The organism is Mesorhizobium sp. M0239, from assembly GCF_040321815.1.
In the GTDB taxonomy this organism is placed as follows: Bacteria; Pseudomonadota; Alphaproteobacteria; order Rhizobiales; family Rhizobiaceae; genus Mesorhizobium.
Genome location: NZ_JAMYSG010000015.1, coordinates 1 through 166246, shown reverse-complemented (window position 1 = coordinate 166246; position 166246 = coordinate 1). Strand labels below are relative to the sequence as shown.

The window sequence follows — 166246 nt, the reverse complement described above, 5'->3', positions numbered from 1 at the left end:
GCCTCCAATCCAGCCAGCATCTTGAATCACAAACATCCGGCTTTGGGAATCCTACGATTCTCTCAAAATAGGAATCGCTCTAGGCGTGGCCGCGGTTGGCCTGCTCGAAAGCCTGCTGACGGCGTCCATTGTCGACCAGATGACCGACACAAAAAGCGACAAGAACCGTGAATGTGTTGGCCAGGGTATCGCCAACTTCGTAACCGGGTTCCTGGGCGGCATGGCCGGTTGCGCCATGATCGGCCAGTCGGTTATCAACGTCAAATCTGGTGGACGCACGCGGCTTTCCACATTTGTGGCCGGGGCGTTCCTGTTGTTCATGCTCATGTCGCTCGGCGACTGGCTGCGCGTCATTCCCATGCCGGCCCTGGTCGCCATCATGATCATGGTATCGATCGGCACGTTCAGCTGGTCTTCTCTGAACGATCTCAGGAAGCACCCCCGTCGTTCAAGCATCGTCATGCTGGCGACAGTGATCACCGTGGTCGGGACCCACAATCTCGCGCTTGGTGTCGGGGTGGGCGTGCTGCTCTCGGGCATCTTCTTCGCTTGGAAGGTGTCGCAGATTTTCCGCGTCACCTCGACCCTCAGTGGCGACGGCGCGGAGCGCCATTACCTTATCGAGGGCCAGTTATTCTTCGCTTCAGCGGAGGACTTTCTGAACGCGTTCGATTTCAAGGAGCGCCTCAAGCGCGCCGTCATCGACGTCACTCACGCTCACATCTGGGACCTCACTGGCGTCGGCGCAGTCGACACCGCCGTTCTCAAGTTCCGCCGCGAGGGCGTCGAGGTGGAGGTGGTAGGTCTCAACGAGGCCAGCGTCACCATCATGGACAAACTTGCCATGCACAATGAGCCGGGTGCTTTGGAACGAGTCTTCAGCCACTGACGAAGGCCTTCCGACTGAGGTTCTTCGGCTGGTGTCTCGGTTTGGATCCTCGCCCGAGATGACGACGGCGTGGTGTCTACCAGCCAGACCTCCCCTCCTGGTCAGGGCTCCAACAACCGCTTCAAACTCCGCGCCCGCTTCGCTACGCTCAACCATGGCTCAATCCACCACCCAGATCTTCGGTGCCCGCCGCGACCAGGCGTTCCCCACGCTGGCCGAGGTGGACATCGACCGCATGCGCCGGTTCGGCGAGGCCAGCGCCTATGCGGCCGGCGAGAACATCGTCACGGCGGGCGATGTAGCGCCCGGTCTGATCGTCGTGCTGTCGGGCAGCGTGGATATCACCCAGGACGGGGGGCTCGGCCGGCACGAGACGATCGTCACCCACGGTCCAGGCAGCTTTGTCGGCGAACTGGCGCAGCTTTCGGCCCGTCCCTCGCTGGTCAATGCGCAGGCCGCCGAACCGGTGGAGGCGTTCGTCATCGCCTCGCAGCGGCTGCGCGACCTGATGGTGCAGGAGGCCAATCTCGGCGAGCGCATCATGCGGGCGCTGATCTTGCGCCGCGTCGGGCTTTTGGAGAGCGCCACCAGCGGGCCGATCATCATCGGACCCCAGGACAATGCCGACGTGTTGCGGCTGCAGGGTTTCCTCGCCCGCAGCGGCCAACCGCACCGCGTGCTCGATTCAGACAGCGATCCCTGCGCCAAAACCCTGGTAGAACGCTTCGAGGTCGATCCGCACCACCTGCCGATCGTGCTCTGTCCAAACGGCAGGCTGCTGATGAACCCCGGTGAAAAGGACCTCGCCCGCTGCATCGGCCTGCTGCGGCCGATCGATGCCGATACGGTGTATGACGTGGCCATCGTCGGCGCCGGCCCGGCAGGGCTGGCGGCGGCGGTCTATGCGGCATCCGAAGGCCTGTCGACGATCGTGCTCGATTGCCGTGCCTTCGGCGGACAGGCCGGCGCCTCCTCGCGCATCGAGAATTATCTCGGTTTCCCCACGGGCATTTCGGGCATGGCGCTGATGGCGCGCGCCTACAACCAGGCGCAGAAATTCGGCGTCGAAATGGTGATCCCGGACGAGGCGAAGCTTTTGAGCGCCGCCGCCGACGTGTCAGGCGCCCGCTATCTGCTCGATGTCGGCGACGGCGAGACCGTGCGCACGCGCAGCGTGGTGATCGCCAGCGGCGCGCGCTATCGCCGCCTCGACATCGCCAATCTGGCGCGGTTCGAGGGGACGTCCGTGCATTACTGGGCGTCGCCCATCGAAGGTCGGCTTTGCGCGGACCAGGAAGTGGCGCTGGTCGGCGCCGGCAATTCGGCCGGACAGGCGGCCGTCTATCTGGCCAGCCATGCGCGGAAGGTGGCACTGCTGGCGCGCGGCGGCAGCCTCGATGCCAGCATGTCGCGCTATCTGGTCGAGCGCATCCGGGCGCAGCCGAACATCGAGGTGCTGACCGGGACCGAAATCGAGGCTCTGGAGGGCGAAGAGGGCAATCTTGCCACAGTGCGCTGGCGCAACCGCGCCAGCGGCGCGAAAACGACGCGCTCGATCCGCCATCTTTTCCTGTTCATCGGCGCTGACCCGAACACCGACTGGCTGGCGAACTGCGATGTGGCGCTGGACGCCAGGGGTTTCGTGCGCACCGGATCGGACATAGGATCGACGCAGATGGAGACCAGCCGCAGCGGCGTGTTCGCCATAGGCGACGTCCGCGCCGGCTCGGTCAAACGGGTCGCGGCGGCTGTCGGCGAAGGCGCCCAGGTGGTCGCGGCATTGCATGCATATCTCGCTCGCGGCAACGCCGACACACCTCGAATGGCAGGAGAGCATGATGGATGAATGCAGACATACGCGCGACATCAGGAAGGTGACGCCGAGCGCCCTCGGCTGCGAGGAATGCCTGAAGAGCGGGTCGCAATGGGTGCATCTGCGGCTCTGCCGCACCTGCGGCCATGTCGGCTGCTGCGACGACTCGCCCAACCGCCACGCCACCAAGCATTTCCACGCCACCCAGCATCCGATCATCGAGGGCTACGATCCGCCCGAAGGCTGGGCATGGTGCTATGTCGACGAGGTTTTTATCGAGCTTGGCGACGATGTGACCCCGCAGAACGGTCCGATCCCGCGCTTTGTTTGAGCGACGCCAGATGGCGAAGGAATCCCGAGGCGCGATCCATCCGGGCTTTCTTGGCGGCAGCCTCCCTGCTGAACGGCTTGGCAGTCAGTCGGCGAAATATAGATATCCCAGCCAGCCGGCCAGCACGATCGAGGCCGCCCAGATACAAACAATGATCACCGCCGCGCTACGGCTCACGGGCCTGTCAGCGGCAAGGGCAGCGGCCTCCCTGTGTTCCGCCATCACCTCGGGCGGTATCATCCTGACCACGGCAAGGACGCCCGGGACAAGGATGACGTCGTCGAGATAGCCGATCACCGGAATGAAATCGGGGATCAGGTCGATTGGCGACAAGGCATAGCCTGCAACACACACGGCAAGCGCCTTGGCATACCAAGGCGTTCGGGGATCGCGAGCGGCGAGGTAGAGCGCATGCACATCGCGCTTGATCGTTCGGGCCCACTCATTCAGTGCCATCGGATGATTTTAACGCCAAATGAAAACCGCCGATAGCGCACGCCCGGCGCCCGCCTCCGGGAGCGTCTCGAAGAACCGATGACCGCTGGTCTACCGCACGGAGCCGGTGACGGTCGGGTCGATCATGCTGGGAACGGACTTGCGTTCGTTTCCGGCAAGCGCCGCTATGATCAGCAGGCTGGCAACCACCGGGACAAACAGGATGGCGACGCGAGCTTGCACGTAAAAGATGGCGCGCCATTCATTGCGCTTGTCGGGGCTGTTGCTCATCATACTCACTTTGTCGGTCCCCCACGCGGTGACATAGCCGCGAACGGTTAAACAACTCCTTCCGACTTCGTTAACCCAGCGGAATTGAGGCGAAATTCCCAAGCGATGCCCCAGATGGCGATGCCAGGCTTCAGTTCAGCCCGATAAGCCTGGCGCCCTGCCGGAACAGCGCCACGGCATCCGGCTCGAAGCGGAAGGTGCCGATGAAATCGTCGGCGCAATAGTCCGGCCTTGTCTTGCGAATGGCGGCGGCGAAGCCGCGCGCCTCGTCGAGCCGTCCGGCCAGCGCCAGGCAGTGCGCGGCGATCGCCAGTATGATGGCGTGGGCGTTGGGCCGCGCCGCCGCCTTCAGCGCCCATTCGGCCGCTTCCTCGAACTGGCCGAGCCGGACATGCGCCATGGCGCGTGCGCCCAGCATGCCGAACAGCAGCGGGTCGAACGGGCTGAGATGGCGCGAATGATCGGAAGAGCCTATCGCCGCTCGCGGGTCGCCCGACTGCGAATGCACGAAGGACAGCGCGTAGTGGCCGAGCGCGAAGTTGGGGCTGAGATCGACAGCCCGTTCCAGTTCGAGTAGCGAACCGTCCTGCTCGCCGCGCAGCCACAGCGCCCGGCCCATTGCCCAATGCGCGGCCGGATTGTGGTCGTCGACCAGCAGGCTGTGTCCGGCGCTCTCGAAGGCCAGCGCGCTTTCGCGGTCGCGGTCGCCCCAGCGCTGGAAGGCGTTCTGCCAGTGGGTGAAGGACAGGCCGGCATAGGCGCGGGCAAAGGTCGGGTCGAGCTGCAAGGCCTGGGCAAAGAAATGCCGCGCCTGCTCGTTTTCGGCCTGGGTGAAGCGGTACATGTGCCAGAGTCCGCGATGGTAGGCCTCCCAGGCGTTGAGCGAGCTGGGCGCCTTCAGCATGGCGCGGTTGCGCTCGACTGTTTCGATCTCGGCCGAGATCGAGGAGACGATGCTGTTGCCGATGTCGTCGAGCACGGAAAAGATGTCATCGGGCCTGCGCTCGAAGGTCTCGGCCCAGACGATCCTGGCGCTGCGCACCTCGATCAGTTCGACGCTGACGATGAGGCGGCCGGACGGGCTGCGCACGGTGCCGGTGGCGACATAGTCGACATTCAGCCGGCGGCCGGCATCCTCGGGCGCGATGTTCTGCTCTGCCAGCGCAAACACCGATCCGCGCGCGATGACGAAGAAGTCCCTGAGCTTGGCCAGGCGGGTGATGATGTCGTGGGTGAAACCGTCGGCCAATCCGCCGCGTCCGCCGCCGACCTCCTCGACAAACGGCATCACCGCCAGCGAAGCATGGCTGGGCTCGACCGGGCCGGGTGCGGTCGGCGTGGCCACCAATGGCGATAGTGTGGACAGGCAGGCCGTCCGAAGCGAGATGCCCGACTGTCGGTCACGGATCGCCCGCCAGGCCGCGCGAAGCGGTGCGAAATCCAGTTCTTCCGATTTGAACAACTGTTCTGCCGCCGCCAGATGCTCTTCAGCCGCGCCGATCTCGCCGCGTCCGGCCAGACCTGCCAAAAGTGCCGCATGTGCACGCCGGTCGAACGGCGCCAGTTCCACCCATGTGTCGAGATGGGCGATCGCCTCGTCGCTGTCTGCCGCCAGGCTGCCGACGAGTTGCTCCAGCACGGCGACGTGGCACGAGTGGAAGCGGCGGCGCTGCGCGGTCAGCCAGCTGTTGAAATGCGGGCTGCGCTCGAGCTCCAGCCCATCGAGGAAATCGCCGGCAAACAGTCTGGCCAGCGCCCGCAAGCGCTCGACATCAAGGGTGCCGAGCCCTTGCGTGGCGGCCTGGCTCACCTCCAGCGCATCGACCAGGCAATCGCTCAGATCGAGTGCGACCGTGTCGCCCTGTGTCGCAACCCGGTGTCGGCCCACCGCGTCGAGCGCGCTCCGCAGCTTGCTCAGGCACCAGCGCAGTTCTCCCCTTGGGTCGTTCGGCACATCCCACAACAACTCGCACAGGCGACTGCGGCCGACCGGATGCGGCGCCAGCGCCAGATAGGCGAGCAGCGCGCGCAGCTTGCGTGACGCGGGGAGGGCTACCGGAGCGCCGTCGTGGGAGATCATCAGCGGCCCGAGCAGGCGCACCGACAGGTCCGGCATGTCGCCGTCCAGCCTCGATCGGTTGGATTCCACGTGCGTTTCCACGCCTGCTCCCACGCTGGCCTGTCGGCCTCTCCTGTATCACCAAACACGACACGGCGCATCCGGCAGCGGATTTCAGCGCCGGATACAGCCATTGCCGCTGTGCGGCATGTCAGTCCTAGCGCGGCAAGGTCACCAAACCTCGCCGCCCAACCCGCTGGCTTGTAACCGGCCCGTGAAGACAAAACACGATGACAATCAGGGAGACCAAGATGTTGCAGCAGCAGAAGATCAGAACCACGGCCGGGCGCGGCCGCCTGTTCGACAGCATTCTCGACACCGTCGGCGACACGCCGGTGGTTCGCATCAACAATCTCGGACCGTCCCACGCGACGATCTACGTCAAAGCCGAGTATTTCAATCCCGGCGCCTCGGTGAAGGACCGGCTGGCGCTCAACATCATCGAGGAGGGCGAGCGCAGCGGTGCGCTGAAGCCGGGCCAGACGGTGGTCGAGGCGACCAGCGGCAACACCGGCATCGGCCTCGCCATGGTCTGCGCGCAAAAGGACTATCCGCTGGTCGTCACCATGGCCGACAGTTTTTCGGTCGAGCGCCGCAAGCTGATGCGCATGCTGGGCGCCAAGGTGGTGCTGACGCCGCGCGCCGAAAAAGGTTTCGGCATGTACAAGAAGGCGGTGGAACTGGCCGAGGCCAATGGCTGGTTCCTTGCCCGCCAGTTTGAAACAGCGGCCAACGCCGCCATCCACGAGGCAACGACGGCGCGCGAGATCGTCAATGATTTCGCCGGCTCGCGGCTCGATTGCTTCGTCACCGGCTATGGCACCGGCGGCACGGTGGTCGGCGTGGCGCGCGTGCTGCGCCGCGAGCGTCCGGAAACCCGCATCGTGCTCTCCGAGCCGGCCAACGCGCAGCTCATCGGCAGCGGCAAGGTGCAGCAGCGCGGCACCGATGGTGCCCCGGCCGCCAGCCATCCAGCCTTCGAGCCGCACCCGATCCAGGGCTGGACGCCGGATTTCATCCCCAACGTGCTGCAGGAGGCGATCGACACCAGCCTCTATGACGAGGTGATGCCGATCGCCGGGCCCGAGGGCATCAAATGGGCCAGAGAATTGGCGCGGAAAGAGGGCATCTTCACCGGCATTTCCGGCGGCGCCACCTTCGCCGTGGCGCGGCAGGTCGCGGAGAAGGCGCCGGCCGGCGCGGTGATCCTGTGCATGCTGCCCGACACCGGCGAGCGCTACATGTCGACACCGCTGTTCGACGGCATCGAGGCCGAGATGGATGCCGACGAGACTGCCCTGTCGCGCTCGACGCCCGGCTGTCAGTTTCCCGCGGCTTGACGGAGATCCGTCATGGACGCCATGCAAGAAAACCTCGGCCTGGTGGCCGAGGAAACGCTCGATCCCCTGGACTGGGCCGATGTGCAGGCCCTGTCGCACCGGGTCATCGACGATGCGGTCGATTATCTCCGCGATGTGCGCGACCGCCCGGTCTGGCGGGAGATGCCGGCCGATGTGATAAAGGCCTTCTCGGCGCCGCTGCCGCGCTCCCCGGCGCCGCTGGATGCTGTCTATGCCGAGGTGTCCCGCACGGTGATGTCCTATCCGATGGGCAATATCCATCCGCGCTTCTGGTCCTGGTATATGGGGTCGAGCAACTTCACCGGCGCGCTCGGCGATTTCCTGGCGGCTATCCAGGGCTCGAACCTCGGCGGCGGCAACCACGCCGCCGGGCTGATGGACAGCCAGGTGGTGAACTGGTGCAAGGAGATGCTGGGCTTTCCAGCTTCTGCCGGCGGCACGCTGGTCAGCGGCGGCTCGATGGCCAACATCATAGGGCTGACCGTGGCGCGCAACGTCAAGGCCGGCATCGACGTGCGTGAGCACGGTGTCGCCGCCATCGAAAAGCCGCTGCGCTTCTACGGCTCGGAGCAGATACACTCGTGCCACCGCAAGGCGATGGAGGCACTCGGCCTCGGCAACCGGGCACTGCGCCGCATCCCGACCGATGCCGGGCTGCGCATCGATATCGCTGCCTTGCGTGCGGCGATCACCGAAGACCGCGCGGCAGGGTTCAAGCCGGCCTGCGTCATCGGTACGGCCGGCACCGTCAACACCGGGGCGATCGACGATTTGCAGGCGCTTGCGAAGCTGGCACATGAGGAAGGCCTCTGGTTCCATGTCGACGGCTGCATCGGCGCGCTGATGGCCATTGCGCCTGAAAATGCCCATCGCGTCGCCGGCATCGAACGGGCGGATTCGGTCGCGCTCGATCCGCACAAATGGCTGCACGCGCCATTCGAGGTCGGCTGCGCCCTGGTCAGGGATGCCGCCGCGCATCGCGGGGCCTTCGCTGTGACGCCGGAATATCTGGAATCGATGCCGCGCGGCCTCGCTTCCGGCGAATGGTTGCACGACTACGGCCTGCAGACGTCGCGCGGTTTTCGCGCGCTGAAGGTGTGGATGGCACTGAAGGAGCACGGTGTCGAGAAATTCGGCCGCCTGATCGACCAGAACATTGCTCAGGCCGTCTATCTTGCCGGCCTGATCGAGGCCGCACCGCGGTTGCAGCTGGCGGCATCGCCGACCGTCAACATCGTCTGCTTCCGCTATCAGCCCGGTCTGACAGGCGAGGCTCTGAAGGCGCTCAACACGGAGATCATGCTGCGGCTGCAGGAACAGGGCATTGCGGCCCTTTCGGACACCACGGTGCATGGCGAGCACTGGTTGCGCGTGGCGATCACCAACCATCGCACACGGCGCGAGGATCTCGACCTTCTGGTGCATGAAACGGTGCGGCTGGGGCATGACATCGCAACGCAGGGTTCCGCGCCTTCCTAGTTACGGGCAGGCATGCGATTCTGCCGCGATGATTCGGGAGATCCAGGCCGTGACGCTGTTTCGTATGGTTGCACTGGCAGCGCTGGTCTTCACCGCCCCGGCGCAGGCCGCCGACATGGCCTTTTTCGTCAAGAACCTGCGCAAGGAATCTGTCGCGGTCGAGCTGTTCAGCCGCGACCGTGAGACGGTCTGGCCGGGCAATGACAAGGTGTTCCTGATCGAACCCGAGTCGCAGAAATCCGTGCCGCTGTCCTGCAATCAGGGCGAACATATCTGCTACGGCGCCTGGGCCGACGGCAATGACAGCATCTCCGCCGGCGTCGGGCCGGACAATGACCAGCCCTGCGACACCTGCTGCTTCATCTGCGTGGAACATTCCACCGAGACGATCGATCTGGTGCCGTAGAGCGCGGAAGTTTCGTTGGACCCAAATTAAGTCGGGGATCGGCCCGTCCGGTCCACTTCCGCGATTCAGCGCTGCATGCAATGGTCGCCCCGCGGCCGGGTGGGCCGCTTGTTCGGGGGTTATCATGTTTCATGCCTATGCGCGCCGCATGCTGGCCGCGCTGTCCTTCGTCATGCTGGTTGCGTCGGCGGCGCAAGCCGACGATGTCACCTTCGCCATCAAGAACAGCCACCCCAACGCCATGCGCGTCGAGCTCTACAGCCAGGATCGCGACTATGTCTGGCCGGGCGAGGACAAGGACTACGTCCTCGACGACGGCGAGACCAAGCAGCTGCCGATATCCTGCAACGCGGGCGAATCGATCTGCTACGGCGCCTGGGTCGATGGCGATGAGGGCACCTATTGGGGCGTCGGTCCAGGCAACACGGAAAAATGCGAAGATTGCTGCTACACCTGCAACGGCGGCGAGACCGAGGAGATCGAGCTGGTCCCCTGACCGGTTTGCCAGCTTGACGGTCTTCGGGCCGGAAGCCATGGCCTGTGCAAATACCCAGCGCGCGCCGCCTCGAACTGTTCAGACGCGACGCGCTTCAGGCAAAAGGAGCTCAGCTATGGCCGGCATGGTCGAAAGCGACAAGATCGACGTCGGGTTTTCCGGCAAGCGTTGCCTCCATTCGCGCAACTGCGTGCTCGGCGATCCGAATGTCTTCGTGCCCAACGCGCCGGGCCAATGGATCCATCCCGAGGCGGCCAGCGTCGAGAAGATCGTTGCCATCGCCGAAAGCTGCCCCTCGGGCGCCATGACCTACATCAGGAAGGATGGCGGGCCGCAGGAGCAGCCGCCGGTGGTCAACACCGTGCGGCTGCGCGAAAACGGCCCGCTGGCGGTACACGCCGGGATCGTGCTCGACGGCGAGACTTCTTATCGTGCCACGCTCTGCCGCTGCGGCGCCTCGGAAAACAAGCCGTTCTGCGACGGTAGCCACAACAAGTCAGGTTTTGCCGCCACCGGCCACCGCTGAAGGACACGCTGGCGCTCGAAGCGAGGAATGGTCCGCTGAAAGTGACGCCGACCACCAATGGCCCGCTCAAGCTAGAGGGCAATCTCGAGATCGTCACCGGAACCGGCCATACGGTCGACCGTACGCAACGCGCCTTCCTCTGCCGCTGCGGCCATTCCGCCAACAAACCGTTCTGCGATGGCACGCACAAGAAGGTGGGGTTTGTGGGGTAGCTGTTTTGGCCGGCGGGACAGCACCCCCCTCTGTCCTGCCGGACATCTCCCCCGCAAGGGGGGAGATTGGCAGTTTCCGCCGGCGGCGCCCTTTTCGGCATTGAAGATTGGCGAAAGCGGGGATGACATCCGATCTCCCCACTTGCGGGGGAGATGCCTGGCAGGGCAGAGGGGGGTGCTGTCCCGCCGACCTCGCTTGTTCACCACCACCAACCTACCTACCGTGGCCCAGCGCTCGCGGCTTTATCGTCCGCTCCGTATCGGCTAAGGGCAGGGACAAATAAATTGCCACCCGGACCGCCGCCAAAAATGACAGCCAAGACCAAGCCAAAGCCGCTGTTCCTCGGGATCGACACCGGCGGCACCTATACCGATGCCGTGTTGTGGTCTGAGACGGAAGGCCCGCAAGAGGGGCCGAACAAGGGCAAGGTGCTGGCCAAGGCCAAGGCGCTGACCACACGGCATGACCTCGCCGTTGGCATTTCCGGCGCCGTCGACGCGGTGCTGCAGAAAGCCGGCACCGATCCCGCCGCCATCAAATTGGTGTCGATGTCGACGACGCTTGCCACCAACGCGCTTGTCGAGGGCCAGGGCGGCCGCGCCGCGCTGGTGATGATCGGCTTTTCCGAGGGCGACCTCGCCCGCGACGGGCTGAAGGCCGCGCTCGGCACCGATCCGGTGGTTTTTTGTCCGGGCGGCCACGATGTGCACGGCAATGCCGCCAAGCTCGATCTGTCTGGACTGGAGGCGGCGTTGCCGGAACTCGGCGCCTCGGTGTCCGGCTTTGCCGTCTGCGCCTATTTTGCCACCCGCAATCCGGCGCATGAGATCGCCGCCCGCGAGTTGATCCGCGAAAAGACAGGCCTGCCGGTCACATCGAGCCACGAGCTGTCGGCCAAGCTCGGCGGCCCGCGCCGGGCACTCACCACTCTGCTCAACGCCAGGCTGATCTCAATGATCGACCGGCTGGTGGCGGCAACCGAAGGCTTTCTCCAGGCGCGCAACATTGCAGCCCCGCTGATGGTGGTGCGCGGCGACGGTGCGCTGGTTTCGGCAGCGTTTGCCCGCCAGCGGCCGATCGAGACCATCCTGTCCGGCCCGGCCGCCAGCCTGGTCGGCGCCCGCCACATGACCGGGCTCGACAATGCCATGGTGTCCGATATCGGCGGCACCACCACCGACGTCGCCGTGCTCGATGACGGCCGTCCCAGGCTCGACCCGGAAGGCGCCACCGTCGGCGGCTTCCGCACCATGGTCGAGGCCGTCGCCATGCGCACCTTCGGCCTCGGCGGCGATTCCGAAGTGGCGCTGGAAGATGGCGCGCTCAACCCGAAGATCCTGCTCGGGCCGCGCCGCCTGGTGCCGTTGGCGCTGGCCGGCATGGCGCACGGTACAGCTGTCACCTCCGAACTCGAACGCCAGCTGCGGGCGCCCAATCCCGGCCGCATGGACGGCCGCTTCGCGGTGCGCACCGGCGTGCCGGACCGGCTCGCCGCCGGCCTGACCGGCGCCGAAGCCAGGCTCTACGAGCTGATCGGTGCCGTGCCGCTCGCCGTCGACAGGCTTTTGAGTTCCAACGCGCAGAACGCGACGCTGAACCGGCTGGTGTCGCGCGGGCTGGTGCATGTCGCCGGCTTCACCCCGTCGGACGCCGCCCATGTGCTGGGCAAGCAGGCGAACTGGGATCCCATCGCCGCGCGCCTCGGCGCCGAACTGTTCGCCCGCAAGCGTGACGGCCGTGGCCAGAACATCGCCGCTTCGCCGGAAGCGATTTCGGAACGGGTGCTGGTGACGCTGACGCGCTGGTCGGCCGAATATATCCTCGAGACCGCCTTTGCCGAGGATGGGCTCGATGGCGCGTCGACGGTGGCGCACGCCCTGGTGCAGCGCGCGGTCGACGCGCATCCCGGCATCGCCCGCCTGAGCGTTGCGCTCGACCGCCCGGTCATCGGCCTCGGCGCCTCGGCGCCGCTGCACTATGCCGGGCTGCCGCCGCTGATCGGCAATGACTGCGTGGTGCCCAGGGATACCGATGTCGCCAACGCGCTCGGCGCCGTCGTCGGCCAGGTCAGGGTATCGGCCGAGGCGCGGGTCAGCCAGCCCATGGAAGGGCTGTTTCGTCTCGCCTCGGGCGAGACCGTGCGCGATTTCCTCGACGAGGCGACGGCGATCGCGGCGGCCGAGGCCGATGTCCGCGCCATCGTCGCGGAGCGCGCCAGGGATGCCGGCACCGACAGCGCCGAGATCGACGTCGCCACCGAATTCCGGGTCTCGACCGTCGAAGCCCAGCGCATGTTCATCGAGGCGCATGTCGTGGCCGTGGCCTCGGGAAGGCCGCGCATTGCGGTTTGAGCGGGGCGGCGAAATACGCCACCTTCACCTAAGCTGAATTGACCCGGCAAACCTGACATGCCAAAGGCCCGCAAAGCCTTTCATCTGGAGTAGCCTGATGACCGACCGCATCGAGATCGCCGGATTGCGGATTGCCCGCGAGCTGCATGAGTTCGTGGCCAGGGAAGCGCTGCCGGGCACGGAGATCGAAGCGGACGCCTTCTGGAACGGTTTTTCGGCCATCATCCATGATTTGGCGCCGAAGAACCGGGCGCTGCTGGCAGCGCGTGACGCCATCCAGGAACAGGTAGATGGCTGGTATCGCGATCACGGCGCGCCGGTCGACATGGAGGCCTACAAGGGCTTCCTGAAAGAGATCGGCTATATCGTTCTGGAGGGCCCGCCCTTCAGCGTGTCGACCGACAATGTCGACCCCGAAATCGCTGATGTTGCCGGACCGCAGCTGGTCGTGCCGGTGATGAATGCGCGCTATGCGCTCAACGCCGCCAATGCGCGCTGGGGTTCGCTCTACGATGCGCTCTACGGCACCGATGCCATCCCCGAAACGGCGGGCGCCGAAAAGGGCAAAGCCTTCAATCCGGCGCGCGGCGCCAAGGTCGTTGCCTGGACGAAGACCTTCCTCGACGAGGCTGCCCCGCTCACCTCGGGCAAATGGGCCGGGGTCAACGGTCTGTCATTGGCGCAAGGCGCCCTGCGGCTAAGCGCCGGCGCCGGCTCGACGACGCTGGCCGACCCCAGGCAATTCGTCGGCTATCGTGGCGATGCCGCCAATCCCGATACCGTGCTGCTTGTGCGCAACGGCCTGCACATCGAGATCGTGATCGACCGCAACAACCAGATCGGCCGCACCGATCCGGCTGGCATCGCCGATGTCATCCTGGAATCGGCGCTGACCACCATCCAGGACTGCGAGGATTCGATCGCCGCGGTGGATGCTGAGGACAAGGTCGTCGTCTACCGCAATTGGCTCGGCCTGATGAAGGGTGATCTGGCGGAAGAGATCACCAAGGGCGGCAAGAGTTTTGTCCGCAAGCTCAATCCCGACCGCTCCTACACCGCGCCCGCCGGCGGCACGCTGACCGTGCCCGGCCGTTCGCTGATGCTGATCAGGAATGTCGGCCACCTCATGACCAACCCGGCGATCCTTGATCACGACGGCAACGAGGTTCCGGAAGGCATCTTGGATGCTGCGATGACGGCGCTGATCGCGCTGCACGATGTCGGGCCGAACGGCCGCCGCGCCAATTCCCGCGCCGGCTCGATGTATGTCGTGAAACCCAAGATGCACGGGCCCGACGAAGTCGCTTTCGCCGTCGAGATCTTCGACCGTGTCGAGGCCCTGCTCGGCATGGCCAGAAGTACCATCAAGATGGGCATCATGGACGAGGAGCGGCGCACCACCGTCAACCTCAAGGAGGCGATCCGCGCCGCAAAAGAGCGCGTCGTGTTCATCAACACCGGCTTCCTCGACCGCACCGGCGACGAGATCCACACCTCGATGGAAGCCGGCCCGATGATCCGCAAGGGCGACATGAAGCAGGCCGCCTGGATTTCCGCCTACGAGGCATGGAATGTCGACATCGGGCTGGAATGCGGTTTGGCCGGCCACGCCCAGATCGGCAAGGGCATGTGGGCGATGCCCGATCTGATGGCTGCGATGCTGGAACAGAAAATCGCCCATCCCAGGGCCGGCGCCAACACCGCCTGGGTGCCGTCGCCAACGGCGGCGACGCTGCATGCCACGCACTATCACAAGGTCGATGTCCATGCCGTGCAGGCCGCACTCAAGAACCGGCCCAAGGCAAAGCTCGACGACATCCTGTCGGTGCCGGTCGCGGTGCGGCCGAACTGGTCGCCTGAAGACATCCAGAAGGAACTCGACAACAACGCGCAGGGCATTCTTGGCTATGTCGTGCGCTGGATCGACCAAGGCGTCGGCTGCTCGAAAGTGCCTGACATCAACGATGTCGGCCTGATGGAAGACCGCGCCACGCTGCGTATTTCCTCACAGCACATCGCCAATTGGCTGCACCACGGCGTGTGCAGCGAGGACCAGGTGATGGCGACGATGAAGCGCATGGCTGACATCGTCGACCGCCAGAACGCGGGCGTCCCGCTTTACCAGCCGATGGCGGCCGACTTTGACAAGTCGATAGCCTTCCTCGCCGCCTGCGACCTGGTCTTCAAGGGCCGCGTCCAGCCCAACGGCTACACCGAGCCGGTGCTGCACGCGCGGCGGCTGGAACTGAAGGCGCAACTGAGCTGAAGAGCCCAGTCCCTGCCGTGAATGGAGCGGCAGGTCTTCGGCCTGGCTTCCTCCGGAGGTGAGGCGTCAGGAAGCTGTATGGTCCAGGAGCCGGATGGTGGGATCGCGACGGTGTTCGGAGTTGACCCTATCGACGCCTTCCACCGTAATCGCGATTGTCCCGTTTTCCACTCTTGCTATCCAGCCCTTCGCTTTCAGATACCAGAGATGAAATTCGAGATGCTCTCGCGGACAGCCTGACAAGCGTTCGAGCTCCACATCTCCGATCCCGGGATTGCTGACGTCGTGCCGGCGCTTCGCGTAAAGCAGCGACAGCAGCCTGGCCTGGATCACGACATCCCGCTCGACGCCCTTGGTGCTGCTGGCTTCCTCGGTCAGCTCGCGGCGAAGGCCGGCATGGTCCTTGTACGCGATGTCGTATTGAGCGCGTTTGACCGGATCCTTGAGCGTGTTGTGGGCTTCCACGATTTCACTGAAGCGGGCTTCATCGCCGGTTTCGCGATTGTCGGGATGATAGCGCATCGCAAAATAGCGAAATATGCGCTCCAGCGTTTCCGAATTGGCGTTCGGGCTAACTTCCAAAACTTCGTAGTAGTCAATGAACATAGCGGGCTCCCCGACCGGAACCATATTCGCATTGTCTAAATAAGGAATGTCCAATGCAGAGACCAAGACTTTGGTCCGGCGTCGATGACATCCACGCTTCTGGAAGAGGAAGAAAATGGCCGGCGCCCGCTCGGTGGGGCCGTTGGGTGGTGAGGACGCCGGCCAAGCGGACAATCAGGTCCGCCGCACCGTGGAGATGATCGATTCGCAGAGGCGGTGTTATGGCGTGATCGCGGAAGGCAATGTGGCGAGGTCGGCTTGTCGGGCGGCGAGTGACCTACGCCGCCTGCGCCATCCGCTCCGAGCTCATGCGGTAGGAGATCGCTTCGGCCAGATGGATTCGGCCGACGGTTTCGCTGGCGTCGAGATCGGCAAGCGTCCGTGCCACCTTCAGCACACGGTGATAGGCCCGCGCCGAAAAGGCGAGCTTTTCGCTGGCGTCCTTGAGCAGCGACAGGCCGGCGACGTCAGGCATGGCGATTTCCTCGATGATCGACGGTGAGCAATGCGCGTTGGTGGTGGCGCGGGTGGCGCCGAGCCGCTCGAAGCGTTCGCGCTGGATGGTGCGGGCGCGTGCCACGCGCATCGCCACATCGGCGCTTTTCTCCGCCCGGTCGGGCCGGATCAAGTCGCTGGCCGAGACCGCCGGCACTTCGATCCTGAGATCGATGCGATCGAGCAGCGGGCCCGAAATGCGCGCCTGATAGTCGGTGCGGCAACGCTCGCCGCGCAGGCAGCGATAGCCCGGCTCGCCGGCCATGCCGCAGCGGCACGGGTTCATCGCCGCCACCAGCTGGATACGCGCCGGATAGGTGACGCGATGGTTGGCCCGCGCGATCATGCAGTCGCCGGTCTCCAGCGGCTGGCGCAGCGCATCGAGCGTCTGCGGCGTGAACTCGGGAAACTCGTCGAGGAACAGCACGCCGTGATGGGCCAGCGACACCTCGCCCGGCCGCGCGCGGATGCCGCCGCCGACCATCGCCGCCATCGAGGCCGAGTGGTGCGGCGCGCGGAACGGCCGCCGGTCGGTCAGCTTGCCTTCGCCGAGTTCCCCCGCCACCGAGGCGATCATCGAGACTTCGAGCAATTCCTTCGGCGCCAGCGGCGGCAGGATCGACGGCAGCCGCTGCGCCAGCATCGATTTGCCCGATCCTGGCGGTCCGATCATAAGGATATTGTGCCGTATTAAAGTATTTAATGACCCACATTCTCAAGATAGTGAGTTATATTAAATGTGCGGGCGGCGGTTGATGATAGACATCATTGTAGAGTATTAATCCTCCAATCTGGAGGTTTCCCCTGACAAAGCCGCTCGCTTATTCCTACGTCCGCATGTCGACCGATATCCAGCTGAAAGGCGACAGTTTGCGGAGGCAATCGGAGCGGTCGAAGAAATATGCCGAGGATCACAATCTCCAACTCGTCGAGGACTTCCGACTAGAGGACATTGGCGTCTCAGCTTTCAAGGGTGACAACGTCTCCTCAGGCGCGCTTGGTAAGTTTCTGGACGCCGTCAAAGCAGGCAGGATTCCGAAGGGGTCATACCTGCTTGTCGAGTCGTTTGACCGTCTGTCACGCCAAAAACTGAATGCCTCGGTGGCGCTGTTCTTCGATATCACATCGAACGGTATCAACCTCGTCACTTTATCGGACAACCAGCTCTACAAAGCCGGGGAAGCTGAGTTTGCACAGCTGATCATGTCGATCGTTGTGATGGCTCGTGCAAACGAGGAATCTGAAATCAAAAGCCAGCGTCTGTCGGCTGCGTGGGGCGCCAAACGAAGGGCAATCGGCGACAAGAAACTGACCGGACTGTGCCCGGCTTGGTTGGAATTATCGGACGACCGAAAGAGTTTTCGCGTGATCGACGATCGAGCACAGATCGTCAGGCGCATATTCGAAGATAGTGCAAGCGGCCAAGGGTCGTTTGTCATCACGCGACGGCTGAACGACGTGGGCATACCGGCCTTTGGTAGGTCGAATGGCTGGGTGCAGTCGTACGTCACCAAGATCCTTCAGACCCGCGCTGTCCTCGGTGAGTTTCAGCCTCACACCAAGCAGAATGGGAAACGGATACCGTTTGGCGACCCGATTCCTGGCTATTATCCGCAAATCGTCGATGAAGAACTGTTTCTCCGAGCGCAATTCGCCAGGGGTAAACGCCGGATAGAAGGCGGGGGGCGTAAGGGAGAAGCGCTGCGCAACCTGTTCACACACTTGGCTAAGTGCGGGTACTGCGGCGCGCCTATGCATTTTCTCAACAAGGGATTTGGACCGGGAGGCGGAACATACCTGAAGTGCAGTCAGGCATTACGTGGACTGGATTGCGTTTCAACCCCATGGCGCTACCAAGATTTTGAGAGGTCGTTCTTTCTTTACGTCAAGGAGATCGATCTGGGTGAAATACTTGCTGCATCGGCCACTAAATCGGAAGCAATCGCCTTGGATGACCGACTGACTTCGCTGAAGGAGAAACGTCATCAGTTAGAGGTTCAACGGGAGCTAACCTACGCCCTTATAAATCAGGCGATTTCGATCGATTTCGTGTCGGCAAAACTGAGGGAATGCGAAAACGATCTAGCCGGAGTCGACGTGCAGATCACCGACGTCGAGCTGCAGCTGTCTGAATTCCGCGAACAGCAGTCGATTTCGCCTGATGAGCTGCACCGGCTGATTGACCAACTTCAAGAGACCGAAGGCCCCGACGCGTTCGCGCAGAGGACGATGCTTGCCGGCCGCTTGCGCGATATCGTCAGCGACCTGCGATTAGACATTGAAGGCACTAAACCCCGGTTGAAGAAGGCGGAAGCGCTCTTCGATCAGGCAGCCACCAATCCGTTAGAGCGCCAGAGCATTCTCGAAGTGATCGAACGAACCAACATTGAGGCAAAACGATATAACCGCAGCTTCACGGTCGTTCTTGCCGACGGCATCTCACGCAAAATCGTGCTGAACAATGACGACCCAACGGATTTCGTCGCCGAGGTCACCGTGGATGCGGCAGGCAATCCGGCTGGCAGCGATCGGGGCGCCGACCTGGAAACGCTTTTTGGTCCCTAGGCTTTGCGACGAAAAGCATTCTTCACACGTGTCCTGTTCCCTCAACTTTAGCCATGCAGCAACCACCGCGTGGTCCACCACTAGAGATTGATCGCGCCGCTCTCAACAACGAATGCGCGACTATGCCTGGTCTCCAAAAATCTCCCATAGAATGGTTTGTCGCGACCTATCTGAAAAAATCACAAGGGCAATGAACGGCATGTGCGGTTCCAGATCCCCGTATTTTACCGATAGAAGTTCCGCCAACCCCAGGCCTATGAACTTGAGGGATGTGTTAGCAGCGCCCTTTACTAGCTCCCGTCTTATGAGTTTCCAATACTCCACAAATGAAGTCCTAAAATGAAGTGGGTTTGCTCCATAGGTGTCATCCAACAGTGCGTTACTGAGCTCCTTCTGAAGGCCACGCTGCAATTGGCGAACGCGCTCGCGAGTTACAGGGCTTGCGGATTGGTCGCCGATCTCCTCCATCGTGCTGGAACGACGATCTCCCACCAACAGGCGGTCCGAAAGGACTCGTCGAGAAAGTTCATTTCCTCGGGTTTCTTTGATGTGTTCATAGACCTCCGGTAGAGCCGACAAAAACGCGGCGCCAGAGCCGACCGCCGAACTCGGTGTCAACACAAGGCCTGCCTTCACGGCAAAATCGTCCCAATCAACAAACCCATCTGCGCGTTGAGCTTTATCGACGGCAGCAAGCCTCCTTCGGGTCAGCTGGATGGTAGCCTCGCCTATACCCGACAGACGGGCCAGTGAGTGGCCATCGCTCAGCATTCGCTCACTCAGTTCGCCAATCGTTCGTATGCCAGAGTCGAACAGGATGTTAGCTTTAGTGCCTAGATGCAGCAGAAATATAGGCCTCTGACTGTCTTCTGGGTTCAACGCCAATTTGCCTGCCTCAGTTATGTTACGGTTGCCCATTTCTTTAAAATCCAGCCCTAGAACCGTCCTGATACTGGCATCTTGCACCTGACGACCTTGTGCGAACGTTGCGCGAGGGATGCCACTGCGAATTCATTTGGATCAAGTCTCCGTAAAATTTGATATCCCATTGAGGCAACTGTTCTGATTGCTGGGTAGATCCGATCGGGTTCGCCATAAATAGATTAGCAATCCTAGAACCGTCATTCCCTCAGAACCGAATTTCCCCTTCAGATCTCTTCCATTGTACTAGTTCAAACCGGTTTTTTGAGCCGTGCCGACGGCAATCCTCGCACGACCTCAAACACCTCAACGCAATTCCACCCATCAGACTCGATGGGTCTATATCCCTATGAAAAGACCAACTCACATGCTCCAAAGCCACTCACAACCCTCTGCTCACTCCATCTCATCTCAATATGCATCCTGGTTCGATGACAGGATTGAGCAGTTCATCGATGCTCACAAAGGTAGACTCGAACCCACCTCCTTCTTCAAACGACGGAACGGGTTCTTCATCACGATCTCGTTCGATCACAGCATTCGCAAGCAGCGGCTAGAAAGTTCCGACCTGATCGACGGCCCAGGCGCCAAAACGGTGATGGACACGTTCACCGACCTGTACAATTTGATCTGCCGGAACCTGGTCGGAAGGAACTACCATCGCCCCTCATTCCATGCTCTCAAACCTTTAGCTATCGGTTGTCTGGACATGAATGGATCGAGATACTGGAGATCGATGGGAGAGCTGCAAAACCCACATATCCATTCGATCTGGATTTTTACCGATCAAACTAGAGACGGATTCCAAAAGTTATTAGACGACAAAGAACGGCTCCTAGCCATCAAAGAACGGTTTTCGATTCGAGAGTTAGATATCCAGCAGCTTGATCATGACCATCGAAATTCAACGGGTGATAGTCGTGCATCATCGTACATGGCCAAATTCATGGTGCACAATAATCACGAGCTGAAAGTCGCTGACGACTTCAGGGTGCTGCCGATTCAGATCGAGAAATCACTGAACTGAGACAGGGTTTCGGCAGGGTGCCGGGAATTTCTGACCTGAAAACGCACTTAGGATTTGGGTGTTCGGGTAACACGGAAATTTGAATAGCCTTTTCTGTGACCCTGCCATGATTTTCTGGAGTTCAAGAGAGCCCCGTAAACCCGGCGGGTGTGTCACGGTGGTCGTTTCTCAATTCTCCACGTACACCCGAGCCCGTTCAGTTTTCAATCCTCATCGTTGCCATCGTCTTCATCATCGTCGTCATGCTGCTCCTCAAAGCCGTCAACATCGACGACTTCGATCCAATCCCAGTTCTTGGCTGTGATTTCGGCCTTCAAGCGCTCCATCATCGGAATCGGAATCTTGTATCCAGGCTTCAGGAGGTCAACGAGATACCCGATCTTCGCGTTCTCCACCGTAAGCGCAAGATTGAAGCTCTCAGTCTGAATTCCGCGCATATTCGATGCAGTGACCTCGACATCGACAACGAATGGACCCTCGTGGTGGGGATCGATCGTCGCAATCCCCTCGAATTCCCAGCTGCGACCATGCCTGAAATCGGCGCAATGTATCTCGATCACCGGGCTACGGTCGGGACCGGCAGCAAACTGCATCTCATGCCTGCCGACGATCGACGGCCGAATAGAATTAGGATCGAACCGGATGCCATCGAGGAAAGTTCTTGGCTTAGGCGCAGGCGGGCCAAAGATCGGATAACAGGTGAAACGATTATGGAGGGAACCGCCCCTACCTACCAATCTGAGCACCAGGCTCTCAGCCTGCAAATTACCGAGGTTTTTGAGGCAGAAGGTGAACGGTACTTGAGCGTAATGAACCTCAAGGAACCGATGAACCGACGCAGTGTATGCAGGAACGACTTTGGTCCGATAATCGCGATAACGATCATCGTAGCTATCGTCGCGGCGGAAGTTGAATGGAGAATCGTCCTGCTGGCTGGGGTTTTTTCGGATCACGTGTGATGCGATGACACCTTTGGCATTTTCAGGCATTGGTTCGATGCGGAAAAGCCTTTGAGGCTGAGCCAGGCCAAAATCCAATGAGACTTCGATTTTAGGTTGCGCCGCTTCGAACTCACGAACACGTAGCTTCAGCCGCTGAACTTCCTTGTCACTTTCACTCGGTTCAGGTTCGAGTAGCCAGTGATCCGCCAGTCGCTGACGGTTCAATCCGTGGCGAGCGGCAATCGCTATCGGATTGGTGTCATGGCTGAGCAGAAGCTTGCGATCGTTCGGTACATCCTGTGCGTGAAGTATCTGGGCGACAACACGATCATCGCCCTCATCGCGATCTAGGTCATCAAACAGCTCCCAATTCATACGTGCACACCGCGCCACCGCGATGTCGACAACGGGAGGACCTACCGCGATTGTGTGCGGTGCCGCATTGTTAGCAGCAGGAGCAATTAGACGGTTAAATGCCCTGGCACGCTTGTTGAGCCGCCCATCACGCTTTCGCTTGTCAATCTCGGCGTTGACCTGCTGAACGACCAAGATCAGGATCGGCCCCTCAGCATCCAGCTCTGCCCAAGGGAGCGTTTCTAGCGGTTTTCCTTGGAGCGCGACCATACTGTCGATGAATATGATCGCCGAATACTTATTGTGATCGAACGCTGATTCCATGCAGGCAGACTATCGGCAATCCAGCGGTTCTACCATTGGATCGTCACTGGACAACGGAGTGGGGACCGGAAACCGCAATTTACCGCGAGCGCTGGCTAAGGGCGTGCAAGTTTCACAAATTTATTTTTCAAGGGTACTTGCGCCGCCATTTTGTCGCACCCATCTAGCCGCGACGCTGGCAGGGAAACCTCTGCCGGCGTCTAACGGAGGGTCCATTTGCGCATGGCAGGAACGATACCCGCAAAATCACAACTCGGAAAACTTGGCCTCAGGGCCGCAAAGGAACACTCCAGCGACATATATATGTACGCTGGGCGTATAGACGAACAAGGGTACGAAGCGCTTCGCAACGAGGTGTTATTCGCCCGAAGATCAGAAAAAGCTATACTAATTCTGGTCACCAATGGCGGCTCTGGCTCCGCAGCTTTCAAAATTGCCAGGCTCTTCCAAACCTTTTACGACAGTTTCGATATCTTTGTTCCTGCACACTGCAAAAGTGCCGGGACACTTCTGGCACTTGGTGCAAACCGGTTGTGGATGTCTCCGTTTGCGGAACTTGGACCGATAGACGCGCAGGGCCTACAGCGGGATGAACTCGGCGTGTTGGATTCAAGTTTGTCCACGCGAACCTCTCTCGAAGCCATTATGGAAACGTCGTTCAGCTTCTTCAACGACTCTGTCGTCAATCTTGCCACGCTCAGTCAGGGCAGTATTAGCTTCAGGCTCGCGGCGGAGATATGCGGAGCAATGGCTACCAACATCATGTCACCGTTGGTTGCCCGAATAGATCCCGCTGTGCTCGGTCGCGAGAAGCGTGACGTGGAACAGGGGATTAAGTACGGAAGTCAACTCGCGTCGATATCGGGCAATGCAGACGAAGATACCGTAGTCAGTTTGGCTCAGGACTATCCCTACCATGGTTTTGTGATCGACTTCGCTCACGCAAAAACGCTGTTTCGGCAGGTCAAGCGGGCAGAAGGGACATTACTCGCGTTGGGGAACGAACTCGGTGACGCTATACGCCATGCATCTGAAGGGGACATAGAAATCAAAACCCTTCACAAAACAAAGCTTTCCAACGCGGAAGAGGCGACAAGCCAGGGAATGCCAGAGATTCCAGCAGATGGCTTCCCAGAGATGACAGACTACTGCGGCCCTCCAGGCGAAACTTACGCTGACTGGTTGGACGAAAAGCACCAGGCAAACGACGACCACACGCCGGCCGAGGATTTGAAGGCAGCATAACCCCCCAGTCCGAATGTGACCGAGCCTCGCCCTATGGGCGAGGCCTTCGGCATGAGTTTTTTGATCGAACTAAGGGGGACCAGACATGGAAATATTGGAAGACAAACGCATAGAACCAGACGAATCCAGGTCACCGGACGCGCGCCGCAGAGGGTCCGGAACAGCCAACGAGCAAACATATTTCACGACCACAAATCCTAACGATCCGCCCATTACAGTTCTTATCCCACCTGAAAACGTCCTCCCTCCACCGAAGCGCAAGGGCGGCCAAAAGAAGCCGCCGCCGACAGCGCACCTGATTATCGGGTTCGACACCGAATATCAGTCACGCGATCCGATCGGGCCGACCAAGGATGAGGCCCTGGATGCGAAGAACGAAATCCTCTCGTATCAATTTTGCACGAAGCTGGTTTCCAAGGATCCATTGGTCAATGGTCCGCAGTGCAGTGGGATCATCATTCCAGAAGGGAACGAGCAACGATGGCTACTCCGCGACTTTGTCGTGGCAGCGATCGGCACCCTGATCAAGGAATTCCCTAACGTAAAGGTACCCACTGATATCTATCTGGTCGGGCACTTCACGCGTGCCGACCTCCCAATGTTCCATGAATTTCGCGGTGAGGCCAAACGGTCGTTGAACAACGTCCGAAACACGTTCGTTTCGATCGAGAATTTCATCCCGATGACGATCGAGGATCGCGACGGAAACGAGATCGAAAGCTTCCGGGTCAGGCTGAGGGATACGATCCTGCTGGCGCCAGCCAATGCCAAAAAACTGGCAGACATCGGCGAGATGCTCGGCATTGAGAAAATCGAACTTCACAAGGATCGAGCGGCAGAGCGCAAAATCAAGGAGAATATGAAGCAGTTTCGCGGAGAAAACTGGCCACTTTTCCGGGATTACGCCATCCGAGACGCTGAAATCTGCACAGAATATGCGGAGCGGGTGATCTGGCAATACGACGCATTGTTCAACCAATTCAAAATGCCGCTGACCCTGACGTCATTCGGGTCCAAACTGGTGATTGCCGACTGGGAAAACCACGGATGGGACCCAAACGAGGTCCTCGGCAAAGAGGAACGGGTACAGCCTCGCTTTAGCAAAAGGAGGGGGTACACCATCAAAGAGACGATCACTCCCTATTTCGAAGACGTGCATTTCGAGTTGGACTTCGTCACCGAAACCTATCACGGCGGCCGGAACGAACAGTTCCTTTTTGGAATATGTGACGAGCACATATGGCGGGATCACGACCTTAGTTCCGCATACACCACAGCGATGTCTCTGATAGGCAAGCCTGTCTGGGAACAGATGCATAGGGTAGAAAGCATCGAGGAAATCGACATGCTGGATCTTGCGTTCGTGTCAGTCGATTTTGAATTTCCCGAGAGCGTTCGGTTTCCCACACTTCCCGTCAGATCACCAAATGGGATCATTTTCCCTCGAAAAGGGCGGTCCTATTGCGCTGCTCCAGAAGTGGTTCTCGCCAAGCAGCTCGGCGCGCAGTTTGGGGCGATGAAAAGGTCAATTAGGGTGCCGGTCGAACGCGATACCGGAATATTCAGCAGGTTCATTACCGATTGCATTACCGAGCGGTCAGCTCACAAAAAGGGAACGTTCGAAAACCTATTCTGGAAGGAAGTCGGCAACAGCACATATGGAAAAACCGCACAGGGTCTTCGCAAGAAACGGGTGTACGACCTGCGCGACGATGACATGGTCGAGCTACCCGAAAGCACGCTAACCCAACCATTCTTCGCGTCGTTCATCACATCGTACACCCGTGCAGTGCTCGGTGAGATTCTCAATCGGTTTCCCAGCAATGTTCAGGTGTTTAGTGTCACCACCGATGGTTTTCTTTCGCATGCCAGCGACGCCGAAATTGCCGCCGCAACAAGCGGTCCACTGTTTCAGTCGTTCCGGCAGGCTAGGAGCCGGCTCGTACAGGACGATCAGCCATTAGAAGTCAAACATACGATCCGCCAGCCACTTGGATGGCGCACTAGAGGCTCGGCAACGCTAAAACTTGGCGATGGGAACAAGGCCAATATCGTCATACAGAAGGGTGGGATCAAATCCCAGTTCGACCTGACGGATCAGGAGGAAAACGCTCGTGTCGTTGAACTCTTCTTCAACCGGACACCGGGCGAGACCCAGCAATACACGTCAGGAATCGGTCTAAAGGACACCATTCGCTATGGGTCGGACTTCGTGTATCGCTCGATCACCAAGCGGCTATCGATGGAATTCGACTGGAAACGACGTCCCGTCGACCCTCAGGATCGAACGGTCGACTTCAATGGGAAGGCGTACACACATTTGTCATTTCAATCCCAACCGTTGGAAAGCCTTGAGGAATTCCTTGGGATAAGAGATGCCTGGCAGAAATGGGATCGCCAGCCTTTCAGGCTACTTAAATCCGTGCCGGATTTAAGTAGTTTTCTCAACTATTTGGAGACGAATAGGAAATCGAATCCGTCATCACAAACCTATATGCGCAAGTCAGAAGACGCCGACCTTCTGCGCTTGAGAAGGGATCTCACGAGGGCATTCCGTCGTCTGCAGGCGGGGTTCGATGCAGTTCAAGCGAGGTCAGGAAGGATCAGGCACAAGGCGCTGTGCGAGATCCTCATAGGTGTCGGAATTCCCTGCACGGTCACCGACGTTGACAACGCAAGGAACGACTTCATCCCCTACAAAACGCCAGCGACAGCCCGAGTGGTGTCAGCCCTTCACCTACTCAAGCAGGATCATTTTCCGGAGTTGGACACCGACCTGTTCCTCGATCAGCAAAAGTTGGAAACGAATTACTCCGCCATCTCACACCCAGCCAATCCATAGGGTCGTCGAGTCCCAGGCTACGCAATTCCTTCCCATCTTTTACTGATGTCACCGTTCATCCTCACAAACGGTCCGTCAACAGACGTTTTTCGGAATATGAAATAGATATCCGTATAAATTTAGGAATTCCTATTGAAATTGAATGGTCATTGAATATTATATCGACATCCCTTCGGGATGCATTTGGTTTTCCGTAATTGTTCATCCTCCCACACCCATATTAAACTTTTACGGATTTCTTTTATTTTTCAAAAATTGAATATCTGACCCACCTATCCAGGGTTTCTCTTGCCGTGCCTGGGTAGGCGGTGTCTGGCTCCGTTCATCGCCGTTGACCTTCACAGTCGTTCGACGGGATGCCGTTGTCGATCAACAAGAAAGGAGATCACAATGGCATTCGAAGGATTGAAACTGGTCGCTACCCCGAAGCAGGACGCATCGGACCCCGCATCCAAGCGTCGGCAGAGGTTGGTTATGCAGATCGACCATCAGCTGTATATGGCCGAACCGGAAAACCAGGGTCGCAAGTTCCGTGGCCGCTGGTGGACGATCGACTTGGAGGGCAAGCCGACGCTGGCAATCAAGTATGGCAAGATTCCCCTGGAACTTGCCAAGGGCAAGCATGCGATTGCATGCGTCGATATGGCTGGTGTGATCGATGCGCTTCAGAAGGCCCGAACAGCAGCCGTGGACGGCACGTTCGACAGCCAGTTGGCCAGTGTGTCCGAGCAGGTCAGGGCTCGGTTCAAGAAGGGCCGCTGACTTCAGCCGGAAACCACGACCTATCCCGCCTGAAACAGCGGGATAGGTCGAACATTAGCCGGCCTTTTTGCGTCCAGGACTTAAAGTTGACGGAACGACTTCGCCTGACTCAGGCTCCCGAAACAGCTGTGAAATGTGGATATCGAGCGCCTTTGCAATCTTCGCCAATGTGGTGATCGTAGGATTGCGCATTCCGCGTTCGAGATAGCCAACATAAGCCCGCTCGACGCCTGAACTGTAAGCGAGATCGTCCTGAGAGATGCCTCGTCGCACTCTCAGCTGCCTCAGATTCCAAGCTACCAACGATTGGACTTCCATTTATCGGAAGCAATCATTTGGACTTGTCTGAAACCACGTAATATAGGACCATGATATGATTTGGGCGACGGCGATTGGCCGTTCGAGTTTTGATTTCAGAACCGTTGGGGGACCACTTGGAAGAAGCAGCAGCTCCAGTAAGCACGATCGACTGCCCGTATTGCTCGGAGCCGATCAATCCCAAGTCCAAGAAATGCAAACACTGCGGCGAAATCCTCGACCCGCAAATGCGTGAAATCGAGTTCCTAAAGAGCCAGAAGCATGCTCCCCAGGTGTTCATGAATGCCGGCGGCGGAGCGGCAGCCGCGGCTGCGTCAGGGGCCTGGACCTTGAGACGTTTCCCGCACTGGATCCATATCCTGCTGGTGATCGTATCCGGCGGGCTTTGGATACCAGGGTACTTGTTGATGTATCTGTTCCGAAATAAGCGGTACTATTATTGAGGAGCGGGCTGATGAGTATTTCGACCATTGCCTCTTCCCGCAGCCGCCTTTGTCGAAGCATTTTGGCGGCGCTCTCTATCGCTATTGCCACACCGACGCAACTTCTTGCCGATAGTAGCTTTCGCGGTTTCACTGTGTCGGATAGCTCCGATCAGGTTGATAATAACGCGAAGGGCCAAGGATTCACGGTAAAATGGCGAGCACCACTGCAAGGTGACGATAGCGAACCCAAGCGCGCCACGCTTATGGACGGGGATAATCCCTGCGGGTGGATCACGTTCGACGGCAACGGCAAGATCGAAAAAATGGTGTTCGCCGCGTGCTTTTTCGGAGCGGATGGGCTCGGACTGCGCCAAATTTCGCAGGAATTCGTCAACACGTTTGGCGGCTCAGCCGAAATGGAGGTTATCTCCGCCGCCGAGGTATGCAAGGGCGCTCAGCCTTTCGCGTTCAAAGGCAGAACCACAGAAGGCGAACTCTTTCGAATAGAAGAGGATTGCACCGCCTGGGCGCTACAGGTCGTGGTAAAGATCAAGCCAGGATCAGGGAAGGGTTTGAAGTTCTAGGGTCCGGATTCATGGGTCACAGGATCAACCGATCGATAGCTCCGAGGTACGAATCGTATGCGTGTTTTTTCAGGCGGAACGCTAGCACGGTATTTTTGCAGGACCACGCTTCCCCTCCTGTTCTTGATCGCGGGTGCACACACAGCAAACGCGACGGATGTACTACCTGTTGCTGACGGTTCCTATATGAGGACGACCGACCTTTGTGAGCAATTTCGCAATGGCAACGTCGATTCCATTGAGTTCTCTGTCTCCAAGAGCGGGCACTACTACGAATTCCCCGAATCAGGATGTGTGGTCGCGACTGTTAAGCCACTGCGGACAAACCGTTACGCAGTTGACGCAGACTGCATTGAAGGCGGGGACCATTTCCATGCGTCATTCATCCTGGACGTTGAGAATCCACGAACTGTACGAATTGACGGTGAGCAGCTGATCGCCTGCGAAATAGGCAAGGCGGGTAAACATGCGTCGTTGCCTGACATTACAATCGTCGATCCGAGTGTGGAAGATCCATCAAAGGTTACGACGGACACGGCTGCTGCAAAGGAGGTTCCTCTTCCGAGTTTTTCAGTTCGGCCTAGTCAGGAACAGGCTACGAAAGCCGAGAGCAAAAGGGCAGCTCCACCAACGAAGCTCATTCGTCAGTGGGAGGCGGCTAATGAAAATTGCCGTGGCGGCTCTGGAGATGATCCTAAAACCCTCAAGGCGTGCGGCGTCAGAGACACACTGGCCCGTCAGCTTGAAGCGGCGAAATGGTGTTACGGTAAGAACGGCCAATCCGGCTACCAGTACAAATGGCACCGCTGCGGGAGGGGCTCGATCCACTTCTAGAGCCGCTGTACGGACGCTGCAGAAACTTCGATCTAGAGTTCACCAATTTCCAAACATTGAATCGACAGCCGTTCCATATTGGCGCTAGACATACGGCCGGGGTGCTTAGAGCCATGTTTCGCGTCTTTTCCGTCTATGTTCTGCTGTTTGTCGCATCGGCTTTGCTGGGCAGTCCGGCGCGCGCCGGCTTGCAATTCCAAGCTGGACAGGCTGGCTGGGGACTGCACTACATCCTAGTGTCAGGCGATTTCTCCTATCAGGACGACCTGTCTACCTTTGAGAACCAGGTGCGATCCAATTCGGCGACCGCAGTCACATTCTCATCTCCAGGCGGTAACATCCAGAAGGCCATGGAGCTCGGGCGTCTCATTCGCAAACTAGGGATAAATACGATCCAGTTTCGGGCGGCCGAATGTGCCTCAGCATGCTCACTTGCTTTCCTTGGCGGCGTCATCCGCTACGCTGACCCGGGCTCGATCGGCGTTCACAAATCGTCTTTCCAGGGCGATGTCGTCCTTACAACCCAGGAAGCGGTGTCCGCCGTTCAGCAAATTACCGCCGACGTCATGACCTATATGATTGAGATGGGCGTGGACCCGGCCCTACTCCAGCTTTCGCTGCAGTATGACAGCAACGACATCCGTTATTTGTCGATGAGCGAGATGGTGAAATACAGGGTTGTTACCTTCACGCCAGAGGCTGGCCATAACCAAGTTGCGAGCCAGGTACCACCCTCGACGCCGGCGACTCAGCCGCGATCAACCACGCCATCACCGCCAGCCGCACCGCCTCCGTCAGCCGGTCAACCTTCTCCAGCCGCTCCATCGCTCGTGATCCCGGAAGCCCGCTCGGGTCGAATCGGGCATCCGAAAGGTTCCGCGCCCCTCAAGGCGCTGCCGGAGGGAAAGTCGGCGAACGTAGCCGTGCTGAGAAACGGAAGCTGGGTGGCGATCCTTGGCAACAGCGGTCGCTGGTATCGAGTCCGTGCCGGGACTCAGGTTGGCTACATGCATGACACCTGGGTACACGTCGACCAATACAACAGCGGGCGATTCGGAGAGAGGCACATTCAGGTCAAGAGCTTTGATAATTATGCTGAAGCCGAGGCCTATGTACGCTCCGCATCGATTCCCCTAACCGCCTATCTTGCCACGAATGGCTGGTTTGCGATCACTTTGGAAAGCACGTTCGACGAGCCGATGGCCCAAGGGCTCGTCAAGGAGATGAAGGCCAGAGGCGCGATCCCCGACGATGCCTACGCGACTTTCGGCAACACGTACGTTCGCAAGGTCTGCTGCCAGTAGCGCTGCCAAGGCACGATTAGACATTCGGTGTCGAAGTCGGTTTTTGCAGAAGGTCGCATAGGCCGGTGATGGCCTCGTCAATTCCTGGCTCGTTGCGCTTGTAGAAAACTCGCGTCCCGACCTTCGTCCCAGAGACCAATCTGGCTTCGGTGAGCCAACGCATGTGCAGGCTGACAGACTCTTGCGTGATACCAAGTCTGCCACAGATGAGCTTGTTCGTCAGCCCGGTCTGGCGTGCGTTGGGAACGTCTGGGAAATACAGTTCCGGCCAATTGAGAAAGTCCAGGATCTTCAGCCTGCTCTCGCAAGCCAATGCCTTAATGACGCGAGCATCCATAGCCGGCCTCCACCGCCTGTTACGACGGAGGCGCTATCCCCAAGTAGGCAGCTATCGGCAACCGTTAACTTCAGCCTAGGTGAAGTTGCTGGAGCTGTCGAAAAATTCCTCGCAGATCTTCTTTGTCAGCCTCTTATCGGAACTTCCAAAGTAGTAATATTTGAAGTTCCGTACAAATAGCTTGTAGCCACTTTTGTCGTAACGATTGGTCCCTCTGACAAAAGAAAAATCAAGAGTTGCGCTCCTTGCTGTGAGACTCGATCCGACGTGGCGAGGTCTATCCTCCTCTACTATTTCAAAACGAGCGAATTTTCCGTCGGGGGCGCATACATATTCCACACTCCAATCATCGGGATTAGCCTTCGGAATCTTTACCCGCCTAGCCTTGGAGAGAAGTGACGCCGCTTGCGTTGCTAGACTCCCTTTGAATACGCCGCCTTCCTCCATCGCCCAGAAAAAATAGTCGGGGTCGGTCAGAAGAAGCTGTGGCAGCGTTTTACCAGAATGCTTTCCAAAAGTGATCTCAGTCCACATTTGCACCCTCAGATGGGAACCCGCAGGTTCAGCCAATCGCTTGCGCAACATGAATGAAAGAAACCTAGCGAGCCAGCCCCTTCTCGCGCTAGGCCGTTGTCTGTTGGGACTTTCGAGAGGAATGGCACGCTATCAGGAGATAGCCACCATGCATCACCATCCAATTGATCCGTTGATCAATCTCAACGGGTCGGAGAACGGGATTGTTACGCTACTAGCTCGGCAAGACAGCAATCACATTCGGTCGATATGGCAAAATGAACGCATCTGCGAATACGTGCTCGCCTCAGATAGCCGGCGACACGCCTGGCATGCATGGCTTGCTGGCTATGGCATGGTCATCGGCAATGTGGCCGAAACCTACCGGTTTTTGACCTTCGCTAAGTCCCGGCAGATTCTGACGGATGCATTTGGCGCCTGCCCTGCCGGCATGGTCTCGGCACTCGGCAAATTCGGACCGTTTGCAAGGCCAAAACACGTCTATTTCGCGCTCCATCAAGTGCTTTCCGTCGAAGGATCGCTGGCTAATCACGTCTTCCGGGCGGCAAAAATCGAGGACGACGACCTTGTCTCACTGGCCTCGGCCGTGACAATGCCGATGTCGAACCGCGTTATCCGCACGCTGCTTAAGTGCAAGATGCCCGCCCAGGTGATGGTTGAGCTGTTGTGGGTGATCTCAAGGCTGACACCATTGCACGATGAGCAGCATCTGGTTCGAGCCATAGCCAAGGCTCGTCAGCCGGCAGCTGTCCTGGTCAACTTGCTCAGTCTCATGCCGTTCCCCGACCCGCCGTTTGAGCAAATCGGCGCGCTGGTCCCAATCACCACGGCAGAGCAGCTTCGAAAAGTCGGGAACGAGTTCGACAACTGCCTGAAGGGAGGGGAGGAATTCGCCTACGCTCTTGTGTCGGTCCAGTCGGGTCAGCGTTACTTCTATCGATGGGACGGGAATCATCCGACGCTCCTCGCATTTTGTAGATGCGGCTTCGCCGGGTGGATTTTGGCTGAACGGTCTGGTCCAGCCAATGCCTGCGTTCCGGGAGCTACGATGGACAAGATCGGCGACGAGTTGGCCGGCGTCCCCAATGTCTTTGTCGGCAAACGAGGCTCGGGAATGTTGGAATGGATCTGTGCGAGATGATCTCGAAGGCTGGCCCGCCGTTGATTAGCCTGTCGCCAAAAGCTAGGAAGGCTAAATGTTTAAAGGAGAGAGCCTTGGCCGATGAGATCGTCAATCTGATCGAATTAACCGCAGATATCGTTTCCGCCTACGTCAGCAATAATCCCGTGCCCGTTGCGTCGCTGCCGGACCTGATCCACAGCGTGAACCTGTCATTGTCGAAGGTCGGACAACCGGTAGAGCCCGAAAAGCCGGTTCTCACGCCTGCTGTCAATCCGAAGAAGTCGGTTTTCCCTGACTACATCGTCTGCCTCGAGGACGGGAAGCAGTTCAAATCGTTGAAGCGCCATCTAATGACTCACTACAACCTCACGCCGGAAGCGTACCGTGAGAAGTGGGGTCTGGCGCGCGATTACCCTATGGTGGCGCCGAGCTACTCAGAGGCTCGCTCCTCTCTGGCGAAATCGATGGGTTTGGGCCGGAAGGCCGCTCCCCCCAAGAAAGCCGCAGCGAAGCGAAGGAAGAAGGCTGGCTAGAGTCTTGTGATCTATCGTCAGCTACGTGGCAAGCAGGGCTAGCATCCAGCTGGCAACAGCCGGCAAGCTGGCAAGGCATGCATCTAGAGCTTTCGTTGCCAACGATCCCAGGGCATCCCCTGGGATCTCTTTCAATTTTGCTATTGCCTTCTGCTTAAGTGTTTCATCCTCGTTCGAGGACTCCACTCTGGAGATGAGAAGGTCACGTAATGTGTCCCCGTGGAGCCTAACAGTCACGACGCCAAGGATGGTACCGAGCCCACCGTCGTCAGCAATGAAATCGAGCCCCTTTGCCGTGATTGACGCCTGCATGGGCGTCCTCCCGTCCTGACCGTTGTGCCAGTGGACTGACACGAGATCGTGTTCCTCAAGATAGGCCAGGTTGACATCCAGCTTGCCGCCGCCGCCCTCGAAAGCTTTTCTGATGTTTGTTCGTTGAGGGTAGTCGTTAGAAAGAATCCCCAGAATTTCTCGCTGTAGGTTGCGGTCCAATAGTTCGCCCAAGCTGGCAACCTCCCATGATTTGGCATGTGATCAGAGCACAGGATAGCAAGTCAAAGTAATCTGCTCTGCTCCAATACAACGTGCTGAAGCCATATCGTCCTGACGCCTTGAGGCAGCACGAGAAGGTCAAACAGTTTTGTGATCCCACCTCCTTAGGGCCGCGTCGCAAAGTGCTGGAACGCTGGTAGAAGGTTGCCTTCGTCCCATCGCGCGTTTGGGTGGTCCCTTCAGGAAGCTCAAGGTCCGGGTAATGCGGGAGCCGACCCCGAGACAGAACGTCAGATCCTGCGTTTGATTCCAGAAATTGGCCAATCGACTTGAACTGCTCAAGCCGTGACATCGAGATCCGCGATCAGTCGAGATCCATGTTGAGATGCCTCCACCGAGGTCGGCTCGACATCTGAAAACATTCGCGTTCTACTGCGTGAAGATTCGGGGGAAATGCTTTGCGCGATTTGGGGAGCATTCGACGCAGCATTTGGAATTGGATTCAAGACTGGTGCGCTCTATGGGTGCAGCCGGGCGCCTCTTTCGTTGCTCTTATCAGCGGTACGTTTCTAACCTTCGATTTCGCCCAGTGGGAGAAGGCTAACCCAGCTTGGGCAGGGCCTCTCGAATGGATATCTTCTCTTACCGTGCCAATATTCCTGGTCTCGGCTGCCTTGGCATTAGGATCAGGGTTGATCGTGACCTCTCGCGATGGAACTATTCGCCGGCTTCGCGACAAGCTGGCAGCGCAGACAGGGCAGATCGAAGAAGTCGGCAATGTTATCGTCATCCTTTTTGACGGTCTTCTTTTAAATCTTGCTAACAAATTGGAACTTGAGCAAGGATCGCAGGCGCGGCTGTCACTCTACGTTCACGATAGTGAAGGTCGTTCATTTATTCGGTGTGGACGTTACTCCAGAAACCCAGTGTTCCTAAGCCCAGGGCGCACGAGTTACCCGGACCATCAAGGCTGCATCGCAGAGGGATGGAAAAAGGGATGGCATTTCGACAATGCTCTTCCCGCTCAGGGAGCGCAGCGTCGAGCCTACAACTTGAAGACATACGCGATCCCGGAGGCTGTAACCGACTCCACCCGCATGAAGTCGACGTTATACGGGGTTAAGCGGCTCGATAATCTGGAGGGGAAGGCGATCGCCGTATTGGTGGTCGAAGCCATCAATGCGGATCATTTCGCCGAGGATGCTCTTCATGCTACAATCAATGGGTCGATCAACGATTACGCGAGAGTGATCCACGAGCTGCGTGCGTACGTTCCAAATCCAGCCAAAGCGGCAGAAAGCGGATTGTGATGGCACAGCTACACGACGTGATGGCATACCTGTTACAGCACTACCCCGCCAACATGGCTCACGAGCTTTCGAATGCCCGTTTGACTAAGATGGTTTATCTTGCCGATTGGCATCAAGCGCTCACGTATGGGCGACAGATGACCGACATCGAGTGGTATTTTGACAACTTCGGCCCATTCGTCCGTGATGTGGAACAAAGAGCAGCCGATATGGAAGAGTTGTTTGTAGTCGATCTTGGCAGCAACATGTACGGACAGGCGAAAAAAACCTTTTCTGTCCGGGATCGTAACTACGTCCCACATCTAACAGGCGACGAACAGAACTCCTGCGACCACATCATCGAAGTTACAAGGAGCCTCTATTGGGCGCCATTCATCAAACTGGTCTACTCAACTCATCCGATCGCCAGCTCAGAACGATACACATTTTTGGATTTGGTCCGGAAGGCTGCAGAATATCGCGAGCAGCAAGTGGCGGTTGCCGGATAGCCGAGCCCCTCGCAGCATGACCTTTGAAAACAAGCTCACGCGCATACGAGGCTTGAGCAAGGCCGATTTCTACGACAACACCGCATCTTCATTCATGCATGCCTATGTCGGGTGCCTATCGGTCGACGAGCTTTGCGACGCCGCGATCATCACGCTCAAGGATCCTCTTCAGATCCACATGGCAATCCGAAAGCGAATTAGCAGAGTTTGTGAAGAGCGCCGGATTGATGTGGATAATCTGTCCGTGCGGCTGATCGAGCAGGGCGAAGATCGCCGTTTGCGGTCGCGGATCGAGGCGTGCTTATCCCATCTCTTTCTGTCATTCAGTCCTACCAGACGGCTGTTTCTTCTCGACCGATGGGAGGATAAAAACACATCATCTGCGCGGGCCAGGTGGCTGAAGGCGATCAACGCTGACAATATTCACTACGGCGACGACCTCATCGCCAGGTGTTGGCAGAATACTCGCGATCAAAAAGCCGCAAGGGTCCTCGTCAACCGCGGTGCGCCTGAGATACTGAAGGGCCTTGCGTATGATTTTATCGTGTCGGGTGTCGAAGGCTGGGTCGTCGGCAAGGCAATATTAAAGGCTGGCGGAGTCTCAGATGATGTCTGGGATATTCTGCGCGAACGACAACCGGCGACATACGCCTACCTCTGCGCGAAACGGCTGCGGCCGCTAGCCGAAAGCGAAGCCGTCCAAATTGTGCTCGATTCACCAGACGAATTTTACAACGGTGGGAGAGGTCTCGCCATTTGGTCGCTTGGACAATTGGGGCTTGAACAAGCCCTCGATGAGCTATGGACTAAGCTACGCAATCGTTGAGACAGAGTAGCGATAATCGTGTTCTCGCTATCCTCAGATGCGCTGCATTATGGCGGCTGGCCCTTCATTTGTTTGATACGTTCGCGGCGTTGCATGAGGGAAAGTGCAGCGCTCAGGATCTGTGCGCGACCAATGGTCGGAAGGATCAAAATGCCTGTGTTGGCTCAAAAGCCGAGGCAGAGGAGGAGAACCTTCGCGACGCCTTTGACAGAGTGCGCTGCGGGCCGTTTATAGCCTCGGTCAGAGCAATTGTCACGCGGCGATCCAGGATAATCCCGGCAAGCGATAACCGGTCTTTGCTAACTGCCAAAACCTTCAACGACTTTGGCAGCACGAGAGGTCAGACGGCTTTATAATCCTGCCGCCGAAGCAGTCGAGTGGCGAAGCTTTTAACTGTCTGCGCATGAAACGGCTTGCCGGTAGGGCTTGTGGCACCGATCTCGTTTAGCCAACGAGCAAGCTCGGAATAAGACATCGTCGACCATCGTGGAGGCAGGACTTTTTCAATTTGCACGGCGAAGGCTATGGCGCTTTGGCGGTTAGCTTCCGCTAGCACCTTTCCATTTCGGCCAAGCACAGTTCCCCTCCGTTTAGCTTGAGCTAGTGCGGCTTTTGTGCGCTCAGATATCAGCCGCCGCTCTTCCTGGGCCAGCGCCGCAAAAATATGCAGCTGGAAATCGGTCGCATGGGGCATCTCCGCGACGACAAGCTGAACTCCCTTTTCCATCATCGATGCGATGAAGCTGACACGTCGAGAAAAGCGGTCGAGGCGGGCGATGAGTAGCGACGCGCCCGCCTTTTTCGACGCAATCATCGCTTTTGCCAATTCATATCTTTGATCATTCCGGCCAGATTCCACCTCAACGAACTCAGCGACCAGTGCCCCATTCGCTTCGGCAAATTGTCGGACCATCTGCTGCTGGGCCTCTAGGCCTAGCCCGGACCTCGACTGCTTCTTCGTGGAAACCCTGTAGTAGCCAATATACTGCATACGAGGGCCACTACAGCCGGGTCAGAAATGAGACAACGAGTTTATGAAGCTTGCAACACGAAGGTGCCGTTGGCTTCATCCAATTCTTCAACCCTCATTTTCAGCTTGGGATGTGGGAAGCACTCTTTGATCGAACGTTTTACTGCGGATTTGTCGCGAGGAATCGCAACAATTACGTGTATCAGCTCGTTCTTCGTCTGCTTTGCGACAGACAGATTTTCTATTAGCTCCTTATGAGCAGAAGACGATGCCCAATCGGGATTGTCTCGATCTGCATTGGAGCGATACGTTTTACCCGCATTCTCAAATCTATCTTGCCACAGAGTCACAGCTATCGAACTGCCGTCCTCATTGCGTCCAGACCAACTCCACCGCGGATTTTTGGGCTTCACCTTAAAATGCTCAAAAGACATTGCGTGCGTCCATTTTTTCATGCGACTTCTCCCAAAAATAGAGGACCTGTGCGTCCTATCAGGCGGGTTCCACCACGGCTTTATCGTCTCCAGCCGCGACAACTCGCCAGCGTCCTGGAGTCAGGCCTGCAGAGTGTATTGACCGAGCCTCCCCCAGTCTCGACGAATGGCCTTTCGGTCTGATGATGATTAGCCGGACCGTTGCACCGACCTCGATTCTTCCGAGGTCCCACATGTCCATTAACCCGCCATGCCGGGTCCTTGGCTTCCATACTTGGAACCTCCCATCGCCGACTCCCCCATCGATCCAAGCCGTGAGGACAATGTCACCATTTTTCGAGACGCCACCCCAAAATCCTCTTGCTGAAGCCGTCTCAACGCCAGCTTCGTGCAGGGCATTTTGGTAGGTGGTGAACGTCGGTAGCTTCAAATTCATCACTGGCTCCCGAATCTAGGCCGAAGATACCACCGGCCAGGATGTCTCGTCAAGTCTCCACTTGTCTCCAAAAGTCTCCTCGATAGTGCCCGCATCTCATCAGCGAGCCGGAACCCGCTAAGCTAGCGGGAATGCGACAGCACATCTACGCGACGGTAGCTGATAGGAGGCGAGCAGGATCACAGCGTTTGGGCGGTTCGATTTCAAACATAAACGCTGGTTTATGTTTTAAGGACTCCCCCTGAATGCGGTTTGAAACAACTAGATTCAAGGTTCCTGGAGGAAAAGCACTCACATCGAGCTTATAGAAAAGCTGTCAGCGTCCATTGGCACCGCTCAGCAGCCAATGTGGCAGCATCCCGGCCATCGCTCAGGTTCGGCCAAGATTCAATTTCCTTGAAGTAACTGATCCCTCGCTGAGTGCAATCGGCAATGGCACTATCTTGCCCGCATGCTGCGACAGTGATGCCCGTAAAAGCCACCCCAAGCATTGCGAAGATCATCCTAAGCGGTCTGAGATGATCGCCGCGCACCAGGGCCGGCTTTTGGTCAGTGACAATGATACTCACCGTTCTTGTGATTGGTGTGGCACCCATTGCTGTCCGTGCCGCCGCTATGTGCATAAGCGTTGTTAGGAAGCGCCATCGTCAAAGCCGCCAAAGCAGCCACAATTGCTTTTTTCATATCCCCTCCCAAGTAATTCTGGCAATAAAGCACGGTCAAAAGCGCAGTGCAAGGTAGTCATCCGTGGCATTGCGGAAACCGGGTACAGTTCGGTGTTCAAGGAAAAAAATTCCAGTATATTGGCAGCCAGGCCGGGAGGAGTTCAAACGGTGGGTAATTGCGTCCTAGAGAAAGCTACAATCGACATTCCACAGAGCTTTCGACGTTTCGTGGAAGGTGCATTGCTTCGCGTTCAAATTCAGTATCCGGCACTGCGCTTTCAGGTTGCGCCCAATGGCATTGAGGTCGCCGCTCTTCCTGCCGACCATTTAGACGACTTGCGGAAGAACGTGCTGCATGCGGTTTATCGAGAGAAAATCTACGCTGAGACACTGCCGCTTCGGCAAGCTCTTATCGATGCGGTTACTGCAAAATGACGGTCTGGCCACTTAAGTTTCGCGAGTGTGGCGATGGAGAATTTCTGCTCACCGATGATACCGGCGGCTTCTTCCTCAGCAGACAACCGTTTCTCGAACGGTATGCTGCCGGCGAATTGTCGCTAGTCGATCAGGAGTTTCTTCGCGGAAACGGTCATGCATTCGGTCGGGAAGGCGATCCCGACTGGACAGCGTTTGCCTATCGATGGGCACAGCGGCAGGCAAGCCAACAGGAGCTTTCCTACGTTATCCTTGTTCCGACACTGCGCTGCAATTTGAGTTGCGGCTATTGCCAGGTTTCACGGGCGCCAGAAACAGCACGAGGTTTCGACTGGACCGAAGCAACGCTGAACGCGACGCTTGGTTTTATAGAAGCGATGAAGGGTCCGCAGATCAAAGTCGAGTTTCAAGGTGGCGAGCCTTTGCTGCGGATTGATTTGCTTGAAAAGGTTCGCTCGTTCGTCCGCACGAGGTTTCCGGGCAGCCAGTTTGTCGTCTGTACGAATCTGCAACGCTTGGGCAATCGCGAATGGGCCTTCCTTGACCAAGAGGATACCTTCGTCAGCACGTCGCTCGATGGAGATCAAGACACCCACCAGCGCCAGCGCACCCACGATGACCTGGCAACCGATACGTTCTACAAAAACCTTGCCGAGGCAGTGAAGCGCCTTGGGCCGGGTAAGGTATCCGCACTTCCGACGATCGATGTTGACGAGCCGCCAGACTTCGGGGAGCTAGTCGGCAATTTCGAGCGGTATGGGGTACACTCGATCTATCTCAGGCCGATAAATCATCAAGGGTTCGCCCGTCGCCGGGGAAGCCATCCGAGTTCGATAGCTAAATGGAATACGCTTCATTCCGGCTTTATCGACTACTTGATTGAACGGAACCACCGTACCGGTGGATTCGTCGAGGAATATTATTTTAGCCAGTGCTTACGAAGGTTTCTCCGATCGGGTGCCGACGATCATGTCGACTTGCGCAATCCCAACTTCTTCGCTTCGGACTACATCGTCATCGATCACGACGGGCAGTTTTACCCGACGGACGAAGCTCGGATGCTCTCGCGCATAGGGCGTGTCGATCTATCGATTGGTAGCGTTGCGGCAGGCATCGACCAGGCGAAGGTCCAGTTGCTCAACCATGCGTCGTTCAACAATTTCGACCCAGACTGCATTCACTGCGCCTATCAGCCGTTCTGCGGGACAGACGTTGTGGATGATTTATCGAGGAACGGGCGAATAGACCTGGCTCGCACCGATACCTGGTTCTGCCGACGACACATGTCCATCTTCGACAAGATCGTTGAAGTCATCCGTCGAAGCGATGAGGCGGCTCGGAAATCGGTGGCTAAATGGGCTCGCGTACCGTCGTGGGGAGATCACATGATCCCTGTGCACGCGTGATCCCGCTCCGGCTCAAGGTCGATACCGACGCTATCGATCCATATGTGGTTCGGTTGCGCTCGTTCGAAGGAATGCCTCAGCCACCAGATAACTGCGGCTTTCTCGATGCCGCGTTGGAAACCGCAGACGGAGAAACTGCACTTTTTGCCGGCGCGACCGGCAATCTCCGCGTTTTTGGAGTAGATCCATCCGAGTTGGATGGCGATATCGTGTTTGTCGTGCCATCGCGAAAGACTGCCCATCGGCTAATTCGGGCCAGCTCTCCCCACAACACGCTTTTGATAACCGAACGTTGTGATCAGCTGTGCGTGATGTGCTCGCAGCCACCGAAGAAGCAGCACGTCAACATGTTTCCTTTTTTCGAGACGGCCGTGCTTTTGGCGCCGGAGAATTCAACGATAGGCCTTTCCGGCGGAGAGCCGACACTATTCAAGTCGGAGCTCTTCGAATTCTTGCGGGAGACCATGGCGCGGCGGCACGACATCGACTTTCACATCCTGACCAACGCCCAGCATTTTGGACGCGCCGATCTCGCGGAGCTTCGCGATTTGGATTTGAGCCGGATCCTGTGGGGGGTTCCCGTCTACTCGAGCGCTGGCGCCATCCACGATCAGATCGTGGGAAAGCAAGGAGCCTTCGAGCAGGTAAGGAAAAACCTTTCCGTCCTTTGCGAGGCAGGAGCAAGAATCGAGCTGCGGACGGTTCTGATGAAGCCAAACGCACCCGGTCTGCTAGATTTGGCTAAGTTCGTGGCGGTCACCCTGCCGTTCACCGACACATGGGCAATCATGCAGCTCGAAAATATCGGCTATGGCCGACAAAACTGGGGCTCGCTGTTTTTCGACAGTTCCCTGGGTTTCGATTTGGTTGGCAAGGCACTAGATTTCGCCGTCAGCCGCGGCATCAATACCAAGCTCTACAATTTTCCGCTGTGCACTGTTCCGGCTGATTATCGAGTATTCGCGCCGTCGACGATCTCAGATTGGAAACGAGCTTACGTCGCAGATTGTGCCGATTGCGATCTTCGAACCGAGTGTGGCGGCTTCTTCGAATGGCATCCAAAAGCACACGGGTATGGAAGGTTCGGTGTCGCATGAAGAGACGAATATTCACGATTCCCTCCTTGATCGCTGCCGGGTTCATGCCGGTTGAAAGTATCGCGATGCCGCTTGTACCCCCCGGTGAAGGAGGTAAGTCAAAGTCGCTATTCGACATTTTCAAGCTCGATCACAAATTCACATTGGCCGGCCATCGATCGCATAGCAGCCATCGTTCTCACAGCAGCCACCGATCATCATCAGGAGGCACAATTTATCTGCCTAGGGCGCCCGTGTATTCCGCGCCAACCTATCAGCCACAGGCACCTGCATATCAACCACCGGCAACAAAACCGCCTGTGTCAGCGCCTCTGACGACGCTTCCCGGTAACGCCAACAAGTTCAAGGAAATCGTCCTTCAGGTCCAGTTCGCGATGCTGGCATACGGCTACTACACGGGGGAGTTGGACGGCACGATGAATCCTGAGATGAGAACCGGCTTGACCAAGCTACAGTCTGATTACAACCTTAAGGTCACGGGAACGATTACACCCGAAACGTTAAACGCGCTGCGCGTCGTCGCTCAGTGACTGCTCGGAGCCCGCCCCACCCTGGGCCGTGCAGCCCGGGTGGATGCATTGACATCAGGCTGGACCGAACCAGAGAGCGCAAAGAAGTGCCGTAAGAAGGACAAATGATGAGCACGCGAATCGTAGCCGCAGTCGTTTTAACGATCGTGACTTCCACGGCTCAGGCAGCAGGAACTCTTGTCGAGAAGATACAGGAAAATCCCGCCTGTCAGCAATTCAATGACGGGTGCAGCATATGCGAGGTCAGCCAAGGAGTTGCATCATGCTTGTCCCCCGCAATCGCCTGCATTCAAACCGAATGGCATTGCGTTCTTGGTCCTTCGAAGGCCGACCAGTCAGATCCTTGAGGTCCTTACCTTAAACCAGTGCAAGGACCGAGGCGCACGCAACGGCTACCTACTTCCAATATCCTCGCTTCACAGGATCACTGCCTTAGCCACCCTTTGGTGATCCCTTCGACCTGTACCTTGCTAAGTTGTTCTTGGGTGATGCCGTACCTTGCGACCACCTCCGCCTTGTATTTCTCGATCAACCCATTTCCAAGGTTGGTCTGTTCCGTCAGTCTGCTGTCCGGGATAAGCTCCATCGCCTCGCGGCTTGCTCTGTTTTCTGCTCCGACACTTTCCTTGAAAACCTTTTTCCGAACATCCTCCGATAAGCCAAAGCGGTCCTCCGGGGCTTTTGACAGCGCCGCAAGGCGGCCTTCGTCCATGAGTACTGGTGGCTCCCACGTATCATGGTAGTTTTTCGCGAGCATCGCGATCCACAGGCCTTGTTCTGCTCGTGCCTGTTCCTCACTGCCGTACACATAGATGTATATGTTCGTCGGAGAGTTATGGTGCCGGAAGCCGCTGCGCTTTTTGGCGGCGCGGAAGCGTTTCAGGATTTCAGTTTCCAGCTCGCTCTTCGTGGGGACGCCCTGGGCGACTACGTGCTGCTCTATCTGTGTTTTGGCAGGAACGTCGTATATTTCCTCGTTCACGAGGGAAAACCCGTCATTATCAGATGTTTCGTCAGGTCCGCATCCCGAAATGACCACTAGGACAACTCCCGCGATAGACGCGCGGCAAAGCCTCTGTGCGATCTTCATTGTTGCTGTCTCCCGACCACCCCTTGGAACAGGGCCCTGCGCCTCGATTTATTGCACGCTGCGGAACGACCGGTTATCCTCGCGGTTGTAGGGAGCTAATGCAGTCTCCGTAGTATGTGATGACGTCATTGCCAGGCGCGGCTATTGAAACAGAGGTGGGCATTCGAAGGGAAAACGTCAGCTCCTGTGCCCCTATTTCGGCAACCATCAAACTTGATCCGACGCTTAACGGAACGGGCGGGTTTTGTCCGACTTGCAGGGTATTGTCGTTAGCTCCCATGCCGCCACGGAACGTTAGCAGCATCGGAGGCAGGTGCTCAAACTTGCAGGAGACGACGGTCGGTTCTCTCGCCGCAAGCGCAACCATCTGAAAGGGCGGGCACAAAGCCACAGCCAGTCCGATTAGTCTCGCTGTCATCGTCGCTGTTCCTAACATAAGGTTTCGCACGCCTGGCCGTCGCCATCCCGGTCGAGCTTGCCGCCCCACGGACAATTACTGAGATACCATTGAGCCTCGTCGCACGAGCTGATTTGCGAGCATTTCCGCCGCGGCTGGCACGAGTAGCTTTGCGCTACCTGTTGACGGCTGATGATGCCGAGCGGCTGGCTCACCGCCGCTTCGGCATTGTCTCCATGCCCGGCGCGCCATTCCCACGGCGCTTGGAACTTTCCGACCCACAGCCCGACCTTCGCCGCTTCCGCCTTCCCCTGCTGCGCTGCATAGGCACCATGGCTGTAGCGGGGCCAGTCGATCGCCTGGCCGTGCTCGACCATCCAGGCGGCCACGCTGGCGCCATCGGCACGCTGGCAGTCGCCGACAAAGCGGTGATAGCGATCCCAGGTCACGAATGTGCATTGCACTGGCCTCGACGCGGCCAAGAAGGTGTCAAGCGCCTGTGCCGATCGCCGGCCGCAGGGATAGTCGGCCCCGCTCGCATTTTTACAAAGCTGCTGGCTCTCCGGCGCGTCGATGCCGTTGAAGCGGATGCGCTGTCCGTGGATTTCGATCGTGTCGCCGTCGATGACGGATGCCACGCCGGCAATCGTCGCCAGGCCCGCGCTGGTCCAGTTCGGCAGATTGAGCTCGGGCATGTGGTCGCTGTGTTGCATGGCCGTTTGCGCAGCCAGAGCGCCAGCCGCGGCTACCGTTACCAAGAGCAGGCGCCTTTGCACCACGCCAAGTGGCCTCCGGCGAGGTGATCGCATTCCACGCAGCATTGCTAGTTCGCCTCATGTCCGGTGCGGCCGCCCGGTTTCGCTTCGGCGGCACGTTCACCACAAGCCCGGCCTAGGCTGTCAACCCCATTGCGCAGATCGCATGGATGATTGCTAGTATCCCCGCCGCCACCTTGGCGAGCACCTTGGCCTGCCGGTGTCAGCGGGATTCCGCGAAAGGCCTGGATGACCCCAGCTGTTCGCTGGCCGTCGCCCTCGATATGCGTGTTCTGACTGCTCGGGTTGAACAGGTCGACTGTCTGGGCGAGGCTATTGGCGCGATTGGCGTCGCCGGCAGAGAGCGTCACGCTGTCGTAGTGATTGAGGTAATCCGCTGCGCAGCCGCTCAATGCCAGAACGATGCCAAGGCAGATCGCCAGGTTCCACTGCATGGCCCCTAGACCGGCGCCGGGTTTATGCCGGCGGCTCTCAGTTGCGCACTAAGCTTCGCTCGAGTCCCACACGCGGCCTTGTCGCCGGCGACGCACTTGTTATTCGCGTCTGACCAGTCCAGCAGCGCCGTATTGATCCAGCTGCCAGGTGCGCGCTGGATCCCATAGGGTGTCGGTGGCGCGCCACCAGCAACGGCTGGAGCTGCCGTGGCACCCTGGCCATGCGGGGCACGCTTCCATCCGCTTAGGATGAGGCAGTTCTTCATATACTGGTCTTCGGCAGCCAAGTTGCCGAGGGCATTGCCGATTCCGGCCCCCGCAACAAAGCCCGGGGACCCGATAGCAATATAGCCTTGGTCAACCGACCCCTTATGCATTTCGCATTGAGCGTGGGCGACGTCGAAACTAGGCCCGTAGCCAATTTGCATGTAGTCGGCTTGATTGCTTGTTTGGCAGCCGCCCAGCGCTGCCGTGGCACCAAGTGCCACAAATGCTTTTATTCTCATCCCCCAGCCCTCCCAAGGCCGAGTTAGCATCTCCTAAAGTTGAATTTGGTGCAAGAGCGACGAACAAATCTGGTAAATTCTGCCAAAGTCCACCTGCTGGCAGTTCGTAGACTTCCCATTACGGCTGATTACCCCGTTATTTTATCCATCATTCCGTGGATTGAAGATGCGAAACAGCGAATCGGCGCAACGGCTATGCAAGGGCTGGACCCCATGGGCAAAGGGTCCAGGCGACCACGATATTGAGAAAATATGGTGGGCGGCCACGTGCTGCATTTTCCGAAGCTGAACTTCTCGACCTGGTTCGACCGCTCGGAAGTCGTCGGCACCTCGCAGTGGGGATTTCGTCAGGAGCGGCATGCTTCCCCCTCTGACCCGATCGTGCATCGCTTACGGATGTAGAGCTACGGATTCCCGCTGACGTCCGCGACATGCGCCCGCAGAGTAGAGTGAACCTCTAACATGGGAGGTGGAGGTTTTTGTCCGCCTTGGGCGATCAACGCTGCAATTTCGGCGGGGGGCGCTCGATCAAGGATGCCGAGACCGAGATTACGCCTTTTGAAGGCGTGCAGAATTGACAGAAAGGGCAGTCTCAGGTCATGCGGCCGGCAGCATTCGCCATAGCGCCGATTTGATCCGCAGCTGCAAAGCTCGGCCTCCTTAAACTGAGTTAGCCGATAATAGGGATCAGATTGGCCCAGTTCATCAGGCATCGCATACTGGCGCCCCGGCCACCGATCAAACACCACCAAATGAAGGTGACGAAGCGCCCATACGCTAAAAAGGTCGAGCAACATGCACAAAAAAACGTCAAAGATGGCGCCTCCTGCCTCACCCTGTGAATCGCGGGGGAGTCTGTTATTACCGGTAGCAAAGCGCGCGGCGTGAGCGCACGCTAAACTTTGCGATTCGGGCCCATGGAGGCGACGATGACTGAGGATGATTTCAATGTCGGCGACGAAGTAGTTCACCGCACAGGCGGGAAAAAGATGATTTATACCGGCAAGGGTATGGTTGGTGACGCTATTTGCGAATGGTTTGATGGGTTTAGAAGGCATCAGGAAACGTTCGCGTTCGTCGCGTTGAAGAAATTTGAAGAGCCGGAAGCATCGGGTTTGTCTGGCAGATCGACGCGCATATAGCTCGGGCTTGGCGTTGCTTCGATGGAAATCGACAGGATTGACAAGGATGAACTGGAGCCGGACGGCAAGAAGAAGGCTGCTCGAGCAGCGATAAATGCTCTTGCGGGCTCAATTCCTTTCGTCGGAGGCTTGATCTCTGCTGGTGTCGGCTACTGGTCTGAACAAGAGCAGGAGCAAGTCACCAACATTCTGAAGCAATGGCTACAGATGCTTGAGGACGAGCTTCGTGAAAAGGGAAAGACGATTGCCGAGATCGTTGCTCGGCTCGATATGAATGACGAGAAGGTCAAGGAGCGGATAGAATCCCCAGAGTATCAGTCGCTCATGAAGAAGGCGTTTCGTAACTGGTCATCAATCGATACGGAATATAAACGTCAGCGAATCCGTAACATTCTAGCAAACGCAGCTGCCGCTAAGACAACGTCCGATGACGTGGTGCGGCTATTTATCGACTGGATAAATCTTTATTCGGATTTCCACTTTGAAGTAATCGGTGAAATTTATCGAAATCCCGGCGTCACGCGCGGCGGCATCTGGGACAACCTCGAAAAGCCTGACGTTAGAGAGGACTCAGCTGAGGCCGATTTGTTTAAAATGTTAGTCCGTGACCTCAGCACAGGCGGCGTCATCCGGCAAGTCCGTCAGACGGACTATGCCGGAAACTTCCTTAGGAAACAGCCTGCCGGGAGGTCTCGACCAGGACAAGCAGCCCGTACGGCCAAGTCGGCATTTGATGAGATCGAGCCGTATGAACTCACAGATCTTGGAAAGCAGTTCGTTCACTACGCTATGACCGAAATCGTAGCCAAGATAGAGTTTAAGGAATGACCCTCAGGAACATCATCGGTCGCTTAATTAGCCACCCCGCCAGTTCATGCAGCTTCCCACACTTGGTTCAGTATCCTCGCTGCCAAGGCAGCTTTGTCTTGGGGCAAGAAGCGGCCATAGTGTTTAGCCACCATATCGGGAGTGTCCTGAATCGCGTAGCTCGCCTGCTCGTAGGACCCAGTCTGCTTGAGGATGTGGGTCGCAAGCACGTCGCGGACGTTGTGGGGCCCATGAGGCAAGAGGCCTGGAATAGCGCCGCGCCGGGTGTAGGGATTGTAGATTCCGTAACGCTGGATAATCAGTCGCCACGCCTCGTAGAAAGTAGTTTGGTCGTAGGCTGCGTCCTTGCTTGTCGCCTTCACCGTCTTGACGAAGAAGGTTCCTGGATCGCCGGCATCGGCGAGCAAAGCACGGCGGTGACGGCCAACATAGGCCTCGATCTGCTCGTAGAGCCCGCCAAGATTTGGCAGGACAAGCCGAAACGGCTTGCTCCCGAAAAAGGATGAGTTGGCGTTCTTGAACGCTACCGAGGGAATGAGGACCTCCCAGCCCCCGTCTCGCTCGCTCCAGCGGATTTCTCCGCGCTTCAAATCAGCTAGCTGGCGTTCAGAGCGCGGCAAATGACCAGGTGCACAAACCATCAATTGCCGTAGATTCTTTTGCCGAAGACCCAGGTGAAGTCCCAATCGCAACATCAGAAAAGATCGAACTGCCTCGGCTGCGGCTCGACGATAGAAGCGTTCATCTGGCATCATACGAAGGATTTCTTCGGTGATTTTGCGATATGAGCCGACCGGGCTTTCGGCTTCGAGCACCGGCATGATGGGTTCAAACGGGTCGCGATGGACGCGGGCAACGCGCTGGATTTCTTTCACCCGGAACGTCGCATGTTTAAAATAGACATCACAGGCATCGTCCCAATCCGCCTTGGCGCGATCGATATCAATTTGTGAAATCAAACCGGGCACGGGTCGAACCCTCGTTGCAAGGTTTTGGTGTTGCCGCAGCCAACCGGTATCCTTCCTGGTCAGGGCGAGCGAGATACGCAACATGTCTACTTCCCAGGAAGTGTAGAAACCGCGTCGCCGCTCGCGCCATTGCACGTACCAGTCCCAAACTGACGGAAACACCAGCATCCCGAATGATAGGTGCTGAAAAGGAACGCCGCAGCCCCGAACGGGTCCTTTCGGGTGTGCAGCTAGGGCACCAAACATCAAACCGAGGTGCTCGATCTTCTGCGACGTGGTTTCCTCGCCCCAAACGCCCTGCCGCTGAAGGCCAAACGCCGTAAGCGTTGACGTCTTGAAGCGGATAAGCTCGGCCATTTCCATTGCCAGCGTAGGCGGCGCATCGATCACACCCGAGAACAAGTCTGGATCTGTGAAGGACCCCTCGCCCGACTCGCGAACCTGGAAGTCTTCAGTGTCATCGCGATCGGCTAGATCGGTTTGGCCATAAGATACGCTTGGAAATCGTATTGCATAACGCTGCTTGATAGCCGCCGCCTGAAAGCGTCGATAGTCGGTTGAGCCCGAGATGATCACGCGACGCACCCATTCCAAGATTTCTTCCTGTTCGACAGTTGGGCGCGAGTTGAAATCGTCGGGAAGATGCCATGCCAGACGTCTGCGTTCAGCCGGACCGATATCGTCGAGCATATGCCCGGTCGCTGAGTGTGCGCGGTGCGGCAGCTTCCCTTTGAAGTATCCCTCTGGGAGGCGATACCTACGTTCAATCCGACCGAGAAGCTCGAAGCTTGTTACGCTGCGAGGCACCTTGGTTCCTGAAAGCCAGTGGCGGATAGTGGAGTGATCGAGCGTCTCGCCTTCCTTCACCACCGCACGATGCAAGTGCCAATAGCTGTCACCATGACGTCGCATATGAAGTTCCAGTGCTTCCTGGAAAGCTTGCGGGTCCAACCACTCCGAAAATAGCGGCGTCGGAAACTCGTCGATCTCGCGAGGTTTCACCCCTGGCTTCTGGCCCAAGTGCCGCCGTTGAGGGTATGGGGAAGCAGTGACTGGCGTAAGCTGAGTTGCTACCTGCTTCGCCTTTGGCGGCCTATACGAGGGCTGGACGTCCAGTTGAACCATTGCCTTACAGGGCAACGCGGCCGGGCTCCTTTCCCGCTTTGGGGCATTCTTCAGTGCTCGTGAGATCGCATCAAGGCCGGGCTCAATTGCCTTTCTCGCCGCGCGGATATGTTCATGAGAGATGTCACATTGAAGGGCGATCACGTCCCAATCATACCCCCGGCTTCGGGTTGGTGGACGTTGGGCGGTCGTGATTAGACCTACCATGTAGGCTCGCACTCGCTCCACCTCATGAGGCGGCAACACCGGTGCGACGCGTACTCGACAAAAGTCCGACAGTTTTCGGACCAACAGTTCCGGATTCCAAATTTCAGGCATGCACTTAGACAGAAGAGATGAGCCGCAGTGGCAGCGAGGCAGGGCCGGCGACCCTTATCCGATTCGTTTGTTACCTAAAGAGGGTTTGTGCAAAGATGCGCCCGCCGGCCGAACGGCTGAAGATGATGCGGTCGGCAAAGAGCCGCCCAATCAATCTTGCCGCTGAAACCGCCCAGCTTGTCTCTTCACGGACACCTTTTTGGTCCGGCAGCCAAACGGTGACCGAACAATGCACAAATAGGTTGGGTGGGCAAAAGTCCATCCCGACAATGCCGTCAGCATCGACGAAGGCGCTGCTGTTTAGGAACCAGAAGAGACTCCACGGGAAACACGGCGCAGTTCATAGTTGCCGAAAGCTGCGGTTTTGCATCCGCAGCCAGAGAAGCATGGCAGATGCCACGCTCCGGTAATTTCCTGGCGGTCGAGCGACAGTACGCCCTCGCACAAAAGCGCGGTGTTTCGCAGGTAGCTCGCGTCGAAATAGAGTTGGAATTCGACAGTCCTCGCGAAGACGGATCCCGTCAGAGCGAAGCTCCGAGGCTCCCTGTCTTGACGGGGAAAATCAATGCCCTTGCCGTCACCCTCAATGACGTCTGCCCCAATGCGCAGACACATGCGGAGCCGAAAATCAAAGGGCGCGCCCCCATGAGTATACCCTTTGAAGCTTCCCTCCCATTCTCCTTCACCGGGAAAGCTCGAGGCATCAAGCAACGCCGTAAGCCAGGGAGCGGTATCGCGTTCAAAAATAAGCGCGCGGGACATAACAAGACTCCCATGATTGGATGGGGGGCCGGCCCTGCCGCGATCGTACGGCAAGGCCGGGGTGTTTTCAGGGGCTGTCATCCTGCGGAGGGGGCGGCGGGGGAGCGGCCGTGGACGGGATCCCGGGGTAGCCGCCGGGCACCGGGTTCAGCCCCGGTTTGCCGCCAAGCGAGCCGACGTTCATCGTATTGCAGCTGTTGCCGTCCTGGCAGGGCGAAATGTATTGCCCATGAGCCGGGGGGCTATCGGTATAGTTCTGAGCCGAGGCCGGAATGACAGGGAGCCCGACCATGACGCCGAAGGCGAGCATGAAATAACGCATTGTGTTCTCCTGATGATTTCGAGTTAGAAGAGGGTGTCTTATCCTGGCCCGCGCAGTGCGCGGGCCAGGATGCTTGGCTGGTCAGAGGATGCGTCCGCGCAGCATCCAGAACGTCGTTCCGTTGGAGAAAACGCTCTCCGTCCAGCCCGTCGGAGCAATGGTGAGCATGTTGGCCGGCATGACGGGACCTGAGATCGTGCGCTCCTGGCACTGCTGCAGATTGGTCACGGTGACGGGGGCGTTCTGCTGATACTGTGCAGGCCGGATAGGATAGAACCAGGCGATGGCGCCGCCCTGACCGTCGGGCTGGACGCAGATCGAGGTCGCGCGGTCCGAAGGCTTGACGGGCGGGGTCTTTGCATCTCCCGGCATGTTTTCCGCTCGGCAATCCTGGGGGTGTCCCCAACAGACGGGAAGGATCTCCCCCGGGTTCTTCACAATGGAATTGAACGTCTTGTTGATTCCCTTGCCTACGGGGGCGATGTGCTTGCTCCACCAGTCTGCGTGCGCCGGCTCCAGGCTTGCGGCGAACAGAGCTGCCGAGATAGCATACGCAGCAACTGCAATAGATTTAGCGGTCATTTGATGCTCCTTTCGATTTCAACGGTCTTGACCTGACCGTGCGGCTTGCTCTGAGAGCTGCCGGATCATCGCCGCTCTTCGTGGGCTTTGGTAACCCTTTGGCTGTCAGCGTTCTGACAGCCCTGTCAGATGGCCGGGAGGAAGACGCTCATGACCACAGAGGCGGATAGGAAAGAGTTGGCATATCGGATTGAAAAATACTCTGGATCGAATCGAGGTCAGATTGGCTTGCGCTTAGAAGAGGCTGGTATTGAGTATCGAACTTGGCGCCGCGCCGCGATTGGCATTGGCATTTCAGATGTCGAATTTCAGAAGATTTCTGCGTTTCTCTCGGACAATTCCCTGATCAGATCCAAAGAAGAAACCGGGATTTATCTCAAGGACGATTTTGTCGACTACTATGGATTTTACGACTTGTATCGGCCTAATTCTGCTGATGAGAATCGTATAGAAGTCTTCAGGGCCCAATTTGAATGGGACAAGAATTTGAATGTGGCGAAGGTTGTCGCACAGATCGACAACGGATCACTTCGCGAATTCATCGTCTACAAGCCCGCCGGAAACTTTCTGTTCCTCCGTGGCGCCGTCAGGGGTTGGAGTAGCCTTTATGCCCTAGACAATCTGTGGGACTGCCGGATCCAGGACGGCCAGGCGGTCAGCGTTATGACGGGAGTCAGCGTCGCAATGGACTACACCGATCGCAACGAACGGTCGATCCATCCCGTACTGTTCCCCATCGTTTTGGAGAAGGTCCGGGACAAGGGCTTTATGCCCTACAGGCAGGAGGTGAAACCGAACGCCTCGTATGAGAGGCTCCACGAATTGCTTGCAATTGCCGCTCGTCTCCACATATCTAGCACTGATGTGTGGTCGAGGTTTATGATGCCAGGCGATGCTAACGGCGGGCCCCGAAAGCCCTATTGAAAGGTTCCTCGTTTGGAGCTAACGAAACGGCGTGCAAACGGAGCGTCAGTTCCCGTCTGCGGCGATTTCGAATTAAGCGATTGGAATTGCTAGATTTATTTCTAGGTATTCCGCTTGAAGCGCTCGCCATCGGTGCCGACCGTGTTGCCCTCAGCATAGGCTTTCATCTGCCAATTCTCGCCGGAAAACGCCCAACCTGACAAGGGCGTATGGTCTGGTTCCCTCGGATTGATCCTCAGATCAGCGCTGTTCGTTGGTCGGCAATTCTCGCTCGCCGTTCGAAAAGCAGGTATTCAGACGACGGAACTGCAGCCGACATCAATGCGGCGCGTGCACCTCTGCGGGAATGCCGCCGCCTTCATACTGGCCATTTGCAGATCGAACTCACGGTAATTTGCTTCTGGCTGAATCCCATCTGTCATTGCCCACTAGTAACCGGTTTGGTTGGTTGCAGCCCTAAGACCCCCCACACCACCACCTGAGATCAGATCATGAAAAAGTATGCCCTCGCAGCAGCAGCGGCGCTCCTTTTTGCCGGCGCCACGGCGCACGCGCAGGACGCCAGCCCGGCCGCGCTGGGAATGTCCTACCGCCATCTGGACGAACTGTGCCGTGGCGGCTCAGGCGACGATCCGGAAACGATCAAGGCATGCGATCAACGAAATGTAGTTTCGGCGCGGATGCGCAAACTCTTCAACTTGTGCATTCTCACGGCCGAAAGTGACTTCGAAGACTGCAACACGCCGGTCCCGTCAGACGACGACGACAGTGCTGCCGCGAAGCCCGCCCCCACGGCGCCGACAGCGCACGCCAACCCGGCCGCGCTGGATAGGACGATGGACAGCCTGATGAAGAACGCTACGAACGTCGGCGCATGCTACCGTGCCGCTGCGTTCCATGTCGGCGGCAAGCTGCATCAAATCACGGTTCTGGGCGGCGATGCCGCAGCCGCGTTGGTCGAGAACTCTTGCGGCCTCCCGGAGGAAGGATACATGTACTACTGCAAGAAAGCACACCGCTCCGAAGACCAGTGCATCGGCGACTTGAAGCTCATCGCTGTGGACGCGATCCAGCATTCCGGCAACTAACCCACCCCCCGAAGAAGGTCGGCCGGCGACGGTACGCCAAGCTGTAGCGCGTCCCGAGCCCCCGGAATAGACCGGGTCGGTGTCGCCCTGGTAAGCGCTGCGCCGAGCGTCACGCGGCGTTTAACGGCCGCTCTTTGCCAGTGGCTATGGCCAGTTTAATTGGCCACAATGTTAGCAGATTATGACCACCGGCCGCCGCCACCTCCAGCGCCCGCTTGGCGGTCTCCTGGCCCTTGATGTCGGCGAGGTCGGGCAGATCCAGCGCCGCGGCGTGGATGCCGGCCTCGGGGCGCGACAGCACCTGCGTGCCACGAAAATGATTGGCGACGGCAATCAGGCTGCGCGGCGCCAGAATGTCGAAATCCTTTCCAGCCCAGGCCGCTTCCGGTCCGCAGGCGAACGGGCAGATCAGGCCCTTGCCCTCGGCATTGGCCGCGATCGCCGCCGGCAAGGCGCCGGCGACCGCGGCAATCGTGCCATCGAGCGACAATTCTCCAAGCACGACATAGCCGGCTAGCATGTCGCCCGGGATGGCGCCAAGGGCAGCCATCAGGCCAAGCGCGATCGGCAGGTCGTAGTGACTGCCTTCCTTCGGCAGGTCGGCCGGCGCCAGATTGACAGTCACCTTCTTCGACGGCATCGACAGGCCGGAAGCATGCAGTGCGGCCTGCACCCGCTCGCGGCTTTCGGCCACCGCCTTGTCGCCCAGGCCGACGATATGCATGTTGACCTTGCCGGGCGCGATCATCACCTGCACGTCGACCGGCACGGCCTCGATGCCTTGGAAAGCGACCGTGCGAACCCGCGCCACCATTTTTTGTACCCCCGGACAGTAGTTCGCCCATGCCCTGGCGATCAGGGTGTGAGCGAAGTCAAAGAAGACAACCACAGATTTCGGAGTTAAGCAAGAACATTACGAGAACATATAGCTTCACCACGGTGAGGAATTCTGCCGGCAAGGAGCGCCGTCCATAAGCTAGGCTTTGATCGGAAGCTTGAGCGCCCGCTCCGTCAAAGGCTCGCTGGCATCAAAGATGACATACCCGAGCATAGATGGCTAGAATTTGTCGAACAGGCGCTCCACCTTGCGGGCGAACATTTCCCTCTGGTCATCAGAGATGTTTTCGACGGAATATCTCGTCAGGTAGAGGTGCCTCACGTTGCGGCCGCACATAGTCTTGAGACCGCGCAGCAGCACCTTCCTTCCCGGGTTTTGCATGTACAGTTCAGTATACCACCACGGCGACCCGCATGTGGTAACAACGCCCATCCGCCGGATGTTCAATAGCGCCGGCTTGATCACGCCACCGTCTGCCGGCAACTCGTAAGCCACCCCCGGTCGCCAAACTCGATCAAAATAACCCTTCAAGATTGCGGGCATGCCTGACCACCATGTCGGAAAGCAGAAAACGCATGCCTCCGCCCATCTCAACGCGTCGATGTAAACCTGCAAGTCGCTGGGTGCCTGGGCAGGGTCAAAGTGGCCATGTCTTTCTTCGGCATGCATCACAGGATCGAACTTCATCTGATGGAGATCGAAATCAACGACCTCGTCACCCCTGGCTTTGAGGGTCTGAACGACCCGTTTGTGGAGCGCCGCCTGGTAACTGTCGGCTAGTGGATGCGCGTAGACGACATTGATTTTCATGGCGCGGGCCTTCAGGCTTCGAACTACACGCACATATTAGCCGTCGCGCAACCAAGTGGAAACAGCAAGGTCAGTGGCGGGGAGGGAAAGCCCATCGCCGGTGTCGATCAGTAGCGGGCTTATGCAATCGCCCGATCAAATGGAACATTACAAGAATATGCAGCCGCGCCGGTCGCGGCTGGGTTGTGGCCGGTTGCAGAAACCGGAACATGGTTAAGACAAAGTGAAAACGGTTACGTCCGCCGCTTGTCCTCGACCGCGTCCCAGAACAGGCTGGCGATGTCGGCGCCGCCGAAACGCTTGACCTCACGCACGCCGGTCGGCGAGGTCACGTTGATCTCGGTCATGTAGTCGCCGATGACGTCGATGCCGACGAGGATGAAGCCGCGCTCTTTCAGCGACGGCCCGATGCGGGCGCAGATCTCGCGTTCGCGCTCCGTCAGTTCGGTCTTTTCGGCGCGGCCGCCGACATGCATGTTGGAGCGGGAATCGTGTTCGGCCGGCACCCGGTTGATGGCGCCGACCGGCTCGCCGTCGATCAGGATGATGCGCTTGTCGCCCTTGCGCACGTCCTTGAGATAGCGCTGCACGATATAGGGTTCGCGGAACATCTGGCCGAACATTTCCAGCAGCGAGGCAAGGTTGCGGTCGGCCTCCAGCATGTGGAAGATACCGGCGCCGCCATTGCCGTACAGCGGCTTGATGATGATGTCGCCGAACTCCTTGCGGAAGGCGGCAACTTCGAGTGGATCCTTGGTGATCAGCGTGTCCGGCATCAGGTCGGCAAATTCGGTGACGAAGATCTTTTCGGGGCTGTTGCGCACCCAGGCCGGGTCGTTGACCACGAGCGTTTTCGGATGGATGCGCTCCAGGATGTGCGTGGTGGTGATGTAGTTCATGTCGAAGGGTGGATCCTGGCGCAGCAGCACGACATCCATCTCCGACAGATCGGTGCGCACCTTCTCGCCCAGCGAATAGTGGCTGCCCTTCTCGTCGCGCACCTGCATTTCCTCGATGCGGGCAAACACCTTGCCGTCGCGCAACGACAGCCGATCCGGCGTGTAGTGGAACAGCTCATGGCCACGCCGCTGCGCTTCCAGCGACAGCGCGAATGAGGTGTCGCCGGCGATCGACACGGTGGAGATGTGGTCCATCTGGACGGCGATTTTCAGCTTCATGGCGGGTCTCCGGCGGCTCGGATGGACGACTGTCTTGCCTGTACAGGCTCACTGCCCGTCTGCCAATCGCGACATTCCTAGGATTGGCATCCGACACCCGAATGCGCTGCTTTCATCGATCCTTCGAAACAGTCGCGGTTGCCCGTGGAAAATCGATCTCGCGATACGTTTCCTAAAGGGTTTGCTGCCAGTCTGAAAATAAATTCCGACGTCACAAAACAGGGACACCGATGCAAACTTCGTTTGGCACCGGTCAGGCAAACAGGGAGAGCACGGATCTGGCATTCACCGATCCGTTGACCGGGCTTGGCAACCATCGCCGCTTCTTCGACAAGGTCGATCGGCTGATCGCCGATCGTGCCGACGATCCCGCGCCCTTTACCGTCGGCATTCTCGACCTCGACGGCTTCAAGCCGATCAACGATCTGTTCGGCCACAAGGCCGGCGACGACATCCTGATCCAGGTCGCGATGCGGCTGCGCGCCTCGATGGACGGCCATTCCACGGTCTGCCGCATCGGCGCCGACGAATTCGCCTTTCTCTATCCCCTGGTGTTCAGCGAGGATGCAGCGGCCGAAAAGTCCCGCATGCTGATCGAGATCCTGTCGGCGCCCTATGATGTCGGCGAACGCACCGCCAGGCTTTCGGCCTCGGTCGGCTGCTCGCTGTTCTATTCGGGCGACGAGACCACCGAGATCCTCATCAACAAGGCCGAGACGGCGCTCTATCACGCCAAGCGTTCCGGCCGTGGCCGCGTCGTCGTCTACACCCGTGAGATGGAAGAAGCGGCCAAGCGCGTCACCCGCATCGAACAGGCGCTGCGCCGGGCTGTCTCGGCCGGCGAGGTGGAGCCGCATTTCCAGCCCATCGTCGACCTCAACACGCGCCGCACCATCGGCTTCGAGACGCTGGCGCGCTGGACGGATCGCGACCTGGGTTCCGTGCCGCCGACCGTCTTCATTCCCATCGCCGAGGAGCGTGGCATCATCGGCCCGTTGTCGCAGCTGGTGCTGCGCAAGGCGACCGAGGCCGCCAGAAGCTGGCCGAAGGATCTGTTCCTGTCCTTCAACCTGTCGCCCTCGCAGCTCGTCGACCAGAACACCGGCCTGCACATACTGGCGATCCTCGATCGCACCGGCTTCGATCCGCGGCGGCTGGAGATCGAGATCACCGAGACCGGCCTGATGAACGACCCGGCCTCTGCGGCGCAGATCGTCGAGGATCTGCGCCGCGTCGGCATCCGCGTCTCGCTCGACGATTTCGGCACCGGCCAGTCCTCGCTCGGCCGTCTGCGCGAATTCCATTTCGACAAGCTCAAGATCGATCGCGCCTTCGTCTCCTCCATTCTCGACGACCGTCCCTCGGAGCACATCATCCGGGCTATTCTCGCAATGTGCGAGGGGCTCGGCATGGACGTCGTCGCCGAAGGCATCGAGCAGGAAGCGCAGGCCGACCGCCTCGTCCAGTTCGGCTGTGCCGGCGGGCAAGGCTATCTGTTCGGCAAGCCCGTCGATGCCGACGCCACGCTCGGCTATCTCCGTGATTCCTTCCGCGGCGCCCTGCGCGCCAAGGCGATCTGACCGGCGATCCCCGTGATCCGCAATCCTGGTGCTGCCGCTGTGCGCATCCGGTGCGGCGCATTGTCGTTTTGTCGGACATAAGCCCAGAAATCCGGTCTTTCGCCCTTGCCCGCGCGCCTTGCGCGGCTAGGATGCGCGCCGGTCACCCTACAGAGCCGCGCGTCCTTTTGGACGCGCAAAGGACGCTGTAGCAATTTACATTTTGCGCATGATCCCTTTCCGAAAATCGATCCGATTTTCGGGGTCATGCGCTGGGAGACAGGAACGATGATGCCATCGGCGCATTTTGCCGACCTCGAAGGAGCCTCGGTGCTGATCACCGGCGGCGGTTCCGGAATAGGTGCTGCACTGACCGAGGGGTTTGTGCGCCAGGGCGCCAATGTCGCCTTCATCGACATCGCCGACGGCCCAAGCACGGCCCTCGCCGACCGCATCGAGAAGGCGTTCGGCAAGCGGCCGCTCTATCTCAAGACCGATTTGCGCGACGTCGAGGCTCTGCGTGCGTCCGCCGCGAAGGCCGCCGAGGCGCATGGCGATGTCACCGTGCTGGTCAACAATGCCGCCTGGGATGAACGCCACGCCGTCGAGGATGTGACGGTCGAGTTCTGGGACAACAACCAAGCCATCAATCTGCGGCCGCATTTCTTCACCGCGCAAGCGGTGGCGCCGGGCATGAAGCGGGCCGGCGGCGGTTCGATCATCAACTTCACCTCGACATCCTATCTCATCAACCACCCTGACATGCCATCCTACACGGCCGCCAAGGCCGGTATCCTCGGCCTGACCAAGGGGCTGGCCGGCAAGCTCGGTGTCGACGGCATCCGCGTCAACGCCATTGCGCCTGGCTGGGTGATCACCGAGCGGCAGAAGGAGCTCTGGGTGACCGAACAGGGGCTTGCCGCCCATGTCGCCAAGCAATGTATCAAGCAGGTGATGCAGCCCGACGACATCGTCGGCACCGTGCTGTTCCTCGCTTCGGATTCGTCGCGCATGCTGACCGCGCAGATGCTGGTCGTCGATGGAGGTTTCCTGTGAGCCAAGGGTTTGCCGGCAACGCACCGGCGGTCGCCGCCGTCGACTGGGGCACGACCCGCATGCGGGTTTGGCTGATCGACGGGCAAGGCAAGGTGCTTGCCGAACGCCGTGGCGATGATGGCCTGATCACGGCGCAGCAGAAGGGCTTTTCGACCATTCTCGAAGGACATCTGGCAGCCATGGGAGCGCCGCAAGCGTTGCCCGTCATCATCTGCGGCATGGCCGGATCCCGCCAGGGCTGGCTCGAAGCGCCCTATGTCACCGTGCCGGCGCCGCTTAGCGCCATCCTTGCTGGTGCCGCCAGCGTGCCCGGCCAGAGCCGCGACATCCGCATCGTTCCGGGTCTTGCCCAGCGGCTGACCGATACGCCCGACGTCATGCGCGGCGAGGAAACCCAGCTCGCCGGCGCCGGCCTGCCGGCCAGGGGGCGCCAGCTGGTCTGCATGCCCGGTACCCATTCGAAATGGGTGCTGATAGAGGATGGCGCGGTTGCCGGCTTCGGCACCTGGCCGACCGGTGAGCTGTTTTCCGTGCTTGCCGCGCATTCGATCCTGCGCCATTCGCTCGGCGAACATCCGAAGCCCGTCACATCGGACAATCCGTTCTTCCGCCGCTGGTGCGAAACCGCATTGGGTGAAGGCGGCGATGTCACCTCGCGGCTGTTTTCCATCCGCGCCGCCGGCCTGCTGCAGGACTTGAAAGCCGACGATGCCGCCGCCTGCCTGTCCGGCCTTCTGATCGGCGGCGAGATCGCCTCCGCCAGCCGCCGGCATGGCGCCGGCGCCGAACCCGTGGTGCTGATTGCGTCCGGCGCGCTGGAAACGCTGTACAGCGAGGCACTTGGCCTTGCCGGCCTCGAGGTTCGGGCCGTCGACGCCGACGAGGCTGTGCGTGCAGGTCTCGTCGAGGCGGCGCGTGAGAACGGCATGATCGCTAGAATTGGAGCAGCCCGATGAGCCAGACCGCACCGTTTCCAAAACTCAAGCGCGGGCTGGTCGCCATCCTTCGCGGGCTCAAGCCCACCGAGGCGATGGCCATGGGCCAGGCGCTGTTCGACGCCGGCATCGAGGCGATCGAAGTGCCGCTGAACTCACCGCAACCGTTCTCGTCGATCGCCCGCATCGTCCAAGTGCTGCCGAAAACGGCGCTGGTCGGCGCCGGCACAGTGCTGACGCCAGCCGATGTCGATGGTCTGCACAAGGCGGGCGGGCGGCTGCTGGTCAGTCCCAACATCGATGCCGAGGTCATGGCGCGCGCCATGCATTACGGCATGGTGACGATGCCCGGCGTGTTCACGCCGACCGAAGCCTTGCTGGCGATCAAGCTCGGCGCCTCAGCCCTGAAATTTTTCCCGGCGAGCGTGCTGGGTGCCGGCGGCATTTCAGCGATGCGCGCTGTGTTGCCGGCGCAGACGCTGGTCGGTGCCGTCGGCGGCGTCTCCGAAAAAGATTTTGCCGGCTACAAGGCGGCCGGCGTTACCGCCTTTGGACTGGGATCCAGCCTGTTCAAGCCGGGCATGAGCGTCGACGAGGTGGCCGCGCGGGCCGAGGCGGCGGTGACAGCCTGGGATGCGGCGTTCGGAGAAGCAGGATGAGCGAAGCGATCGTTTCGGTTTTTTCCGACCACGTCTGCCAGCTCGGCGAAGGGCCGAGCTACGATCCCGCCACCGATACGCTGTATTGGTTCGACATCGTCAACAGCCAGCTCCTGGAAAAGCGGCTGTCCGGCGGCGCGACCACCGTCCATGAGCTTGGCCAGATGGCGAGCGCCATCGCCGTCATCGACGACAAGCGCCAGCTTATCGCCGCCGAGACCGGCCTTTATGTGCGCGACGTCGCGACCGGCAAACTGACGCTGCACACGCCTGTCGAGGCCGGCAATCCGGTTACGCGCTCCAACGATTCCCGGGTCCACCCCTGCGGCGCCTTGTGGATGGGCACCATGGGCAAGGGCGAGGAAAAGGGTGCGGGTTCGATCTACTGGTTTTTCAGAGGCGAACTGCGCCGGCTGTTTTCGGACATCACCGTCTCCAATTCGATCTGTTTTACCGAGGATGGCGCAATCGCCTACTACACCGACACCTCGACCGGGCTGCTGATGCGCGTCGCCTGCGACCCGGCGACCGGCCTGCCTGCCGGTGAGCCAAAGCTGTTCGTCGATCACCGCTCGGCCAAGGGCTATATCGACGGGTCCGTGCTCGACCGCGACGGCATCCTGTGGAACGCCGTCTGGGGCGGCAGCGTCATCGAAGCCTACGGACCCGACGGCAAGCTCGTCCGCACGGTCGCCATGCCGGTGACGCAACCGTCCTGCCCGGCCTTTGTCCGCGCCAAGGCCGACCGGCTGGCGGTCACCTCCGCCTGGTCGGGCAAGGATGAGAAGCAGCGTCTGCTGGATCTGCAGGGCGGCATGACCTTTCTGCTCGACATTCCCGTCAACGGCCGCTTCGAGCCGCGCGTGCTGATCGCCTGAGCGAACTGGATTCTGCGGTTGGACGGTGCGTTGTCACGCAACCGCCCGCGCCATGTCGGTTTCACGAGAGCCTGACGCCTTGACCATGCGATGGTAGGCAATCCTACTGCCGGGGATCGTCATCTCATGCCCAGCCGCAAGCCGAAACTGATCCTCGTCCATGAGCCGGAAAAGGCCTGCCTGGACCGTCTGGTCGCCGACGGTCATGCACCGCAGCGCGCCGGCGAAATCGCGTCCTATCTGGCGCAGTCGACCGACCTCGCCCCCGAATTCGACGTGCTTGGCCGTGCCTGCCAGGCACGCGGCCTGTCGTTCACGCCGGTGGCGCTGGACGAGGCCACCGGCGTGCTCGCCGGCGAGCATCCCAGCACAACGCTGGTCTGGACGCTGACCGACGGCATCGCCTATTTTCGCGGCGGCGCGGCGCCCGCTCTGGCGCGATTGGGCGGTTTCAAGACGATCGGCGCAGATGATGCGCTGTTCGCGCTCTGCCAGGACAAGTTCCGCTCCGGCGCCGTGCTCGGCGCACTCGGCCTGCCGGTGCCGCAGGCCGGGCTTGCGCGCGACGGCCAATGGCTGGTCGAGCCGCCGGCCTCGCCCGCCGGCTGGTTCGTCAAGCCCAACCGGCTCGGCGCCAAGATCGGCATCTGGCCGGATTCGCGCTGTTGCGATCTCGCCCACGCTTTGGAACTCAGCCGGCGCGTCTTTTCGGCCTATCGCGACGATGTCGTCGTCCAGCCCTATGTCGCCGGCCGCAACGTGCGCGCCAGTTTCCTCGGCCTGGTGCCAGGCGCCGGGGTCGAAGCGCTTGGCGTGGCTTTTGTCGATTCAGGCGCCGATTTCCAGACCATGGCGGACAGCCTGGCGCTCTACGGCGACACCGGCGAGGCAGCGAAGGCGGAGGGACATTACGCCGAACCGGAGCTCGTTGCGGTTGCCGACAGCCAGCCGGCCGCCGACGCCACGATACGTGCGATCGCCGGGCGGCTGATGAGCGGGCTCGGCCTGCGCGATGTGTTTTCCATCGATCTCAGGGTCGAGGCCGACGACACCGTCCACCTCATCGAGTTCGAGGTCTGCCCCGGCCTGCCCTGCTTCGATTTTCGCGCCTATTGCCGCCAGCAATGGGGCCTCGAGCTGGCCGACGCCATGGCCGAAACCGCCGCCAGCCGGCTGACCGGTGTCGACCGATAGCTGTGCGCCTTGTGTCGGCGGGCTAACCAGCAGACGCTACCCGCCAGGCATTCGCTCGGCCGCCTGCAAGGACGGATCCATCTTGTCCCAGGCATGGCCGTGGCTCGTGTAGGTCACCATCTGCGGGCTGAACTGTTCCGGATCGTCGAGGCTGGCCGCGTGGACCGCTATGAATTCCGGCATGGCGACGGATATCAAAAAGACCGGCGTTCCGCAGGTTGGACAGAAGGTGTGGATTTTTTCATTGCCGCTGGCGCCCGCCACGCGCCAGGTGCTCACCTCCCCGGTAATTGCCATATCGGTGCGCTGGCCGAAGGTCAGGTAGGATCCGTGGCCGGTGCCTGAGCGCTTCTGGCAATCGCTGCACTGGCAGTGGTTCTGGAAGATCGGCTCGTCATTGGTTTCGTAACGGATCGCGCCGCATGCGCAGCCGCCGGTATAGCGCTTGGTCATCGTTATTCTCCCGCGGCGATCAGGGCTGATTTCGGCTTGGCGAAAATGTCGATGCCGCTGCCGGTTTCGAGGAAGGATTTCATGCTCGACAGCACCGCCGGCCAGCCCTGGCTGACGCCTTTCGCCATGCCGCTGCCGGCTTCGAGTTCGTCATGGCTGACGGTCAGCCGCACCATGGTGTCGTATTCCTCGATGGCGAACGTCACCCGGCTCGTTTTTGACGGATCGTCGGCCTGCGAAGCGTTCGCCCAGGTGATGACGAGGCGGGTCGGCGGCGAAACCTCGACGACATTGCCGACGAGTTCGACGGTCCGTTCGTCATTGGCGCGGATATGCTCCCATTTCGAGCCCGGCGTCCATTCGGAGACGTTCTCGTGACCCCAGTAGCGCTTTGCGACATCGGGCTTGATTATGGCCTCGAACACCTTCTGCGGCGTCGAGCGGATATAGGTCACGTAGACAAAGCTGGTCGTTTCCCTGGTCATTGGTCTTCTCCTTCGAGTTCTTGCTTCAGGTCGTGCAGCAGGCTGAGCCGCTGCCGTTCGAATTTCCGTACCCAGCGCTCGTAGACTTCGTGCAAGGGCACGGGATTGATGAAATGCAGCTTTTCGCGGCCGCGCTTGACCGTGCTCACCAGATTGGCCGCCTCCAGCAGATCGAGGTGCTGGGTGGCGGATTGCCTGGCCATGTCCAGGTTTTCGCAAAGCTGACCGAGCGTCTGCCCGTTCTGCTGGCACAGAAGGTCAAGCAGCCTTCTGCGTGTCGGGTCGCCCAGCGCTTTGAAAACCTTGTCGGCGTCCATCTGCCTCACTCTGTTGTAAGGCATAATATGCAGGTAAATACCTGCATGTCAACCTACAGTTCGCCCCGCATCGCAAGACTGGATGCGGCTATTCGGACTCGGACGTTGATTGCGCGATGGGCCGCCCCGGCCATGTACCTGATGTCGGAGCCCTGCTTAGCGGCGCCAAACTGCGGACGTAAACCTGCAGGATTTCGTCTGAAGTCCTGCTACTAGCGCTGCAGCAGGGATTTGACAGGATGCCTATCGACGGCCGAGATTTCATCGTTCGTTGGTGGACCATCCTAAGCGTTCGAGATTGGCCGAAGCCTCCCAACTTCGTCATCCTAGGGCGAAGCAGGAGCGAAGCTCCGTCGCGGAGACTCTGGGATCCATGCCGCGACCTTGGCCGAAGAATGCAGCGGAGCAGAATTCTACACCGCTGCAACGCTTTGAAGTCGCGGCATGGATCCTCGGGTCTGCGCTGCGTCGCTACGCTCCTTGCTTCGCCCGTGGATGACGAAGGCGCTGGGCGTTTGCGGCAATCGCCAAGGTATGCCGTCCGTCACACCCGCGATTCGTCAAAACTGCTCGAGGCGGATTTTAGGCGCCCTCGACCAGAACGATCTCGCCGTCGGCGACCTTCTGACGGATGGCGACGGCGCGCTGGTATTCCGGCGAATGGTAGCAATCATGCGCGGCGGCGAGCGATTCGAACTCTATGATGACATTGCGTGCCCGGCCGGGGCCTTCGGCCTTTTCATGCTCTCCGCCGCGCGCCAGGAACTTCGCGCCGAAGCGCTCGAAGGCAGGCTTGGCGGCGGCGACGTAGTCCTTGTAGCCTTCCGCGTCGCGCACATCGACACGGGCGATCCAGTATCCCTTGGGCATTTTCTTGGTCTCCGAACTTGTTCTTGGAAATCTCAGGCCGAGCGCATCTCGTCGAGGATGGCTTCGGCCGCTTCCCGTTTGTTGGCCGCAGCAATGATAGGCCTGCCGACGACGAGATGGCTGGCGCCGTTGCGGATCGCCTGGCCCGGCGTCACCACGCGCTTCTGGTCGCCATGATCGCTGCCCGTCGGCCGGATGCCGGGCGTCACCACCGCCATGTCGGGGCCGACGATGCGGCGCACCGCTTCGGCTTCCGCGGCCGAGCAGACGATGCCCCCCATGCCGGCATGCAGCGCCTGTTCCGAGCGCCGCAGCACCAGCGTATGCGGGTCGTACTCATAGCCGACGTCGATCATGTCCTGCTCGTCCATCGAGGTCAGCACGCTGACGGCAAGCAGGCAAAGATTGCTGCCGCGCGCTGCTTCCACCGCCGCCGCCATCGCTTTGGGATAGGCGTGGATGGTCAGCATGGTCATGCCCATCTTGACGATGTTCTCGACGCCCTTGGCCACCGTGTGGTCGATGTCGAGCAGCTTCATGTCGAGGAAAACCTTGGTGCCGCCGCTGGCCAGTTCCCTGGCGAAATCGAGCCCGCCGGCGAAGGCAAGCTGGTAGCCGATCTTGTAGAAGGAGACGACGCCGTCGAGTTCGCGCACCGCCTGCTCGGCCTCCCTCACGGTCGGGACATCGAGGCCGACTATCAGTCTTTCCTGCATGGATCGTGCCTGTATGGATTGTGCCTGCATCGTCGTTGCGATCACGCCTCGATCCGGGTGGACAGCATGCGCGAGGTTTCGATCAGGGTGCGGCATAGGTGCTCCATCGATTTGTGCAGTCTTTCGTCACGGAAGTTTCCATCCTCGTCGAAGGCGCCGCCGCCGTCGGGCACCGAGCATTCCGGCGTCACCACCTCCATCTGGCAGCGCACCAGCACCGCGCGCAGATGGTTGATGCAGCGGATGCCGGCAAAGTGCCCGCTGGAGGACGAACATAGGCCGGCGACCTTGCCGGCCAGCGGCCTCACCGGCCGGCCGCCATCCCTGCGCACCCGGCTCACCCAGTCGATCGTGTTCTTGAGCAGCGGCGGAATGGAGCCGTTATATTCGGGCGTGGCGATCAGCAGCCCGTCATGGGCGATCACCAGACGGCCAAGTTTCTGGGCGTTTTCAGGAACGCCTTTTTCCTTTTCCAAATCCTCGTCCATGATCGGCAGGGGGTAGTCGGCAAGCGAGATGCGGGTCACCTCGGCGCCCTGCATGGCGAGTTCCTTCTGCGCCACGTCGGCGGTCCTGCCGCTATAGGCGCCGCTGCGAACCGAGCCGGCGAAGACGAGGATTTTCGGGATCACTGCCATTGGCCACCCTTGTTCCCGGACAGGTACAGCCAAGGATCGAGCAAATCAACGCCAACTTCGTCATCCTTGGGCGAAGCAGGAGCGAAGCTCCGTCGTGGAGACCCTGGAATCCATTCCGTGACAGCTATCCAGGAGTGCAGCGGAACAGAATTCTGCGCCGTAGCGGCGCTCGGAAGTCGCGGCATGGATCCTCGGGTCTGCGCTGCGTCGCTGCGCTCCTTGCTCCGCCCGTGGATGACGAAGCGAGGGACGTTCCCGCCATCGCCAAGGTATGCGGTGAGCACTGGCGATCCGCGAACAACCCTGCGCCGAGAAATTAATGCGCTTCGCGGCGGTAGATCCACAGCTGGGTCGGCGGGATGTTGCGGAGGATGAAATCGAAATGCTTGACCGTATAATTGCCACGGCCGGCCGGGATCGGCGACATCGGGCCGTAGGTCAGCTGCACGATCGGCCGTCCGGCCGGGATGCGGTCGAGCAGGCTTTCGATATAGGCAATGCGCTGGGCGACCGGGAAGTTGAGCAGCGGCACGCCGGAAACGACGGAATCGAAGATCATCCCGCTCTTGTCGCCAAGCGTGGCGTTGAGGTTGAAGGCGTCGCCCTCGATGACGTTGACGCCGGGATAGAGTCGCCGCAGGTGACGGACGAAATCCGTGGAATACTCGACTGCGTAGAGGTTCTCGGGCCGCACGCCCTGGGCCAGGATGGCGCGGGTGATGACGCCGGTACCGGGACCGACCTCGAGCACCGGCAGGCCGGATTTAGGATTGACGATCGAGGCCATCTTGCGCGCGGTGACCGAACTGGTCGGCACGATCGAACCAACCGCCTTCGGCTTGTCGATCCAGCCCTTGAAGAATTTGAGTTCGTCGTCGAACTTTTCGACAAGCGCCTTCCGCAGTCCAGGGCCACGTGTCATGCAAGCTCTCCTCAGCGCTCCCCGCAAGTTACTTAGCACCTGAGCGGTGCTAGGCAAGGCGCGGCCGGACGCATGTCGTGGATAAGATAATTTTCGTCGCGTCTCAAGGGGTGACGAGATTCAAGGATTTACGCGTTGCAAATCGGCTTAGGCGGGCCAAAGTGCATCAACGTTCGCCGAACGACTCGAAGAAATCCTTCATGCGGGCGAAAAAGCCGCTCGATTGTGGCGAATTGTCCTGCGAGGAGAGCTGTTCGAACTCCTCCAGCAGTTCGCGCTGGCGGCGGGTGAGGTTCTGCGGCGTCTCGACCGCGGTCTGGATGTAGAGGTCGCCGATATTGGGCTGGCGCAGCACAGGCATGCCCTTGCCCTTGAGGCGGAACTGGCGCCCGTTCTGCGTGCCTTCGGTCACCTTGACCTTGGTCTGCGTCCCGTCCAGCGTCGTCACCTCGAAGGAGCCGCCAAGGGCGGCTGTGGTCATCGAGATCGGCACCTTGCAATACAGGTCGGCGCCGTCGCGTTGGAAGAACTCGTGCGGTTTGACCGCCAGGAAAATATAGAGATCGCCCGATGGCCCGCCGCGCAGGCCGGCTTCGCCCTCATTGGCAAGACGGATGCGGGTGCCGTCCTCGATGCCGGCCGGGATGTTGACCGACAGCGAACGCTCCTCGGTGACGCGGCCCTGGCCGGCGCATTTCGGGCACGGATCCTTGATCGTCTGGCCGCGCCCCTGGCATTGCGGGCAGGTCCGCTCGATCGAAAAGAACCCTTGCGTGGCGCGCACCTTGCCGTGGCCGTTGCACATCGAGCAGGTGACAGGCTGGGTGCCGGGCTTGGCGCCGCTGCCCGAACATTCGGAGCAGGAGATCGACGCCGGCACCCGGATCTGCGCGGTCTTGCCGGCAAAAGCCTCTTCCAGGGTGATTTCCATGTTATAACGCAGGTCGGCGCCGCGCTCGCGGCCGCCCGACGAGCGGCGCTGGCGCCCGCCCATCATGTCGCCGAAGATGTCCTCGAAGATATCGGCGAAACCGCCGGCGCCGAAACCTTGCGCGCCGCCATTCATTCCGCCCTGTTCGAAGGCGGCGTGGCCGAAGCGGTCATAGGCCGCGCGCTTCTGCGGGTCCTTCAGCGTCTCGTAGGCTTCGTTGATTTCCTTGAACTTGTGCTCGCAGGAATGATCGCCGGGGTTGCGGTCGGGATGGAACTGCATGGCGAGCTTGCGGAAAGCGCTCTTGAGCTCCTTCTCGTCGGCGCCTTTTTGGACGCCCAGCGTCTCGTAGAAATCAGCTTTCATTTTTTCCCGCTGTCCGGATGCTCAACGTCTTGAAGCATTGTTGCGTCTCTTGCCGGCACTGACGCTTCGATTTAGGTGCGATGGAAGGGCGATGCCAGTGTCGACGCGGCCTTGCCTGCATTTTTTCAGCAAGGCCAGCTGTTTTTCTGCAAGGGGTTGCAAAAAAGCCCGGCCTTCGCCGGGCTTTTCGCTTTATCTTGCCGTCAAACGGTTCAGGCCGACTTCTTCTTGTCGTCGTCCTCGTCGATTTCCTCGAAATCGGCGTCCACAACGTCACTGTCCTTGGCGGCGTCCGCCTTGGCGTCGGCTTCCGCCGCTTCCTTCTGCGAAGCCTCGTACATGGCCTGGCCAAGCTTCATCGAAGCCTCGGCAAGCGCCTGGCTCTTGGCTTCGATGTCGGCCGGGTCGTCGCCTTCGGTCGCGGTCTTAAGCGCCGCGATCGCGTCGGAGATCGCCGTGCGCTCGCCTTCCGAAACCTTGTCGCCATATTCCTTCAGCGACTTCTCCGAGGAATGCAGCAGCGCTTCGGCCTGGTTGCGGGCCTCGACCAGCGCACGCCGCTTCTTGTCGGTCTCGGCATTGGCCTCGGCGTCCTTGACCATCTTCTCGATGTCGGCGTCCGAAAGACCGCCCGATGCCTGGATGCGGATCTGGTGCTCCTTGCCGGTGCCCTTGTCCTTGGCCGAAACGTTGACGATGCCGTTGGCGTCGATATCGAAGGTGACCTCGATCTGCGGCACGCCGCGCGGCGCCGGCGGAATGCCGACCAGGTCGAACTGGCCGAGCGCCTTGTTGTCGGCGGCCATTTCACGCTCACCCTGGAAGACCCGGATGGTCACGGCCGACTGTGAGTCCTCGGCCGTCGAGAACACCTGGCTCTTCTTGGTCGGGATCGTCGTGTTGCGCTCGATCAGGCGGGTGAACACGCCACCCAGCGTCTCGATGCCGAGCGACAGCGGCGTCACGTCGAGCAACAGCACGTCCTTGACGTCGCCCTGCAGCACGCCGGCCTGGATGGCGGCGCCGAGAGCAACGACTTCATCCGGATTGACGCCCTTGTGCGGCTCCTTGCCGAAGAACTGCTTCACGATCTCCTGGATCTTGGGCATGCGGGTCATGCCGCCGACCAGGACGACTTCGTCGATCTCGCCGGCCTTCAGGCCGGCATCCTTGAGCGCCGCCTTGCAAGGGGCAATCGTGCGCTGGACCAGGTCGTCGACCAGCTGCTCGAACTTGGCGCGCGTCAGCTTCAGCGTCAGGTGCTTCGGCCCGGTCGCGTCGGCGGTGATGAAGGGCAGGTTGATCTCGGTCTGGGTGGTCGACGACAGCTCGATCTTGGCCTTTTCAGCCGCCTCCTTGAGGCGCTGCAGGGCAAGCTTGTCGTTCTTCAGGTCGATACCCTGTTCCTTCTTGAACTCGGCCGCCAGGTATTCGACCAGGCGCATGTCGAAATCCTCGCCGCCGAGGAAGGTGTCGCCATTGGTCGACTTGACCTCGAACACGCCGTCGCCGATTTCGAGCACCGAAATATCGAACGTGCCGCCGCCAAGGTCATAGACGGCAATGGTCTTGCCTTCCTTCTTGTCGAGGCCATAGGCAAGCGCTGCCGCGGTCGGCTCGTTGATGATGCGCAGCACTTCAAGGCCGGCGATCTTGCCGGCGTCCTTGGTCGCCTGGCGCTGGGCGTCGTTGAAATAGGCTGGAACGGTGATGACCGCCTTCTCGACCTTTTCGCCGAGATAGGCTTCCGCCGTCTCCTTCATCTTCTGCAGGATCATGGCCGAGATCTGCGAGGGCGACTGCTTCCTGCCGCCGGCCTCGACCCAGGCATCGCCATTGTCGCCCTTGACGATCTTGTAGGGGACAAGCTTCTTGTCCTTCTCCGTCACCGGATCGTCATAGCGGCGGCCGATCAGGCGCTTGACCGCGAAGATGGTGTTTTCAGGATTGGTGACCGCCTGGCGCTTGGCCGGCTGGCCGACCAGACGTTCGTCGTCGCCCGAGATGGCGACGATGGAAGGCGTCGTGCGCGCGCCTTCCGCATTCTCGATTACCTTCGGCTCCTTGCCATCCATGATGGCGATGCAGGAGTTGGTGGTGCCGAGATCGATACCGATTACTTTTGCCATTTTTCTAGTCTCTCCGCTAAGCAGGCTCTCAGGACCCGTACAGGCGTTCCGACGAAAGCCCCTGTTCACAAGAAATCCCGTTCCGGCAACCGGCATTCCGGCGCCGAACGGCTTGGCGCGTATATAAGAACAGGCGGCATCGCGCGCAAGCATTCTGCGCAAGGCTTCCATGAACCTTTCCACTTCCGCCCGCGACTGATCTCCAGGTGCCGCATGGTGCGGCCCGGAAAGGAAGCCCCCCATGACCAATAACCCAGAGGCTCTGCGGTCTCCGGGAACAACAGGAGCTCGGCGCGACCACCGCCTTCGGGACGAGGTCGATGCGCTGGGCTTTCCGCTGATTCCGTTGACCCTGCGTAAGAGCAGGCGTATCGTGATTTTGAGGAAAGCAGACAATTCGATCAGGGAAGAACGAGCCGGACCGCCGCGCCTTGCCCTGATTTGCGCGGCCAGACCCGACGTTCTCCCGTCGACTACGGGGGGTAGTGTCATGTCTCGCATCCGCGGCTCGTTCGTGTCGTCTCTTGATGGCGGCTTGCGCCGCGCTGTGCATCCAGGCGGGTTGCTGGCGCTGGCACTCGGCCTGTGGCTGGGCGCCGCCCAGGCGCAGGAAACCCGGATCATCTATCCCGGTTCGATGGCGGTGACCGGGTTTTCCGGCACCGTCATTCCCAATTTCGACCCCCCTGATTCCGAAAAAGGGGGCCTGCCGCCCGGCGTCGATCCGGTCGACGAAACCTTCATCGACACCACGCGCGCCACCTTGCGCGTGTTCGACGTCTCGCATCTGGGCGGCCCGGCCTCCGGGCAACTGGTCAACACCCCGCCGCCCCTCGAGGTGACGGCGGAGCAGATCGGCCAGGTGTTCGGCGTCACCTATGATGACGGCGTGCGCGACGGCGTTCCATCGGGCATTCCCAATCTCTATGCCGGCGCCACCTCGCTGCACGGCATCCGTATCGTCACCCTTGACGCCGATGATGACGGCCGCCCCGAGCGGCAACGCCGCGGCGCGGCCGGCGCCACCTTCATGGACGGCCAGTTCGGCACCGAAAACGGTGGCGGGCCGGGCACCATCTGGAAAATCGACGGCATCACCGGCCAGGTCTCCAAGTTTGCCGACATCGACACCAACAGCGGTCCCGGTATCGGCAATCTCACCTTCGACGCCGCTCATCGCCAGTTCTTCGCTTCCGATCTCGACACCGGCCTGATCCATCGCATCGATGCCACCGGTACGCTGATCGACAGCTTCGACCACGGCGTTGCCGGGCGCCCGGCGCATGGGCTAGCTCCGATCGCCGACGATGGTTCGGTGATGGACATACAGGGTGCGGCTTTCGACAGCGAAGACCCCGACAGCTGGGGCTACACGCAGGACGAGCGCCGCATCTGGGCCGTCTCCTATCATGGCGGCCGGCTTTATTATTCGGTCGGTGAAAAGTCTGAAATCTGGTCGGTGGGCATTGCCCGCAACGGCAGTTTTGCCGGCGACCCGCGTTGGGAACTGACGGTCAAGGCCGACAAGGACTACGCCGTTACCGACATCGCCTTCGACAACAGCGGCTTCATGTACCTGGCCCAGCGCGGCCCGGTCGAGAACCGCTACGATTACAGCCAGTTCGCCGATTCCGGCAAGGGCGAGGTCATCCGCTACTTCAGAGAGAACCCGGACGATCCGGAAACGGAATCGGTCTGGGTCGAAGTGCCGCAGGAATATGCGGTCGGCTTCCCGCAGGGCAACCGGCAGTCGGCCGGCGGTCTCGACCTGCAGTATGGCTATGATTCCGACGGCACTCTCGACACATCGGTCTGCACGCAGACGCTGGTCAACACCGGCGACAAATTGCGCGACAATCCGGCTCTCGCCGAACAGCTCGCCGCCGGCGGGCCGCTCGCCGTGCACGGCGTGCAGATCACGCCGAAAGAGCTGGTCAAGCCGGCTAATGTGCCGCCCTTCGGCTCCTGGTTCGTCGACTTCGACGGCTATTTCGAAGACCCGGAGGTCGAGGGTCATGTCGGCGACGTTGCCGTCTGGCATCCTTGCGAGGGCCGCGCCGGCTATTATGAAGAAATCCCGGGCGGCTACCTGCCCCCCTTCTACCCGCCGGACTTCCCACCGCCCGGCAATCTGCCTCCGTGCATCCATGTCGAGGATATCAGGTATTACTGTACGCCTCGCGGCCTCCAGGCCGATCTCTATCTCCATGACCGTGCCGGCTTCGGCGGCGATTCGATAAAGGCCCAACCTTCGAATGAGACAAAGTCCAGGACGCCAGGCGTCGGGGTGACATCATCCCAGTCGCATGCGCCCGGCCAGCCTTACACGATCGACATTACTGGCCACTATCCGGGCGACAGAGTGGATGTTGGACTTTGCTTCTACAGGAAGTCCGACAAGGACAAGGGTGGCTACTACCCTTGCTGCAAGATGATCTTGCCGCTCCGAACCCCAGCCGTCAGCTGCGAACGTTGAGGAGGGGAAGATGAAAAATCTCGCACTCTCCCCATTCGCAACCAACACTCAAGAAACCATCGTGGAGACGATCATGAAACCCCTGTCATACGCCAGGCGCGGCGCGCGCTGGCTGATGGCGGCCGGTATCGCGGTCGCCATGCTAACCCCGGTGCAAGGCTTTGCGGAAGGCGCTGCCCCGATCACCCCGGAGCTGAAGCTCGATCTCGACAGTTCGCGCGTCATCACTCCGAGGCCCGACCGGGTCGTGCCCTTCTTCACCAAGAAAGGCACTCAACGAGGCTGCGACTACGTCGTCTATTCGCTGAGCTTCGGCCTGCGCGGCGATCCGCAGGGCCTTGCCGACCCGAGCCTTGAGGCCAGGCTGAAGAAGGTCCGGGTCGACTTCAAGGACCAGCTTCCGCACGGCCTTGAGATCGTCAACGTCAATGTGTCCGGCGACGGCACGGATTCATCCGGCGGACCACTGCCGGGCGCGACGATCAGCACCTCGGCGGGTCCCAACGATACCGCTGTTGTTTCAGACTTCCGCATCTCCACTTCCGATCTCGACGGCGCCGGCGCTCCCAACGAGCGCGTCATCAACTTCAAGATCACGGCCAAGATCGATCATGCGGCATTTCCCGCGCCGACGATCGTCGACAACCAGGGGATGATCAAGGTGACCGCCGGACCGGGCACCGGGACCATCATCCCGTCGCAGGATCCGAGCAAGCCCGACGACGGCGATTTCAAGACCGGCGTGAAGACCTCGATCAAGATCGACGTCACCAAGTGCAACCCACCGCCGCCACCTCCCGGCAAGGAATGCTTCAAGGTGGAACGCGGCACGGTCGATTGCGTGCCCGGCGGCGGTGCCTTCATCTACCACATGCCGGTCGGCCCGGAGATGGGCGGCAAATGGGTGCAGGTTTCGACGACCACATCAGGCATCACCATCATCCCCGACACGCAACTGGTGCCGGCGGGCGGCGGTGTGCTCAACTGGAAGATCGTCGGCGCATCGCCCGGCGACGTCATCCACCTCATCGTCACCGGCATCGAAACCTATGCCGGTCCGAAGGAAGGCTGGGGCCTGTGCTGCACGCAGACCATCGACATCGTCATCCCGCGTGACCAGAGGTGCCCGCCCAAGGACAAGGAGCCCGACCTCAAGGTTGAGAAACGCGCCGACGTGACGCGTTGCACGATGGGCGGCGGCTGCGACTTCACCATCAGGGTCACCAATGTCGGCACCAGTGCCTACCACGGCAAGATCGTGCTCGACGAGGTGACGCTGCCGGCCGGCTCGACACTCGATTCAGGGCCCAATCCGCCCTGGGTCTGCGTACCCGGCACCACCCCTATGATTTGCACCCATCCGGTGACCACGCTCAATCCGGGGGCCTCCGTCGACCTCAAGCTCGGCTTCAAGCCGGCCGGAGGCTGGCAAGGCAGCGTCTTGCGCAACTGCGCCACCTATAATTACGGCGCCAGCGACAAGCCACTGTTCGGCAGCCAGTCGAACGACCGCGGTTGTGCCTCGATCCCGGTCTGCCGACGTGGCGACCGTGACCGCGACTGCCGGCCGCCGGTCGAAAAGAAGGTCGACCTGATCCTGAAGAAGCGTGCCCGTATCCCGGTCTGCACGGCCGACGGCATCTGCTACTTCGTGATCGACATCATCAACAACGGCAGCGCCACCTACAATGGACCGCTGACGGTCATCGACAATTATCCCGGCGGCGCGCCAGCCTCCTCGACCTTCGGCCCGAGCCCGCCATGGACCTGCGCACCAACCGGCCCCGGGCTGTTCCGCTGCGACAATGCGGGCATCTCGCTGCCTCCGGGCGGCTCGACGCCGATCGTCGTCAAGGCGGTCATGCCGGCCGGCTACCAGTCGGACACTGTCGAGAATTGCGCGACGGTGAAGCCCATCCCCGGTGAAAACGATCTCACCAACAACAAGGCCTGCGCAAAGGAACGCTTCCGTCATCCCAATGGCGGCAAGCCGACCTTGCGCATCACCAAGGTGTGCAACGGCTCGCTCGCCGGCGCTGCGGTCATCTCTTGCCGCATCACCGTCATCAGCCTTGGCACCGCTGCCCCCACCGGCCCGGTGCGGGTCAACGATGCCGCCACGCTGGTTGCCGGCGGCGCGCCTGTCCAGATCCAAACCGTCACCCCTGACGGTGCGGAATGGGCGTGTGGACCGGTTCCGGCCAACGCGCTGTCGTGCCAGATTCCCGGTGCCGTCATGGTACCTGGAACCAGCCGCCACTTCGACGTGACGGTCTCGGCCAATGGCGCGTTCGAAAACTGCGCGCGCGGCTCCTATGGGCCGGCACCGGGCGACGACGTCGTCTATCCCTTTGGCCAGGCCTGCGCCAAGGGCGGCGGTTCTTCGACCATCCGTGTCGAAAAGACCGGCGACCGTGAATGCAGGCTCGGCCAACCCTGTTCGTTCGAGATCACCATCACCAATGACGGAACGACCCCCTTCTCCGGGCCGGTCCGCATTGGCGATGCGATCGGCGTGGAGGGTCTCGGCAGGCTGGAAGGCGTTGAGATCACGTCGATCGATCCGCCCTTTGGCTGTTCGCCGGAACCGGCAATCTTGCCACTATCCTGCATTGCCAATTTGTCGCTCGGCGCCGGCGAAAGCCGGGTGCACCATGTCACCGTGGTCATTCCCGACGACGGTCGCCTGGCCAATCTGCAGGGCAATGTCAGCGGCCAGAACTGCGTCGGCGTGCTCTCTCCCGACACACGGGTGCAAGGCGGTGGCGACGTGCTTTCCGACGACCAGGCCAACATCGAGGGCGATCGCGGCAAGGCCTATGCCTGCCATCCCTTCACCATTGGCCAGGAGACGAAGAAGGAATGCTCGCAAGGCTTCGTCATGAACGATGCCGGCCGCTGCGTTTGCCCGGAAGGCACCACCTACCGCAACGGCCAGTGCTCGCCGGGCGGTGGTATCGTGCCGAAGCCGGAACAGCCGAAGCGCTGTGTGCTGCTCGAAGGCCAGATCCGCACCGAGGACGGCCGTTGCGTCTGCCCACGCGGAACCGGGCTCGAGAACGGCAGATGTGTCAGGACCGACAAGCCCGAGCAGTGCACCATCCGTGGCCAGGTCCACAATGCGGATGGCGATTGTGTCTGCCCCAGGGGAACCGAGATCAGGGGCAATGCCTGCCGCCCGATCCAGCCAAAGCCTGAGCAGTGCACGATCCGTGGTCAGGTTCACGACGCGGATGGAGACTGCGTCTGCCCGAGAGGGACCGAGGTGCGCAACGGCGCCTGTCGTCCGATCCGGCCAAAGCCTGACCAGTGCACCATCCGTGGTCAGGTCCACGACACCAACGGCAATTGTGTCTGCCCGAGGGGTACCGAGGTGCGGGGCAATGCCTGCCGGCGCAAGCAGCCGGCGCAAGAGCAATGCGACATACGCGGCCAGGTCCACAACAAGCGTGGCGAGTGTGTCTGTCCGCGTGGGACGCAGGTGATCAACGGCGCATGCCGCAAGCCCAGACAGGAGGTGGAATGCGCACCGGGCTCGCAGATGATCAATGGCCAATGCCAGCCGATCATCAGGCGGCGCTGCCCGGAAGGCACGATCGGGCGCTATCCGAACTGCCGGCCCGTCCGCGGACAACCGTCGCTGGAGCTCAACCCCGGCCTGCTGCTGCAGCAGGTATTGCCACGGCGCAGGCCGCAGGTCGAACAGCAACAGGATCCGGTTCCAGACAGAATCCTGAAACTCCAGCAGCAATAACCACTGCTCGACACGAAACCAGAAACCCGCCGGAGCAATTCGGCGGGTTTTTCTTCGTAGCTGTGGGGGCAAGCGGGAATTGGCCGCACGTGATCGGGGATGCTGGCACGTCAGCCTGCGCGGTGCCCGCGCCTGCACCCTCGACAAGTCGGCTGTGGCGCATTAGGCAGTCGATAGGGTGGCCGAACGAGAAGGACACTCGGAAAGGCCGCACCCATGAGCAGAAAGACCCTGATTGCACCATCGGTGCTGGCGTCGGATTTTTCCAAACTCGGCGATGAGGTCGAAGCGGTGGCGGCGGCAGGCGCCGACTGGATCCATCTCGATGTGATGGACGGGCATTTCGTGCCCAACATCACCTTTGGCCCGCCGGTGATCAAGGCGATCCGCAACCGCACCAAGGCCTTCTTCGACTGCCATCTGATGATTGCCCCGGCCGACCCCTATCTGGCCGCTTTCGCCGAGGCCGGCTGCGACGGTTTGACCGTCCATGCCGAGGCCGGCCCGCATCTCGACCGCTCGCTGCAGACCATCAGGAACCTTGGCAAGAAGGCCGGTGTGTCGCTCAATCCGGCGACGCCGGAAAGCGTGGTCGAATACGTGCTCGACCGGCTCGACCTGATCCTGATCATGACCGTCAATCCGGGCTTCGGCGGCCAGGCCTTCATCCCGGCGGTCGTCGACAAGGTGAAGCGGGTCAAGGCCCTGATCGGCGGCCGGCCGATCCGCATCGAGATCGACGGCGGTGTTTCAGCCGAGACCGCGCCGCTGGTCACCGCTGCCGGCGCCGACGTGCTGGTGGCGGGCGCCGCCATCTTCAAAGGCGGCAGCGTCGAGGCTTATCGTCAGAACATCCAGGCGATCAGGACGGCAGCCGACAACGCAGCCGGCTGACCAGCGGTGTTCCCGCGGTCGGCCCGACATGCCGGCTAAGGTTCTGGTCCCGGGCGGGGCTTGTGAAAATCTGATGCGCAACGGCATCGGGCTGAGCGGTTGCCTGATTCGGTCTCAAGGTCCGCCGGCCTATGCCCAAAGCAGACAGTTGATCTCGCGCGCATACAAAAGAACAGAAAGACAGATTCTCCTGCGTGCATACAAAACATGTTAAGTTTCCACAGGTTGTGAAAATGCGCGGAATTACAGCATTGAGCTCCGGAATGCCGCATATTCCTTCGTGCTAAAGTACAATAGCGTGATCTTCTGCTTGAGCAGGCGAATGCTCGCGCTGTATGGTACAAGTACGAGACGGCGAATGCTTTCAGACTCGAATCGCCCAGGCCAAGTCTTGGGGACAAGGAGTCGCTATGACATACGGAGCTGCCAATCTGAACGACGACGCTGCGGGACCGAAGAGCACGCTTGCGAGTACGGTCTATCAGCAATTGCGGGACGATCTTCTCGGCGGTGTCCTTGAAACCGAGAGCAAACTGCGGGTCGAATGGGTTGTCTCCAAATATGGGGCCGGCGCCTCACCTGTCCGCGAGGCTCTCAATCGCCTCGCCTCGGAAGGACTTCTCGGCCGGCACGACCAGCGCGGCTTCTTCATCATGCCGGTCAGTGCGCCGGAACTCGAAGAGCTGACGCGCACCCGCTGCTGGCTCGAGGAGCGGGCGCTTCGCGAATCCATCGTCCACCGCACCGCCGAATGGGAAGAACAACTCGTGCTGGCGCTGCATCGCCTGGGCCGTGCGTCACGTTTTTCGCCGCAGAACCTCGTCTCGCTCAATCCCGATTGGGAGAGGCTGCATCGCATCTTTCACAGGGTGCTGATTTCGGCCTGCCGGTCGCAATGGCTGGTGGGGTTTTGCGACCAGCTCTCCGATCACGCCTATCGCTACCGGCAAATGGCCAATGATGGCGAAGGCATCCAGCGCGACGATTTCGGCGAGCATCGCCTGATCGCCGAATGTGCCCTGGACGGCAATGCCGACGGTGCCGTCGAGGCACTGCTCAACCACTACCGGTTGACTGCCGCCATGTGCATGAAGCGCTTCGAGCAGGACGACGAAACGAAGGAACTCGCCGGCAAACGCGCTCGGCGATAGCAGTCGTTTCCTGGCGGGTCTCTTGCGCTCGTTTCTTGCGCTCAGCCTGCGTGGAGAGCGGCTGGCGTGAACTGCTGTCGGCGGGCTTGACGGCGCGGCCAAGAACCGCGAACTCTCGCCGCCGAGGCATGCCGCGACAGGCGCATGCTCAGCGCCGTAGCACCCCAGGAAGTCTTCATGAGCAATCATCTGTTCGATGCGTTCCGGTCCCGGATGCCGGCGCCAGCGCGCTTGCTGATGGAGACCGATGATGGCCGCTTGCTCACCTATGGCGATATGCTGGCCCGCTCGGCGCAGCTTGCGCATGCGCTCTTGCAACTGGATGTCGAGCCCGGTGACCGCATTGCCGTGCAGGTCGAGAAGAGCCCGGAAGCGATTATGCTCTATCTCGCCTGCCTGCGAGCCGGCGCCGTCTTCCTGCCGCTCAACACCGCCTACACATTGGCCGAGCTGGAGTATTTCTTCGGCGACGCGGAACCACGCCTGGTCGTCTGCGACCCGGCAAGAGCGGCCGACATCGGCGCGCTGGCGGAAAAGACGGGCGCCATCACCGTCACGCTCGGCCGCGACGGCCGGGGATCGCTGACCGACCAGGCCTCGCGGCTGCCGACGGATTTTCATGACGTGGCGCGCGGGTCGGATGACCTCGCGGCAATCCTCTACACGTCGGGAACCACCGGCCGTTCGAAAGGCGCCATGCTCAGCCACGAGAACCTTGCTTCGAACGCGCGCGTGCTGGTCGAGCACTGGCGTTTCACTGGAGACGACGTGCTGATCCACGCATTGCCGATCTTCCACACGCACGGCCTGTTCGTCGCCACCAACGTCGTCCTGATGGCCGGCGCCTCGATGCTGTTCGAGCAGAAGTTCGATCCGGCCCGCATCGTCTCGCTGCTGCCGCGTGCCACGGCCCTGATGGGTGTGCCGACCTTCTACGTACGCCTGCTGCAGCAGGATGGACTGGACCGTGAGGCGGCGAAAAACATCCGCGTGTTCATTTCCGGTTCGGCGCCGCTGCTGGCAGAGACGCACAAGGCCTGGCGCGAGCGCACCGGCCACGCGATCCTCGAACGCTACGGCATGACCGAGACCAACATGAACACCTCGAACCCCTATGAGGGCGAGCGGCGCGCCGGTACGGTCGGGTTCCCCTTGCCCGGCGTCACGCTTCGCATCGCCGATCCCGACAGCGGCGCAGCACTTGCGCAGGGTGAGGTCGGCATGATCGAGGTCAAAGGCCCCAACGTCTTCGGCGGCTATTGGCGCATGCCGGAGAAGACCAAGGCGGAATTCCGCGCCGACGGTTTTTTCATCACCGGCGATCTCGGTATGGTCGACGCCGACGGCTACGTCCACATTGTCGGCCGCGGCAAGGACCTGATCATATCGGGCGGCTACAACATCTATCCGAAGGAACTCGAAAGCGAGATCGACGCCCTCGACGGGGTTAGCGAAAGCGCCGTCATCGGCGTTGCCCATCCGGATTTCGGCGAGGGCGTCACCGCTGTCGTCGTGCGGGCGCCGTCATCGCGGATCACCGGTGCCGAAATTCTCGGCGCCATCGCCGGACGGGTGGCGAAATACAAGCACCCGAAACGGGTGATCTTCGTCGATGAGCTGCCGCGCAACACCATGGGCAAGGTACAGAAGAACCTGCTGCGCGATACCTACAAGGACATATACGCATCATAGTTGCGCTGGGGCAGGGGCGCCTTACTCCTTGCGCGGCCTTTCGGCCCGACTGCCGGAACCCCACAAGGCGCGCTTCAGCAGGTTGCGCTTGCGTGGGGCGAGATTGATGTCGCTGACAAGCTTGGCGCCGCCCTCGCGCCGTTCGAGGGTGATCTTGCGGCTGTGGAAGGCTTCCAGCTCGGCCCGGTGCGCCACGCTGATGATGGTGACATCAGGCAATTCGCGGATCACCGTCGCCATCATGGTGTCCTGGCTCTTCTCGTCGAGCGCCGAGGTTGCTTCATCCAGCACGACGATATCGGGGCGGTGCAGCAGCAGGCGCGCGAAGGCGAGGCGCTGCTTTTCGCCGCCCGACAGCGTCTGGTCCCATGGCGCTTCTTCCTTGATCCTTTCGGCAAGATAGGCAAGGCCGACCTTGTCGAGGGCGGCCTTGATCTGTTTGATCGTCCACTTGTCCGCCGCCGCGGGATAGGCGACCGCGCGGCGAAGCGTGCCCGAGGGGATGTAGGGGCGTTGCGGCAGCATGAACAGTCGCCTGTCGGCGTGGAAATTGACGCTGCCGCCGCCCCATGGCCACAGGCCAGCAACGGCCCGCACCAGCGTCGACTTGCCCGAGCCGGATTCGCCAGCCACCAGCACGCGCTCACCCGGTTCGATCGCAACCTCGGTTTCCTTGACCACGGAGGTGCCGTCGTCGAGCGTGACGGAGAGATCGTCGAGGCTGAGCATCGCACCGTCTTCGGTTTTGCCGTGCTGGATGCGTCCGAGCGCGTCGCTCTGCTCCGCACGCTCGAGCCCGTCGAGCGACATCATCAGCGAGGCGATGCGCCGCGCCGAGGCGTTCCAGTCGGCAAGACGCGGGTAGTTGTCGACCAGCCATCCGAACGCGCCTTGCACGATGCCAAAGGCAGACGCTGCCTGCATCACCTCGCCAAGCGTCATCGAGCCCTCGAGGAATTTTGGCGCGCACAGCAGGATCGGCACGACCGGCGCAAACAGGCTCGATCCCTGCGACACCGCCGCCGTGCGCATGTGCTGGCCCGTCAGCAGCGCCCATTGCCTGAGCACATGGCCGAAATTCCTGTCGATGCCGCTGCGCTCCTCCTCCTCGCCGCCCAGCAAGGCGATGCTCTCGCCGTTTTCGCGCACGCGCGTCAGCGTGTAGCGCAATTCGGCTTCCGCCTGGTTCTTCTGCTCGGAGAGCCGGACGAAATGGCGGCCGATGACCACCATCGAGGTCGAGGTGATGGCGGCATAGATCATCGCGGTGATAACTAGGAAGCCGGGAATGGTAATGCTCTCGCTGCCGATCGGCAGGGTGAGCGCGCCGCCGATGGTCCACAGCACGACGATGAAGGTCGAGGCCGACAGGAACGCGTTGAGGACGCCGGCGATGAAATCGACCGGCGACTCGGTGGCGATGCGCAAATCCTCGGTCATGCGGGCCTCGGGGTTCTGGTGGTCGCCGCCGACGAGGTTCAATTGGTAGTAGCGACCGCTTGCCAGCCAGCGCGCAATGACCGCGGTGGTCAGCCAGGAACGCCAGCGGCGCTGGATCGTCATGCGCAGGTAAACCTGCGCGACGACAAGGCTGCCGCTGCAGATCACCAGCGGTACGAATAGCGCGCTGAGGAAGTAGACGCTGCGGGCGTTGCGCTGCTCGAGCGCATCGAACATCGAGCGGTTCCAGACATTGATGCCATACTGGAAGCCGATATTGATGCAGATTAGAAGCAACACCCCGATCGTGAACGGCCAGGCGAGCCGGTCGCCGCGCCGGCTCCAGTAACCGCGCGCGCTGATCCAGAAACGCCGCAGCAGATATTTCTTGCGCGCCTGCTCGGCCTCTTCGAGCGTCAGTTGCGGATCGGGCTCGACAGCCTCCGGTGGCGGTCCCGGCTGGCCGTCGACCTCGGGGGCAGCTTCGGCGGCCGACGGCTTTTTTTCGCGCAACTCCTCGTGGCGTGGCCTCTGGTCACGCGGCGCTTGCTGTCGCGGCTTCAAGGCATCGCGCGGTTTGATGCCGTCGGCCTGTTTCAATTTGGGTTTCGCCTCGGACATACGCTCCGACAACGACCTCAAAATCAAAAGGTTTCATGACGTCAGCCGACTTGAACCTGAAATCAACGCAGTGGCGGAACCGGCCGCAAAAACCTTTTCGCCGCCGATCCAGACGCCCTTCGTGTCGAGATCGTCCGACAGCGCGACCATGTCCGCGGCCGTGCCGTTGGCGAATCGGCCCAGCCGGTGCGACTGGCCGATTGCTTGCGCCGGATAGAGCGAGGCCATGCGCAAGGCCTCGGAAAGCTCGACCCCGACGACGCGGTGGATGAAACGAACGGCCGAGATCATATCGAGATCGGCGCCCGCCAGCGTTCCGTCGGCGAGCCTCAGGCTGCCATCCCTTCGATAGATGGTGCGGCCGTTGAGTGTGAACGACGTCATGTCGGTGCCGATTGTCGCCATGGCGTCGGTGACCAGCACGATTTTGCCGGGACCTTGCTTGGCGCGCAGCGCGATCTTGATCGTGGCCGGATCGACATGGATGCCGTCGGCGATGAGACCGGCCGACAAGCTGCCGATGTCGATGGCCGCGCCGACCAGTCCGGGCTCGCGATTGCCGATCTGGCTCATCGCGTTGAACAGATGGGTGACCATCGAGGCGCCGCCCGCGGCAAAAGCGCTGGCGGTGGCATAGCCGGTATCGGAATGGCCAAGGCTGACGATGATGCCGGCCTTGGCGAGTGCCGCGACGCGCGCCGGCTCGACGGATTCAGGGGCAATGGTGGTGAGCAGCACCGGTAGTTTTTGCCGCGCGGCGATCAGCATCGCCTGGTCGGCATCCGTCATCGGCCGGATCAGCGCCGGATCATGCGCGCCCTTGCGGGCAACCGACAAATGCGGGCCTTCGAGATGCAGCCCGAGAAACCCAGGCACCTTCTGGCGCGCCGCTGCCTCGCCGGCGGCGACAGCGGCGGCGGTGATGTCTGATGTGTCGGTGATCAGAGTCGGCAGCAGCCCCGTCGTGCCGAAGGGCGCATGTGCGCGGCAGATGGTCTCGATCGAAGCGACATCGGGGTGGTCATTGAGCATGACGCCGCCGCCGCCATTGACCTGCAGGTCGACGAAGCCCGGCGCCAGCACGCCGCCGCCGGTGTCGACGACGCGGATATCCGAGGGGATGGCGCCGGCGGGCAAAATGGCCTCGACGAGACCGTCGCGCACGACAAGTGCGTGGCCTTCATGCCAGTCGTCGCCGTCGAAAACCCGGGCGCCAGTCAGGGCAAAGCGATCGCTCATACTGTCTCCGTCACCTTGCGAAGATTGCGCGGCGTGTCCGGGTCGAGACCGCGATGGCGGGCAAAGGCCTCGACGAACATGTAGAAGGAGACGATCAGCGTCAGCGGATCGGTCAGCGGGTGGCCGGTGGCGACATGCGGCAGGCGCACAGCGCGTTTGCCAAGTGCGGAGGTGACGAACACCGGCGCGCCCTTGGCCGCCAGGCTGTCGGCGGCCTCGGCAATGGACGGTTCGGAGGCGTCGCGCGCAGCCAGCGCCAGCACCGGAAAATCGGGGCCGATCAGCGCCAGCGGGCCGTGCATGACTTCGGCGGCGCTGTAGGCTTCCGCATGCATGCCGCAGGTCTCCTTGAATTTCAGCGCCGCCTCATTGGCCATCGCCGCCGACGGTCCGCGGCCGAGGATGAACAGCGATTTCTGCTTCTCGATCGTCTCAGACAGCACGCTCATCCAGTCGCAGGCGATCGCCTTGCCGAAATGCTCCGGCAGGCGGGCAAGTGCGGCCAACAGCGCATCGTCACCGGTGGCGTGCGCCATCAGAGCGAGGCCGGCGACGGCCGAATTGATGAAGGTCTTGGTGGCCGCCACGCTGCGCTCGGGGCCGGCCAGGATATCGATCGCATAGTCCGATGCGCGCGCCAGCGGCGAATCAGCGGTGTTGGTGATGGCGATGGTCAGCGCGCCCCCCGCCCGCGCGGTTTCGGCCATAGCGACGATATCGGGGCTCTTGCCCGACTGCGAGATCGCCAGGCAGGCCGAGCCGGCGAGCCTGAGCTTGCGGCCGTAGATCGAGGCGATCGACGGGCCGACCGACGCGACGGCCAGGCCGGCGGTCAGTTCGACGGCATATTTCATGAAGGTGGCGGCATGGTCGGACGAGCCGCGCGCCACGGTGACGACAAACTGCGGGTCGCGTTCGCGGATGCCGCGCCCGGCCTCGGTCAACCCGGCGCCGGAGCCGTCGAGCAGGCGGGCGACCGCTTGCGGGACCTCCTCGATCTCGCGCCGCATATGGGTCATTTCTGTCGTGCTCATGGTCGGCCCTCTTCGCTCGGCCCTGTCAGCCGCAGTTCGGCGACGAAATCATAGGCGTCGCCCCGGTAGATGGAGCGGGTGAATTCGATCACCTTGCCGCTCGCCAGATAGGAAATGCGTTCGATGTGCAGGCCGGCAATGCCTGGCGGCACTTCGAGCAGGCGCGCGTCGCTGTCGCCGAGATTGGCGGCGGAAATGCGCTGCACGGCGCGCACCGGCCGGTTGCCGGTCAATTCCAGCGCCGCATAGAGCGAGGAGCCTATATCGGCCGGGTCGGGCAACACGCTGGCCGACAGCGAGGCGCGCTCGATCGCCAGCGGTGTGTCGTTGGCGATGCGCAGGCGCGCCACGCGCGCCACGAGTTCGCTCGACGACAGGCCGAGCACCATCATCTCGTCGGGCGAAGGTGCGTAAAGGCCTCGGTCGAGCCATGCCGAACGCACAGCCATGCCGCGCCGCGCCATGTCTTCGGTGAACGAGGTCAGCCGCGACAGCGACTGTTCGACACGCTCCATGCGCGGCGCCACGAAAGTGCCGGAGCCGTGGCGCTGCACCAGGATGCCGCCCTTGACGAGGTCCTGCACCGCCTTGCGCACGGTGACCCGCGAAATATCGGCCTTGGTGGCGATGTCGCGCTCGGAAGGCAGCGCGTCGCCCGGCCCGATCAGGCCGCGATTGACCGCGTCCTCGATGCTCTTGCGAAGCTGCAGATAAAGCGGCGCGCCGCTTTGCGCCTGATGTTTGAGCGTGGCGAAGATCTGGTCGGCGGCCTCGCTCATCGAGTTGCCTCCGCGTGTCCGGCGAAAAGGCGAACCGCCATCTGCACCGCGCCGCCCAGCGCGTCGTCGAGCGGCGGCTTCAGCAGCGCCCGGTAGCGGGCAGACAGCCGCGGCGCGTAGAGCGGCGCCAGCCCGCCGAGCAGGCACAGCGGCGCGTCTTCTGAGAGGTCGAGCGCGCCGAGCGAGGCTTCGACATCGGCGACCACCCTGTCGAGGATCCAGTTGGCGACGCTGTCGCCCTTCCCGGCATGCTCGAACACCTTGGGTGCGAAGCCGCCGAAGTCACCCGGCTTGGCATTGGTGGTGAATTCGACGACGTCCTCCGGGTTGTTGCGGAACACGGCCAGCATGCTCTGCGTCAGCGGCGAACCTTCGCGGACGCCGTCATAGGCAAGCAGTGTCTGTTCGAGCAGGTCGCGGCCGATACGGGCGCCGCTGCCCTGGTCGCCAACCTGGAAGCCCCAGCCGCCGATGGCGCGCGATTTGCCTTGTCTGCGCGCCATATAGGCGGTGCCGGTGCCGAGGATCGCCATGGCGCCGTCGCCGGAGCCGACAGCGCCTTCCAGCGCGATCTCGGCGTCGGTCTCGACGCGGCTGATGCTGAATGGCAGGATCGCTTCAAGCTGCTGCCGGTAGGTGCCGACATTGGCGCCGGCAAGGCCGAGAATTGCGGGTGTTTGCGAGATCAGTTCCGGATCCTGCCCGGCGGCGAGGAACGCCTGCCTGGCGGCCTCGACGATGTTCGAGCGGGCGCCGGTCAGGTCGGTGCGTATGTTGGCGGCGCCGCTTTTGGCGCGGCCAACAACAGTGCCATCCGCTGTTGCCAGGGCAGCCCTGCAGCTGGTGCCGCCACCATCGATTCCGAGCACGAGATTCACGTGGTTTCTCCTCCATGCGGATAATACCAATAAAATACCAATAGCCAAGGGTTAATTTCCGTTTCAAAAAGATTAAGCCGTATTTTATTGAAAAACCTATGCATTTCGTCGGCTCAGCGATTTCTGGCCAGCGAATTCGTTAATGCGTGTGGACAAGTGGTATTTTTTTGGTATTGTTCTGGTATTGGAGGAACCGGGATGGCCGAAACGCGCACCGAAGCGCTTCACCAGAATGCCGAGGGGCTGGATATCCAAGCCCCGGACGCCATCCTTTCCTATTTGGCCGACGCGCAGATCGAAGCCGCAAAAGTTGTGCGCCATGCCATCCCGTCCATCGCCAGGGCAGCAGAAATCATCGCCGGTGGGTTGAAGAGTGGCGGCAAGCTTGCCTATGCGGCGGCCGGCAGCTCCGGCCTGATGGCGCTGGCCGATGCGCTTGAATTGCCCGGCACCTTCGGTATTCACCGCGACCGCATTGCTATCCTGATCGCCGGCGGCGACGACGCTTTCCGCACATTGGCCGGCGGGCCGGAAGACGATACCGAGGAGGCCGCGGCAGCGGTCGCCAAGGCCGGCCTCGGCAAGGGCGACTGCCTGATCGCCATTTCCGCCAGCGGCACGACGCCCTATGCCGTCAAGGCGATCGAGGAAGCCGCCCGTCGGGGCGCCGCCACCATCGGCATCGCCAACAACAGGGACTCTGCGCTGCTGCGCCAGGCACAAACCGCCATCCTGCTCGAAACACCGCCGGAACTGATCGCCGGCTCTACGCGCATGGGCGCCGGCACTGCCCAGAAGATCGCGCTCAACATGCTGTCGACGCTGACCGCCATCCATCTCGGCCATGTGCATGACGGCTACATGGTCAATCTCATGGCCGACAACATCAAGCTGCGCGACCGCGCGGCGCGCATCGTCGCCGCGATCAGCGGGCGCGGCACGGACGAAGCGGCCCGTCTGCTCGAGAAGAGCGGCGGCGCGGTCAAGACCGCCATTCTGCTCGCAGCAGGCGCCGACAGCACTGACGCGGCGCAGAAGATACTGGAAGAGGCCGGCCAGAAGCTGCGGCCGGCCCTTTCCGCTATAGAGGGGAGCAAGGGGCGCACTGCCTCCGTTCTCATCAAAACCGAACCTGAAAAAGGTCAACAGGGAGACTGAGCATGACAACGAAACTACTGACGGCACTGCTTCTGGGCACCAGCATTCTCGGCTCGGCCGGGGTTGCCTATGCCGACGACGTAACGCTCAACATCGAAAGCTGGCGCGGCGACGACCTTGCCATCTGGAAGGATAAGCTGATCCCGGCTTTCGAAGCCAAGAATCCGGGCATCAAGGTGGTGTTCGCGCCGTCGGCTCCGACCGAATATGACGCAGCGCTCGGCGCCAAGCTCGCCGCCGGCTCGGCGGGCGACCTGATCACCTGCCGCCCATTCGACAAGTCGCTCGAGCTGTTCAAGAAGGGCAACCTTGCCGATCTCTCGGCGCTGCCCGGCATGGAGAACTTCTCGCCCGTGGCAAAGTCCGCCTGGCAGACCGACGACGGCAAGGCGAGCTTCTGCGTGCCGATGGCCTCGGTCATTCACGGCTTCATCTACAACAAGGACGCCTTCGAAAAGCTCGGCATCAAGGTGCCGGAGACCCGCGACGAGTTCTTCGCCGCGCTCGAGAAGATCAAGGCCGACGGCACCTACATCCCGATGGCGATGGGCACCAAGGATCTCTGGGAAGCCGCGACCATGGGCTACCAGAACATCGGCCCGAACTACTGGAAGGGCGAGGACGGCCGCGCAGCGCTGATCAAGGGCGATCAGAAGCTGACCGACAAGGACTGGGTCGCGCCGTATGAGGAACTGGCCAAGTGGAAGCCTTATCTGGGTGACGGTTTCGAGGCGCAGACCTATCCGGACAGCCAGAACCTGTTCACGCTCGGCCGCGCCGCCATCTACCCGGCCGGCTCGTGGGAAATCGGCCTGTTCAACACCCAGGCCCAGTTCAAGATGGGCGCCTTCCCGCCGCCGGTCGAAAAGGCCGGCGACACCTGCTACATCTCCGACCATACCGATATCGGCATGGGCCTGAATGCGGCTTCGAAGAACGCCGATGCGGCCAAGACCTTCCTGTCCTGGGTCGCTTCGCCGGATTTCGCCACCATCTATGCCAACGCGCTGCCGGGCTTCTTCAGCCTGAACTCCGCGCCGGTGAAGATGGAAGACCCGCTGGCGCAGGAATTCGTCTCCTGGCGCGGCAAGTGCAAGTCGACGATCCGCTCGACCTACCAGATCCTGTCGCGCGGCACGCCGAACCTCGAGAACGAGACCTGGGTTGAATCGGCCAACGTCATCAACGGCACCGACACCCCGGACGCTGCAGCCAAGAAGCTGCAGACCGGTCTCGACAGCTGGTACAAGCCGGCCAAGTAAGCGCTCAGGCAACGAGATCGGCCGGGCGTATGCCTGGCCGGTCTCGGACTATCCTGGTTTTTCAGATTGCGATTGTCGGCACCGCCTCTCGGCCTTACCCTCGCTGTTGTGGGGCAAGGCTAGCTGACCAGTCGCAGGCCTTTGTTCTTGCCGCATCGGGCAAGAACGGTCGGGCCGTGCATCGAGGCATCATCTAGATCGATACCCTTTGGAACCGAGAGACGGCGGGGACCGAACTCATGGCCGCAGAAACACGACCGAAAAGACCGTTCCGCTGGCACATCGGCATCTTCCTGGCGCCGGCGGTGCTCGTCTACACGGCGATCATGATCCTGCCGCTCGCCGGCACGCTGCAGCTGTCGCTGTTCCGCAACATCGAGCAGCACCAGGTCTTCGTCGGGCTGCAAAACTTCCGCACCCTGTTCGGCGACCCCAACTGGTCGGTGGGTTTCTGGAACGCGCTCAGGAACAACACCTGGTTCTTCATCATCCACATGATCGTGCAAAACCCGATCGGCGTCATGCTGGCGGCGCTTCTGTCCAGCCCGAAACTCAGATTCGCGGCCTTCTACCGCACCGCGATCTTCGTTCCGACCATCCTGTCCTTCGTCATCGTCGGTTTCGCCTGGAAGCTGATCCTGTCCCCGTTGTGGGGCGTGGCGCCGCATCTGATGGATCTCGTCGGCCTCAAAGGCCTGTTCACGCCGTGGCTCGGCAAGGAGCAATATGCACTGACCGCACTCAGCCTGATCTCGGTGTGGCAGTTCGTCGGCATCCCGATGATGCTGATCTATGCCGCCCTGCTGTCGATCCCCGAAGAGGTGATCGAGGCCGCCGAATGCGATGGGATTACCGGCCTTTCACAGTTCTGGAAGATCAAGCTGCCGCTGATCCTGCCGTCGATCGGCATTATCTCGATCCTCACCTTCGTCGGCAATTTCAACGCCTTCGACCTGATCTACACCGCGCAAGGCGCGCTCGCCGGGCCGAACTATTCGACCGACATTCTCGGCACCTTCCTCTACCGCGCCTTCTTCGGCTTCCAGCTGCAGACCGGCGACCCCAATATGGGCGCGGCGATTGCCACGATGATGTTCCTGATCATCCTCGGCGGCGTCTGCGTCTACCTCTTCCTCGTCCAGACGCGCCTGCGTCGCTACCAGTTCTGAGGGGCGAGATGTCGAGCTTGAACACCCCCCTCTGGCCTGCCGGCCATCTCCCCCGCAAGGGGGGAGATTGGCAGCGTTGGCCTTGCCGGCCATCTTGCTGCGTTGGTGATTGGCGAAAGCAGTCGCGACATCCGATCTCCCCCCTTGCGGGGGAGATGTCCGGCAGGACAGAGGGGGGTGCCTTGGCGCCATTCCTTGGAAGTGTGCGTCAGGAGACCTCCCAATGAGCACCGCCACCCGTTCCGTGCCCCGCACCATCGGCGCCCACGCGATCCTGTTGACCTACACGGCGATCGCGCTGTTTCCGGTGATCCTCGTCATCATGAACTCGTTCAAGTCGCGCGCGGGCATCTTCGGCGCGCCGCTGACGCCGCCGACGCCCAAAACCTTCGACCTGATCGGCTACACGACGGTGATCGGCCAGGGCGACTTCATCCACTATTTCCAGAACAGCCTCGTCGTCACCGTCGCCTCGCTGTTCTTCGTGCTGTTGTTCGGCGCCATGGCGGCGTTCGCGCTGTCGGAATACCGCTTCCGCGGCAACTCGCTGATGGGGCTTTATCTGGCGCTCGGCATCATGATCCCGATCCGGCTGGGCACCGTCGCCATCCTGCAACTGATGGTGGCGAGCGGGCTGGTCAACACGTTGACGGCGCTGATCCTGGTCTACACCGCGCAGGGCCTGCCGCTTGCCGTCTTCATCCTGTCGGAATTCATGAAGCAGGTGTCCGACGATCTGAAGAATGCCGGCCGCATCGACGGCCTGTCGGAATACACCATCTTCTTCCGGCTGGTGCTGCCACTGGTCAGGCCCTCGATGGCGACCGTCGCCGTTTTCACCATGATCCCTATCTGGAACGATCTGTGGTTCCCGCTGATCCTGGCGCCGTCTGAAGAAACCAAGACGGTGACGCTCGGCGCGCAGCTGTTCCTCGGCCAGTTCGTCACCAATTGGAACGCCATCCTGGCAGCCCTGTCGCTGGCGATCATGCCGGTGCTGATCCTCTACGTCATCTTCTCGCGGCAGCTGATCCGCGGCATCACGTCCGGAGCCGTCAAGTGAACTCTGAAACACCCCTTCGTGTCGTTGTCGCCGGCCTCGGCAATATGGGCCGCAGCCATGCGCTGGCTTATCATACCAATCCCGGTTTCGAGATCGCGGCGCTGATCAATCGCTCCGACGTGCCGCTGCCAGACGGGCTGTCGGGTTACGGCATCAGGCGCTCCTTCGATGAGGCGTTGCGCGAGGAAAAGCCCGATGTCGCCTGCATCGCCACCTATTCCGACAGCCATGCCGACTATGCGGTGAGGGCGTTCGAGGCCGGTTGCCATGTCTTCGTCGAAAAGCCGCTGGCAACGACGGTGGCCGACGCCAGGCGCGTCGTCGCGGCGGCGAAGGCCAATGGCAGAAAACTGGTGATCGGCTATATCCTGCGCCATCACCCGTCCTGGATCAGGCTGATCGCCGAAGCGCGCAAGCTAAGCGGCCCCTACGTTTTCCGCATGAACCTCAATCAGCAATCCTCGGGCCACACCTGGGAGACGCACAAGCAGTTGATGCAGACGACGTCGCCGATCGTCGACTGCGGCGTGCACTATCTCGACGTCATGCTGCAGATCACCGATGCCAAACCGATCGAGGTGCGTGGCATGGGCGTGCGGCTGACCGAGGAGGTGGCACCCTCGATGTACAATTACGGCCATCTGCAGGTGCTGTTCGATGACGGGTCGGTCGGCTGGTATGAGGCCGGCTGGGGGCCGATGATTTCGGAAACGGCGTTCTTCGTGAAAGACGTGATCTCGCCCAAGGGCTGCGTATCGATCGTGATGAAGGAAGGCGTCAAGTCCGACGACATCGACACCCACACCAAGACCTCGACCATTCGCCTGCACAGCGCCGCGACCGGCGCGGACGGCAAGTTTCTCAAGGCCGACGAAATGCTGTCGATGGCAGGCGAACCCGGCCATCAGGACCTCTGCGACCTCGAACAGGCCTTCGTGCTGAAGGCGATCCGCGAGGATCTGGATCTCACCAAACATATGGACGACGCGGTCAAATCGCTCGCCGTCTGCCTTGCCGCAGACGAGAGCGTGCGCAGTGGAAAGGCGGTGCGATTGTGACCGCAGAATTGTCGTCACGGGTTGCATTCGCGCCCACATTCCAATCCGGAGGATCGCCGTGGGCTCGCTGAACATTGAGAACGTGAAAAAGGCCTTCGGGCCGGTCGAGGTGCTGAAGGGCATCAACCTCGAAGTGAACGACGGCGAATTCGTCGTCTTCGTCGGCCCGTCTGGCTGCGGCAAGTCGACCTTGCTCCGAGTCATTGCCGGACTGGAGGATTCGACCTCGGGCCGCGTCGTCATCGACGGCGCGGACGTCTCGGCCACGCCGCCGGCCAAGCGTGGCATCGCCATGGTGTTCCAGACCTATGCGCTCTACCCGCATCTGACGGTGAAGAACAATATGGGCCTTGGCCTCAAGCAGGCAGGAACGCCGGCGGCCGAAATCGAGCGCCGCATCGGCATCGCGTCATCGATGCTGTCGCTGGAGCCCTATCTCGAAAGACGGCCGGCCGAACTCTCCGGCGGCCAGCGCCAGCGCGTCGCCATCGGCCGCGCCGTGGTGCGCGAGCCAAAGCTTTTTCTCTTCGACGAGCCGCTTTCGAACCTCGATGCGGCACTGCGCGTCAACACGCGGCTGGAGATCGCGCAGCTGCATCGCCGGCTGAAGGCAACGATGATCTACGTCACCCACGACCAGGTCGAGGCGATGACGCTGGCCGACAAGATCGTCGTGCTCAATGCCGGCAGGATTGAGCAGATCGGCGGCCCGATGGAGCTCTACAATTCGCCGGCAAATGAGTTCGTCGCCGGCTTCATCGGCTCACCGAAGATGAATTTCGTCGACGGCGCCCGCCTCGGCGAAACCGCCAAGACCATCGGCGTGCGGCCGGAACATTTGACCGTCGATCCGAAATCCGGCGCCTGGAAGGGAACGGTGGTGCACGCCGAGCATCTCGGCGCCGACACCAATCTGTATCTCGACTGCGAGAAGGCCGGTCTGATCACCGTGCGGATCTTTGGTGTTTATGATGCCGAGCCGGGTGCCACGCTGTATGCGACGCCGGATCCGGCGAAGACGTATCGGTTTGGCGCTGATGGGAAGGTGTTGAAGTAGCTTGACACCCTCTTCCTTTCCTCTCCCTCCGGAGGGGGGAGAGGTGGCGCCGCGAAGCGGCGACGGAGTGGGGGAAGACCTAGACCCAAGCCAAAACCGCCATAGGATAGGGACTGACGTGTCAGTACAGTCGCTTCGACAGACGAGCGGATCGAGCCCCCACTCCGTCGAGCTTCGCTCGCCACCTCTCCCCCGATCGACGGGGTAGAGGAAAGGCGCGAAACCGCCCCTTCCTCTTCTCATTCCAGAGACACAAGGAGAGAACAGAGAAGCCTACACGTCAGCCTTGAACGTCTGCTTCTGCTGCCCCAAGCCTTCAATGCCGAGCTCCACCACATCGCCTGCCTTCAAAAACACCGGCGGCTTCATGCCGAGGCCAACGCCGGGCGGGGTGCCGGTGGAGATAATGTCGCCGGGGTGCAGCGACATGAACTGGCTGAGATAGGACACCAGATACTTTACGCCGTAGACCATGGTCTTGGTCGAGCCGTTCTGCATCGTCTTGCCGTTGACGGTCAGCCACATTTTGAGGTTCTGCGGATCGGCTACCTCGTCCTTGGTCACCAACCACGGGCCGGTCGGGCCGAACGTGTCGCAGGACTTGCCTTTGGTCCACTGGCCCTGGCGCTCGGCCTGGAAGGCGCGTTCGGAGACGTCGTGGGCAACGCTATAGCCGGCAACATAGTCGAGCGCATCGGCCTCGCTGACATATTTGGCGGTTTTGCCGATGATCACGGCCAGTTCGACTTCCCAGTCGGTCTTCTCCGAGCCGCGGGGGATCAACACGTCGTCATCCGGCCCGACAATGGCCGAGCTTGCCTTCATGAAAATGATCGGCTCCGGCGGCACGGTGGCGCCGGTTTCGGCGGCATGGTCGGAATAGTTGAGGCCGATGCAGATGAACTTGCCGGTGCCGGCAACGCAGGCGCCGAGGCGCGGGCTGCCGGAAACCGCTGGCAGCGACTTCGGATCGAGCTTGGCGAGTGCCGCCAGCGATGCCGGATCGAGCGTCTTGCCGCCGATATCGGTAACGTGAGCGGAGAGATCACGGATCGTTCCATCCGCATCGAGCAGGCCGGGACGTTCGCTTCCCACCTCGCCATAGCGCAGCAGTTTCATCTAAATTCTTCTCCTGATTGCGGCCTCGTGGCCTTTTGCAAACTTTCCGCCAAGGCGATTGCGCCTTCGCGGAACCGGCGGACCGTACCCATCGACCTGACTACGGACAAGCGCGATCGCCATGCAAGATAGCGGCGCGCGGGATTTTCAGACTCTTCGATCCCCTGTCAAACGCCGGGAAAGGGCCAAATCGTCCGGCTCGCGCAAGATTTCCGCAGTCAGATCGACCAGCCGCCGTCGATATTGTACGCCTGCCCTGACGTATAGGTGGCGCCGGCCAGATAGACGGCGAGATCCGCGATCTCCTCCGGCGTGCCAAGCCGGCCCATCGGCTGGCGGGCGATGAAGGCGGCGCGGGCGGCATCGTAGTCGCCTTGCGCGTGCATGCGGTCCTGCAGCGACGGGCTCTCGACCGTGCCGGGGCAAATGGCGTTGCAGCGTATGCCCTTGCCAACATAGTCGGCGGCGATCGCCTTGGTCAGGCCGATGACGGCGGCCTTGGTCAGGCCGTAGACGAAGCGGTTGGGCACGCCCTTGGTCGAACTGGCCAGCGAGGCCATGTTGATGATCGATCCGTCGCCGCGTTCCAGCATGCCGGGCAGCACGGCCCGGCTGGTGCGGATCATGGCGCGAACATTGAGGTTCAGCGCGAAATCGAGGTCGCCGTCCTTCATCTCAAGGATCGAGCCCGAATGGACAAAACCGGCGCAGTTGAACAGCACGTCGACGACACCGATCTCGGCGAAGGCGGCGTTGACGGCTTCGTCGTTGAGTACGTCCAGCTTGCGGGTCTTGATCCCCGGCGTCTTGGCGAGCTCCGCCAGCAGTGCCTCGTTGATGTCGGTGGCGTAGACGGTGGCGCCAGCTTTTGCGAAAGCCAGCGCGCTCGCCTTGCCGATGCCTTGCGCCGCTGCCGTGACGACAACGACCTTGCCTGCCAGATCAGCCATACTGTTCTCCTCGTCCGCTAGGGATAGTCCGGGTCTAATCCGCGGCTGGCCAAGGCGTCATGTGCCAGTCGCGCATGATCGTGCAGCCTGCGCCGTTGATCGTTCACTGATAAAGATGTTTTTTCTCGTTAAAGAACATCTGTCCATGCGTCAACCCCGAACACGATCTCTACCGCGCCGGGGGGAGATCAAAGCGCGCGACGCGCTTTGGCTCTTTGCCTTTATATATGTCGTTGCCCCAAAACCGCTGCGCACTTTTGGGCGACATACATTAATCGCCGTAAGGCACCCAGACATTCTTGACCTCGACGGCGCGGCGCAGGAAGGCGTCGCCGGCGGCTTCGTCGGATGCCCAGTCGATGCCGCGGCCATTGCCGCTCCAGACGCGCTTGAGGTTGCCGATGGACTCGGCCTCCGCCTTGGCGCAGGTCTCTGCATCGGCGAACACCCAGAGCCCGTCGACATCGTCATGCTTGGCCAGCACGCCGGCGAGTTCGGAGCTGCGGCCGGTGACGATGTTGATGGCGCCTGAGGGAATGTCGGAATATTCGATGATCTGGTAGAGATCGGTGGCCAGCAGCGGATAGCGCTCCGAAGGCACCGCGACCACGGTGTTGCCCATGGCCAGCGCCGGTGCGACCAGCGAGATCAGGCCGAGCAGCGGCGAGCTGTCGGGGGCGACGATGCCGACGACGCCGACCGGTTCATGAAGCGCCAGCGTCACGGCACGCGCCGGCGGCTGGTGCACGCGGCCCTCGAACTTGTCGGCTAGGCCGGCATAGAGGAACAGCCGTTCGATGGATTGTTCTACCTCTTCCCGCGCGGCCTTGGGCGTAGCGCCGGTCAATTCGGTGAGACGGGCGGCGAACTCGCCGGCACGGCCGGAGAGATTTTCGGCCAGATAGTAAAGCACCTGACTGCGGTTATAGGCGGTCGCCTCGGGCCAGCCCCTACAGGCGCGGGCTGCGGAGACAGCATCGCGGATATCCTTGCGGCTGCCGAGACCAACCTCACCGGCCAGCTTGCCCTTGGCGGTGGCGACAGCCAGCGAATAATTGCCGTCCGGCCGTACCTGCTTGCCGCCGATGAATAGCTTTGCCGTGCGGTCGATTGCCGAGCCGTCGGCCTGCTCGACTGGCTGTGCGGAGGTCGTCGCCGGCTTGATGATCTGGCCGAGCGGCAGTTTCGCCGCGAGATATTCGAACATGCCCTCGCGCCCGCCTTCGCGACCGAAACCGCTCTCGCGGTAGCCGCCGAAGCCGCAGGCGGCGTCGAACATGTTGGTGCCGTTGACCCAGACCACGCCGGCCTTCAATTGCGGCGCGACGTGCAGGGCAAGGTTGACGTTCTCGCTCCACACCGAGGCGGCGAGGCCATAGCGCGTGTTGTTGGCGAGCTCGATCGCTTCCTCGGTATTGCGGAAGGTCATGGTCGCCAGAACAGGGCCGAACACCTCTTCTTGCGCCAATATGTTAGCCGGCGAAACACCTGTGGCGAGCGTCGGCAGATGGTAGTAGCCGGAAGACGGCAGCGCCGCATCCGGCTGCCAGCAGACGGCGCCCTGCCTGGCACCTTCGGCGACCAGGCCCTTGACGCGCTCGAGCTGTGTGGCGTCGACCAGCGGGCCGATATCGGTGTTCTTGTCGAGCGGGCTGCCGACGCGCAGCCGGCTCATCCGCGTCTTGACCTTGGCGATCAGGGCGTCGGCGATGCCTTCCTGGACCAGCAGTCGCGAACCGGCGCAGCATACCTGGCCCTGGTTGAACCAGATACCGTCGACCAGGCCTTCGACGGCGCTGTCGAGATCGGCATCCTCGAAGACGATGAAGGCCGACTTGCCGCCAAGTTCCAGCGACAGTTTCTTGCCCGAGCCGGCGGTGGCTTTCCGGATGATCTTGCCGACTTCGGAAGAACCGGTAAAGGCGATCTTCTGGATGCCGGGATGGTTGACGATGGCCCCGCCGGCCTCAGGACCGCCCTGCACGATGTTGACGACACCTTTCGGCACGCCGGCGCGCTCGCAGATCTCAGCAAACAGGATTGATGTCAGCGGCGTGAACTCGGCCGGCTTCAGCACCACGGTGCAGCCGGCGGCGAGGGCCGGCGCGATCTTCCAGGCCAGCATCAGCAGCGGAAAGTTCCACGGGATGATCTGGCCGACCACGCCGACACCCTTGTGGCCGGGGAAATCCTTGTCCAGCGCCTGCGCCCAACCGGCATGGTGTATGAAATGGCGGATCGCCAGCGGCACGTCGATGTCGCGGCTTTCGCGGATCGGCTTGCCGTTGTCGATGGTCTCAAGCACTGCGAACAGGCGCTGGTGGCGCTGCATGGCGCGGCCGATGGCATAAAGCACCTTGGCGCGCTGATAGCCCGAGGCTGCCGACCACTTCGGCAGCGCCTTGGTGGCCGCCGCAACCGCCGCGTCGATGTCGACGGCATTGGCGTCGGATATCTTGGCCAGCAGCTTGCCGGAAGACGGCTCGCTGGTTTCGAAAGTCTTGCCGCCGGACGCGGCTTTCCAGTCGCCGCCGATGAACAGCGCCTTGCCGAAATCGCGCGCGGCAAGCCATGCATCGGCCTCGTTGCGGGCTTCCGGCGCCGGGCCGTACTCCATGGCATGATAGCGATCGAGGATGTTCATCAGGTGCCTCCTTCACCCTCCCGCCTGGGAGGGTCGATCGGCAAAGCCGATCGGGTGTGGTGCGCTCAAGCCATCGCGTGGCGATGATTGGCCGAATAGTGCCCGGTCAGATGGTGCTCGAGCTGGCGCTCGATATCGGTCAAGAGGCTCGACGCGCCGAAGCGGAACAAGTCTGGCTCCAGCCATGGCCGGCCGAGCTCTTCCTTCATCAGCACCAGCCAGTCGAGCGAGGCCTTGGCCGTGGAAATGCCGCCGGCCGGCTTGAAGCCGATGAGGTAACCGGTTTCCTCGAAATAGGCCCTGATGGCGCGCACCATGGCGAGGCCGACGGGCAGCGTCGCATTGACGCTTTCCTTGCCGGTCGAGGTCTTGATGAAGTCGGCACCTGCCATCATCGCCACCATCGAGGCCAGCATGACATTGCGCAGCGTGGCGAGGTCGCCGGTGCCGAGAATGACCTTCAGATGCGCGTCACCGCAAGCGGCGCGCATCGAGACGATCTCATTGTAAAGCTCCCGCCAGTTGGCGCCGAACACCAGCCCGCGTGGAATGACCACGTCGATCTCGTCGGCGCCGTCGCGGACCGAGGCTTCGATTTCCTGCAGCCGGGTCGACAGGGGTGCCAGACCATGCGGGAAGGCGGTGGAGACGGCGGCGACGTGGATGCCGGTGCCGCGCACGGCGTCGACGGCGGTGGCGACGAAGGGATGGTAGACGCAGACGGCGGCCGGGCGGATGGTTTCACCTGATATGCCGAGGCCCTCGACAATGTCGCGGCGGAACGGGTTGATCGCCTTGGCGCAGAGCCGGCGCACGCGCTCCTCGGTGTCGTTGGAATTCAGCGTCGTCAGATCCATGCAGGAGACGGCCTTTAGCAGCCAGGCGGCCTGGTTGTCGGCCTTGATCGAGCGCCGCTTGGTCAGGCTGGCGACGCGCCGTTCCAGCGCCGAGCGGTTGACGCTGCGCACCGATTCCATGAAGCCGAGATCGAGCTTCATGCCGGGATTGCGCGCAATGCGATGGTCCGGTGGAACGGCTGTGTTGGCGGCGGCACGCGCCGGCAGCGGCGTCACCTTGGACGAGCCGATATCGGCTTCTCGGATTGTGCTGCTCATCTCCTGCCCTTTCATTCAGCGACGTGTGCCGAAGATAGCCCGCGAAGTCGTACTTCACGAGTCCTGCAGACGGTGATAGCCGAAAAAGGCGGCGAAAGCAGCAGTTTTTGACCGCGCGGTCAAAAACGCAGACTTCGAGATGTTAGGTGCGGCTCAGCCGACGAAAGCGCGCTCGACCACGAAGGTCGCCGGGTGGCTCAGCGAACCTTCCTCGAAGCCGAGGCTTTCGGCCAGTTCCTTGACGTCCTTCAGCATATGCATCGAGCCGCAGATCATGATGCGGTCGGTTTCCGGGCTGAGCTTGTCGATGCCGAGATCGCTGTAGAACTTGCCGGAGCCGATCAGCGCGGTGATGCGGCCCATGCGTGCCGACTCTTCGCGGGTCGTCGAATTGTAGAGCGTGACGCGCCCAGTGGTCAGTTCACCGATCAGCGGGTCGCTTTCCAACGCCGCGACCAGCTCCTGGCCGTAGGTGAGTTCCGCATTGTCGCGGCAGGTATGGGTCAGGACCAGCTGATCGAATTTGTCGTAGGTGTCAGGGTCGCGCAGCAGGCTGGCGAAAGGCGCGATGCCGGTGCCGGTCGAGATCATGAACAGCCGCTTGGCCGGGGTCAGCGCGTCGACCACCAGCGTGCCGGTCGACTTCTGGCGCATGATGACGGTGTCGCCGACCTGGATCTTCTGCAGCTCCGAGGTCAGCGGGCCGTCCGGCACCTTGATCGAGAAGAATTCCAGCTCTTCGTCCCAGGCCGGACTTGCCACCGAATAGGCGCGGTACACCGGCTTCTCGGCATTGGGCAGGCCGATCATGACGAACTCGCCGGAGCGGAAGCGCAACGACTGCGGACGGGTGATGCGGAACGAGAACAGCCGGTCGGTGTAGTGCTTCACCGAGACGACGGTTTCGGCATAGACGTTGGCCGGAATCGGGAACTGCAGCGGTCGGGCGCCGACGGTGTTGAGAGCGGATGTGGTGTTCATCAAATCCAACCTTCTGGCCCAACCGTGGACGCGGGCGCCAAACTTTCACCTGCACGCCCGGACCATTCAGATCCCGGCGGGCTGTTCGCACACTGCAAAGCGGCAAGCTCTTGTGTCCGGAATTTATTAGTATACAAACGATATTTGCGTCAAGATGCTCCCTTAAAACAGCTTTCCAAACTGGCGCATATCCGTAGTCCGCGCATTTCGGGTTTCGACGATGGAAGAGAATATTTCGGCGCAAGCGAGCAATTCCCGGGGAAATGTCGTCGCCGGTATCGATGTCGGTGGCACCTTCACCGACCTGCTCCTGATCGACGGAAGCGACGGCGGCCGGGTGTATCTGGCCAAGACGCCGACCACGGTGGACAACCAGGCTTTCGGTGTCGTTTCGGCACTCGGCGCCACCGGATTTGCCATCGATAGCATCGACCTCATCGTGCATGGCACGACCACCACCACCAATGCGGTGCTGGAACGCCGGCTGGCGAAAACCGGCATGATCACCACGCGCGGTTTTCGCGACGTGATCGAACTGGGTCGGCGCACGCGGCCGCAGGCCTATGGCATGACCGGCAGCTTCGTGCCGATCATTCCGCGCAATCTCAGGCTCGAAGTCTCGGAGCGCGTCGAAGCATCGGGCGCGGTGCGCACGCCGCTCGACGAGACCGAGATGCGCGACGCCGTGCAGACGCTGATCGCGGCCGGTTGCGAATCCCTCGTCATCCATTTCCTGCATTCCTACGCCAACCCGGCACATGAGCGGCGCGCCGCCGAAATCGCCGCCGAGCTCTGGCCGAACGGCTACATCACGGCAGGCCACGCGCTGCTGTCGGAGGCGCGCGAGTTCGAGCGCGGCGTCACCGCTTCGGTCAACGCCTCGGTGCAGCCGATCCTCGAACGTTATGTCGAGCGGCTGCGCAAGGAACTGGCTGCAAAAGGCTACGCCCGCGACTTCCTGATCATGAACGGCAATGGCGGCATGATCTCGGCGCGCTTCGTCACACGTGAATCGGCCAAGACGGTCATGTCCGGCCCGGCCTCGGGCGTCATCGCCGCGGCCTATACTGGAAAGCGCGCCGGCTTCGAAAACCTCGTCACCTACGACATGGGCGGCACCTCGACCGACGTGGCGCTGATCCGCAATGCCGAGCCGGCTGTGTCGAACGAGATCGAAATCGAATATGCGATGCCGATCCATGTGCCGATGGTGGCGGTGCACACGGTCGGCGCCGGCGGCGGCTCGATCGCCCGCGTCGATGCGGCCGGCCTGATCCAGATCGGCCCGGAAAGTGCCGGCGCCAATCCCGGCCCGATCTGCTACGGACGCGGCGGCCTCGAGCCAACCATTACCGACGCCAATCTGGTGCTCGGCCGGCTGGCGCCGAAGAAGCTGCTGGCGGTCCAAAATCCCGTCACATCAGAGCGCGTCACCAGCATTTTCGAGGACAAGATCGGCAAGGCGACCGGCCTGTCCGGCGTCGAGGCGGCGGGCGCGGTGCTGCGGCTCGGCAACATGAAGATGGCCGGCGCCATCCGCATGGTCTCGGTGTCGCGCGGCCATGACCCTCGTGATTTCGCGCTGTTCGCCTTTGGCGGCGCCGGCCCGCTGCATGCGACCGCCCTGGCGCGCGAACTCGGCCTGCCCAAGGTGCTGGTGCCGGCGCGTCCGGGCATCACCAACGCACTCGGCTGCGTCGTCGCCGACCTGCGCCATGATTTCGTCAACACCATCAACCAGCCGGTGGCGGTGCTCGACGAAAAACAGCTTCATACTGTATTGGAACGCCACCGAAACGAAGGTGAAGAGCTGATCGGCAAGGAAGCGGTGAAGCCGGAGACGATCCGCGTCACCCACTCCGCCGACATGCAGTTCGTCGGCCAGACCCACATCATCAACGTGCCGCTGCCGTCCTCGTCGGTGACGCGCGCAACGCTGCAGCAGCTTTTCGAAAAGGCCTATTTCGCCCGCTTCAAGGTCGAACTGCCGGAAATCCGCGCCAACCTCGTCAATCTCAACACGTCGGTGACCGGCGTGCGTCCGGCGATCGATCTGTCGCGGCTGATCGATCCGGCGGGGCGCGCAACAACGCTGGATGAGGCAAGGCGCGAAATCCGGCCGGTCTGGTATGGCGGGCGCTGGCACGACACGCCGGTATATGCACGCGAAAAACTGCCGCTTGACGCTGAAATCGAAGGGCCGGCGATCCTCGAACAGATGGACGCCACCACCGTGCTCGAGCCCGGCGACCGCGCACGCTGCGATGCCGACGGCAACATCATCATCGACATCGGCGAGGCCTGAGATGCCTGACATTGATACGGCAAAACTCGACGCCATCACCCTTTCGGTCCTCCAGGCGGCCCTGCAACAGGTCTGCGACGAGATGGACCTTACGTTCTCTCGCGCCGCTTTCTCGCCTGTCATCGCCGAAGCCAACGACCGCTCCGACGGCATCTATTCGGCTGTCGATGGTTCGCTGATCGCGCAGGGAAGCCAAGGCCTGCCGGTGTTCGTCGGCGTCATGCAATATTCGACCAGGACGGTGATCGAGATGATCGCCGACGGCCGCTGCCTGGCCCCGGAGCCGGGTGACATCTACATCGTCAACGACCCCTATCTCGGCGGCACCCATCTGATGGATGTACGCTTCGCCATGCCGGTCTACCGGGCCGGAAAAATCTTCTGCTGGCTGTCCAACACCGGCCACTGGCCAGACATTGGCGGCTCGGTGCCGGGTGGTTTTTCGGCCTCCGCGACCGCGGTCGAGCAGGAAGGCCTGCGACTGCCGCCCGTAAAACTGTTCAAGAAGGGCGTGCTCGATCCGGAAATCTACGCCATCATCTGCTCCAACATCCGCGTTGCCGACCAGCGCATCGGCGACATCAGGGCCCAGGCCGCCGCACTGCTGATCGGCCAGGACCGGCTTAACGGAATCCTGGATCGTTACGGTGACGAAACCGTTGTCGAGGCGATCGCCGAACTGCGCCGCCGCGCGGCCGAGCAGATGCGCGCCAACATCTCAGCCATTCCCGACGGCACTTACCACTCCAAGGCGTTTGTCGATTCCGACGGGGTGGTCAACGAGCCGCTGACCATTGCGCTCGCCGTCGAGAAAAAAGGCAATACGCTGACCTTCGATTTCACCGGCTCGTCCAAGCCGTGCGCCGGGCCGATGAACAGCGTGCTGGCGACGACTTTGTCCTCGGTCTATCTCGCCATGCGCCACATTTTCCCCGATGTGCCGATCAGCGCCGGCGCGTTCGAACCGCTTGAAGTCAAGCGGCCGGAAGGCACTTTCCTCGACGCCAGATATCCGCGACCGGTCTCGGGTTGCGCGGCCGAAGTGTCGCAGCGCATCGCCGAGGCGGTGTTCGCGGCGATGGTGCAGGCGCTGCCCGACAAGGTGACGGCGGCGCCCGCCGGCTCCAGCGGCAATTTCGCGCTCGGCGGCAATGACCCGGCGCGCGGCCGCGATTACGTCATGTACCAGATCTCCGGCGGCGGTTACGGCGGAAATTCAGGCCATGACGGGCTGACCAATGGCTGCTCGACCATCGGCATTTCCAAATCGCCGCCGGTCGAGATCATGGAACAGGCATTCCCGGTGCTTTACCGCCACTACGCCTTGCGTGAAGGCTCCGGCGGCGCAGGCAAGCATCGCGGCGGTTTCGGCCTCGCCTATGAGGTTGAAATCCTGCGCGGTGACGCCCGTGCTTCTTTCGTCATGGATCACGGCCGTTTCGGCCCGCAAGGCGCACTCGGCGGCAAGGACGGCGCGGTCAACATGGTGACCGTCTTCCGCAATGGCGAGGAACATGTGCCGCTGCACCTTTCGAAGGAGCAGGACATTGCGCTCAAGGCCGGCGACCGCGTGCGCGTCGGCACGCCGGGCGGCGGCGGCTACAGCGATCCGCTGCAGCGCGATCCGGATCTGGTGCTGCGCGACGTGGCGCTGGGGTACTACACATCAGAGGAAGCCACCGAAAAGTTTGGCGTTGTCCTCTCGGCCGGGGAGTTGGCCATCGACCGGACGGCGACCAACAAGCAGCGCGCCGGGTAACGCACCACCGATCGCCTGGACTGGATCGCCCCCCGCGCCGCGATCGCCGCAGCGCATGTCGTTTCCGTCTCCGCCACACGCCCGGAAGACCGTAGACTTCCCGCTTTCAACGGGGAACTCAAACATGCGTCTTTCCGGTCGTTTCGTGCTTGCCGCTTCCGTCGCCCTCACCCTTGCCACGGGCGCCGCCTCCGCCCAGGACAAAAAACTCAGGATCGGTACCGAGGGCGCCTATCCGCCCTTCAATTACGCCAGTGCCGACGGCACGCTGGGTGGCTTCGACATCGACTTGGGGAAGGCGCTGTGCGCCGAGATGAAGGCCGAGTGTGAGTTCAGCGTGCAGGATTTCGATGGTTCCATACCGGCGCTGCAGGCCGGCAAGTTCGACGCCATCATCAACATCACCATCACGCCCGAGCGGGCCGAGAAGGTCGAGTTCACCCACAAATACTACCAGACGCCGCCGGCCATCGCCGTACCGAAGGATTCGACCATATCAGGCACCTCGCCGGACGACCTGAAAGGCAAGGCGCTCGGCGTGCAGACCGCGACCATCCACCAGAAATTCGCCGAGCAGAAATATTCAGGCTCCACCGTCAAGGCCTATCCGACCGGCGACGACGCCCGCACCGACATGGCCAATGGCCGCCTCGACGCGATGATGGACGGCTCGATCATCTTGACCGAATGGCTGAAGAAGCCCGACGGCGCCTGTTGCAAGCTGCTCGGCACTCTGACGGCCGATCCGGCCATTCACGGCCCCGGCGTCGGCATCGCGCTGCAGAAGGGCAACAAGGAACTGGCCGACAAGCTCAATACGGCCATCGACGCGCTGCGCGCCAACGGAAAATACAAGGAAATCAACGACAAATATTTCTCGTTCGACGTCTACGGCGGCTGATCCTGACGCAATCACCTTCGGCAGCGCCGCCTGGCGCTGCCGTTTTTCTTGGATGATGGAGACTTCCTTGGCTGAGCGGCGTTCCCCTTTCTACAGCAGCATCGTCGGGCTGGGCGCGACCATGGGTCGTGTCGGGGGCGATTTCATCTCGGCCAAAACTTATTCCGACATTGCCGACGAGCACCTGAACACCCGCAAAAATGTCGGCGTGCAGGATCTCAGCACGATGGGCAAGATGGACGTCAAGGGGCCGGACGCCGAGGCGCTGGTCAACCATGTCATCGTCAATGACGCCGCCGCGATGAAGCCGGGGCAGGTGCGCTATTCCACCGTCTGTCGCGACGATGGCGGCATCATGGACGACCTCACCGTGTTTCGGTTGGGCCCGGAGCACTTCATGCTGGTGACCGGCTCGGTCAACCGCCTGAAGATGCTGCCCTGGCTGCATCATCACGCCCAGGGCCGCAAGGCCTATGTCACCGACATCACGGCGGCCATCGCCTTCCCGACCATCCAGGGCCCGCGCTCGCGCGAACTGCTGAAAGCGTTGATTGCGGATGCCGATCTGGATGGACTGAAGCGCTGGTCGTTCACGTCGGGCCATATCAACGGCACGCGGGTGCTGATCTCGCGCACCGGCGTGACCGGCGAACTCGGCTTCGAATTGTTCGTGCCGGCCGACGAGGCGGCCTCGCTCTGGGACGCGCTGATGCGCACCGGCCGTGACTTTGGCCTGAAACCCTATGGCGTGCTGGCGATGTTCACGCTGGGCCTGGAAAAGGCCTACCCGGCGCACGGCATCGACATGGACGAGAGCCGCACCCCGTTCCATGTCGGCCTCGACCGCTGGATCAAGTTCGACAAGGGCGATTTCGTCGGCCGCGAGGCGCTTCTCAAGGTCCGCGACACCGGCCTCGACGAACAATGGGTCGGACTGATCCTCGACGGCGACAAGCCGGCCGCGACCGATGCCAAGGTTCTGGCCGATGGCGAGGACGCCGGCATCGTCACCTACAGCGACCACGGCTATTCCCTCGGCAAGGTGCTGGCCACCGCGCATCTGCGGCTGCCCTTCACGGCTGTCGGCACCGAATTGAACATTGATATCGGTGGTCAGCCGACGCGTGCGGTCGTGGCGCCGATACCGTTCTTCGATCCGGAAGGTGTGAGGTTGCGAGGTTAGCTGACCCCCATCGGGTGTTTCGGCCTGTCCAAGGTATGCGGTCCGTCAACCCGAGCGACCGTCGAAACTTCTGCGGTAGCCGGAACGATCAGCTTTCGCCATCGATCAGCGTCTCCAGCAAATCGAGCAACTGCTCGAGCTTTTCGTGGCCGAAGCGCTGTTCGATGTCGTCATAAATGACACGACGCTCGGGCGACAGGGCGTCGATCAAGGCGGAACCCGCGGGCGCAATGGTTAGAACGACGCGGCGGCCGTCGCCTTCGGCCTTGTTGCGGGTGATGAATTTGCGTCCCTCGAGCGCCTTGATGATGCGCGTCAGGCTGGGCGGCAAAACCGAGGCGCGGTCGGCGAGTTCCGTCGCCTCGACCGGGCCGGCTTCGCTCAGCACGCGCAGCACGCGCCATTGCTGTTCGGTCACGTCATGCGCGGCAAGCATCGGCCGAAACCGCGCCATCACCGCTTCGCGGGCATGAAGCAGCGCCATCGGCAGAGAACGACGGGTATTTTCCGGCAGCAAGAAAAGAGCCTCCCACGCTTGCGATCGAAACAGGCCTCCCTCGGCCGAATCCGCCTGCCAGGGCCCGTTCCCGCCATCCCGTATCGTTGCGCCAAGCCCGATGCAAGGCTTGACTTCGCGCATGCTGCATGTAATTAACGCGTTAACTACAACAAGGCAATAACCTAGGGAACGAAACGCCGTGCCTCACTTCTCCATCGAGTATTCGGCCAATCTCGATGCCAAGGTCGATATGGGCGAACTGTGCGCTCTGGTGTTGCGCACAGTGCTGGACACCGGGCTGTTCGAAACCGGCGCCGTGCGGGTGCGGGCGTTTCGCGCCGAGGCCTACGCGATGGCCGACAGGCTGCCGGAAAACGCCTTTCTCGACATGTCGTTTCGCATCGGCACCGGCCGCAGCGCCGACGACAAGAAGCGGACTGGCGAGGCTGTCTTCGCGGCGGTGAGCGAATACCTTGGCACGCTGTTCGAGACCCCGCATTTCGCCCTGTCGCTCGAAATCCGGGAAATCGACCCGGTGCTCAGCTGGAAGAGAAACGCAATCCACCCGCGACTGCGCGGCAAGTGACGGAACCCGACATGTCCGACCTGCAAGGCAATCTGAACAAGGCCGAGGCCTATCTGGCCCGCTTCAAGCGCGATGGCGTGTTGAACCAGATCGGCGGCGAGGCGGTGCCGGCGCTCGACGGCACGACGTTCGAAACGCTGTCGCCGGTCGACCTGAAGCCGCTGGCAAGCGTCGCGCGCGGCGGGGCTGCCGACATCGACCGCGCCGCCAGGGCGGCGAAGGCGGCTTTCCCGGCCTGGGCCGCCATGCCTGGCGAGGCACGCAAGAAGCTGCTGCACAGAATCGCCGACGCGATCGAGGCGCGTGCCGAGGAGATCGCCTTCGTCGAATGCATGGATACCGGCCAGGCGCTGAAGTTCATGGCCAAGGCGGCGTTGCGGGGTGCCGAGAATTTCCGCTTCTTCGCCGACCGTGCGCCCGAAGCGCGCGACGGCGAGACGCTGCGGACCACGGGCCAGGTCAACCTCACCACGCGGGTGCCAATCGGCCCGGTAGGCATCATCACGCCGTGGAACACGCCGTTCATGCTGTCGACCTGGAAGATCGCGCCAGCGCTGGCGGCTGGCTGCACGGTGGTTCATAAACCGGCTGAATTTTCGCCGCTGACCGCCCGCCTGCTGGTCGAGATTGCCGAGGAGGCCGGCCTGCCGAAAGGCGTGTGGAATCTCGTCAACGGTTTTGGCGAGGACGCCGGCAAGGCGCTGACCGAGCACCCTGCCATCAAGGCGATCGGCTTCGTCGGCGAGAGCCGTACCGGCTCGATGATCATGCGCCAAGGCGCCGACACGCTGAAGCGCGTGCATTTCGAGCTTGGCGGCAAGAACCCGGTGATCGTCTTTGCCGACGCCGATCTCGAACGCGCCGCCGACGCCGCCGTATTCATGATCTATTCGCTGAATGGCGAACGCTGCACCTCGTCGTCGCGACTGCTGGTCGAAGCCTCGATCTATGAGAGCTTCACCGCCAGAATCGCGGAGAGGGCGAGGCGCATCGTCGTCGGCCACCCGCTCGATCCGAAAACGGTGGTTGGGCCGCTGATCCATCCGGTGCATGAAAAGAAGGTTTTGTCCTATATCGACATCGGCAAATCGGAGGGTGCGACGCTCGCGGCCGGCGGCGGCAAGGTCGATGGGCCGGGCGGTGGCTGCTATGTCGGCCCGACCCTGTTCACCAACGTCACCAACCGCATGCGCATCGCGCAGGAGGAGATCTTTGGGCCGGTGCTGAGCGCCATTCCGTTCGCCGACGAGACGGAAGCGCTGGCTCTGGCCAACGACACGCAATACGGCCTGACCGGCTATCTCTGGACCTCGGACGTCACCCGAGCGTTTCGCTTCACCGATGCGCTCGATGCCGGCATGATCTGGGTCAATTCCGAGAATGTGCGCCATTTGCCGACACCGTTCGGCGGCGTCAAGAATTCCGGCATCGGCCGCGACGGCGGCGACCATTCCTTCGACTTCTACATGGAGACGAAGAACGTAGCCTTCGCGACGACCGCGCACGCGATCCAGAAACTCGGCGGCTGACCGGAGGAAATCAGATGCCCTTGCCCAAGCCCAATCTCTATCCCGCCTTCAACATCGTGCGCCTCAGCCATGTCGAGCTGGCCGTCACCGACCTCGCCAAATCCCGTGCGTTCTATGTCGATACGCTCGGCCTCCAGGTCACCGACGAGACTTCGGACACCATCTATCTCAGGGCGCTGGAGGAGCGCGGGCACCATTGTATCGTGCTGAAGAAGGGGGCCACGGCCGAAGCCCGCGACCTCGGCTTCAAGGTCTTCTCGGACGAGGATCTCGACAAAGCGGTGCATTTCTTCAAGGGAAAAGGCCTGCCGGTGAAATGGGTCGAGCGACCCTACCAGTCGCGAACCTTCCGCACCCGCGATCCGCACGGCATTCCGCTCGAATTCTACGCTGAGATGGAGCGGCTGCCGCCGATCCACCAGAAATACGCGCTGTACAAGGGCGTGAAGCCGCTGCGCATCGACCACTTCAACTGCTTCTCGCCCAATGTCGACGAGTCCGTCGCCTTCTACAACGAGCTCGGCTTCCGGGTGACCGAGTATACCGAGGACGCCAGCAGCGGAAGACTGTGGGCGGCGTGGACGCACCGCAAGGGCGGCGTGCACGACATCGCCTTCACCAACGGCATCGGCCCGCGCCTGCACCACGTCGCCTTCTGGGTGCCGACGCCGCTCAACATCATCGACCTGCTCGATCTGATGGCAACGACGGGCTATTTGCCGAACATCGAACGCGGCCCCGGCCGGCACGGCATTTCCAATGCCTTCTTCCTCTATGTCAGAGACCCGGACAACCACCGCATCGAGATCTACTGTTCGGACTACCAGACGGTCGATCCGGACCTCGAGCCGATCAAATGGGACCTCAAGGACCCGCAGCGCCAGACGCTGTGGGGCGCGCCGGCGCCGAAAAGCTGGTTCGAGGAGGGTAGTGTATTTGCCGGAGCTGCGGTGCGCCAGCCGGATTTGGCGGCTTCGCCGATCATTGCGCCTTAGTGGATTTGGAGATGTCTGCGTTCCTTGGCGCCCCCCTCTGTCCTGCCGGACCCGGCCCTTCGCTGCCGCTTCGGGCGTTCGTCGTCCGGAAAGCCAAGCAATTGGCTTCCCGTCCGCTACGCGGATCACTCCTCACCCCCCTCAAGGGGGGAGATTGGCTGGCCTCGCGGCCCGGGCCCTTCTCGCAACGCTGGAAATTGGCGAAGGCAGAGACGATATCCAATCTCCCCCCAAGAGGGGGAGATGTCCGGCAGGACAGAGGGGGGCGCCGTAGAGCTCCAACCTTGCCCGCAATCAACATCACCAAAGCCGGAGCCGCAGCATGAACCCCGCACGGCTCGCCACCTTCACCGCCGGCGGCAAGGCGCGCTATGGCGCGATCACGAGCAAGGGCGTCATCAACCTGTCGGCGCGCCACAGACAGTGGCCGACGCTGCGCGAAGTGATCGAGGCCGGCGCCTTGCGGCGGCTGGCGGAAGAGGCCGAGGCCTTCGCCCCGGACTTCCCGCTCGACGCCATCGCCTATGAAATCCCGATCCTATCGCCGGAAAAGATCATCTGCGTTGGCGTCAACTATCCCGACCGCAACGAGGAGTACAAGGACGGCCAGGCGGCGCCCGCGAATCCGTCGCTGTTCATCCGCTTTCCCCGCTCCTTCGTCGGCCATGGCGCGCCGCTGGTGCGGCCGCCGGAATCACCGCAACTCGACTATGAGGGCGAAATCGTCATCGTCATCGGCAAGGGCGGGCGCCGCATCGCGGAGGCCGATGCGCTCGGCCACATCGCGGCGCTGTCGCTGTGCAACGAGGGCACCATCCGCGACTGGGTGCGGCACGCCAAGTTCAACGTCACGCAAGGCAAGAATTTCGACCGCAGCGGCTCGATCGGCCCGTGGCTGGTACCGTTCACCGACGAGGCGCAGATCGCCGACATCGCGCTGACCACCCGCGTCAATGGCGAGCTGCGCCAGCAGGACCGCACCAGCCGGATGATCTTCTCGTTTCGCAAGATTATCGCCTATGTCTCGACCTTCACCACACTGGTGCCGGGCGATATCATCGTCACCGGCACGCCGACGGGTGCCGGCGCCCGCTTCGATCCGCCGATCTGGCTGAAGCCCGGCGATGTGATCGAGGTGGAGGCCGATGGCATCGGCGTGCTCAGAAACGGTGTCGTCGACGAGGCAGCGCAATGACCCCGGAGCAAGTGGAAGACGCCGCGGCACGGCTGTTCGAGGCCGAGCGGTCGCGCCGCCAGATCCGTCTGCTCAGCCTCGATTTTCCCGATGCGACGATGGAGGACGCCTACCGCGTGCAAGCGGCGCTGGTGACGCGCAAGATCGATGCCGGGCTGAAGCCGAAGGGCTGGAAGATCGGGCTGACATCGAAGGCAATGCAGTACGCGCTTGCCATCGACACGCCGGATTCGGGCGTGCTGTTCGACGACATGTTCTTCAATGACGGCGCGACGGTGCCGGCCGGCCGCTTCATCCAGCCTCGCGTCGAGGCCGAGATCGCCTTCGTCATGAAGGCGCCGCTGAAAGGCCCCGGCGTGACCATCTCCGATGTGCTCAACGCCACCGACTACATCACCCCGTCGCTGGAAATCCTCGACACGCGCATCGAACGCATCAATGCCGAGACGAAGAAGGCACGCACCTTCTTCGACACGATTTCCGACAATGCCGCCAATGCCGGCATCGTCATCGGCGGCCGGCCGCAGCGGCCTGATGAGGCCGACATGCGCTGGATCGGCGCCATCGTTTCGCGCAATGCCGAGGTCGAGGAAACCGGGCTCGGCGCCGGCGTGCTCAACCATCCGGCGATGGGCATTGCCTGGCTGGCCGACAGGCTCGCCCGCTACGGCATGTCGATCGCGGCCGGCGAGGTGGTGCTGTCAGGCTCTTTCGTGCGCCCGGTCGAGGCGCGGCCCGGCGACACAATCGTCGCCGATTTCGGCAGTTCGGGCACGGTCAGCATTCACTTCGCGAAGGGCTGACGGTTCCGCCGCCAACCCGCACGGCAGCCTCTATTCGCCACGCAGATAGGCAACCACCACATCGGCTGCGATGGCCGACATGCGCATGCCGACATCCCTGGTGATGTCGCCTTCGACGCGGCTCTGCACCCAGCCAAGAAAGGCGAAGGCGCGCAGAGCCGAAAACAGCGGCAGCGCGGCGATGTCGCGCGCCGTCAGCTCCCGCTCCTGCCGATAGCCGTCGAGCAGAGCGGCCTCGATCAGCGGATAGATCGCCTCCTCGCGGTTCTGGTACAGCGCGACGGCAAGGTCGTACATGTGCCAGCCATGGCCGCAATCGTCGAAGTCGATGATGCGGATCGCGCCGTCATGGACGAGCACATTCTCGCGCACCAGGTCGGCGTGGATGATGCCGAAGTTCCGGGTGCTGCGTTCATGCTCCGACAGCGCCTTCACGGCCTTTCCCCGCGCCTGGAAAACCAGCTCGCGACGAGGGCCGTCGAGGAAGGGCGAGGTCTCGAAACGGCCCCAAATCGGGTTCGCACCGAAGAAGCCGTCGAAATCCCAGGCATGGCGGGCAAAGCCGGCGGGCGGCGTCCAGGCAGACGTGACATTGTGCATGTGGGCGATGGTTCGGCCCATCGCGGTAAAGACCTGTCTTGCCTGCTCGGGCGTAAAATCCAGCGGCACGCCTCGCGCGCCGACGGCGCGGCCTTCCAGCCAGCTCAAGCAATCGACTTGACGGGGTTGCACTGAGGCGTTGGCGCTGACAAGCACGAACAGATCGCCGGCCGGCGTGGCGACCGGCGAGGGTGTGGCGATGCCGGCCGATTGCAGAAAGCCCATCCATTGCAGTTCCGAGCGCAGGGCGGCGTCCGTGTGATAGCCAAGCCGATGAATGCGCATGGCGGCCGGCTGGCCTGTTGGCAAGATGACGCGAAACACCGCGTTCTCGCGGAATTTCAGCAGCTCCGGCTCACCCTCACGAATGCCCCAATGTTCGAGCGCGCGCTTGGCAAGCTCGGTGACATCGGCTGCCGTCTCGGGCTCGGATTGCGTGGAAACAGCGTTCACGCCTTCACTCCGCCGACTTCACCCAGCACCTGGTCGAGGACGCCGATCAGGACGTCGGCATTGTCGCGCGAGAACGGCATTGGCGGGCGGATCTTCAGCACATTGCCGTGGATGCCGGTCTTGCCCATCAGCACGCCGCGGTGGCGCATGCGGTTGGCGACCTGCTCGGCAATGTCGGGCGCCGGCTCGCGCGTCTCGCGGTCGTGAACCAGTTCGGCGCCGAAGAACAGGCCGGCGCCCCTGACCTCGCCGATGCATTCATGGCGCTCGGCCAGCGGGCGCAGCAGACCGAGCGCATAGGCGCCGACATCGCGTGCGTTGGCGACGAGATCTTCCTGCTCGATGACGTCGAGGACGGCATTGGCCACCGCGCAGGAAACCGGATTGCCGCCAAAGGTGTTGAAGTAACGGAAAGCGTTGCGGAAGGTCGCCAGGATCTCCCCAGTGGTGACCACGGCGGCGACCGGATGGCCGTTGCCCATCGGCTTGCCCATGGTGACGATGTCGGGAACGAAGCCGGCGCGCTGGTGGCCCCAGAAATGGCTGCCGGTTCGGCCGAAACCGGGCTGCACCTCGTCGGCGACGACCAGCCCTCCGGCGTCGCGCACCGCGCGCATGGCATCGTCGAAGAAGCCGCTGGGTAGCGTTGGAAAGCCTTCATTGGCGAGCAGCGGGCAGAGGATGATGCCGGACAGGCCGATGCCGTCCTCTTCCAGCGAGGCGATGGCTTCGCGCACCGCGTCGCCAAAGGCTTTGCCGTTGGCCATCGCATCCGGATGGCGATAGCTGTCGGGCGCCGGCACCAGCCTGACGTTGCGGGCGCGGTCGCCGACCGGCGGCATGCGGGTGCTGAGCTGCGAAACCGCCGTGGTGTTGCCATGGTAGGTGGCGTCGGTGGCGATGATGCCCATGCGGCCGGTGGCGGCCTGCGCCATGCGCAGCGCGATGTCGTTGGCCTCACTGCCGGTGCAGGTCAGGATGGCTGTGGACAGGCTGGCATCGAAGGTCGCGGTCAGCCGCTCGACATAATCGAGGATGGCGGTGTGCAGATAGCGTGTGTGGGTGTTGAGCAGGCTTGCCTGCCGGCACAAGGCCTCGACCACATGCGGGTGGCAGTGGCCGACATGCGCGACATTGTTGTAGGCGTCCAGATATTTGCGGCCGTCGGCTTCGTAGAGCCAGACGCCCTCGCCGCGCACCAGATGCACGGGCTCGTCATAGAACAATTGCGATTTCGCGCCAAGCAGGCGGGAACGCCGGCTAACCAGTGCTTCTTGCGATTGACTCATTGCGTCTCGAAACTCCGTTGTGTCCAGCTAATCGTCAGACCTTCGACAGGCCGGCATCCAGCGCCTCACCGATCTTCGTCACGTCGGCGGCGGTGATGATGAGCGGCGGCGACAGGATGATGGCGTTGCCCGACACGCGCAGCATGACGCCGGCCTCATAGGCGGCCTCCGAAACCACGGCCATGGTCTTCTTGTCGGCCGGCTTTTTCGTCGTGCGGTCCGAGACCAACTCCAGCGCCGCCATCAAGCCCTTGTACCTGACATCGCCGACGATCGCATGCCTGGCCTTCAGCCCCTCCAGCGCGGCCGCGAGTTCGACGCCCCGTGCCGCCGCGTTCTCGTTCAGGCGAAGCCGTTTGGTCTCGGCAAGCGCCGCCAGACCCGCCGCGCAGCCGACCGGGTGGCCGGAATAGGTATAGCCGTGGCCGATCGCACCAAAACTGGTCTTGTCGGCCTCGAAGACATCGGCGACTTTTCCGCCGATCAAGGTCGCGCCGAGCGGGAAATAACCTGACGTGATCGCCTTGGCGATGGTCATGAAGTCCGGCTTCACGCCGGACAGACGCGAACCCGACCATGCGCCGGTGCGGCCGAAGCCCGTCACCACCTCGTCGGCGATCAGCAGGATCTCGTGGCGGTCGCAGATTTCGCGCACCAGCGGCATGAAGCTCTCATGCGGAACGATGACGCCGCCGGCGCCGAGAACCGGCTCCATGATGAAAGCGGCGATGGTGTCGCCGCCCTGGAAGGCGATCTCGTCCTCCAGCGCCTTGGCGCAGAGCCTCGCCAACCGCGCGGGATCGGTCTCGTCGAATGGATTGCGGAAGGTCCAGGGTGCGGGAATGTGGAAGACGCCGGGCAGCAGCGGCTCGTAGTTGCGACGGAAATTGGCGTTGCCGTTAACCGACGCGCCGCCGAAATGCGTGCCGTGGTAGCCTTTCTTCAGCGCCAGGAACTTGGTGCGGTCGGCCTGGCCGCGGATCTTCCAATATTGCCTGGCCAGTCGCAGTGCCGTTTCGACCGAATCCGAGCCGCCCGAGGTGAAGAAGGTCCGCACCATGCCTTCAGGCTCGAACCATTCGCAGAGTTCGTAGGCGAGTTCGATCGACGGTCCAGTCGAGGTGCCGCGAAAACCGGAATAATAGGGCAGCGCGCCAAGCTGGTCGGCGATCGCCTTCTTGATCGGGGCGCAGCTGTAGCCGAGATTGACGTTCCACAGGCCGCCGACGGCATCGAGCACGGTGTTGCCGGCGATGTCGGTGACCATCACGCCCTCGCCCTTCATGATCACCTTTGGCGGGTTGGCCCGCATCTCGGCCGGATGCGCCATTGGGTGCCAGATCGGCTTGGCGTTGGTCTCGGTGAGGAAATTGATGTCGCGCATGAAAGGGCTCCGCAAAATCTCAGGCTGCTGAAACGAGGTCGAAATGGCCGAGTGCTTCGGCATAGGATTGGGCCGGGTGAGCGACGTCGAAATGAACCGTGCGCATGCCGGCGGCACAGCCGCCATCGACATTGCGCCGCTGGTCGTCGACGAAGACGCAGGCGCCGGCCGGCAGGCCGAGCGCCTCGGTGACGAAGGCATAGGCGCGCGGATCGGGCTTGAGGATGCCGGTGTAGGTGGCGTCGGTGATCACATCGAAGAAGCCGAGCAACGGCAGCCGCTGGCGGAAGTCGGCCCCGTAGAACAGGTCGAGTTCATTGGACAGGATGGCCAGTCGAAAGCCGGCCGCATGCACCGTGCGAATGGCGCTGTCAGCTTCGGGCCGCACCACCTTTTCCGGCTCCGCGCCACGCGCGCGCCGGACGAAGGTTTCCATCGCCTGCCAGTCCTCGCCGATGAGCTGACCGACCTCACTGGTGCGGGAGCGCCAGTAGTCGCGCTCGCTGATCTCGTCGGCTTGCATCGCGCGCCACAGCGGATCGCTGTCAGGATCGAACGGCCCGCGCCATTGCAGCGTTCCAGGCGCAAGGCCGAGCGCCTGTTCGGTCAAAGCATGCGTTTCGAACAGGGTCCGCGTAACGACGCCGCCGAAATCAAGGACAAGCGCCTGGGCGGGAACAGCACTCACGCTGCCACTCCCTTGGCCGGCTTGCCGCGCGGGACGATGCCTTCCTCGACCCAGCGGTCGAAGATCTCGAGCGCCTTGCCGACGAAGTCGTCGCTGTTGATGTGAGCGTCGATCTCGTGGAACTCGACCCCGGCGGGAATAGCCCGACGCATTTCATCGGCGAAGGCCGCGAGAGCCTCGGGTTCATAGAGCGGCTCACCCTGCACGTCCCATTCCTGGATGCCTCCGGTTGGCAGGATGAAGGCGGAGCGGCCTTTCGCGGCACCGAGCTTGGCGGCGATGGTCCTGGCGACCTGGCGGCGATCGTCGGCATCGACGGTGACCGAAGCGATCAGCCTGTTGTGGGCATGAAACGGCCGCGTCGAGAATTTAGCCGGCAAATCCTGCCAGGTCGGCAGATCGACCATGTCGACCGCCCCGGGGGCGGCGATCTGCGGAGTGCCGCGAGCGCCGGCATTCTCCAGCCGGTCGGTGCCGGAACTGACGACGGATCCCGCGAGATGATTGGTGATTTCCTGCAGGCTGAAGTCGAAGACCGCGCAGAAATGATCTTGGCCGGCGATCGATTCGAAGGCGCGGCCGCCCATTCCGGTGGTGTGGAAGACGGCAACGTCATAGCCGCGCCGTTCCAGGGCCGGCTTCAGCGTCTTCATGTAGCGCAGGCAGCTGCTGCCGAGCGAGGTCATGCCGATGGTCGGCCCCGGTGCCTGCGCCGACACGCGAGACGCCAGTACGATTTTAGCCGCGCCGACGACCGCACCGCAGGCCTGCGACAGGACCAGCCTGCAGATGTTGTTGAGGCCGTACAGTCCGCCCGCCCAGAGGATCATCATCAGGTCGGGGGCGACGCGCTCGGGCGGGATGAGATGCGAATAGGCGATGGTCGAGACGACGAATTTCGGCACGCCGAGCGGCAGGCAAAGCGCCACGTCGAGCGCCAGATCGGTTCCCATGGAGCCGCCTATGGCAATGAACGCGTCGATCTCGCCACTTTGATGGAGCTTGCGCACCAGCTGCACGGCGCCGCCGGCCATCAGCGTCATGGCGGTGTTTTCATCACCGCTCGAAACGATCTCGGCGATCGTCACATCTACAGCCCGGGCCACGGCGTGCTTGTCGTGGTCCGGGCTGTAGGGCGGGTCGCCCAGCACGCTGACATCCATCATCACGGCGCTGCCGCCCGACGCCTCGATGCACTGTTTCATGAACAGCAGCTCTTCGGCCTTTGTGTCGCCGGTGCCGATGACCAGGATGCGGGGCGCTGTCTCCGAGGGCATCAGGCCTGCCTCCTCAAGATTTGCAGGTTTTCGCCGTTGAGGCGCATGGAAATCTCCCGTGCCGCCTCCCTCACGGCAAGTCCCCGTTCGGCGATCGCGGCTGCCGTCGTTCTGGCCTTTGGCGCCGCTACCGCGATGGTGCCGAGCGCAAAGCCATCCGCCCCGCGGATTGCCGCCGCGACGCTGATCACACCTTCCTCATAGCCCTGGTCGCAGATCGAATAGCCGCGCTCGCGCGCCTCGCCCGTGGATCTGGAGATGGCGGCCGGCTCGATCAGCGTATGGGCCGTGAAAGCGTCGAGCGAACCCGTCAGGCACGCCTTGACGGTCTCGTCGCGGGCGAAGGCCAGATAGGCGATGCCCGACGCGGTCGAATGCAGGGGCAGCAACTGACCGATGTCGATGTTGACCCGGTTCGCCCATGCCGGATGCTCGACATGGACGGTGACCAGCCTGTCGACGCCGAATTCCGACAAATGCACGGTCTCGGCCGTCGATGCCGCCAGATCCCGCACCAGCGGAACAGCTGTCTGCAGGAAGGGAAAGCGCGCCTCGCGGATGCGAGCCAGCCGCGACAGGCCGGCGCCGAGGCGATAGTGCCGCGTGCCCGCATCCTGCTCGACGAAACCATGGCCGGCCAGCGCAACCAGCAGCCGCCTTGTCGTCGCCTTGTCGAAGCCCGAGCGGCGCGCCAGATCGGACAGGCCGAGCTCGGGCTCGTCGACGCTGAACAGCTCCAGAAGCGAGATCGCTTTTCCGACCGTACTCAAATTTGCCTCCCGGTTCGGGACAATCATTTAACGTGTGAATTAACTTGACAGGCATCAGCATTGTTTGCAAGTCTATATTCAAAATAACAGTTCAAATAATGAACCGACCACCAGAGTGCATGGGACAGGCCATTCGGCCGGCGAGCCTGAGGGTTTGCAAACAGGAGGGATCAATGACAGCAGTTGCAGAACAGGCGCCGGCCAACAGGCTGCGCAAGAACAGTCTTGGCGTCGGCGCCATCACCTTCATGGTGATTTCGGCGGCCGCCCCGCTCACGGCAGTCGCCGGCGGCACGCCGCTCGGCATGCTGATGGGCAATGGCGCCGGCTTTGCCGGCACCTATCTGATCGTGACGGTGCTGCTGCTTTTGTTCGCGGTCGGCTATGTCGCCATGTCACGCCATGTCGGCAATGCCGGCGCCTTCTATGCCTATGCCGCGCGCGGCCTCGGCAGCATGGCCGGCGGCGCCACGGCGCTGATCGCCATCCTGTCCTACAATGCCATGCAGATCGGGGTCATGGGCCTGCTCGGTGCCGCGACATCAGGCCTGTTCGCCGGCTGGGGCATCAATTTGCCCTGGTGGGTGTGGAGCTTCATCGCCATCGCGCTGGTCGCCGTGCTCGGCTATCGGCAGGTCGACCTCTCCGCCAAGATCCTGACGGTGCTGGTGCTGTGCGAATATCTTGTGGTGCTGGTCCTCGACATCGCCATCCTCAAGACCGGCGGCGACAGCGGCCTGTCGGCGGCGCCATTCAGCTGGAGCCAGATCGTCAGCGGCTCGCCGGCCATCGCAATCCTGTTCTGCTTTGCCGCCTTCATCGGTTTCGAGGCGACGACGATCTATGCCGAGGAAGCCCGCGATCCAAAGGTCACCATTCCGCGCGCCACCTATTTTTCGGTCGTGCTGATCGGTGTCTTCTACATGCTCACGGCATGGCTGATGGCGGTCGGCGCCGGTGTCGACAAGCTGCTGCCGACGCTGCAAGGGCTGCAGGATCCGACGACCTTCCTGTTCGGCCTGTCGGATCGTTACGCCGGCACGATGCTGTCGCAGGCGATGAGCATCCTGTTCGTGTCGAGCCTGTTTGCCGGCGTGCTGGCGTTCCACAATGCGGTTGCGCGCTATATCTATGTCTCGGGCCGCGAAAAACTGTTGCCGCAGACGGTCGGCGTGACGCATGCGGTGCACCAGAGCCCGCATGTCGCTTCCATCATCCAGAGCGTGCTCGCCGCGGTCGTCGTCGGCCTCTTCGCCGTGCTCGGCCTCGATCCGGTGCTGGCGCTGTTTTCGTGGCTGACCAATGTCGCGACGCTCGGCGTCATCGTCATGATGGCGGTGGCCTCGCTTGCCGTGGTGATGTTCTTCCGCGCCAATCCATCGACGCAGGAGAACGCGATGAAGACCACCATCCTGCCCGGGCTGACCTTCATCGCCTTCGTCATCATCATCTACCTGATCGTCATCAATTTCGGCAGCCTGTCCGGGGCCGGCGGTTTTCTCGGTGTGTTCCTGCCGGGGCTGGTGCTGATCGCCGCGATCGTCGGCCTGCTGCTGGCCAGCGCGCTGAAGAGCCGCGATCCCATAGCCTTCGAAACCCTCGGCCAGCCGTTGAAAGATTGAGAAAAGCAAAGGGGCGGCGTGCCACGCCGCCCCTTACACCAAGGGGAGTGGCGGATTTGAGCTTTGCCGAAAATATCACCGTCGAGGCATTGGAAGCCGATCCCTACCCGATCTATGCAGAGCTCAGGCGCAGCGCGCCTGTCGCTTTCGTGCCGGCGGTCAATCTGTGGTTCGTCACCCGCTGGAAGGATGTCGAGAGCGTCGCCAAGTCGCCCGACATCTTCTCCGCCGTCGTCGGCTCGTCGCCGGTCGAGCGCTCCTTCGGCAAGCCCACCATCCTGACCACCGATGGCGAGACGCACAAGCAACTGCGCCAAGGCGTCGACCCGAAATACCGGCCGCGCACAGTCGCCGCCTATGCCAGCGACCTCGTGCGGTCGATCGCCGAACCTTTTCTCGATCGGATCGCCAACCAGGGTTCCGCCGAGCTGATGGCCGACTATTTCGAGCCGGTGTCGACGCTCAGCCTGGCGCGCTCGCTCGGCCTTGCCGACATCGACATGCCGACGCTGCGCCGCTGGTTCTATGGCCTTGCCCAGGGCGCCATCAATTTCGAGAACGACCCGAAGCGGCAGGAGATCGCCGACGCGATCAGCGCCGAGGTCGGCGACGCCATCCTGCCGACGCTGGAAAGGCTTGTCCACGCACCGGATGATTCCGCGCTGTCGCATATGCTGCATGACGGCATGCCGGAGGGCACGACGCGGCCAATCGACTTCCTGATGCCGAGCATCAAGGTCATCCTGCTTGGCGGCATGCAGGAGCCCGGACATGGCGCCGGCTCGATCGTCGCCGGCCTGCTGGCCCACCCCGAACAATTGCGGCAGGTGCTCGCCGATCCCGAGACCTTTGTGCCGAAGGCTGTCGATGAAGGTTTGCGCTGGGTGGCGCCGATCGGCACGCAGACGCGGCAGACGACGCGGGCGGTCGAGCTTGGCGGCGTGACGATCCCCGCCGGCGCCGCGGTAGCCGCCCTCGTCTCTTCGGCAAGCCGCGACGAGAGCCGCTTTGCCGATCCCGACCGCTTCGACATCAACCGCGACGAAGGCAACCATGCCGCTTTCGGCTTCGGCCATCATTTCTGCTCGGGCCGGTTCTTCGCACGCGAGCAGATGTGCCTTGCGGTAAGGCTGTTGCTCCAACGCTTCCCCGATCTCAGCCTTGTGCAGGGCAGGGAACCGGTGTTTCGCGGCTGGGAATTCCGCGCGCCCACCACATTGCATGTGTCCCTTGGAGTCCGTCATCCATGATCAGTCAGGTTGCCATCGACACGCTGCGCAAGACGGAGATCGGCGCGCGGGGCCTGTTCATCGATGGCGCACAGACCGAGGCTACAAGCGGCGAAACCCTGCCGGTGACGTCGCCGGTTGATGGCCGCCCGTTTGCCAGTATCGCCGATGGCAATGCCGCCGACATCGACCGCGCGGTCAAGTCGGCGCGCAAGGCGTTCGAGAAGGGCTCGTGGTCGCGATCAGCGCCGGCCTTTCGCAAGAAGGTGCTGACGAAATTCGCCGAGCTGGTCGAAAAGCATGCCGACGAGCTCGCCGTGCTCGGCGTGCGCGACAATGGCACCGAGATCGGCATGGCCTACAAGGCCGAACCGCTCTCGGCGGCAGGCACCATCCGCTACTACGCCGAGGCCATCGACAAGGTCTATGGCGAGATCGCGCCGACGGCCGACAATGTTCTGGGACTGATCCACAAGGAGCCGCTCGGCGTCGTCGGCGTCATCGTGCCGTGGAATTTTCCGCTGATGATCGGCGCCTGGAAGATTGCGCCGGCGCTTGCCGCCGGCAATTGCGTGGTGGTCAAGCCCCCGGAAATCGCTTCGCTCACGCTGCTGCGGCTGGCCGAACTGGCAAGCGAGGCCGGACTTCCCGCCGGTGTGCTCAATGTCGTCACCGGCCGTGGTTCGGTTACCGGCGAGGCGCTCGGCCTGCATATGGATGTCGACGCCATCGCCTTCACCGGTTCCGGCCCGGTCGGCCGGCGGCTGCTCGAATATTCCGCTCGCTCCAACCTGAAACGCGTCTTCCTCGAACTCGGCGGCAAGTCGCCCAACATCGTCTTTGCCGATGCTCCCGACCTAAAACAGGCGGCGGGCGTCTCGGCCAACGGCATTTTTCGCAATTCCGGCCAGGTCTGCGTCGCCGGCTCGCGCCTGCTCGTCCAGGCGTCGGTCTATGACCGTTTCATGGACGAGCTTCTCTTGGCAACGACCCGGCTGAAAGTCGGCGACCCGCTCGATCTCTCCAGCGACATCGGCGCGGTGTCGAGCGCCGAACAGCTGGACAAGAACCTCGGTTTCGTCGCCAGGGCCACGGAAGAAGGTGCCCGTCTCGTCACCGGCGGCGAACGGATCCTGACCGAGACCGGCGGCAGCTACATGGCGCCGACGATCTTCGAGAACGTCACGCAAGACATGCAGCTTGCGCGTGAGGAGGTGTTCGGGCCCGTACTCGGCGTCATGCGCTTCGAAACCGAGGAGGAGGCGGTTCGGCTTGCCAATTCGACCGTCTACGGGCTTGCCTCCGCGGTGTGGACCGCCAACCTCTCCACCGCGCATCGCATGGTGCGCGCCATCAATGCCGGCGTCGTCCACGTCAACACCTATGGCGGCGCCGACATCACCGTGCCGCTCGGCGGCGTCAAGCAGTCGGGCTTCGGCCGCGACAAGTCGCTGCACGCGCTGGAGAAATATCTGGAACTCAAGACCGCGTGGATCGCGCTTTGAGACCAACCGTGGCGCTGGCCTGCCTCCGAATCTGACCTTCCCACGGAGATGCCCAGGATCGCCTTAGATCCGGCGGCGGTCGGCCGAGCGCCGTCTTGTTCTCTCTTCGTTGGAATTTTTGAGAGAATATTCCTGGCTTTGGCGAGAACGGCGAAACGCGTTCTTTGATTAAATCAATAGAATTCCTGACGATGTGATCAAGGCTAGGCAGTCCGCTTGGCCGCATGACTTCACAACTGCAGAGATCAATCATGTCCGACTTCAAAAACACTTTGCCATCTTCCTCAGGGTCAACCATCAACCGGCGCAGCGGCCTGGCTCTGCTGTTCGCATCGGCCGTAGCGATCGGTAGCCTGATGGCACCGCATGCATCGTTCGCCGAGGACAAGAAGGCGATCAAGGTCGGCATCATCAGCGGCGAGGACGAGGATGTCTGGCGCGTCGTCGTCGCGCAAGCCGCCGAAAAGGGCCTCGCCATCGAGACCGTGGTGTTCAACGACTACACCCAGCCCAACGAGGCGCTGGAGCGCGGCGAAATCGACGCCAACGCCTTCCAGCACCAGCCCTATCTCGACAACCAGATCAAGACACAGGGCTATCACATCGTGCGTGTCGGCTATACCGGCGTCTGGCCGATCGGCCTCTACTCGAAGAAGTACAAAGCAGTCGCCGACCTGCCCGAGGGCGCGGTCGTCGGCGTGCCGAACGACCCATCCAACGAAGGCCGGGCGCTGCGCGTGCTGCAGAACGAGGGCGTGATCAAGCTGAAAGACGGCACCGGCATTCTGGCCACCACCGCCGACATCGCAGAGAATGCCAAGAAGGTGGTGATCAAGGAACTCGACGCCGGCATCGTCGGCCGCTCGGTCGAGGATCTCGACGCGGCCGTGGTCAACACCGACTGGGCGCTGAAAAGCGGCCTGACGCCGGAAAACCGCATCGCGCAGGAGCCCATCGCCGACAATCCCTACCGCAATTTCATCGCGGTGAAGGCCGGCAACGAGAACGAGGCCTGGGTGAAGACGCTGGTGGCCTCCTATCAGAACGAGGCGGTGAAGGCCGAGTTCGACAAGGTCTACAAGGGCACCGGCCTCAGCGCCTATTGATCCGATCGTCGACCGGACGCCCGGTTCGAGAGCAACAGCGGTCCGCGCTCAGGCGCGGGCCGCGATTGCGTTTTCGGAGAACAGGAACATTCATGAACCAGCATATCACAGCATCCGGGGACACCACCGATCCGACCCGCGCCCGGCCCGACGCATCTCAGGATGTCGTGCGCCTCGTCGACCTGAATCGCCGCTTCGGTGTGACGGCGGCGCTCGACGGCATTTCGCTGACCGTGCGCAAGGGCGAGATCCTCGGTATTATCGGTCGCAGCGGCGCCGGCAAGTCGACGCTGATCCGCTGCCTGAACGGGCTGGAAAGGCCTGACTCCGGCGAAGTGTTCATCGAGGGCCGCGAGATCAGCCGGCTAGGCGAGCGCGACCTGCAGCCGTTGCGGCGACGCATCGGCATGATCTTCCAGCATTTCAACCTGCTGTCGGCCAAGACCGTCGAGGACAATGTGGCGCTGCCGCTGAAGATCGAGGGCCGCCCGAAAGCCGAGAGGCTGAAGCGCGCCGCCGAACTGCTCGATCTCGTCGGCCTGTCGGAGAAAGCAAAAGCCTATCCGGCGTCGCTGTCGGGTGGCCAGAAGCAGCGCGTCGGCATCGCCAGGGCGCTGGCAGCACGGCCGGCGCTGCTTTTGTCGGATGAAGCCACTTCGGCGCTCGATCCGGAGACGACGCGCTCGATCCTTGCGCTGCTCAGGGATATCAACCGGCAGCTCGGCCTGACCATCCTGCTGATCACCCATGAGATGGAGGTGATCCGCTCGATCGCCGACCGCGTGGCGGTGATCGATGCCGGGCGCATCGTCGAGGAAGGCCCGGTCTGGTCGGTGTTCGCCGACCCGCGCTCGGACATCACCAGAAGCCTGCTCGGCGCCATCCGGCCGCAGCTGCCAGCCGAACTGGCGGCCCGGCTGCTGCCGGGGGCCGGCGCGGAGACGATCCTGCGCGTGGATGTGGCCGGCGAAGCGGCAAGCGGGCCATTGCTGTCCGACCTTGCCACGGCTGTTCCAGGCACCTTCCGCCTCGTCCATGGCGGCATCGACCATATCCAGCAGCAGCCGGTCGGCACGCTGTTCCTTTCGGTTCCCGGCAGCGATGCAAATCATCTCGCTGACATCATCACATTCCTGAAGGCCCGCCAGGCGCGGGTGGAGGTGCTTGGCCATGTCGCCGATCCTGTTTGAACTTCTGCTGCGTTCGATCTGGGAGACGGTGCTGATGACGGCCGCCTCCGGCCTCATCTCGCTGGTCTTCGGCCTGCCGCTCGGCCTGGCCTTGATCGCCACCGAACGCGGCGGGATTGCCGAAAGCCTGTGGGTGAACCGGTCGCTTGGCGCCGTCATCAACGGCTTCCGTTCGGTGCCCTTCATCATTCTTCTGGTCGCGCTCATCCCGGTGACGCGGCTGATCGTCGGCACCTCGATCGGCACATGGGCGGCCATCGTGCCGCTGTCGATCGCCGCCACGCCCTACTATGCGCGCATCGCCGAAGTGTCGCTGCGCGAAGTCGATCGCGGGCTGATCGAGGCGGCGCGCGCCATGGGCGGCAACCGCTGGACGATCATCCGCGAGGTGCTGGTGCCGGAAGCCCTGCCCGGCATTGTCGCCGGCTTCACGGTGACGCTGGTGACGCTGATCGGTGCCTCGGCCATGGCCGGCGCCATCGGTGCCGGCGGCCTCGGCGACCTCGCCATCCGCTACGGCTATCAACGATTTGAGACGTCCATCATGATCGCCGTGGTCATCGTGCTGATCATCCTGGTCTGCGGCATCCAGTGGGCGGGGGACCGGCTGGTGGCGAGGCTGGATCGGCGGGGGTGAAAGACTGGCTGATGGCACGGCCGGGGACGGGATAGGCGGAGGCCTTCCCGCCACCAAACCGTCTGACGCCCGGCTTCACCCGCCAAAGCTGCCCAGCCGCGTCGGCTGCGTATAGCTGCGGTCGACATAGAGCAGGGCCGAGCCGCCGCTGCCGTGCCGGACATCGATGACGCGGCCGATCATGACATTGTGCGTGCCGACGATATGCACAGTCTCGATCTCGCAATCGAAATTGACGATCGCATCCGACAGCGCCGGCGTACCGGAGGTCAGCGTCTGCCAGCGTGCGGCGGAGTAGCGCGCTTCCATGTCCCTGGTCGCGCCGGCGAACTTTCCCGCCAGATGCATGTGGTCATGCGTCAGCACGTTGACGCAGAAGCGCTGGTTGGACAGGAACATGGCGGCCTGCGTCGAGCGCCCGTTCATGCACACCAGCAGCGTCGGCGGCTCGTCGGAGACGCTGCACATGGCGGTGGCGGTGAAGCCGCCGCGCCCTGCCGGGCCATCGGTGGTGACGATGTTGACCGGCGCGCAGACCCTCGCCATGGCGTCGCGGAAATCGGTTTTCGAAATCTGCGTGGCCATCTGGTTTCACTCGGCCGTTGAGACAAGCGGATTGAACCAGGTATCGCCCGTCCAGCCATTCTCGTCATAGTCGGCCATGCAGGTGTCGACGAGCTCTTCCATCGCCTTCAGCCGCCCGCCGCGTTCAGCTCCTTTCAGCACCTGCAGCCGCACCTCTTCCGGCGCGCCGGCATAGTTGAGCTCGTAGAGCGCGTGACGGCCGCCGAACTCGGTGCCGGTCGCGTCCCACAAAAGCTTCATGATCTTGATGCGCTCGATGTGGCCCATGTCGTTGGAGCCGCGCACATATTGCGCCAGATACTTGTCGATCTCGGGGTTGTTGAAGTCGCGCACCGACGACGGCAGGTAGATCAGCCCGGACGCGATCACCCGGCGCACGGTGTCGATGACGCGCGGATAGGCTTCCGACATGAAGGTGCGGTAGGCGAGCGCGGCTTCCAGATTGGGCAGCACCGCACCATTCGCCCACGGGATCGGGTTGTAGGCCATGGCGTTGGAAAAGCTCCAGAACATGTGCCGCAGTGCAATGACCTCGCCCAGTGCCGCCTGGTTGCCGCGGAAAGCATCGCCGCCCGTGGCGCGCAGCGCCTTGGCCAGCAGGCCGGCGAGGAAATCGAGCTTGACGGCGAAACGCGTGCAGCCCTGGAAGCAGTAGCCATGCATGAAGCCGGACGCCGGGTGGAAGGACAGGATCTTCTGCGCATCGCGCAGCACCAGCACGTCCTCCCAGGGGATGAAGACATTGTCGAGCACCAGGATCGCGTCGTTCTCGTCGAAGCGTGACGACAGCGGATAGTCGAACGGCGCCGCCACCGTGTTGGCCGTCTGCTCGTAGGAGACGCGGCAGAACATCTTTATGCCCGGCGCATTCATCGGCACGATGAACATCACCGACAGCGACGGATCCTCGGTGACCGTCGCCGATCCCTGCGCCAGGAAGTTATAGTGCGTCAGCGCCGAGGACGTCGCCACCACCTTGGCGCCGGAGACGTAGATGCCGGCATCCGTCTCCTTGGTGATGTGGACGAAGACGTCCTTCACCTGTTCGGCCGGCTTGTGGCGGTCAATCGGCGGGTTGACGATGGCATGGTTCATGAACAGCACGGCTTCCTGGGCACGCCTGTGCCAGGACAGGGCATTGTCCCTGAACGGCCCGTACCAGTCTGCATTGGCGCCGAGCGTATTCATCAGCGCCGCCTTGTAGTCGGGCGTGCGCCCCATCCAGCCATAGGACATGCGTGACCACTCGGCGATCGCCGTCTGCTGGGCGGCGAGTTCGCCAGAGGATTTGGCGACGCGGAAATATTTGTGGGTGTAGCCGCCCGAGCCGGTGTCGGTCGGCGAAGTCAGCGTGTCCCGTCGCAGGGGATCATGCAGCGCATCGTAGAGGCGCGCCAGCGACCGCGCCGAATTGCGCATCGACGGGTGCGTGGTGACATCGGCAATGCGTTCGCCATTGATATAGACCTCGCGGCCGTCGCGCAGGCTCTCCAGATACTCGGCCCCGGTGAACGGCCGTGCCTTGTCGGCGCGGAAGTCTTCTGATCGCATGATGGTCCTCCTCTTGAGTCGCAACACTAGCGCCTTGGGCATGCATCGGTTATGGACGGAACGGCAAAACCGATTGGACTTTTTCAGGCGCCATGAGCCAGAATTCCATCCCCGACTTCTTCGTCTATGGCGAGCCTGTGCGGCCGCTCGATGTCGGGTTCCTGCATGTCGAGACGGTGCTTGCGCGCAGCAATATCCATCTTGGTCAGGTTGCGGCGCACAAGCATCCGCAGATGGGCCAGATCACCTACTGGACCAGCGGCTCCGGCACCTACCGTATCGAAGACCGATCCTGGGACTTTTCGGCGCCTGCCGTCAGCTTCGTGCCGAGCGCTGTCGTGCATGGCTTCTCGATCGGACCCGGCACCGATGCCATCGTCGTCTCGGTCGCCGACGGCGCGCTCGCGGCCATCGCCGCTCACAGCCTGCTGCCGCTGGACAGGCCGGTCTTTGCCGACGGTCTGCCACGACACGCAGCGTGGGCGAGACTGGCGGCGGTGCTGGAGATGATCGCCGCCGAATATGCCGAGGCGCAAGCCGGCAATGACAGGGTCCTGCCGGCGCTGATCGCCGTCGCACTCTCCCACATTGCGCGCCTCAGCCCCGGCGTGACCGCCTCCGCCGCCTCTTCCGATGCTTCGCTGGCGCGGGGCCTGCGTCGGCTCGCCGACACGCATTTCCGCGACAACTGGCCGGTCGATCGCTACGTCGAGGCGCTGGCCACCACGCCGCATCTTCTCGACAAGGCTGCCCATGCGGTTCTGGGCGCCGGCGTCAAGCGGGTCGTCAGCGAAAGGCGGCTGCTGGAGGCCAAGCGCCTGCTGCTGTTCACCGTACGCACGGTGGAGGACATCGCCTACGAGATCGGCTTCGACGACCCGGCGTATTTTTCACGGTTCTTTCGCGCGCGAGTCGGCGAAGCGCCCGCCGCCTGGCGCCGGAAGCACTTGCAGGGCCATTGATCCTGCGTGAAATGCAGACCCCGTGACGCGCAATCCTCGATGTTGCAGCCACAGCCACTTTTTCGTGAAGCTGAACGGGTTGATCCCTTCGCCTGCCTGCCTAGGTAGAAAGGAGCGGCGGGTGCCACGCAAATCTGACATCGGACCAATCTGACGGTCGGCATGATATTTTCCTGCATTCAAAAGCTTGCCCTTCCTATTCTCTTCGTTGGCATCCAGTCTTCCTGCGTCGTTCCCGACGATACGTCGCGCGTGGCCAAGGTTGACCCCACCGCGGCGGCGGCTCGCAAGGAGATGGTCGGCCTCAGCGAAGCCGACGTCCGCATGTGCGCGGGGTTTCCGACCGCCACCGCGGACGCCGGCCGATCGGGCCAGATCTGGTCCTATAAGCGCGTCGTTCAGCGCGGCAATCTCAGCATCGTCGTCCCAACCATGGCATTGGGCGCGATCCCGGCGGTCGGTGGCTCCGTCAATGTCGCTCCCGGCGGTTATTGCGATACGCAAATTCGCATGGTCGACGGTCGCGTCGCCGAAGTTGCCTACGCCGGCGACAACAATATGCCGAACAGGCGCGACGCGCTTTGTGTCAGCACGGTGGACGCCTGCGTGACCTATGCGCGTCAACACGGTCAGAGGCCAGTGGCAGCGAAACGGCGATGACGGTCACGCAAATATCGTTGAGGGCTTGACTGACCCGCCGGACAGAATACGCTAGCGCAAAATACCGGCTCTGATCGCCGGGCGGCAAGAATGCCTCGTATGCCTCGCCCTCCCGGCGCTGGCTGCGAGGCATTGTCATTTTGGGGATCTGTTTGAAACGGCGTATCGAGATCGGCATCCTATATTCCCGCTCGGGAAGCTATCAGCTCGTCTCCGATGCGTGCCGCATCGGCGCCATGCGCGCCATCGCCGACATCAACGCCGATCGCAGCTCAGGTATCGAACTGGTGCCGGTCGAGCGCGATCCGCAAAGCAATGCCGACCGCTACGCAACGCTGTGCGAGGATATTTTCAGGACCAGCAGCGCGCGCCATGTCGTCGGGTGCGTCACCTCGTGGAGCCGCAAGGAAACCATTCCGGTGCTCGAGAAGGCGGGCGGCATGCTGTGGTACGCCTGCCCCTATGAGGGCTTCGAGGCCAACGAGCACGTCGTCTACATGCACGCCTGCCCCAACCAGCATCTGGTGCCGTTGATGGCGCATGTCGTGCCGCGTTTCGGCGCCAACGGTTTCCTGCTTGGCTCGAACTATATCTGGGGCTGGGAGATGAACCGCGTCGCCCGCGACCTGATCGCCGATGCCGGCGGCAAGGTTCTGGGCGAACGCTATCTGCGCATCGGCGAGACCGACGTGTCGCGTCTGATCGCGGAAATCCGCGCCACGCGGCCGAACTTCATCCTCAACAACCTGATCGGCACCTCGTCCTACGCCTTCCTCGCGGCCTATCGCGACCTAGGTCACGAGGATGCCGCCTTCAGTCCCGAGACTTGTCCCGTCATCTCCTGCAACCTCACCGAAGGTGAGCTGCCGGCGATCGGTGAATCCGGCAAGGGACATCTATCGGTCGGGCCGTACTTCGCGCCGCGGCCGGCCGCCTTCGCCTCGTCTTTCGAGGCCTCCGCCTATGCCTCCGTGCAGGTGATGGCCGACGTGCTCTCCAGCAATCCCGAAGCCGGTCCGGCGGAATTTTCCAGAGCCTTCGCAGAACGCCGCTTCTCCACCCGGCTCGGGCCGATCGCCATCGACGCGCACTCGCAGCACGCCACATTGCCGGTGATCATCGGGCGGATCGCGGACGGCTTCTTCGAGGTCGTCAGCCGCGAAGACGAAGTCGCGCCGGATCCCTATCTGTCGCGCTACGACCCGGCAAAAACATTCGGCCGCCCACGCCTGAGGGTGGTGTCGTGACGAGAGCCCCACGCATCCCCAATCTCGGCGGCGCCAAGGCGTTTATCCTGCATCGCCCGCATCCGACGGTGCAGGCGATCACCAGGCAATTGTCGGCCATCGGCCTGATCACGCTGGACTGCTGGCCGGAACTGCCGCCCGAGGCGCTGGCGGCCGATTTCGTGTTCTTCGACGCCGATCTCGGTTTCGACGAGCAGTTCCCCTGGAAGCCGGGCGAGGCGCCGATGCCGCTGGTGGCGCTGATCGGCTCCGAGGCGCCGGGCCGCATCGAATGGGCGCTGTCGCACAAGGCCGATGCCCAGCTCCTGAAGCCGGTCGGCAATGCCGGCGTCTACAGCGCGCTGCTGATCGCGCGCCAGAGTTTCGAGGCGCGAAAACACCTGGCCAGTGAGATTGCCTCGCTTCGCCAGCGCGTCGCCGAGCGCCAGACCATCGTGCGCGCGGTCACCGCACTGGCGAAAGGCACCGATGACGGCCGCGCCTATGCGCAGCTTCGCTCGCTGGCTATGAGCTGGCAGATCAGCGTCGAGGATGCCGCGCGGCGGATCGTGGCAATGACAAGTGAAGAAGCAACAGGGGAAGAAGGCGGCGATGACCAGTCCCATCGCGCCTGATCTCACCGCGCCAGGGCGCATGCCGGTCAAACCACGCGCCGGCGTCTGGCGCCGGCTGGTCAGGCGCCGTCTCGCACTGCTTGGGCTGATGATCGTCGCCATTGTCGTTGCCGGCGCCGTGCTGGCGCCATGGCTGACTGGCTATGATCCCAACGAGCAGATGTTCGACGGCCTGACCATCGAGGGCTCGCCCTTGCCGCCGGATGCAAAATTCTGGCTGGGCACCGACCTGCTCGGCCGTGACCTGTTGACCCGCATCCTCTACGGCGCCCGCACCTCGCTGATCATCGGCATCGTCGCCAATGGCGTGGCGCTGTTCATCGGCACGCTGGTCGGTGTTGTCGCCGGCTATTTCCGTGGCTGGATCGGCAGCGCGCTGATGCGCTTCACCGATTTGATGATGGCGTTTCCGGCACTGCTGCTCGCCATTTGCCTGGCGGCGGTGTTCGAGCCCAGCCTGTGGATCGTCGCCATGGTCATCGCGCTGGTCAACTGGGTGCAGACCGCCCGCGTCATCTACACCGAAACCTCTTCGCTGGCCGAGCGCGAATTCATCGACGCCGAACGCACCATTGGGGCGAGTGCACCGCGCATCCTGTTTCGCCATATCCTGCCGCATCTGCTGCCGACCATCATCGTCTGGGGCACGCTCGGCATCTCGACCACGGTGCTGCTCGAGGCGACACTCTCCTTCCTCGGCATCGGCGTGCAGCCGCCGACGGCGTCGTGGGGCAACATCATCTTCGAGAACCAGACCTATTTCCAGGCCGCACCCTGGCTGGTGTTCTTCCCCGGTGCCGCGATCCTGGCGCTGGCGCTGGCCTTCAACCTGATCGGCGACGCACTGCGCGACATCCTCGATCCGACGCAGAGGGGCCGGGCATGATCGCCTATCTCGGCCGCCGCCTGATCCAGTCGCTGCTGATCCTGCTCGGCGTCTCGCTGATCACTTTCGCGCTGCTCTATCTCCTGCCCGCCGATCCGGTGCGCCAGATCGCCGGTCGCAGCGCCACGCCGCAGACGGTCGAGAACATCCGCCAGCAGCTCGGCCTCGACCAGCCCTTCATCGTCCAGTACTGGCGCTATCTCACGAAGCTCATCAGCGGCGATCTCGGCCGCTCCTACATCCAGCGCTCCGAAGTCACCGAGCTGATCGTCTCACGGCTGCCGGCCAGCTTGTTGCTGATGGTCGGCGCCATCCTGTGCGAGCTGCTGCTCGGCCTGAGCATGGGCCTGATCGCTGCCGTCAAGCGCGGTACCGCCACCGACCAGACGCTGATGGTCGCCTCCTTCGTCGGCGTTTCGGCGCCGCAATTCGTCGTCGGCCTGCTGCTGCTCTACGTCTTTGCCGTGCGGCTCAGCTGGTTCCCGATCGGCGGCTATGGCACCTGGCGTCATCTCGTGCTGCCGTCGCTGACCATGGGCATACTCGGCGCCGGCTGGTACGCCCGCATGATGCGCTCGTCGATGATCGATGTTCTGCGCCAGGATTATGTCCGCACCGCCCGCGCCAAGGGCTTGGCGCGGCGAGCCATCCTGTTCCGCCATGCACTGCCCAACGCCATCCTGCCGGTCATCGCCATGATCGGCATCGACATCGGCATCTTCATGGGTGGCATTGTCGTCGTCGAAAGCGTGTTCGGCTGGCCTGGCATTGGCCAGCTGGCGTGGCAGGCCATCCAGCGCGTGGACATCCCGATCATCATGGGCGTCACCCTGATCTCGGCCTTCGCCATCGTGCTCGGTAATCTGCTGGCCGACGTCATCGCGCCCTTCATCGACCCCCGCATCAAGCTCAGATGAAAATGAAAACCAGATAGAGAAAGGGAACATAAAAATGAAAAAGTTTCTCGCATCCACGGTAGCGGTATCGGCGCTGGCGCTGATGCTCGGCATGACAAGTGTTCGCGCCGAAGACGCCGTCGACCCGAACGCCAAGCAGGGCGGCGCCATCACCATCACCTACAAGGACGATGTCGCCACGCTCGATCCGGCGATCGGTTATGACTGGCAGAACTGGTCGATGATCAAGAGCCTGTTCGACGGGCTGATGGACTACGAGCCGGGCACCACCAATTTGAAACCCGACCTCGCCGAAAGCTACGAGATCTCGCCCGACGGCAAGACCTTCACCTTCAAGCTGCGCCATGGCGTGAAATTTCACAATGGCCGCGAAATGACCGCCGACGACGTGAAATATTCGCTCGACCGCGTCACCAATCCAAAGACCCAGAGCCCCGGCGCCGGCTTTTTCGGCTCGATCAAGGGCTATGACGATGTCGCCGCCGGCAAGGCCGAGAGCCTCTCCGGCGTCACCGTCGTCGACCCCTACACGGTCAAGTTCGAACTGACCCGCCCCGACGCAACCTTCCTGCATGTCATGGCCATCAACTTCTCGCATGTCGTGCCGAAGGAAGAGGTCGAGAAATACGGCGCCGATTTCGGCAAGCATCCGGTCGGCACCGGCGCCTTCAAGCTCGCCGAGTGGACACTCGGCCAGCGCATCGTCTTCGAGCGCAATGCGGACTATTGGCACAAGGGCCTGCCGCATCTGGACAAGATCACCTTCGAGATCGGCCAGGAGCCGATCGTTGCGCTGCTGCGCCTGCAGAAGGGCGAGATCGACGTGCCCGGCGACGGCATTCCGCCGGCAAAATTCCAGGAGGTGATGGCTGATCCCGAGCAGAAGGCGCGCGTCGTCGAAGGCGGCCAGCTGCACACCGGCTATGTCACCATGAACACCACCATGGCGCCGTTCGATAATGTGAAGGTGCGCCAGGCGGTCAACATGGCGATCAACAAGGCGCGCGTGATCCAGATCATCAACGGCCGCGCCGTGCCGGCCAATCAGCCGCTGCCGCCGTCGATGCCGGGCTACGACAAGGAATACAAGGGCTATCCCTATGACGTCGCCAAGGCCAAGGCCCTGCTTGCCGAGGCCGGCCATCCCGATGGTTTCGAGACGCAATTGTTCGCCATGAACACCGATCCCAACCCGCGCATCGCCCAGGCGATCCAGCAGGACCTGGCGGCCATCGGCATCAAGGCCAGCATCCAGTCGCTCGCCCAGGCAAACGTCATTGCCGCCGGCGGCGACAAGGCCGGCGCACCGATGATCTGGTCCGGCGGCATGGCCTGGATCGCCGATTTCCCCGATCCGTCGAACTTCTACGGCCCGATCCTCGGCTGCGCCGGTGCGGTGCCGGGCGGCTGGAACTGGTCGTGGTATTGCAACAAGGATCTCGACGCCAAGGCGGCCGAGGCCGACTCGGTGGTCGATCCCGCCAAGGCTGGCGAACGCGACAAGATGTGGAGCGCCATCTACGACAAGGTGATGGAGGACGCGCCTTGGGCGCCGGTCTTCAACGAGCAGCGCTTCACCATGAAATCGGCGCGCATGGGCGGCGCCGACAACCTCTATGTCGACCCGGTCCATATCCCGATCAACTACGACAATGTGTACGTAAAAGATGTGCAATAACTGCGACTACACCATCCACGGGCGCCAACATCATTTCGGCTGGGACAATTCGTTTGCCCCGGCCGAGCGGGTGGCGCCCGGCTCGACCATCGAGTTCCAGTGCCTGGATTCCTCTGGTGGCCAGTTGAAGGCCGACAGCACGGTCGCCGACGTCGCCAAGCTCGACTTCGCCACCGTCAATCCGGTGACCGGGCCGATCTTCGTCGAGGGCGCCGAGCCGGGTGACGCACTGAAGGTGACGATCGAGATGTTCAAACCGTCCGGCTTCGGCTGGACGGCCAACATTCCGGGCTTCGGGCTGCTCGCCGACGACTTCAAGGAGCCGGCGCTGAACATCTGGAAGTACGACGCTGCCTCGCTCGAGCCGGCGCTGTTCGGCAAAAATGCGAGGGTGCCGCTGAAACCCTTCGCCGGCACCATCGGCAACGCCCTGGCGGAAAAGGGTCACCACTCGGTGGTCCCGCCAAGACGCGTCGGCGGCAATCTCGACATCCGCGATCTCGCCGCCGGCACCACGCTGTACCTGCCGGTGGAAGTGGCGGGCGCGCTGTTTTCGGTCGGCGACACCCATGCCGCGCAAGGCGACGGCGAGGTCTGCGGCACGGCAATAGAGAGCCCGATGGACGTCGTGCTCAAGCTCGACCTGGTCAAGGATGCCAGGCTGAAGACGCCGCGCTTCACCACGCCAGGCCCGGTGACGCGCCATCTCGACGCCAAGGGCTATGAGGTGACGACGGGAGTTGGGCCGGACCTGATGACGGGTGCAAAGGAGGCGGTTGCCCAGATGGTCGACCTGCTTTCCACCCGCTACAGAATAGACCCCGTCGAGGCCTACATGCTGGCCTCGGTCTGCGGCGATCTCCGCATCAGCGAGATCGTCGACATGCCGAACTGGGTGGTGTCGTTCTACTTCCCGCGCTGCGTGTTTGAATGAGGTTGGGCCGGCGCTGCACCCCCCTCTGTCCTGCCGGACATCTCCCCCGCAAGGGGGGAGATCGGATGTCACGACGGGCTTCGCCACTTTTCAACGGTGACGAATGGACGCCGCGGCAAAGCCGCCAATCTCCCCCCTTGCGGGGGAGATGTCCGGCAGGACAGAGGGGGGTGTGCCGGAGTAAATCCCCCTCCGGGTCACACGCGCAATGATCGCCGCCAGCAAACCCATCCTCCACATCGCCAACCTCTGCGTCAGCGTGCGCGGCGAAGATGGCGAGCGCGAGGTCGTCTCCGACCTGTCGCTGACTTTGGCGCGTGGCGAGACGCTCTGCATTGCCGGTGAATCCGGCTCCGGCAAATCGATGACCGCACTGGCCATCATGCAATTGCTGCCGCAGCCCGCAGCCCGCATATCGTCTGGGAAAATCCATCTCGGCGATACAGATATGACAACTCTGGACGAGCGCCGGATGCGGCGCATCCGCGGCGACCGCATCGCCATGATCTTCCAGGAGCCGATGACCTCGCTCAACCCCGTGCTGTCGATCGGCCGGCAGCTCACCGAATCCATCGAGGCACACACCAGCCTGTCGCAGGGCGAAGTCCGCCGGCGCGCCATCGAGGCTCTGAAAGCGGTGCGCATTTCGGAAGCCGAAAGCCGGCTAAAGCAGTTTCCGCACGAACTGTCCGGCGGCATGCGCCAGCGGGTGATGATCGCCATGGCGCTGGCGCTCGAGCCGGACGTGCTGATCGCCGACGAGCCGACGACGGCACTTGACGTCACCGTGCAAGGCGAGGTGCTGGAGCTGCTGCGCGACCTGCAGCGCCAGCACGGCACCAGTGTCATCCTGATCACCCACGACATGGGCGTCGTCGCCGAAATGGCCGACCGCGTCATCATCATGCGGCATGGCCGCATGGTCGAAGAGGGAAAAACCGCTGACATTTTTGCCAGGCCCCAAGCCGACTATACGCGCGAGCTGCTGGCCGCCGTGCCGCGCATTGGCAGCGGTGTCGGGCGCCAGAAATCCAGGAATGCCGAGACGGCAAGGCCGGCCAATATCGCCGAGGTCAACGACCTGCATGTCCGCTTCGACCAGCATGGCGGCTTCTTCGGCCGGGTCACCCGTCGCGTCCACGCCGTCGAAGGCGTTAGCTTTTCGATCGCGCCCAACGAGACGCTGGCGCTGGTCGGCGAATCCGGTTGCGGCAAGTCGACCACCGCCAAGGCGCTGGCCGGACTGGTGCCCTACAGCGGAGGCGTCGTCATCGGCGGCCGCAATTTGTCTGGCCTTGGCCGCGACGAGCGTAAGGCGGTGCGCCGCGACGTGCAGATGATTTTTCAGGATCCCTACGCCTCGCTCGACCCGCGCATGCGCGTCGGCGAACTCGTCGCCGAGCCGCTGCTGATCCATGGCATCGCCTCGAAGCAAGAGCGCAGCGACCGTGTGGCCGCGCTGTTCGAGCGCGTCGGCCTGTCGGCCGATCAGATGGAACTCTATCCGCATGAATTCTCCGGCGGCCAGCGCCAGCGCGTCTGTATTGCGCGTGCCCTTGCGCTGCGGCCGAAGCTGATCATCGCCGACGAAAGCGTCTCGGCGCTCGACGTCTCGGTGCAGGCGCGCGTGCTCGATCTGTTGAAGGAATTGCAGCGCGAATTCGGCGTCGCCTATCTCTTCATCTCGCATGACATGGCTGTGGTCGAGAACATCTCCGACCGCGTCGCCGTCATGTATCTCGGCCAGATCGTCGAGATGGGCACGCGCGACCAGGTCTTTTCCAACCCGCGTCATCCCTACACCAGGCGGCTGATCGAAGCCGTGCCCGTGCCCGATCCGGCTAAGCGGCGAAGCCGCTTCGCCCGCCTCGACCAGGAGATCCCGAGCGCCACCCGCAGGATCGGCGAGGCGCCGTTGAAACTGGCGCTGAGGGATGTCGGCAACGGCCACCTCGTCGCCGCCGAGGGCTGAGGCAAGTACCGCCGCGGGTCGCGGTTCACGTGTTTGTGTTTCTATCTCGGGCTCAACGCCGGCATTCTGTCCCCAAAGCGCATCGCTTCGAACACGAAATCCGGGACGGCCTCTTGCCCTCTGTCCCTATCTTCCTCATGTTCAATACCATTGCGATGATCGATCGTAGGAGGGTCGGTCGGATTCATCGCTATGGGAGGAAGTCAACCATGAAGGTAAGCCTTTTCGTTTCCGCAGCGCTTCTCGCCGCATCCGCGATCCCCGCCTCGGCCGCCGACATTTCCGACGGCAAGGTCAAGATCGGCATCCTCAACGACCAGTCGGGCGTCTATGCCGATTTCGGCGGCAAGTGGTCGGTCGAGGCGGCCAAGATGGCGGTCGAGGATTTCGGCGGCAAGGTGCAGGGAGCGCCGATAGAAATCATCAGCGCCGACCACCAGAACAAACCGGATATCGCCTCCAACATCGCCCGGCAGTGGTACGACACCGAGCAGGTCGATGCCATCATGGAACTGACGACCTCTTCGGTGGCGCTCGCCGTCCAGGGGATTTCCAAGGAAAAGAAGAAGATCGATATCGTTACCGGCGCGGCGACCACCGAGCTGACCGGCAAACAATGCTCGCCCTATGGCTTCCACTGGGCCTATGACACACATTCGCAAGCGGTGGGGACCGGCGGCTCTCTCGTGCAGCAGGGCGGCGACAGCTGGTTCTTCGTCACCGTCGACTATGCATTCGGCTATTCGCTGAAGGATCAGACCACCAAGTTCGTCGAGAGCCATGGCGGCAAGGTGCTGGGCGAGGTGCGTTACCCCCTGGGATCGACCGATTATTCGTCCTTCCTGCTGCAGGCGCAATCGTCGGGCGCCAAGGTCATCGGCCTGGCCAATGCCGGCCTCGATACCTCCAACTCGATCAAGCAGGCGGCCGAATTCGGCATCGTGCAGGGCGGTCAGCGTCTTGCCGCACTCCTGTTCACGCTGGCCGAGGTGCATGGGCTTGGCCTTCAAGCGGCGCAGGGCGTTGTGCTGACCGAAGGCTATTATTGGGATCGCGACGACAAGAGCCGCGAATTCGGGCAGCGCTTTTTCAAGCGCACCAACCGCATGCCGAACATGATCCAGGCCTCGACCTATTCGGCGGTGACGCAGTACCTGAAAGCGATCGACAAGGCCGGCACGGACGAGACCGAAGCGGTCGCCAAGCAACTGCATTCGATGCCCGTGGACGACGCCGCGATAACCAACGGCAAAGTGCAGGCGGACGGCAACATGGTCCATGACATGTACCTCTATCAGGTCAAGTCGCCAGCCGAGAGCACCCAGGAGTGGGACTACTACAAATATCTCGCCACCATTCCTGGCAACGAGGCCTTCCTTAGCGAAAAGGAAAGCGGCTGTCCGACGGCCGGCCAGTGATCGGCGCGGCCGATGGCGCCGACTGACCTGAGCGCGAACGAGCCGCCTGTGGTGCTTTCCGCCCGCGGGTTGCGGCGCGACTTTGCCGGCTTCATCGCCGTCAAAAACGTCGATCTCGATGTCCGCCATGGCAACATCCATGCCCTGATCGGACCCAACGGCGCCGGCAAGACGACCGTCTTCAACCTGCTCACCAAGTTCCTGGCGCCGACCAGCGGCAGGATCGAGCTGCTCGGCCACGACATCACCCGCACCTCGCCGGCCAGGGTCGCGCGGATGGGCCTGGTGCGCTCGTTCCAGATATCGGCGATTTTTCCGCACCTCAGCGTGCTCGACAATGTCCGCGTCGCGCTGCAGCGGCCGGGCGGGCTCAGCGTTCAGTTCTGGCGCTCGCTGGCGGCGCTCGACCGGCTGACGCCCCGCGCCGAGGAATTGCTGCGCTCGGTCGGTCTCGACGACGCCAGGAACAGGCTCGCCGGCGACCTTTCCTACGGCAGGAAACGCGTGCTCGAGATCGCCACGACCCTGGCGCTCGACCCGAAAGTGCTGCTGCTGGACGAGCCGATGGCCGGCATGGGGCATGAGGACGTGGCCACGGTTTCCGACCTGATCCGTTCGGTGGCCAGGGATCGCGCCGTGCTGATGGTCGAGCACAATCTGACTGTCGTGGCCGACCTTTGCGACTGGATAACGGTCATGCAGCGCGGCGAGGTGCTCGCCGCCGGCGACTACGCCACCGTCAGCCGCGACGAGCGCGTCAAGATCGCCTATATGGGCACCGCCGATGACTAGTGCCGCACCTCTGCTTGCAGTCAGCGGCCTCAACGCCTGGTATGGCGAGGGCCATGCGTTGCACGGCGTCGATCTGGAGGTGTTTGCCGGCGAGACGGTCACGCTGCTCGGCCGCAACGGCGTCGGCAAGACGACAACGCTGCGCGCCATCATGGGGCTGATCCGCAAGCGAACCGGCCGGATCGCTTTCGACGGCGCGGATCTGATGCGGCTGCCGCTGCACCGGACCGCGCATCAAGGCATCGGCTTCGTACCGGAGGAGCGCGGCATCTTCGCGACGCTGACCGTCGACGAGAACCTGGTTCTGCCGCCGGTCGTCGCCGAAGGCGGCATGAGCGCCGAGGAGATATTCGATCTGTTCCCCAATCTGAAGGAGCGGCGCAACAGTCCCGGCACGAGGCTGTCGGGCGGCGAACAGCAGATGCTGGCGATCGCACGCATGCTGCGGACCGGCGTGAAGATGCTGCTCCTCGACGAACCGACGGAGGGGCTCGCTCCCGTCATCGTGCAGCGCATCGGCGCGTTGCTGGCGACGTTGAAAAAGCGCGGCATGACGATCCTGTTGGTGGAGCAGAACTTCCGCTTCGCCAGCCGTGTCGCCGATCGTTTCTATCTGATGGAGCACGGCAAGGTGGTGGCGGGGTTTCCGGTCGGCGAGTTGCCGGACCGCATGACGCAGCTCCACGAAGTCCTGGGTGTATGATGGCGCCATGACCATGATCTTCGGAATCCCCGTTCAGGCCTTCCTCGGCCAGTTGCTGGTCGGCCTGATCAACGGCTCGTTCTACGCCATGCTGAGCCTGGGCCTGGCGGTCATATTCGGCCTGCTGCGGGTCATCAATTTCGCCCATGGCGCCCAATATATGCTCGGCGCCTTCGTCGGCTATCTGCTGCTTACCTATCTCGGCATCGGCTACTGGCCCGCCTTGATCCTTGCGCCGCTGATCGTCGGTGTCTTCGGCATCGTGGTCGAGCGCCTGGCGCTGTCGCGGCTGTACGATCTCGATCCGCTCTACGGCCTGCTCTTCACCTTCGGCCTCGCGCTCGTGCTCGAAGGCATCTTCCGCTACTATTACGGCGTCTCGGGAAACCCCTACGCGGTGCCGCCGCTGCTTTCGGGAGGCACCAATCTCGGCTTCATGTTCCTGCCCAACTATCGCGGCTGGGTCGTCGTCGCCTCGCTGATCGTCTGCTTCGGAACCTGGGCGCTGATCGAGAAGACCAGGCTCGGTTCCTACCTGCGCGCGGCAACCGAGAATCCCCGCCTCGTCCAGGCTTTCGGCGTCAACGTGCCGTTGCTGCTGACCCTGACCTACGGCCTCGGCTCCGCGCTGGCCGGGCTTGCCGGGATTCTGGCAGCGCCGATCTATCAGGTGAGCCCGCTTATGGGGTCGGATCTCATCATCGTCGTCTTCGCCGTCGTCGTGGTCGGCGGCATGGGATCGATCCTTGGCGCCATCGTCACCGGCTACATGCTTGGCCTTGCCGAAGGCCTGACCAAGGTCTTCTACCCCGAGGCCTCCAACCTCGTGGTCTTCGTCATCATGGCGATTGTGCTTCTGGTCCGGCCGGCCGGCCTGTTCGGAAGGGACGCCTGACATGTCGGAACTGACGCTTCGCGAGACATCGGCCAAAACCTCGGCACGGCTTGAATGGACGCTGGTCGGGCTCGGCATCCTGGCGCTGCTGGTGGCGCCTTTCCTGATCTATCCGATCTTCCTGATGAAGATGCTGTGCTTCGCGCTGTTTGCCTGCGCGTTCAATCTTCTGCTTGGTTACACCGGGCTGCTGTCATTCGGCCACGCAACCTTGTTTGGCGGCGCCGCCTACTTCACCGCGCATGCCGTCAAGGTCTGGGGCTGGCCGCCGGAAGCCGGCATTCTGCTCGGCATGGCGGGTGCGGCCTTGCTCGGCCTCGTCATGGGCTTCTTCGCCATTCGCCGGCAAGGCATCTATTTCGCCATGATCACGCTGGCGCTGTCGCAGATGTTCTTCTTCTTCTGCGTGCAGGCGCCGTTCACGCAAGGCGAGGACGGCATTCAGGGCATACCGCGCGGCATGCTGCTAGGCGTCCTCGACCTGAACGTCTCGCTGAACATGTATTATTTCGTGCTGGCGGTTTTCCTGATCGGCGTCTTCGCCATCTGGCGCATCGTCAATTCGCCGTTTGGCATGATCCTGCGCTCGATCCGCGAAAACGAGAATCGCGCCATTTCGCTGGGCTATTCCGTCGCCAACTACAAGCTCGGCGCCTTCGTCATGTCGGCGGCACTGGCCGGGCTGGCAGGCTCGCTCAAGGCCATCGTCTTCCAGTTCGCCACGCTCACCGACGTCACCTGGCAGATGTCGGGCGAGGTGATCCTGATGACGCTTCTCGGCGGCATCGGCACGATGGTAGGGCCGATCATCGGCGCCAGCCTGGTCATCGGCTTGGAAAACACCCTTGCCACCTCCGGCTTTCCGGTGACCATCGTCACAGGCCTGATCTTCATGGTGTGCGTGCTCGTCTTCCGGCGCGGCATCGTCGGCGAATTTTACGCGCGGATTTTCGGGCGGGCGGGAAAGGACTGATCAGCTGCAGGTTGATGGGACGCGGCTTGCGCGTGATGACGAATGCGTCTCCCCCAATGAGCACCTGTCCGGATTCTTCAGAAAACTATAGACCTCGATCAATCGATGCGACTGCTTGCGACCTGGGGCAATCGCGACCCCATCGGAACGGGTGAGCACTGCTGTGGACAAATCGTGATGCGCGCATTCTTTCGATTGGTTGCGGTTATGACCGTGGTGTCCGGCGTGACCGGCTGCACCAGTATTTCCTACTACGCGCAATCCATGAAGGGTCATCTGCGGATCATGACCGCACGCCAGGATGTCGGAAAACTGATCGAGGATCCTTCGACGCCGAAGGCGTTGCGCGCCCGAATGGCATCGGCGAGCGCCATAAGACAGTTCGCAACGGATGAGCTGGCGCTGCCCGACAACAACAGCTACCGCAGCTATGTCGACATTGGTCGGGATTCGGTGACATGGGCCGTCTTCGCCGCGCCGGCATTTTCGCTGACGCTGCGAACATGGTGTTTTCCCGTTTTCGGCTGTGTTCCCTACCGGGGGTATTTCTCCAGGAAGTCCGCGACTGAAACCGCTGTCGAACTTCAAGGACAGGGCATGGACGTCTATGTGACGGGCATCACGGCATATTCCACGCTTGGCTGGTCGAGCGACCCGCTGCTCAGCACGATGTTCGGCCAGGATGAAACCTATCTTGCAGCGCTGGTGTTCCATGAGCTGGCCCACCAGCGCGTCTATGTGCACGACGATTCCGCTTTCAACGAGGCGTTCGCTGTCGCCGTCGAAACAACCGGCGTGAAAAAATGGCTGCGCGCGACTGGCGATACCGCCGCATTGCGCCGTTACGAAGCTGCCCGGAGGCGCAAGGCTGAATTTCTTGCGCTGGTGTCGCGGACCCGCGACGAGTTGGCGCAAGTCTATTCCAACTCCGGTACCTCGGAGCAAAAACTGGCCGCGAAGACGGCCGCGATTGAACGGCTGCGGATGCGCTACCGACACATGCGCGATAGGCGCTGGGGCCGATACCGGGGATACGATGCCTGGTTCGCTTCCCCGATCAACAATGCAAAGCTCGCCGCGACGTCCGTCTATAGCGATCGCGTGACCGCGTTTCTGCGCCTGTTCGACTTGTGCTCGGGCGACTATGTCAGGTTCTATGCATCGGTCCGGCGGATTGGCGCACTGGACGAAGCTCACCGCGTCGAAGCACTTGCGGCGGCAGATCGCTGTTATTGAGTCAGCCCGAGAGTCGCCCACGAAACAACGTGCAGCCGTCCGTCAGGCGCGACCTGGAGATATCGCGGAATCCAGCCTCGGTCATCCACGCGCGATACTGACCTTCAGTGTACGATTCGCCGTGGCGATAGAGGTTCAGAAAGGTGAGATTGAGAAAGACACCCTCAGGCGGGCCGAGGCGGTCGTCATCGACGACACCCCACCCCGCAATTGCGATCTCGCCGCCATGTGTAAGGCAACGCGCCGCGTTCAGGATCGAACTGCGCGCCTTGTCCGGCGGAAGCACCTGGACGACGGCCTTCAGGATCGCCAGATCGTGCCGACCTATCGATGGCGCGGCGGTTATATCTCCCTCTTCGACAACCACGTCGTCGGCACCGTATTCCGACAGGATAGCTGGCGCGACCGCTGCGACCGTTGGCAGTTCCATCAGCGTCGCCGCAATGTGCGGCCACCGCTCGCGAAGCCCGACCAGTATGGTCCCGGCGCCTCCGCCGATGTCGATCACCGAACCGATCGCCGAGAGGTCCATCTCCTGCGCCAGATGTCGGCCGAAAATCACCCCGCCCGGCGCGAGCATGCGGCTGAAGGCGGCCGCGGCCTCAGGTCCCGCTTCGGAAAAGTCGTGCAGCGCAGCCGGCCGGTTCTGCCGCAGCGACTCGGCGGTTAGTAGGTCGGCTCCCCAGAGCTCGCGCAGGAGCGCATGATCGCCGCCGCGATAGGTTGGCTTGGACGCATCGAGGAAGGCCGACGCTTCGGCTCCGTTGCGAAATTGACCATCCTCGACTTCAAGGAGGCCGATGCTGGCGAGCGCGTAGAGGAGCCGGGACAGACGATCGGGTTCGACTTTGAGCGTGGCCCCGAGGCTGTCAGCAGTCACCGCGCTTTCACTGAGCCGGGTGAAGATGCCAAGGTCCAATCCGGCGCGAAGCGCCAAGGCGGGGGGCACCGCTGCGATCAACTTGTCGATCCGATCAAAATCCACCATGTCACATCCTCTCCGCGATCCAGGATCGGCCTTGAAACAACTCCCATACGATTGGAACCTGCGTGCGGCGCATGTCCCGGCTGAGAACTCCCAACGACGCGGTTGAGATCGCCCGCGCGCGGCTCTAGTCTGAGAACCTCACGCTCACGCCGCGCTGCCGAAAATAAGCCTGCATCAACTTGCGGCCCGAGCGGTTGTTCTGCGCCAGCTTGGTCGGATCGAACACCGCCTGTTTGATCCCCTCTCGCGTCAGCGCCGCCTTAAGCGCCGCGATATGTGTGTCGATGTAGGCATTGTCCGCCCGGAGCGAGGCATAGATGCTCTCGGTCGCCTCGGCCACGGTCAGTTCGCTCATTGGTGTCGTCCTTTGGTTGGTTGGGCGGCGCTTAGCACAGATTCGCGGTCCGCCGATACCGAGACCGTCAGTACACAGCGCCCGTCGCGAAAGCGAACCGTTCCTTATGGGGCTTCGTAGAGTTCCAGCGGCAATCCATCCGGGTCTCTGAAAAAGGTAAACCGTTGGTCTGTGTATGGGTCGATCCGGATTGGCTCGACGGCAACGCCTGTGGCTTCCAGGCGGATAATTACGGGCTCAAGAATAGCCACAGCAAATGCCAGATGTCTCAGGCCTGTAGCCTCTGGGTGGGACGGCCGCATCGCCGGTGCAGGGAAGGAGAACAATTCCAGTTGGGCCGACCCGATCCGCAGATCCGCCTTCCATGACTGCCGCTCCTCCCGATAAACCTCCCGGATCAGATCGAGGCCGAGGAGTTCGACGTAGAACCGTCGCGACCGGTCATAGTCGGTGCAGATGAGCGCGACGTGGTGAATGGCGTTCAGCATGCTGCTAACTCCAGTCAAGGGGATATGAGGCCAAGGTGCTTCAAGGCCTGGACGTCGCGCGCCACGGCTCCGATTTGCCTTGTCCTTCCCACCTCACCCATAACACCCGCGTTCCACCGCCAGCCGCCGCACCAGCGCCAGCACGGCATCGATGGTCGGGGTCGGCTTGTCCGTTAGCCGGCCAAGTTCCTGCACCGCGCTCACCAGCGCGTCGATCTCCATCGGCCGGCCGCGCTCCAGGTCCTGCAGCATCGAGGTCTTGTGTTCGCCGACATCGCCGGCGCCCTTGATGCGCCGGTCGACCGCTATGGGAAAGCGCACGCCGAGGCTTTCGCCGATCGCCTGCGCTTCCAGCATCATGGTGCGAGCGAGCGTGCGGGTGCCTTCGTCGGCGACAATTGCGGCAAGCGTGCTGCCGGTCAGCGCCGAGATCGGGTTGAAGGACAGATTGCCCCACAGCTTTACCCATATCTCGCCGCGGATGTCGTCGCGCACCGGCACCTGCAGGCCGGCCTTGACCATTTCCTCGGCCAGAAGCGTAACCCGTTCGCTGCGCTCGCCGGAGGGTTCGCCGAGCGAGAAACGCTTGCCCTCGATATGGCGGATGAGGCCCGGCGCATCGACTTCGACGGCGGGATAGATGACCGAGCCGATGACGCGGTCCGGTCCGATCTGCTGCCAGATCGCGCCGCCGGGGTCGACCGCGTTCAGCCTGGTGCCTTCCAGCGGCCCGCCGACGCCGTGGAAATACCACCAGGGCACGCCGTTCTGCATGGTGACGACTGATGTGTGGTCCCCGAGCAGCGGCGCGATCTGGTCAAGGGCCGTGGTGAGGGAATGGGCTTTTAGCGCCAGAACCACATAATCCTGGACGCCAAGTTCCTCGGCTTTCGCGGCGGCCCGGACGGGGACGGACGTCTCCTGGCCGTCCTCGATCAGGCGCAGGCCATTTGCCTTGATCGCTTCCAGATGCGCCCCGCGCGCGACGATCGAAAGATCGGTCCGCCCAGTCATGGCGAGCTTGGCCGCGAGATAGCCGCCGATCGCGCCGGCGCCGAAGATGGTGATCTTCATCGTCAAAGCCCGAGTTTGGCAGCGAGGCCGATGCGCTGCAATTTGCCGGTCGCGCCCTTGGGGATCTCGTCCAGGATCAGGATCTTGCGCGGCACCTTGAAGTCGGCAAGCCGCGTCGCGGCATAGGTGCGAATGTCGCCCTCGGTGGCACTGATGCCTTCGCGCAGCACAACCGCCGCGGCCACCTCCTCGCCAAGCTTGTCATGCGGCATGGCGAAGGTGACGACCTGCGCCACCGCCGGATGGTCCATCAGCACGTCGTCGACCTCGAGCGGCGAGATCTTTTCGCCGCCGCGGTTGATGATCTCCTTGAGCCGTCCGGTGACCCTGAGATAGCCGTCCTCGTCGAGCACGCCCTGGTCGCCGGTGTGGAACCAGCCATGCGCGAAAGCCGTGGCGTTGGCATCCGGGTTCTTTTCGTAGCCCGCCGTGACATTGGGTCCGCGAATGACGATCTCGCCGGTCTCGCCGGCTGCGAGCAGCCGCCCGTCGGGTGCCATCACAGCCACGTCCGGACCGCCGGAGGCACCGACGCTGCCGGGCTTGCGCTGGCCCGGCGGCAGCCGGTTCGACGCCATCTGGTGCGCGGCCTCGGTCATCCCGTAGGATTCGATCACCGGGCAGCCGAAGGTCGCCTCGAGCTCAGCCATCACTTGTGCCGGCAGCGACGCCGAGGACGAGCGGATGAAGCGCAGACGCGCCGCCGCCAGCGCCTCGGTGTTGCGTGCCGCGCGGGGCAGGATCGCCTGATGCATGGTCGGCACCGCCGTGTACCAGCTCGGCTGCGTCTCGCTCAGCCACTGGAAGAAGCGCAGCGGGTTGAAGCCGGGCGTGCAATAGATGCTGCCACCGGCAGCCAGCGACGACAGCACGGCCGCGATCAGGCCGTGAATGTGGAACAGCGGCATGATGTTGAGGCAACGATCATTGGCTGTCAGGCCAAGCGTGCCGCCGATATGGGCAGCCGAGGCTGCGATGTTGGCATGGCTGAGCGGCACCAGTTTTGGCCGCGACGTCGTGCCGGAGGTGTGCAGCAAAAGCGCGATGTCGCCGTCTTGCGCCATGTCGGGTGATGCCGGGGGTCCGATCGCCGCGCCCTCGATCGCAAAACTGCCGGCGGGTGTGGCGGGCTGCACGACAAGCCGCAGCACGCCGATGCCGAGGCGTTCGGCCACCGTCACCGCCGGTCCGGTCTCGCCCTCCGCGACAAGGATCGCCTTGGCGCCGATGTCGGTCAGGTAGAAATCGAGCTCGTCGGCCCGGTAGGCGGGGTTGAGCGGAGCCGTCGAGGCGACGGCCGCCACGGCGACGAAGGCGGTGGCCATCTCAGGCCCGTTCGGCAGCACGATCGCCACCCTGTCGCCCCGGCCGATGCCGCGCGCATGCAGCTGTTTTGCCGTGTCGGCGATCAGGCTGCGCAATCCGCCATGGCTGAGCGTGGTTCTTTCAGGTGCCGAAATCGCCGGCGCGTTGTCGGCGCCGGCGGCGAGACGGCGGGAGAGATCTGCGTGGGTTTCGGCTTGGGTCATGATCACCGGCTGGATTTCGAACGACTATTGGCGGGAGCCCCGCTGACGGGCTTGCCTCGATACGGATACGCCATTGGACAACGGATTGCGTCAGTAGCCAAGCGCCAAACCATCCTTGCGCGGATCGGAAGCGCCGGTCAGCGTCCCCTTCTCCCAGTCGATCAGCACCACCTGCCCGCCGCCCAGCGGATGATGCGGCTCGGCTATGCGATGGCCACGCCGGCGCAGGCCCTCGATCGCTTCGCTGGGAACGCCACGCTCGGCCTCCACCGTATCGTCATTGTAGAACACCCTCGGCGCATCCAGCGCCTGCTGCGGGTCCATGCCGAAGTCGATCATGTTGGTCAGCAGATGGACATGGCCGAACGGCTGGTAGCCGCCGCCCATGACGCCGAACGGCATCACGACGCGGCCGTTCTTCGTCGCCATGCCCGGCATGATCGTGTGCATCGGCCGCTTGCCCGGCGCGATCGCGTTCGGATGCGCAGGCTCAAGGCGGAAGCTGGAACCGCGATTCTGCAGCACGACACCGGTCTTCGGGCCGACGACGCCGCTGCCGAACGAATAGTACGTCGAGTTGATGAAGGAGACAGCGTTGCGGTCGCGGTCGACGATGGAGATGTAGACCGTGTCGCTGCCGGGCAGCTCCACGCGCGGCAGATGCGTCATGGCGCGGTCGCGGTCGATCTCGGCGCGCAGCCGGTCGGCATAGGCGCCGGACAGGAGCTCTTTGACCGGCACCGGGACATGGTCCTGGTCGCCGAGATAGCGGTCGCGGTCGCGATAGGCCAGGCGCCCGGCCTCGATCTCCAGATGCAGGCGCTCGGCGCCATTGGGGTCGAGTCCGCCAAGCTCGAAGCCCGACAGCAAATTGAGCATCAAAAGCGCCGTCAGCCCCTGATTGTTCGGTGGCATCTGGTGGATGTCATGGCCGCCATAGGAGGTGCTGACCGGCGCCACATAATCGCCTCGGGTCGAGGCGAAATCCTCGGCCGAATGAAGTCCGCCCAATTCGTTGAGCCGGCTAACCATATCATCGGCGACAGCGCCTTCATAGAAACCGGCGCGGCCGTGTTTGGCGATGATGCGCAACGTCGCCGCCAGTTCCGGCTGCCTGTGGATGTCACCCGCCTTCGGCGCCTTGCCGCCGGGCAGGAAGATGCGCGCGGCATGCTCGTCGGCCGACAGGTCGGTTTCCGGTTCGGCCCAGTCGAAGGCGACGCGGTCGTGCACGACATAGCCGTTCTCGGCATAGTGGATGGCCGGCGCCAGCGCCTCGGCAAGGCCCTTGCGGCCATGGTCCTCGAGCAGGCGGCTCCAGGCATCGACGGCGCCCGGCACGGTGACCGAATGCGGCCCCTGTTTCGGAAGCTCGCTAAAACCCTTGTCCAGATACCAGTCGACCGTCGCCTTGGCCGGCGCCCGCCCCGAGCCGTTGAAGGCCAGCACATTGCCTTGTCCCCCGGGAGAATAGAGCACGAAGCAGTCGCCGCCGATGCCCGTCGATTGCGGCTCGACCACGCCCTGCACGGCGGCGGCGCAGACGGCGGCATCCATGGCGTTGCCGCCGAAGCGCAGCATGTTGATGGCCGCAAGGGTTGCAAGCGGATGCGAGGTCGCGGCCATCGCCTCGGTGGCGCGAACCGGCGAGCGGCCGGGAAACTGGAAATCACGCATTCTGTCTGGATATCCCATGGTCACGTCTGCGAATTGGTCTGGTGAAATCAATGCCGCCGGCCGAAGATCTGCGCAACCGACAACAGCACGACCGAGAGAACGATCAGGCAGGTCGAGATGGCAGCGATCGTCGGGTCGATCTGGTCGCGCAGCGCGTTGAACATGCGGCGTGTCAATGTCGTGGTCTCGCCGCCCGATATGAACAGCGAAACCACCACTTCGTCGAAGGAGGTGATGAAGGCAAACAGCGCGCCCGAGACGATCGAGAAGCGGATCTGCGGCATCGTCACCTGCCAGAAGGCGGCGACGCGGCCGGCGCCAAGGCTGCGCGCCACCCGCTCCTGGTTCATGTCGTAGGAGCGCAATCCCGACAGTACCGTCAGCACCACCAGCGGCAGCGCCTGTACCGTATGCGCGATGACCAGGCCGGTCAGCGTGTTGTTGAGCCCGATGCGGGCATAGAGGAAGAAGGTGCCGATGCCGATCAGGATCACCGGGACAATCAGCGACGCGGTCAGCAGCGCGTTGATGGTGCCGTTGAAGCGCAGCGTACCCCTGTTGATCGCATAGGCGGCCGCGGTGCCGAGCGGCGTCGCGACGAGTACGGTCATAACAGCCACCTTGACCGAGACGATCGTGGCGTCGCGCCATTCCAGTGAGCCGAAATAGGTCTGGTACCAGCGCAGCGACCATTGCTGCGGCGGGAATTGCAGCAGCGTCGAATCCGAAAACGACATGATGACGATAATGATCGACGGCGCGATCAGGAACAGCAGCACGAGGCCGCCGAGGCCGTAGAGCCACAGACGTTGCCGATGCGAGATCGGCAGGCCGACATCCTCGCTCATCGTGAACTCCACACGCCTGTGGCGCGCGCGCCGAGCAGCCACTGGAACAGGCCGAGAAGCGCCAGCGTGACCACCAGCAGCACCACGCCCAGTGCTGCACCCGCACCCCAGTTGGAATAGAGGCTGGTGGTCTGTTCCATGCGCATCGCCCACATGATGACCTTGCCGCCGCCCATCAGCGCAGGCGTGACGAAGAAGCCCAGGCACAGCACGAAGACGATGACCACGCCCGAGGCGAGGCCGGGCAGCGACAGCGGAAAGAAGATCTGCCGGAAGGTAGCGGCCGGGTCGGCACCGAGATTCATGCCGGCGCGCAGGCAGTCGGTGTCGATTGTCTTCATCGAGGCGTAAAGCGGCAGCACCAGGAACGGCAGCAGGATATGCGTCATGCCGATGACGACGCCCGAAAAATTGTTGGCGAGCGACAGCGGCTGGCTGATCACGCCGAGGTCGATCAGCCAGCTGTTGATCAGGCCCTTGCGCTGCAGGATCACCAGCCAGGCATAGGTGCGCACCAGAACCGATGTCCAGAACGGCAGGATGACGAAGATCAGGCAGATCGACGCCGCCCGGCGCGGCAGCTGCGACAGCATGTAAGCCAGGGGATAGCCAAGCAGAACACAGGCGCCGGTGACGATGAAGGCGACCTTGAAGGTGGTGATGAAGGTCTTGATGTAGGAGGCCTGTTCGAAGAAGCGCGCATAATTGGCGGGACTGAAGGCGCCGGCTTCGTCGAACAGCGACAGCCAGAACAGCCAGCCGATGGGCACGATGATGATGGCGAAGACCAGCAACAGGCTCGGCGACAGCAGCGCCAGCAACCGTAGTGACTCACGCCGGGCGTCGGCGCGAAGTGCCTGCTTGTTGAGCTCCCGGCCTGCGGCGCTGCCAATCTCTTCCATGAGGGCGGGCTGCGCGCTCATCAGTCCGCCGCCACCAGGATGGTGTCCTGCGCATCGAGACCGAACGAGACTGGCTGGCCGGGCGCGGGCATTTTGGCCAGCACATCGCTGCGGCAATAGTCGCGCAAAGTCAGCTGCCGGCCGTCGCGCAGCACCGCATAGCAGACGAAGCTGTCGCCCTGATAGATGATGTCGCTGACTTTCGCCTCGAGCACGTTGATGCCGCTTGTCGGTTTGGCGTTTGCCAAGAGCCGCAGCTTTTCCGGCCGCACCACCATCAGGTGCTGGCCTGCCGCCGGCAAGGGTGCCGCGGTGTGGATTCTCCGGTCCTCATACCAGACGGAGCCGTTGCGATACTCGACCGGAATGAAATTCGATTCGCCGATGAAGCCGGCTACAAATTGCGTGTGCGGCCTGGCGTAGAGGCTTTCGGGCTTGTCGAGCTGTTCGATGCGCCCGGCGTTCATCACCGCGATGCGGTCCGACATGGTGATGGCTTCACGCTGGTCGTGCGTGACATAGACCGTGGTCATGCCAAGCCGCCGGTGCAGGCTGCGCAGCTCGATCTGCATGTGCTCGCGCAAGCCCTTGTCGAGCGCCGACAGGGGCTCGTCCATCAAAACGATGCGCGGTTCGAAGACGATGGCGCGCGCCAGCGCCACGCGCTGGCGCTGGCCGCCGGAGAGCTGGTCGACCCGGCGCTCGCCCAGCCCCTGCAATTTCACCAGATCGAGCGCCTTCTCGACACGCTCGGCCGTCTCGGCGGCGGCGACGCCGCGCTGCTTCAGCGGAAAGGCGATGTTGTGAAAGACGTTCATATGCGGAAACAGCGCGTAGTTCTGAAACACCATGCCGATGTTGCGCTTGTGCGGCGGCGTGGTGATGATCTCGTCGCCGCCGACCCTGATCGAGCCGGCATTGGCCCGCACGAAACCGGCCAGGATCATCAGCAGCGTCGTCTTGCCGGAACCGGAAGGCCCCAGCAGCGTCAGGAATTCACCAGCCTCAACGTCGAGGTTGAGGTCGCGCAGCACAGGCACGCTGCCAAATCGTTTCTCGATCCCGCGCATGCCGATCGGCAACGCGGATGGCGCAATGGACAAGATTTTTCTCTCCCAGGGGCTGAGGCGGCGAAAGCAGGGCGAGGCGTCGCCCTGCCGTGGTTTGGATTGCGGCCGCAGCCTATTGCTGGATCAGATTGTTGAACTTTTCCGTCGCCTCGACCAAATTGTCGCGCCAGAATTCTGCATCCTGCAACACCTGCTTCTTGACGTTTTCGGGCGCCGAATTGATATCCTTGATCCTGTCCTGCGGGATCTTGCCGGTCTCGAAAGCCTTCTCATTGACCGGGCCATTGTCGACATAGAGCGGCAGATTGGACTGCAATTGCGGGCTGACGAACATCGCCAGCGCTTTCATCGCGGCTTCCTTGTTCTTGGCGCCCTTGGGAATGACCATGCAGTCGGCGGTCAGCACGCCCTGGTCGAAGGAGAAGCTGACCGGCGCGCCTTCCTTCTTCAAGGTGCCGGCACGGCCGTTCCAGATGCTCGCCATGTCGACTTCACCGTCCTTCACCAGCTGCATGGCCTGCGCGCCGGAGGTCCACCAGGCGTCGATATGGCCACGGATCTTGTCGACGGATTTCAACGCGCCGTCGATATTGACCGGATAGACCTTGTCGATCGGAATGCCTTCGGCGAGTGCCGCGACGCTGAGCGTCTCGGTCGCCTGGCTGCCGCTCAGCGCACGCCGTCCCGGAAACTTTTCCGCGTTCCAGAAGTCGGCCCAGGTCTTCGGGCCTTTGTCGCCGAACACGTCGGTCCGGTAGATCAGCACGACCGACGTGTAGGAAATGCCGACCCAGTCGTCATGGACAAGCTTCGGGTTGATGCCGCTCTTGTCGATGATGCCGTAGTCGAGCTTCTCGAACAGCCCTTCCTTCGAGCCGCGCGCACATTCGTCGGCGCCAAGTTCGGTGATGTCCCACTTCACCGCATTGCCGGTCACCTGCAGCCGGACGTCGTCGAGGCCGTTGGTGGTGTCTTCCTTGATGGTGATGCCGAGCGCGTCGGCGGTAGGCTTGAAAAACGCCTTGGTCTGCGCCTCCTGGTAGGTGCCGCCCCATGAGGCGACGGTGATGGTGTCGCCCGCCATGGCGGGGGCCGCGAGCGAAGCCATGAGGCCCGCCATCGCAACGATACTAACGCTTCTGGTCCTGTTCATTTTTTCGGCTCTCCAACCGGTGTTCCCATTGTTTTTGATTTGGCATGCTATTTTGTATACAATTTTGAGTGTAGCCTAGCGATCGATGTTGTCAACACCGCCGGCTCGATCGAATTCACGGGTTTCGAGCCGGACAAGGTGGCGAGGAACGGCGTCGCCGGGGGCGTGGCAAATTATGCCGACTGCGGCTACAGCTATGCGTGTTCCGGCTGAAAGGCCGGAGAAGTGGGAAGGGAAGCTTGGCCAAGAAAACCAAAAATACGTTGCGTGACTCGGTCTACTCCGCGCTCAAGGCGATGATCGTGACCGGCCAGATTCCGCCGGGCTCGCGCGTCACCGAAAACGACATCGCGGCGAAGCTGACTGTCAGCCGCACCCCGGTGCGCGAGGCCTTCAACCGTCTCGAGCGCGACGGGCTGGTCACCGGCCGGCCGCGCCAGGGCTATGTCGTCACCGAGTTCGACATCAACATGTTCCGCGAGGCCTTCGAGATCCGCGAGCTGCTCGACGGCCACGCGACGGAACTGGCGGCAGCGGCGGCGACGGACCAGGACAAGGCACGGCTGCGCGCCATGCTGGCCGAATGCGAGCGGCTGGCCGCCATTCCGGAGCGCACCAACAGGGAAAAATTCCAGGAGCTTGAGGTCGGCATTGACCTGCACCGCGTCATCGCCGAAATCAGCGGCAATGTGATGCTGCACGGCATGCTGTGCGGCATCCTCGACAAGTGCCAGCACTATGTCTGGACCGAACTTTTGTGGCTGGACGAATGGAAGATCGCCCGCGACGAGCATGCCGAAATCGTCGATGCCATCTGCGCTGGCGACGCCGCCAGAGCCGGCACGCTGGCGCGCGCCCATGTGCGGGGCTCGCGCGACAATGTGCTGCGCCTGCTGCAGGCCAAGTCGGATTATCGGAACTTTCTGGCCAAGGCGTCTTGAGGGGTGAGGAACTTGGGCGAGGCCTGCCCGCCGACCGACCCTGACGACAAGCGCCTTTGAGCTTAGCCCTTGCGCTCCTGAAGGCGGTTGCCGCCGTCGACCACCAGCAGGGCGCCATTGACATAGCTGGCACCTTCCGAGGCCAGGAACACCACCGCTGCGGCCACCTCATCCGGCCGCCCGGCCCGCGCCGGCGGCGTATGCAGGGCGGCTTGCCGCTCCATCTCGCTCGACGAACCCGTTTCGATCCAGCCGGGCGCCACGGCATTGACTGTTACGCCGCTTTTCGCCACTTCCAGCGCCAGCGTGCGCGTCAGGCCGACCATGCCGGCCTTGGCGGCGGAATAGGCTGATGTGCCTTCGAAGGATACCAGCGGTCCGGTGACGGACGCCACATTGACGATGCGCCCGTAGCCCGCTTCGACCATCGCCGGCAGAAAGGCCTTCGTGACGAGGAATGCGGTCTTCAGGCTGACGTCGATCCCCTGGTCCCAGTCGGCCTCGGTCATGGCGAGAAACGCCTTGTCGACCGAGGGCGATGCCAGCGAGCCCATGCCGGCATTGTTGACCAGGATACCGACCGCCCCGACATCGGCCCGCAGCCGCGCGACATCGGCAGCGATGGTGAGATCGGCGACCACGGCTTTGGCATCGATGCCTTCGCGGCAAAGCTCGGCGGCGCGATCGAGCACGCGCGTACTGGCTCCCGTGAGGAAGACCGCATGGCCGCCACGGCCGAGCTGCCGGGCAATGGCAAAGCCGATCCCGTCGGCCGCACCGGCCCCGGTGATAAGTGCGCGCTTGGTGTTGGTAGAGGAGATGGTCAAATCAGGCTCCGCTGGTTTCCGCTCCCGGTCTTACCACGCGCTTTGGGCAACAGCCCGCGAGGATTTGGCTTTGCAACATTCCACGCCGCTTTGAGTTCTCTGAAAATCCGAAAGTCGAACCGAACGAAGCGTGCAGCTTGGCGATCGCGTGGGCGTGGAGGAAAGGACGTGCCGGAGATCCAGAAAATATCCTTGTCCTCTGGCGGCGAGGTGGCCGTCCGGACGGCCGGCGATGTTTCCAAGCCCGCGCTAGTCCTGTTGCACGGCTTCCCCAATTCCTCTCGGATGTTCAGCGACGTGACCGCCAGGCTCTCCGGCACCGTCTATGTCGTTGCGCCTGACCTTCCGGGCTTCGGCGCATCCGATCTCCCATCCGAGCCATCGTTCGACATGCTGGCCAACGCGATTGAAGAGCTGCTTGCGAGTCTCAACGTGGGCCGCAGGTTACTCTATTTGCATGATTTCGGCGCTCCGGTGGCTTTTCAGCTCGCCATGCGCGCTCCGGAACTTGTCGAAGGCCTCATCATTCAGAATGCCAATGCCCACCGCTCCGGCTTTGGTCCGCAGTGGGCAGCCACATTGGACTTCTGGGCTGCGCCGAATGCCGGCAACGAGGAGGCCGCCACCGCCCATTTGACCCTTGAGGGAACCCGCGACCAGTACGTCGCCGGCCTGCCACCCGAGATCGCGGCGCGGATCGATGCAGAGCGTTGGATTGAGGACTGGCGGGTCATGTGTCTACCGGGACGGCTTGATCTGCAGAAGGCGCTGCTGGCCGACTACGGCCGATATGTCGACCGGTTTGGGGAGGTGGCTGACTATCTGGCGAAGCATCAACCTCGAGCCATGCTTCTTTGGGGTCGCCACGATGTCTTTTTCGACATTGCGGAGGTTCAGTCCTGGCTCATCGACCTTCCTCGGATGGAGGCTCACATCTTCGACGCAGGCCATCTCCTTCTGGAGACGCAGGGGCCCAGGGCTGCAGAGCTGATACGGGAGTTCGTCGATGCGGGCTCGCCCTGAGCCGTATACTTGCGTAGGTCCGGGCAAGTCGCGAAAGCAATGCGACGACGTAAACCGCTGTTGATGTGAGCCTTCACATGGCCCAGGAAATTTCGGGCCGAAGCCGCACGCCTCGCGGCCTTGGGCGAGACAAGACCCATTATCTGAACTTAAAAGCGCGCGCGGCCCACATCAGCCGCATCGCCTGTTCGGCGGCGTTCGCCAGCAGCATGTCGGCGTCACGGATCGCATCTTCGAGGGAACATGGCCGGCGAAGAATGCTAAAGAACGCATCAATGCCAATTTCGTGGGTCGCCTCGGCGCCCAGTCCGACCGTGCCGGCCAAGGCAATCACAGGCAGATTGTAACGTTTCGCGCGCCGTGCAATCTCCGCCGGCACCTTGCCAAAGCCAGTCTGTCCGTCCAGACCGCCCTCGGCCGTCATGACCATGTCGGCATCTGCCAGTCGGCGATCAAGATCAATATACCGCCGGATAAGATCAAAGCGTGGCTGCAGCCGCGCTCCAACAAAGGCGTGAAGCCCGGCGCCAAGTCCACCGGAAGCTCCTCCGCCGACAAGCGGCGCTACGTCGATGCCGAGGTCGCGGCGGACGATATGAGCGAGATTTTCCATGCCCTGATCGAGCAACGCCACCTGGTCAGGGGTTGCACCCTTTTGCGGACCAAATACCCGAGCGACGCCTCTCTCGCCGAGCAGCATATTGTAGGGGTTCACGGCGACGTCGATACGAACATTCGAAAGGCGGCGGTCACGATCGGAAAGATCGACGCGAGCGAGTGACGAAAGCGCCGAGCCGCTCCCCGAAATAGAGTGGCCGTCCCCGTCGAGCAAGCGCACGCCTAGAGCTTGGGCCATCCCCATTCCCGCATCGTTGACGCCCGAGTCACCGCAGCCGATCAGAATCCTTTCGGCGCCAAGATCGAGTGCCACATGAATCAACTCCCCCACCCCATAACTTGTAGTACGGGTCGGGTCGCGCATGTCCGTGGGAACGAGCCGCAGCCCGGCAGCCGCCGCAATCTCCAGAACAGCCGTCCGCTTCTTTCCTCGGCCGAGAAAACCGACGGTCGCCTCCACAGGTTGCCCGACTGGCCCCGTGACGGTGACGGAATGCAACTCACCATGGGACAGCTCAACAAGCGTACGCGTAAAATCCTCGCCTCCATCCACCATCGGAAGGCTAAACACTTTTGCTGTCGGAACCGCATTGCGGACGCCGCGCGCCAATGCATCGATAACATCACGAACGCCGAGGCTCTCCTTAAAACCAGACGGTGCGACCAGCACTCGAAGCCGTTTTCTCTTCTTCGGCTCTTTCTTTTTCGACATGCTATGACCCTCCGGAAACTTGCAGACCGAGCGTGATGAGCAGACCTTGGATCATTGGCCACGCGCCCACCGCGAACACGACGATCAAAAGGAATTGCACCGGCAGCAGGACGGCGCTCAGGAGGGCCAAGTCCCTCGGGCCGTAGCCTTCGTCGTCGAGTCCCCCGAAAAGCGCGACCGGCTTCGCGCAGATCATGAGCGTTTGGCAAAAGCCGGTCGCTGAGACGAGCACAAGCATCGCAAGGAGGGGGTCGAGCCGCGCTGTCGACGCAATCATCAGAACCGGAGGCAGCAGCACCGATACGCGCGCCGTGCGACTGTGAATAAGGAGATGGCTGAAAAGGCCCAGCAAAGCGAGCAACGAGAGGAGGGCCAGCGGCCCCAAGCCGACGACCCGCAGTGGGTTCACCGTCGTCTCGATCAACCATTGATGAAGACCCGACGCCACCAGGCCGTCTGCCAGGCAGATGGTCGCCGCAAGGAACAGGAGCAGCTTCCACTCGGTACTCCTAATGGCATCGTCAAACCTCACCGCGCCGAGCCCCGGAAGCGATGCGGCGAGAGCGCCGCTGAGTGCGATGACGGTGGCATTGAGCCCGTGCAAAGATTCGGTCAGCCACGCGATGACAACGCCCGCGGCGATCCAGAGTATCGGCTGCCGTGCCAACCCGACCCCATCATTGCTTACCGTCGGCAGCAAAAGCGCTGCCCGCCGTTCTGCGGGTGACAGGAAAAGCCGGAGAAGACACTCAACTGAAACAAAGGTGCTCACGGCCGCAAACGGCAGACCGAGGGCGATCCATTCCAGGTAGCTCACCTTCACCCCTGAGAGGCGGTCGACCATTTCGATCGCCAGGAGATGGGCACCGGCCCCCACGGGCGACGCAAAGGCCGAGAGGAGAATAGCAGTGGGAGACAACAGCGCGAATGCCCTTCGCAACCGAGCATTTCCACAGCGCCCCGCAACCGCTTGATAAGCCGGGATCATTAAGGCTGCCCGACCCGACGTTGACGGAATAATGAAGGCTGTGGCGACCATGACCGCCGCCAAAGCATACGCGACCGCGCGAACCGACCGCATGCGCCCTGTCACGAGGCCGAGGATGCGATCCGCGATCCCACTTGCCTTGACGGCGGCCGCAAGGATGAAAGAGGCGAGCAACAGCCAGATCAACTCATCCCCAAGCGCGTGAAACAGCGCCCCGGGATCACGATTGACGAGCAGCGCCATTGCCAGTCCGGCGACGATAGCAACGAAGGTGTCGTCGAACGGCGTCAAGGTCCAGCCTATGATCGCGACAAGCAGGATCTCGAGCGCTCGCCGAGCGTCCGATGGGAGAGCGGGGAGGCCGAATTCGATACTGACAACGACGAGACATGCACCGATTCCGATCAGCGCGGCGCGCCACACCGGCCAGACCGCCGTCATCTTTTTCCCGACAAGGGAGCCGATCTCAGCCTGGAACTCTACTTGTACCAACCGAACCTCTTCGAGCTTGTCGCCGCTCCGGCGATCGGACAGGCGCACGGTCGTCGCACGTCCCAGCGTTCGAATTTAGGGGCTTCTGGTTAGACGGGCGGGAGAGCTCCGGTTAGAATTTGGTGAGAGACGCTAGTCGATCGCCAGCAGGGATCACCCGCATGACTGTTCGAGGTCGCATCCTCCTTTTTCAAATTCTCATCCTCGCCCTCGTCGGGCTGATTTCCGGATTGGCACTCGCCACACTGCACCTGACGGAAGAATTCGTCCGCCGCGTAGACAGCGTCCACGGACGGTTTGAGGCTCTTGCGGAACTCAATGGCCAGGCCAACAACTACACCGAGCAAGTGGCCGAGGTCCTGCTGCTCGGGCCTGAGCAGATGCCGGATTTCGAGGCGGCACGAAGAGAATTGTATTTTGGATTCCATAAGTTGGAAGGCGCAACGCGCGAGGAACTTGGTGCGCTCGGCTTTTGGAGCGACAGAAGCCAGGAGGAGGGCGAACTCGAGTTCGTCGGCCGCATCAAGGCGCTGTTTGAAGCTATCGATCGAGCTGCCCAACGGCTGTTCAGCCAGCGATCAAGAGGCGAGCCGGCAGGCATCGTGGAAAGCTTCCGAAATGATGTAGAGCATCGACTGGAGAGCGATTTCGAAGGAATGATCGAGGCTGCCTTGCACGAGGAGCGCAGCGAAGTTGGAGCGGAACTCGAACGGGTTCGTGGTGCGCAATGGCATCTGCTGCTCATGACCGGCGGCTCCTCCACCTTGCTCATGCTGGGCAGCCTGGGCTTCGGCCTCGTTCTGCGGCGGTCGATCGCCGCACCTGTGCGTGAGCTGAATGAAAGTGCCAAAGCCATCGCCGCGGGTAAGCTTCACCATCGCATCCCCGCAGCCGGGCGCGACGAGTTCGCTTCCTTGTCGCGAAGTTTCAACAGCATGGCCGAGGCACTTGAGATCGAACGTGCCGCTCTGATTTCGGTCCAGGGTCGGCTGGAGGCTGAAGTTCAGCTGCGCACGCGCGAGCTTCGTGAAGCGAATAAACAACTCAGGGCTCTCAACAGCCGGCGAATCCAATTTTTTGCGGAGGCAAGCCATGAGCTACGCACGCCGCTGACGATTCTCCGTGGAGAGGCGGATGTTGCCCTTCGCGGCCAACCGCGTGTTCGACCTTACGGGGAGGCCTTGAACCGAATCCGCAACTACGCCGAGGATATGGCTCGCAACCTGGAGGACCTTCTCGCCGTCGCCCGCTCTGAAGCGGAAGATATGAGCTTCTCGTCGCAAATCATCGATGTCGGCGAGGTTGTGAAGGCGGCCGTTCAGGAAGCGTCCGTACTCGCTACCCCCAAGCAAATATCCGTTGATCTCTCACTTAACGCAGACCATAGCCTCATTCGAGGGGACGCCCAGCGCCTCAAGCAGGCGCTGCTGATCGGCTTCGACAACGCCATAAAGTATTCAAAACCACACCAGACGATCTCGGTTGAGATGACCGGGCGCGACGGCGCGCTTGAGATTGTCGTCCGCGATAGCGGTTCAGGCATCGGTGCCAGTGATCTTCCGTTCGTGTTTGACCGCTATTATCGCGGACATGCTGGCGAGAGATCTGTTGCCGATGGGCTCGGTGTTGGCCTTGCGATCGCCAAGAAGATCATAGACAGGCATGACGGCACGATCGGCCTTGAACGGATTGAGCCTTCGGGAACCCTCCTCAGAATTAAACTCCCGCTGGTACAACACACCGATGATTCGAATCCTGATCGTTGAAGACGACCGGCGTGTTTCCGATTTCCTCCGCCGAGGGCTGGAGGCAGAAGGCTTTCACGTGAGTGTCGCGGAGGACGGTCGAGAGGGATTGGCCGCCATTCGCACGGATCCGTTCGATCTGGTGATCCTGGACCGCCTGCTCCCCTACCTGGATGGTCTTGAACTGTGCCGGATCGTTCGATCAGAGCAGTGGCCGGTTCTCATCCTGATGCTGACGGCCAAAGAGACAATCCAGGATCGCGTGGATGGGCTCAAGGGGGGTGCCGACGATTACCTGACCAAACCGTTTGCCTTTGATGAACTGGTGGCCAGGATTGATGCCCTGCGCCGACGCCGTCCGGGAACAGGGGAGGAGCAGTCGCTTCGAATCGGCGGCCTCAACCTCGACACGAGCGCTCGCCGTCTAACGGATGGCGACCGGGAAATCCGCCTCACCCGACGTGAATTCGACCTTCTGCACTTCCTGATGCTTAATGCGGGAAAAGTGGTTAGCCGCCAGCGCATCCTCAACAATGTCTGGTCATACAGCTCCGAACCCGGGACTAAGATCGTGGAGGTGTACATTCGCTATCTCCGGGCCAAGCTGGGACCAAGTGCGTCAGCCGGCATTCAGACTGTCCGCGGGGTCGGCTACATGCTGGTTGAGCGGAAGGCATAGAAGCGGAGCCAAATTCCTGGCGACCAACTTGTCTGCTGGCTGCGACATGTTTCAAAGGAATCGTTCATCCAAATCGGCTGAATTTCGGAATTAAGCCAGTGCCGCAGCCGGCTGAGGCAAAATGCCAAAGATTTCAATTGGATGGAATGGCGCGCCCGAAGAGATTCGAACTCCTGACCCCCAGATTCGTAGTCTGGTGCTCTATCCAGCTGAGCTACGGGCGCGCAACAGGCCATGCTTTCCATGACCCCGCAATCCGATCGTAAACGACCGGTCGCGACGAGACGTGTTCCCTAGCGACTGAATTTCCGAAAAGCAAGTCGATCCGGCAAAAGTTTTGTCACAAGTGCCTTTGTTGACGATGACGGCCCGGATCCCGGCGCTTGAAATGGCTCCGGAGTTGAGCCCGAACTCAATCCTTGAAGGGAAGAGCGCCGATCCCTGAGAAAAGGAGCGCCGGACCCGGAGGCACGAGCATCGGAGCAAAACGCGCCCGAAACATCATGCCGGGCGGCGCAGGCCGTTGCGGGCCTGGTCGAGCCGGACCGGCTGGTCGGGAATGGTGACCGCGAATGTGGTGCGTCCGCCGATGCTCTCGACCAGCTCCACCGTGCCGCCATGGGCGCGGATCAATTCATGCGCGATCGCCAGGCCAAGGCCGGTGCCGCCGCTGCGGGCCGAGCCGCGGAACGCCGCGAACAGGTTTTCCCGCGCCTTCGGCGGCAGGCCGGGGCCGGTGTCGCTGACGGCAATGCGGCTGACGCTGCCCAGGCGCACGGCCGACACCGCCAGGCGGCGCACCAGGGCGTTTTCGCTGTCGGCCGCCATCGCCTGCACGGAATTCCGGCACAGATTGGTCAGCACCCTGAACAACTGGTCGGAATCGGCATCGACCTCGAAGGTCGGCTCGACCGAATTGACGAACTCGATGCCTTGCTCGATGTCGAGCAAGCCTTGCACGTCCTCGACCAGCTGCCGGAGCCGGAGCCGGCGCCGCGCGGGCGGCGGCTCCTGCGTGCGGCCGTAGTGAAGCACGCCTTCGGAATAAGACACGGCGCGGTCGAGTGCGCGCAGCAGTTTCGGCGCGAAGGCCTGCACGGTCGGATCCTTGACCTGGCGCAGGCGGTCCGACATCAGCTGCGCCGAGGCCAGGATGTTGCGCATGTCATGGTTGATCTTGGAGACCGCGAGGCCGAGGTCGGCAAGATGCTTCTGCTCGGAGAGCATTTTTTGCAGCCGCTCCTGCATCTGCGACAGCTCGCGCTCGGCAACGCCGATCTCGTCGGCGCGGGCAGCCGGATGGATGATCCGTCCGGGATCGTCGGGCGCTTCGGAGAAGGACAGCATCGAGCGCGTCATGGTCCGGATCGGCCCGATCATGATCAGGTCGATGGCGGCGTAGACCAGCATGGCGGTGAACAGCGAGATCAGCAGCGAGACGAAGGCGACGTTGCGCGAATAGCGCAGCATCGCATTGCGCAGGCTGTTGTCCGGCATGATCAGCTCGAACTCCTTGTCGGACTCGCCGACCGGGCCGAAGACGCGCAGCATCCGGTCGCCGCCGAAAAACAGCGTGTCGAGCGCGCCGGTCATGCCCTTGATCATGCCGATCGAAGCGATATCGATGTGTTCGTCGACCTTCGGCGGCATTTCGGCCACCACCAGCAGCCGCGAGACGCCGCCGTCGCGCACCGCGATCGCCTTGGCGCCGATCGCCATCAGCACGTCGTTCTGGGCCGTGCGCGACAGCGAGGTGGATTCGCCTTGCACCAGCACGATCGACACCGCCGCCGCCGTGCTCAGCCGCTCCTTCAGCCAGTTCAGCCGGTAGCTGGCGATCCAGGGCAGGAAGATCAGCACTTCGGCCAACAGCACGAAGACGATGGTCAGCAGCAGCAGCTTGGTCGACAGGCCGCGCGACAGCGGAACCGTGCGCACGGTGGCTGGCGCCTCGGTGGACCCCGCCGTGCCGATCCCTTCCTGTGCCTGTATGGTTTCGCTCATGCGGCTAATGTCTTCACGATCACTTGATCAACGCAGATTAGGCGATTACGGCTTTCTTGCCAATTTCATCCTTGGTCGCAAACATAAACCGGCCTGAACGGAGCCGGATTGCGCCCGACGACTCCGGATTGACTTCCAAAAGCCTTCTTTCTATAAGCCCGCACACGCTCGGGCCATTCGTCCCGGCGCGGTTTCGATCGCGCCAAAGCCGGCCCGGCAAAGCTCCTGTTACACAGTGACAGAATCAAGAAGGGCCGCACCCCGCGGTATTAAAACAAATGAAGCGTACCTACCAACCGTCTAAACTCGTCCGCAAACGTCGGCACGGCTTCCGTGCCCGCATGGCCACCAAGGGTGGTCGCGGCGTCGTCGCAGCTCGCCGCAACCGCGGTCGCAAGCGGCTCAGCGCCTGAACGGAAGACGAGATCGTTGCCCGCATCCGGCAAGCCAGTGGGACCAAATCCCAAGCGGCTTCTGAAGCGCGCGGAATTCCTGGCCGTCCGTCGTGGTGAAAAGCGACGCGGGCGGCTTTTTCTCGTTGAGGTTCTCGACCGCGGCGACGGCCTGTCGCCGCGCGTCGGCTACACCGTCACCAAGAAGGTCGGCAATGCGGTTGTCCGCAACCGTGTCCGGCGGCGGCTGCGAGAAGCCGTCCGCACGCATGCTGCAAGTGACATGGCGCCTGGCAATGACTATGTCATCGTCGGGCGCGAAGACGTGCTTACCACTCCGTTCGGCCAGTTGAAGGCCGAACTCTCCCGCCGACTGCGCGGAACACGATAGGCCAAGGGCTTTCGATGGAAAACAACCGGAACTTCTTCATCACCATCGCGCTGTCGGTGCTGATCCTGGCGGTATGGCAATATTTTTACGTGTTGCCGCGCAGCGAAGCGCAGCGCGAGGCAGCCCGCGTCGAACAGCAGCGCGTCGAGGAGCAGAAGAAGGCCGCCGGCACAAATCCCGGTACCGACACCGGAACGCCCGTCGCCCCTGGCGCCATTCCCAACGCACCGGGAACAGACGCCGTCACGCCGGCCGGCCGCGAACAGGCACTCGCCACGACCACCCGCGCCAGGATCGACACGCCGAGCCTCGAGGGTTCAATCAACCTGACCGGCGCCCGTCTCGACGACCTCAAGCTCAAGCACTACACTGAGACGGTCGACAAGAACTCGCCCGAGATCAGCCTGCTCAACCCGGCGGCACTGCCCAATGGCTACTATGCCGAGATCGGCTTCGTCGGCAACGACAAGACCGGCGCGGTGCCTGGTCCCGAGACTGTGTGGGCCGTCGACGGCAATGCGACGCTGACGCCGACGACCCCGGTCACGCTGACCTATTCGAACGACAAGGGCCTGACCTTCAAGCGCACCTTTTCCGTCGACACCAACTACATGTTCACGGTGTCCGATACGGTGCAGAATGCGGGCACGGCCGCTGTCTCGCTGTCCAATTACGGCCGCGTCACCCGCTTCGACAAGCCGCTCGTTGCCAGCACCTATGTGCTGCATGAGGGCCTGATCGGCTTCACCGGCACCGAAGGCCTGCAGGAGCACAAATACGCGTCCATCGAGAAGGACAAGCAGTTCACGCCGGGCAAGTCGACCGACGGGTGGCTCGGCATCACCGACAAATACTGGGCGGTGACGCTGGTGCCGACGGAGAAGCAGCCGTTCCAGCCGCGCTACGCCTATTTCGAGGACGGCCGCCATCGCTACCAGTCCGACTTCCTCACCGACCCGATCACCGTCGATGCCGGCCAGTCGGCGACGGTGGAGAGCGAAATCTTCGCCGGCGCCAAGGAAGTCGGCAAGATCAACGCCTATGCGGAAGACCGTCATATCAAGCGGTTCGATCTCCTGATCGACTGGGGCTGGTTCCACTTCATCACCAAGCCGATGTTCTGGCTGATCGACACGCTCTACAAATTCTTCGGCAATTTCGGCCTGGCCATCCTCGCCACCACCGTCATCGTCAAGGCCATCTTCTATCCGCTCGCCAACAAGTCCTACGCGTCGATGGCGAACATGAAGAAGGTGCAGCCGAAAATGCTCGAGATCCGCGAGAAATACGCGGACGATAAGATGAAGCAGCAGCAGGCGATGATGGAGCTGTACAAGACCGAGAAGATCAACCCGCTTGCCGGCTGCTGGCCGGTGGCGCTGCAGATCCCGGTCTTCTTCTCGCTCTACAAGGTGCTCTACATCACCATCGAGATGCGGCACGCGCCGTTCTTCGGCTGGATCCAGGATCTGGCCGCACCCGACCCGACGTCGCTGTTCAACCTGTTCGGCCTGATCCCGGTCACCCTGCCGCACATGCTGATGATCGGCGTCTGGCCGCTGATCATGGGCGTCACCATGTTCCTGCAGATGCGCATGAACCCGACGCCGCCGGACCCGACGCAGGCGGCGATCTTCACCTGGATGCCTGTCATCTTCACCTTCATGATGGCGGGTTTCCCGGCCGGCCTGGTCATCTACTGGGCCTGGAACAACACGCTGTCGATCCTCCAGCAGGGCATCATCATGAAGCGCCAGGGCGCCAAGATCGAGCTGTGGGACAATCTGGTCGCGCTGTTCCGAAAGAAACCATCGCCGGCCGAATAGAAGCGCAGCGCTTTCTCCAGCCTCAAAGCCCCGCTCGCGCGGTAATGCAGTTCACTTAAGTTGGGCTGGATGAGGATCTGGTAAGACCTATCGAACAGGATGGAGATTCGTTTCCATCCTGTTCGTG

At 62.0% G+C, this 166246-nt stretch carries 151 protein-coding genes, 1 tRNA gene and 3 pseudogenes; 88 read left to right on the top strand and 67 right to left on the bottom strand.

What is annotated here, in order from left to right:
* Positions 1-82: 82 nt before the first annotated feature.
* From NKI99_RS17875 to NKI99_RS17865, 3 genes and pseudogenes are all read left to right on the top strand, one after another.
* Positions 83-889: pseudogene (locus NKI99_RS17875) on the top strand (SulP family inorganic anion transporter); the annotation flags it as partial.
* 154 nt (positions 890-1043) lie between these two features.
* Positions 1044-2735, top strand: coding sequence for an FAD-dependent oxidoreductase (locus tag NKI99_RS17870; protein WP_128305273.1), 1692 nt, complete (start codon positions 1044-1046; stop codon positions 2733-2735).
* Positions 2725-3033 carry a UBP-type zinc finger domain-containing protein gene (locus tag NKI99_RS17865; RefSeq protein WP_164893051.1) on the top strand — a complete coding sequence of 103 codons (309 nt, stop codon included), beginning with the start codon at positions 2725-2727 and terminating at the stop codon, positions 3031-3033. Before NKI99_RS17870 ends, NKI99_RS17865 begins: the two co-directional genes overlap by 11 nt.
* An 84-nt stretch (positions 3034-3117) precedes the next feature.
* Here NKI99_RS17865 and NKI99_RS17860 read toward each other — a convergent pair whose 3' ends face one another.
* The 3 genes from NKI99_RS17860 to NKI99_RS17850 form a co-directional block, all read right to left on the bottom strand.
* Positions 3118-3489: a YkvA family protein gene (locus tag NKI99_RS17860; protein ID WP_352611566.1), complete on the bottom strand. Its 372-nt coding sequence runs from the start codon at positions 3487-3489 to the stop codon at positions 3118-3120.
* 90 nt (positions 3490-3579) lie between these two features.
* Positions 3580-3762 (bottom strand): hypothetical protein, encoded by a 183-nt coding sequence (locus NKI99_RS17855; protein ID WP_013528612.1) that lies wholly within the window; start codon positions 3760-3762, stop codon positions 3580-3582.
* A gap of 127 nt (positions 3763-3889) precedes the next feature.
* On the bottom strand, positions 3890-5875 hold the full coding sequence (locus NKI99_RS17850; protein WP_352611570.1) for a BTAD domain-containing putative transcriptional regulator: 1986 nt from the start codon (positions 5873-5875) through the stop codon (positions 3890-3892).
* A 254-nt stretch (positions 5876-6129) separates the two neighbouring features.
* Between NKI99_RS17850 and NKI99_RS17845 the strand changes: the two genes are divergently transcribed.
* From NKI99_RS17845 to NKI99_RS17810, 8 genes are all read left to right on the top strand, one after another.
* Positions 6130-7218 (top strand): PLP-dependent cysteine synthase family protein, encoded by a 1089-nt coding sequence (locus NKI99_RS17845; protein ID WP_352554382.1) that lies wholly within the window; start codon positions 6130-6132, stop codon positions 7216-7218.
* Positions 7219-7230: 12 nt separating this feature from the next.
* Positions 7231-8718, top strand: a complete 1488-nt coding sequence (locus tag NKI99_RS17840) for a pyridoxal phosphate-dependent decarboxylase family protein (RefSeq protein ID WP_352611565.1) — start codon at positions 7231-7233, stop codon at positions 8716-8718.
* 49 nt (positions 8719-8767) lie between these two features.
* Positions 8768-9124 (top strand): hypothetical protein, encoded by a 357-nt coding sequence (locus NKI99_RS17835; RefSeq protein WP_023814183.1) that lies wholly within the window; start codon positions 8768-8770, stop codon positions 9122-9124.
* A gap of 124 nt (positions 9125-9248) precedes the next feature.
* Complete coding sequence (locus tag NKI99_RS17830; RefSeq protein WP_023814184.1) at positions 9249-9620, top strand: hypothetical protein; 372 nt, start codon at positions 9249-9251, stop codon at positions 9618-9620.
* Positions 9621-9735: 115 nt separating this feature from the next.
* On the top strand, positions 9736-10146 hold the full coding sequence (locus NKI99_RS17825) for a (4Fe-4S)-binding protein (RefSeq protein ID WP_352611564.1): 411 nt from the start codon (positions 9736-9738) through the stop codon (positions 10144-10146).
* Between the two features lie 41 nt (positions 10147-10187).
* On the top strand, positions 10188-10358 hold the full coding sequence (locus NKI99_RS17820) for a CDGSH iron-sulfur domain-containing protein (RefSeq protein ID WP_352611563.1): 171 nt from the start codon (positions 10188-10190) through the stop codon (positions 10356-10358).
* 309 nt (positions 10359-10667) lie between these two features.
* Positions 10668-12710, top strand: a complete 2043-nt coding sequence (locus tag NKI99_RS17815; RefSeq protein WP_352611562.1) for a hydantoinase/oxoprolinase N-terminal domain-containing protein — start codon at positions 10668-10670, stop codon at positions 12708-12710.
* Positions 12711-12807: 97 nt separating this feature from the next.
* Complete coding sequence (locus tag NKI99_RS17810; protein ID WP_352611561.1) at positions 12808-14976, top strand: malate synthase G; 2169 nt, start codon at positions 12808-12810, stop codon at positions 14974-14976.
* Between the two features lie 66 nt (positions 14977-15042).
* On the opposite strand, the gene NKI99_RS17805 is transcribed toward NKI99_RS17810, so the two are convergent.
* On the bottom strand, positions 15043-15582 hold the full coding sequence (locus tag NKI99_RS17805; RefSeq protein WP_127296986.1) for a DnaJ domain-containing protein: 540 nt from the start codon (positions 15580-15582) through the stop codon (positions 15043-15045).
* Between the two features lie 277 nt (positions 15583-15859).
* Positions 15860-16762, bottom strand: a pseudogene (locus tag NKI99_RS17800) (YifB family Mg chelatase-like AAA ATPase); the annotation flags it as partial.
* 92 nt (positions 16763-16854) lie between these two features.
* On the opposite strand from NKI99_RS17800, the gene NKI99_RS17795 reads away from it, so the two are divergent.
* Positions 16855-18642, top strand: coding sequence for a recombinase family protein (locus tag NKI99_RS17795; protein ID WP_352611569.1), 1788 nt, complete (start codon positions 16855-16857; stop codon positions 18640-18642).
* A 120-nt stretch (positions 18643-18762) separates the two neighbouring features.
* Here NKI99_RS17795 and NKI99_RS17790 read toward each other — a convergent pair whose 3' ends face one another.
* The gene (locus NKI99_RS17790; protein WP_352611560.1) at positions 18763-19608 is read right to left on the bottom strand and encodes a hypothetical protein; all 846 of its coding nucleotides are present in this window, start codon (positions 19606-19608) and stop codon (positions 18763-18765) included.
* Between the two features lie 322 nt (positions 19609-19930).
* Between NKI99_RS17790 and NKI99_RS17785 the strand changes: the two genes are divergently transcribed.
* Positions 19931-20590 carry a hypothetical protein gene (locus NKI99_RS17785; RefSeq protein ID WP_352611559.1) on the top strand — a complete coding sequence of 220 codons (660 nt, stop codon included), beginning with the start codon at positions 19931-19933 and terminating at the stop codon, positions 20588-20590.
* A 203-nt stretch (positions 20591-20793) separates the two neighbouring features.
* On the opposite strand, the gene NKI99_RS17780 is transcribed toward NKI99_RS17785, so the two are convergent.
* Positions 20794-22209: a hypothetical protein gene (locus tag NKI99_RS17780; RefSeq protein ID WP_352611558.1), complete on the bottom strand. Its 1416-nt coding sequence runs from the start codon at positions 22207-22209 to the stop codon at positions 20794-20796.
* A gap of 222 nt (positions 22210-22431) precedes the next feature.
* Here NKI99_RS17780 and NKI99_RS17775 point away from each other — a divergent pair, with 222 nt between their 5' ends.
* The 3 genes from NKI99_RS17775 (at position 22432) to NKI99_RS17765 (ending at position 27058) form a co-directional block, all read left to right on the top strand.
* The gene (locus NKI99_RS17775; RefSeq protein ID WP_352611557.1) at positions 22432-23454 is read left to right on the top strand and encodes an SDH family Clp fold serine proteinase; all 1023 of its coding nucleotides are present in this window, start codon (positions 22432-22434) and stop codon (positions 23452-23454) included.
* A gap of 85 nt (positions 23455-23539) precedes the next feature.
* Entirely contained in the window at positions 23540-26296 is a 2757-nt protein-coding gene (locus NKI99_RS17770; RefSeq protein ID WP_352611556.1) for a DNA polymerase, read from the top strand.
* Between the two features lie 390 nt (positions 26297-26686).
* A complete protein-coding gene (locus tag NKI99_RS17765) occupies positions 26687-27058 on the top strand; it encodes a hypothetical protein (RefSeq protein ID WP_352611555.1) in 372 nt (123 codons plus the stop codon).
* Between the two features lie 54 nt (positions 27059-27112).
* On the opposite strand, the gene NKI99_RS17760 is transcribed toward NKI99_RS17765, so the two are convergent.
* Positions 27113-27376 (bottom strand): helix-turn-helix domain-containing protein, encoded by a 264-nt coding sequence (locus NKI99_RS17760; RefSeq protein WP_352611554.1) that lies wholly within the window; start codon positions 27374-27376, stop codon positions 27113-27115.
* A gap of 116 nt (positions 27377-27492) precedes the next feature.
* Here NKI99_RS17760 and NKI99_RS17755 point away from each other — a divergent pair, with 116 nt between their 5' ends.
* The 4 genes from NKI99_RS17755 to NKI99_RS17740 all read left to right on the top strand — a co-directional run bounded on the left by NKI99_RS17755 (position 27493) and on the right by NKI99_RS17740 (position 30523).
* Positions 27493-27819 carry a hypothetical protein gene (locus tag NKI99_RS17755; RefSeq protein WP_352611553.1) on the top strand — a complete coding sequence of 109 codons (327 nt, stop codon included), beginning with the start codon at positions 27493-27495 and terminating at the stop codon, positions 27817-27819.
* Positions 27820-27830: 11 nt separating this feature from the next.
* Positions 27831-28385, top strand: coding sequence for a hypothetical protein (locus NKI99_RS17750; protein ID WP_352611552.1), 555 nt, complete (start codon positions 27831-27833; stop codon positions 28383-28385).
* A gap of 186 nt (positions 28386-28571) precedes the next feature.
* Complete coding sequence (locus NKI99_RS17745; RefSeq protein WP_352611551.1) at positions 28572-29219, top strand: hypothetical protein; 648 nt, start codon at positions 28572-28574, stop codon at positions 29217-29219.
* Positions 29183-30523, top strand: coding sequence for a hypothetical protein (locus NKI99_RS17740; protein WP_352611550.1), 1341 nt, complete (start codon positions 29183-29185; stop codon positions 30521-30523). The genes NKI99_RS17745 and NKI99_RS17740 overlap by 37 nt, the downstream gene beginning before the upstream one ends.
* A 16-nt stretch (positions 30524-30539) precedes the next feature.
* Here NKI99_RS17740 and NKI99_RS17735 read toward each other — a convergent pair whose 3' ends face one another.
* Together NKI99_RS17735 and NKI99_RS17730 are read right to left on the bottom strand one after the other, a co-directional pair.
* Positions 30540-30860: an ArsR/SmtB family transcription factor gene (locus NKI99_RS17735; RefSeq protein WP_352611549.1), complete on the bottom strand. Its 321-nt coding sequence runs from the start codon at positions 30858-30860 to the stop codon at positions 30540-30542.
* A 75-nt stretch (positions 30861-30935) separates the two neighbouring features.
* Complete coding sequence (locus tag NKI99_RS17730) at positions 30936-31394, bottom strand: hypothetical protein (RefSeq protein ID WP_352611548.1); 459 nt, start codon at positions 31392-31394, stop codon at positions 30936-30938.
* Positions 31395-31515: 121 nt separating this feature from the next.
* On the opposite strand from NKI99_RS17730, the gene NKI99_RS17725 reads away from it, so the two are divergent.
* Both NKI99_RS17725 and NKI99_RS17720 read left to right on the top strand, forming a co-directional pair.
* A complete protein-coding gene (locus NKI99_RS17725; RefSeq protein ID WP_352611547.1) occupies positions 31516-32535 on the top strand; it encodes a hypothetical protein in 1020 nt (339 codons plus the stop codon).
* A gap of 74 nt (positions 32536-32609) precedes the next feature.
* Positions 32610-33050: a Ros/MucR family transcriptional regulator gene (locus NKI99_RS17720; RefSeq protein WP_352611546.1), complete on the top strand. Its 441-nt coding sequence runs from the start codon at positions 32610-32612 to the stop codon at positions 33048-33050.
* 21 nt (positions 33051-33071) lie between these two features.
* Here NKI99_RS17720 and NKI99_RS17715 read toward each other — a convergent pair whose 3' ends face one another.
* Entirely contained in the window at positions 33072-33554 is a 483-nt protein-coding gene (locus tag NKI99_RS17715) for a hypothetical protein (protein WP_352611545.1), read from the bottom strand.
* A gap of 446 nt (positions 33555-34000) precedes the next feature.
* On the opposite strand from NKI99_RS17715, the gene NKI99_RS17710 reads away from it, so the two are divergent.
* The 3 genes from NKI99_RS17710 to NKI99_RS17700 are packed head-to-tail and all read left to right on the top strand — an operon-like array spanning position 34001 to position 36166.
* Positions 34001-34852, top strand: a complete 852-nt coding sequence (locus tag NKI99_RS17710) for a hypothetical protein (protein WP_352611544.1) — start codon at positions 34001-34003, stop codon at positions 34850-34852.
* Positions 34852-35340, top strand: coding sequence for a Panacea domain-containing protein (locus tag NKI99_RS17705; RefSeq protein WP_352611543.1), 489 nt, complete (start codon positions 34852-34854; stop codon positions 35338-35340). The genes NKI99_RS17710 and NKI99_RS17705 overlap by 1 nt, the downstream gene beginning before the upstream one ends.
* A gap of 16 nt (positions 35341-35356) precedes the next feature.
* The gene (locus tag NKI99_RS17700) at positions 35357-36166 is read left to right on the top strand and encodes a hypothetical protein (protein ID WP_352611542.1); all 810 of its coding nucleotides are present in this window, start codon (positions 35357-35359) and stop codon (positions 36164-36166) included.
* Positions 36167-36506: 340 nt separating this feature from the next.
* On the opposite strand, the gene NKI99_RS17695 is transcribed toward NKI99_RS17700, so the two are convergent.
* From NKI99_RS17695 to NKI99_RS17685, 3 genes are all read right to left on the bottom strand, one after another.
* On the bottom strand, positions 36507-37157 hold the full coding sequence (locus NKI99_RS17695) for a recombinase family protein (protein WP_352611541.1): 651 nt from the start codon (positions 37155-37157) through the stop codon (positions 36507-36509).
* 41 nt (positions 37158-37198) lie between these two features.
* Positions 37199-37591: a hypothetical protein gene (locus tag NKI99_RS17690; protein WP_352611540.1), complete on the bottom strand. Its 393-nt coding sequence runs from the start codon at positions 37589-37591 to the stop codon at positions 37199-37201.
* Positions 37592-38555: 964 nt separating this feature from the next.
* Positions 38556-38690 carry a YHYH domain-containing protein gene (locus tag NKI99_RS17685; protein ID WP_155930631.1) on the bottom strand — a complete coding sequence of 45 codons (135 nt, stop codon included), beginning with the start codon at positions 38688-38690 and terminating at the stop codon, positions 38556-38558.
* Positions 38691-38782: 92 nt separating this feature from the next.
* On the opposite strand from NKI99_RS17685, the gene NKI99_RS17680 reads away from it, so the two are divergent.
* From NKI99_RS17680 to hxsA, 4 genes are read left to right on the top strand one after another with little or no spacing between them, the layout of a single operon-like run.
* Positions 38783-39106 (top strand): hypothetical protein, encoded by a 324-nt coding sequence (locus tag NKI99_RS17680; RefSeq protein ID WP_031213933.1) that lies wholly within the window; start codon positions 38783-38785, stop codon positions 39104-39106.
* Entirely contained in the window at positions 39103-40512 is a 1410-nt protein-coding gene (hxsB, locus tag NKI99_RS17675; protein WP_023814217.1) for a His-Xaa-Ser system radical SAM maturase HxsB, read from the top strand. The genes NKI99_RS17680 and hxsB overlap by 4 nt, the downstream gene beginning before the upstream one ends.
* Positions 40461-41609: a His-Xaa-Ser system radical SAM maturase HxsC gene (hxsC, locus tag NKI99_RS17670; protein ID WP_352611539.1), complete on the top strand. Its 1149-nt coding sequence runs from the start codon at positions 40461-40463 to the stop codon at positions 41607-41609. The genes hxsB and hxsC overlap by 52 nt, the downstream gene beginning before the upstream one ends.
* Positions 41606-42139: a His-Xaa-Ser repeat protein HxsA gene (hxsA, locus tag NKI99_RS17665; protein ID WP_027040227.1), complete on the top strand. Its 534-nt coding sequence runs from the start codon at positions 41606-41608 to the stop codon at positions 42137-42139. Before hxsC ends, hxsA begins: the two co-directional genes overlap by 4 nt.
* Positions 42140-42563: 424 nt before the next feature.
* Here hxsA and NKI99_RS17660 read toward each other — a convergent pair whose 3' ends face one another.
* The 3 genes from NKI99_RS17660 to NKI99_RS17650 all read right to left on the bottom strand — a co-directional run bounded on the left by NKI99_RS17660 (position 42564) and on the right by NKI99_RS17650 (position 44836).
* Complete coding sequence (locus tag NKI99_RS17660) at positions 42564-43229, bottom strand: hypothetical protein (RefSeq protein WP_023814214.1); 666 nt, start codon at positions 43227-43229, stop codon at positions 42564-42566.
* 429 nt (positions 43230-43658) lie between these two features.
* Entirely contained in the window at positions 43659-44339 is a 681-nt protein-coding gene (locus NKI99_RS17655) for a thermonuclease family protein (protein WP_352611538.1), read from the bottom strand.
* 110 nt (positions 44340-44449) lie between these two features.
* Positions 44450-44836 carry a hypothetical protein gene (locus tag NKI99_RS17650; protein ID WP_352611537.1) on the bottom strand — a complete coding sequence of 129 codons (387 nt, stop codon included), beginning with the start codon at positions 44834-44836 and terminating at the stop codon, positions 44450-44452.
* Between the two features lie 758 nt (positions 44837-45594).
* On the opposite strand from NKI99_RS17650, the gene NKI99_RS17645 reads away from it, so the two are divergent.
* The 3 genes from NKI99_RS17645 to NKI99_RS17635 all read left to right on the top strand — a co-directional run bounded on the left by NKI99_RS17645 (position 45595) and on the right by NKI99_RS17635 (position 47312).
* Positions 45595-45744, top strand: a complete 150-nt coding sequence (locus NKI99_RS17645) for a hypothetical protein (protein ID WP_023814211.1) — start codon at positions 45595-45597, stop codon at positions 45742-45744.
* Positions 45745-46271: 527 nt separating this feature from the next.
* Entirely contained in the window at positions 46272-46484 is a 213-nt protein-coding gene (locus NKI99_RS17640; RefSeq protein ID WP_155930629.1) for a YodC family protein, read from the top strand.
* A 21-nt stretch (positions 46485-46505) separates the two neighbouring features.
* Entirely contained in the window at positions 46506-47312 is an 807-nt protein-coding gene (locus NKI99_RS17635; RefSeq protein ID WP_023814208.1) for a hypothetical protein, read from the top strand.
* 44 nt (positions 47313-47356) lie between these two features.
* Here the strand turns inward: NKI99_RS17635 and NKI99_RS17630 are convergent, their stop codons facing one another.
* From NKI99_RS17630 to NKI99_RS17615, 4 genes are all read right to left on the bottom strand, one after another.
* Entirely contained in the window at positions 47357-49723 is a 2367-nt protein-coding gene (locus NKI99_RS17630; RefSeq protein ID WP_031213928.1) for a hypothetical protein, read from the bottom strand.
* A gap of 300 nt (positions 49724-50023) precedes the next feature.
* On the bottom strand, positions 50024-50485 hold the full coding sequence (locus tag NKI99_RS17625; protein WP_352611536.1) for a hypothetical protein: 462 nt from the start codon (positions 50483-50485) through the stop codon (positions 50024-50026).
* A 67-nt stretch (positions 50486-50552) separates the two neighbouring features.
* The gene (locus NKI99_RS17620) at positions 50553-50807 is read right to left on the bottom strand and encodes a hypothetical protein (protein ID WP_023814204.1); all 255 of its coding nucleotides are present in this window, start codon (positions 50805-50807) and stop codon (positions 50553-50555) included.
* An 81-nt stretch (positions 50808-50888) separates the two neighbouring features.
* Complete coding sequence (locus NKI99_RS17615) at positions 50889-51389, bottom strand: hypothetical protein (protein WP_023814203.1); 501 nt, start codon at positions 51387-51389, stop codon at positions 50889-50891.
* A gap of 150 nt (positions 51390-51539) precedes the next feature.
* Between NKI99_RS17615 and NKI99_RS17610 the strand changes: the two genes are divergently transcribed.
* Positions 51540-52313 carry a hypothetical protein gene (locus NKI99_RS17610; RefSeq protein ID WP_352611535.1) on the top strand — a complete coding sequence of 258 codons (774 nt, stop codon included), beginning with the start codon at positions 51540-51542 and terminating at the stop codon, positions 52311-52313.
* Between the two features lie 491 nt (positions 52314-52804).
* Positions 52805-53401 (top strand): hypothetical protein, encoded by a 597-nt coding sequence (locus NKI99_RS17605; RefSeq protein ID WP_352611534.1) that lies wholly within the window; start codon positions 52805-52807, stop codon positions 53399-53401.
* Between the two features lie 160 nt (positions 53402-53561).
* Here the strand turns inward: NKI99_RS17605 and NKI99_RS17600 are convergent.
* The 3 genes and pseudogenes from NKI99_RS17600 to gshB all read right to left on the bottom strand — a co-directional run.
* A pseudogene (locus NKI99_RS17600) lies at positions 53562-54215 on the bottom strand (magnesium chelatase domain-containing protein); the annotation flags it as partial.
* A gap of 243 nt (positions 54216-54458) precedes the next feature.
* Positions 54459-55049 (bottom strand): NAD(P)H-dependent oxidoreductase, encoded by a 591-nt coding sequence (locus tag NKI99_RS17595; RefSeq protein ID WP_128305158.1) that lies wholly within the window; start codon positions 55047-55049, stop codon positions 54459-54461.
* Positions 55050-55282: 233 nt separating this feature from the next.
* Complete coding sequence (gene gshB / locus NKI99_RS17590) at positions 55283-56227, bottom strand: glutathione synthase (protein WP_352442625.1); 945 nt, start codon at positions 56225-56227, stop codon at positions 55283-55285.
* 230 nt (positions 56228-56457) lie between these two features.
* Between gshB and NKI99_RS17585 the strand changes: the two genes are divergently transcribed.
* From NKI99_RS17585 to NKI99_RS17560, 6 genes are all read left to right on the top strand, one after another.
* Positions 56458-57807, top strand: a complete 1350-nt coding sequence (locus tag NKI99_RS17585) for a putative bifunctional diguanylate cyclase/phosphodiesterase (protein WP_023814197.1) — start codon at positions 56458-56460, stop codon at positions 57805-57807.
* Between the two features lie 267 nt (positions 57808-58074).
* Positions 58075-58842 (top strand): SDR family NAD(P)-dependent oxidoreductase, encoded by a 768-nt coding sequence (locus tag NKI99_RS17580; protein ID WP_352611533.1) that lies wholly within the window; start codon positions 58075-58077, stop codon positions 58840-58842.
* Complete coding sequence (locus NKI99_RS17575) at positions 58839-59798, top strand: 2-dehydro-3-deoxygalactonokinase (protein WP_352611532.1); 960 nt, start codon at positions 58839-58841, stop codon at positions 59796-59798. Before NKI99_RS17580 ends, NKI99_RS17575 begins: the two co-directional genes overlap by 4 nt.
* Positions 59795-60436, top strand: a complete 642-nt coding sequence (locus NKI99_RS17570; RefSeq protein WP_352442623.1) for a 2-dehydro-3-deoxy-6-phosphogalactonate aldolase — start codon at positions 59795-59797, stop codon at positions 60434-60436. Before NKI99_RS17575 ends, NKI99_RS17570 begins: the two co-directional genes overlap by 4 nt.
* On the top strand, positions 60433-61314 hold the full coding sequence (locus NKI99_RS17565; protein WP_352442622.1) for an SMP-30/gluconolactonase/LRE family protein: 882 nt from the start codon (positions 60433-60435) through the stop codon (positions 61312-61314). Before NKI99_RS17570 ends, NKI99_RS17565 begins: the two co-directional genes overlap by 4 nt.
* 126 nt (positions 61315-61440) lie before the next feature.
* Complete coding sequence (locus NKI99_RS17560) at positions 61441-62508, top strand: D-alanine--D-alanine ligase family protein (RefSeq protein WP_352442621.1); 1068 nt, start codon at positions 61441-61443, stop codon at positions 62506-62508.
* A gap of 36 nt (positions 62509-62544) precedes the next feature.
* Here NKI99_RS17560 and NKI99_RS17555 read toward each other — a convergent pair whose 3' ends face one another.
* The 9 genes from NKI99_RS17555 to dnaK form a co-directional block, all read right to left on the bottom strand.
* A complete protein-coding gene (locus tag NKI99_RS17555; RefSeq protein ID WP_128305150.1) occupies positions 62545-62961 on the bottom strand; it encodes a GFA family protein in 417 nt (138 codons plus the stop codon).
* A gap of 2 nt (positions 62962-62963) precedes the next feature.
* Positions 62964-63446, bottom strand: coding sequence for an SRPBCC family protein (locus tag NKI99_RS17550; protein ID WP_128305149.1), 483 nt, complete (start codon positions 63444-63446; stop codon positions 62964-62966).
* Complete coding sequence (locus tag NKI99_RS17545) at positions 63443-63763, bottom strand: ArsR/SmtB family transcription factor (RefSeq protein WP_128305148.1); 321 nt, start codon at positions 63761-63763, stop codon at positions 63443-63445. The genes NKI99_RS17550 and NKI99_RS17545 overlap by 4 nt, the downstream gene beginning before the upstream one ends.
* Before the next feature lie 582 nt (positions 63764-64345).
* A complete protein-coding gene (locus NKI99_RS17540; RefSeq protein ID WP_023762651.1) occupies positions 64346-64633 on the bottom strand; it encodes a DUF1330 domain-containing protein in 288 nt (95 codons plus the stop codon).
* A gap of 32 nt (positions 64634-64665) precedes the next feature.
* Positions 64666-65379 (bottom strand): orotidine-5'-phosphate decarboxylase, encoded by a 714-nt coding sequence (gene pyrF / locus NKI99_RS17535; RefSeq protein ID WP_352611568.1) that lies wholly within the window; start codon positions 65377-65379, stop codon positions 64666-64668.
* Positions 65380-65390: 11 nt separating this feature from the next.
* A complete protein-coding gene (locus NKI99_RS17530; protein ID WP_023814188.1) occupies positions 65391-65987 on the bottom strand; it encodes an NADPH-dependent FMN reductase in 597 nt (198 codons plus the stop codon).
* A 316-nt stretch (positions 65988-66303) separates the two neighbouring features.
* Entirely contained in the window at positions 66304-66909 is a 606-nt protein-coding gene (gene pmtA / locus NKI99_RS17525; RefSeq protein ID WP_128305147.1) for a phospholipid N-methyltransferase PmtA, read from the bottom strand.
* A gap of 166 nt (positions 66910-67075) precedes the next feature.
* Positions 67076-68206 (bottom strand): molecular chaperone DnaJ, encoded by a 1131-nt coding sequence (dnaJ, locus tag NKI99_RS17520; RefSeq protein WP_023810873.1) that lies wholly within the window; start codon positions 68204-68206, stop codon positions 67076-67078.
* A 212-nt stretch (positions 68207-68418) separates the two neighbouring features.
* Positions 68419-70335, bottom strand: coding sequence for a molecular chaperone DnaK (dnaK, locus tag NKI99_RS17515; RefSeq protein ID WP_023810872.1), 1917 nt, complete (start codon positions 70333-70335; stop codon positions 68419-68421).
* A gap of 490 nt (positions 70336-70825) precedes the next feature.
* Here dnaK and NKI99_RS17510 point away from each other — a divergent pair, with 490 nt between their 5' ends.
* The 5 genes from NKI99_RS17510 to NKI99_RS17490 all read left to right on the top strand — a co-directional run bounded on the left by NKI99_RS17510 (position 70826) and on the right by NKI99_RS17490 (position 80302).
* Positions 70826-72811, top strand: a complete 1986-nt coding sequence (locus NKI99_RS17510) for a hypothetical protein (protein ID WP_352611531.1) — start codon at positions 70826-70828, stop codon at positions 72809-72811.
* 10 nt (positions 72812-72821) lie between these two features.
* Positions 72822-76565 carry a DUF7929 domain-containing protein gene (locus NKI99_RS17505; protein WP_352611530.1) on the top strand — a complete coding sequence of 1248 codons (3744 nt, stop codon included), beginning with the start codon at positions 72822-72824 and terminating at the stop codon, positions 76563-76565.
* A 216-nt stretch (positions 76566-76781) separates the two neighbouring features.
* The gene (gene rpe / locus NKI99_RS17500) at positions 76782-77459 is read left to right on the top strand and encodes a ribulose-phosphate 3-epimerase (protein ID WP_023810869.1); all 678 of its coding nucleotides are present in this window, start codon (positions 76782-76784) and stop codon (positions 77457-77459) included.
* Positions 77460-77869: 410 nt separating this feature from the next.
* Positions 77870-78610: a GntR family transcriptional regulator gene (locus NKI99_RS17495; protein ID WP_352611529.1), complete on the top strand. Its 741-nt coding sequence runs from the start codon at positions 77870-77872 to the stop codon at positions 78608-78610.
* Between the two features lie 177 nt (positions 78611-78787).
* Entirely contained in the window at positions 78788-80302 is a 1515-nt protein-coding gene (locus tag NKI99_RS17490) for a malonate--CoA ligase (RefSeq protein ID WP_128305143.1), read from the top strand.
* A gap of 21 nt (positions 80303-80323) precedes the next feature.
* On the opposite strand, the gene NKI99_RS17485 is transcribed toward NKI99_RS17490, so the two are convergent.
* Genes NKI99_RS17485 through NKI99_RS17465 form a run of 5 tightly spaced genes read right to left on the bottom strand, consistent with a single transcriptional unit; the run spans position 80324 to position 86293 of the window.
* The gene (locus NKI99_RS17485; protein ID WP_023810866.1) at positions 80324-82363 is read right to left on the bottom strand and encodes an ABC transporter ATP-binding protein/permease; all 2040 of its coding nucleotides are present in this window, start codon (positions 82361-82363) and stop codon (positions 80324-80326) included.
* Positions 82364-82396: 33 nt separating this feature from the next.
* Positions 82397-83602, bottom strand: a complete 1206-nt coding sequence (nagA, locus tag NKI99_RS17480) for an N-acetylglucosamine-6-phosphate deacetylase (RefSeq protein ID WP_352611528.1) — start codon at positions 83600-83602, stop codon at positions 82397-82399.
* Positions 83599-84636 (bottom strand): SIS domain-containing protein, encoded by a 1038-nt coding sequence (locus NKI99_RS17475; protein ID WP_352611527.1) that lies wholly within the window; start codon positions 84634-84636, stop codon positions 83599-83601. Before NKI99_RS17475 ends, nagA begins: the two co-directional genes overlap by 4 nt.
* On the bottom strand, positions 84633-85415 hold the full coding sequence (locus NKI99_RS17470) for a GntR family transcriptional regulator (RefSeq protein ID WP_027040192.1): 783 nt from the start codon (positions 85413-85415) through the stop codon (positions 84633-84635). Before NKI99_RS17470 ends, NKI99_RS17475 begins: the two co-directional genes overlap by 4 nt.
* Entirely contained in the window at positions 85412-86293 is an 882-nt protein-coding gene (locus NKI99_RS17465) for a glucosamine kinase nucleotide-binding domain-containing protein (RefSeq protein ID WP_352611526.1), read from the bottom strand. The genes NKI99_RS17470 and NKI99_RS17465 overlap by 4 nt, the downstream gene beginning before the upstream one ends.
* A 198-nt stretch (positions 86294-86491) precedes the next feature.
* Here NKI99_RS17465 and NKI99_RS17460 point away from each other — a divergent pair, with 198 nt between their 5' ends.
* From NKI99_RS17460 to NKI99_RS17435, 6 genes are all read left to right on the top strand, one after another.
* Positions 86492-87451: an N-acetylmuramic acid 6-phosphate etherase gene (locus NKI99_RS17460; protein ID WP_352611525.1), complete on the top strand. Its 960-nt coding sequence runs from the start codon at positions 86492-86494 to the stop codon at positions 87449-87451.
* A 2-nt stretch (positions 87452-87453) separates the two neighbouring features.
* On the top strand, positions 87454-88713 hold the full coding sequence (locus NKI99_RS17455) for an ABC transporter substrate-binding protein (protein ID WP_352553268.1): 1260 nt from the start codon (positions 87454-87456) through the stop codon (positions 88711-88713).
* Positions 88714-88952: 239 nt separating this feature from the next.
* Positions 88953-89882, top strand: coding sequence for a carbohydrate ABC transporter permease (locus NKI99_RS17450; protein ID WP_352611524.1), 930 nt, complete (start codon positions 88953-88955; stop codon positions 89880-89882).
* A 223-nt stretch (positions 89883-90105) separates the two neighbouring features.
* Complete coding sequence (locus NKI99_RS17445; protein WP_127380895.1) at positions 90106-90945, top strand: carbohydrate ABC transporter permease; 840 nt, start codon at positions 90106-90108, stop codon at positions 90943-90945.
* Positions 90942-92003, top strand: coding sequence for a Gfo/Idh/MocA family protein (locus NKI99_RS17440; RefSeq protein ID WP_352611523.1), 1062 nt, complete (start codon positions 90942-90944; stop codon positions 92001-92003). Before NKI99_RS17445 ends, NKI99_RS17440 begins: the two co-directional genes overlap by 4 nt.
* A gap of 58 nt (positions 92004-92061) precedes the next feature.
* Positions 92062-93060, top strand: a complete 999-nt coding sequence (locus NKI99_RS17435) for an ABC transporter ATP-binding protein (protein WP_023810856.1) — start codon at positions 92062-92064, stop codon at positions 93058-93060.
* 273 nt (positions 93061-93333) lie between these two features.
* Here the strand turns inward: NKI99_RS17435 and NKI99_RS17430 are convergent, their stop codons facing one another.
* The 5 genes from NKI99_RS17430 to NKI99_RS17410 all read right to left on the bottom strand — a co-directional run bounded on the left by NKI99_RS17430 (position 93334) and on the right by NKI99_RS17410 (position 99869).
* The gene (locus NKI99_RS17430; protein ID WP_127328023.1) at positions 93334-94179 is read right to left on the bottom strand and encodes a fumarylacetoacetate hydrolase family protein; all 846 of its coding nucleotides are present in this window, start codon (positions 94177-94179) and stop codon (positions 93334-93336) included.
* 218 nt (positions 94180-94397) lie between these two features.
* A complete protein-coding gene (locus NKI99_RS17425) occupies positions 94398-95129 on the bottom strand; it encodes an SDR family oxidoreductase (protein ID WP_352440647.1) in 732 nt (243 codons plus the stop codon).
* A gap of 271 nt (positions 95130-95400) precedes the next feature.
* Entirely contained in the window at positions 95401-97773 is a 2373-nt protein-coding gene (locus tag NKI99_RS17420; RefSeq protein WP_352611522.1) for an aldehyde dehydrogenase family protein, read from the bottom strand.
* A 65-nt stretch (positions 97774-97838) separates the two neighbouring features.
* On the bottom strand, positions 97839-98888 hold the full coding sequence (deoC, locus tag NKI99_RS17415; RefSeq protein WP_352553257.1) for a deoxyribose-phosphate aldolase: 1050 nt from the start codon (positions 98886-98888) through the stop codon (positions 97839-97841).
* 153 nt (positions 98889-99041) lie between these two features.
* The gene (locus tag NKI99_RS17410; protein ID WP_127294708.1) at positions 99042-99869 is read right to left on the bottom strand and encodes a ferredoxin--NADP reductase; all 828 of its coding nucleotides are present in this window, start codon (positions 99867-99869) and stop codon (positions 99042-99044) included.
* Between the two features lie 220 nt (positions 99870-100089).
* On the opposite strand from NKI99_RS17410, the gene NKI99_RS17405 reads away from it, so the two are divergent.
* From NKI99_RS17405 to NKI99_RS17390, 4 genes are all read left to right on the top strand, one after another.
* Positions 100090-102174, top strand: coding sequence for a hydantoinase/oxoprolinase family protein (locus NKI99_RS17405; protein ID WP_352611521.1), 2085 nt, complete (start codon positions 100090-100092; stop codon positions 102172-102174).
* A gap of 1 nt (position 102175) precedes the next feature.
* The gene (locus tag NKI99_RS17400) at positions 102176-103933 is read left to right on the top strand and encodes a hydantoinase B/oxoprolinase family protein (protein WP_352611520.1); all 1758 of its coding nucleotides are present in this window, start codon (positions 102176-102178) and stop codon (positions 103931-103933) included.
* A 124-nt stretch (positions 103934-104057) separates the two neighbouring features.
* Positions 104058-104834: an ABC transporter substrate-binding protein gene (locus NKI99_RS17395; RefSeq protein WP_352611519.1), complete on the top strand. Its 777-nt coding sequence runs from the start codon at positions 104058-104060 to the stop codon at positions 104832-104834.
* 52 nt (positions 104835-104886) lie between these two features.
* Positions 104887-106017 carry a glycine cleavage T C-terminal barrel domain-containing protein gene (locus tag NKI99_RS17390; RefSeq protein WP_031213091.1) on the top strand — a complete coding sequence of 377 codons (1131 nt, stop codon included), beginning with the start codon at positions 104887-104889 and terminating at the stop codon, positions 106015-106017.
* An 88-nt stretch (positions 106018-106105) separates the two neighbouring features.
* Here the strand turns inward: NKI99_RS17390 and hpaR are convergent, their stop codons facing one another.
* Positions 106106-106501, bottom strand: a complete 396-nt coding sequence (gene hpaR, locus NKI99_RS17385; RefSeq protein WP_127276380.1) for a homoprotocatechuate degradation operon regulator HpaR — start codon at positions 106499-106501, stop codon at positions 106106-106108.
* 214 nt (positions 106502-106715) lie between these two features.
* On the opposite strand from hpaR, the gene NKI99_RS17380 reads away from it, so the two are divergent.
* The 5 genes from NKI99_RS17380 (at position 106716) to hpaH (ending at position 111624) form a co-directional block, all read left to right on the top strand.
* Positions 106716-107102, top strand: a complete 387-nt coding sequence (locus NKI99_RS17380; protein WP_023810846.1) for a 5-carboxymethyl-2-hydroxymuconate Delta-isomerase — start codon at positions 106716-106718, stop codon at positions 107100-107102.
* A gap of 11 nt (positions 107103-107113) precedes the next feature.
* Positions 107114-108631, top strand: coding sequence for a 5-carboxymethyl-2-hydroxymuconate semialdehyde dehydrogenase (hpaE, locus tag NKI99_RS17375; RefSeq protein ID WP_352611518.1), 1518 nt, complete (start codon positions 107114-107116; stop codon positions 108629-108631).
* 14 nt (positions 108632-108645) lie between these two features.
* Positions 108646-109626: a 3,4-dihydroxyphenylacetate 2,3-dioxygenase gene (gene hpaD, locus NKI99_RS17370; RefSeq protein ID WP_023810844.1), complete on the top strand. Its 981-nt coding sequence runs from the start codon at positions 108646-108648 to the stop codon at positions 109624-109626.
* A gap of 322 nt (positions 109627-109948) precedes the next feature.
* The gene (locus NKI99_RS17365) at positions 109949-110821 is read left to right on the top strand and encodes a fumarylacetoacetate hydrolase family protein (protein ID WP_352611517.1); all 873 of its coding nucleotides are present in this window, start codon (positions 109949-109951) and stop codon (positions 110819-110821) included.
* Positions 110818-111624, top strand: a complete 807-nt coding sequence (hpaH, locus tag NKI99_RS17360; RefSeq protein WP_023810842.1) for a 2-oxo-hept-4-ene-1,7-dioate hydratase — start codon at positions 110818-110820, stop codon at positions 111622-111624. The genes NKI99_RS17365 and hpaH overlap by 4 nt, the downstream gene beginning before the upstream one ends.
* Positions 111625-111654: 30 nt before the next feature.
* On the opposite strand, the gene NKI99_RS17355 is transcribed toward hpaH, so the two are convergent.
* Genes NKI99_RS17355 through NKI99_RS17330 form a run of 6 tightly spaced genes read right to left on the bottom strand, consistent with a single transcriptional unit; the run spans position 111655 to position 118085 of the window.
* Positions 111655-112677 carry a phosphotransferase enzyme family protein gene (locus tag NKI99_RS17355; protein ID WP_352611516.1) on the bottom strand — a complete coding sequence of 341 codons (1023 nt, stop codon included), beginning with the start codon at positions 112675-112677 and terminating at the stop codon, positions 111655-111657.
* On the bottom strand, positions 112674-113966 hold the full coding sequence (locus NKI99_RS17350; RefSeq protein ID WP_352611515.1) for an aminotransferase class III-fold pyridoxal phosphate-dependent enzyme: 1293 nt from the start codon (positions 113964-113966) through the stop codon (positions 112674-112676). The genes NKI99_RS17355 and NKI99_RS17350 overlap by 4 nt, the downstream gene beginning before the upstream one ends.
* A gap of 34 nt (positions 113967-114000) precedes the next feature.
* The gene (locus tag NKI99_RS17345; protein ID WP_352611514.1) at positions 114001-115350 is read right to left on the bottom strand and encodes an aminotransferase class III-fold pyridoxal phosphate-dependent enzyme; all 1350 of its coding nucleotides are present in this window, start codon (positions 115348-115350) and stop codon (positions 114001-114003) included.
* Positions 115351-115369: 19 nt separating this feature from the next.
* Positions 115370-116038 (bottom strand): HAD family hydrolase, encoded by a 669-nt coding sequence (locus NKI99_RS17340; RefSeq protein WP_352611513.1) that lies wholly within the window; start codon positions 116036-116038, stop codon positions 115370-115372.
* Positions 116035-117315 (bottom strand): Tm-1-like ATP-binding domain-containing protein, encoded by a 1281-nt coding sequence (locus NKI99_RS17335; protein WP_128305119.1) that lies wholly within the window; start codon positions 117313-117315, stop codon positions 116035-116037. The genes NKI99_RS17340 and NKI99_RS17335 overlap by 4 nt, the downstream gene beginning before the upstream one ends.
* Positions 117315-118085 (bottom strand): IclR family transcriptional regulator, encoded by a 771-nt coding sequence (locus NKI99_RS17330; RefSeq protein ID WP_352611512.1) that lies wholly within the window; start codon positions 118083-118085, stop codon positions 117315-117317. The genes NKI99_RS17335 and NKI99_RS17330 overlap by 1 nt, the downstream gene beginning before the upstream one ends.
* Before the next feature lie 173 nt (positions 118086-118258).
* On the opposite strand from NKI99_RS17330, the gene NKI99_RS17325 reads away from it, so the two are divergent.
* The 6 genes from NKI99_RS17325 (at position 118259) to NKI99_RS17300 (ending at position 125374) form a co-directional block, all read left to right on the top strand.
* Entirely contained in the window at positions 118259-119707 is a 1449-nt protein-coding gene (locus NKI99_RS17325) for an APC family permease (protein ID WP_352611511.1), read from the top strand.
* Between the two features lie 56 nt (positions 119708-119763).
* Complete coding sequence (locus NKI99_RS17320; RefSeq protein ID WP_352611510.1) at positions 119764-120957, top strand: cytochrome P450; 1194 nt, start codon at positions 119764-119766, stop codon at positions 120955-120957.
* Positions 120954-122441, top strand: a complete 1488-nt coding sequence (locus NKI99_RS17315) for an aldehyde dehydrogenase (RefSeq protein WP_352611509.1) — start codon at positions 120954-120956, stop codon at positions 122439-122441. Before NKI99_RS17320 ends, NKI99_RS17315 begins: the two co-directional genes overlap by 4 nt.
* A 251-nt stretch (positions 122442-122692) precedes the next feature.
* Positions 122693-123547, top strand: a complete 855-nt coding sequence (locus NKI99_RS17310; RefSeq protein ID WP_352611508.1) for a MetQ/NlpA family lipoprotein — start codon at positions 122693-122695, stop codon at positions 123545-123547.
* Between the two features lie 92 nt (positions 123548-123639).
* Positions 123640-124737: a methionine ABC transporter ATP-binding protein gene (locus tag NKI99_RS17305; protein ID WP_023810830.1), complete on the top strand. Its 1098-nt coding sequence runs from the start codon at positions 123640-123642 to the stop codon at positions 124735-124737.
* Positions 124718-125374, top strand: a complete 657-nt coding sequence (locus NKI99_RS17300; RefSeq protein ID WP_023810829.1) for a methionine ABC transporter permease — start codon at positions 124718-124720, stop codon at positions 125372-125374. The genes NKI99_RS17305 and NKI99_RS17300 overlap by 20 nt, the downstream gene beginning before the upstream one ends.
* 75 nt (positions 125375-125449) lie before the next feature.
* Here NKI99_RS17300 and NKI99_RS17295 read toward each other — a convergent pair whose 3' ends face one another.
* Positions 125450-125959: a flavin reductase gene (locus NKI99_RS17295; protein WP_023810828.1), complete on the bottom strand. Its 510-nt coding sequence runs from the start codon at positions 125957-125959 to the stop codon at positions 125450-125452.
* 6 nt (positions 125960-125965) lie between these two features.
* Entirely contained in the window at positions 125966-127510 is a 1545-nt protein-coding gene (locus NKI99_RS17290) for a 4-hydroxyphenylacetate 3-hydroxylase N-terminal domain-containing protein (protein ID WP_023810827.1), read from the bottom strand.
* 92 nt (positions 127511-127602) lie between these two features.
* Here NKI99_RS17290 and NKI99_RS17285 point away from each other — a divergent pair, with 92 nt between their 5' ends.
* From NKI99_RS17285 to NKI99_RS17215, 15 genes are all read left to right on the top strand, one after another.
* Entirely contained in the window at positions 127603-128472 is an 870-nt protein-coding gene (locus NKI99_RS17285; RefSeq protein WP_023810826.1) for a helix-turn-helix domain-containing protein, read from the top strand.
* 252 nt (positions 128473-128724) lie between these two features.
* Positions 128725-129132 (top strand): hypothetical protein, encoded by a 408-nt coding sequence (locus tag NKI99_RS17280; protein WP_245273201.1) that lies wholly within the window; start codon positions 128725-128727, stop codon positions 129130-129132.
* 152 nt (positions 129133-129284) lie between these two features.
* Entirely contained in the window at positions 129285-130379 is a 1095-nt protein-coding gene (locus NKI99_RS17275; protein WP_023810824.1) for a transporter substrate-binding protein, read from the top strand.
* Positions 130376-130993 carry an ANTAR domain-containing response regulator gene (locus tag NKI99_RS17270; RefSeq protein WP_023810823.1) on the top strand — a complete coding sequence of 206 codons (618 nt, stop codon included), beginning with the start codon at positions 130376-130378 and terminating at the stop codon, positions 130991-130993. Before NKI99_RS17275 ends, NKI99_RS17270 begins: the two co-directional genes overlap by 4 nt.
* A gap of 19 nt (positions 130994-131012) precedes the next feature.
* Positions 131013-131879: an ABC transporter permease gene (locus NKI99_RS17265; RefSeq protein ID WP_196815320.1), complete on the top strand. Its 867-nt coding sequence runs from the start codon at positions 131013-131015 to the stop codon at positions 131877-131879.
* On the top strand, positions 131876-132796 hold the full coding sequence (locus NKI99_RS17260; protein WP_023810821.1) for an ABC transporter permease: 921 nt from the start codon (positions 131876-131878) through the stop codon (positions 132794-132796). The genes NKI99_RS17265 and NKI99_RS17260 overlap by 4 nt, the downstream gene beginning before the upstream one ends.
* A gap of 82 nt (positions 132797-132878) precedes the next feature.
* Positions 132879-134474 (top strand): ABC transporter substrate-binding protein, encoded by a 1596-nt coding sequence (locus tag NKI99_RS17255; RefSeq protein WP_502895179.1) that lies wholly within the window; start codon positions 132879-132881, stop codon positions 134472-134474.
* Positions 134464-135408: an acetamidase/formamidase family protein gene (locus tag NKI99_RS17250; RefSeq protein ID WP_352611507.1), complete on the top strand. Its 945-nt coding sequence runs from the start codon at positions 134464-134466 to the stop codon at positions 135406-135408. The genes NKI99_RS17255 and NKI99_RS17250 overlap by 11 nt, the downstream gene beginning before the upstream one ends.
* Positions 135409-135616: 208 nt before the next feature.
* Positions 135617-137380 carry an ABC transporter ATP-binding protein gene (locus NKI99_RS17245; protein ID WP_352611506.1) on the top strand — a complete coding sequence of 588 codons (1764 nt, stop codon included), beginning with the start codon at positions 135617-135619 and terminating at the stop codon, positions 137378-137380.
* Positions 137381-137589: 209 nt separating this feature from the next.
* Positions 137590-138798: an ABC transporter substrate-binding protein gene (locus NKI99_RS17240; RefSeq protein ID WP_128304150.1), complete on the top strand. Its 1209-nt coding sequence runs from the start codon at positions 137590-137592 to the stop codon at positions 138796-138798.
* Positions 138799-138810: 12 nt separating this feature from the next.
* A complete protein-coding gene (locus NKI99_RS17235; RefSeq protein ID WP_127380924.1) occupies positions 138811-139590 on the top strand; it encodes an ABC transporter ATP-binding protein in 780 nt (259 codons plus the stop codon).
* A complete protein-coding gene (locus tag NKI99_RS17230; RefSeq protein ID WP_352611505.1) occupies positions 139583-140293 on the top strand; it encodes an ABC transporter ATP-binding protein in 711 nt (236 codons plus the stop codon). The genes NKI99_RS17235 and NKI99_RS17230 overlap by 8 nt, the downstream gene beginning before the upstream one ends.
* Positions 140294-140300: 7 nt before the next feature.
* A complete protein-coding gene (locus NKI99_RS17225; RefSeq protein ID WP_127267609.1) occupies positions 140301-141188 on the top strand; it encodes a branched-chain amino acid ABC transporter permease in 888 nt (295 codons plus the stop codon).
* 1 nt (position 141189) lies between these two features.
* Entirely contained in the window at positions 141190-142161 is a 972-nt protein-coding gene (locus NKI99_RS17220; RefSeq protein WP_352611504.1) for a branched-chain amino acid ABC transporter permease, read from the top strand.
* A 177-nt stretch (positions 142162-142338) separates the two neighbouring features.
* Positions 142339-143397 (top strand): aminopeptidase, encoded by a 1059-nt coding sequence (locus NKI99_RS17215; RefSeq protein WP_352611567.1) that lies wholly within the window; start codon positions 142339-142341, stop codon positions 143395-143397.
* A 1-nt stretch (position 143398) separates the two neighbouring features.
* On the opposite strand, the gene NKI99_RS17210 is transcribed toward NKI99_RS17215, so the two are convergent.
* The 10 genes from NKI99_RS17210 to NKI99_RS17165 form a co-directional block, all read right to left on the bottom strand.
* On the bottom strand, positions 143399-144385 hold the full coding sequence (locus NKI99_RS17210) for a methyltransferase (RefSeq protein WP_352611503.1): 987 nt from the start codon (positions 144383-144385) through the stop codon (positions 143399-143401).
* Positions 144386-144509: 124 nt separating this feature from the next.
* The gene (locus NKI99_RS17205) at positions 144510-144740 is read right to left on the bottom strand and encodes a hypothetical protein (protein ID WP_352611502.1); all 231 of its coding nucleotides are present in this window, start codon (positions 144738-144740) and stop codon (positions 144510-144512) included.
* 104 nt (positions 144741-144844) lie between these two features.
* Positions 144845-145228, bottom strand: a complete 384-nt coding sequence (gloA2, locus tag NKI99_RS17200; RefSeq protein ID WP_352611501.1) for an SMU1112c/YaeR family gloxylase I-like metalloprotein — start codon at positions 145226-145228, stop codon at positions 144845-144847.
* Positions 145229-145321: 93 nt separating this feature from the next.
* The gene (locus tag NKI99_RS17195; protein WP_352611500.1) at positions 145322-146302 is read right to left on the bottom strand and encodes a 2-dehydropantoate 2-reductase; all 981 of its coding nucleotides are present in this window, start codon (positions 146300-146302) and stop codon (positions 145322-145324) included.
* Between the two features lie 2 nt (positions 146303-146304).
* Positions 146305-147831, bottom strand: a complete 1527-nt coding sequence (locus NKI99_RS17190) for an acyl--CoA ligase (RefSeq protein WP_352611499.1) — start codon at positions 147829-147831, stop codon at positions 146305-146307.
* A gap of 90 nt (positions 147832-147921) precedes the next feature.
* On the bottom strand, positions 147922-149508 hold the full coding sequence (ggt, locus tag NKI99_RS17185; protein WP_352611498.1) for a gamma-glutamyltransferase: 1587 nt from the start codon (positions 149506-149508) through the stop codon (positions 147922-147924).
* A gap of 47 nt (positions 149509-149555) precedes the next feature.
* Entirely contained in the window at positions 149556-150356 is an 801-nt protein-coding gene (locus tag NKI99_RS17180; protein WP_352611497.1) for an ABC transporter permease, read from the bottom strand.
* Positions 150353-151279, bottom strand: coding sequence for an ABC transporter permease (locus NKI99_RS17175; RefSeq protein ID WP_352611496.1), 927 nt, complete (start codon positions 151277-151279; stop codon positions 150353-150355). The genes NKI99_RS17180 and NKI99_RS17175 overlap by 4 nt, the downstream gene beginning before the upstream one ends.
* Positions 151279-152361, bottom strand: coding sequence for an ABC transporter ATP-binding protein (locus tag NKI99_RS17170; RefSeq protein WP_352611495.1), 1083 nt, complete (start codon positions 152359-152361; stop codon positions 151279-151281). The genes NKI99_RS17175 and NKI99_RS17170 overlap by 1 nt, the downstream gene beginning before the upstream one ends.
* Positions 152362-152440: 79 nt before the next feature.
* A complete protein-coding gene (locus NKI99_RS17165) occupies positions 152441-153481 on the bottom strand; it encodes an ABC transporter substrate-binding protein (protein ID WP_352611494.1) in 1041 nt (346 codons plus the stop codon).
* Between the two features lie 239 nt (positions 153482-153720).
* Here NKI99_RS17165 and NKI99_RS17160 point away from each other — a divergent pair, with 239 nt between their 5' ends.
* Positions 153721-154422, top strand: a complete 702-nt coding sequence (locus NKI99_RS17160; RefSeq protein WP_352440618.1) for a GntR family transcriptional regulator — start codon at positions 153721-153723, stop codon at positions 154420-154422.
* Positions 154423-154484: 62 nt separating this feature from the next.
* On the opposite strand, the gene NKI99_RS17155 is transcribed toward NKI99_RS17160, so the two are convergent.
* Positions 154485-155249 carry an SDR family NAD(P)-dependent oxidoreductase gene (locus tag NKI99_RS17155; RefSeq protein ID WP_352611493.1) on the bottom strand — a complete coding sequence of 255 codons (765 nt, stop codon included), beginning with the start codon at positions 155247-155249 and terminating at the stop codon, positions 154485-154487.
* 168 nt (positions 155250-155417) lie between these two features.
* On the opposite strand from NKI99_RS17155, the gene NKI99_RS17150 reads away from it, so the two are divergent.
* Positions 155418-156272: an alpha/beta fold hydrolase gene (locus tag NKI99_RS17150; protein WP_352611492.1), complete on the top strand. Its 855-nt coding sequence runs from the start codon at positions 155418-155420 to the stop codon at positions 156270-156272.
* A gap of 139 nt (positions 156273-156411) precedes the next feature.
* Here NKI99_RS17150 and NKI99_RS17145 read toward each other — a convergent pair whose 3' ends face one another.
* Positions 156412-157602, bottom strand: coding sequence for a glycerate kinase family protein (locus NKI99_RS17145; protein WP_352440615.1), 1191 nt, complete (start codon positions 157600-157602; stop codon positions 156412-156414).
* 1 nt (position 157603) lies between these two features.
* Positions 157604-159130: an SLC13 family permease gene (locus tag NKI99_RS17140; protein ID WP_352611491.1), complete on the bottom strand. Its 1527-nt coding sequence runs from the start codon at positions 159128-159130 to the stop codon at positions 157604-157606.
* Positions 159131-159243: 113 nt separating this feature from the next.
* On the opposite strand from NKI99_RS17140, the gene NKI99_RS17135 reads away from it, so the two are divergent.
* Complete coding sequence (locus tag NKI99_RS17135; RefSeq protein ID WP_352611490.1) at positions 159244-160848, top strand: sensor histidine kinase; 1605 nt, start codon at positions 159244-159246, stop codon at positions 160846-160848.
* Positions 160826-161506, top strand: coding sequence for a response regulator transcription factor (locus NKI99_RS17130; protein ID WP_352440593.1), 681 nt, complete (start codon positions 160826-160828; stop codon positions 161504-161506). Before NKI99_RS17135 ends, NKI99_RS17130 begins: the two co-directional genes overlap by 23 nt.
* A gap of 147 nt (positions 161507-161653) precedes the next feature.
* On the opposite strand, the gene NKI99_RS17125 is transcribed toward NKI99_RS17130, so the two are convergent.
* Together NKI99_RS17125 and NKI99_RS17120 are read right to left on the bottom strand one after the other, a co-directional pair.
* Positions 161654-161730: transfer RNA gene (locus NKI99_RS17125), tRNA-Arg, on the bottom strand.
* Between the two features lie 277 nt (positions 161731-162007).
* Entirely contained in the window at positions 162008-163510 is a 1503-nt protein-coding gene (locus tag NKI99_RS17120; protein ID WP_352440594.1) for an ATP-binding protein, read from the bottom strand.
* 278 nt (positions 163511-163788) lie between these two features.
* On the opposite strand from NKI99_RS17120, the gene rpmH reads away from it, so the two are divergent.
* From rpmH to yidC, 3 genes are read left to right on the top strand one after another with little or no spacing between them, the layout of a single operon-like run.
* Entirely contained in the window at positions 163789-163923 is a 135-nt protein-coding gene (rpmH, locus tag NKI99_RS17115; protein WP_008833937.1) for a 50S ribosomal protein L34, read from the top strand.
* Between the two features lie 16 nt (positions 163924-163939).
* Positions 163940-164293, top strand: coding sequence for a ribonuclease P protein component (gene rnpA, locus NKI99_RS17110; protein WP_013528505.1), 354 nt, complete (start codon positions 163940-163942; stop codon positions 164291-164293).
* 14 nt (positions 164294-164307) lie between these two features.
* Positions 164308-166119, top strand: a complete 1812-nt coding sequence (gene yidC / locus NKI99_RS17105; RefSeq protein WP_352440595.1) for a membrane protein insertase YidC — start codon at positions 164308-164310, stop codon at positions 166117-166119.
* Positions 166120-166246: the final 127 nt, after the last annotated feature.

Coding starts and splice junctions, on each gene's coding strand:
- NKI99_RS17870 (WP_128305273.1), top strand. CDS start 1,044: ATGGCTCAATCCACCACCCAGATCTTCGGTGCCCGCCGCGACCAGGCG.
- NKI99_RS17865 (WP_164893051.1), top strand. CDS start 2,725: ATGATGGATGAATGCAGACATACGCGCGACATCAGGAAGGTGACGCCG.
- NKI99_RS17860 (WP_352611566.1), bottom strand. CDS start 3,489: ATGGCACTGAATGAGTGGGCCCGAACGATCAAGCGCGATGTGCATGCG.
- NKI99_RS17855 (WP_013528612.1), bottom strand. CDS start 3,762: ATGATGAGCAACAGCCCCGACAAGCGCAATGAATGGCGCGCCATCTTT.
- NKI99_RS17850 (WP_352611570.1), bottom strand. CDS start 5,875: ATGCCGGACCTGTCGGTGCGCCTGCTCGGGCCGCTGATGATCTCCCAC.
- NKI99_RS17845 (WP_352554382.1), top strand. CDS start 6,130: ATGTTGCAGCAGCAGAAGATCAGAACCACGGCCGGGCGCGGCCGCCTG.
- NKI99_RS17840 (WP_352611565.1), top strand. CDS start 7,231: ATGGACGCCATGCAAGAAAACCTCGGCCTGGTGGCCGAGGAAACGCTC.
- NKI99_RS17830 (WP_023814184.1), top strand. CDS start 9,249: ATGTTTCATGCCTATGCGCGCCGCATGCTGGCCGCGCTGTCCTTCGTC.
- NKI99_RS17825 (WP_352611564.1), top strand. CDS start 9,736: ATGGCCGGCATGGTCGAAAGCGACAAGATCGACGTCGGGTTTTCCGGC.
- NKI99_RS17815 (WP_352611562.1), top strand. CDS start 10,668: ATGACAGCCAAGACCAAGCCAAAGCCGCTGTTCCTCGGGATCGACACC.
- NKI99_RS17810 (WP_352611561.1), top strand. CDS start 12,808: ATGACCGACCGCATCGAGATCGCCGGATTGCGGATTGCCCGCGAGCTG.
- NKI99_RS17805 (WP_127296986.1), bottom strand. CDS start 15,582: ATGTTCATTGACTACTACGAAGTTTTGGAAGTTAGCCCGAACGCCAAT.
- NKI99_RS17785 (WP_352611559.1), top strand. CDS start 19,931: ATGCTCCAAAGCCACTCACAACCCTCTGCTCACTCCATCTCATCTCAA.
- NKI99_RS17780 (WP_352611558.1), bottom strand. CDS start 22,209: ATGGAATCAGCGTTCGATCACAATAAGTATTCGGCGATCATATTCATC.
- NKI99_RS17775 (WP_352611557.1), top strand. CDS start 22,432: ATGGCAGGAACGATACCCGCAAAATCACAACTCGGAAAACTTGGCCTC.
- NKI99_RS17770 (WP_352611556.1), top strand. CDS start 23,540: ATGGAAATATTGGAAGACAAACGCATAGAACCAGACGAATCCAGGTCA.
- NKI99_RS17765 (WP_352611555.1), top strand. CDS start 26,687: ATGGCATTCGAAGGATTGAAACTGGTCGCTACCCCGAAGCAGGACGCA.
- NKI99_RS17760 (WP_352611554.1), bottom strand. CDS start 27,376: ATGGAAGTCCAATCGTTGGTAGCTTGGAATCTGAGGCAGCTGAGAGTG.
- NKI99_RS17750 (WP_352611552.1), top strand. CDS start 27,831: ATGAGTATTTCGACCATTGCCTCTTCCCGCAGCCGCCTTTGTCGAAGC.
- NKI99_RS17745 (WP_352611551.1), top strand. CDS start 28,572: ATGAGGACGACCGACCTTTGTGAGCAATTTCGCAATGGCAACGTCGAT.
- NKI99_RS17740 (WP_352611550.1), top strand. CDS start 29,183: ATGGCACCGCTGCGGGAGGGGCTCGATCCACTTCTAGAGCCGCTGTAC.
- NKI99_RS17735 (WP_352611549.1), bottom strand. CDS start 30,860: ATGGATGCTCGCGTCATTAAGGCATTGGCTTGCGAGAGCAGGCTGAAG.
- NKI99_RS17730 (WP_352611548.1), bottom strand. CDS start 31,394: ATGTGGACTGAGATCACTTTTGGAAAGCATTCTGGTAAAACGCTGCCA.
- NKI99_RS17725 (WP_352611547.1), top strand. CDS start 31,516: ATGGCACGCTATCAGGAGATAGCCACCATGCATCACCATCCAATTGAT.
- NKI99_RS17705 (WP_352611543.1), top strand. CDS start 34,852: ATGGCACAGCTACACGACGTGATGGCATACCTGTTACAGCACTACCCC.
- NKI99_RS17700 (WP_352611542.1), top strand. CDS start 35,357: ATGACCTTTGAAAACAAGCTCACGCGCATACGAGGCTTGAGCAAGGCC.
- NKI99_RS17695 (WP_352611541.1), bottom strand. CDS start 37,157: ATGCAGTATATTGGCTACTACAGGGTTTCCACGAAGAAGCAGTCGAGG.
- NKI99_RS17690 (WP_352611540.1), bottom strand. CDS start 37,591: ATGAAAAAATGGACGCACGCAATGTCTTTTGAGCATTTTAAGGTGAAG.
- NKI99_RS17685 (WP_155930631.1), bottom strand. CDS start 38,690: ATGAAAAAAGCAATTGTGGCTGCTTTGGCGGCTTTGACGATGGCGCTT.
- hxsB (WP_023814217.1), top strand. CDS start 39,103: ATGACGGTCTGGCCACTTAAGTTTCGCGAGTGTGGCGATGGAGAATTT.
- hxsC (WP_352611539.1), top strand. CDS start 40,461: ATGGGCTCGCGTACCGTCGTGGGGAGATCACATGATCCCTGTGCACGC.
- hxsA (WP_027040227.1), top strand. CDS start 41,606: ATGAAGAGACGAATATTCACGATTCCCTCCTTGATCGCTGCCGGGTTC.
- NKI99_RS17660 (WP_023814214.1), bottom strand. CDS start 43,229: ATGAAGATCGCACAGAGGCTTTGCCGCGCGTCTATCGCGGGAGTTGTC.
- NKI99_RS17655 (WP_352611538.1), bottom strand. CDS start 44,339: ATGCAACACAGCGACCACATGCCCGAGCTCAATCTGCCGAACTGGACC.
- NKI99_RS17650 (WP_352611537.1), bottom strand. CDS start 44,836: ATGCAGTGGAACCTGGCGATCTGCCTTGGCATCGTTCTGGCATTGAGC.
- NKI99_RS17645 (WP_023814211.1), top strand. CDS start 45,595: ATGGTGGGCGGCCACGTGCTGCATTTTCCGAAGCTGAACTTCTCGACC.
- NKI99_RS17640 (WP_155930629.1), top strand. CDS start 46,272: ATGACTGAGGATGATTTCAATGTCGGCGACGAAGTAGTTCACCGCACA.
- NKI99_RS17635 (WP_023814208.1), top strand. CDS start 46,506: ATGGAAATCGACAGGATTGACAAGGATGAACTGGAGCCGGACGGCAAG.
- NKI99_RS17630 (WP_031213928.1), bottom strand. CDS start 49,723: ATGCCTGAAATTTGGAATCCGGAACTGTTGGTCCGAAAACTGTCGGAC.
- NKI99_RS17625 (WP_352611536.1), bottom strand. CDS start 50,485: ATGTCCCGCGCGCTTATTTTTGAACGCGATACCGCTCCCTGGCTTACG.
- NKI99_RS17620 (WP_023814204.1), bottom strand. CDS start 50,807: ATGCGTTATTTCATGCTCGCCTTCGGCGTCATGGTCGGGCTCCCTGTC.
- NKI99_RS17615 (WP_023814203.1), bottom strand. CDS start 51,389: ATGACCGCTAAATCTATTGCAGTTGCTGCGTATGCTATCTCGGCAGCT.
- NKI99_RS17610 (WP_352611535.1), top strand. CDS start 51,540: ATGACCACAGAGGCGGATAGGAAAGAGTTGGCATATCGGATTGAAAAA.
- NKI99_RS17605 (WP_352611534.1), top strand. CDS start 52,805: ATGAAAAAGTATGCCCTCGCAGCAGCAGCGGCGCTCCTTTTTGCCGGC.
- NKI99_RS17595 (WP_128305158.1), bottom strand. CDS start 55,049: ATGAAAATCAATGTCGTCTACGCGCATCCACTAGCCGACAGTTACCAG.
- gshB (WP_352442625.1), bottom strand. CDS start 56,227: ATGAAGCTGAAAATCGCCGTCCAGATGGACCACATCTCCACCGTGTCG.
- NKI99_RS17585 (WP_023814197.1), top strand. CDS start 56,458: ATGCAAACTTCGTTTGGCACCGGTCAGGCAAACAGGGAGAGCACGGAT.
- NKI99_RS17580 (WP_352611533.1), top strand. CDS start 58,075: ATGATGCCATCGGCGCATTTTGCCGACCTCGAAGGAGCCTCGGTGCTG.
- NKI99_RS17570 (WP_352442623.1), top strand. CDS start 59,795: ATGAGCCAGACCGCACCGTTTCCAAAACTCAAGCGCGGGCTGGTCGCC.
- NKI99_RS17565 (WP_352442622.1), top strand. CDS start 60,433: ATGAGCGAAGCGATCGTTTCGGTTTTTTCCGACCACGTCTGCCAGCTC.
- NKI99_RS17560 (WP_352442621.1), top strand. CDS start 61,441: ATGCCCAGCCGCAAGCCGAAACTGATCCTCGTCCATGAGCCGGAAAAG.
- NKI99_RS17555 (WP_128305150.1), bottom strand. CDS start 62,961: ATGACCAAGCGCTATACCGGCGGCTGCGCATGCGGCGCGATCCGTTAC.
- NKI99_RS17550 (WP_128305149.1), bottom strand. CDS start 63,446: ATGACCAGGGAAACGACCAGCTTTGTCTACGTGACCTATATCCGCTCG.
- NKI99_RS17545 (WP_128305148.1), bottom strand. CDS start 63,763: ATGGACGCCGACAAGGTTTTCAAAGCGCTGGGCGACCCGACACGCAGA.
- NKI99_RS17540 (WP_023762651.1), bottom strand. CDS start 64,633: ATGCCCAAGGGATACTGGATCGCCCGTGTCGATGTGCGCGACGCGGAA.
- pyrF (WP_352611568.1), bottom strand. CDS start 65,379: ATGCAGGCACAATCCATACAGGCACGATCCATGCAGGAAAGACTGATA.
- NKI99_RS17530 (WP_023814188.1), bottom strand. CDS start 65,987: ATGGCAGTGATCCCGAAAATCCTCGTCTTCGCCGGCTCGGTTCGCAGC.
- pmtA (WP_128305147.1), bottom strand. CDS start 66,909: ATGACACGTGGCCCTGGACTGCGGAAGGCGCTTGTCGAAAAGTTCGAC.
- dnaJ (WP_023810873.1), bottom strand. CDS start 68,206: ATGAAAGCTGATTTCTACGAGACGCTGGGCGTCCAAAAAGGCGCCGAC.
- dnaK (WP_023810872.1), bottom strand. CDS start 70,335: ATGGCAAAAGTAATCGGTATCGATCTCGGCACCACCAACTCCTGCATC.
- NKI99_RS17510 (WP_352611531.1), top strand. CDS start 70,826: ATGTCTCGCATCCGCGGCTCGTTCGTGTCGTCTCTTGATGGCGGCTTG.
- NKI99_RS17505 (WP_352611530.1), top strand. CDS start 72,822: ATGAAAAATCTCGCACTCTCCCCATTCGCAACCAACACTCAAGAAACC.
- rpe (WP_023810869.1), top strand. CDS start 76,782: ATGAGCAGAAAGACCCTGATTGCACCATCGGTGCTGGCGTCGGATTTT.
- NKI99_RS17495 (WP_352611529.1), top strand. CDS start 77,870: ATGACATACGGAGCTGCCAATCTGAACGACGACGCTGCGGGACCGAAG.
- NKI99_RS17490 (WP_128305143.1), top strand. CDS start 78,788: ATGAGCAATCATCTGTTCGATGCGTTCCGGTCCCGGATGCCGGCGCCA.
- NKI99_RS17485 (WP_023810866.1), bottom strand. CDS start 82,363: ATGTCCGAGGCGAAACCCAAATTGAAACAGGCCGACGGCATCAAACCG.
- nagA (WP_352611528.1), bottom strand. CDS start 83,602: ATGAGCGATCGCTTTGCCCTGACTGGCGCCCGGGTTTTCGACGGCGAC.
- NKI99_RS17475 (WP_352611527.1), bottom strand. CDS start 84,636: ATGAGCACGACAGAAATGACCCATATGCGGCGCGAGATCGAGGAGGTC.
- NKI99_RS17470 (WP_027040192.1), bottom strand. CDS start 85,415: ATGAGCGAGGCCGCCGACCAGATCTTCGCCACGCTCAAACATCAGGCG.
- NKI99_RS17460 (WP_352611525.1), top strand. CDS start 86,492: ATGGCCGAAACGCGCACCGAAGCGCTTCACCAGAATGCCGAGGGGCTG.
- NKI99_RS17455 (WP_352553268.1), top strand. CDS start 87,454: ATGACAACGAAACTACTGACGGCACTGCTTCTGGGCACCAGCATTCTC.
- NKI99_RS17450 (WP_352611524.1), top strand. CDS start 88,953: ATGGCCGCAGAAACACGACCGAAAAGACCGTTCCGCTGGCACATCGGC.
- NKI99_RS17445 (WP_127380895.1), top strand. CDS start 90,106: ATGAGCACCGCCACCCGTTCCGTGCCCCGCACCATCGGCGCCCACGCG.
- NKI99_RS17430 (WP_127328023.1), bottom strand. CDS start 94,179: ATGAAACTGCTGCGCTATGGCGAGGTGGGAAGCGAACGTCCCGGCCTG.
- NKI99_RS17425 (WP_352440647.1), bottom strand. CDS start 95,129: ATGGCTGATCTGGCAGGCAAGGTCGTTGTCGTCACGGCAGCGGCGCAA.
- NKI99_RS17420 (WP_352611522.1), bottom strand. CDS start 97,773: ATGAACATCCTCGATCGCTATCATGCCATGGAGTACGGCCCGGCGCCG.
- deoC (WP_352553257.1), bottom strand. CDS start 98,888: ATGAGCAGCACAATCCGAGAAGCCGATATCGGCTCGTCCAAGGTGACG.
- NKI99_RS17410 (WP_127294708.1), bottom strand. CDS start 99,869: ATGAACACCACATCCGCTCTCAACACCGTCGGCGCCCGACCGCTGCAG.
- NKI99_RS17405 (WP_352611521.1), top strand. CDS start 100,090: ATGGAAGAGAATATTTCGGCGCAAGCGAGCAATTCCCGGGGAAATGTC.
- NKI99_RS17400 (WP_352611520.1), top strand. CDS start 102,176: ATGCCTGACATTGATACGGCAAAACTCGACGCCATCACCCTTTCGGTC.
- NKI99_RS17395 (WP_352611519.1), top strand. CDS start 104,058: ATGCGTCTTTCCGGTCGTTTCGTGCTTGCCGCTTCCGTCGCCCTCACC.
- NKI99_RS17390 (WP_031213091.1), top strand. CDS start 104,887: ATGATGGAGACTTCCTTGGCTGAGCGGCGTTCCCCTTTCTACAGCAGC.
- hpaR (WP_127276380.1), bottom strand. CDS start 106,501: ATGGCGCTGCTTCATGCCCGCGAAGCGGTGATGGCGCGGTTTCGGCCG.
- hpaE (WP_352611518.1), top strand. CDS start 107,114: ATGTCCGACCTGCAAGGCAATCTGAACAAGGCCGAGGCCTATCTGGCC.
- hpaD (WP_023810844.1), top strand. CDS start 108,646: ATGCCCTTGCCCAAGCCCAATCTCTATCCCGCCTTCAACATCGTGCGC.
- NKI99_RS17365 (WP_352611517.1), top strand. CDS start 109,949: ATGAACCCCGCACGGCTCGCCACCTTCACCGCCGGCGGCAAGGCGCGC.
- hpaH (WP_023810842.1), top strand. CDS start 110,818: ATGACCCCGGAGCAAGTGGAAGACGCCGCGGCACGGCTGTTCGAGGCC.
- NKI99_RS17350 (WP_352611515.1), bottom strand. CDS start 113,966: ATGAGTCAATCGCAAGAAGCACTGGTTAGCCGGCGTTCCCGCCTGCTT.
- NKI99_RS17345 (WP_352611514.1), bottom strand. CDS start 115,350: ATGCGCGACATCAATTTCCTCACCGAGACCAACGCCAAGCCGATCTGG.
- NKI99_RS17335 (WP_128305119.1), bottom strand. CDS start 117,315: ATGCCCTCGGAGACAGCGCCCCGCATCCTGGTCATCGGCACCGGCGAC.
- NKI99_RS17325 (WP_352611511.1), top strand. CDS start 118,259: ATGACAGCAGTTGCAGAACAGGCGCCGGCCAACAGGCTGCGCAAGAAC.
- NKI99_RS17315 (WP_352611509.1), top strand. CDS start 120,954: ATGATCAGTCAGGTTGCCATCGACACGCTGCGCAAGACGGAGATCGGC.
- NKI99_RS17310 (WP_352611508.1), top strand. CDS start 122,693: ATGTCCGACTTCAAAAACACTTTGCCATCTTCCTCAGGGTCAACCATC.
- NKI99_RS17305 (WP_023810830.1), top strand. CDS start 123,640: ATGAACCAGCATATCACAGCATCCGGGGACACCACCGATCCGACCCGC.
- NKI99_RS17300 (WP_023810829.1), top strand. CDS start 124,718: ATGTCGCCGATCCTGTTTGAACTTCTGCTGCGTTCGATCTGGGAGACG.
- NKI99_RS17295 (WP_023810828.1), bottom strand. CDS start 125,959: ATGGCCACGCAGATTTCGAAAACCGATTTCCGCGACGCCATGGCGAGG.
- NKI99_RS17290 (WP_023810827.1), bottom strand. CDS start 127,510: ATGCGATCAGAAGACTTCCGCGCCGACAAGGCACGGCCGTTCACCGGG.
- NKI99_RS17285 (WP_023810826.1), top strand. CDS start 127,603: ATGAGCCAGAATTCCATCCCCGACTTCTTCGTCTATGGCGAGCCTGTG.
- NKI99_RS17265 (WP_196815320.1), top strand. CDS start 131,013: ATGCCGGTCAAACCACGCGCCGGCGTCTGGCGCCGGCTGGTCAGGCGC.
- NKI99_RS17260 (WP_023810821.1), top strand. CDS start 131,876: ATGATCGCCTATCTCGGCCGCCGCCTGATCCAGTCGCTGCTGATCCTG.
- NKI99_RS17255 (WP_502895179.1), top strand. CDS start 132,879: ATGCTCGGCATGACAAGTGTTCGCGCCGAAGACGCCGTCGACCCGAAC.
- NKI99_RS17250 (WP_352611507.1), top strand. CDS start 134,464: ATGTGCAATAACTGCGACTACACCATCCACGGGCGCCAACATCATTTC.
- NKI99_RS17245 (WP_352611506.1), top strand. CDS start 135,617: ATGATCGCCGCCAGCAAACCCATCCTCCACATCGCCAACCTCTGCGTC.
- NKI99_RS17240 (WP_128304150.1), top strand. CDS start 137,590: ATGAAGGTAAGCCTTTTCGTTTCCGCAGCGCTTCTCGCCGCATCCGCG.
- NKI99_RS17235 (WP_127380924.1), top strand. CDS start 138,811: ATGGCGCCGACTGACCTGAGCGCGAACGAGCCGCCTGTGGTGCTTTCC.
- NKI99_RS17230 (WP_352611505.1), top strand. CDS start 139,583: ATGACTAGTGCCGCACCTCTGCTTGCAGTCAGCGGCCTCAACGCCTGG.
- NKI99_RS17225 (WP_127267609.1), top strand. CDS start 140,301: ATGACCATGATCTTCGGAATCCCCGTTCAGGCCTTCCTCGGCCAGTTG.
- NKI99_RS17220 (WP_352611504.1), top strand. CDS start 141,190: ATGTCGGAACTGACGCTTCGCGAGACATCGGCCAAAACCTCGGCACGG.
- NKI99_RS17215 (WP_352611567.1), top strand. CDS start 142,339: ATGCGCGCATTCTTTCGATTGGTTGCGGTTATGACCGTGGTGTCCGGC.
- NKI99_RS17210 (WP_352611503.1), bottom strand. CDS start 144,385: ATGGTGGATTTTGATCGGATCGACAAGTTGATCGCAGCGGTGCCCCCC.
- NKI99_RS17205 (WP_352611502.1), bottom strand. CDS start 144,740: ATGAGCGAACTGACCGTGGCCGAGGCGACCGAGAGCATCTATGCCTCG.
- gloA2 (WP_352611501.1), bottom strand. CDS start 145,228: ATGCTGAACGCCATTCACCACGTCGCGCTCATCTGCACCGACTATGAC.
- NKI99_RS17195 (WP_352611500.1), bottom strand. CDS start 146,302: ATGAAGATCACCATCTTCGGCGCCGGCGCGATCGGCGGCTATCTCGCG.
- NKI99_RS17190 (WP_352611499.1), bottom strand. CDS start 147,831: ATGACCCAAGCCGAAACCCACGCAGATCTCTCCCGCCGTCTCGCCGCC.
- ggt (WP_352611498.1), bottom strand. CDS start 149,508: ATGCGTGATTTCCAGTTTCCCGGCCGCTCGCCGGTTCGCGCCACCGAG.
- NKI99_RS17180 (WP_352611497.1), bottom strand. CDS start 150,356: ATGAGCGAGGATGTCGGCCTGCCGATCTCGCATCGGCAACGTCTGTGG.
- NKI99_RS17175 (WP_352611496.1), bottom strand. CDS start 151,279: ATGAGCGCGCAGCCCGCCCTCATGGAAGAGATTGGCAGCGCCGCAGGC.
- NKI99_RS17165 (WP_352611494.1), bottom strand. CDS start 153,481: ATGAACAGGACCAGAAGCGTTAGTATCGTTGCGATGGCGGGCCTCATG.
- NKI99_RS17145 (WP_352440615.1), bottom strand. CDS start 157,602: ATGTCGAAAAAGAAAGAGCCGAAGAAGAGAAAACGGCTTCGAGTGCTG.
- NKI99_RS17135 (WP_352611490.1), top strand. CDS start 159,244: ATGACTGTTCGAGGTCGCATCCTCCTTTTTCAAATTCTCATCCTCGCC.
- NKI99_RS17130 (WP_352440593.1), top strand. CDS start 160,826: ATGATTCGAATCCTGATCGTTGAAGACGACCGGCGTGTTTCCGATTTC.
- NKI99_RS17120 (WP_352440594.1), bottom strand. CDS start 163,510: ATGAGCGAAACCATACAGGCACAGGAAGGGATCGGCACGGCGGGGTCC.
- rpmH (WP_008833937.1), top strand. CDS start 163,789: ATGAAGCGTACCTACCAACCGTCTAAACTCGTCCGCAAACGTCGGCAC.
- yidC (WP_352440595.1), top strand. CDS start 164,308: ATGGAAAACAACCGGAACTTCTTCATCACCATCGCGCTGTCGGTGCTG.